This window comes from Pseudonocardia sp. Cha107L01 (assembly GCF_052566575.1).
In genome coordinates, this window is record NZ_CP199579.1 from 1,928,247 (window position 1) to 2,152,354 (window position 224,108).

Annotated in this window: 219 protein-coding genes and 7 pseudogenes (2 of these 226 cut by a window edge); 116 read left to right on the forward strand and 110 right to left on the reverse strand. The window is 70.1% G+C overall.

Annotated features, from left to right (window positions below; genetic code table 11):
* Positions 1-185, forward strand: partial view of a zf-HC2 domain-containing protein gene (locus ACTXG6_RS09200; RefSeq protein WP_445187332.1) — the 3' end only. It extends 520 nt beyond the left edge of the window; only the last 185 of its 705 coding nucleotides appear in the window; its start codon lies off the left edge, out of view; its stop codon occupies positions 183-185.
* A 298-nt stretch (positions 186-483) separates the two neighbouring features.
* Here ACTXG6_RS09200 and ACTXG6_RS09205 read toward each other — a convergent pair whose 3' ends face one another.
* From ACTXG6_RS09205 to ACTXG6_RS09240, 8 genes and pseudogenes are all read right to left on the reverse strand, one after another.
* Complete coding sequence (locus ACTXG6_RS09205; protein WP_445187333.1) at positions 484-2,103, reverse strand: CoA transferase; 1,620 nt, start codon at positions 2,101-2,103, stop codon at positions 484-486.
* Positions 2,063-2,365 (reverse strand): annotated as a pseudogene (locus tag ACTXG6_RS09210) (SDR family NAD(P)-dependent oxidoreductase); the annotation flags it as partial. The pseudogene ACTXG6_RS09210 and the gene ACTXG6_RS09205, both read right to left, overlap by 41 nt.
* Before the next feature lie 117 nt (positions 2,366-2,482).
* A complete protein-coding gene (locus ACTXG6_RS09215) occupies positions 2,483-3,229 on the reverse strand; it encodes an SDR family NAD(P)-dependent oxidoreductase (RefSeq protein WP_445187334.1) in 747 nt (248 codons plus the stop codon).
* Between the two features lie 94 nt (positions 3,230-3,323).
* Complete coding sequence (locus ACTXG6_RS09220) at positions 3,324-4,535, reverse strand: MFS transporter (protein WP_445187335.1); 1,212 nt, start codon at positions 4,533-4,535, stop codon at positions 3,324-3,326.
* Positions 4,532-4,858 carry a nitroreductase/quinone reductase family protein gene (locus tag ACTXG6_RS09225; protein ID WP_445189961.1) on the reverse strand — a complete coding sequence of 109 codons (327 nt, stop codon included), beginning with the start codon at positions 4,856-4,858 and terminating at the stop codon, positions 4,532-4,534. Before ACTXG6_RS09225 ends, ACTXG6_RS09220 begins: the two co-directional genes overlap by 4 nt.
* 174 nt (positions 4,859-5,032) lie before the next feature.
* Entirely contained in the window at positions 5,033-5,386 is a 354-nt protein-coding gene (locus ACTXG6_RS09230; RefSeq protein ID WP_445187336.1) for a VOC family protein, read from the reverse strand.
* A 32-nt stretch (positions 5,387-5,418) separates the two neighbouring features.
* A complete protein-coding gene (locus tag ACTXG6_RS09235; RefSeq protein ID WP_445187337.1) occupies positions 5,419-6,168 on the reverse strand; it encodes an SDR family NAD(P)-dependent oxidoreductase in 750 nt (249 codons plus the stop codon).
* 94 nt (positions 6,169-6,262) lie between these two features.
* Positions 6,263-6,397 (reverse strand): hypothetical protein, encoded by a 135-nt coding sequence (locus tag ACTXG6_RS09240; protein ID WP_445187338.1) that lies wholly within the window; start codon positions 6,395-6,397, stop codon positions 6,263-6,265.
* 132 nt (positions 6,398-6,529) lie between these two features.
* On the opposite strand from ACTXG6_RS09240, the gene ACTXG6_RS09245 reads away from it, so the two are divergent.
* Positions 6,530-7,261, forward strand: a complete 732-nt coding sequence (locus ACTXG6_RS09245; RefSeq protein WP_445187339.1) for an SDR family NAD(P)-dependent oxidoreductase — start codon at positions 6,530-6,532, stop codon at positions 7,259-7,261.
* Positions 7,262-7,397: 136 nt separating this feature from the next.
* Here ACTXG6_RS09245 and ACTXG6_RS09250 read toward each other — a convergent pair whose 3' ends face one another.
* Positions 7,398-7,712 (reverse strand): STAS domain-containing protein, encoded by a 315-nt coding sequence (locus tag ACTXG6_RS09250; protein ID WP_445187340.1) that lies wholly within the window; start codon positions 7,710-7,712, stop codon positions 7,398-7,400.
* A gap of 768 nt (positions 7,713-8,480) precedes the next feature.
* On the opposite strand from ACTXG6_RS09250, the gene ACTXG6_RS09255 reads away from it, so the two are divergent.
* A complete protein-coding gene (locus ACTXG6_RS09255) occupies positions 8,481-9,689 on the forward strand; it encodes a DUF2637 domain-containing protein (RefSeq protein ID WP_445187341.1) in 1,209 nt (402 codons plus the stop codon).
* An 87-nt stretch (positions 9,690-9,776) separates the two neighbouring features.
* Here the strand turns inward: ACTXG6_RS09255 and ACTXG6_RS09260 are convergent, their stop codons facing one another.
* Positions 9,777-11,291 carry an amidase gene (locus tag ACTXG6_RS09260; RefSeq protein ID WP_445187342.1) on the reverse strand — a complete coding sequence of 505 codons (1,515 nt, stop codon included), beginning with the start codon at positions 11,289-11,291 and terminating at the stop codon, positions 9,777-9,779.
* Between the two features lie 75 nt (positions 11,292-11,366).
* Positions 11,367-11,582 carry a hypothetical protein gene (locus ACTXG6_RS09265; protein ID WP_445187343.1) on the reverse strand — a complete coding sequence of 72 codons (216 nt, stop codon included), beginning with the start codon at positions 11,580-11,582 and terminating at the stop codon, positions 11,367-11,369.
* A gap of 544 nt (positions 11,583-12,126) precedes the next feature.
* On the opposite strand from ACTXG6_RS09265, the gene ACTXG6_RS09270 reads away from it, so the two are divergent.
* Positions 12,127-13,665 (forward strand): CYTH and CHAD domain-containing protein, encoded by a 1,539-nt coding sequence (locus ACTXG6_RS09270; protein WP_445187344.1) that lies wholly within the window; start codon positions 12,127-12,129, stop codon positions 13,663-13,665.
* A 124-nt stretch (positions 13,666-13,789) separates the two neighbouring features.
* On the opposite strand, the pseudogene ACTXG6_RS09275 reads toward ACTXG6_RS09270, so the two are convergent.
* The 5 genes and pseudogenes from ACTXG6_RS09275 to ACTXG6_RS09295 all read right to left on the reverse strand — a co-directional run.
* A pseudogene (locus ACTXG6_RS09275) lies at positions 13,790-14,242 on the reverse strand (MFS transporter); the annotation flags it as partial.
* 131 nt (positions 14,243-14,373) lie between these two features.
* Positions 14,374-15,012, reverse strand: coding sequence for an HD domain-containing protein (locus tag ACTXG6_RS09280; RefSeq protein ID WP_445187345.1), 639 nt, complete (start codon positions 15,010-15,012; stop codon positions 14,374-14,376).
* Positions 15,013-15,507: 495 nt separating this feature from the next.
* On the reverse strand, positions 15,508-15,693 hold the full coding sequence (locus ACTXG6_RS09285; RefSeq protein WP_445189962.1) for a helix-turn-helix domain-containing protein: 186 nt from the start codon (positions 15,691-15,693) through the stop codon (positions 15,508-15,510).
* Between the two features lie 193 nt (positions 15,694-15,886).
* Positions 15,887-16,435 carry a carbonic anhydrase gene (locus ACTXG6_RS09290; RefSeq protein ID WP_445187346.1) on the reverse strand — a complete coding sequence of 183 codons (549 nt, stop codon included), beginning with the start codon at positions 16,433-16,435 and terminating at the stop codon, positions 15,887-15,889.
* A gap of 87 nt (positions 16,436-16,522) precedes the next feature.
* A complete protein-coding gene (locus ACTXG6_RS09295) occupies positions 16,523-17,458 on the reverse strand; it encodes a GlxA family transcriptional regulator (RefSeq protein WP_445187347.1) in 936 nt (311 codons plus the stop codon).
* A 166-nt stretch (positions 17,459-17,624) separates the two neighbouring features.
* Here ACTXG6_RS09295 and ACTXG6_RS09300 point away from each other — a divergent pair, with 166 nt between their 5' ends.
* Genes ACTXG6_RS09300 through ACTXG6_RS09315 form a run of 4 tightly spaced genes read left to right on the forward strand, consistent with a single transcriptional unit; the run spans position 17,625 to position 20,484 of the window.
* Positions 17,625-17,999 carry a DUF5313 family protein gene (locus tag ACTXG6_RS09300; protein ID WP_445187348.1) on the forward strand — a complete coding sequence of 125 codons (375 nt, stop codon included), beginning with the start codon at positions 17,625-17,627 and terminating at the stop codon, positions 17,997-17,999.
* A gap of 21 nt (positions 18,000-18,020) precedes the next feature.
* On the forward strand, positions 18,021-18,869 hold the full coding sequence (locus ACTXG6_RS09305; RefSeq protein WP_445187349.1) for a helix-turn-helix domain-containing protein: 849 nt from the start codon (positions 18,021-18,023) through the stop codon (positions 18,867-18,869).
* A gap of 10 nt (positions 18,870-18,879) precedes the next feature.
* Complete coding sequence (locus ACTXG6_RS09310) at positions 18,880-19,830, forward strand: NAD-dependent epimerase/dehydratase family protein (protein WP_445187350.1); 951 nt, start codon at positions 18,880-18,882, stop codon at positions 19,828-19,830.
* A gap of 57 nt (positions 19,831-19,887) precedes the next feature.
* On the forward strand, positions 19,888-20,484 hold the full coding sequence (locus tag ACTXG6_RS09315; protein ID WP_445187351.1) for a dihydrofolate reductase family protein: 597 nt from the start codon (positions 19,888-19,890) through the stop codon (positions 20,482-20,484).
* Between the two features lie 19 nt (positions 20,485-20,503).
* On the opposite strand, the gene ACTXG6_RS09320 is transcribed toward ACTXG6_RS09315, so the two are convergent.
* The 3 genes from ACTXG6_RS09320 to ACTXG6_RS09330 form a co-directional block, all read right to left on the reverse strand.
* Complete coding sequence (locus tag ACTXG6_RS09320) at positions 20,504-21,382, reverse strand: alpha/beta fold hydrolase (RefSeq protein ID WP_445187352.1); 879 nt, start codon at positions 21,380-21,382, stop codon at positions 20,504-20,506.
* Between the two features lie 195 nt (positions 21,383-21,577).
* Positions 21,578-22,006, reverse strand: coding sequence for a hypothetical protein (locus ACTXG6_RS09325; RefSeq protein ID WP_445187353.1), 429 nt, complete (start codon positions 22,004-22,006; stop codon positions 21,578-21,580).
* The gene (locus ACTXG6_RS09330) at positions 21,958-22,080 is read right to left on the reverse strand and encodes a TetR/AcrR family transcriptional regulator (protein ID WP_445187354.1); all 123 of its coding nucleotides are present in this window, start codon (positions 22,078-22,080) and stop codon (positions 21,958-21,960) included. The genes ACTXG6_RS09325 and ACTXG6_RS09330 overlap by 49 nt, the downstream gene beginning before the upstream one ends.
* Before the next feature lie 173 nt (positions 22,081-22,253).
* On the opposite strand from ACTXG6_RS09330, the gene ACTXG6_RS09335 reads away from it, so the two are divergent.
* The 13 genes from ACTXG6_RS09335 (at position 22,254) to ACTXG6_RS09395 (ending at position 36,362) form a co-directional block, all read left to right on the forward strand.
* Entirely contained in the window at positions 22,254-22,979 is a 726-nt protein-coding gene (locus ACTXG6_RS09335; RefSeq protein WP_445187355.1) for a GntR family transcriptional regulator, read from the forward strand.
* Positions 22,980-23,126: 147 nt separating this feature from the next.
* Positions 23,127-23,993 (forward strand): hypothetical protein, encoded by an 867-nt coding sequence (locus tag ACTXG6_RS09340; protein ID WP_445187356.1) that lies wholly within the window; start codon positions 23,127-23,129, stop codon positions 23,991-23,993.
* A 69-nt stretch (positions 23,994-24,062) separates the two neighbouring features.
* Positions 24,063-24,884: a carbon-nitrogen hydrolase family protein gene (locus tag ACTXG6_RS09345; RefSeq protein WP_445187357.1), complete on the forward strand. Its 822-nt coding sequence runs from the start codon at positions 24,063-24,065 to the stop codon at positions 24,882-24,884.
* Positions 24,885-24,994: 110 nt separating this feature from the next.
* Positions 24,995-26,041 carry a substrate-binding domain-containing protein gene (locus tag ACTXG6_RS09350; RefSeq protein WP_445187358.1) on the forward strand — a complete coding sequence of 349 codons (1,047 nt, stop codon included), beginning with the start codon at positions 24,995-24,997 and terminating at the stop codon, positions 26,039-26,041.
* A gap of 74 nt (positions 26,042-26,115) precedes the next feature.
* Positions 26,116-27,672: a sugar ABC transporter ATP-binding protein gene (locus ACTXG6_RS09355; RefSeq protein ID WP_445187359.1), complete on the forward strand. Its 1,557-nt coding sequence runs from the start codon at positions 26,116-26,118 to the stop codon at positions 27,670-27,672.
* On the forward strand, positions 27,669-28,628 hold the full coding sequence (locus ACTXG6_RS09360) for an ABC transporter permease (RefSeq protein ID WP_445187360.1): 960 nt from the start codon (positions 27,669-27,671) through the stop codon (positions 28,626-28,628). Before ACTXG6_RS09355 ends, ACTXG6_RS09360 begins: the two co-directional genes overlap by 4 nt.
* Positions 28,586-29,647: an ABC transporter permease gene (locus ACTXG6_RS09365; protein WP_445187361.1), complete on the forward strand. Its 1,062-nt coding sequence runs from the start codon at positions 28,586-28,588 to the stop codon at positions 29,645-29,647. The genes ACTXG6_RS09360 and ACTXG6_RS09365 overlap by 43 nt, the downstream gene beginning before the upstream one ends.
* A 90-nt stretch (positions 29,648-29,737) precedes the next feature.
* Positions 29,738-30,841 (forward strand): mandelate racemase/muconate lactonizing enzyme family protein, encoded by a 1,104-nt coding sequence (locus tag ACTXG6_RS09370; RefSeq protein WP_445187362.1) that lies wholly within the window; start codon positions 29,738-29,740, stop codon positions 30,839-30,841.
* Between the two features lie 43 nt (positions 30,842-30,884).
* Positions 30,885-31,859 carry a cyclase family protein gene (locus ACTXG6_RS09375; protein ID WP_445187363.1) on the forward strand — a complete coding sequence of 325 codons (975 nt, stop codon included), beginning with the start codon at positions 30,885-30,887 and terminating at the stop codon, positions 31,857-31,859.
* Between the two features lie 71 nt (positions 31,860-31,930).
* The gene (locus ACTXG6_RS09380) at positions 31,931-33,658 is read left to right on the forward strand and encodes a dihydroxy-acid dehydratase (protein ID WP_445187364.1); all 1,728 of its coding nucleotides are present in this window, start codon (positions 31,931-31,933) and stop codon (positions 33,656-33,658) included.
* A 61-nt stretch (positions 33,659-33,719) separates the two neighbouring features.
* The gene (locus ACTXG6_RS09385) at positions 33,720-34,628 is read left to right on the forward strand and encodes a dihydrodipicolinate synthase family protein (protein WP_445187365.1); all 909 of its coding nucleotides are present in this window, start codon (positions 33,720-33,722) and stop codon (positions 34,626-34,628) included.
* Positions 34,625-35,398 (forward strand): SDR family oxidoreductase, encoded by a 774-nt coding sequence (locus tag ACTXG6_RS09390; RefSeq protein WP_445187366.1) that lies wholly within the window; start codon positions 34,625-34,627, stop codon positions 35,396-35,398. The genes ACTXG6_RS09385 and ACTXG6_RS09390 overlap by 4 nt, the downstream gene beginning before the upstream one ends.
* A gap of 106 nt (positions 35,399-35,504) precedes the next feature.
* Entirely contained in the window at positions 35,505-36,362 is an 858-nt protein-coding gene (locus ACTXG6_RS09395) for a fumarylacetoacetate hydrolase family protein (protein WP_445187367.1), read from the forward strand.
* 54 nt (positions 36,363-36,416) lie between these two features.
* On the opposite strand, the gene ACTXG6_RS09400 is transcribed toward ACTXG6_RS09395, so the two are convergent.
* The 4 genes from ACTXG6_RS09400 to ACTXG6_RS09415 all read right to left on the reverse strand — a co-directional run bounded on the left by ACTXG6_RS09400 (position 36,417) and on the right by ACTXG6_RS09415 (position 40,768).
* The gene (locus ACTXG6_RS09400; RefSeq protein WP_445187368.1) at positions 36,417-37,766 is read right to left on the reverse strand and encodes an MFS transporter; all 1,350 of its coding nucleotides are present in this window, start codon (positions 37,764-37,766) and stop codon (positions 36,417-36,419) included.
* Positions 37,767-37,899: 133 nt separating this feature from the next.
* A complete protein-coding gene (locus tag ACTXG6_RS09405; RefSeq protein WP_445187369.1) occupies positions 37,900-39,447 on the reverse strand; it encodes a class I adenylate-forming enzyme family protein in 1,548 nt (515 codons plus the stop codon).
* A 50-nt stretch (positions 39,448-39,497) separates the two neighbouring features.
* Complete coding sequence (locus tag ACTXG6_RS09410; protein WP_445187370.1) at positions 39,498-40,118, reverse strand: TetR/AcrR family transcriptional regulator; 621 nt, start codon at positions 40,116-40,118, stop codon at positions 39,498-39,500.
* Complete coding sequence (locus ACTXG6_RS09415) at positions 40,115-40,768, reverse strand: TetR/AcrR family transcriptional regulator (protein ID WP_445187371.1); 654 nt, start codon at positions 40,766-40,768, stop codon at positions 40,115-40,117. Before ACTXG6_RS09415 ends, ACTXG6_RS09410 begins: the two co-directional genes overlap by 4 nt.
* Positions 40,769-40,892: 124 nt before the next feature.
* On the opposite strand from ACTXG6_RS09415, the gene ACTXG6_RS09420 reads away from it, so the two are divergent.
* Together ACTXG6_RS09420 and ACTXG6_RS09425 are read left to right on the forward strand one after the other, a co-directional pair.
* Positions 40,893-42,071 carry a cytochrome P450 gene (locus ACTXG6_RS09420; protein WP_445187372.1) on the forward strand — a complete coding sequence of 393 codons (1,179 nt, stop codon included), beginning with the start codon at positions 40,893-40,895 and terminating at the stop codon, positions 42,069-42,071.
* Between the two features lie 69 nt (positions 42,072-42,140).
* Positions 42,141-44,066 carry an oxidoreductase gene (locus ACTXG6_RS09425; RefSeq protein ID WP_445187373.1) on the forward strand — a complete coding sequence of 642 codons (1,926 nt, stop codon included), beginning with the start codon at positions 42,141-42,143 and terminating at the stop codon, positions 44,064-44,066.
* A 25-nt stretch (positions 44,067-44,091) separates the two neighbouring features.
* On the opposite strand, the gene ACTXG6_RS09430 is transcribed toward ACTXG6_RS09425, so the two are convergent.
* Positions 44,092-44,985 (reverse strand): acyl-CoA thioesterase, encoded by an 894-nt coding sequence (locus tag ACTXG6_RS09430; RefSeq protein ID WP_445187374.1) that lies wholly within the window; start codon positions 44,983-44,985, stop codon positions 44,092-44,094.
* Between the two features lie 153 nt (positions 44,986-45,138).
* Between ACTXG6_RS09430 and ACTXG6_RS09435 the strand changes: the two genes are divergently transcribed.
* Together ACTXG6_RS09435 and ACTXG6_RS09440 are read left to right on the forward strand one after the other, a co-directional pair.
* Positions 45,139-45,909, forward strand: a complete 771-nt coding sequence (locus ACTXG6_RS09435) for an alpha/beta fold hydrolase (RefSeq protein ID WP_445187375.1) — start codon at positions 45,139-45,141, stop codon at positions 45,907-45,909.
* Positions 45,910-46,079: 170 nt separating this feature from the next.
* Positions 46,080-46,647 (forward strand): annotated as a pseudogene (locus tag ACTXG6_RS09440) (MFS transporter); the annotation flags it as partial.
* Between the two features lie 102 nt (positions 46,648-46,749).
* Here the strand turns inward: ACTXG6_RS09440 and ACTXG6_RS09445 are convergent.
* From ACTXG6_RS09445 to ACTXG6_RS09475, 7 genes are all read right to left on the reverse strand, one after another.
* Positions 46,750-47,184 (reverse strand): cupin domain-containing protein, encoded by a 435-nt coding sequence (locus ACTXG6_RS09445; RefSeq protein WP_445187376.1) that lies wholly within the window; start codon positions 47,182-47,184, stop codon positions 46,750-46,752.
* Positions 47,181-47,453 (reverse strand): hypothetical protein, encoded by a 273-nt coding sequence (locus tag ACTXG6_RS09450; RefSeq protein ID WP_445187377.1) that lies wholly within the window; start codon positions 47,451-47,453, stop codon positions 47,181-47,183. The genes ACTXG6_RS09445 and ACTXG6_RS09450 overlap by 4 nt, the downstream gene beginning before the upstream one ends.
* 117 nt (positions 47,454-47,570) lie before the next feature.
* Positions 47,571-48,278: an alpha/beta fold hydrolase gene (locus ACTXG6_RS09455; RefSeq protein ID WP_445187378.1), complete on the reverse strand. Its 708-nt coding sequence runs from the start codon at positions 48,276-48,278 to the stop codon at positions 47,571-47,573.
* Between the two features lie 68 nt (positions 48,279-48,346).
* Positions 48,347-49,591 carry a cytochrome d ubiquinol oxidase subunit II gene (locus ACTXG6_RS09460; RefSeq protein WP_445187379.1) on the reverse strand — a complete coding sequence of 415 codons (1,245 nt, stop codon included), beginning with the start codon at positions 49,589-49,591 and terminating at the stop codon, positions 48,347-48,349.
* A gap of 4 nt (positions 49,592-49,595) precedes the next feature.
* Entirely contained in the window at positions 49,596-50,981 is a 1,386-nt protein-coding gene (locus tag ACTXG6_RS09465) for a cytochrome ubiquinol oxidase subunit I (RefSeq protein ID WP_445187380.1), read from the reverse strand.
* On the reverse strand, positions 50,978-53,317 hold the full coding sequence (locus ACTXG6_RS09470; RefSeq protein ID WP_445187381.1) for an FdhF/YdeP family oxidoreductase: 2,340 nt from the start codon (positions 53,315-53,317) through the stop codon (positions 50,978-50,980). The genes ACTXG6_RS09465 and ACTXG6_RS09470 overlap by 4 nt, the downstream gene beginning before the upstream one ends.
* Positions 53,318-53,553: 236 nt before the next feature.
* Entirely contained in the window at positions 53,554-56,100 is a 2,547-nt protein-coding gene (locus ACTXG6_RS09475; protein WP_445187382.1) for a sensor histidine kinase, read from the reverse strand.
* 267 nt (positions 56,101-56,367) lie between these two features.
* Between ACTXG6_RS09475 and ACTXG6_RS09480 the strand changes: the two are divergent.
* The 3 genes and pseudogenes from ACTXG6_RS09480 to ACTXG6_RS09490 all read left to right on the forward strand — a co-directional run.
* A pseudogene (locus ACTXG6_RS09480) lies at positions 56,368-56,526 on the forward strand (RNA polymerase subunit sigma); the annotation flags it as partial.
* Positions 56,527-56,798: 272 nt separating this feature from the next.
* Positions 56,799-58,010, forward strand: coding sequence for a formaldehyde dehydrogenase, glutathione-independent (fdhA, locus tag ACTXG6_RS09485; protein WP_445187383.1), 1,212 nt, complete (start codon positions 56,799-56,801; stop codon positions 58,008-58,010).
* Between the two features lie 18 nt (positions 58,011-58,028).
* Positions 58,029-58,421, forward strand: a complete 393-nt coding sequence (locus tag ACTXG6_RS09490) for a tautomerase family protein (RefSeq protein WP_445187384.1) — start codon at positions 58,029-58,031, stop codon at positions 58,419-58,421.
* Positions 58,422-58,611: 190 nt separating this feature from the next.
* Here the strand turns inward: ACTXG6_RS09490 and ACTXG6_RS09495 are convergent, their stop codons facing one another.
* Complete coding sequence (locus tag ACTXG6_RS09495; RefSeq protein ID WP_445187385.1) at positions 58,612-59,568, reverse strand: PrsW family intramembrane metalloprotease; 957 nt, start codon at positions 59,566-59,568, stop codon at positions 58,612-58,614.
* A 423-nt stretch (positions 59,569-59,991) separates the two neighbouring features.
* Between ACTXG6_RS09495 and ACTXG6_RS09500 the strand changes: the two genes are divergently transcribed.
* From ACTXG6_RS09500 to ACTXG6_RS09525, 6 genes and pseudogenes are all read left to right on the forward strand, one after another.
* Entirely contained in the window at positions 59,992-60,597 is a 606-nt protein-coding gene (locus ACTXG6_RS09500) for an MIP/aquaporin family protein (protein ID WP_445187386.1), read from the forward strand.
* Positions 60,598-60,686: 89 nt separating this feature from the next.
* Positions 60,687-62,141, forward strand: a complete 1,455-nt coding sequence (locus ACTXG6_RS09505; protein ID WP_445187387.1) for a catalase — start codon at positions 60,687-60,689, stop codon at positions 62,139-62,141.
* Positions 62,142-62,255: 114 nt separating this feature from the next.
* Positions 62,256-62,501, forward strand: a pseudogene (locus ACTXG6_RS09510) (WhiB family transcriptional regulator); the annotation flags it as partial.
* A gap of 152 nt (positions 62,502-62,653) precedes the next feature.
* Positions 62,654-63,571, forward strand: coding sequence for an NAD(P)-dependent oxidoreductase (locus tag ACTXG6_RS09515; protein ID WP_445187388.1), 918 nt, complete (start codon positions 62,654-62,656; stop codon positions 63,569-63,571).
* Positions 63,572-63,604: 33 nt separating this feature from the next.
* The gene (locus ACTXG6_RS09520) at positions 63,605-63,868 is read left to right on the forward strand and encodes a hypothetical protein (protein WP_445187389.1); all 264 of its coding nucleotides are present in this window, start codon (positions 63,605-63,607) and stop codon (positions 63,866-63,868) included.
* 95 nt (positions 63,869-63,963) lie between these two features.
* Positions 63,964-64,365 carry a response regulator gene (locus tag ACTXG6_RS09525; RefSeq protein ID WP_445187390.1) on the forward strand — a complete coding sequence of 134 codons (402 nt, stop codon included), beginning with the start codon at positions 63,964-63,966 and terminating at the stop codon, positions 64,363-64,365.
* Positions 64,366-64,385: 20 nt separating this feature from the next.
* Here ACTXG6_RS09525 and ACTXG6_RS09530 read toward each other — a convergent pair whose 3' ends face one another.
* On the reverse strand, positions 64,386-65,030 hold the full coding sequence (locus tag ACTXG6_RS09530) for a response regulator (RefSeq protein WP_445187391.1): 645 nt from the start codon (positions 65,028-65,030) through the stop codon (positions 64,386-64,388).
* Between the two features lie 233 nt (positions 65,031-65,263).
* Between ACTXG6_RS09530 and ACTXG6_RS09535 the strand changes: the two genes are divergently transcribed.
* From ACTXG6_RS09535 to ACTXG6_RS09555, 5 genes are all read left to right on the forward strand, one after another.
* Entirely contained in the window at positions 65,264-65,869 is a 606-nt protein-coding gene (locus ACTXG6_RS09535) for a TetR/AcrR family transcriptional regulator (protein WP_445187392.1), read from the forward strand.
* A gap of 98 nt (positions 65,870-65,967) precedes the next feature.
* A complete protein-coding gene (locus ACTXG6_RS09540) occupies positions 65,968-66,942 on the forward strand; it encodes an aldo/keto reductase (protein WP_445187393.1) in 975 nt (324 codons plus the stop codon).
* Entirely contained in the window at positions 66,942-67,847 is a 906-nt protein-coding gene (locus tag ACTXG6_RS09545; RefSeq protein WP_445187394.1) for an NAD(P)-dependent oxidoreductase, read from the forward strand. The genes ACTXG6_RS09540 and ACTXG6_RS09545 overlap by 1 nt, the downstream gene beginning before the upstream one ends.
* Positions 67,844-69,019 carry a VIT1/CCC1 transporter family protein gene (locus ACTXG6_RS09550; RefSeq protein ID WP_445187395.1) on the forward strand — a complete coding sequence of 392 codons (1,176 nt, stop codon included), beginning with the start codon at positions 67,844-67,846 and terminating at the stop codon, positions 69,017-69,019. Before ACTXG6_RS09545 ends, ACTXG6_RS09550 begins: the two co-directional genes overlap by 4 nt.
* A 68-nt stretch (positions 69,020-69,087) precedes the next feature.
* Positions 69,088-69,690, forward strand: a complete 603-nt coding sequence (locus ACTXG6_RS09555; protein WP_445187396.1) for a flavodoxin family protein — start codon at positions 69,088-69,090, stop codon at positions 69,688-69,690.
* Here the strand turns inward: ACTXG6_RS09555 and ACTXG6_RS09560 are convergent.
* Together ACTXG6_RS09560 and ACTXG6_RS09565 are read right to left on the reverse strand one after the other, a co-directional pair.
* Positions 69,680-71,002: a cytochrome P450 gene (locus ACTXG6_RS09560; RefSeq protein ID WP_445187397.1), complete on the reverse strand. Its 1,323-nt coding sequence runs from the start codon at positions 71,000-71,002 to the stop codon at positions 69,680-69,682. The genes ACTXG6_RS09555 and ACTXG6_RS09560 overlap by 11 nt on opposite strands.
* On the reverse strand, positions 70,999-71,892 hold the full coding sequence (locus ACTXG6_RS09565; RefSeq protein WP_445187398.1) for an oxygenase MpaB family protein: 894 nt from the start codon (positions 71,890-71,892) through the stop codon (positions 70,999-71,001). The genes ACTXG6_RS09560 and ACTXG6_RS09565 overlap by 4 nt, the downstream gene beginning before the upstream one ends.
* An 80-nt stretch (positions 71,893-71,972) precedes the next feature.
* On the opposite strand from ACTXG6_RS09565, the gene ACTXG6_RS09570 reads away from it, so the two are divergent.
* Complete coding sequence (locus ACTXG6_RS09570) at positions 71,973-72,611, forward strand: TetR/AcrR family transcriptional regulator (RefSeq protein ID WP_445187399.1); 639 nt, start codon at positions 71,973-71,975, stop codon at positions 72,609-72,611.
* On the opposite strand, the gene ACTXG6_RS09575 is transcribed toward ACTXG6_RS09570, so the two are convergent.
* Entirely contained in the window at positions 72,566-73,117 is a 552-nt protein-coding gene (locus ACTXG6_RS09575; RefSeq protein WP_445187400.1) for a TetR/AcrR family transcriptional regulator, read from the reverse strand. The two genes, ACTXG6_RS09570 and ACTXG6_RS09575, sit on opposite strands and share 46 nt — an antisense overlap.
* Positions 73,118-73,122: 5 nt before the next feature.
* Here ACTXG6_RS09575 and ACTXG6_RS09580 point away from each other — a divergent pair.
* The 6 genes and pseudogenes from ACTXG6_RS09580 to ACTXG6_RS09605 form a co-directional block, all read left to right on the forward strand.
* Positions 73,123-73,338, forward strand: a pseudogene (locus ACTXG6_RS09580) (FAD-dependent oxidoreductase); the annotation flags it as partial.
* A gap of 206 nt (positions 73,339-73,544) precedes the next feature.
* Positions 73,545-74,945, forward strand: coding sequence for a GAF domain-containing sensor histidine kinase (locus tag ACTXG6_RS09585; RefSeq protein WP_445187401.1), 1,401 nt, complete (start codon positions 73,545-73,547; stop codon positions 74,943-74,945).
* Positions 74,946-75,107: 162 nt separating this feature from the next.
* Positions 75,108-75,587 carry a hypothetical protein gene (locus ACTXG6_RS09590; protein ID WP_445187402.1) on the forward strand — a complete coding sequence of 160 codons (480 nt, stop codon included), beginning with the start codon at positions 75,108-75,110 and terminating at the stop codon, positions 75,585-75,587.
* Positions 75,588-75,620: 33 nt separating this feature from the next.
* Positions 75,621-75,974: a hypothetical protein gene (locus ACTXG6_RS09595; protein ID WP_445187403.1), complete on the forward strand. Its 354-nt coding sequence runs from the start codon at positions 75,621-75,623 to the stop codon at positions 75,972-75,974.
* Positions 75,968-76,117 carry a hypothetical protein gene (locus ACTXG6_RS09600; RefSeq protein ID WP_445187404.1) on the forward strand — a complete coding sequence of 50 codons (150 nt, stop codon included), beginning with the start codon at positions 75,968-75,970 and terminating at the stop codon, positions 76,115-76,117. Before ACTXG6_RS09595 ends, ACTXG6_RS09600 begins: the two co-directional genes overlap by 7 nt.
* Entirely contained in the window at positions 76,110-78,470 is a 2,361-nt protein-coding gene (locus ACTXG6_RS09605) for an FUSC family protein (protein WP_445187405.1), read from the forward strand. Before ACTXG6_RS09600 ends, ACTXG6_RS09605 begins: the two co-directional genes overlap by 8 nt.
* Before the next feature lie 35 nt (positions 78,471-78,505).
* Here ACTXG6_RS09605 and ACTXG6_RS09610 read toward each other — a convergent pair whose 3' ends face one another.
* Positions 78,506-78,829: a hypothetical protein gene (locus tag ACTXG6_RS09610; protein ID WP_445187406.1), complete on the reverse strand. Its 324-nt coding sequence runs from the start codon at positions 78,827-78,829 to the stop codon at positions 78,506-78,508.
* A 45-nt stretch (positions 78,830-78,874) separates the two neighbouring features.
* Positions 78,875-79,222 carry a nuclear transport factor 2 family protein gene (locus ACTXG6_RS09615; RefSeq protein WP_445187407.1) on the reverse strand — a complete coding sequence of 116 codons (348 nt, stop codon included), beginning with the start codon at positions 79,220-79,222 and terminating at the stop codon, positions 78,875-78,877.
* A gap of 455 nt (positions 79,223-79,677) precedes the next feature.
* Between ACTXG6_RS09615 and ACTXG6_RS09620 the strand changes: the two genes are divergently transcribed.
* Both ACTXG6_RS09620 and ACTXG6_RS09625 read left to right on the forward strand, forming a co-directional pair.
* Positions 79,678-80,274, forward strand: a complete 597-nt coding sequence (locus ACTXG6_RS09620; RefSeq protein WP_445187408.1) for a hypothetical protein — start codon at positions 79,678-79,680, stop codon at positions 80,272-80,274.
* Positions 80,275-80,582: 308 nt separating this feature from the next.
* Complete coding sequence (locus tag ACTXG6_RS09625) at positions 80,583-81,128, forward strand: mismatch-specific DNA-glycosylase (protein WP_445187409.1); 546 nt, start codon at positions 80,583-80,585, stop codon at positions 81,126-81,128.
* Between the two features lie 114 nt (positions 81,129-81,242).
* Here ACTXG6_RS09625 and ACTXG6_RS09630 read toward each other — a convergent pair whose 3' ends face one another.
* Together ACTXG6_RS09630 and ACTXG6_RS09635 are read right to left on the reverse strand one after the other, a co-directional pair.
* The gene (locus ACTXG6_RS09630) at positions 81,243-81,728 is read right to left on the reverse strand and encodes an SRPBCC family protein (protein WP_445187410.1); all 486 of its coding nucleotides are present in this window, start codon (positions 81,726-81,728) and stop codon (positions 81,243-81,245) included.
* A 3-nt stretch (positions 81,729-81,731) separates the two neighbouring features.
* A complete protein-coding gene (locus ACTXG6_RS09635) occupies positions 81,732-82,085 on the reverse strand; it encodes an ArsR/SmtB family transcription factor (RefSeq protein WP_445187411.1) in 354 nt (117 codons plus the stop codon).
* A 115-nt stretch (positions 82,086-82,200) separates the two neighbouring features.
* Here ACTXG6_RS09635 and ACTXG6_RS09640 point away from each other — a divergent pair, with 115 nt between their 5' ends.
* The 3 genes from ACTXG6_RS09640 to ACTXG6_RS09650 all read left to right on the forward strand — a co-directional run bounded on the left by ACTXG6_RS09640 (position 82,201) and on the right by ACTXG6_RS09650 (position 83,637).
* Positions 82,201-82,356, forward strand: a complete 156-nt coding sequence (locus ACTXG6_RS09640) for a hypothetical protein (RefSeq protein WP_445187412.1) — start codon at positions 82,201-82,203, stop codon at positions 82,354-82,356.
* 257 nt (positions 82,357-82,613) lie between these two features.
* Positions 82,614-83,222 (forward strand): dihydrofolate reductase family protein, encoded by a 609-nt coding sequence (locus ACTXG6_RS09645; protein ID WP_445187413.1) that lies wholly within the window; start codon positions 82,614-82,616, stop codon positions 83,220-83,222.
* A gap of 178 nt (positions 83,223-83,400) precedes the next feature.
* Entirely contained in the window at positions 83,401-83,637 is a 237-nt protein-coding gene (locus ACTXG6_RS09650; RefSeq protein WP_445187414.1) for a YncE family protein, read from the forward strand.
* A 60-nt stretch (positions 83,638-83,697) separates the two neighbouring features.
* Here ACTXG6_RS09650 and ACTXG6_RS09655 read toward each other — a convergent pair whose 3' ends face one another.
* The gene (locus ACTXG6_RS09655) at positions 83,698-84,279 is read right to left on the reverse strand and encodes a TetR/AcrR family transcriptional regulator (protein WP_445187415.1); all 582 of its coding nucleotides are present in this window, start codon (positions 84,277-84,279) and stop codon (positions 83,698-83,700) included.
* A gap of 292 nt (positions 84,280-84,571) precedes the next feature.
* Here ACTXG6_RS09655 and ACTXG6_RS09660 point away from each other — a divergent pair, with 292 nt between their 5' ends.
* Positions 84,572-85,504 carry a quinone oxidoreductase family protein gene (locus ACTXG6_RS09660; protein WP_445187416.1) on the forward strand — a complete coding sequence of 311 codons (933 nt, stop codon included), beginning with the start codon at positions 84,572-84,574 and terminating at the stop codon, positions 85,502-85,504.
* A gap of 85 nt (positions 85,505-85,589) precedes the next feature.
* On the forward strand, positions 85,590-86,402 hold the full coding sequence (locus ACTXG6_RS09665) for an MBL fold metallo-hydrolase (RefSeq protein ID WP_445187417.1): 813 nt from the start codon (positions 85,590-85,592) through the stop codon (positions 86,400-86,402).
* On the opposite strand, the gene ACTXG6_RS09670 is transcribed toward ACTXG6_RS09665, so the two are convergent.
* The 3 genes from ACTXG6_RS09670 to ACTXG6_RS09680 all read right to left on the reverse strand — a co-directional run bounded on the left by ACTXG6_RS09670 (position 86,296) and on the right by ACTXG6_RS09680 (position 87,552).
* Positions 86,296-86,733: a cupin domain-containing protein gene (locus tag ACTXG6_RS09670; RefSeq protein WP_445189963.1), complete on the reverse strand. Its 438-nt coding sequence runs from the start codon at positions 86,731-86,733 to the stop codon at positions 86,296-86,298. The genes ACTXG6_RS09665 and ACTXG6_RS09670 overlap by 107 nt on opposite strands.
* Before the next feature lie 88 nt (positions 86,734-86,821).
* Entirely contained in the window at positions 86,822-87,424 is a 603-nt protein-coding gene (locus ACTXG6_RS09675; RefSeq protein WP_445189964.1) for an SDR family oxidoreductase, read from the reverse strand.
* Complete coding sequence (locus ACTXG6_RS09680; protein ID WP_445190351.1) at positions 87,382-87,552, reverse strand: hypothetical protein; 171 nt, start codon at positions 87,550-87,552, stop codon at positions 87,382-87,384. Before ACTXG6_RS09680 ends, ACTXG6_RS09675 begins: the two co-directional genes overlap by 43 nt.
* 102 nt (positions 87,553-87,654) lie before the next feature.
* Here ACTXG6_RS09680 and ACTXG6_RS09685 point away from each other — a divergent pair, with 102 nt between their 5' ends.
* The 3 genes from ACTXG6_RS09685 (at position 87,655) to proS (ending at position 90,355) form a co-directional block, all read left to right on the forward strand.
* On the forward strand, positions 87,655-88,140 hold the full coding sequence (locus ACTXG6_RS09685) for an RrF2 family transcriptional regulator (RefSeq protein WP_445187418.1): 486 nt from the start codon (positions 87,655-87,657) through the stop codon (positions 88,138-88,140).
* Positions 88,141-88,283: 143 nt separating this feature from the next.
* Positions 88,284-88,718, forward strand: a complete 435-nt coding sequence (locus tag ACTXG6_RS09690; RefSeq protein ID WP_445187419.1) for a nitroreductase family deazaflavin-dependent oxidoreductase — start codon at positions 88,284-88,286, stop codon at positions 88,716-88,718.
* A gap of 215 nt (positions 88,719-88,933) precedes the next feature.
* Positions 88,934-90,355, forward strand: coding sequence for a proline--tRNA ligase (gene proS / locus ACTXG6_RS09695; protein WP_445187420.1), 1,422 nt, complete (start codon positions 88,934-88,936; stop codon positions 90,353-90,355).
* A gap of 74 nt (positions 90,356-90,429) precedes the next feature.
* Here proS and ACTXG6_RS09700 read toward each other — a convergent pair whose 3' ends face one another.
* From ACTXG6_RS09700 to ACTXG6_RS09715, 4 genes are all read right to left on the reverse strand, one after another.
* Positions 90,430-90,738, reverse strand: coding sequence for a hypothetical protein (locus tag ACTXG6_RS09700; RefSeq protein ID WP_445187421.1), 309 nt, complete (start codon positions 90,736-90,738; stop codon positions 90,430-90,432).
* A gap of 47 nt (positions 90,739-90,785) precedes the next feature.
* The gene (locus ACTXG6_RS09705) at positions 90,786-91,262 is read right to left on the reverse strand and encodes a (2Fe-2S)-binding protein (protein WP_445187422.1); all 477 of its coding nucleotides are present in this window, start codon (positions 91,260-91,262) and stop codon (positions 90,786-90,788) included.
* 10 nt (positions 91,263-91,272) lie between these two features.
* Positions 91,273-93,639 (reverse strand): molybdopterin cofactor-binding domain-containing protein, encoded by a 2,367-nt coding sequence (locus ACTXG6_RS09710; protein WP_445187423.1) that lies wholly within the window; start codon positions 93,637-93,639, stop codon positions 91,273-91,275.
* Positions 93,640-93,944: 305 nt separating this feature from the next.
* Positions 93,945-94,664, reverse strand: a complete 720-nt coding sequence (locus tag ACTXG6_RS09715; protein WP_445187424.1) for an alpha/beta fold hydrolase — start codon at positions 94,662-94,664, stop codon at positions 93,945-93,947.
* Between the two features lie 854 nt (positions 94,665-95,518).
* Between ACTXG6_RS09715 and ACTXG6_RS09720 the strand changes: the two genes are divergently transcribed.
* The 3 genes from ACTXG6_RS09720 (at position 95,519) to ACTXG6_RS09730 (ending at position 97,671) form a co-directional block, all read left to right on the forward strand.
* Positions 95,519-96,031 (forward strand): DUF1097 domain-containing protein, encoded by a 513-nt coding sequence (locus ACTXG6_RS09720; RefSeq protein ID WP_445187425.1) that lies wholly within the window; start codon positions 95,519-95,521, stop codon positions 96,029-96,031.
* 130 nt (positions 96,032-96,161) lie between these two features.
* Positions 96,162-96,674, forward strand: a complete 513-nt coding sequence (locus tag ACTXG6_RS09725; protein WP_445187426.1) for an MSMEG_0572/Sll0783 family nitrogen starvation response protein — start codon at positions 96,162-96,164, stop codon at positions 96,672-96,674.
* Between the two features lie 178 nt (positions 96,675-96,852).
* On the forward strand, positions 96,853-97,671 hold the full coding sequence (locus tag ACTXG6_RS09730; RefSeq protein WP_445187427.1) for a class I SAM-dependent methyltransferase: 819 nt from the start codon (positions 96,853-96,855) through the stop codon (positions 97,669-97,671).
* 46 nt (positions 97,672-97,717) lie between these two features.
* On the opposite strand, the gene ACTXG6_RS09735 is transcribed toward ACTXG6_RS09730, so the two are convergent.
* The 6 genes from ACTXG6_RS09735 to ACTXG6_RS09760 all read right to left on the reverse strand — a co-directional run bounded on the left by ACTXG6_RS09735 (position 97,718) and on the right by ACTXG6_RS09760 (position 107,852).
* Positions 97,718-98,194, reverse strand: a complete 477-nt coding sequence (locus ACTXG6_RS09735; protein ID WP_445187428.1) for a L,D-transpeptidase — start codon at positions 98,192-98,194, stop codon at positions 97,718-97,720.
* A 194-nt stretch (positions 98,195-98,388) separates the two neighbouring features.
* The gene (locus ACTXG6_RS09740) at positions 98,389-98,808 is read right to left on the reverse strand and encodes a DUF3616 domain-containing protein (protein WP_445187429.1); all 420 of its coding nucleotides are present in this window, start codon (positions 98,806-98,808) and stop codon (positions 98,389-98,391) included.
* Positions 98,798-100,945: a SpoIIE family protein phosphatase gene (locus tag ACTXG6_RS09745; protein WP_445187430.1), complete on the reverse strand. Its 2,148-nt coding sequence runs from the start codon at positions 100,943-100,945 to the stop codon at positions 98,798-98,800. The genes ACTXG6_RS09740 and ACTXG6_RS09745 overlap by 11 nt, the downstream gene beginning before the upstream one ends.
* A 217-nt stretch (positions 100,946-101,162) precedes the next feature.
* Entirely contained in the window at positions 101,163-102,839 is a 1,677-nt protein-coding gene (locus ACTXG6_RS09750; RefSeq protein WP_445187431.1) for a purine-cytosine permease family protein, read from the reverse strand.
* Positions 102,840-102,978: 139 nt separating this feature from the next.
* Positions 102,979-106,284, reverse strand: a complete 3,306-nt coding sequence (locus ACTXG6_RS09755; RefSeq protein ID WP_445187432.1) for a response regulator — start codon at positions 106,282-106,284, stop codon at positions 102,979-102,981.
* On the reverse strand, positions 106,281-107,852 hold the full coding sequence (locus ACTXG6_RS09760; protein ID WP_445187433.1) for a BTAD domain-containing putative transcriptional regulator: 1,572 nt from the start codon (positions 107,850-107,852) through the stop codon (positions 106,281-106,283). The genes ACTXG6_RS09755 and ACTXG6_RS09760 overlap by 4 nt, the downstream gene beginning before the upstream one ends.
* A 105-nt stretch (positions 107,853-107,957) precedes the next feature.
* Between ACTXG6_RS09760 and ACTXG6_RS09765 the strand changes: the two genes are divergently transcribed.
* A complete protein-coding gene (locus ACTXG6_RS09765) occupies positions 107,958-110,009 on the forward strand; it encodes a prolyl oligopeptidase family serine peptidase (protein ID WP_445189965.1) in 2,052 nt (683 codons plus the stop codon).
* Positions 110,010-110,037: 28 nt separating this feature from the next.
* Here ACTXG6_RS09765 and ACTXG6_RS09770 read toward each other — a convergent pair whose 3' ends face one another.
* Positions 110,038-110,976: an RluA family pseudouridine synthase gene (locus ACTXG6_RS09770; RefSeq protein ID WP_445187434.1), complete on the reverse strand. Its 939-nt coding sequence runs from the start codon at positions 110,974-110,976 to the stop codon at positions 110,038-110,040.
* Positions 110,977-111,398: 422 nt separating this feature from the next.
* Between ACTXG6_RS09770 and ACTXG6_RS09775 the strand changes: the two genes are divergently transcribed.
* Both ACTXG6_RS09775 and ACTXG6_RS09780 read left to right on the forward strand, forming a co-directional pair.
* Positions 111,399-112,373, forward strand: coding sequence for an Lrp/AsnC family transcriptional regulator (locus tag ACTXG6_RS09775; protein WP_445187435.1), 975 nt, complete (start codon positions 111,399-111,401; stop codon positions 112,371-112,373).
* A 176-nt stretch (positions 112,374-112,549) separates the two neighbouring features.
* Complete coding sequence (locus ACTXG6_RS09780) at positions 112,550-114,205, forward strand: MDR family MFS transporter (protein WP_445187436.1); 1,656 nt, start codon at positions 112,550-112,552, stop codon at positions 114,203-114,205.
* A 34-nt stretch (positions 114,206-114,239) separates the two neighbouring features.
* On the opposite strand, the gene ACTXG6_RS09785 is transcribed toward ACTXG6_RS09780, so the two are convergent.
* Positions 114,240-115,388, reverse strand: coding sequence for an aromatic ring-hydroxylating oxygenase subunit alpha (locus ACTXG6_RS09785; protein WP_445187437.1), 1,149 nt, complete (start codon positions 115,386-115,388; stop codon positions 114,240-114,242).
* 127 nt (positions 115,389-115,515) lie between these two features.
* Positions 115,516-116,298: an IclR family transcriptional regulator gene (locus ACTXG6_RS09790; protein ID WP_445187438.1), complete on the reverse strand. Its 783-nt coding sequence runs from the start codon at positions 116,296-116,298 to the stop codon at positions 115,516-115,518.
* Positions 116,299-116,364: 66 nt separating this feature from the next.
* Between ACTXG6_RS09790 and ACTXG6_RS09795 the strand changes: the two genes are divergently transcribed.
* Positions 116,365-116,799 (forward strand): VOC family protein, encoded by a 435-nt coding sequence (locus ACTXG6_RS09795; RefSeq protein ID WP_445187439.1) that lies wholly within the window; start codon positions 116,365-116,367, stop codon positions 116,797-116,799.
* Between the two features lie 40 nt (positions 116,800-116,839).
* Here ACTXG6_RS09795 and ACTXG6_RS09800 read toward each other — a convergent pair whose 3' ends face one another.
* The gene (locus tag ACTXG6_RS09800) at positions 116,840-117,448 is read right to left on the reverse strand and encodes a methyltransferase domain-containing protein (RefSeq protein ID WP_445187440.1); all 609 of its coding nucleotides are present in this window, start codon (positions 117,446-117,448) and stop codon (positions 116,840-116,842) included.
* A 697-nt stretch (positions 117,449-118,145) separates the two neighbouring features.
* Here ACTXG6_RS09800 and ACTXG6_RS09805 point away from each other — a divergent pair.
* The 7 genes and pseudogenes from ACTXG6_RS09805 to ACTXG6_RS09835 all read left to right on the forward strand — a co-directional run bounded on the left by ACTXG6_RS09805 (position 118,146) and on the right by ACTXG6_RS09835 (position 127,029).
* Positions 118,146-119,954, forward strand: a complete 1,809-nt coding sequence (locus tag ACTXG6_RS09805; protein WP_445187441.1) for an ABC transporter ATP-binding protein — start codon at positions 118,146-118,148, stop codon at positions 119,952-119,954.
* A 68-nt stretch (positions 119,955-120,022) separates the two neighbouring features.
* Positions 120,023-121,516 (forward strand): protein adenylyltransferase SelO, encoded by a 1,494-nt coding sequence (locus ACTXG6_RS09810; protein ID WP_445187442.1) that lies wholly within the window; start codon positions 120,023-120,025, stop codon positions 121,514-121,516.
* 61 nt (positions 121,517-121,577) lie between these two features.
* Positions 121,578-121,823, forward strand: a pseudogene (locus ACTXG6_RS09815) (glycogen debranching protein GlgX); the annotation flags it as partial.
* Positions 121,824-122,061: 238 nt separating this feature from the next.
* Entirely contained in the window at positions 122,062-123,690 is a 1,629-nt protein-coding gene (gene glgX, locus ACTXG6_RS09820; protein WP_445187443.1) for a glycogen debranching protein GlgX, read from the forward strand.
* Positions 123,674-123,928 (forward strand): hypothetical protein, encoded by a 255-nt coding sequence (locus ACTXG6_RS09825; RefSeq protein WP_445187444.1) that lies wholly within the window; start codon positions 123,674-123,676, stop codon positions 123,926-123,928. Before glgX ends, ACTXG6_RS09825 begins: the two co-directional genes overlap by 17 nt.
* A 71-nt stretch (positions 123,929-123,999) precedes the next feature.
* Positions 124,000-124,824 carry an SDR family oxidoreductase gene (locus ACTXG6_RS09830; RefSeq protein WP_445187445.1) on the forward strand — a complete coding sequence of 275 codons (825 nt, stop codon included), beginning with the start codon at positions 124,000-124,002 and terminating at the stop codon, positions 124,822-124,824.
* 633 nt (positions 124,825-125,457) lie between these two features.
* A complete protein-coding gene (locus ACTXG6_RS09835) occupies positions 125,458-127,029 on the forward strand; it encodes a lipid II flippase MurJ (protein WP_445187446.1) in 1,572 nt (523 codons plus the stop codon).
* Between the two features lie 101 nt (positions 127,030-127,130).
* On the opposite strand, the gene ACTXG6_RS09840 is transcribed toward ACTXG6_RS09835, so the two are convergent.
* Positions 127,131-128,273 (reverse strand): carboxylate--amine ligase, encoded by a 1,143-nt coding sequence (locus ACTXG6_RS09840; RefSeq protein ID WP_445187447.1) that lies wholly within the window; start codon positions 128,271-128,273, stop codon positions 127,131-127,133.
* Positions 128,274-128,450: 177 nt separating this feature from the next.
* A complete protein-coding gene (locus ACTXG6_RS09845; protein ID WP_445187448.1) occupies positions 128,451-129,452 on the reverse strand; it encodes a putative 2OG-Fe(II) oxygenase in 1,002 nt (333 codons plus the stop codon).
* 445 nt (positions 129,453-129,897) lie between these two features.
* On the opposite strand from ACTXG6_RS09845, the gene ACTXG6_RS09850 reads away from it, so the two are divergent.
* Positions 129,898-130,161 carry a hypothetical protein gene (locus ACTXG6_RS09850; RefSeq protein ID WP_445187449.1) on the forward strand — a complete coding sequence of 88 codons (264 nt, stop codon included), beginning with the start codon at positions 129,898-129,900 and terminating at the stop codon, positions 130,159-130,161.
* 5 nt (positions 130,162-130,166) lie between these two features.
* On the opposite strand, the gene ACTXG6_RS09855 is transcribed toward ACTXG6_RS09850, so the two are convergent.
* Complete coding sequence (locus ACTXG6_RS09855) at positions 130,167-130,565, reverse strand: hypothetical protein (protein ID WP_445187450.1); 399 nt, start codon at positions 130,563-130,565, stop codon at positions 130,167-130,169.
* Between the two features lie 214 nt (positions 130,566-130,779).
* Between ACTXG6_RS09855 and ACTXG6_RS09860 the strand changes: the two genes are divergently transcribed.
* The 3 genes from ACTXG6_RS09860 to ACTXG6_RS09870 all read left to right on the forward strand — a co-directional run bounded on the left by ACTXG6_RS09860 (position 130,780) and on the right by ACTXG6_RS09870 (position 132,821).
* The gene (locus tag ACTXG6_RS09860; RefSeq protein WP_445187451.1) at positions 130,780-131,406 is read left to right on the forward strand and encodes a 2-oxoglutarate and iron-dependent oxygenase domain-containing protein; all 627 of its coding nucleotides are present in this window, start codon (positions 130,780-130,782) and stop codon (positions 131,404-131,406) included.
* A 98-nt stretch (positions 131,407-131,504) separates the two neighbouring features.
* A complete protein-coding gene (locus ACTXG6_RS09865; RefSeq protein ID WP_445187452.1) occupies positions 131,505-132,137 on the forward strand; it encodes a nucleoside deaminase in 633 nt (210 codons plus the stop codon).
* Between the two features lie 399 nt (positions 132,138-132,536).
* Positions 132,537-132,821: a hypothetical protein gene (locus ACTXG6_RS09870; RefSeq protein WP_445187453.1), complete on the forward strand. Its 285-nt coding sequence runs from the start codon at positions 132,537-132,539 to the stop codon at positions 132,819-132,821.
* Positions 132,822-133,439: 618 nt separating this feature from the next.
* Here ACTXG6_RS09870 and ACTXG6_RS09875 read toward each other — a convergent pair.
* The 3 genes from ACTXG6_RS09875 to ACTXG6_RS09885 all read right to left on the reverse strand — a co-directional run bounded on the left by ACTXG6_RS09875 (position 133,440) and on the right by ACTXG6_RS09885 (position 136,278).
* Complete coding sequence (locus tag ACTXG6_RS09875) at positions 133,440-134,195, reverse strand: methyltransferase domain-containing protein (protein ID WP_445187454.1); 756 nt, start codon at positions 134,193-134,195, stop codon at positions 133,440-133,442.
* 215 nt (positions 134,196-134,410) lie between these two features.
* Positions 134,411-135,460, reverse strand: coding sequence for a CapA family protein (locus ACTXG6_RS09880; RefSeq protein ID WP_445187455.1), 1,050 nt, complete (start codon positions 135,458-135,460; stop codon positions 134,411-134,413).
* A gap of 200 nt (positions 135,461-135,660) precedes the next feature.
* Positions 135,661-136,278: a GNAT family N-acetyltransferase gene (locus ACTXG6_RS09885; RefSeq protein ID WP_445187456.1), complete on the reverse strand. Its 618-nt coding sequence runs from the start codon at positions 136,276-136,278 to the stop codon at positions 135,661-135,663.
* Between the two features lie 608 nt (positions 136,279-136,886).
* Between ACTXG6_RS09885 and ACTXG6_RS09890 the strand changes: the two genes are divergently transcribed.
* Positions 136,887-138,020, forward strand: a complete 1,134-nt coding sequence (locus ACTXG6_RS09890) for a hypothetical protein (protein ID WP_445187457.1) — start codon at positions 136,887-136,889, stop codon at positions 138,018-138,020.
* Positions 138,021-138,030: 10 nt separating this feature from the next.
* On the opposite strand, the gene ACTXG6_RS09895 is transcribed toward ACTXG6_RS09890, so the two are convergent.
* Entirely contained in the window at positions 138,031-138,831 is an 801-nt protein-coding gene (locus ACTXG6_RS09895; RefSeq protein ID WP_445187458.1) for a polysaccharide lyase family 7 protein, read from the reverse strand.
* 203 nt (positions 138,832-139,034) lie between these two features.
* Between ACTXG6_RS09895 and ACTXG6_RS09900 the strand changes: the two genes are divergently transcribed.
* Complete coding sequence (locus ACTXG6_RS09900) at positions 139,035-139,361, forward strand: hypothetical protein (protein ID WP_445187459.1); 327 nt, start codon at positions 139,035-139,037, stop codon at positions 139,359-139,361.
* A gap of 65 nt (positions 139,362-139,426) precedes the next feature.
* Here the strand turns inward: ACTXG6_RS09900 and ACTXG6_RS09905 are convergent, their stop codons facing one another.
* Together ACTXG6_RS09905 and ACTXG6_RS09910 are read right to left on the reverse strand one after the other, a co-directional pair.
* On the reverse strand, positions 139,427-139,714 hold the full coding sequence (locus ACTXG6_RS09905; protein ID WP_445189966.1) for a DUF3040 domain-containing protein: 288 nt from the start codon (positions 139,712-139,714) through the stop codon (positions 139,427-139,429).
* A 389-nt stretch (positions 139,715-140,103) separates the two neighbouring features.
* Positions 140,104-140,244: a hypothetical protein gene (locus ACTXG6_RS09910; protein ID WP_445187460.1), complete on the reverse strand. Its 141-nt coding sequence runs from the start codon at positions 140,242-140,244 to the stop codon at positions 140,104-140,106.
* Positions 140,245-140,492: 248 nt separating this feature from the next.
* Here ACTXG6_RS09910 and ACTXG6_RS09915 point away from each other — a divergent pair, with 248 nt between their 5' ends.
* The gene (locus tag ACTXG6_RS09915; RefSeq protein ID WP_445187461.1) at positions 140,493-140,918 is read left to right on the forward strand and encodes a universal stress protein; all 426 of its coding nucleotides are present in this window, start codon (positions 140,493-140,495) and stop codon (positions 140,916-140,918) included.
* Positions 140,919-141,004: 86 nt separating this feature from the next.
* Here ACTXG6_RS09915 and ACTXG6_RS09920 read toward each other — a convergent pair whose 3' ends face one another.
* From ACTXG6_RS09920 to ACTXG6_RS09935, 4 genes are all read right to left on the reverse strand, one after another.
* Positions 141,005-141,454, reverse strand: a complete 450-nt coding sequence (locus ACTXG6_RS09920; RefSeq protein WP_445187462.1) for a universal stress protein — start codon at positions 141,452-141,454, stop codon at positions 141,005-141,007.
* 67 nt (positions 141,455-141,521) lie between these two features.
* Positions 141,522-141,698, reverse strand: a complete 177-nt coding sequence (locus ACTXG6_RS09925; RefSeq protein ID WP_445187463.1) for a hypothetical protein — start codon at positions 141,696-141,698, stop codon at positions 141,522-141,524.
* A 163-nt stretch (positions 141,699-141,861) separates the two neighbouring features.
* The gene (locus ACTXG6_RS09930) at positions 141,862-142,428 is read right to left on the reverse strand and encodes a TetR/AcrR family transcriptional regulator (protein ID WP_445187464.1); all 567 of its coding nucleotides are present in this window, start codon (positions 142,426-142,428) and stop codon (positions 141,862-141,864) included.
* Positions 142,429-142,439: 11 nt separating this feature from the next.
* Positions 142,440-143,324: a DAPG hydrolase family protein gene (locus ACTXG6_RS09935; RefSeq protein ID WP_445187465.1), complete on the reverse strand. Its 885-nt coding sequence runs from the start codon at positions 143,322-143,324 to the stop codon at positions 142,440-142,442.
* Positions 143,325-143,529: 205 nt separating this feature from the next.
* Between ACTXG6_RS09935 and ACTXG6_RS09940 the strand changes: the two genes are divergently transcribed.
* A complete protein-coding gene (locus ACTXG6_RS09940; RefSeq protein ID WP_445187466.1) occupies positions 143,530-144,180 on the forward strand; it encodes a hypothetical protein in 651 nt (216 codons plus the stop codon).
* Positions 144,181-144,831: 651 nt separating this feature from the next.
* On the opposite strand, the gene ACTXG6_RS09945 is transcribed toward ACTXG6_RS09940, so the two are convergent.
* From ACTXG6_RS09945 to ACTXG6_RS09975, 7 genes are all read right to left on the reverse strand, one after another.
* Positions 144,832-145,173 carry a hypothetical protein gene (locus ACTXG6_RS09945; protein ID WP_445187467.1) on the reverse strand — a complete coding sequence of 114 codons (342 nt, stop codon included), beginning with the start codon at positions 145,171-145,173 and terminating at the stop codon, positions 144,832-144,834.
* A gap of 14 nt (positions 145,174-145,187) precedes the next feature.
* Positions 145,188-145,841, reverse strand: a complete 654-nt coding sequence (locus ACTXG6_RS09950; RefSeq protein WP_445187468.1) for an RraA family protein — start codon at positions 145,839-145,841, stop codon at positions 145,188-145,190.
* A gap of 275 nt (positions 145,842-146,116) precedes the next feature.
* On the reverse strand, positions 146,117-147,469 hold the full coding sequence (locus ACTXG6_RS09955) for an MFS transporter (RefSeq protein ID WP_445187469.1): 1,353 nt from the start codon (positions 147,467-147,469) through the stop codon (positions 146,117-146,119).
* Between the two features lie 77 nt (positions 147,470-147,546).
* Entirely contained in the window at positions 147,547-148,566 is a 1,020-nt protein-coding gene (locus ACTXG6_RS09960; protein WP_445187470.1) for a 2Fe-2S iron-sulfur cluster-binding protein, read from the reverse strand.
* Positions 148,563-149,546, reverse strand: a complete 984-nt coding sequence (locus ACTXG6_RS09965; RefSeq protein WP_445187471.1) for a PdxA family dehydrogenase — start codon at positions 149,544-149,546, stop codon at positions 148,563-148,565. Before ACTXG6_RS09965 ends, ACTXG6_RS09960 begins: the two co-directional genes overlap by 4 nt.
* A complete protein-coding gene (locus ACTXG6_RS09970; protein WP_445187472.1) occupies positions 149,543-150,052 on the reverse strand; it encodes an aromatic-ring-hydroxylating dioxygenase subunit beta in 510 nt (169 codons plus the stop codon). Before ACTXG6_RS09970 ends, ACTXG6_RS09965 begins: the two co-directional genes overlap by 4 nt.
* Positions 150,049-151,332 (reverse strand): aromatic ring-hydroxylating dioxygenase subunit alpha, encoded by a 1,284-nt coding sequence (locus ACTXG6_RS09975; protein WP_445187473.1) that lies wholly within the window; start codon positions 151,330-151,332, stop codon positions 150,049-150,051. Before ACTXG6_RS09975 ends, ACTXG6_RS09970 begins: the two co-directional genes overlap by 4 nt.
* A 153-nt stretch (positions 151,333-151,485) precedes the next feature.
* Here ACTXG6_RS09975 and ACTXG6_RS09980 point away from each other — a divergent pair, with 153 nt between their 5' ends.
* The 3 genes from ACTXG6_RS09980 (at position 151,486) to ACTXG6_RS09990 (ending at position 154,713) form a co-directional block, all read left to right on the forward strand.
* Positions 151,486-152,244, forward strand: coding sequence for an IclR family transcriptional regulator domain-containing protein (locus ACTXG6_RS09980; RefSeq protein WP_445187474.1), 759 nt, complete (start codon positions 151,486-151,488; stop codon positions 152,242-152,244).
* 117 nt (positions 152,245-152,361) lie between these two features.
* Positions 152,362-153,822 carry a S1C family serine protease gene (locus ACTXG6_RS09985; protein WP_445187475.1) on the forward strand — a complete coding sequence of 487 codons (1,461 nt, stop codon included), beginning with the start codon at positions 152,362-152,364 and terminating at the stop codon, positions 153,820-153,822.
* A 33-nt stretch (positions 153,823-153,855) separates the two neighbouring features.
* Positions 153,856-154,713, forward strand: coding sequence for a GNAT family N-acetyltransferase (locus ACTXG6_RS09990; RefSeq protein ID WP_445187476.1), 858 nt, complete (start codon positions 153,856-153,858; stop codon positions 154,711-154,713).
* A gap of 126 nt (positions 154,714-154,839) precedes the next feature.
* Here the strand turns inward: ACTXG6_RS09990 and ACTXG6_RS09995 are convergent, their stop codons facing one another.
* Positions 154,840-155,850 carry a zinc-dependent alcohol dehydrogenase family protein gene (locus ACTXG6_RS09995; RefSeq protein ID WP_445187477.1) on the reverse strand — a complete coding sequence of 337 codons (1,011 nt, stop codon included), beginning with the start codon at positions 155,848-155,850 and terminating at the stop codon, positions 154,840-154,842.
* Positions 155,851-155,876: 26 nt separating this feature from the next.
* Positions 155,877-156,923 (reverse strand): NlpC/P60 family protein, encoded by a 1,047-nt coding sequence (locus ACTXG6_RS10000; protein ID WP_445187478.1) that lies wholly within the window; start codon positions 156,921-156,923, stop codon positions 155,877-155,879.
* Positions 156,924-157,561: 638 nt separating this feature from the next.
* Between ACTXG6_RS10000 and ACTXG6_RS10005 the strand changes: the two genes are divergently transcribed.
* Positions 157,562-158,659, forward strand: coding sequence for a hypothetical protein (locus tag ACTXG6_RS10005; RefSeq protein WP_445187479.1), 1,098 nt, complete (start codon positions 157,562-157,564; stop codon positions 158,657-158,659).
* A 30-nt stretch (positions 158,660-158,689) separates the two neighbouring features.
* On the opposite strand, the gene ACTXG6_RS10010 is transcribed toward ACTXG6_RS10005, so the two are convergent.
* A complete protein-coding gene (locus tag ACTXG6_RS10010; RefSeq protein WP_445187480.1) occupies positions 158,690-159,652 on the reverse strand; it encodes a LysR family transcriptional regulator in 963 nt (320 codons plus the stop codon).
* Between the two features lie 137 nt (positions 159,653-159,789).
* On the opposite strand from ACTXG6_RS10010, the gene ACTXG6_RS10015 reads away from it, so the two are divergent.
* Entirely contained in the window at positions 159,790-161,598 is a 1,809-nt protein-coding gene (locus tag ACTXG6_RS10015) for an acyclic terpene utilization AtuA family protein (protein ID WP_445187481.1), read from the forward strand.
* A complete protein-coding gene (locus ACTXG6_RS10020) occupies positions 161,595-163,103 on the forward strand; it encodes a CoA transferase (protein ID WP_445187482.1) in 1,509 nt (502 codons plus the stop codon). The genes ACTXG6_RS10015 and ACTXG6_RS10020 overlap by 4 nt, the downstream gene beginning before the upstream one ends.
* A gap of 51 nt (positions 163,104-163,154) precedes the next feature.
* Here ACTXG6_RS10020 and ACTXG6_RS10025 read toward each other — a convergent pair whose 3' ends face one another.
* The gene (locus ACTXG6_RS10025; protein WP_445187483.1) at positions 163,155-164,051 is read right to left on the reverse strand and encodes a LysR family transcriptional regulator; all 897 of its coding nucleotides are present in this window, start codon (positions 164,049-164,051) and stop codon (positions 163,155-163,157) included.
* A 74-nt stretch (positions 164,052-164,125) separates the two neighbouring features.
* Here ACTXG6_RS10025 and ACTXG6_RS10030 point away from each other — a divergent pair, with 74 nt between their 5' ends.
* Complete coding sequence (locus ACTXG6_RS10030) at positions 164,126-164,962, forward strand: LLM class F420-dependent oxidoreductase (RefSeq protein ID WP_445187484.1); 837 nt, start codon at positions 164,126-164,128, stop codon at positions 164,960-164,962.
* Between the two features lie 41 nt (positions 164,963-165,003).
* Here ACTXG6_RS10030 and ACTXG6_RS10035 read toward each other — a convergent pair whose 3' ends face one another.
* On the reverse strand, positions 165,004-165,777 hold the full coding sequence (locus ACTXG6_RS10035) for a FadR/GntR family transcriptional regulator (protein ID WP_445187485.1): 774 nt from the start codon (positions 165,775-165,777) through the stop codon (positions 165,004-165,006).
* Between the two features lie 241 nt (positions 165,778-166,018).
* On the opposite strand from ACTXG6_RS10035, the gene ACTXG6_RS10040 reads away from it, so the two are divergent.
* From ACTXG6_RS10040 to ACTXG6_RS10095, 12 genes are all read left to right on the forward strand, one after another.
* Positions 166,019-167,677 (forward strand): flavin-containing monooxygenase, encoded by a 1,659-nt coding sequence (locus ACTXG6_RS10040; protein WP_445187486.1) that lies wholly within the window; start codon positions 166,019-166,021, stop codon positions 167,675-167,677.
* A 78-nt stretch (positions 167,678-167,755) separates the two neighbouring features.
* Positions 167,756-168,421: a GntR family transcriptional regulator gene (locus ACTXG6_RS10045; protein ID WP_445187487.1), complete on the forward strand. Its 666-nt coding sequence runs from the start codon at positions 167,756-167,758 to the stop codon at positions 168,419-168,421.
* 75 nt (positions 168,422-168,496) lie between these two features.
* A complete protein-coding gene (locus tag ACTXG6_RS10050) occupies positions 168,497-169,021 on the forward strand; it encodes a MaoC family dehydratase (RefSeq protein ID WP_445187488.1) in 525 nt (174 codons plus the stop codon).
* On the forward strand, positions 169,018-170,226 hold the full coding sequence (locus tag ACTXG6_RS10055) for a CaiB/BaiF CoA transferase family protein (protein ID WP_445187489.1): 1,209 nt from the start codon (positions 169,018-169,020) through the stop codon (positions 170,224-170,226). Before ACTXG6_RS10050 ends, ACTXG6_RS10055 begins: the two co-directional genes overlap by 4 nt.
* Positions 170,227-171,393, forward strand: coding sequence for an acyl-CoA dehydrogenase family protein (locus tag ACTXG6_RS10060; RefSeq protein ID WP_445187490.1), 1,167 nt, complete (start codon positions 170,227-170,229; stop codon positions 171,391-171,393).
* Positions 171,390-173,093 carry an amidase gene (locus ACTXG6_RS10065; protein WP_445187491.1) on the forward strand — a complete coding sequence of 568 codons (1,704 nt, stop codon included), beginning with the start codon at positions 171,390-171,392 and terminating at the stop codon, positions 173,091-173,093. Before ACTXG6_RS10060 ends, ACTXG6_RS10065 begins: the two co-directional genes overlap by 4 nt.
* Before the next feature lie 80 nt (positions 173,094-173,173).
* A complete protein-coding gene (locus ACTXG6_RS10070; protein WP_445187492.1) occupies positions 173,174-174,562 on the forward strand; it encodes an MmgE/PrpD family protein in 1,389 nt (462 codons plus the stop codon).
* Between the two features lie 95 nt (positions 174,563-174,657).
* The gene (rutA, locus tag ACTXG6_RS10075; protein WP_445187493.1) at positions 174,658-175,710 is read left to right on the forward strand and encodes a pyrimidine utilization protein A; all 1,053 of its coding nucleotides are present in this window, start codon (positions 174,658-174,660) and stop codon (positions 175,708-175,710) included.
* A gap of 127 nt (positions 175,711-175,837) precedes the next feature.
* On the forward strand, positions 175,838-176,224 hold the full coding sequence (locus tag ACTXG6_RS10080; protein WP_445187494.1) for an AMP-binding protein: 387 nt from the start codon (positions 175,838-175,840) through the stop codon (positions 176,222-176,224).
* Positions 176,221-176,859, forward strand: a complete 639-nt coding sequence (locus ACTXG6_RS10085) for a TetR/AcrR family transcriptional regulator (protein ID WP_445187495.1) — start codon at positions 176,221-176,223, stop codon at positions 176,857-176,859. The genes ACTXG6_RS10080 and ACTXG6_RS10085 overlap by 4 nt, the downstream gene beginning before the upstream one ends.
* Positions 176,860-176,917: 58 nt before the next feature.
* The gene (locus tag ACTXG6_RS10090; RefSeq protein WP_445187496.1) at positions 176,918-177,658 is read left to right on the forward strand and encodes an SDR family NAD(P)-dependent oxidoreductase; all 741 of its coding nucleotides are present in this window, start codon (positions 176,918-176,920) and stop codon (positions 177,656-177,658) included.
* Complete coding sequence (locus ACTXG6_RS10095; RefSeq protein WP_445187497.1) at positions 177,655-178,707, forward strand: alcohol dehydrogenase catalytic domain-containing protein; 1,053 nt, start codon at positions 177,655-177,657, stop codon at positions 178,705-178,707. The genes ACTXG6_RS10090 and ACTXG6_RS10095 overlap by 4 nt, the downstream gene beginning before the upstream one ends.
* A gap of 139 nt (positions 178,708-178,846) precedes the next feature.
* Here ACTXG6_RS10095 and ACTXG6_RS10100 read toward each other — a convergent pair whose 3' ends face one another.
* The 4 genes from ACTXG6_RS10100 to ACTXG6_RS10115 all read right to left on the reverse strand — a co-directional run bounded on the left by ACTXG6_RS10100 (position 178,847) and on the right by ACTXG6_RS10115 (position 183,821).
* Positions 178,847-179,362 carry a GNAT family N-acetyltransferase gene (locus ACTXG6_RS10100; RefSeq protein ID WP_445187498.1) on the reverse strand — a complete coding sequence of 172 codons (516 nt, stop codon included), beginning with the start codon at positions 179,360-179,362 and terminating at the stop codon, positions 178,847-178,849.
* A 671-nt stretch (positions 179,363-180,033) separates the two neighbouring features.
* Positions 180,034-181,398 (reverse strand): APC family permease, encoded by a 1,365-nt coding sequence (locus ACTXG6_RS10105; RefSeq protein WP_445187499.1) that lies wholly within the window; start codon positions 181,396-181,398, stop codon positions 180,034-180,036.
* Between the two features lie 42 nt (positions 181,399-181,440).
* Positions 181,441-182,319 (reverse strand): carbon-nitrogen hydrolase family protein, encoded by an 879-nt coding sequence (locus ACTXG6_RS10110; protein ID WP_445187500.1) that lies wholly within the window; start codon positions 182,317-182,319, stop codon positions 181,441-181,443.
* 74 nt (positions 182,320-182,393) lie between these two features.
* The gene (locus ACTXG6_RS10115) at positions 182,394-183,821 is read right to left on the reverse strand and encodes an aldehyde dehydrogenase family protein (RefSeq protein WP_445187501.1); all 1,428 of its coding nucleotides are present in this window, start codon (positions 183,819-183,821) and stop codon (positions 182,394-182,396) included.
* Positions 183,822-183,970: 149 nt separating this feature from the next.
* On the opposite strand from ACTXG6_RS10115, the gene ACTXG6_RS10120 reads away from it, so the two are divergent.
* Both ACTXG6_RS10120 and gabT read left to right on the forward strand, forming a co-directional pair.
* Positions 183,971-185,596: a PucR family transcriptional regulator gene (locus tag ACTXG6_RS10120; protein ID WP_445187502.1), complete on the forward strand. Its 1,626-nt coding sequence runs from the start codon at positions 183,971-183,973 to the stop codon at positions 185,594-185,596.
* Positions 185,597-185,626: 30 nt separating this feature from the next.
* Positions 185,627-186,961, forward strand: coding sequence for a 4-aminobutyrate--2-oxoglutarate transaminase (gene gabT / locus ACTXG6_RS10125; protein WP_445187503.1), 1,335 nt, complete (start codon positions 185,627-185,629; stop codon positions 186,959-186,961).
* Positions 186,962-187,039: 78 nt separating this feature from the next.
* On the opposite strand, the gene ACTXG6_RS10130 is transcribed toward gabT, so the two are convergent.
* A complete protein-coding gene (locus ACTXG6_RS10130) occupies positions 187,040-187,825 on the reverse strand; it encodes an SDR family oxidoreductase (RefSeq protein WP_445187504.1) in 786 nt (261 codons plus the stop codon).
* Positions 187,826-187,880: 55 nt separating this feature from the next.
* Complete coding sequence (locus tag ACTXG6_RS10135; RefSeq protein WP_445187505.1) at positions 187,881-188,258, reverse strand: hypothetical protein; 378 nt, start codon at positions 188,256-188,258, stop codon at positions 187,881-187,883.
* Between the two features lie 85 nt (positions 188,259-188,343).
* Between ACTXG6_RS10135 and ACTXG6_RS10140 the strand changes: the two genes are divergently transcribed.
* Positions 188,344-189,195, forward strand: a complete 852-nt coding sequence (locus ACTXG6_RS10140; RefSeq protein WP_445187506.1) for a helix-turn-helix transcriptional regulator — start codon at positions 188,344-188,346, stop codon at positions 189,193-189,195.
* 104 nt (positions 189,196-189,299) lie between these two features.
* On the opposite strand, the gene ACTXG6_RS10145 is transcribed toward ACTXG6_RS10140, so the two are convergent.
* Positions 189,300-190,220, reverse strand: coding sequence for an SDR family NAD(P)-dependent oxidoreductase (locus ACTXG6_RS10145; protein ID WP_445187507.1), 921 nt, complete (start codon positions 190,218-190,220; stop codon positions 189,300-189,302).
* Positions 190,221-190,324: 104 nt separating this feature from the next.
* On the opposite strand from ACTXG6_RS10145, the gene ACTXG6_RS10150 reads away from it, so the two are divergent.
* The 8 genes from ACTXG6_RS10150 to paaE all read left to right on the forward strand — a co-directional run bounded on the left by ACTXG6_RS10150 (position 190,325) and on the right by paaE (position 196,898).
* Entirely contained in the window at positions 190,325-190,903 is a 579-nt protein-coding gene (locus ACTXG6_RS10150) for a TetR/AcrR family transcriptional regulator (protein WP_445187508.1), read from the forward strand.
* A 113-nt stretch (positions 190,904-191,016) separates the two neighbouring features.
* Positions 191,017-191,832, forward strand: coding sequence for an enoyl-CoA hydratase/isomerase family protein (locus tag ACTXG6_RS10155; RefSeq protein ID WP_445187509.1), 816 nt, complete (start codon positions 191,017-191,019; stop codon positions 191,830-191,832).
* Positions 191,829-192,476, forward strand: coding sequence for a TetR/AcrR family transcriptional regulator (locus ACTXG6_RS10160; protein ID WP_445187510.1), 648 nt, complete (start codon positions 191,829-191,831; stop codon positions 192,474-192,476). The genes ACTXG6_RS10155 and ACTXG6_RS10160 overlap by 4 nt, the downstream gene beginning before the upstream one ends.
* Positions 192,477-192,734: 258 nt before the next feature.
* Positions 192,735-193,697, forward strand: coding sequence for a 1,2-phenylacetyl-CoA epoxidase subunit PaaA (gene paaA / locus ACTXG6_RS10165; RefSeq protein WP_445187511.1), 963 nt, complete (start codon positions 192,735-192,737; stop codon positions 193,695-193,697).
* Positions 193,694-194,014 (forward strand): 1,2-phenylacetyl-CoA epoxidase subunit PaaB, encoded by a 321-nt coding sequence (gene paaB / locus ACTXG6_RS10170; protein WP_445187512.1) that lies wholly within the window; start codon positions 193,694-193,696, stop codon positions 194,012-194,014. The genes paaA and paaB overlap by 4 nt, the downstream gene beginning before the upstream one ends.
* Positions 194,011-194,973, forward strand: a complete 963-nt coding sequence (paaC, locus tag ACTXG6_RS10175; protein ID WP_445187513.1) for a 1,2-phenylacetyl-CoA epoxidase subunit PaaC — start codon at positions 194,011-194,013, stop codon at positions 194,971-194,973. Before paaB ends, paaC begins: the two co-directional genes overlap by 4 nt.
* A 98-nt stretch (positions 194,974-195,071) precedes the next feature.
* Positions 195,072-195,551 carry a 1,2-phenylacetyl-CoA epoxidase subunit PaaD gene (gene paaD / locus ACTXG6_RS10180; protein ID WP_445187514.1) on the forward strand — a complete coding sequence of 160 codons (480 nt, stop codon included), beginning with the start codon at positions 195,072-195,074 and terminating at the stop codon, positions 195,549-195,551.
* A 243-nt stretch (positions 195,552-195,794) separates the two neighbouring features.
* Complete coding sequence (gene paaE / locus ACTXG6_RS10185; RefSeq protein WP_445187515.1) at positions 195,795-196,898, forward strand: 1,2-phenylacetyl-CoA epoxidase subunit PaaE; 1,104 nt, start codon at positions 195,795-195,797, stop codon at positions 196,896-196,898.
* 3 nt (positions 196,899-196,901) lie between these two features.
* On the opposite strand, the gene ACTXG6_RS10190 is transcribed toward paaE, so the two are convergent.
* Positions 196,902-197,327 (reverse strand): hypothetical protein, encoded by a 426-nt coding sequence (locus tag ACTXG6_RS10190; RefSeq protein ID WP_445187516.1) that lies wholly within the window; start codon positions 197,325-197,327, stop codon positions 196,902-196,904.
* Positions 197,328-197,639: 312 nt separating this feature from the next.
* Here ACTXG6_RS10190 and ACTXG6_RS10195 point away from each other — a divergent pair, with 312 nt between their 5' ends.
* From ACTXG6_RS10195 to ACTXG6_RS10210, 4 genes are all read left to right on the forward strand, one after another.
* Positions 197,640-198,479, forward strand: a complete 840-nt coding sequence (locus ACTXG6_RS10195; protein WP_445187517.1) for a PaaX family transcriptional regulator — start codon at positions 197,640-197,642, stop codon at positions 198,477-198,479.
* A gap of 90 nt (positions 198,480-198,569) precedes the next feature.
* Positions 198,570-199,304 carry a maleylpyruvate isomerase family mycothiol-dependent enzyme gene (locus tag ACTXG6_RS10200; RefSeq protein ID WP_445187518.1) on the forward strand — a complete coding sequence of 245 codons (735 nt, stop codon included), beginning with the start codon at positions 198,570-198,572 and terminating at the stop codon, positions 199,302-199,304.
* 185 nt (positions 199,305-199,489) lie between these two features.
* On the forward strand, positions 199,490-200,773 hold the full coding sequence (locus ACTXG6_RS10205) for an acyl-CoA dehydrogenase family protein (protein WP_445187519.1): 1,284 nt from the start codon (positions 199,490-199,492) through the stop codon (positions 200,771-200,773).
* Positions 200,770-201,498, forward strand: coding sequence for a TetR/AcrR family transcriptional regulator (locus tag ACTXG6_RS10210; protein ID WP_445187520.1), 729 nt, complete (start codon positions 200,770-200,772; stop codon positions 201,496-201,498). Before ACTXG6_RS10205 ends, ACTXG6_RS10210 begins: the two co-directional genes overlap by 4 nt.
* A 114-nt stretch (positions 201,499-201,612) precedes the next feature.
* Here the strand turns inward: ACTXG6_RS10210 and ACTXG6_RS10215 are convergent, their stop codons facing one another.
* The 3 genes from ACTXG6_RS10215 to ACTXG6_RS10225 all read right to left on the reverse strand — a co-directional run bounded on the left by ACTXG6_RS10215 (position 201,613) and on the right by ACTXG6_RS10225 (position 203,688).
* Complete coding sequence (locus ACTXG6_RS10215) at positions 201,613-201,834, reverse strand: hypothetical protein (protein WP_445187521.1); 222 nt, start codon at positions 201,832-201,834, stop codon at positions 201,613-201,615.
* A 344-nt stretch (positions 201,835-202,178) separates the two neighbouring features.
* A complete protein-coding gene (locus ACTXG6_RS10220; RefSeq protein WP_445187522.1) occupies positions 202,179-202,511 on the reverse strand; it encodes a hypothetical protein in 333 nt (110 codons plus the stop codon).
* Positions 202,512-202,758: 247 nt separating this feature from the next.
* Positions 202,759-203,688 carry a hydroxymethylglutaryl-CoA lyase gene (locus tag ACTXG6_RS10225; protein ID WP_445187523.1) on the reverse strand — a complete coding sequence of 310 codons (930 nt, stop codon included), beginning with the start codon at positions 203,686-203,688 and terminating at the stop codon, positions 202,759-202,761.
* A 137-nt stretch (positions 203,689-203,825) separates the two neighbouring features.
* Between ACTXG6_RS10225 and ACTXG6_RS10230 the strand changes: the two genes are divergently transcribed.
* Positions 203,826-205,322 carry a flavin-containing monooxygenase gene (locus ACTXG6_RS10230; protein ID WP_445187524.1) on the forward strand — a complete coding sequence of 499 codons (1,497 nt, stop codon included), beginning with the start codon at positions 203,826-203,828 and terminating at the stop codon, positions 205,320-205,322.
* Positions 205,323-205,531: 209 nt separating this feature from the next.
* On the opposite strand, the gene ACTXG6_RS10235 is transcribed toward ACTXG6_RS10230, so the two are convergent.
* From ACTXG6_RS10235 to ACTXG6_RS10250, 4 genes are all read right to left on the reverse strand, one after another.
* Positions 205,532-205,792: a hypothetical protein gene (locus tag ACTXG6_RS10235; RefSeq protein WP_445187525.1), complete on the reverse strand. Its 261-nt coding sequence runs from the start codon at positions 205,790-205,792 to the stop codon at positions 205,532-205,534.
* Between the two features lie 138 nt (positions 205,793-205,930).
* A complete protein-coding gene (locus tag ACTXG6_RS10240) occupies positions 205,931-206,707 on the reverse strand; it encodes an SDR family oxidoreductase (RefSeq protein ID WP_445187526.1) in 777 nt (258 codons plus the stop codon).
* A complete protein-coding gene (locus tag ACTXG6_RS10245; RefSeq protein ID WP_445187527.1) occupies positions 206,704-207,900 on the reverse strand; it encodes a Gfo/Idh/MocA family protein in 1,197 nt (398 codons plus the stop codon). Before ACTXG6_RS10245 ends, ACTXG6_RS10240 begins: the two co-directional genes overlap by 4 nt.
* Entirely contained in the window at positions 207,897-209,027 is a 1,131-nt protein-coding gene (locus tag ACTXG6_RS10250) for a phytanoyl-CoA dioxygenase family protein (protein ID WP_445187528.1), read from the reverse strand. The genes ACTXG6_RS10245 and ACTXG6_RS10250 overlap by 4 nt, the downstream gene beginning before the upstream one ends.
* Before the next feature lie 72 nt (positions 209,028-209,099).
* Between ACTXG6_RS10250 and ACTXG6_RS10255 the strand changes: the two genes are divergently transcribed.
* Positions 209,100-210,140 (forward strand): LacI family DNA-binding transcriptional regulator, encoded by a 1,041-nt coding sequence (locus ACTXG6_RS10255; protein ID WP_445187529.1) that lies wholly within the window; start codon positions 209,100-209,102, stop codon positions 210,138-210,140.
* Positions 210,141-210,245: 105 nt separating this feature from the next.
* On the opposite strand, the gene ACTXG6_RS10260 is transcribed toward ACTXG6_RS10255, so the two are convergent.
* The 5 genes from ACTXG6_RS10260 to ACTXG6_RS10280 are packed head-to-tail and all read right to left on the reverse strand — an operon-like array spanning position 210,246 to position 214,708.
* On the reverse strand, positions 210,246-210,551 hold the full coding sequence (locus ACTXG6_RS10260; protein ID WP_445187530.1) for a Rieske 2Fe-2S domain-containing protein: 306 nt from the start codon (positions 210,549-210,551) through the stop codon (positions 210,246-210,248).
* A 29-nt stretch (positions 210,552-210,580) separates the two neighbouring features.
* Entirely contained in the window at positions 210,581-211,624 is a 1,044-nt protein-coding gene (locus tag ACTXG6_RS10265; protein ID WP_445187531.1) for a fatty acid desaturase family protein, read from the reverse strand.
* Entirely contained in the window at positions 211,617-212,600 is a 984-nt protein-coding gene (locus tag ACTXG6_RS10270) for a sugar phosphate isomerase/epimerase family protein (protein WP_445187532.1), read from the reverse strand. Before ACTXG6_RS10270 ends, ACTXG6_RS10265 begins: the two co-directional genes overlap by 8 nt.
* Complete coding sequence (locus ACTXG6_RS10275; protein ID WP_445187533.1) at positions 212,597-213,610, reverse strand: Gfo/Idh/MocA family protein; 1,014 nt, start codon at positions 213,608-213,610, stop codon at positions 212,597-212,599. The genes ACTXG6_RS10270 and ACTXG6_RS10275 overlap by 4 nt, the downstream gene beginning before the upstream one ends.
* 60 nt (positions 213,611-213,670) lie before the next feature.
* Complete coding sequence (locus tag ACTXG6_RS10280) at positions 213,671-214,708, reverse strand: Gfo/Idh/MocA family protein (RefSeq protein WP_445187534.1); 1,038 nt, start codon at positions 214,706-214,708, stop codon at positions 213,671-213,673.
* A 117-nt stretch (positions 214,709-214,825) separates the two neighbouring features.
* On the opposite strand from ACTXG6_RS10280, the gene ACTXG6_RS10285 reads away from it, so the two are divergent.
* Positions 214,826-215,851 carry a LacI family DNA-binding transcriptional regulator gene (locus ACTXG6_RS10285; protein WP_445187535.1) on the forward strand — a complete coding sequence of 342 codons (1,026 nt, stop codon included), beginning with the start codon at positions 214,826-214,828 and terminating at the stop codon, positions 215,849-215,851.
* Between the two features lie 213 nt (positions 215,852-216,064).
* Positions 216,065-216,964 carry an endonuclease domain-containing protein gene (locus ACTXG6_RS10290; RefSeq protein ID WP_445187536.1) on the forward strand — a complete coding sequence of 300 codons (900 nt, stop codon included), beginning with the start codon at positions 216,065-216,067 and terminating at the stop codon, positions 216,962-216,964.
* A gap of 72 nt (positions 216,965-217,036) precedes the next feature.
* Here the strand turns inward: ACTXG6_RS10290 and ACTXG6_RS10295 are convergent, their stop codons facing one another.
* The 7 genes from ACTXG6_RS10295 to ACTXG6_RS10325 all read right to left on the reverse strand — a co-directional run.
* Positions 217,037-217,900, reverse strand: coding sequence for a sugar phosphate isomerase/epimerase family protein (locus ACTXG6_RS10295; RefSeq protein WP_445187537.1), 864 nt, complete (start codon positions 217,898-217,900; stop codon positions 217,037-217,039).
* Positions 217,897-218,949, reverse strand: coding sequence for a Gfo/Idh/MocA family oxidoreductase (locus ACTXG6_RS10300; protein ID WP_445187538.1), 1,053 nt, complete (start codon positions 218,947-218,949; stop codon positions 217,897-217,899). The genes ACTXG6_RS10295 and ACTXG6_RS10300 overlap by 4 nt, the downstream gene beginning before the upstream one ends.
* A gap of 66 nt (positions 218,950-219,015) precedes the next feature.
* Positions 219,016-219,831: an ATP-binding cassette domain-containing protein gene (locus tag ACTXG6_RS10305; protein ID WP_445183232.1), complete on the reverse strand. Its 816-nt coding sequence runs from the start codon at positions 219,829-219,831 to the stop codon at positions 219,016-219,018.
* Between the two features lie 8 nt (positions 219,832-219,839).
* Positions 219,840-220,895, reverse strand: a complete 1,056-nt coding sequence (locus ACTXG6_RS10310) for an ABC transporter permease (protein ID WP_445187539.1) — start codon at positions 220,893-220,895, stop codon at positions 219,840-219,842.
* 61 nt (positions 220,896-220,956) lie between these two features.
* Positions 220,957-221,949, reverse strand: coding sequence for a substrate-binding domain-containing protein (locus ACTXG6_RS10315; RefSeq protein ID WP_445187540.1), 993 nt, complete (start codon positions 221,947-221,949; stop codon positions 220,957-220,959).
* 59 nt (positions 221,950-222,008) lie between these two features.
* The gene (locus ACTXG6_RS10320) at positions 222,009-222,917 is read right to left on the reverse strand and encodes a TIM barrel protein (RefSeq protein WP_445187541.1); all 909 of its coding nucleotides are present in this window, start codon (positions 222,915-222,917) and stop codon (positions 222,009-222,011) included.
* A gap of 11 nt (positions 222,918-222,928) precedes the next feature.
* Positions 222,929-224,108: the 3' portion of a CoA-acylating methylmalonate-semialdehyde dehydrogenase gene (locus ACTXG6_RS10325; RefSeq protein WP_445187542.1), read on the reverse strand. 347 nt of this gene lie beyond the right edge of the window; only the last 1,180 of its 1,527 coding nucleotides appear in the window; the start codon falls outside the window, past its right edge; its stop codon occupies positions 222,929-222,931.

The following is a 224,108-nucleotide window of genomic DNA, read 5'->3' on the forward strand; positions in this document are numbered from 1 at the left end:
CCGCCACCGGGCTGCTGGTGGTACTGGCGATCATCGACAGCGCAATGGGCCAAACCACCCCGCTCGCCGAGACCCCGCACCTGATCGCGGTGGCAGGTTGGGCGCTGCTCGCCGTGCTGGCCAAGGGCACCCCAGCTGAACCGCCCGGCAGGATCAAGCGGCCACGGCGAGCAACCGTGACCTGAGAGGGGACCACCGGGCTGGTTAGGGGCAGGCGAGAACCAGTGGCACCAGGTCTCACGGTGCCTCTTCCCTGCGACTCCAGGTCAGTGGAATGGGCATGCTCCTAAACCTGTATCCCCGTCGGCGCGGTCGCGATGAGCAGCTGCCCACGCCCATCATGGAGATGGTGAGGCTCATCGCGGCGCCCGTGGCAGACGCGGGCGACTACGTGAACGTCGGGTGCTCTCAAGGGTGATCGGGTGATCGGGGCCGGGGATCTTCGGTTCCTGCTTTGACAGACTAGGTAGACCAGTCTGTTCATTAGAATCGGTGGAGCCATTCCGCTCGGCTCGAGCCCTGGGGGACCAGGACGTCCCGGTAGCAGCCCGGGGTTTGCGACATGCTGACCTGATCGGTCACCCCCTGGTAGCGGCCCATCGGGGTGTCCGCGGTGAACGTTTCAGGGTCGAGATATGCGTGCGCGCCGCCAGTGCCCGCGACGGCCGTGGCGTAGGACTTCTCGAAGAGTCCTAGGCTGATGAGCCACAGTGCGGCTCGGGTCAGCGATACATGGACGCGGTAGCTGCCGCCGTCGCCGGCGCGGCGGGCGAGCGCCTCGACTATGCCGGTGCTGAGTAGCCACGCCGTGATGTAGTCATTGACGACTTTGATGGTTGGCAACGCGGGGCTGTTCGCATCGCCTTCCAGATTCATGATCCCGGCCAGGCAGCCCGCGCTCTGGTCGAACCCGATCCGGTGCGCCCAAGGGCCGGACAGTCCGTTCAGCGACACCGTCGCATAGATGATGCCCGGGCGGATGGCGCTCGCCTCATCGGCCGAGAGCCCGATGTCTTCGAGGTAGCCGGGCCGGCGGTTGGCGTAGAACACGTCGGCTTCGCCGAGCAACGCTCGGATTCGTTCCGCGCCGTCAGAAGTGCGTGGGTCGACGAGCGTGGAGCGGACCCCGACGTTCGCCGTCGCGTAGGTCGTCGGGTTCTCTTCTTCGCCGGGGCGCCAGATGTTGAGTACATCGGCACCGTGCAGGGCCAGCGCGCGCCCCGCCCCGGCGCCGGCGATGACGTGCCCCATGCCGAGAGCTCGGATGCCCGCGAGGGGCTGGGTGACCTGGGCCGCCAGTGGTTCGGGCGCGGAGTCGCCGATCTTGGTGACCTCGATGAGCGGCATCGTGGCGAGGTGGTCCCGGTAGTGCGGCTCGGCCAGCAGCTCCTCGATGCTGCGCAGCATCGGCATCACGCAGCCCGCGGCCACACCGGCCTGCTCGAGCTCCAGGCCGCGCCAGCCGGAGATGGCGGCCCGTACGGCTTCGGCATCGTCGGGCACGCCGAGCAGGCGTTGCGCGGTGCGGCGCAGGTTGCGGTACGGGTTCAGCGGCATCATCCAGCGGCCGTCCGCCGTGCGGTAGAAGCGGAAACCGAATCCTTCGTCCTCGGTCGCGGGCATTCCGGTCGAGTACCCGCCCAGCTGTTCCCAGCGCTGGTCGTAGAAGGGACACAGTCGATGCGGGGCCGGCCGCAGGTCGACCGAGATGTCCTGTCCGCCCCGCCCGCGCAGTCGCCAGAGCTTGGCCACGGCGGCCGACTTCGCGGCGAGGGTAATGGCCGCGCCGGCGCCGAGCCGCAACGGGCTGGGCACCACGGGGTCGGCGCCGAGGAACTCGACGGAGCCGCCTGTCTCGGAGATGTCCATGCCGATATCGGCGAGAAGGCTGGCTAATGCGGTCTTGGGATCAAAGTCGTCGTGGCTGACAGGGTTGCGCACCGCCGCGGTCAGGGCAGTGGTCAGCGACGGTTCCGAGTGGGCCTGTCGCAACCCCTCTTCGGCGTGTGCCTGCGCTGTTTCGTTCATCGTTTCGGTTCTCCTGTGGCTGGGCGCGGCATTTTCAGACGGCCCACCCACCCGTGAAGGGAATGACCTGGCCATAAAAGAAGTCACTCTCCGGACCGGCGAGGAAGAGCGCCGTCCTGGCGAATTCCTCCATCGAGGCCAAGCGCCCGGCGGGGACGGCGGCCGCGCTGTAGAGGGTGGCCCCGCCCGCACGCCCCTTGATTGCATTCACACTGCTCGTCACCACGATCTTGCCGTTCTTTCGCGCGAGCATCTGGGGGAGTACAGTCTTGATCATGCGATGCATGGGGTAGAAGATCGAGCTCATCAGTCGCTCCATCTCCTCGTCCGTGCCCTCCTGCGCTGGTGTGAAGGCGAACGGGCCGCTGTACTAGCCCGGGTCGGTGAGGATGACGCGCTTGCCCTCGAGGCGTCCCGCCATGCGATGCTCCCTTTGTGGCCCAGGCCGGCGTGGTCAGGCAGCCGTCTTGCCGCCGTTGACGGCGACGATCTGGCCGGTGATGAATCTGGCCTCGGGTGAGGCGAGGAACTTGATGACGTCGGCGATTTCGTCGACGTGGCCGAGGCGACCCATGGGCACGCCGGCGGCCATCGCGGCGCTGGCGTCGCCGCCCCCGGTGAAGTTGTCCAGGCCGGCGGTGGCCACGGGACCGGGGGCGACCGCGTTGACCCGGATACCTTCGGCTGCGACCTCGAGGGCGGCGGAGCGGGTGAACCCGTTCACCGCGTGCTTGCTGGCCACGTACAGGCCAGCGCCTCGGCCGCCGCGCTCGCCGAAGGTCGAGGACAGGTTGACGATGCTGCCGTGGCCCTGCTCGACCATGACCCGCAGCTCATGCTTCAGCGAGAACAGCAGGCCGCGGACGTTGGTGTTGAACACGGTGTCGTACGCCTCGGCGGTCTGAGCCGACAGAGGGCCGACGCTGCCGGTGTAGCCGGCATTGTTGACGGCCGCGTCGAGCCTGCCGAAGATCTGGACGGTCCCCTCGATCAGCGCGCGGACGTCGTCCTCGATCGTGACGTCGGCGCGGATGTACTCGGCCTTGCCACCCAGCTCTCGGAGCTCGGCGGCCAGCGCCTTGCCTTCCTCGTCGCGCCGCCCGGAGACAACGACGGATGCGCCGTCGCGGGCGAAAGCGGTCGCCGTGGCCCGTCCGATTCCGGCTAGAGCTCCGGTGACCAACACAACCTGCTCGCTCATCATTGCCTTCCTAAGCTGACGAATTCCTAGCGGTTATGTGCGCTGTGCTGGATGTAGTCCGGCGGCCAATAAGCTTCCACGATCGGCCCCCGATTCAGATCTTGTCGACAGGGACAGGCTTGCTGAGTGCCGCGAATGTGATGAGTGCGAGAGCGGCGAGCGCGGCGCCGGTGAACATGGTGGTGGAGACAGTGGCAGCATCGACAATGCGGCCGCCGACTAATGCTCCCAATGCAAGGGAGATCTGGAACGTGGAGATGTAGAGCGCCGAGCCACCTTCGGACTTGATCCGGTCGGCGGTGAACACCCACGTCTGCATCGCTACGGGCAGGGCGCCGTAGCTGAGGCCCCAGAAGGCCAGTACCAAGAATGCTCCGGGTGTGGACAGGCCCAGCAGGGGCATGGCGAGGATCGAGAGACCGAGGACGGTGATGACCGCGAGGATGGTGGGGCGCATTCGGGTGGCCAGCGGCCGCCCGACGGCGAAGTTGCCCACGATTCCCGCGACGCCGTACAGCAGCAGGAACAGGCTGACCAGCCCGGCGCTGACCCCGGTCCGCTGCAGCAGGAACGGCTCGATGAAGGTATAGGCCGCGAAGTTGCCGACCACCAGCAGCAGCGTCGCGATCAGCCCGGCCCGGCCGTTCGGGCCGCGCAGCACCGAGGCCAGCTGGCGGAAGGTCACCGGCTGGTCCACCCGCAACGGTGGCAGGAACGTCACCTGCAGGGCGAGTGCCGCGAGCCCGAGCACCGCCGTGGCCAGGAACGCGGTCCGCCAGCCGAACAGGCCACCGAGGTAGGTGCCGAGCGGAACCCCGAGCACGGTGGCGATGGACACCCCGGAGAAGATCAGCGCGGTAGCGCGCCCCGCCGAGGCCGGCCCCACCAGACGCCCGCCGATGCTCGCGCCGATCGCCCAGAACCCGCCGATACCCAGGCCCAGGGCGAACCGGGCGAGCAGCAGGACCCCGATGTTCGGGGCGAACGCGGCGACCACGTCGGCCACGATGAAGGCGATGCTCATCAGCGCGAGCACGATCCGACGGTCCAGGTTGCCGACCGCGACGGTGACGAGCGGTGCCGCCGCGGCCGCGACGAGCCCGGGAACGGTGACGGTGGTGCCCGCCGCCCCGATCGAGACCTGCATGTCGTCGGCGATGTTCGTCAGCAGCCCGACCGGAATGAACTCGTTCGTGACCAGGGTGAAGGTGCCGAGCGTGACCGCACCGACCCCAATCCAGCCGGTGACGCCCGCCCTGTGCCCGTGCTCGGTCGAGCTGGGTTTTTCCGTATCGCGGGTGGTCATCGTTCCGGGTCCGGTTCGAGGAGCAGGATCGGGATTTCGCGTCCGGCTCTGGCTCGGTACTCCGGGAAGTGCGGCCATCGTGATTCGGCCAGTTCCCAGGCTTCCGCTTTCTCCGCGCCGAACACTTCGCGGGCGCGCAGGGAGTGCACCGTGGTTCCGTCCTGCAGGCGCAGCCGAGGGTGGGTGATCAGGTTGCGGTACCAGGCGGGGTGGTTCGGTGCGCCACCGGCGGAGGCGACGGCGAGGTAGGTGCCGTCGCGCTCGATCCGCATGATCGGTGTTTTGCGGATGTTGCCGCTGGTGGCGCCGGTCATGGTGAGGATGACGACGGGGCGCCCTTCGAGAGTGCCGTCCGCCGGTGGCTTCGTAGAGCGCCACCTGGTCTCGGACGCGCTCGCTGGGGCTGGGCACGTACTGCTGCGCGGCCTGGTCCTGGTGTGGGTGGTTCATCGTTCTCCCGTGCTGGTGGGTGTTGTGCGGCGGGCCGCCGGGCTCAGTCAGTCGGCAACCAGGTCGAACTCGTTGCCCTCGGGGTCGCGGAAGGTGGTCCACCGCGCGGCGCCCTTGGCGGCGTCGTTGACGCGGGTGGCGCCCAGGGACAGCAGTCGCTCGGTTTCGGCGGCGAACTGGCCGCTGATCAGGTCCAGGTGCAGCCGATTTTTGATCGTCTTGGCCTCGGGGACCTGGTGGAACGCCAGCCGGGGGCCGTGGGCGGAATCGGTTGAGTCGATGGCGGCGAACTCAGCGGTTGGCGCTGCGTTCACCGTTCGACCGAGGACGTCGGCCCAGAACTGGGCGAGCTTGGCGGCGTCGGAGCAGTCGATGCTCAGGCCGATCACGGAGTTGGTCATGGTGGAGTCCTTTCAGCGGTCGGGAGGTGGATTCAGACCTGGGCCATGCCGCCGTCGACGGCGAGGTCGGTGCCGGTGACGAAGCTGCTCTCGTCGGAGGCCAGGAAGTAGGCGGCGGCGGCCACTTCTTCGGGCTGTCCCATGCGGCCGAGCGGGATGACCGAGGCGAAGGCGGCGCGGATGGCGTCGGCGCCTTCCTTGGTGTCGGCCTGGCCGTCCATGATCGGGGTGTCGATCGGCCCGGGGCTCAGGGTGTTGATCCGGATGCCCCGGTCCTTGAACTCCTGGGTCCAGGTGCGGGCGTAGGAGCGCACCGCCGCCTTGGTCGCGCTGTAGGTGCTGTAGCCGTTGATGCCCTTGTAACCGGCGATGGAGCCGACCAGGACGATCGAGCCGCCGTCGCGCATGAGTGGCAGCGCCTTCTGCGCGGTGAACAGGGCCGCCCGGGCGTTCAGGTCGAAGGTCTTGTCGAAGTTTTCCTCGGTGACGTTCCCGAACTCCTCCGGCTCGACGCGACCGGAGTTGGCGACCAGGATGTCGAGCTTGCCCTTCTCCTCCAGGACCGTCTGGAACAGGCGGTCGAGGTCGGCGGTGCTGGTGGCATCGGCCCGCACGGTCGTCGCGTTCTCACCGAGCAGGGCCTTCGCCTTGTCCAGTTCGGACTGCCGTCGGCCGGTGATGAAGACGTAGGCGCCTTCCTTGACGAACCGCTGCGCGGTGGCCAGGCCGATGCCGCTGCTCCCGCCGGTGACGACGGCGATCTTTCCGTTCAGTCCAGACATGGTGAGACCTTCGCTGTCGCTGTTTTCGGTCGGATGACCTGACAGCGACACTGCGCCCGCGACGGCCGTGCGACATCGCACGGCCGTGCGATACCTAGTTCTGCGCGGCCGGTTCCGCGGCGTGCGCGGCGAGCACGTGGGCGCCGCGTCGCAGGCGGCGCAGCACCGCATGCAGCACGGCGAACTCCCAGTCGCGCCCGTGCGGTGCGGTGGTCGTGGATCTCGCCACGCCCGAGAGTCCGGCACGTCGGCCCGACACTCCCGGCTGAGGGATCACATGTTCGTGCGGTGCTCCAGACCCGGTCCGGAGGAAGGCTGCAATTCGCTGGCCACCGCCATTGAATAGCGAAGGAGCACCACCATGACCACCAGTCAGAGCTTGAGCGGCCGGATCGCCCTCGTCACCGGCGCCACGTCCGGCATCGGGCGCGCCACCGCCATCCAGCTGGCCCGCGAAGGCGCCGAGGTCATCGTGCACGGCCGCGATCCGGAGCGGGGTGAGCAGGTCGTCGCCGAGATCGCGGGGGCGCTCGGAAAGGCGCGCTTCGTCGCGGCCGACCTGTCCGACCCGACCGAGATCCGCCGGCTCGCCGACGAGGCCGGCGAGGTCGACGTGCTGGTCAACAACGCCGGCATCTCCTGGTTCGGCCCCACCGCGGACCTCGACGTCGCCACCTACGACGCGCTGTTCGACAGCAACGTGCGGGCCGCGTACTTCCTGGTCGCGGCGCTGGCACCCCGGATGGCGGCCAACGGCGGCGGGAGCATCGTCAACGTGGCCAGCATGGTGGCCGCCATCGGCATTTCCGGCGCCGCCGCCTACGGCGGCACGAAGGCGACGCTCGCGGCCATGACCCGCTCCTGGGCGGCCGAGTTCAGCCCCCGGGGCGTGCGGGTCAACGCGGTCGCCCCGGGCCCGGTGCACACCGCCGCCGATCCGGCACGCATCGAGGCCCTCGGGGCCACCACGCTGCTCGGTCGCGCGGCCAAGGCGGAAGAGATCGCCCAGGTGATCACGTTCCTGGCGTCGCCGGCCTCGGCCTACGTCACCGGCGCCACCGTCGCCGCCGACGGTGGCCGGACCGCCGTCTGACCGGCGATTGCCTCATCCGCCTGGGCCGCCCAGACACTGATGATCGAGCGCGTCGATGCGGTGCTGATCATCGGCCTGAACCGTCCGGCCAAGCACAACGCCTTCGACCTGACCATGCTCGGCGAGCTGGCCAGGTCTACGGCGTATCGGGGCGTTCACCGAGCGTCAGGTGATCGTTGAGCCCAGTCAGGTCCAGGATGCGCCGGACCGTTCGCGTTGGTCGAGTCAGCGTGATTTGGCCTCCCGCTTCGGCGTACTCACCTGCGATGCGGACAATGGCCTCCAGACCGGTGACCCCGAGAAACTTCAGGTGCGACAGGTCGAGCACCAGGAATCGGCAACCGTCCTGGCGGAACTGGTCGAGGACGGTCTTCAGCCAGTCGGTGGAGGCCATGTCTAGCTCGCCATACAGGAGCGCCCGCCCGTGCTCAGCGTCGAGGGACAGTTCCACGCCGAGTACCGCGTGACGATGTATCGGCTCAACCGATGACGCCAAGGCTGAGAACCTCATGCACAACCGAAGGTCACCGTCGCGATCATCAGCGTCTGGTGGTATTGGCGTCGGCAGGTTCGGGGACTCGCCATAGGTCACCTCCAAGATCGGTACGGTGCCGGACCGGGTGAGTCCGCGGAGCGGACAAGGGGGGAGCGTGCCGGTCCGAATGTGATCACCGGTTGAGCGCGGTGACTGTGAAGCATCCTAGGAAGGGCCTGTCGGGCATGGTTGCGTTCCTGAAAATCACTACCGTCGAATGCACATCCCGGTGGGCTCAACGGTGGCAGAGACTGCGAACGCCATGCATCAGCCGTCCAACTGCACCACCGGGCTCTCAGCAGATCAAAGTCGAACATCATCCGACGTACCTCGAGTCGCCAAGGACGAGGTTCTTCGATGGTGGACAGCCGCCGAACAACCCAGCTGTGCCGCTGGGCGCGGCCTGGCGCCACGAAATATCAGTGCGCTGGGTGGGTGCGTCAGAATTTCATTTCCGCTCGGACAGGGTCGTCTGATGGATCGGCTCCGCGAAGTGCTCGTCCAGCGGGCGTCGCTGCCCGCGCGTGCGGGAACCCGACCTACCTAGGGTGAACCGCGACCGATCCCCGGCGTTGCTATACGAACGAGGGGGCCTTGTGTATGTCAGATACTGACACTGCGGCGAACCCAGCAACCTGCTCTCAGCGAGGCAATCGATGGCGCCGGTTCACCGCGGCATTGCCGATGCGTACCTCGCTACTGGCTGTGGGTCTGGTTTGGCTGCTGGGCTGCGCCTGGTCATTCCAGGAACAGAGCGCGTTCGCCGCCGCCAAGGGCTTCACGTTCCCGCACTTGTTGCCACTGGTCATCGACGGGTTCGCGGTATCCATGGCCGGGGTGTCCTGGGCCGCGTCCCTAGATGCCCGCCCCGCGATCGCAGCCCGATTGGCCACCGTCGTCGCGGTCAGCACCTCCTCCGCCAGCAACGGCGTCTGGGCCTACCTGCGCGCCCACCACGACCCGGCGACGGTGGCCCTAGGGGTAGCGGTGCCGATCGCGGCGAACATGGCCTTTGAGGTACTCCTGGCCGAGCTTCGCCGACAGGTGCAACGCCGCCGCGGTCTGCCACCCCCAGTCGCGGTGCCCTTCCCCCGGGTGATCCGGTTGGTCCTCGCACCATGGCAGACGTTCCGGGCGTGGCGCACGATGGTGCTGGCGATCACCGCCACCGAACACACCCCCGCCCAACAGGACTCCGCCCAGCCCGGAGACCTCGGTGCAGCCCCTAGCCAGGCCGACGAGTCAGCGCCCCCGATCACCAACGGGCCGAGGCCACAGGTCACCAGCACGCCGCCGCCCGCCCCAGCACCGCTCACCGCTACGACCAGGGTGGCGGCGCCGGAACCCACACCACATCCACCAGCGACACCGCTCCCAGCCGGGCCAAATCACCCGCCGCGCCACGCCGCTAAACCCGCCCCGCGCCGCTCCCCCGTGAAAGCGACCGCCGTGAAAGCGGCCGAGGAAACCCTCACCGCCGCCGGCGACACGTCCCCTATGACACCGGGATCCAACGGGCACCGCCGACCGCCCGACCTACGCATCGCCGCACTCGCCCAACACCTCGCCAACACACAGGACGCCGACGAGGTCACCGGCGAGCAGGTCGGACAACTCCTGAGCATGGACATCTCACCCCGCACCGGACGGCGACTACTCGGCGCAGCCCGCGAACTACTCGACCAACACCCCCCAGCCCGCCCCGCCCGGACCCCTGCGCAGGGGCAACGCCGGACGCCCAACAGAGACGACAAGAAATACGACAAGAACCGTCCCGAGCTGGGCTGGGCCGGACTGGGTCTCGCACACACCAGACGCCCGGGCCCCCCGGACATCGACAACGACATCGCCCCCGCGACAATCTCGGCCGGCCAACCAAGCGGGACATTCTGAGCAACCAAGCTGGGGCACCCGTCGATGAGGTGGGCGGCCCACCGGTACGTCCCCTCGGCCGGTGAGCCGCCTGCCGCAGTCTTGCGGTCACGCAGACACCGGCGTGGACTCCGGGATGTGCCGGTGCGCGCCGATCTCCTCGAAGCCGTGGGCGACCGCGAACATGGTCGGCTCGTCGTAGGGCCGGGCCAGGATTTCCATGCCCACGGGTAGTCCCGCGGTGCTCAGTCCAGCGGGCACGGTGACAGCGGGCATCCAGCTCTGCGACCCGATGACGGTGTTGGTCGGGAAGTTGAGGGTGTTCCACAGACCTGAGTCTGTGTCCTCCCGGGTCGGTGGTTCCACCTGACAGGTGGGGTACACCAGCGCGCTGAGCCGGTGGGACTCCATCAGGTTGACCAGCAACTTCATGAATGCTTCACGGGCGTAGTACGCCCGGTGGTAGGCCGGGTCGGTGAACGGGTCGTCGGGGCCGGCGGCAAGGGCCTCGAGCAGGTCGAGCTTCGGGTGGTACCGCTTCGAGGAGACGATGTCCTCGACGGAGCTGGCTGGTGCACCGGTCAGACCCGCGAGCCACGCGTCGATGTCGTATTTGGACTTGATCGTGTACATCGACGTGCGCCCGATCCAGCCCGCGAGGTCATCGACAGTGACATTGATCAGCTCTGCGCCCGCCGCGGTCAACTGCGTCAGCGCTGCGCCCATCACCTCGTTGACTGGCCGGGCATTGGGATCGTTCTCGGCGCCGAATGCGCTGCGCAGCACGCCGATGCGCCGGTCCACAAGGGCGTCTGGTCGCAAGCAGTTGAGGTAGGACGCCGGTGCGCGGGCGACAGAGTAGGCGTAGGTGAGCTCGTCCACAGGGTCGAAGCCGGCCATGACGGTGAACAGCCGTGCGGCGTCCTCGACGGAGCGGGTCATCGGCCCAATCGTGTCCTGGACGCTCACGAGGGGATTGCAGCCGGCGCGGCTGATGACGCCCGGCGTCGAGCGGACGCCGACCAGGTTGCAGAACGACGCCGGGAGGCGCACCGAGCCACCGCAGTCTGTTCCAAGGCCGGCCGTGGCGAAGCCCGAGGCGACGGCCGCGCCGGTACCGCTGCTCGAGCCACCGGGGTCTCGCAGGAGGTCGAAAGGGTTCTTCGTCGTACCGCTGCGCGAGGAGTAGCTGAACCACGACGTCGCCCAGTCCGGCAACGTGGTTTTGCCGAGAAGGATCGCTCCTGCGGTGCGTAGTCGGGCCACGACCGTGGCGTCGGTGGCTGGCCGGTAGTCGGTGAAGATCTCCGATCCGAAGGAGGTGGGCATGTCGGCCGTGTCCAGACAGTCCTTCACCACGATTGGGATGCCGTGCAGCGGACCAGTAGCACGACCGTCCGCCAGCGCTCGGTCAGCTGCCTCCGCCTCCCGCAGAGCCGCCGGGTTTATCGTGACCATCGCGTTGAGAGCCGGTCCCGCGGCGTCGAACGCGGAGATCCGGTCCAGGTAGGCCGCGACCACCTTGCGGGTTGTGATCGCACCCGAGAGCAGCGCCGACCGGATCGTCTTGATGTCGGCCAGCTCCAACGGAGTGCCGTTGATCAACATAGTGTCCTCCAGCATGGGCATGGGCACCGTGTGTCGAGATGATGTCACCCGGCCGGCGCCGGCCGAGTTCAGCCGCGCGGACCGCTCCGGTCAGCCTCGGACCCGTCGCCGCAGCAGCAGCCCGGACTGCACCAGCAGCGTGATGCCCGCGATGACCAGGACCACCCCGATCACCAGCCACCGTGGCGAACCACTCATGAAGCTGCCACCCCACAGGTTCAGGCCTTGCAGCGTCCACACCACGCCGAAGCGCAGCAGCGCAAGACCCAGCACCACATACAGCACAATCTGAACCCATCGCGTCATGGATGAATAATGCGCCAGAGATGGAAAGCGTGCCCGACGGATTCTGAGAAATTTCGGACAGTACGCCGTTATTGATCTGAGGAAATGTTCCTAGGATCGTAATCTCTTTTTGCGCCCATTTGTGGGCGCGTGATGACCACAGTGGAGCTGACATCGGGTTCGCGACTATCCCGGCTGCACCAACATCACCCGCCGCAGCAGCGGCCGCTGTCACGTTCATCGCTACGCCGATCGAGGCTCTCGCCCACCATTGCCGAGACCTGAGTCTGTACCGCCTCCGGCGGCGGCAGAAAGCGAAGCCTCCGAGTCGGGGGACAAATGCACAAGGTTCACGGCCGGTAAGGCAGCGGCCGTAGATCCGCGCCACCGTGGGCGAGGAGGCGCAGTTTCTTGCCGGCCTCGCGGGTCTTGTGCAGCGCGAGGTCGCGCTCCGCACCGGCGTCGAGTGCCTCGGCGGCTCGCGTCCGCTCGGCGAACGACCGGCAGGCCGGTCGATTTCGCGCGGCAGCGTTGAAGGTGAGGTCAGGGCGGGTACGCCTGTGTCATGGGCGAGTCAGTGAACGTGGTGCGTGAAACGGAACGTAAGTACGAGGCGGGTGAGGCGTTTCAACTGCCGGACCCGCCGGTGCTGCTCGGCCTGGATGGGGGTGCCGGCGCTGAGCGGCAGCAGCTCGAGGCGGTCTACTTCGACACCTCGGACCTGCGGTTGCTCCGCGCCGGTGTGACGCTGCGGCGCCGCGTCGGCGGACCGGACCAGGGCTGGCACCTGAAGCTACCCGCGGGCGCGGACAGCCGCGACGAGCACCGGCTGCCGCTGGCCGGCAACGACCGAGTGGACCCGCCGGCGGAGTTGGCCACGTTGGTCCGGGTGCACTCCCGAGGCGCGGCACTGGCGCCGGTGGCACAGCTACACACCACCCGGCGGCGTTGGTTGATGTCCGACTCGGCGGGTCGCGAGCTAGTCGAGCTGGTTGAGGACCAGGTCAATGCGCACACCATGGGAGCAGAGACCACCGCGGTGTCCTGGCGCGAGGTCGAGGTAGAGCTGGCTGAACACGGCCAGGCGAAGCTGCTCGACCGAATCGAGAAACAACTGCTCACGGTCGGGGTGCGCCGCTCGAGGTCCACGTCCAAGTTGGGCCGGCTGCTCGCCGACCGGCTGGCCACCGAACCGGGGAAGAAGCCGAAGCTCAAGCCCGGCTCCGCCGGTGTCGTGGTGCTGGACTACCTGCGTGAGCAAGCCGAGCGGTTGCGTGCCCAGGATCCGCTGGTCCGCCGCGACGCCCCGGACGCGGTGCACCAGACACGAGTCGCCGCGCGCCGTATGCGCAGCGCGCTGCAGGCCTATGGCAAGATTATCGACCGGGAAGCGACCCGAGGCCTGACCGACGAACTCAAGTGGGTCGGCGGCGAGCTCAGCACGGCCCGCGACAGCGAGGTCATCGAGGAACGGCTCACCGAGGTACTCACCGAGCTGCCCGAGGAGCTGGTGATGGGCCCGGTGTCCGCCCAGGTCACCCGCACAATGCAGCGGAGCCGGTCACAGGGCCAGGCCGCGGCCCTCGCTGCGCTCAACAGCGACCGGTACCTGGCCCTGCATGATGCGATCGACGCACTGCTGAGCGACCCGCCGCTGACCCGGCGGGCCAAACGCCCCGCGCGGCGCGAGCTGCCCAGGCAGATGGGCCGCGCCTGGCGCCGCCTCGCCAAGCGGATGCGAGCCGCCGAATCACTCGACGCCGGCCACGAGCGCAACACCGCGCTGCACGAGACCCGCAAGGCCGGCAAGAGGTTGCGCTATGCCGCCGAGATCGCGGGCCCCGCCGTTGGTAAACCGGCGAAACGGCTCAAGCGCCGAGCCAAGACCGTCCACAAACTGCTCGGTGACCACCAGGACGCCGTCGTGGCCCGGCCGGTAATCCGGGAACTCGCCGCCCAGGCACACCTCGACGGCGGCAACGGGTTCACCTTCGGCATCCTGCACAGGCTCGAAACCAACCGGGCAGACCAAGCCGAACAGGACTTGTCCCACGCCTGGAAGAAGCTACGCAAACCCAAGAACACCAAGTGGCTCAAGAGGTGAAGAAGTTCGGCTCAGGTCGGACAGTGGTCGCCTCGCGGCCGTTGACCACCGATACCGAGGGTGAGTCCGAGCGCCTGTGCACGCAGCCAAGGTGGGTACGAGCGGTCGACCACCGAGTTGAGCACTACCAACCCGCCCTGAGCGCCGTGAGCGCGGGAAAGACGTACCCGTCGGGACGCGGAGTCAGCTGAACGAGCACCCCCGCTACACCGCCGCCGATGGCCAGGCCGAGGCTCGTGCCCACCGCGGTCATCGTCGGCCCCAGGTGCGGGCGGTCCGCGGGTGAGAACTCCACCAGTCCGGCGGCGAGGGCGCCCGTCGCCGCTCCGGTGGCGATGTCTTGCACGGTCCGCGCTATGACGAGCGGGATCACCCCGTCGGCCGCCCAGAAGATCGCCGTGGAGGCCGCCGCCACCAGAAGGGAGGCGACCAACACCGGACGGCGACCGAGGTGGTCGCTCAACGAGCCGACCGTCAGCAGGGCAGCGAGCAGTCCGGCGACGTACACGGCGAAGACCACCGTCAGTGTCGTCACCGAGAAGCCCCAACGCTGCAGGTACAGCGGGTAGATCGGCGAGGGGGCCTCGCGGCCGCCATCATCAGCACGTTGGCGAGGACGAGCAGGGTGAAGGACGCGCCTCGTCCGGGACGACGGCCGTCCTTGCGGCGACTCACACCATCATCGCGGTGTCTTCCGTGGTGTTCCGGTCAGCTCGGCCAGGCCGAGCCGACGATGCGCTCGACGGTGGTCGTGCGCTGGAAACCGGGGATGAAGTGCTCGAGAACGTCGGAGTTCACGGTTCCGTTGGTGGTTTCCGGGCGGTTTTTCTGCCCGTCGAAGTAGGTCCGCAGGAACTCGTTCTTGAAGTCGCCTCGCGGATGGACGGCGAGAATTTCCCCCACCTGATCGGTGTCGAGCCCGTCCAGGCCGAAACCGAGCACCTCGGTCAGCACACCGAGATACATGGAGGCGATCTCGGGGCCCATCCGTTCGGGAATTCCCGGCGTTGTGTGCAGGGCGATCGTCGTCCACACGGTGTCGGCGGCGGCCGTGGAGAAACCGCGCTCGAGCAGGAACTTCCGCGCGTGGTCGGCCCCGTCGACCTCGAAACGCTGCTGCACATCGGAGAAGGGCGTCAGAAGACCGGTGTCGTGGAACATGGCAGCGAGGTAGAGCAGCTCGGGATCCGGTTTCACCCCGAGCTTGTGGGCGTGGATCTCGCTGAAAAGGAAAATACGGCGGGAATGGTGGTAGATGAGGGGGCTGGTCGTTTCCTGGATGAGTCGCGTCGCATCGGCGACCGCCGCCGTCTCAGGAACCTGCAGCCCCGCGATGACCTCGGACATGGCCTCGTCGCCTTCCGGGAACGGTTACTGGAATGTGTGCGTCCATGCTGCCGACCATTCCGCGTTTGACGCCGCATCTATCCGGCCAGGAATCCCTCAGATCCGGACGGGCGGGAACCGCGGCGATCGTGCTGCTGTCTCCGACCGGTGACGACGTCACGTCGAACCTCGGCGTCGGGCTCGCGGTCGAGGGCGCCCTCTCGCCCGAGCCGGCGCCGCACACGTTCCTGGTGCCAGGCTCGTCCCTTACCCGCGCACGGTCGTACCTCAGGACCTGGCCGAAGCCGTGCGGGTGCCGGCACGAGCCGGCCGGGTCGCGTCGATCTGCACAGGCGCCTTCAATCCTCGCCGCCGCCGGTCTGCTCGACGGCAAGCGCGCGACCACGCACTGGAAGGTCACGCACGAGCTCGCCGCCCGGTACCCGACGTGCCGCGCGCCAACGCGGAACAGCGCTGAGCTGACGCGCATCCCGCCGCCCGGCGTGACGGACCGGCCTAGCCGACGAACGCGTCCACCGAGCCTCGGGGTAGTCGCAGAGATTGACCTACGCGGATCGCCGCTAGCCGACCCGCGTGGATCAGCCGGTACACCGTCATCTTCGAGACTCGTAACGTCACGGCGACCTCGTTCACGGTCAGCAACTCGACAATCTCGCCCCGCTCGTGGTGGGCCCGGTCGATCGCCGCCCGAACCTTCTCGTCCGTCGCGTTCGGGATCTCCTCGATCAGTTCACCCGTCGACGGGTTGATGACTGCATACATGAGGGTGCAAGCCTTCGCTCTCTGCAGCGCCCACCGCGCACTACTGCGCGGACGTACATGCCATACTGTATACACCTACACCCACGTTGGGGTCTGGTCAAGACCCGGTGCCTCAGCCATCCTTGCGGGACTTTGGGCCGACCACCTCGGTGACCAGCCCGGTCGCCAGGTCGTAGACGTGGCCAGAGACTCTGATGTTCGGGTCGACCATCGGCGACGCCAGCAGACTGGTTACGTCGGCCGCCACGGTGGTCGCCGGGTCGAGGACGGCCAGCGCCGCCAGCGCGGCATCGTCGTAGCCACCTTGATCAGCGAACGCATGGCGCAACGCGTCGTCGGCCAGCAGCCCGGAGCCGCAGTCGGTGTGGTGGATGACGGCCAGCTCGAACCACTCGGCGTCCGGGGTCTTGGCCCGATGCAGATGGCTGATCCAGCCCACGTCCTGCAGCACCGCTGGGGTGACTCGGCCGCCGACATTGCGGTCGACGATGGCATCACCGAGCTGCAGGCCGAGAACGGCGGCCGGGTCCACCCGAGGATCAATGCAGGTAATCACGAAGGTCTGCCGATTGGGGATGAACGGGATGGTCGGCACGCGGTCCCGGGCATTGGTGCGGGCGAAGGCTCGGTTGCGCTCCAGGAGCATGTCGATGTTCGTCATGACCACCACCCTGCGCCGCGCCGGCCGAGCTGACGAGAGGCCCGACAGCCAACGACGGCAAGATTGCTGCCAGGCCGGCGACGCAGGTCAGCCGGACGAGCGGAACGCCGCACGATAAGCGCTCGGTGTGGTGCCGGCGTGGCGGGCCAGCTGCGCGCGCAGGCTCACCGCCGTGCCCAGCCCGCAGCGGCGGGCGATCTCGTCGACGGCCAGGTCTGTGGCCTCGAGCAACCGCTGCGCCTCCAGCACCCGCTGCAGGTTGAGCCAGCGCATCGGGGTCATGTTCGTCTCTGCCCGAAACAGCCGGGCGAAGGTGCGCGGGGCCATGGCTGCGTGCCGGGCCAGGTGGTGCACGCTCAGCGGGCGGTGCAGCTCGGCCACCGCCCAGTCGCACGTGCGGACCAGCCCGGCGCCCGGCTCGGGCAGTGGCCGATGGGAGAACTGGGCTTGCCCGCCGGGCCGGTGGAAGGCCACCACCATGCGTCGGGCGACCTCGGCGGCGGCTGCCGCGCCCCGGTCGAGCCGGTACAGGTGCAGGCACAAGTCGATGCCGGCGGTGATTCCGGCGCTGGTCAGCACCTGTCCTTCGTCGACGTAGAGTACGTCGGGATTGAGCCGCACCGCAGGGAACCGGGTGCGGAACTCCTCGGCGTGCTCCCAGTGCGTGGTGGCGCCCCGGCCGTCCAGCAAACCCGCCGCGGCCAGCGCGAACGCCCCCACGCACACCGAGGCGATACGAGTGCCCCGGGCCGCGGCCGCCCGCAGCGCATCGAGCACGGCGTCCGATGGGTCATCCAGCGGGCCGAAGCCGGGCACCACGAGCGTGTCCGCCTGGGCGAGCGCGTCCAACCCGGCCGGCGCCTCGATCCCAAATCCGGTGGTTGAACACACTGGACCGGCCCGCTCGGCGCAGACCACGAAGCTGTAGTGCTCCCGCTCGTCCACATGCCCGAAAATCTGCGCCACGACCGAGAGGTCGAACGCGACAACCGAAGGCAACGCCAAGGCCACCACCCGATGCACCGGCCGGATCCTAGTGTCCTGAGTCGGAAGTTCCGACTCAGGACACTAGTAGCGCAGGTCAAACGCCTGACTCAGGAGAACATGCCAACCCGTTCGGCGCGGCGCGGTCGGGTAGTCAGCTAGGTTGCGCTCACAGTTGGAGCGTCGGCAGCGGAGGTTGACGGCCGTGAGGAATCGTGCGGAGCTTCCCCGGCATCCTGGTGTGCTGCGCTGGTTGTGGTACGCCCTGAGCGGGCGCCTGCCGGCGGAGTACCGCGACTGGGTGCTCTACGACCTGACCACCCCGACCTGGCCGCTGCGGCACCTCGCCCGGTTGTTGACGCTCGTGGTCCCCCTCGACGTGATCTTGATCGCGCTGCTGCCCTGGCCGCTCACCATCCGGGCGATGGGTGTCGTCTTCGGCTCGATCGTGGGCCTGCTCTTCACCTTCGTCTTCCTCGAAGACTCGACGGATCGACGTGCGACGAAGTTCGGATACCCGACCGGTACGGCACAGGCGGTCCGAGAACGGCGAGCCCGGGAACGTCGTGCCAAGGGATGAGACCCGGCAAGGATGGTTGGGGTGGCTGAGAAATCGTCCTATGTGGATTGCGCGCCGACGCCTGCGCTCGCCGCATTCGCATCGACCGTCTGGATCCAGCAGGTCGGCGATCGGCCCGTGGCGCAGCGGCACGTGCCACATGGCGGCGCCGAGGTGCGGTGTGTGCTCGGCGAGGCGCCCCGGCTGCTCGGGCCGCGGACCGCGGCGACGTATCAGGAGATTCCGGCGGGTGGCACGGTCGTCGGGGTGCGGCTGCGTCCGGGCGTGCTCGGCGGTCTCGTCGGGATGCCGGCCGACGAGCTGGTCGATCAGGACATCGCGGGCACCGACATCTGGCGCGACCTGGCCCGACTGACAGATCGTCTCGGGGAAGCCGCCACACCGCGGGCCGCGCTCGACCGGCTCCAGTCGTTCGTCGCGCGATCCGCCGGCGAACCGGACCCGTTGGTGAACGAGGCCGTCCGGAACCTCATGCCGTGGCACGACAGCGGAACGGCCGCTCTGCCCGCCTTGCTGTCGATCTCCGAACGCCAGTTGCGGCGCCGATGCCGGGCAGCGGTCGGCGTCGGCCCCAAGGAGTTGCACCGCATTCTTCGTTTCCAGGGCTTCCACGCCCGCGTCCTGGCGTCGGTCGCCCAGCAGGGCGCCGCAGACGTCGATCTCGCGCGGTGGGCCGTCGAGACCGGATACCACGACCAGGCGCACCTCAGCCGCGAGTGTCGCCGGATCTCGGGTGTGACGCCCGGCGAGTTCCTCGCGCAGTCACGCGCCGCGTGCACCTGCGGGCACGACCACGCTGCATCCATCGGCCCGATGCTGCGCCCCGGGGATGGCCGTTTTGTACAAGCGGGCCGACTGACTCCGTCCTAGCGTCGCGATCATGATTCTCGTGACCGGCGGCCTGGGTTCCATCGGGTCGCACACCGCACGGGCTCTGCTGGACCTGGGCGAACCCGTCGTCCTCACCGCGCACCGGTCCACCGAACTGCCCGAGTACCTCGCCAACGAGCCTGGCGGCCGGGTCGTCGTCGAGCCGCTGGACACCACGGATGAGGCGGGCTTCCTCGACATCGGCAAGAGACACGAGATCACCGGCATCGTTCACCTGGCGGCGGCCCGCTACGACCTGCGCGATCCGGTCGAGTACCTGCGCGCCGACACCCTCGGCCTGCTCAACGCACTCAAGGCGGCGACCGTGTGGGGCGTGCGGCGGTTCTCCGTCGCAAGCTCTATCGCCGCGTACCTGGGGGTGGACGAGGTCCCGTTACGCGAGGACGCCCCGCTGCCGGTGGTGGCAGCGCACCAGATCCCGGTGTTCAAGAAGACCGCCGAGCTGTTTGCCGCGCTGGTCGGCGAGAGCTCCGGGTTCGACGCGGTGAGCCTGCGGATCGGCACCATCTGGGGGCCCCTCGGCCCGCCCGACAACCCGTTCACCCCGCTTCCCCGCCTGCTCAGCGCCGCGGTCTGGGGCCAGGACCCCGATCTCACTCCACCTCGCCCGTCCGCGTGCGCCGAGGACGGCACCGACCTCTGCTACGTGAAGGACTGCGGCAGGGCCATTGCGCTGCTCATGCTCGCGGAGCGGCTCAACCACCGCATCTACAACGTCTCGAGTGGACGCCTGGTGCGCTACCGCGAGGTCGTCGCGTCCATCAATGCCGCGGTTCCGGGCGCGAACCTCTCCCTTCCAGAAGGGCGCAATCCCGGGCGGCCGCCGGACAACTACCTCGACACCACCCGGCTGCGGGCGGACACCGGCTTCCGGCCGGAGTACGACGTCGAGCGCGCCGCGGCGGACTACGTCGACTGGCTGAGGGCACACGACCACTAGCCCACCGCGCCGGAACCGGCGCACGTGATCGTCCCGACGTTCGGCTGAGGAGCGGAGATGGCCAGAGTTGTCATACAGGCGGTCGTGTCGGTGGATGGCTTCATCGCCTATCCCGACGACACGGTCGGGCCGCTGTTCGACTGGTACTTCAACGGCGACACCGAGTTGTCCGCCAGAGCGAGCGGCTGGACGTTCCGTGTCTCGCGGACGTCGGCCGACTACGTCCAGCCCTTCTGGGACGCCGTCAAGGTCACGGTGATCGGCCGTCACCTGTTCGACACCACGAACGGCTGGGACGGCAAACCGGCCGCCGGCGACGAACTGGTCGTCGTCACCCACCGGCCGTTGCCCGACGAGTGGCTCGCCCACCACCCGGACGCACCGTTCCACACCGCCGACTCGGTCGAGGCGGGTATTGCGCTCGCCAAGAAGCTCGCGGGCGACGGTCTCGTCTGCGTGACCGCCGGTGACCTCGGCGGGCAGGCGTTCTCGGCCGGGCTGGTCGACGAGGTCGCGATGGATGTCGTCCCGGTGGTTCTCGGCGCAGGGGTGCGCTTCTTCGGCAGCCATGCCGGCACCGTCCTCCTCCAGGATCCCGACCAGGTGGTCCAGGGCGACCGCGTGCTGCATCTGCACTACGAGGTCAAGCGCTGACCGGCTGACGGCGGCTTACTCACCCGGCCGCCGCCCGGAGGACGACATCAACGACGGCCCGCGGGTTCGCCGCGGGCACGGCGTGCGGTGAGTGCACCTCGGTGATGACCGCGCCGGCGCGTTGCGCCTCGAAGCGTTCGGCGGGCGGCGGGATGGCCTTGTCCTCGGTGGCCACGATGGCGTATTTACGAATCTGGGCAGGCGCGGTCGTGGCGACCTTCTCGTCGAATGCGGCGGCCAGGCTCGGTCGCTGGCCAGCGGCTTCCACGGCCGCGTCGGCGGCGTCGGCGGAGGAACCGCTGGCCGCGAAGAGCGCCGGGAAGCTCGCCGTGTTCACGTAGAGCTCCGCGCCGTCGGGGCTGTTGACCTGGTGCGTTGTCGCGGGCCCGATCAGTGACCCAGGGAACTGTGCATTCAACATTCCGGCGGACTCACCTGCCCGCGGAATGAACGCCGCCACGTACACGAGCGCCGTCACGTCGGGCGTTTTGCTCGCCAACTCGCTGACCAGCAGCCCGCCGTAGGAGTGTCCCACCAATACCTTCGGGCCATGGACCGAGTCGAGCAGCCCCTCGACCGCCGCGGTATCCGAGGCCACCCCGCGCAGTTGTACCGCCGGCGCAATTACCGGAAACCCCTCGGACTGCAGCTGCTGGGTGACCTTGCTCCATGAGGAGGCGTCCTCGAAGGCCCCGTGCAACAAGACGATGGTGGGCTTCGGCGACGCGGGTGAGGAGATCGCCTGCGGACCCGGTGGAGTGCTCGGTGGTGCGGGGCTCGGCTCGGGCAGGGTTGCGCAGCCGGCGGCGAGCGCCGCTAGACCGCATGCGACGGCCAACGCGAGTGAGACGCTCTTGATCCTCGAAGGGCCGACACCGAGGCAACTGATCCATGGCACGGATGCGACCGTAAGAACTCCCGCCCGGTCCCGGCGACCGTCAGGTGACGCCGAGGGTGTACGTCAGCGCGGCCGTTGCGGCTGTGGAACGTCGCGCACCTGGTGAGGCACGCGCGCCGCCTCGAAAGAGTGGGCCGCCGGCCTCGAGAATGCGTGTCCGGCTGTCGGGGCCGGCCCGGTCGAGCGCCGGGCAGGTCAGCGGGCGGCCGCGAGGCGGCGTGCGGCCTTGACCACGAATGCCCGCCGGCGGTCGTGCTCACCGGGGTCGTCCCCGCTGGCGCCTGTGATCATCTCCGCGAGCTGCGGGACGGTCTGCCACCACGCGGCGAGCGCGATGAGAGCGAACACCAGGTGGGCCGCGTCGAGGCCGGCGTCGAGGACGCCGTCGCGCTGAGCTTGCGCGAACCGGTTGACCTTCTCCCGGTAGTGCGTCGAGCGGCGGGCAACGTCCGCGGCGGGACCCCGGGCCAGGCCCTCCCACTGCAGCAGACGTCCCAGCTCCGGGTTCGCGGCATGGTAGTCGTAGGTCGCACCCGCGAAGTCGCCGATGTCGTCCAATCCCGCCCCGGTGAGCGCTACCGCGGAGGCGAGCCGGTCGAGTTCGTCGTGAGCACGACCTCCCACAGTGCGTTCTTGTCGCCGTAGTAGCTGTACAGCCTCTCTTTGTTGATGCCGGCACGGGCCGCGATACGGGTCATCGTCGTCCCGTCGAGACCACGCTCAGCGAACTCCGCGGTCCGGCCTCCTTGAGTCGTCGCGGGCCAGCTGGGCCAGGATCTCGTGCCAGCATGGATGCTGACAGCTGCGATGTAGCATCCAAGAAGGCGCGCTTGGCGAGCGCCACTGGGGCGGAGGCAACGGGGTGGCCAGCGTGGAGATCGAGCCGCTACCAGCACCTGCTCTAAGCCTGGAAGAAGAGATCTATCGCAGGCTCCGCGACCTGATTGTGTCCGGTGACCTGGTACCCGGGGCGTTGTACTCAATGAATGAGCTCGCCACGCAGCTGCGTGTGTCACGGACCCCGGTGGCCCAGGCGGTGACGCGGTTGGTGGATCACGGCATGGTGCGTGTCGAGCACCGTCGCGGTATGCGGATCCTCGAAACCTCTACCCACGACCTGGCCGAGATCTATGAGATGCGGCTGCTGCTGGAGCCACGCGCTGCCTATCGGGCGGCGACCCTGATGAGGAAGGTGGAACACCGGCGGTTGGGCGAGGCGTTGACCGCGTTGCGGCGGGTCACCGATGTCCTGAACAACCCCCGCGAGCACCTGCGATGCGACGCCGCCTTCCACCGCGTCATCCTGCAAGCCTCGGGAAACCGGCGATTGGCAAACTACGTCGATTCGCTGCGTGACCTGCAGATGATTCGAGGCGCCTCCACCGCGGACAAGACCCGGTCATTGTCTGACGTCGTCGCGGATCACGAGGCGATCTACCGGCACATCGTCGCCGGCGACGCGCCGGGCGCCGCCCACGAGATGCACCAGCACATCCTGCTGACCTGCAATCTGCTGATCGAGCAGGAAACCGGCGCCGCCACGGTGCTGCTCGGTCCGCCCTGGCCGTCGCCCGCAGATACCGAGCCCCTCACCTAAGGCCTTCGCGCGCCTTTGGCGGCGCATCGCTGGCGAAGCTGTGATGTGCGCTCAGGTAGCGCAGGGGCGGCGACTACCTGATCCACATCGACGAGACGGTCTTTAGCGACTCTTGACCGCCTTGCATCTTACATGCAAGGCTCTGTCTTGTTCGGCCTCCTCGTTGGCTCGGGGGCATACCAGGGAGGAAGGACGGATGTGGGTACGTTCCAAGGCACGCCGTGTCCCGCGCAGGCCTTCACCGATGAACGGTCACGACTGTGGACCGAGAAGGGTTGCCGCCGGGCGTCGGAGCTGTTGCCTCTGGCCGGTGACGTCGCGCGCCCCGCGGCCGTCGACCACGAGACCGTCACTGATCCCGGCCAGTGGCCGTACGGGCGTTTCATGGGTGCCTGGCTGGATGCCTCCGGTGAGCCTCGCGTGCTCAAGCACCTTCCGGAGGTCGGGTTCTTCATGGAGCTGCTCGGGCTCGCGTACGCACCTGTCCTGGAGGGACGCGCGGACCGTCGCGCAGTGCTGGCCGGCTCGTCGCGGCTGGAGTTGAGCCTCACCAACGATGCTCTGCAGATTCAGCTGGTGACTCTCGATCACGGCTACAGCATGATTCGGCATCACGCCCTGATGCTCTTCGAAGCGACGCTGTGGCTCGACGAGCCGGACCGGTCGGTGTGGCTGGAGCTTTACGACGACCTGGTCACCTTCGTCGACAGCTCACCGGGGGGCAGGCCCGACCTCGCCGAGCTCGCCGAGATCGAGGCGGGCGCCTTCGCCGACTTCAGGGAGCTCGCACCGCTGAGCACCGCGGCGCGGGACGCGGCAGCCCTGCTGGCGGACGCCGCCTGCCTTCGGCGTGTCCTGGAGTACCAGCGCTACGCCGCCGTCGCGATCGGTCTGCTCTGGCGCGGTTACCGCGCGGTGCCCGCCGGACAGCGGCGCCGGTGGCACCAGGAGCAGCTGTCCGTCGGCTACGTGCAACCGGACTATCTGGAAAGGGAATGGATGTCAACGCGATGAACGTCAGTACTGGTCTCGTCCCGACCCGGAGCCCTTCTAGATCTTCATGCCATGTCTAAGGAGCCATCAATGCCGGACCAACTGACCGTGGCGGTCGCTCAGGTGAACGCGATCTTCGGTGACGCGAAGGCCAATTCGCAGCGCGCCGTCGAGGTGGTCGCTCGAGCTGCCGACGCCGGTGCGCGGCTGGTGGTCCTGCCGGAGTGTTTCCTGACCGGCTATGTGACGAGCTGCCGCGAGCAGGCGTTCGCGATTGCGATCAACACCGACGGCCCCGAGATGGGCGACCTCGCGCGGGCCTGTCGGGAGCGGGAGATGCACGCGCTCGTCGGCTATCTCGAGCGCGACGGAGATCAGCTGTTCAACACCGTTGCGGTCCTCGGTCCCGGCGGGCTGATCGGTAGGTACCGCAAGCGCCACCTACCGTTCATGGGCGCGGACCGCTTCGCGACGGTCTCCGAGGAAACCGCCCCGGCCGTCTTCGACACCGCACTGGGCCGGATCGGGATTGCGATCTGCTACGAGATCCGGTTCCCCGAAGTCATGCGCACGCTGGCTCTCGAGGGCGCCGAGTTGATCGCGCTGCCGACCAATTGGCCGGTTCAGGCCAGCATTCTGGCCGATCATTTCACCCGGGTGAGGGCCGCGGAGAACTTCGTCTATCTGCTGGTGTCCAACCGAGGCGACGCCGAGCACGGCATCGACTTCCTCGGCGACAGCCAGGTCGTCGACCCGATGGGCGAGGTGCTCGCCAAGGCGGAGAACGAGCAGGATCTGCTCGTTGTCGACGTGGACCTTGCGCGATCCAGGGACAAATCGATCACTTTTACGGCGGGCGAGTTTGAGTTAAGCCCGTGGAAAGACCGGCGGCCCGCTGCTTATCGGATATAGCCGAATCCGGTTTTTTATCTCAGCATTGGCCGCCCGTGCGGCTAACTCCATTGCAAGCACGTAGCCAGCACGTCCGCACAGAAGCGACACGATCACACTGAGGTGAGTACATGATGCGTGCATTCCGACGACTTTGCGTCATTCCCGCGATCTGTCTAGCGGTCGCTGCTGGACTGGCAGGATGCGGCAGCGGAGGTAGCTCCACAAGCGGCGACAAGGGCAGCATCGTCCTCGGGTTGAGCAACTCGAGCGTCACCTCGTCGTTCCGCGGAATCATGATCAATTCTTTCAAGGCCGAAGCCGACAAGCTTCAGAGCAGCGGCCAGATCAAGAAGTACGTCATCCAGAACGCGGGAGACAGCGTCTCCACCCAGATCCAGCAGATGCACGACATGGTGCAGTCGGGCGTCAACGTCCTCGTCGTGGACGCCCAGTCAGCGACCGGGCTCAACGCTGAGATCGCCCGCGACGTGGCCCAAGGGGTCACCGTGGTGACGACTGACAATCTGGCGAGCAGCGACAAGTCGATCAACGTCGAGATCGACCCAAAGATCATCGCTGCCGACACTGCGCAGGGGCTTGCCGACACCATCGGTCACAAAGGCCACGTGGTCATGCTCGAGGGCATCGCTGGCACGCCGGTGAACGAGGATCGGAACAATCTCGCTAAGCAGGTGTTCGCCAAATACCCGGACATCACGGTCAGCGAAGTCAACGTCGACTGGAACCCGGCGACGGCCAAGCAGAAGATGGCCCAGGTATTGGCCCAGAATTCCGACATTGCCGGAGTGTGGGACCAGGGGGACTCGGCCGGCGGTGCGGCGAATGCCTTCATCAGCGCCGGCAAGCCGCTGCCACCGATCGTCTTCGACGGCACGACCGACTTCCTCAATGTTTGGCACGACCGGGTCGCGCAGGGCTACAAGACCGTCGGCGCGCCGCAGCCGCCGGCCGTGGTCGTCGACGCGCTCTGGCTGGGCATCAAGGTGCACCAGGGCGCAAAGGTGAGCTCTAACCCGGTGCTGCTGAAAACCCCCGTGATCACCAACGACAACCTCGACACCATCTGGACCAAGGGGCTCACCAACGAGCCCGGCCAGTTCGTCAACCCGGTGCCGGTCCCGCAGGCCGAGCTCTTTCAGAGCTACCTCTCGTAGCGGCAAGGCCCGGTCACGGGCACGCCTGGGACCGGCCTTTCGCCACCCGAACCCTGCCTTCCGAGGAGTGCCCCATGCTGTCGCAGGCACGGCCCGACCCTTTCGTAGGCCTCACGCTCACAGGAATCGTGAAGTCGTACGGCAATACTCGCGCTCTGCGGGGCGTTTCCCTCGAATTCCGGCCGGGTGAGGTGCACACCATTCTCGGTGAGAACGGGTCGGGCAAAAGCACGCTCGTGAAGATCCTCTCGGGGACGGTCGTGAACGACTCCGGCGCGATCACCCGCGGCGAGCAGCCGGTCGACTGCTCCTCCCCGGCCAGCAGCCTGCGGAGTGGGATCGCGACAGCCTTCCAGGAGCTGACGGTGCTGCCGTCTCTCACGGTCGCCGAGAACATCTTTCTCGACCGCTACCCGCACAACCGGATCGGCACGATCAACAGGCGTGCGCTGGAATCTCGCACGGCGCAGTTCCTGGAAGCGCACGGCTTCGAGCTTTCCCCGAAAGCTTCTTGTCGCGACCTGACCCTGGCCCAGCTGCAGCTCGTCGAGGTGGCGCGGGCCATCGCTCGGCAGCCCTCGACACTGATCTTGGACGAGGCGACGTCGGCGCTCGACTCGCCCGAGGCGCGCCAGGTGATGAAGGTCTGCCGTGGGCTGGCGGCCGCGGGCACCGCGGTGCTGTTCGTCTCCCACCGGCTCGACGAGGTGCTCGAGATATCCGACCGTGTGTCGACACTGATCGACGGCCGGATCGGTTCGACGCGCGATGCCAAGGGCATCACCCATGACATCCTGCTCGACGAGCTGTTGGGCAAGCGAAAGATCATCGACCTGGTGCCCGACACCGGCGACGCGGTATCGGCGCGGCCGCGGCGAACGGTGTCCTCGACCGTGAGCGCGCGCTTCTCGATTCCCGCGTCGGCAGGGTTCCGCGAGGACATCGCGTTCGACTTGCACGAAGGGGAGATCCTCGGCCTGGCCGGCCTGCAGGGCCACGGCCAGAAGCAGGTCCTGCGCATCATTGGCGGCGACCTTCCCGCCCGAGGAGCCTCCCGTGAGATCGACGGCGAGGCCGTCCACGCACGCTCCCCACGGGACACGATCTCCAACGGCATCTACTACATCCCCGAAGAGCGCAAGGTCGAGGGAATCGTGTCCGGGCACGCGATCGCCGCCAACATGGTGTTGAGCTGCCTGCCTCGGCTGAGCCGCTACGGATGGTTGATGCGCTCGGTCGAGCGCAGGTTCAGCAATGACATGGCGATCCGGCTGGGCGTGCGGCTGCACTCGTTGCGCGACAGCATCGACTCGCTCAGTGGTGGCAACCAGCAGAAGGTGATTCTCGGCCGCGGCCTGCTCAGCCGACCGAAAGTGCTGCTGCTGGACGACTCGATGCGCGGCATCGACGTGCGGTCGAAGGACGAGATCTACCGGCTGCTCGAGGAGCTGACCGACAGCGGACTGTCGGTGATCGTCAACTCGACGGAGATTCCAGAACTGATCGCGCTGTGCCCGCGTGTGCTTGTCTTTCACGACCACGCGGTGTCGGCCGAGCTCATCGGCTCGGACGTAAGCGAGGCGAACATCTTGCGGGGCATTTTCGGTCGATCAGCAGAGAAGGCCGCATGACTGCTCCGACCAAGAACGGGTTGTCGATCAACCTGGGCGACGCGACGATCTACCTTACGGTCGTCGTCCTGCTCGTCCTCAACACGATCCTGCAGCCGAGCTTTATCCAGGCCTCGAACCTGCTGTACCTGCTCGGCACGAGCCTGCCATTGGTCTTTGCGGCGGCGGCGCAGGGCATTGTCATGTTGACGAGTTCGATCGACCTCGCCTCGGGCAGCGTCATCAGCCTCACCAACGTGATCATCGTTGTGCTGATCGGGCACGGTTCGGCCGCATCGGTTCTGCTCGCAACCCTCGCCGGCATCGCGCTCGGCGTCGTGGCCGGCCTGTTTACGGCGCTCGTCCGGCTGCCGTCGATCATCGTCACGCTCGCGCTGTCGGCGGTCTGGGCAGGCGTGGCGCTCTACGTGTTGCCGACTCCGAAGGGCGGCATCCCCGACTCGTTCGGCAACCTCACGTCCGGTTACGCGCCGCTGTGGTGGAGCCTGGCGCTGATCGCAGTGTGGCTGTGGCTGGCGCGCACTCGGTTTGGCAAACGGATCTACGCGGTGGGGTCCAGCGAGAACGCCGCGTACACGGCGGGCATCCCCGTGGTCGGCACGAAGATCGCCGTGTTCGCCATCGCGGGGTTGCTGCTGGCGCTGGGCGGCCTGATGCTGTCGGCGACCACCAGCGGTGGCGACCCTCTCAGCGGGGCGTCGATCACATTGGAGGCCATCGCGGCGGCGGTGCTGGGCGGAGTCAGCTTTCAGGGCGGGAAGGGGTCGCTCATCGGAGCGGTCTTCGGCGCCCTGGCGCTGACACTGATCAACAGCCTGGTGTTCTACACGGGCGCGTCGGCCTTCTACCAGCGCGTGGTGTACGGCATCTTGCTCGTGGTGGCGTTGGCGCTGTCGCGCTTCACCGCGCGCCGATGGATCCGGATCCCGCTTCCGTCGGTCGGGAGCGGCGCGTGATGACGAGCACGGCAAACAGCAAGAGCGTAAGCACGCAGGACGAGTCCGACGGCTCGCGGGGCGAATCGGGCAGTTCCGCCAGGACACCCCTGCACCGACGCGTGACGCCGGTCGCCGCCGCGTACATCGCGGTGGTGTTGGTGGGCGTGGTCGGCCAGATCCTGCACCCCGGCTTTCTCGGCTCGGCGCACCTAAGCACGATGATCGCGCTCGCGTCGGTGCTCGGCATTGTGGCGGCGGGTCAGACCGTGGTCATCATCACCGGCGGCATCGACCTATCGGTCGCCTCGATCCTCGCCTTCGCCGAGGTGATGACTCCGTACTGGGTCCAGGGCGACTCCTCCCGGTGGCCGGTTCTGATCTTGATCATCATCGTGGCGGCCGTGCTTGGCATGATCAACACGATCGGCATCACGGTGTTCGGCATCCAGCCGATGATCATGACACTCGGCGTGGGTGCAGCGGTCGACGGCGCGGTGCTAGTGCTCACCACAGGGAGCTCCACCGGCCTGCCGCCGGAGCTGCTGACACGGACCATGGGGCATAACGGCTGGTTCTCCGGCCTGCTCGTTGCGTGGATTGTCGTCAGCATCGTCACGTACCTGGTCCTGCACCGCTCGACGTTCGGCCGTCGCGTCTTTGCGATCGGTACCAGCGCCCGCGCGGCTCGGCTGGCCGGCATCCGAGCCTGGTCCACGTTGCTGGGCGTGTACGTCTTCGCGGCGGTGATGGCCGCCGTCGCGGGCATCGCCCTCGCCGGGTACACCGGCAGCGGTGACTTCGGCATCGGCTCGACCTACCTGTTCCCGTCCATCGGCGCGGTGGTGATCGGCGGCACCTCTATCCTCGGCGGCCGCGGCGGCTACGTGGGAACGATCGCCGGCGTGCTGATCCTCAGCACCATCGACTCGATCCTGACGCTCTCGGACATCGCCGCTGCCGGCCGGCAGATCGCCCAAGGCCTCGCCATCCTCGTGATCCTCGTGCTCTACGCCCGCGAGCGCCGGCTGCGGCAATGAGCCGCGCGCCCGACATGCCCTCAGTCCGTCCATCACCACGACCGAAAGAGCGCAATGACGATCACGCGTATCGAAACGCGAGCAGTACGCATGCCGTTGAGCCGCAACACGAGCATGTCCACCCGCCGCCTCGACAAGCGAGACTTCGTTCTCGTCACCATCGAGGCTGACGACACCGACCATGTCGGCCTCGGGTACGCCTACGCGGGGACGACGGGCGGACGGTTGCTGGCCCAGGCTGTGCACGAACTGCTCGAACCGGTAGCCATGGGCGCCGATGCACGCGACATCACCGGCCTCTGGGAGCGGATGTACCAAGAGACGCTGCTGGCCGGCCGGCGCGGCGTGGTGCTGCGCGCCATGTCGGCGGTCGACATCGCGCTGTGGGATCTGTCCGCCAAGCGCCACGGCATCGCACTGTCGACCCTGCTCGGCGGCTCCGTCAGCCCGATTCCGGCCTACGCATCGGGTGGCTACTACCAGCCGGACGAAGGCAAGTGGACAGACGCGGTTGCCCGGGAGATCAACTTCAACCAGGGCCTCGGGTTCCGCGACCATAAGATCAAGGTCGGTGGCCTGAGCCCTGAGGAGGACGCGGATCGGGTGCGTGCCGCGATCGATGTGATCGACGGCCGAGGCCGGCTTGCCCTTGACGCCAACAACGCCTACCGCAGCCTCGCCGAGGCGACCCGGGCCATCCGGGTCCTCGAGCGTGCTGCCGGGGACGCTGGGCTGTGGTGGGTGGAGGAGCCGCTGTCCCCCGACGACATCCGCGGCCATGCCACGCTGGCGGGCCGGGTGGAGACCGCGATCGCCACCGGCGAGATAGCCCAGACGCGGTGGGAGTTCCGCGAACTGCTGGAGCGATGCGCGGCCGCGATCCTGCAGCCGGACGCCGGCGTCATCGGCGGCATCACCGAGTGGATGCGCGTGGCGCACGCCGCCGAGACCGCGGGCGTGCAGGTCGCGCCGCACTGGCACGCCAACCTGCACGTGCACCTCGCGGCGTCGGTTACCAACTGCGTCGCCGTCGAGCACTTCGCGCTCGACAAGGACATCTACAACTTCGAGGCGCTCCTGACGCCCGAGACGCGGCTGAGGTTCGCCGACGGGGCCGTCCTCGTGCCCGACCGGCCGGGCCTGGGCATCGTGCTCGACCCCGACGCCGTCAGCCGCTACGAGCTGCCGGACTGATCTCACAGACCCTTCCGCCGACAACGTTGCACAGGGAGATCACATGTGTGGACCGACGCTCATCAGTGCCGCGGAGAAAGCGCGCATCGCGGCATACGACGGCAAGTTCCGGGAGGTGACGGCGTCGCCGTTCGGGACCGACGACGAGATCGGAATGCTGAACCTGATCGACGCCGAGTCCCGGCGGACGATCATGAGCCGCACCGATGCCGGAACGGTGTTCGACCTGTCGGTCGACAATTTCGTCGGCATGCCGACCTTCTCCGCGGCCGGGGATCAGGGCTACCAGATGTGGATGACCCACACTCCCCGCGGGACCGTCCTGGACGATCAGCCAGGTGCCGGTCACGCCGGCAATGAACTGGTGGCCTACTCCGGCGACGCCTTCTCGATGTACACCCACACCGGAACCCACATCGACGCGCTGAACCACTTCGGTTACCGCGACCGGATCTTCAACAACTTCACCGCGCATGAACACCTCGGCAGCCGCCACTGGGACGTCGCCGGTGCCGACAAGCACCCGCCGATCCTGGCCCGGGGCATCCTGCTCGACATCGCCGGGCTGCTCGGCGTCGACATGCTCGAACCGAGTTACGGGATCGGGGAGCAGGACCTCGCCGACGCGCTCAAGCACCAGGGGACCGAGCTGCGCCCCGGCGACGTCGTCCTGATCCGGACCGGACGCATGCAGGCATGGCCCGACCCGCAGGCATACCTGCCGAACGGACCGGGCATCAACCGCGAGGGCGCCGAGTACCTGGCTCGCGCCGGCGCGATCATGATCGGTGCCGACACGGTCGGACTCGAGCAGATGCCGTCATCCGACCCCGAGAACTGGCAGGTGGTGCACACGTACCTGCTGGCCGAGGCGGGGGTGCCGATCCTGGAGGTCGCCGACCTGGAGCGCATTGCGGCCGAGAAGCTCTACGAGTTCGCCTTCTTCGGCGCCTGCATCCGCCTACGTGGCGCGACAGGATCGCCCATCCGCCCGGTAGCGATGCCACTGGCCGGCTGAGCCCCGCGACGGATGGGCGGCCTCGACTGGGTCGACACAGTGAACGTGGAACTGTTAGGAGGACTCGCACGATGAGCACTGGCGACGTCGGCCGCGGCGCAAGCCGGAACATCACGTCCTACGGTGACGCCGGGTTCAGCCGGTACCTGCGCGGCGCTTTCCTCGGCGCAGCCGGATTCGACCAGCAGGACCTGAGCCGGCCCATCGTCGGTATCACCGATCTGACGTCGGACTTCAATCCGTGTCACCGCGCGTTGCCGAGCATCATCGAGAACGTCAAACGCGGAGTACTGCAGGCGGGCGGGCTGCCGTTCGTCTTCCCGACCGCGAGCCTCGGCGAGTCGTTCATGTCGCCGACGACCATGCTCTACCGCAACATGCTCGCGCTGGAGACCGAGGAGCTCGTGCGGGCCCAGCCGATGGACGCGGTGGTGATGCTCGGCGGCTGCGACAAGACGGTGCCCGCCCAACTGATGGCGGCCGCCGTCAGCGACGTTCCCGTCGTGCTCGACGTCGTCGGTGCCATGACGACCGGTTCGTGGCGCGGAGAGCGGCTGGGCGCCTGCACCGACTGCCGGCGCTACTGGGCGCGCTACCGCTCCGGCGAGCTTGACCAGACCGAGATCGGCGAGGTGGAGGGCTCGCTCGCCACCACTGCCGGCACCTGCATGGTGATGGGGACAGCCTCCACGATGGCCTCCCTCACCGAGGCGCTTGGCATGATGCTCCCCGGCGGCGCGACCCCGACCTCGCCGTCCGGCGCCCGGCTGCGGCATGCGACGCAGACCGGGAGGCGGGCCGTCGAACTGGCCCGCGACCCCGTCCTGCCCCGCGAGATCTTGACGCCCGCGGCGTTCGAGAACGCGCTGCACGTGTTGGCGGCCCTGGGTGGCTCGACGAACGCCATCGTGCACCTGCTCGCGGTGGCCCGCCGGGTCGGCGTCGCATTCAGCCTCGACGACGTCGACCGGGTGGCGCGCCAGACGCCCCTACTGGTCGACCTGAAACCGTCCGGCACGCGCTACATGGAGGACTTCCATAACGCTGGGGGAGTCCCGGTGTTGCTTCGTGCCTTGCAGGACCGCCTGGACCTCACCCACGTCGGGGTGAGCGGGCGGCCGTTGCGGGACCTGGTGGGCAGCACTGACCCGCCCGCGGCGTGGCAGGACGTGATCGGCACGCTCGACAGTCCGGTGGGCGCCGCTGGTGCGCTAGCGGTGCTGCGCGGGTCACTGGCCCCCGACGGAGCGGTACTCAAGGTGGCCGCGGCCTCGCCGCAGCTGTTGCAGCACACCGGGCCGGCGGTCGTCTTTGACTCGCCCGAGGACGCAGCGGCCCGGCTCGACGATCCGGCGCTCGACATCACCGCCGGCCACGTGCTGGTGCTTCGCAACGCCGGCCCGGTTGCGTGCGGCATGCCCGAGGCGGGCTCGCTGCCGATCCCGCGGCGGCTGGCGGCAGCCGGCGTCAAGGACATGGTGCGGGTTTCGGACGCACGGATGAGCGGCACGTCCTACGGCACCGTGGTATTGCACTGCGCCCCCGAGGCCGCCGTTGGAGGTCCGCTGGCGCTGGTCCGCGACGGCGACCTTGTCTGCCTGGATGTCGCGGGCCGGCGCATCGACCTGCTGGTCGACGAGGACGAGTTGGCCCGCCGCCGCGGGTCTGTCGGCAGGGCGAGCCTGCCGGCGCGCGGCTGGGCCCGGCTCTACGCCGAGACAGTGCTGCAGGCGAACCTGGGCGCGGACCTGGCCTTCCTGACCGCCGCCGGCCCCGACGACCCGGGGGCGGCCGGATGACCGGTTCGTTCGGACTGGACGGAATGGCGCCCTCGCACCGACTCGACGGAGGAGACCCCCAATGATGGTTCTGCGCCCGGGCGTGTGGGGCGTCCTGCCCACGCCGTTCCACAGCGAGTCGCTCGCGGTCGACACCCGCTCTCTCGAGACTCTGGTGGCTGGCTACCGCCGGTTGGCTGTCAACGGAGACGTCGCCGGGCTGGTGGCGCTCGGCGTGTTTGGCGAGGCCGCCCGGCTCAGCGCCGACGAACGCGTGCACGTGCTGCGCACCGTGGCCGCCGCCGCGGATGGTCTGGAGGTCGTCGCCGGCATCGCTTTCGCGGACCCGGCGGCTGCCCGCGACGAGGCCGCGCGCCTCGCCGCGGCGGTGCCTGGCCTTCGCGCGGTGATGGTGCAGGTCAGCTCGGCCGACCCGGAGGCACTCGTCACCGATCTCACCGCCGTGCACCAGGCGTCCGGCCTGCCGATCGTGGTGCAGGACTACCCGCTCAGTAGCGGCGTCCGGATAGACGTTGACGCGCTGGCCAGTGCGGTCAACGCACTGCCCTGCGTCACGGCCGTCAAGTGCGAGAGCCCGCCGACGTCGGTGGCGATCGCCAGGCTCGCGCCGCTGGTACGCGGTGTGCCGCTGTTCGGCGGTCTCGGGGGCGTCGGGCTGCTGGACGAGCTCTGCGCCGGCGCTTCGGGTGCCATGACCGGCTTCTCCTACCCGGAGGCCCTGGTCGCGGTCGTCGCCGCCTGGCGTGCCAACGGGTTCGCCGGTGCGCGCGATGCGATCGCCCCGTGGCTGCCGCTGATGAACTTCGAAGGCCAGCTCGAGGTGGGACTCGGACTGCGCAAGGAGCACCTGCGCAGGCGGGGCCTGATTGCTTCAGCCTCGGTCCGGGCCCCGGGTGTCGCCGCGCCGGAAGAGCTGCGTGAGTGCATTGCCAGGCAGCTGGCCACTGTGCCGGTCGAGGTGCGCTCGTGACCGCGGGATCGGGGCGCCGCGTCGCGCTGGTGGCCGGGGGGACGAGCGGCTTGGGCTTGGCCATCGGGCGGGGACTGGCCGAGGCCGGGTTCGCGGTGGCACTCGGCGGTCGCCGCGTCGAGCTGGCTCGGCGGGAGGCCGAGGCGTTGCCCGAGGCCCTCGGAGTGGAGCTCAACATCGTCGATTCCGGCAGTGTCGCCGCGGCCGTCGCCGCGGCACGCGAGAGTCTCGGCCCGATCGATGTCGTGGTGCTCAACGGCGGTGGCCCGCCCCCGAGCGCCGCGACCGATCTAGACCTCGACGCCGCGCGCGCGGCGGCCGAACTACTCCTGCACGGCCCGATCGGGGTGCTGAACCACTGCCTGCCTTCGATGCGCGAGCGGAGCTGGGGACGGGTGGTCGCCGTCGGGTCGAGCGCAGTCCAGCAGCCGATCCCGGGACTTGCGACGTCGAGCATGTATCGGACCGCTCTGGCCAGCTACCTCAAGCTGCTGGCCGAGGAGTGCGCACCTCACGGCGTCACCGTCAACATGGTGCTCCCCGGACGCATCTCCACCGACCGCACCGCGCAGCTCGACGCTGGGGCGGCCCAGAGGACCGGTCGCAGCGTCATGGAGGTTCGCGCCGCGTCACAGGCGACCATCCCGATGAGGCGTTACGGAACGGCCGCGGAGTTCGCCGCGATGGGGGTGTTCCTCTGTTCGGACCAGGCTCGGTACGTGACTGGCGAGCAGATCCGAGTGGACGGCGGCCTGGTGCGGGCCCTGTGAGCCGCGGGCAAGGGTCAGCGGTCGGCCGGTGTAGACAGCGGCGGCTGGCCGGCGAGTGGTTTGAACACGTTGTCGTGCTGGCCTGGCAGAACACGAGGAGAACATCATGCAACTGGGTAGCGTACGGAGCGCCGACGGTCGCGTCCGCGCCGTCGCCAATGTCGACGGTCTCGGCTTCGTCCCGACCAGCGACCTCGGCGCGGGCTGCGCCGACGACTTGTTTGGCCACCTGCTACGCGACGATCTCCACCAGCTGCGGGCCGCGGTAGCCCGCCCCACAGCGGCCCAACCGGTCACCGAGCCGTTCGACGCCCCCTACCGCCGTCCCCGCAAGATCTTGGGCATCGGCCTCAACTATCGCGCGCACGCCGCCGACCTCGGTGCGCAGGCGCCCCGTAGCAGCCCGGCATCGTTCCTCAAGGGCGACCACACGATCATTGGGCCGGAGGAGGGAATTTGCGTCCCCCCGGGCATCGGCCGGGTCACCGCCGAGGCCGAGCTCGCCCTTGTCATCGGCAAGACCTGCTACCAGGTCGGCGTTGAGGAGGCCTGGGACTATGTCGCAGCGGTCACAGCGGTGCTGGACCAGACCGCGGAGGAGGTCCTGCTGGAGAACCCGCGGTACCTCACCAGGGCCAAGAACTATCCGACGTTCTTCTCGTTCGGTCCCTACCTGATGACGCTCGACGAGGCGCGCGATCGCATTGGTGACCTCGACGGACTCGTTGTCAAGACCGTGCACAATGGGGTCGTCCACCGAGAGGCGCCGGTACGGGACATGATCTTCTCGCCGGCCGAGCTGCTGAGCTTCCACAGCCACGTGATGCCGCTCTATCCCGGCGACATACTTTCGACCGGGACACCGGGCGCGATCGCCATCGCGCCTGGCGACGAGGTGAGCTGCGAACTCGTCGGTCTCATGAAGCTCACCAATCCGGTGGTCGGAGTGGACACAGGAAAGTGACCATCGGTGCCATCACGGCGCCGACCTTAGGATCGGGTGTGCGCGGCGAGGCGATCAACGCCGTGCGAGTGGGGGCAGCGGTTCCGCCTTGCCGACGATGAACGCGTAGGTGAGCGCACCGACCACGGCCACGATCGCGGCCAGCAGAAAGGCCGGCAGGTACGAGCCGTGGTAAATGTCGAGCAGCAGACCGAACACGAACGGGCTGATGATCCCGGCGATGTTCGACGCGAAGTTTTGGATACCGCCGATCGAGGCGACGTGCCGCGAGCTCGGCGCGATGTCGCCAGGCAGCGACCAGATTCCGGTCGCGGCGATTGCCAGACTGGCGTACGACACCGCGAGGAACAGCAGCGCCACGTACACCGACGGAGCCGGCGCGGCGAACACGATCGCGGCTCCGCCGAGTAGGCCGCCGACCATCACGGTCTTGCGGACCTTCGTGACGTTCGCGCCCCGCTTGATCAATCGGTCGGCGACGAGTCCCGCGACCCAGCCCCCCACGATCGCGGTGATGCCAGGCAGCGTCCCGAGCGTGCCCAGTTGCAGGAGATCGAGTCCGCGCGCTTCCTTCAGGTACGTCGGGAACCACGTCAGGAAGAAGTAGATGACGAAGTTCAGGCAGAAGAAGCCGAGCATCATCCCTTGCACCGTGCGGTAGCGGAACAGGTCGATCCAGCGGACCTTCGCCGCGTTCTCGTCGTCGTTCTCGTCGAGCCTGCCGCCGCCCGCGACGATGTACTCGCGCTCGGCCTCGTTGGCGTGCTTGTGCTGCATCGGGTCGCGGTAATACCAGTACCAGACGGCGGCCAGGCCGAGCCCGGCGACGCCGAGCACGATGAACGAGAAGTGCCAGCTGACCAGCGCGATCAGCGACGTGACGACCGGTAGGGCGAGCACGGTGCCCACCCGTGAGCCGGAGTCGATCACAGCCGTCGAGAACGCCCGCTCGTGCTGGGGGAACCACCGTGACGACGCCTTGGTCGCGGCGGGGTAGGCCGGCGCCTCTCCAAGACCGAGTGCGAAACGCATTGCGAACAGTGACCCGAACCCGCGCACGAGTGGAGTCAGGGCGGTGACGATCGACCACCACAGGGCGGCGAACGTGAAGGCCCGCCGCGCTCCGACCTTGTCGGTGAACCAACCCGCGGCGAGCATCGCGCCGTCGTACGCCCAGAAGAAGGCGCCGAGGATGAGCCCCTTCTCGGCATTGCTGAGCTGCAGGTGGAGATCTTCGGTGATGAAGGGAAGCGCGACGCTCAGGTTGGCCCTGTCGAGGTAGTTGAGCGACAGGCCGATGAACGCGAGCGTGAGGATGCGGTAGCGGATACGGCTCGCCCCGGCGGGCGCCCTCGCGATGACGGTGCGTTCGAGGGGGCGCGAGGCTCCGGTCGACGACGGCACCCTGGCACCGTATCTGGGATGTAGCCGAACCTCTAGCCAGAAATCCGACCTCTGCTACCCCGGTGTTGTCGTGCCTGCGACGCGGCACCGTACGGATCATGCCGTCGGTCGTCACGCCGACGCCGCCCGACCGTCAGTGTGCGACGAGGCTGGCGTAGGTCTCGCGGAGTTGGCCGCGGGCAATCTTGCCGGTGACGTTGCGCGGGAGCGACTCGACCAGGCGCAGTGCGCGCGGATGTTTGAACCGGGCCAGGCGGCCGTCGAGGTATTCGGTGATCGTGTCCAGGGTGAGGGTTGTGCCTGGCCGGACGGCGACCACCGCCAGGCCGACCTCGCCGAACATCTTGTCCGGGATCGCGATGATGGCGACTTCGGCCACCGCGTCGAGCTCGGCAATGGTCGCCTCCACCTCGAGCGGGTACACGTTCTCCCCGCCGGAGCGGTACACCTCGTGCAGTCGTCCGACGACGAAGTGATGTCCCCGAGCGTCCCGCCGCATCACGTCGCCGGTGCGGAGCCAGCCGTCGGTGAAGGTCTGCTCGGGCGGCACACCGAAGTAGCCGCGGGTGACCACGGGGCCGCGCGCCCAGACCTCGCCGGGTTCGCCGACGCCCGCATCCGTGCCGTCGTCGCGGACCAGACGCAGCTGAACGTGTGGCACTGCGTGCCCCGAGGATCCGGCCTCGACGGCCTCCGGATCTGTGCCGTCGAGGGTGCAGACGATCGGCCCGAGCTCCGTCGAGCCGTAGGCCATGGTCAACGCGAACCGCCGTTCACGCCAGGCGGAGTGGATGTTGCGGAAGGTCGGGCCCCAACCGCCGAACAACGCGCACCGCAGCGTGTTGAACTCCGCGGCGGCGAACTCGGGCAGTGCGGTGATGTACTCGTAGATCTGCAGCACGCCGCAGAAGTGCGTGATCGCACGAGCCGGGTCGGTGAGCAGCGACAACGTCACCGCCGGGTCGAAGCGGCGCGTCGTGGTGACGTGACCGCCCCAGAACAGGGCGGGATTGGTGAACACGTTGAGGCCACCGGCGTGGAACCACGGTACGACGTTGAGGTGGTGCACGTTCCGTTCGGCCAGCCGGCAGGCGTGGGCGAGGTTGATCGCGTGCCAGGTGAGCTGGTCGCGGTCGACCATGACGCCCTTGGGGCGGCCGGTGGTGCCGGAGGTGTACATGATCTGGACGAGGTCGGCGGGGTCGCCGGGTCGACCGGGCACGCCGTCGGAGCCGGAGACCGCTGCCTCGTAGTCGTCGCACGAGCAGGCCGCGCCCCATGCCATCCGGTGTCGGACGGCTGCCGTGTCGGCGAGCCGCTGCCCGAGCTCCGTCCATGTCGAGTCGTGCACCAACAGTCGGGGCGACGCGTCGGCGACGATCGCATCGAGCTCGGCGCGGGCCGCCCGCCAGTTCAGCGGCACCATCGCCAGTCCGGCACGCATGCACGCGAACTGGATCTCGACCAGCCGCGGGTCGTTCTCCGCGATCAGTACGACGCGATCGCCAGGGCGTAGCCGGTAGTGCTCGGTGAGCCGATGGGTGAGCGAGGCCACCCGGCGCTCCAGCTCGCCCCAGGTGAAGACTTCGCCGCTCTCGTGTCCGGTCAGTGCGGGTGCGTCGGGTGTGCGGAGCGCGTTGGACGCGACCCAGTCCCGTGCTCGAGCATCAATCCGTGCCACCGGCCGAGCATGGCAGCAACGTGGTTAAGAAGCAACGTATCCTTGAGGGGTTACGTGGTGAAGCCGCGGGCCACCAGCGTCGCCATGACATCCACGATGCGCGCGTCATCGGGTACCCCGGTCTCGGCGGGCAGGAACCAGGAGTCGAGCGCGCCGACCAGTAGCACCGTGCCGAAGGTCGCCCGGAGCGCGATGGATGACTCGGACGGTGGGAACGGCCCTCGCCGTGCGTACCCCTCGGCCACCGAGGACAGCTGATCGAGCGCTGGGGCGAGCCGCTCGCCCATCTGGCGCATCAGGTCGTCGCCTTCGCTGGACCGCATGGCGGAGAGCATCGCCCGCACCACGGTGCGACGTTCCCGGATCACCCGGTAGAGCTCGGCGACGAACTCCCGGATCACCGCCTCCCGGCTGTGGCCCGGCAACTCCGGCTCGGCCCAGGTTGCGCTGAACTCGGTGAGGAACGCGGCGAATGGCTCGATCACCGCTTCCACCAGCAGGTTTCCCTTGCTTCCGAAATGGCGGAACAGCACTGAGGGGGACGCGTCGGCGCGACGCGCTATCTGGCGGTAGGTGGTGGCGTCGTAACCCTGCTCGGCGAACAACTCGGCACCGGCGGTGAGCAACGCCCGGCGCAGTTCGGCGGGCCGGCGTCGGGTGCCGGCCGTCATCGCGGGCCACCGTCGGGCCGGCCAGCCCGGCCGTGAGCGGTGAGACCGGTCAATGCGCTGATCAGGTCCTCCCGCGCGGGCGGGCCGACCGGGCCGGGGAAGAGCACATCGTCCAGGGCGGTCACCGCGACCATCATCGCGATCACTGTCCTGGCGGTCAGCTCCGGTTCGAACGGCGCGGCTCCCCGCTCCGCCTCGACGCCGGGGGTGACGTCGGCCAACCCGGCGAACACCTCGCGCAGTCGGGACCTGGCCCCCACGAGGATCGGGTCCTCGTCGCCGGCGGCCTCCGCCGCGAGCACCGTGCGCATGATGCTCCGGTTCCGGGACAGGCCGTCGTGCAGTTCGGTGAGGAAGGCGCGGTTCGACTCGGTCGAGTCCGCCGGCCCACCGCGCCAGATCCGCGCCATCTCGGCGAGCGACGCGGCGAACGGCCCGACCACCGCGTCGACGAGAAGGTCGTTCTTGGTGCCGAAGTGCCGCAGCAGCACCGAGTCCGACACGCGGGCCTCGGCCGCGATCTCGCGGTAGGTGACACCCGCTACGCCACGCTCACGAGCCAACCGTGCCGCCGCTTCGAGCAGATCCTGCCTGACCCGCGCGCTGGAGCGGTTCGTGCGTCGCGCGCCGTCACCGTCCCGGGAAGTCACCGCGCAATGCTAACGTTCATCCAACGGGAAGAAGCATCGGTTCCTTGACAGTCCGGGTTTCGTCGGTCATCGTCGTCGGAGGCCGACGTGGAGGTCGGCGAAGCATTCCGGGAGCGAGCACCTGATGGCCGAAAGACCCCGTACCGCGTTCGACCCGCACGACCCGGCTCTGGCGCCCGTGCAGCACGAGGTGCTCACCGGGCTGCTCGAACACTGCCCGGTGTCGTGGAGCGAACGGCACGGCGGATTCTGGTCGCTGACCAAGTTCGACGACGTGGTCGCGGCGGCCCGCCAACACGAGACGTTCACCGTCGAGCAGGGGGTGATCGTGCCGGCCCTGGGCGCGACCACGCCGATTCCACCCGCCCAGGTGGATCCACCCGAGCACGGCAAGTACCGCAAGATCCTGCTGCCGTTCTTCAACGCGAAGGCCGTACTGGAGTACGAGGGCCTGATCCGGGGAATCGTGCGCGAGGCCATTGCGGAGTTCGCCTCGCGCGGAACGGCCGAGTTGGCCCAGGAGTTGGCGCACCCCGTCCCGACGGTGGCGATCGCGGCCATCCTGGGACTCGACCGCGGTCAGTGGCGAGAGATTCGGGACCTCGTCGACGACTACCTGCTCGCCGCGACCAAGGGCAGCGAGGACCGGCGGAAGGCGGCCGGGGCGTTCGAGCGGTTCGTGCGGTCCGCCGTCGAGGCTCGCCGCGGCAGGCCCGCCACCGACCGGCTCGGCGTCATTGTCAACAGCGAGATCGACGGTGCGCCCATTCCGGACCACATGGTGGTCGGCATGGTGCACGTGCTGGTCACCGCGGGGCACGAGACCACGATCAACGGCATCGCCAACGTGCTCTGCCATCTCCTGACCGTCCCGGGACTGAAGGACCGAGTGCTCGCGGACTCGTCGCTGCTGCCGGCGGTGATCGGCGAGTCGCTGCGCCTCGAGTCGCCGGTGATGTGCATGGCTCGGACCGTCGTCTCGGACGTCCAGGTCCGCGGCGTCGAGTTGAGCGCCGACGACAAGGTGCTCCTGCTCTACGGTGCGGCGAACCTCGACCCGGAGCGGTTCGAGGCGCCCACACGGTTTCGACTGGGGCGCGAGCGTTCGCATATCGCGTTCGGTTCCGGCCCGCACCGCTGTGTCGGCGAGCACCTGGCCATGGTCGAGATGCGGGTGACGGTGCAGGAGGTCCTGGACACGATCCCCGACGTCAGGATCCCGGACGGCGAGGTTCCGGTCTGGGGCTCCGGCGCCGTGCGCCGCGGCGTGCGCGTACTGCCCGTCGAGTTCACGCCGGTTTAGCCGCGCCCCACTCAACCACTGCCGATCCGACGCCACACCACCACGCGAGCAGGTCGAGGTGATCACCCGGTGTTTCCCACATTGATGTCGCCGTTGCGGATCCGGAGCTTCGAGGTGCGCAACCGCGTAGTGATCACCTCGCATGGCACCAGCGAGGCGTTCCGGAACCCGAGCGTGCCGGCGGACGGCTACATCGAGTACCTGCGGCGGCGCGCGGCCGGCGGGGCCGGTCTGATCATCGCGCAGCCGCAGTACCCGAACCCGTTCGGGCCGGTCGCGCCGAGCACCGTAGACCGGCACCGAAAACTGGCGGAGGCGGTCAAGGCCGAGGGAGCCGTGCTGCTGATCCAGCTGGCGCACCTCGGCGCGACGTTCCGATCGGACTCCGACGTGCGGAGGCCCCCGCTCTGGGGCTTCGACAGTGTGCAGACGGCGGACGGTGAGACAGCGCACCGGATGACCGACGCCGAGATCGAGCGCATGATCGAGGGCTACCGGGACATCACCCGGATGGCCGTCGACGCGGGGTTCGACGGTGTCGAGTTGCACGGGGCGCACGGCTACCTGGTGCAGCAGTCCCTGTCACCCTGGGGCAACCAGCGCGGCGACCGGTGGGGGCAGGATCGGACGTTGTTCGCCCGCCGGGTGATCGAGGCGGTGCGCCCGCTGCTCGGGACCGAGCGGATCCTCGCCTACCGCACCGCGACCGACGACCTGAAGTCGCCTGAGGACGGTGGTCTCGGTCCGGCGGGGTTGGTCGAGACCCTGCGGGCGGTGCTGGGTACCGGCGAGGTGGATCTGCTCAACACGACCGTCGGGTTCGGCGGTCCGAGCTACAACGTCGCGATTCCGTCGTACCGGCACGGGGAAGCACCGAATATTCCGAGACTGCGCGGTATGCGCGCTGCCTTGGGGGAGGCGCTGACCGTTCCGGTGATCGGCACCGGGCGGATCGCCTCCCTGGGAGTCGCCGAGCGGGTGCTGGCCGACGGGGACTGTGAACTGGTCGGGATGACCCGGGCACACATCGCGGACCCGGACATCATCGCCAAGTCCGTTCGCCGCGAAGCGCATCGGGTGCGGCCGTGCACCGGCGCGAACGTCTGCGTCAACAGGAAGCTGGCCGGGTTTCCGGAGATCTCCTGCTTCCATAACCCGGAGGTGCTCCGGGAGCTCGAGCTGGCACCTGGGCTCGCCGCTACGCCGAAGCGGGTGGTGGTCGTGGGTGCCGGTCCGGCCGGGTTGAAGGCGGCCGAGGTCGCCGCCCGGTGCGGGCACGAGGTTCGGCTGTTCGACGCCCGCAGCAGGGCGGGGGGCCGGCTGCGTTTCGTCGAGCACACGGCCGCCTCGACGCTCGCCGCCTCGTTGGACCACCTCGTGTCCGAGCTGGCCGAGTACGGCGTGAAGCCCGAGCTCGGTGTGCGGGTGGACGCGAGGTTGCTCGGCGAGCTGGCGCCCGACCACGTCATCCTCGCGACCGGCTCGCTGCCGCCGGGCCCGGAGGCCGTGCCAGGTGGGGCGACCGGTCATGTCGTGTCGAGCAGCGAGGCCCTCGTCGGCGAGATCGACCACGACGTGCTCGTGTACGACACGGTGGGGGCGAACGAGGCCGCGCTGGTGGCGGAGGCTCTGGGCGCGCGGGGCAGCCGGGTCACCTTCGTGACCCGGTTCGAGACCGTCATGCCGTACGGCGGATCGCTGCACCGGTTCGAGACGCCCGCCGTCCTGCGCCGCCGCGCCGCGCGGATCATCACCGAGGGCCTGCTCGGTGATCTCGACGGCCGGACCGCGACGATCGTCCGTTCTGACGGCGAGACGATCGCCGAGGTCGAGGCCGGCACCGTGGTGGCCGTGACCAGCCTCGAACCGGACAACGAGCTGGTCGCCGAACTCGAGCGTCTCGGCGTCCCTCATCGTCTGGTGGGCGACGCACTGGCGCACCGCACCGCTGTGCAGGCCTTCAAGGAGGGACAGGAGGCGGCGCTGGCGATCTGACCGGCCCGGCACCCAGCAGGCTGTGTCAGCCGCGACGTGCGTCGGCGACCGTCAGACCGATCTCCTGAGCGACGCTGGCCACCAGCAGGCCGTCCCGGTTGTAGAACCGTCCGGTGCTCACGCCACGCGAACCGGCCGCCGCCACCGACTCCTGGGTCATCAACAGCCAGTCGTCGGCACGAAACGGACGGTGGAACCAGATCGTGTGGTCGAGGCTCGATCCGAAGACCCCGCGACCCTGGACCAGGTCGACCCAGGAGATCTCGCTAGGTGAGATCACCACCTCGAACATGACCAGGTCACTGCTGTAGGCCAGCGCGGCGGCCTGAACCAGCGGCTGATCGGGCAGCGTGCCCGGGATCCGCATCCACAGGATGTTGCGCGGCTCCCCGGGGTTCTGGTTCCACGGTTCGCGGCCGCCGTAGCGGACCTCGACCGGCCAGCCCTTCCCGGCATTCGCGGGGGCGGCGTCGCCCAGGTCGCGGAGGATGGCCTCGGCGCGCGGCAGGAAGTCCTCAGGTCCCGCGACCGAGGGCATCGGCTGCTGGTGGTCCATCAGGACGCCGCCCCGGTGGAAGGAAATCATGACCTCCGCCAGTGCGCGCTCGCCCTGGGTGACGGTTACCCGGCGGGTGCTGTAGCTGCTGGAGTCCCGCAGGTTGGTCACGGCGTAGCCGACGGGACTGGACGGGTCGCCGAGCCGCAGGTAGTAGGCGTGCATGGAGTTGACGAGTCGCTCGGCGGGCACGGTCTGCGCCGCCGCGAGCAACGCCTGGGCCAGCAGTTGGCCCCCGTACAGCCGGTCGAAGGCGCCCGGGCTGGGCTGGCTGACGAAACGCCCGTCGCCCCGCGGCTGGACGGCGAGCACCTCGTCGAGAAGGGAGGTCACCGCCGCGGTCATGGCATCGTCTTCCACCACCAGGTGTCCTCCCGCCGATTGCTGCGCACAGGGCTGTCGCGGATTCGCTGGCAACCATAGGAGAAGCTGTGCATCCTTGCAAAAGAAGCATCGGTTCCTTGACTGGCGGCCCGAGTTGCGGGACCGTCTGGGGACGCCGAGAGGGGTCCGAGGATGGTGCACAGGCCAGCGCCGCGGCCGGCCCGCGGATTCGTGCTCGTGCACGGCGGGGCACATGGTCCGTGGTGCTGGGACAAGCTTGTGCCGTTGCTGAACCACCCGGCCGCCGCGATCGAGCTGCCGGGCCGGACCGCCGCCTCCGACCTGCCGCCTCGACCACTCCGCCTGGCGGACTATTCGACCGCGGTGGTCGATGGAGTGGACGCGGCCGGATTCGACGAGGTCGTGCTTGTCGGTCATTCGCTCGGCGGGCTGACACTGACGGCGGCGGCCGGTCTACTCGGCGAGCGTGTGAAGCACGTCGTCTATGTCGCGGCGATGGTGGCGGGACGGCCCGGTGCCCCGATCGACCTGCTGCCGCAACCGTTGCGCGCTGTTGTGCGCCGACGGCTGGCCCGGCCCGGTGGCGGGTCCGGCGGCCGCCTGGAGCTGCCGGCCTGGGTGGTACGCCGGTACTTCTGCAATGGTCTGGACGACGCCGACGCCCGTACTGTCCGGGAACTGGTGTGCCCCGAGCCCACAGCGCCGCTGCTGGAGCGGGGCCGGGGACCCACGCTGCCGGCACATCTGCCGAGGACCTACATCGGTTTCCGGAGCGACCGGGCCATCCCGTACTTCATGCAACGCCGGTTCGCCTCACGGATCGGGACGAGCCCGGTCAGGCTGGACGGCGGGCACGACGGGATGATCGGTAATGCCGCCGGGCTGGCCGCGCTGCTCAACGGGATCGCCGCGATGGCGCAGGTACGAGTCGACGGGCGCTGAGTAGGCGTACCGCGGCGGGCCGAGCCGGATGAACAGCGGAACTGGCCGGTGTCCGCGATGGCGACGACGGTGCGCACGGCGTCGGGATCCACGCCGAACGCCTCCAGTTGCACAACGCCTGGTTGGATCTCACTGGTCAACGCGAGGTTGGTCGGGAGGGCGTGCTGGAAATAGTGGCTGGCCGGTCGCTGGGGCGGCAGTTCAGGTGGCTCTGGGCGGCGTACGCGGTCAGCGCATACGGCTCGGGTATCGGGTTCGGCGCGTAGCTGCTGATCGTGTCCGTGATCGTCGCCGCGGCCAAGATCGCCTTCAACGCGGCCAGCGGCGCATACCTGAAGGCGCTTGTGCGGCCGGGCGACCTGCTCGTGGGCGAACGGCCGGTTCGAGTCCACGACCTGGTCCGCCACCGCGATCGGCCCGCCGCTCGGTGGGGCCGCCATCGGACTGCTCGGTCCAGTGACGACCGTGGTGGGCGATGCGGTCAGCTACCTGCTCTCGGCACTGGGGATCCGCGCGATCGGCGGCAGTGAGCCGCACCCGGCGCGAACCGATGCACCACGGCTACGCGTCGGCGACATGCTCGACGGATGGCGCTACATCCTGACGCACCCCGTGCTGCGCCCGTTGTTCGTCAACGCCGCGCCCTGCGTCGGTGGCCTGATCGGCTCGCGGCTGGCCCGTCGGATCGTCGCGCGGTTCGGCCAGCACACGGTGCTGCTCACCGCCGGGGCGCTGCGCCGCGATCGCATTGGCCGGCCTGCTGATCCTGACCACCCCGCTCCTGCTACCCCGACACGACCCACACGCCACAGCGCGAGCCGGTGCGCGGCTACCCGGTCCTTAGTCGTTGTTGCGGGCCATGAAGGAGCTCGCGTCGCCGTCCTCCGGATTCACGAACACGATGTCGTCCGGCCTGCGCCGGGGCACGTCGATCGACAGCACCACGAACGGGTGCTCGTCGATGCGTGGGAATCCGTGCACCTGGCGGCGGGCGAACCGCAAGAAAGTGCCTGGACCAGCCTTGGCTTCCTGACCGTCCAGGTGGAACAGCCCCCGGCCGGACACCACGTACAGGTGTTCGTCGCACTCCTCGTGGTAGTGCAGCGGCAGCTCGCGGTAGATCCGAAAGATCCGGCTGCTCGCGTCCGGAAAGTCGCTGAAGTAGACGTCGGTGAGCATCGACTCCGACTGGTCCGGCATCTTCTGCAGCTCCTCGAACACGTCGAAGATTTGCTGCTTGTTGTCGGTCTCCGCCTGGTATTCCTGGTTGGTCATGGAATGTTCCTCCTCCAGTTGCGGGCGTGTTCTCGCCTGCGCCAACGTGAAAACGCTCTCGCGCTGTTCGCTACCGGCGCGGAACCGCTCAGGTTCCGCACGGTTACGGCCACCAGGGAAGCCAGCACGTAGGTGACCATGGCGGCGATCAGGCCGAGCTTGGCGACCTGCCAGTCACCTAGCAATACGGCACCGGCCGCGCCCGCGGCGAAAACCAGCACGGCGGCGGCGCCGGCGAGCTTGCCGGCGCGGGCGATCGGTTCAGTCACGGCGGTACCGGGTTGGGCGCGCTGTCGTGAACCATGGCGTCGGTGGCCTTCTCGTGAGGTGTTACGCATCGGCGACGGGTCGACTCGGGGTCGAGTAGCACCTGAGGTGGCCGCCGCTCAGGATGCGGAGCGGACCGCCTCGATGATCGTCTCCGCCACCTCGATCGGCCTGGAGACAGGGATTGAGTGGGATCCGCCCTCGAGCTCGATGACCTTTGCGCCGATCTTGTCGGCCGTCGCGCGCTGGTACTCCGGGTTGATTGCGTTGTCCCGGCTCGGGATAACCCACCAGGTCGGCACACGCCGCCAGGCCGGCTCGACCGCGAGTGGCTCGCCGAAACCGAGCGCCGCGGCGGGGCGCTGGTTGGCCGCGCCGGCCGCCGCTTCTTCCTCGGTGACGTCAGCGGCGAACACCGCGCGGTACTTCCCCGGTTGCAGGGTCAACTCCGGGAGGTCGCTGCCGGGGTACGTCCACGCCTGCAACGCGCCGGACAGCTGAGTCTCCGGGAAGTCGGCAGGGGCGTCCTGTGCGTTCTCTCCCTTGTCCAGACCGAATGCGGCGACGAGAACGAGGGCTTTGACGTTCGGGGCCGAACTGCCGGCGTAGGTGACAACGGGGCCGCCGTAGCTGTGGCCGACAAGGACCACGTCGCCTTCGGTCTGGCTGACAACGCTGGCGACGTACTCACCGTCAGACGTGAGTCCGCGCAGCGGGTTGGCGACCGCGCGGGCCACCAGGCCTGCCGCCCGCAGGCGTGCGATGACCTTGTTCCAGGAGGATCCATCGGCGAAGGCGCCGTGTACCAGCAGGACCGTGGGTGTCATGATCTTTGCCTCTCAGGTTGGCTAGGGACGGACTCGGGTGTGGCTGGTGTCGTCGATCGGAGCGCCGATCAGCGCCGCCCGCGGACGAACACTGTCGGCTCCTCGGCGGCCACCTCGTCGGGGCCGACCGCGGTGAAGATCGCCAGTCCGGCTCCGGCAAGTGCGAGCACACCGAAGACATGGGCCACCCCGGCGTCGGCCAGCGTCAGCAGCACCAGACCGACGAGGAAGCAGGCCACGCCGACCCGGCCCGCCCATCGCGGACGGACCGCATCCGGGCCGAGGGTGGCGTGCCGAACCGGGGCACCGGGGTCCGGGTCCAGGTGGCCGGCGAGGCTGAGCCGGAACAGCAGCGCGAGGCTGGGCGCCAGGACAACCAAGCCGAGCAGCACCGAGATCACCACCGCCCACAGGGTGGCGCTGTCCGCGGCCGCGTCGCCGAGGGTGAGGCCGGGTAGCAGGTAGGGCCGCTGCGCCGCGGCCCAGCCGCCCAGCAGCGCGGCCACCGCCACCCCCGCGGCCACCCTGGCGACATCGAAGTGGCGCCGCCACACCAGCGCCAGGGAGCCGAAACCGCCGACCGCGGAGACCACGGCGGCGGCCAACCCCCACCCGGAGGACAGCCCGGCGAGAATCCTGGGGGCGTCGCCGGCGAGGACCGGCAAAGCCACCAGGGCCAGGACGCCGGCCGCCACACCGGCGAGCAGCGCACGGCTCCGGAAGGCGCGCTCCAGCCCGGAGACCGGGTGCCGCCGGGCGTCCGCGGCCAGGAAGACCGCCGCGAGGTACGCCCCGACCGCCACCGCGAGGCAGCCGCTGACCAGCGAGGTCGGGTTGACCCAGCTGGTCACCATGTCGCCCTTGGCGTTGCCGACCGGGACCCGTCCGGTGGCGATGCCGCCGATCACCGTGCCCAACATGAACGGCGTGAGGATCGACGACAGCGCGAACGCCGTGTCGATGAACCGCCGCTCGGCGGGTTCGTCGGTGGCACTCTGCACCGCGTAGCACAGCCCGCGAAGCACGATGCCGATCGCGGCGAGGAAGATCGGGATCGCCAACGTCGAGCAGACCGAGCCGAACACCGTCGGATACGCGGTCCACATGACCGTCAGCACCAACACCAGCCAGACGTGGTTGGCCTCCCAGACCGGCGCCATGGCGTGGTGGGCGTGGTCGCGGAGCCGGCGGCCGTGCTCGCCCCCGCCGGCGGTGAGCTGCCAGAATCCGGCACCGAAGTCGGCCCCGGCCAGCATCGTGTAGAGGACCAGGCCGACCCATGAGATCAGCAGTGGAAGCGTCTGGAGCAGCACAGCGTCACCTGCTTCCGACGGCCGTCGGCGAGCCCGTCAGCGGGTTGCCCGCACCGGTCGGCATGGGCACCTTGGCCAGCCGCCGCAGCGTCCAGAACACCGCCACGGCCAGCAGGGCGTACGTCCCGGCCAATACCCCGTAGCCCACCGGGATGCCGGTCGCCCCGGTCACCGCGTTCTCGGTCCGCATCACGCCGTACACCACCCATGGCTGGCGCCCGACCTCCGTGGTCACCCAGCCGGCGATCAGCGCGACGTAGGCGAGCGGGCCGGCCACCACGACCGCCTGGTAGAACCGGCGGCTGTTCGGCAACCGGCCCCGCCGCCAGCGCACCACCAGGAACACCGCGGCGAGCAGCACGAGCAGGGTGCCGATACCGGCCATGGTCTGGAACGCGAAGCGGACCACGTTGACCGGTGGCTGGTCGGTCACCGGGACCGAGTCCAGGCCCCGCACCACGGCGTTCGGGTTGTGGAAGGCCAGCAGCGACAGCAGCCGGGGGATCTCGATGCCGTAGCGGACCTGTCCGTCGATGTAGAAGCCGAGCAGGTGTTCCGGGGCGCCCGCGGTGGTCTGCGCCAGACCCTCCATGGCGGCGAGCTTGATCGGCTCCTCGGTGGCCACGTCCCTGGCCGCCCAGTCGCCCACCAGTACCTGCAGCGGCGCGGCGACCGAGGCGGCGGTCAGCGGCACGGCCAGCGCGGTGCGCTCGTAGCGGCCCCACCGCCCGCGCAGTCGGCCGACGGCGTACACCCCGGCCACCAGGAATCCGGTCACCATGAACGCGGCGAGGTACATGTGCACCAGCTCGTGCCAGAAGTAGGTGTTGGCGAACAGCGCCCGCACCGGGTCGATGTCCACCACCTGCCCATCGGCGCCCAGCTGGAACCCCTGGGGGTGGTTCATCCACCCGTTGACCGCGATGACCATCAGTGCGCCGACCACTCCGGCCACCGCGATCGGAACCCCGCTCAGGAAGTGCACCCGCGCCGGCAGCCGGTCCCAGCCGTACACGTAGATCCCGATGAAGATCGCTTCGAGGAAGAACGAGAAACCCTCGATGGCAAATCCCAGGCCGAACACGGGGCCGAACGTCGCCGTGAAGTTCGGCCACAGCAGGCCCATCTCAAAACTCAGAATGGTCCCGGTCACCACACCGGCGGCGAACAGCGTGACCATCACCTTCGTCCACCGCCGGGCCAACACCCGGAACAGCTGGTCACCGGTGCGCAGGTAGCGCCACTCGAGGAACAGCACCATCACCGGGAACGCGATCCCGAAGCACACCAGCGGAATGTGCACCATGAACGACAGCGCCTGCATCTGCCGTGCAGCCAGCAGGTACGGCTGCTCGGGCGGTGCGAACGCCGAGCACAGGGCCGGCCTCATTGCTTCACGACCTCGACGATCTGGTGCTTCATCAGCGGTTGGTCGCTCTGGCCGCTGTAGTCGCCGAGCGCGCACAGCACGTTGAGCTCCGGCATGTACCCGCTGACGCAGCCCGGGGGGATGTTGTAGGCCACGGCGCGGTAGCCGTAGACCGAGCGGGTGCTGCCGTCGCGGGCGAAGCTGGTGATATCGATCAGGTCGAACTCGCCGATGCCGCGCTCGGCCATGTCGGCGCGGTTCATGAACAGCAGGGTGCGGAGGTTCTTCACCCCTCGGTAGCGGTCGTCGTCGGAGTAGATCGTGGTGTTCCACTGGTCGTGCGAGCGCATGGTGGACAACATGAGCTTCCCCGCCCGGGGCAGGACGTCGGGCAGCGGCGCGGCATGGAACTCGGCGCGCCCGCTCGGGGTGAGGAACACCCGTTCCCGGGCGGGCTGGCGGATCCGGAACCCGAGCGGCAGCCGGACCCGGCGGTTGAAGTCCTCGAACCCGACCAGCGCCTTGGCCATGGTGTCCCGGATGCGGTCGTAGTCCGCGACGTAGTACTCCCACGGCGTCGCCGAGTCGGGCAGCGTGGCACGCGCCATCCCGGTCAGGATCGCGCACTCGGACATCAGCGCGGGCGAGGGCGGTTTCCGCATGCCGTAGGAGATGTGCACCATGCTCATCGAGTCCTCCACCGTGACGCCCTGCTCGCCGGACGCCTGCACGTCGCGCTCGGTGCGTCCGAGGCAGGGCAGGATGAGCGCGGCCCGGCCGTGGACCAGGTGGCTGCGGTTGAGCTTGGTGCTGACCTGCACGGTGAGGTCGGTGTTGCGCAGCGCGGCGAACGTCGCCTCGGTGTCCGGGGCGGCGAGCGCGAAGTTGCCGCCCATGCTGACGAAGACGCGCACGCTGCCCTCGAGCATGCCCCGGATGGTCGTCACGGTGTCCAGGCCGTGCTCGCGCGGCGCCCGGATGTCGCACGCCGCGTCCAACCGGGCCAGCCACTCCTCGGTGGGGCGGTGGTCGATCCCGCAGGTGCGGTTTCCCTGCACGTTGCTGTGGCCTCGGATCGGCGTCGGGCCGGCGCCCTCCCGGCCGAGGTTGCCCCGCATCATGAGCAGGTTCATGATCTCGCGGACGGTGTCGCAGCCGTGCTCCTGCTGGGTCACCCCAAGGCACCACGCGATGATCGTCCGGTCGGCGGCCAGGTAGCGGTCGGCCAGGTCGCGGATGGTCTTCTCCGGCACCCCGGACTGGAGGGTGAGCTCCTCCCAGGAGGCCTCCTCCACGGCCTTCCGGTACGTCTCGAAGTTCGCGGTGTAGCGCTCGATGAACAACGCGTCGACGGCTGAGGGGTCGGTCTCTGCCCGTTCCAGCACCGCTTTGGCGACGCCCCGCAGCAGCGCCAGGTCCCCGCCGATGCGTGGCTGGACGTCCATCGTGCCGGTCCCGGTGGCGTGGAAGGCGGCCATCGCGAGGAACTCGTGCGGCACGATGGTGCGCCGGGATGCCGCCTCCACCAGGGGGTTGACGTGCACGATCTGCGCACCGCGCCGGTGGGCGTCGGCCAGTGCGGTGAGCATCCGGGGGGCGTTGGACGCGGCGTTCACCGCCATCACGATCAGCAGGTCCGCCTTCTCCCAGTCGTCGATGTCGCAGGTGCCCTTCCCGGTGCCCAGCGCGTCGGTCATCGCCCGCCCGGACGCTTCGTGGCACATGTTCGAGCAGTCCGGCAGGTTGTTCGTGCCGAACTCCCGCGCCCACAGCTGGTACAGGAACGTGGCCTCGTTGCTGAGCCGGCCCGAGGTGTAGAACGCCGCCTGGTGCGGGCCGTCCAACCCGCGCAGCGTGGCGCCGACCAGCTCGAACGCGCTGTCCCAGGAGATCGGCAGGTACTTGTCGTTCGCCGGGTCGTAGACCATCGGCTCCATGAGCCGGCCCTGGTCCTCCAGCGCGAAGTCGGTCCAGCCGGACAGCTCGGTGACCGTGTGGGCGGCGAAGAACTCCCTGCCCACCTTCTTGCGGGTCATCTCCCAGGTGACGTGCTTGATGCCGTTCTCGCAGACATCCAGGTGCAGGTTGTTCCGGTCGTCCGGCCAGGCGCAGCCGGGGCAGTCGAACCCGCCGTTCTCGTGGTTCATCTTCAGGATCGCGTGCGGCCCGCGCACCAGTTCCCGCGTCCGGCCCAGCACCTTCGTGACACTGATGGCGGCACCCCAACCGGCCGCCGGCGCCTCGTCGTCCTCCTGGGAGAACTCGCCGCCCCGGTTCGGCCCACGCCCCTGGGCCTCTCGCCCCGGCGCGCCCCGGCCTAGATCATCCCCAGGGATCAAACCGGATGTGCTGGTCATTGCCCTACCTCCATGCCGCGGCGTCCAGATCCACAGCTGCTGCGCATGCCGGAGCCACGTGGCCTGCTGGCCACCCCGGCAGCCTCCGTGGATTCCCTGAGCTACTCCCACAAGCGTCGTGTACTGCCTGCGCAGGGGCATCGCGGCCAGCGACCATCGACCTCTGGTGCTGCCGGTAATCCGTTCATTCCGGCTGGCTGGTAGTCGATCAGGAGACTCGCCGCGAGCGCCGTGGGCTACCGGTCAGGGTCCACATCAGGCTGCCCATCGCCGGCCGACACCGGGAGGTCGCAGCACACCGTCGTGCCGCCGCCCGGTGGGCTGTGCAGAGAGAAGCTGCCGCCCAGCGCCTCGATACGGTCCTTCAGGCCCACCAGTCCTGAGCCCCGTTTCGGGTCGGCGCCGCCGATACCGTCGTCACGCACGCACACCCGGAGCGTGCCCTCGGACGCGTCCGCATTCACCTCGATGACCGAGGCGGACGCGTGCTTGGCCGCGTTGGTGAGCATCTCCGAGACCACGTAGTAGGCGCCCACCTCGACTGCCTCGGGAAGCCGGCCATCGATCCGCACGTCCAGGTCCACCGGGATGGTTGAGCGCCGCCCCAGCGCGCGCAGCGCCGGCCGCAGCCCCGCGGTGGACAGGACCGCCGGATGTATACCGCGGGAGATCTCCTGCAGCTCATCGATCACGCTCGTGAGCGCCCCGGCGACATGCGTGATCTCGGTACGGATGTCGCCGATCTCGTGGGGTACGGCCGTCGCGGAATGCAACCTGAGTGCCAGCGCGAGGAGATGTTGCTGTGCTCCGTCGTGCAGGTCCCGCTCGATCCGTCGGCGGGCCTCGTCCGCGGCAGCGACGATCCGCGTCCGCGAGGCGGCAAGCTCGGCCCGGCTCTCGGCGTTCCCGACGGCCGTTGCGACGAGCTCAGTGAAGTCCGCCATGCGGTCGGCCGCGTCGGACGGAAACGGCCCCCGCTTCGAGAGCGCATTCACCACGCCCCACAGACGGCCTTCGACGATGATCGGGCTCGCCACCATCGACCGGAAGCCCAATTCGCGCAGGCCCTCGGCGATCCGGCCCGGCGCGCTTTTCCACAACTCCTCGTTGACCAGGGCCGCCCGGCCTGTCCGCCACACGAGCGCCGGGGCCATGTAGTCGCGGAGCTTCACGCGCGACCCGGCCGGCAAGTTGTCCGAGACCTGCCCCCCGACACCGCCGACGACCACGACCGAGGCCCCGTCCGGCTCGAAGCGGGCTATTGCTGCACTGTCCGCGCCAATCAGACAACGCACTTCCTCGCTGACCGCCCAGAAGATCTCGACCGGACGGATGCCGCGGGCGACGAGGGTGGCAACTCGGCGCAGTGCGGCCTGCTCCCGCAGGAGGCGAGCGAGCTCGTCGTGGCTCGCCTGCAGCGAGCCCCGGTTCTGTGCATTCGCGACCGAGGTGGCGACCAGGTCGGTGAACTCCGTCATCCGCTGCTCGGCATCGCGCGGCAGTGGCCCCTGCCCGGGCCCGACCGCGATCATTCCCCACAGTCGGCCGTTGACGTGTATCGGCATAGCGACCGCGGACCCTAGTCCCTCGCTCAGATAGGGCTCCCCGCCCGGAATGTCGCGGTAGTCATCGATACGGGCGGCCTGGCCGGTACGCAGGACGGTCGCGGTCAGCCCGGTCGTCGGATAGCGTTCCCAGCGCTCCCCGACCCGCACGTGGGGGCCAGTTGTGCCTTCGTTGGCCAGCAGCGTCGCCGTCCCGTCGAGCTCGTACCGGATCATCCTGGCCGTGCCACTACCGAAATGCCGGAGAACCTCCTTGGTCGCGGCCGCGAACACCGCCTCGGGGGGCTCGCCCTGCGCGACCAGCGTGGCCAGGCGCCGCAGTGCCGCCTGGGTGTCCGCGAGCTCGCGCAGTTCCCGCTCGGTGTCGGCGTTGGCGATCGCCGTCGCGGCGAGTTCCATGAAGGCCACCATGCGCGACTCGCTGCCGGCCGGGAAGCCCCTCCGCGAGGTCACGACCACCGTCGCGCCCCAGTGCTGCCCGCCGACCACGATGGGCGTGGCGACCGCGGCCCGCATGCCCAGGGTGGCGACCCAGGCGTCGCGCGGGCCTTTCGCCGGCCGTTCGCGGTCGAGCCGGGCGGGGCGCCCGGTATGCGGCGCGGCAGTCTGAATCATCCCGGGTAGCAGGTCCAGCCGGGAGCCGACCGGTACCTGATCACTTCCCGGACCGTAGGACCCGACGACGGTGCTGAACTCCGCGCGCTCCCCGGACGGATGATCAATGCGGGAGACGAACGTCGCCTCGGCACCGATCAGGCGGCCGAGCTCATCCGCGATCGCCGTGAACACCTCCGCCGGCCGCACGCCGCCGGCGACCAGCGTCGCCACCCGCCGCAGCGCGGCCTGCTCATCGGCAAGCTGCGCGAACTCACCGATCAGGATCGCGACCGCGGTCCCGGCAACGGCGAACCCGACCAGCGAGGCCAGGTTCGGCCGCAGGTCGACGCCCAGGTCCTCAAAGGGGGGCGCGAAGAAGAACCTGCGCGCCAGTGCGCCGAGCACTATTCCGGCGAGCGCTGGCCGTGTCCCACCGATCACAGCGACGGCGATGACCACCAACAGCATGCAGAACAGGAATCCACCCCGTATCAGCGGCGAACGCAACAGCAGCGCAGCGAGCGTGAGCAGCGTCGGGCCGGCCACGGCGAGCACCCACGCGGCCACCCGGCGGGTGGGTGACAGCTGTCTTGACCACGTGCGGCGCAGGCCGCCCAGCACGCTCACATCCTTGAGTTAACCGGTTCGACCTGCCAACAGTCGAACCGTTCTCCACGGGGGTGACAGGCACCTCACCGGTCCGCTGCCCGCCGCCCGAGTCCACCGCCGGGCGCATCCAGGTATTCCGGCCAGCTGGTAGAGGCATTGGGTGGTGACGGCGACGACGAGGCCTCGGCGGATCGCCACTCTTAGCCGTGACAGTGGCGGCATTGCGAGAGACCACCCGCATCTCGCGCGTCGCCCGCGCGAGGAGTGAACGTGCGAGCGATGGTGCTGGTTGACGGAACGACCGGGCGACCGGGGGAGTGGTGGGACGACGTCAGCGATCGGCGAGCCTGCTTCGAGCGGGACGCGTTGCCGGTGCTTGGCGAGCTCTACGGCGCGGCGCTGCGGTTGACCCGCAACTCGGCGGACGCCGAGGACGTAGCGCCGGCTCGGGCCTCGTCGGCCACCGGATGTCGACAGTCATCGCGTTGACCAGGCAGGCGATACCGGTGCCTGCCCGCGTGCCGTCGCCAGTTGCAGCTGGCAGGTACCGGACATGCCGGTCAGCCGCGGCTCAGGAGGGGTGCTGCCCGCGGCGACGACGGATGCCGTCAGCGCGACGCTGGTGGGACGGGAACGTCGGGTGGTATCGGCGAACCCGGCCAAGAGATCCGTACGCGTCGTCGGATCAGGTAGTACAGGAGGGCAGGATCGTGTCAGACAACCGAGCAGTGGTGTATCGGGGAGCGGGCAAGGTTTCGGTGGAGTCGGTCGACTACCCCGAGTTGGTGCTGCGGCCCGGTCCCGGGGTGCCGCGGCGCAACGAGAACCGCGAGTGTCCGCACGGGGTGATCCTCAAGGTGGTCGCGACGAACATCTGCGGCAGTGACCAGCACATGGTCCGGGGCCGCACGACCGCGCCAGAGGGCCTGGTGCTCGGGCACGAGATCACCGGCGAGATCGTGGAGGTGGGCCGCGACGTCGAGTACCGCAAGGTCGGCGACCTGGTCTCGGTACCGTTCAACGTCTCGTGCGGGCGGTGCCGCAACTGCACGGAGCGGCGCACCGACGTGTGCCTCAACGTCAACGACCACCCCGGCGGTGCCTACGGCTACGTCGACATGGGCGGCTGGCGGGGCGGTCAGGCCGAGTACGTGATGGTGCCGTACGCGGACTGGAACACGCTGCGCTACGAGGACAAGGCCCAGGCGATGGAGAAGATCCTGGACCTGACCATGCTCACCGACATCTTCCCGACCGGCTACCACGGCTGCATCACCGCGCGGGTCGGCTCCGGCTCGACGGTCTACATCGCCGGTGGCGGACCCGTCGGGCTGGCCGCCGCGACCTCGGCGTTCTTCCTCGGCGCCGCGGTCGTGATCGTCGGTGACCCGAACAAGGCCCGCCGCGAGCACGCCCGCGGCTTCGGCTGCGAGACCGTCGACCCGCTCGCCGGATCGCTGCCCGAACAGCTCGAGCAACTCCTCGGGGTGCCCGAGGTCGACGCGGCCGTGGACTGCGTCGGCTTCGAGGCCAAGGGCCACAAGGACGGCACCGAGGAGAACGCGGCCGTGCTCAACCAGGCCATGCAGATCACCCGGGCCGCCGGCGGGATCGGCATCCCCGGCCTCTACGTGACCGAGGACCCCGGCGCGCGTGACGAGTCGGCCCGCCACGGCTCGGTATCGATGGGGTTCGGGACCGGCTGGGCCAAGTCACTGACCTTCGCCACCGGCCAGACCCCGACGATGCAGTACAACCGCCAGCTGCGCGAGGCGATCCTCAACGATCGGGTGCACATCGCCCGCAACGTCAACGCGACAGTGCTCCCGCTCGAGGAAGCCGCGAGGGGCTACGAGGAGTTCGATGCCGGCGTGCCGAAGAAGTTCGTACTCGACCCGCACGGCCTGCTCCGCGCCGCGTAGGACCCGGAAGGAGAAGTCATGCCGCTGCTGTACTTCGACATCGTCGAGGGTCGAAACCAGGATGAGATCAAAGCTCTGCTGGACACAGCCCACGCCGCCACGGTGGAGGCGTTCGGCGTGCCCGAACGGGACCGGTACCAGGTCGTGACGAGCCACCCCAGTAGCGAGATCGTCGCACTCGACACCGGCCTGGGCATTGATCGGTCCGAACAGCTGGTCATCATCCACGTGGTCAGCCGCGCGCGTACCCGGGGGCAGAAGGAGAAGTTCTTCGGGCTGTTGGCCGAGCGCCTGCGACGCGACTGCGGTCTCGACCCGGGTGATCTCATCGTCTCGATGACCGAGAATGCGGACGAGGACTGGTCGTTCGGCTTCGGCCGAGCTCAGTTCGTGACTGGCGAGTTGCACTGAGAGCTCGCGGTTCTCGCGGGACCGCGATTTGCACCGTCGCACCCTTCGTCTGATCACTCTTCGCGGGGAGCAACCGGCTCCCGGACCCGTCGGGGAAAGCTGCCCGACGGGTCCGGGAGCCGTCACGCGCGTGATGGCGGCCGCACCGAACACGGCGGCCGCCATCACGCTGACTAGCGATACCCGGCCGTCACGGCGCGAGGCCCTCCAGGCCCGCCGCCTGGACGGCCTTCGCCCGGCGCCAACGCCCGCGCAGCACCAGGACGCCGATCAGTGCGTCCAGTACCAGCAGCGTCCAGTTGAGCGTGGTGAACAGATGGATCTGGCTCTCGGTCGCGATCGGCAGGAGACCGAGCTCGTTGAACACCCGCTCCTGCCGGGGCGTGCCGGCCAGCGCCACCGTCCACCACGCCGCGATCCCCTGCGAGGCGTCCCAGAGCGCGTGTAGCCCCGCCGCCAGCGCGTACCAGCCCAGGACCGGGCCGCTCAGCCGTGGCCGCCCTCTGCGCGCGGCTGCCGCGAAGAGGGCACCGCCCACCATCGCTGTCCATAGTCCGTGCCCCACCGGGGAGAGGACGCCGCGCAGCGCCTCGGTTTCGACCAGGTTCAGCAGTGACACCCCCCGTGAGGTGAACAACGCGTTGAAGGCATAACCGGCGCTCTCGAACGCCGCGAACCCGAAGCCGACCGCCGCGCCCAACACGATTCCGTCGCGCATCGTGTACTCGGGCAGGCGTCGAGCGAGCAACCACAGCGCTGCCAGCTTGACGGCCTCCTCGACCAGACCGACGCCGAGATAGCCCAGCCCCGACGGTTGTTGCAGCAGCGTGGCCTCCAGGACGGAGGCGCCCAGCACGCCGAGTAGGCCGCCGATGATGAACGCAGTGAAGATGCGCTGGGGCGTGACCACCGCGTCGGCGTGCGAAAGGGCGTAGACCACGAAGGTGACCGGGACCAGGAAGCTGCCGAGCAAGATGATCGTGGGAATCAGGTTGGAATTGCTGGTGGCGAAGGTGACCAGCACCGAGGCCACCCACAACAGGAGGCCGACGCCGAAGACCCGCAACCACGGCCGGCGCGCTCGTCGGCTCTGGTCCGCGCTGGTAGCGGTGTTGATCGCCTTGCCTTGGCCTGCTGACACTGTCATATCACCCTCCTGAGCAACCGCGATCAACCGCGTGGGGCACGCGACGATCCGATACCCAGGCTTTCGCAGGCGCCGCGCCAAGTCGTCACGGCCACCGAGAATTTCCGCTACCGGCTGGCCGGTATCGGAGGTCTCGTAGAAAGTCACGGAAGAATTGCCGAGGACGGTTGTGGCACTGTTGAATTCTCAGCGCCGCCGCCGCTCCGAGGGGCTCGCACGAGCGGTCCCGGCCGTCTGACCAAGGGTTTTACAGCTGGTAGGTATGGCAAGGGCCCGGCTGGCCGCCAGCCGAGATGGGCGCTGTCATTAGCGACATGAGCGCGCGGCACGGCAAGTCTGATGGTCATGGATGTCCTCACCCCTCCGGTATCCGCAGTGACGCACGGCGGTATTACCCGGACAAGTCGGAAACTCTTCGTCGAATTGATCGGCACCTTCTTCCTCGTTCTCACAGTCGGCGCCAGTGTGCGCGGCGGCAGCACGCTTGCCCCGTTGGCCATCGGCTCCGCTCTGATGGTGATGATCTACGCCGGAGGGCACATCTCCGGTGGGCACTACAACCCCGCGGTGACGATGGCGGCGCTGGTGCGGGGCCGGATCGGCGGCGGTGAGGCCGTCGGGTACTGGGTCTCGCAGTTCGTTGCCGGTGTGCTGGCGGCGCTGGTTGTGCGCGCGGTCGTCGCTCCGGGTTCGGCGACGACCCTGGCGTTGTCCGGTCACGCACTGGTGGCCGCGTTCGTGGTGGAGCTGCTGTTCACCTTCGCCCTGGCCTATGTGGTGCTGAACGTCGCCACCAGCAAGGACCACCCGGACAACTCCTTCTACGGGTTGGCGATCGGTTTCACCGTGATGGTCGGTGCGGTGGCCGTCGGTGGGATCTCCGGTGGTGCGTTCAACCCGGCTGTGGTGCTCGGTGGCGCGGTCATGGGCCTGTTCCCGTGGACGGCGCTGATCTACCTGGTTGCCGAGCTGCTCGCCGGTGTCGCCGCCGGGCTCGCGTTCCGGGCGCTCAACCCCGACGACAAGTAATCCGGCCAGCGGCGTCAGGTCCAGTCCGGCGCCACGACGGCCCAGCCAACGGACGGGCCCTGGGGCCCATCCACCGAGGAGACACGAGCATGACCAGTACGCAACCCAAGCCGACGACGACGGACGCCGGTATCCCGGTGGCGAGTGATGAGCTCTCGCTGACTGTGGGCCCTGATGGCCCGATCTTGCTGCAGGACCATTACCTGATCGAGCAGATGGCGAACTTCAACCGGGAGCGGATCCCGGAGCGTCAGCCGCACGCCAAGGGGGGCGGTGCGTTCGGCCATTTTGAGGTGACGGGCGATGTGAGCGCCTACACCAACGCGGCAGTGTTCCAGCCCGGGGCCAAGACCGAGACACTGTCCCGCTTCTCGACAGTGGCGGGAGAGCGGGGCAGCCCTGACACGTGGCGGGATCCGCGTGGTTTCGCGCTGCGGTTCTACACCTCTGAGGGCAACCTGGACATCGTCGGGAACAACTGCCCGATGTTCTTCATCCGGGACGGCATCAAGTTCCAGCACTTCATCCGCTCCCAGAAGCGCCGGTTGGCCACCAACCTGCGCGACAACGACATGCAGTGGGACTTCTGGACCCTGGTGCCGGAGTCGGCGCACATGCTGTCCTGGTTGATGGGGGACCGGGGCATCCCGAAGTCCTGGCGGCACATGAACGGCTACTCCAGCCACACCTACAGCTGGATTAACGCGGACCGCGAGATCTTCTGGGTGAAGTACCACTTCATCACCGATCAGGGCATCGAGTTCCTGCCCCAGGCCGAGGCCGATCGGCTGGCGGGCGTGGATGGTGACTACCACCAGCGTGATCTGTACAGCTCGATCGAAGCCGGGAACTTCCCCAGCTGGACGTTGAAGATGCAGATCATGCCGTTCGAGGACGCCAAGACTTACCACATCAACCCGTTCGACCTGACCAAGACCTGGCCGCACGGCGACTACCCGCTGATCGACGTCGGCCGGCTCACGCTCGACCGCAACGCCACCGACTACCACACCGAGATCGAGCAGGCCGCGTTCGAGCCGAACAACCAGGTCCCCGGTACGGGCCTGAGCCCGGACAAGATGCTGCTGGCCCGTGGGTTCTCCTACGCCGATGCGCACCGCGCGAGGCTTGGGGTCAACTACAAGCAGATCCCGGTGAACCGGCCCAAGGTTGAGGTGCACAGCTACTCCAAGGACGGTGTCGGGCGCACTGTCAATGCCTCCGATCCGGTGTACGCGCCGAACTCCTACGGTGGCCCGAAGGCTGACCCGTCGCGCACCAACGAGGTGCTCTGGCACTCCGACGGCGACATGGTCCGCTCCGCGTACACCCTGCGCAAGGACGACGACGACTACAGCCAGGCCGGTGTGATGGTCCGTGAGGTGTTGGACGACGCCGCCCGGGCACGGCTGGTCAGCAACGTCGCCGGGCATCTGCTCGGCGGGGTGTCCGAGCCCGTCCTGCTCCGCGCCTTCGAGTACTGGAAGAACATCGACAAGGCGCTCGGTGACCGCATCGAGGACGCCGTCCGCAACGGCGGCTGAGTTCCCACGGCCGGTGCCCGCTCCTGGGGGAGCGGGCACCGGCCCCCACAGACCGGGACCGCGGCCGTACGACGTCCGCCCCCGGCCAGGACCACCTGAACGGAAGTGATCGACATGGACTGGCGAGATCGCGCGGCCTGTCGCGCCGAAGACCCCGAGCTGTTCTTTCCCGTCGGCAGTACCGGGCCAGCTCTCGACCAGCTGGCCGACGCCAAAACCGTCTGCCACCGCTGCCCGGTCATCGGCGAATGCCTGGCCTGGGCACTGGACACCGGCCAACGTGCCGGGGTGTGGGGCGGGCTCAGCGAGGCCGAGCGATACCAGCTCCATCAGCTGTACCGGACGGTCCGCACCCGCACCTGCCTGATTTCGGTCCGCACCGGTGCCGGCGTCCCCGCTGGGGTACAGCCGCACGGGACGAGGGACGAATCCAGGGAATCTCCAGTGCGGAACACAGGATCATGAAGTCCACTGCTGTGGGTCGTTCCCGGCCCCTCCCCGGAGAGTGTGCAATGACCGCCCAATCAGACATCGTCGCCGTCCGCACTGTCGCTGTCCTCGGCACGGGGACGATGGGGGGCCCGATCGCCCGGAACCTGCTCCGCGCCGGGTACCAGGTACGGGTCTGGAACCGCACCCCCGCCAAAGCCGAGGGGTTGACCGGCGACGGGGCGCTCCTGGCGCCGTCGCCGGCGGCCGCCGTGGCCGGTGTCGACGTGGTGATCACCATGCTCGCCGACGGCGCCGCCGTGCGGGAGGTGATGGCCGGGGCCGGTGGTGCGCTCGCGGCGCTCGGCCCGGACGCGGTCTGGATCCAGATGAGCACGGTCGGGGTTGAGTGGTCCGACCACCTGGTCGATCTGGCGGCCGGTCGCGGCGTCACGTTCGTCGACGCCCCGGTATCGGGCAGCTCCCAGCCGGCTGAGGACGGCCAGCTACTCATCCTCGCCTCCGGCGCCGACCATGAGCGGCCACGGCTGGATCCGCTCTTCGACGTCCTCGGGCGCCAGACCCTCTGGTTGCCGCGCGTCGGTGACGGCAGCCGGCTCAAGCTCGCGCTCAACAACTGGCTCGCGGTGCTGGTCGAAGGAATGGCGGAGACCCTCACCCTGAGCAGCGCGCTGGGCCTGGATCCGCACCTGTTCGTGGAGACCATGGCCGGTCTTCCCCTCGCCTCGGTGTACGCGACCAACAAGGGCAACGCCATGCTCGAGACCGACTTCGCGCCCGGCTTCCCACTGCGGCACGCGGCGAAGGATGCCGCGCTCGCCGCCGACGCCGCCTACAACCACGGACTGGAGCTCCCGCTCACAGCCGCGCTGCTGGGTCGGTGGCAGCAGGCCATCGCGCTGGGCCACGGCGAGGACGACGTCGCCTCGGCTATCACCGCCTCAGCTGTCACCGCCTCAGCTACCACCAGCGGTCAGTAGGCATACACACACATGGTCTTGGAAGCGGTGGACATGGCCAACTACAACGGGCCAGCAACGATCGTCACCGTCCGTGGTGAGATCGAGGTGATCGTGGACTTGCGATCAGGAGCGGACCCTGACGACGGCCTGATCTGGGCTGGACAAGTCGATCGCGATGGCCGGGGCGAGCTGGACCGGGCCATGTACGAGATGAGCCCGTATGGGCTGGTCATCCGACTTCCGGACGGCCGGGAGGGTAACTTCATGCCCAGCGCGGACACGAGCGTAAGCGTCCGTGGATTCATGCGCGGGTGAAGGAGTCTCCGGTGGCGTGGTCGAGACGGCCCGAGTCAAGCGCCAACTCCAGGCGGCCAGTGGCGACGGGCGAGGCAAGGGTTGCGCTAGCTGGAATGCGGCCCCGCGGAGCGGCATGTGATGCTGGAGTAGTGCTTCGCTGTCTTATCGTCGACGACAACCCTCGCTTCCTGGACGCTGCCCGTGTCTTGCTCGAGCGTGAAGGGATCACGGTTGTAGGTGTGGCGTCGAACGCCGCGGAGGCGCTTCAGCGCGCCGCGCAGCTCCGGCCGGACGTCACGCTGGTGGACATCCATCTCGGCGACCAAAGTGGTTTCGACCTGGTGCGGCGACTTCATGGCGAGGTCAGCCTGGCTGACTCGCGGCTGGTCATCATCTCGACCCACGCCGAGGAGGACTACGCCGACCTCATCTCGGCGAGCCCCGCGATCGGCTTCTTGCCCAAGACCACGCTGTCCGCGCGCGCCATCCGGGACCTGCTCGGCCTACCGGGATGACGGCGACGGGCAAGGCCCGGTCATCGAGTCTCGAGGAAAGTGAGCACCGCGAGGATCCGGCGATGATCGTCTTCGGTCTCCGGCAAGTCCAGCTTGGCCAGGACGCTACGGACGTGCTTCTCGACGGTTCCCTCAGTAATCCATAGCCTGTGGGCGATACCGGCGTTAGAGCGCCCCTCCGCCATCAGCGCCAGCACCTCCTGCTCCCGCGTGCTGAGCACGGCAAGCGGGTCACTGCGCCGGTTCGCGGTCACCAACTCCCGCACCAGCGCGGGGTCCAACACCGAACCGCCCTGCGCGACGCGGTGGAGGGTATCGACGAACTCGTTCACATCGGTGACTCGGCTTTTGAGCTGGTAGCCGATGCCCTTGCCGCTCGCCAGCAGTTCCATCGCGTGCTCGACCTCGATGTGCGCCGATAGGACCAGGATCGCAGTCTCGGGAAACTCTTCCCGAATCTCCCGAGCCGCCTGCAGGCCCTCCGTCGTGTGAGTCGGCGGCATTCGGACATCGACCACCACAACATCGGGTGCTGTGTCCCGGACCAGTTGCGGCAGCATTGAGGCATCGCCGGTCGAACCGACAACCTCGCAACCTGAGCGCTCGAGCAGGCTGCCCAAACCCTCCCGGAGCAAGACGTCGTCTTCGGCGAGGATCACGCGCATTGTGGCTCCATCGTCATGACAGTATTATCAGTTACCGTCGTGCGGTCGAGCGCGCCGCCTATGGTCTCTCCTCGGTAGTTGACCGGAGAACCTCTCTGATCGCCCGGATAGTCGGTGCGAGCGGCATTCCTGCGCCGGTGTCGGCGCGGCTTTTCCGATTCTACTGATCCGCTTCCTTGATCCGTCACTTAGTTATAAACTGAACGTTCAGTATTTATGACTGGGAGTGACGGATGACCGTTCGTGAGAGCAAGGCCGACCAACCTCGGGCGCGTCCGGGTCGCCCGCGTAGTGAGGAGTCCCGGGTTGCGGTGCTGCGGGCGACCTCCGAGTTGATGCTCGAGGTCGGTGTGCGGGCGATGACGACCGAGGGGATCGCCAAGCGCAGTGGGGCGAGCAAGGCGACGATCTACAAGTGGTGGCCGAACAAGTACGCGGTGGCCATCGAGGCCTTCCTGTCGGCGATGTCGGCCGAGTCGGCCGACCCCGATACCGGTTCGGCGCCCGAGGACTTCCGCCGCGCCCTGCGGGGCATGATGCGGTTCTACGCCAGCCCGAGTGGTCGGGTGTTCGCCCAGCTGGTCGGCGAGGCTCAGTTCGACTCGCAGGTCGCGGCCGAGCTGCGTGATCGGCTGGTGGGCTCTCGGCGGCGGTTGGTGCGGACGATCTGGGACCGCGGTGTGGCACGTGGTGAGCTGCGGTCCGATGTGGACCCCGAAGTCGCGATCGACCTGGTCTTCGGGCCGGCTATGTACCGATTGGTCGCGGGTCACGCACCGCTGGACGACACGGCCGCGGACGCCATCGTGGCCGTAGCTATGGGTGGGCTTGCCTGCTGAGAGCGACGTCACCGGTCGGCCCAGGACTGTGGGACTGGCCCGGCGCTACCCTGAATAGAAACTAGACGTTCAGTTTCTAATCAGGGAAAACCGAGGACATGGACACCACAATTTTGGGCCGCACCGGATTGCGGGTCTCCCGCATCGCGTTCGGCACCTGGCAGCTGGGCGGCGATTGGGGCCGCTTCGACGAGGCCGTGGCCATCACGGCGATCCGGCGCGCCTTCGATCTGGGTGTCAACTTCTTCGACACCGCGCAGGCCTACGGCTTCGGTGCCTCCGAGCGGTTGCTCGGCGGGGCGCTGCGAGGCGAGCTCAACCGCAACCGGGACGAGCTGGTGATCGCCACCAAGGGTGGGTTGCGGATGACCGACGGTGGGCTGGTGCGGGACGCGAGCCCCCGGTGGCTGCGCGAGGGCGTGGACGCCAGCCTGCGGGCGTTGGACGTCGATTACATCGACCTCTACCAGGTGCACTGGCCAGACCCGAGGGTTCCGGCGGCCGAGACGGCGGGCGCGCTGGCCGAGCTGGTCGCGGCGGGCAAGATCCGACACGTCGGAGTGTCCAACTTCGACGCCGCGCAGCTGGCCGAGTTCGCCGCGACCCTGCCGGTGGAGGCCCTGCAGCCGCCGTACCACCTGTTCCGTCGTGACATCGAGGACGAGGTGCTGCCCTACACCCGGGAGCACAACATCGGCGTACTGGTCTACGGCCCGCTGGCACACGGACTGCTCACCGGGACGATGAGCGAGAACACCAGATTCGCCGGCGATGACTGGCGGGCCACCAGCCCGGTGTTCACCGGCGAGGGCTACCGGGACAACCTGGCCGTGGTGGCCGCGCTGGAGAAGTTCGCCGCCGACCGTGGTCTGACGGTCAGCCAGCTGGCCATCGCCTGGACCCTGGCGCACCCCGCCGTGCACGTGGCCATCGTCGGTGCCCGGCGAGCCGACCACATCCAGGACAGCCTGGCCGCCGCGGACGTCTCCCTCAGCACCGGCGACCTGGCCGAGATCGACGCCATCATGGCCGCCGCCACGCCGGCCGCCGGCCCGTCCCCGGAGAGCGTGTGATGGCCACCGCGAAGACGACCTCCCAACGCGTCGCCGTGTTGGGCACCGGGACCATGGGTACCCCGATAGCCCGCAACCTCTGCCGCGCGGGGCTGGCGGTACGGGTCTGGAACCGCGACCCGGCCAAGGCCGAGGCGTTGGCCGCCGACGGAGCACTTCGCGTGCCCTCCCCGGCGGCCGCCGCGGCCGGGATCGACGTGCTGATCACCATGCTCACCGACGGCGCGGCGGTGGAACAGGTGATGACCGGGCCGGACGGCGCGCTGGCCGCGCTCGGGCCGGATGCGGTGTGGGTGCAGATGAGCACCGTCGGGGTGGACTGGTCGGACCGGCTCGCCAGTCTGGCGGCCAGCCACGGCGTGGCGTTCGTCGACGCACCGGTGTCGGGCAGCTCGCGACCGGCCGAGGAGGGGCAGCTGCTCATTCTGGCCTCCGGGGCCGGGTCGTCCCGCGCCCGCCTGGAGCACATGTTTGACGTTCTCGGGCGCAAGACCCTGTGGCTGGAGCGTGCCGGGGACGGCACCCGGCTCAAGCTCGCACTCAACAACTGGCTGGCGGTACTCGTCGAGGGCATGGCCGAAACCATCACCCTCAGCGGCGTGCTCGGGTTGGACCCGCACCTGTTCGTCACGACTGTCGCTGGCCTACCGCTGGCCTCGCCGTATGCCACGGACAAGGCGAACGCCATGCTGGATGCCCAGTTCGCCCCGGGCTTTCCGCTCGAACACGCCGCGAAGGACGCCGCGCTCGCCGCGACCGCCGCGCACGACCACGGGCTGGAACTGCCTCTCACCGAGGCGCTGCTGGCCCGCTGGAAGCAAGCCGTGGCATCCGGCCACGGTCACGACGACGTCGCCTCAGCCATCACCGCGGTGGCCGTGCGGAACGAGGGGGTGTCGAGGTGAGCAGCGGCAGTCCACCCAGGGCTACCCGACCGAGTCGGCCCGACCCGTCAGCGGCCCGCCGGTTCCGTGACCTGTTGGCCGGCGAACGGCGCAGCGCCGCGCTCTACACCGGGCTGGCCGAGGGCGCCACCGGCCAGCGGCGGGAGATCTTCACCGAACTTGCCGCGGTGGAGCACAAGCACGCCGCGCACTGGGCGGGCAAGCTCACCGAGCTGGGCGAACCCGTACCGGGTGCGGGCCGGCCCGACCCGCGCACCCGGATGCTGTCCTGGCTGGCCCGCCGGTTCTCCGCCGATGCCGTACTGCCCTACGTGGAGCGCGTGGAGCGCGCCGACGCAGGTCTCTACCAGGACGACCCGGATGCTACGGCCGCGATGGCCGTGGACGAGCGGTCCCACGCCAGGGTCCTCACCCGGCTGCGTCACCGAGGCGCCGACCACGGCAGCCACGGGGGCGGCTACGACGGTGATCCCAAAGGGATCATCCGGCGGGAGCGCTGGCACCGCGGAGACCGTTCCGGTGCGTTGCGGGCCGCGGTGTTCGGCGTCAACGACGGCCTGGTGTCCAACACCTCGCTGGTGATGGGCTTCGCCGGCTCCGGGGCGGCGCACACGGTCATCCTGTTCGCCGGACTGGCCGGGCTGCTCGCCGGGGCGTTCTCCATGGCAGCCGGCGAATACATCTCGATGCGCAGCCAGCGGGAGGCGTACCAGCGCGAGATCAGCCTGGAAGCCGAGGAACTGCGCGAGGACCCAGCCGCCGAGGCCGAGGAACTCGCGCTGATCTACCGGGCCAAGGGCCTGGACGCCGAAGAGGCCGAACGGATCGCCGGGACCATCATGAAAGACCAGGATGCGGCGCTGGACACCATGGCCCGCGAGGAACTCGGGCTCGACCCGGACGAGCTCGGCTCGCCCTGGTCGGCCGCGTTCTCCAGCCTGCTGGCCTTCACCCTCGGCGCGGTCGTGGTGGTGATTCCCTACCTGTTCGGCTCCGGTCTTGCCGCGCTGGTGGCCGCGATCGCGCTGGCCTGCCTGGCGCTGTTCGCGGTGGGCGCGACGATCGGCCTGCTCAATGGCCGAAACCCCATGCGGGCCGGCATCCGACAACTGCTCATCGGCGCGGCGGCCGCCTTGTTGGTGTTCGGGATCGGCCACCTGATCGGCGCCTAGCCGGCCGGTGCGGTCGCCAACCCGGCGACCGCACCCCACCCCGACCCACCGGTGAAAGGACTCCTGAAATGCAAGCAACCGTCGGCAGCCCCGTTGTCTCCATCGCATATCACTCCGGCTTCGGCCACACCGCGGTGCTCGCGGAAGCGGTCGGTGCGGGCGCCGCCGAGGCCGGTGCGGTCGTGCACCTGATCAAGGTGAACGAGATCACCGACACGCAATGGTCCATATTGGATGCCTCGGACGCGATCATCTTCGGCTCACCCACGTATATGGGAACGGCCTCCGGAGCTTTCCACGTCTTCGCCGAGGCCACCTCGGCGCGCTTCCTGCCCGGTACCTGGCGAGACAAGATCGCTGCCGGGTTCACCAACTCCGCTGCCAAGAGCGGCGACAAGTCGCACACCCTGCAGTTCTTCACCGTGCTCGCGGCTCAACACGGCATGCACTGGGTCAACCTCGGCCTGTTGCCGGGTTGGAACAGCTCGCAGGGCTCCGAGAACGACCTGAACCGGCTCGGCTTCAACCTGGGCGCCGCCGCTCAGACCAATGCCGACGAAGGCCATGAAGCGGTCCACAAGGCCGACATCGCTACCGCCGAACACCTCGGACGCCGAGTGGCCGAGACCGCCGCCGTCTTCGTCGCGGGGTGTCTGACCGCTAGGCGCTGATGGTGAACGGCATGCGTTTGATGCCGTTGAGGAAGAAGGAGAGCAGGGGTTCGGGTTCACCCGCGGTGCGGATGTCCGGCACCCGGGTGAACAGTTCGCGCAGCATGACGGTGATCTCCCGGCGGGCCAGGTTGGCGCCAAGGCAGTAGTGCGGGCCGGGGCCGCCGAACCCGACATGCGGGTTGGGTGAGCGGGTGATGTCGAACCGGTCCGGGTCGGCGAACACCTTTTCGTCCCGGTTGGCCGAGTTGTAGAACAGCAGCAGCTTGTCCCCGGTGTGCAGCGGCTGCCCACCCAGCTCGCAGTCCTGGGTCACTGTCCGGCGGAACTGCACGACCGGGCTGACATGGCGGACGATCTCCTCGATGGCACCGGCGATGCGCCCGTCGAAGTCGGTCAGCAGCAGCTCCCGCTGGTCGGGGTGTTCGGTGAACAGCCGCAACGCGTGGGCGAGCACGGTGCGGGTGGTCTCGTTGCCGGCCACCACGAGCAGGATGAAGAAGGTGCCGACCTCGCGCGGGCTGAGCCGTTCGCCGTCCGGGTTGGCGTTGACCAGCGCGGAGATCAGGTCCGACCCGGGGTGTTGGATGCGTTCCTGGCCCAGCTTGCGGACGAGTCCGGTCAGCTCGCGGCCGGCGGCCAGCAGCCGCAGGGTGATCCGCGCGATGTGCCAGGGAGCGGGCGCGCCGTGGCGGAGCAGGTAGTCGCGGCTGATCCCGGTGAATTCCGGGTCGTTGAAGCCGAGGATGGTGTTGGTGTGGCGCTGCACCATGTCGTGGTGCCGGGCCGGGATGCCCATCATGTCGCAGATGACCTCGATGGGCAGCCGGGCCGCGACCTGCGCGACGAAGTCGCCGCCGCCACTGGAGACCACGTCGTCCACGATGCGCCGCGCGCTCGCCCGCAGATCGTCCTCCAGCTTGGCCAGCAGCTTGGGCGAGAACGCGCGGGCCACCACCTTGCGGATGGTGCTGTGCCGGGGGTCGTCCATATTGATCATGGAGTCGAAGTAGACCGCCAGCCAGGGCGGCATGTCGATCACCATGTTGGCCGCCGGCTCGCTGCTGAACAGCTTCGGCTTGCGGCTGGCCTCGACCACGTCGGCATGCCGGACCACGGCGTGGATGCCGGCCTGGCCGCGCTGGAACGGCACCGGCCGCCCGAACGGGACGAACTGGAGCCCGGGTAGCGCACGCAGCCGGGCGAACTCGTCGGCCCGCTGCTCCTCGGGTTGCGCCCAGAACGCGAGGTGTCCGATACCAGGTCCGTTCGGATCGGCGCGCGCCATCCGGTCGATCTCCGAGCCTGTCACGAGGTCGGCCATCCCTCACGCTCGAACGCGGCGAACGCCACCGGGTTGTACCGGAGCCGGGCGGGCAGCCGGGGCAGCACGGTCCGGATCACCCGCGCCACCACGCGGAACCGGCGTTCGTCGGTGGCCGTCCAGGAGTAGTTCATCTTCTCCCGGATGAGCGGCGGCATCAGGCCACGGGACAGGAAGGTGTGGAACCGGATCGGCAGCGGGGTGAGCAGCCGCCACAGCCAGCCCGGTATCTCGTCCTGCGGGATGGTCTTCGGGTCGCCGAACATGGCCTTGCCGCGCAGGGCGGTCTCGGTGGGCTCCAGCTCGGTGGCGCACATCCGGTCCACGTAGGCGACGAAGCTCGGGTAGTCCGGCGGCATCGGCCGTTCGCTGAGTCCGTAGAGCCGGTACCAGTGCCGGCACTCGGCGTAGAGCTGGTCGCGCTGCGCGGTGGTCAGCGGGTCGTGGAAGGCGTCGATGGTGGCGAACAGCGCGTAGACGAACGTGGCGTGTGCCCAGTAGAAGATCTCCGGGTCCAGCGCGTGGAAGTGCTTCCCGTCCTTGGTGCCGCCGGTGATCGTGCCCTTGATCTGCAGGTGCATGTCGCGCAGTGTGTCGGCGCTGTGGTGCGCACCTGGTCCGTTGTAGACCACGCCCATGATCAGGGGGCCGGACCTGCGGAGCCGGGCGATCGGCTCGGTGAAGAACACCGACAGCTCCGGGTCGGACACGGCGGCGCCGATGGCCGGGTGCATCACCTGAAGGGTGGTCGCCGCGCGGCCACCCAAGGCGTTGCGCAGGTCGCCGAGGTAACGCCAGATCAACGAGTCCGGGCCGAAGGGCTGGACGGCGTGGGTGCGTGCGCTGGCCGAGCCGGCACTGGGCAACGGTGAGGACATAGAGACATAATCTTCTATTTGTGTCTCAAGCGCAAGGCTCAACTGGGGTGCCGACCAAGCCGCCTAAGCTGACCGCCACCATGTCGCCACCGGCCGATCCCGTACCCCTGCCCGACGGAGCGGGCTCCGCCGACGAGGAGGAGCGGATCACCGCGCGGCTGCTGGACGCGGCATTGGCGGAGTTCAGCGCGTACGGACTGCGCCGAACCAGCATGGAGAACGTGGCCGAGCGCGCCAGGCTGGCCCGCTCAACGCTGTACCGCCGGTTCGGCAACAAGCGCGAGCTGGCCCGCGCGGTCGCGCTACGCCAGTCCCGCGCGCACCTGACCGAGCTGGTCCGGGCGGTCGAGAAGTTGCCCACGGTGGAGGACCGACTGGTCGAGGCGTTCGTCCTGGGCATCACCAGGGCACGCACCGACGGGCTCCTGCTCCGGTTGCTGGAGGCCGAGCCGGAGACGGTGCTGCCGTACTTCACCACGCACTCGGACATCGCGCTCGGCGTCGGCCGGGGCTTCCTCGCCGAGCAGCTGCGCCGCTCCCCGGGCCCGCCGATCAAGGGCGACCCGGACGCCGCCGCCGAGCTGATCTTCCGGCTGGCCACGTCGATCATGCTTGCGCCGCGCGGCCACATCCCACTGGACAGCGAGGACGACCTGCGCACGTTCGCCCGCGCCTATCTGGTCCCGCTGCTGCACGTACCGGCCCCGAACGGACAGTGAGCTGCCAGTTCACCTCGTCGCCCTACGCTTCGCCCTGAATCTGTCGGACTCCGCGCAGGATCAGGTTGAGCCCGAAATGCAACTCGTCCGCCAGCGGGCGGGGCAACGAATCGGCGGCGGATACGGTGGCCGGGAAGTGTTGCGGATCCAGGGACCGGTACAGCGCACTGAGGTCGTCGTCGCTCGAGGAGCGCGTTCGGTCCAGCGGGGACGTGTCCCAGGAACAGCACGACCGCCTTCGGGTGGGCCCGCAGCACCTCGAACAGTGACTCGGCTCCGGCGATGATCACGGCATCCCAGGACGGCGCTGCTCCCCGTGTCCTGGCAATGGTGGCCACCTCGCCGAGTACCCGATCGGCGACGTAGGTGAGAATTTCGTCCTTGCCGCTGACGCGGCGGTACAGGGTCGCGGTACTGGAACCCAGCCGGTCCGCGAGCGCGCGCATGCTGAACTCCCGCGCCCCGACCTCGTCGACCAGAGCGAGGGCGGCGTCGACCAAAGGCATCGCCCATGATCAACCGCCCGTACGACACCGACGTTCTCGTCGTCGGCGCCGGGCCCGTCGGTCTCACCCTCGCTCTCGACCTAACCCGCCGCGGCGTGCGGGTCCGGCTGGTGGACCGAGCGCCGGGCACCTTCCCCGGCTCCCGCGCGAAGGGCATACAACCGCGCACGCTGGAGGTGTTCGACGATCTCGGCGTCGCCGACGAGGCATTCGCCGCCGGTGGTGACTACCCCCACTGGGCGCGCACCTCGGCCGCCAAGGCCAAGGCGGAGGGTGAAGTGGTCGCCGCACAGTCCACGGACTGACCGCTCAGCTCTGCGTAGGTATACGCAACAGGGGGCGGCGCCGGGCCGCGAACTTCGCCGAGTTCAACCACAGCCGGCCGCGCACCATGATCGAGAGCCGCTGGGGTTGAACTCGACGAACGATGGCCGCATCACTGACAGTGCCAAGGACGCCGACGCGGCACTCGCGCAGACCTACGGCATCGCCGAGGACACGCAGATACTGGTCAGACCCGACGGCTACATCGCCCACATCGCCACCCGCGACTGGGACCACAGCCTTGCCGACATCGCACGCTGGGCAGCACCAACCATCCAGGATCCCGCTGGGCGGGGGCATTCATACCCTCATGTTCGAGTCGGGCGGGCCGGCGCGGGTCGACGACTACGCCGCCGCCTCCGGCCCCTGTGCCGCCGTCGACGACCGGTTCGGCATCCGCTGCATGGTCGGGGTGCCGATCCGTGTCGAAGGCCGGATGTGGGGAGCCTTGGTGGCGGCGTCCGCGCACCAGCGGCCGCCGGCGGGGGACACCGAGGCCCGGTTGGCCGCGTTCGCCGAGCTGGTTGCAACCGCGATCGCCAACGCGCAGGCGCGGGTGGAGTTGCGTGGGTTTGCTGAGGAACAGGCGGCATTGCGTCGGGTAGCGACGCTGGTAGCCCAGGGAGCCGCGGGCCAGCTGTGGGGTGTGATGACCGTGGCGTCCACGGGTGGGCGGCCGCCGCCGGAGGGCACCGAGGATCGGTTGCCGGCGGACACCGAGGAGCGGCTGGCCGGGTTCACCGAGCTGGTCGCCACCGCCGTGGCCAACACCGAGGCCCAGGCCGCGGTCGCCGCGTCCCGCGCGCGCATCGTGGCCGCCGGGGACAGCGCCCGGCGGCGCATCGAGCGGGATCTGCACGACGGCGCCCAACAACGGCTTGTCCTGCTGGCGCGGCAGCTGCGCGGCCCCGTGCTGGCGGCGCTGCCGCCCGGGGCTGACGAGCTCGAGGCCCAGCTGGACGAGGTGGCCACCGAGGTGATCAGCGCGCTCGACGACCTGCGTGAACTCGCTCGGGGCATCCACCCCTCCGGTCTCGCCACCGGCGGGCTGCGTCCCGCGCTGCGCACACGTGCCCGCCGCTCGGCCGTCCACGTCGACTTGGATCTCGGCGTCGAACGCCGGCTGCCCGAGCAGGTCGAGATTGCCGCCTACTACGTGGTTTCCGAGGCACTGACCAACGCGGCCAAGCATGCCCGTGCCTCGACGATGCACGTCACGGTCCACGCCGACGAGGCCGACGGCGGGACCGTTCTGTGCGTGGAGGTCCGCGACGACGGCTGCGGCGGTGCGGACCTGAGCGGCGGGAGCGGTCTGGTCGGCCTCAGAGACCGGGTCGAGGCCCTCGGCGGAAGAATCAAATCGAAAGCCCGGCAGGGCACGGCACAGCGGTCCGCGCCGCACTTCCCATCCCCGGGGATAGCTGGGGCAATGGGACCTCGAGCTCCAGGCCATCTGGATGGCCGAAGGACGAGCTGTAGGCGGAGCACCCCGCGCCCTCACTGACGCCGCCGGCGTCCATCCGCTTCCGGTTCACCTTCCAGCTAGCCGGAACTGGGATTGGCGGCCTGCCGGGCAGACCTGGCCGTGGCTAGACGCGATCGTGGGGTGTAGGCGACGGGGCGCGCTGCGCCGGGCTTTCACGCAAGATCGAGTTTGGAGCACAAGATGGCATTTCGGCTCAAGATCCACCACTGGCCGAGTCGCCTCGCGGTGGGCGCGATCGTCCTCGACGCCGGATTGGGCAAGCGAGCCGCCGACGAGCAAGCCGCTGCGCGGCTGCACAGCTTCGCCAGCAGCGCCTACCCGTTGATGAAACGCCTGGACGCTCGAACGTTCACGAAACTGGTCGCCTACGGGGAGGTCACGCTCGGTGCGGCGTTGCTGTTGCCGTTCGTGCCCGCCGGCGTTGCCGGAGTGGGTCTGACCGCTTTCTCGGCCGGCCTGCTCGGGATGTACCTCCGCACGCCGGGGATGCGGCAAAAGGGCAGCCTGCGCCCGACCGAGCAGGGGCTGGCGTTGGCGCAGGACGCGTGGATGCTGGGCATCGGCCTGGGGTTCATCGTCGAAGAGTTGAGCCGAACGGACAGGCTTGTGGGGAAGTCGAAGCCGGCGGCGGGGACCGGCGTCGCCCGCTCGCCGCGCTGATGGTGCGGACGATCGTCAATGGTGGTGCCTAGCATGGCCACGCGTAAGCGTCATCCGAACAACTCCTTTCCTCGGCTGGTGGTCGGATTTACCGTCCTGACCGCCGCGGTGGCGGTGGGCGGGATCGCCGGTGGCGTGTTCAATCCGGCTGTCGGCGTCGATGGCGGGTTCATCGCCCTGGTCGGCTGGCCGGCGGTGTTTGTTTTCTCCGTGGCCGAATTCCTCGCCGCCGTGGTCGCCGGATTCGCCTTCCGGGCGCTCAACGCGGGCGATGGTTCGAAATCCCGCGAGTTGCCGGTGCCGGCACCGGCACCTCCGGCCCGCCGGAGCGATCCTCACCCGGTCGGATGGGACCCTCGGGAGAACGGAAGCACCCGGGCATGGTGACGGTCGCACGGCCGAGGACGGCGCGCCGGCGCTGCGCCGGTGCGTTGCCGGCCTCACCCATCACCACCGGGTTCCTGCCCGGTGGGTCAGGTTTCCTGGATCGGACACCGGCGTACGCGGCGAAGGGCGTCGGCGGTGCGTGACGGCCGAGCGGAGCCGGCCGGGCTGGCGAGGACGGCCGATGACGAGCTCACCCAGCCTCCCCGGGCGCCCACCCCGAGGGCCTCGTTCAGGGACGCCGCCGACCGGCTTGTCGGCGCTGACCCCGGGCTCACCCAGCTGCGGACGGCGCTGCAGGTGGTGCTCGGCATCGGCGTCGCCCTGGTGCTGGTCTATCTGTTCGTCCGACTGACCGGCGCGCTGCAGCTGCCCGCCGGCAGCTCGGCCGAACCGGTCCTGTCGGCGACCAACCATGAGCTGCTCGTCGTCTCGCTGCTGTGCGGGGGCTTGGCCGCGATGATGGCTGGCTTGTCGGTCTACGACCGCACCCTGCGCTGCCAGGTGCGCTCGATGCTGCTCGTGGCGCTGCCGATGGTGGCCGCCATGGCTCTCGGGTTGCTGGTCGGGCCCTACCGGGTGCCGTCGTTGGCCTTCCTCGTTGGGGTGATGGCCCTTGCGGTGTATGTCCGCCGCTTCGGTCCCGGTGGGTTCGGCGCCGGCATGGGCGCGTTCATCGGCGCCTTCCTCGGGTTCCTCCTGCACACCGATCTCGGCCTGGGCGACACCGGCTGGATCGCCGCCGAACTCGGGCTCGGGGTGCTCGCGGCGCAGGTGATGCGGTTCGCCTTCTCCCGCCCCCCGGAGCGGACCCTGGCGCGGATGCGCCGGTCGCAGGTGGCGCGGGCCCGCCGGCTGCTCGCGTTGAGCGTGGGTGTGCTCGGCGAGGAGGACGAGCGCGGTATCCGGAGGCTGGAGGAACGGATGCGCCGCCAGCTGGTTCGGCTCAACGAGACCACGCTCATGATTGACGCGGAGTTGGCCGAGGTCCGGCCGCGCACGGCGGTGGTCGAGGCGCAGCGGCTGTTCGACGCCGAGCTGGCGGTGTCGAATTCCGCGCGCTTCGCCTCGGCGCTGGCCACGAGCGGCGCGCCGCCCGCCGTGCGCCGCGCCGCGGCCGCCGCGTTGTCCGCCCTGCTCGACGGTGACCCGCCCTCGGTGTCCCGCGCGGTCGCCGCGCTGCGGACCGCGATGCCGGCCCGGTGCCGCGCGAGCGTGCTGGTCTCCCGGCTGGCCGCCTCGGTGGAGCTCTGTGCGCAGGCCCGCGACCAGGTCACCCGCCCGGTTCGCGACGACGAGGTCGCGGCGGCCGCGGGCGGTGACTTCACCCCGGCGGTCAAGCTGGTCAACGGCTGGTTGCCCGGCTCAACGCCGGTCAGCGCCGAGGCCTCGACCTCGCGGGGGCGCGGCCTGCTCGACCGCGCGACGATGCCGCCCTACGTGCGTGCCACCATCCAGGTCGCCGTCGCCGGCACGCTCGCCGTCGTCGCGGGGGATGCCCTGTCCGGTCCGCGGCTGTACTGGGCGGTGCTGGCAACCTTCCTCGCCTTCGTCGCGGCCACCAACTCCGCCGAGCAGGTGCGGCGCGCCTTGTTCCGGGTCGGCGGCACCGCTATCGGCATCGTGGTGGGCGCTCTGCTCGTCCACCTCACCGGCGGCAGCTACTTGCCCTCGGTGGCAACCGTCGTGGTGGCGATGTTCTTCGGGATCTACCTGATTCGGATCAACTACACGTTCATGGCAATCGCGATCACCGTGACGGTGGCGCAGCTGTACGTCCAGCTGGAGGAGTTCAGCTGGCAGCTGCTCCTGCTGCGGCTCGCCGAGACGGCCATCGGCGTCGCGGCCGTCGTGGTCACCGTGCTGCTCATCGTGCCGCTGCGCCCGCAGCGGGTGCTCACCACCGGGATGCTGCTCTGGATCTGTGCCCTGCGCCGGCTGCTCGAGGCCGTCTTCGTCCGGCTCGACGGGCGGCGCGAACCGCTGCGGCCGCTGGTCCGCGACGTCGACGCCGCCTACGCCGCGCTGGTCGCCACCGCCACGCCGTTGCGAGGCGCCACTTTCGGCCGCAACCACAGCCAGCTCACCGAGGTGCTGTGCGTGAGCTCGGCGGTCCGGCAGTACGCGCGATCGCTCGCCGCGCAGGCCGAGGAGGCCGAGGCCGACGGGGAGATCCTGCCGCGGGCGGACATCGGGCCGTTGTGGGCGGCGAGCGAACAGCTACGGAGATCGGTCGACGAGATCGGGCACCACCTGGCGACCGGCGAGCGGGGCCGCTACGTACGGTCCTCGGCCCTCGTCGCATTCGTGCTCGACGACCTGCGCCTTCGGTCGTCCCCCCTGTCGAACGTGGTGTCCGACCTGACGATGCTCGACGGCGCCCTGGCCCGGCTGGCCGCCGCGCTGCGTATGGAGCTCGCCGACTACGACACCGACCGGCGCGGGGACGACGCCGTCGGTCTTCGGGACGAGCCGTCGGTGAAGGCCTCGCCGCCGTAGCCGCGGCGCCGCGGGCGAGGGCTACAGGCGGGCACCTATTCTTCCTCGTCGGCGCTCGTCAATATGTCCTCGGCCAGTCGGGTGATCAAGTTGGTTTGGGCGAACCGGTGGCCGAAGTCGAGGAACGCGTGAATCTCGCGGTGAACCAGTTGGCCGACCGGCCCGGGGTACACACTCAGCGCGCGTTGGGCAGCCTCGTGTAGACGGGCGCGCTCGCTTCCGGATGGCGGCGTCAGGCTGGTCTGGGGCCAGCAGCGTGCCCCCAGTGTTTGCCGGAGGCTCGCCCAGCGCTCGGCGGCTTGTATGTCGTCGATCGACCCAGCCGACTGTTGGGTCGATCGGATCTGCGGCGAGAACATGGTGGTGCTTCCTTGCGCTGTGGGATCGCGCCTGGCCGCGGGAATCTAGCCGGTTGTATCTAAGGTGTAGCGCACTGTCTGCACACGGATGCCGTCGCCGTCGAAGACGAACGTGTCGACCCCGTCCGAGACCTGGGTGGAGGCGGACACCGCGCTCCACTCGATGAACAAGACGTCGCCGGCGAAGATCTGAGTCGGCACGTCCCACTTTGCGTTGGGCACGTCGGCCAGCAGCGCGGTGAAGCCCTCACGCACGCCGTCCCGGCCGTGCCGCACTCCTGTGGGGGTGATGAACAGCGCGTCGTCGGTGTAATCGGCGACGATCTCGTCGATGTCACCGCTGATCAGCGCGCCCGCGTGGTGCTCAAAAATCTCTTGCGGGGTCCGTGTCATCGCCGTCTCCGATCGGTTTCCGGGCACAGGATGGCCAGCGTGGCCCGCTCTTCGGGTCCTTGTCGAGACTCCACCCGGTGCAACCCACGCCGGATCCGACCTCGGCCAGGACGGGGTGTCGGCGCGGGCGCTGGATAGCACCCCGCCGAGTTAGGGGCGGCCGTGGTGAGTCCGATACGAACGTGATCGAGCACCCGGAGCCCGGCGGCGTGAACTGGACGATACGGAGCCCGTCCAACGAGCTGCTGTCCTACTGGGGATTTCTGGCACGGCACCGGGGGGCCGGCCAGACCGACAGTCCACCGGCGGCCGTCGGGCGGGACGCATGATCAGGCCGGTCAGCTGATCACCGTGTGGCATTACTCTGGGCATGTCGGGCTTACCTCTGCGCCGCGGCGAGGGGTTCGATCACCAGTGCCGGAGCGCCCGCGGGGCGGGGCTGAGAGGGGTCGTCGGTGTTGCAGGCGTTCGTGTTCGACGAGGTCGCGGTCCTGGTCCGGCACTGGTTCGAGATCGACCTGGCGGACAGCCACCTGGAACACGGAGCGCGGGTGGAGCTGCGGCTGTTGGCCGGGCAGCCGCACCGGGGAACCGAGTCGGCCTCGCAGCAGTACGTGATCGACCAACCCGCGTGGCGTGCCGACCTGTTCGACCGGCTGGACGCCACCGCGGGCGGGTTCGACGCCGCGCACTTCCATCCGCGCTTCGCCGGCGTGGAGCCGAGCGAGCGGCACTGGGCGAACCCGGTGCGCGAGTCGCCGTGGGACTGGCTCGGCGAGCAGTTGTCGAACGTGGGGCGGCTCGTCGAGGCCGCCGGGCTGGCGCTGCGTCGCCCCGGGATGGACAACGTGCAGGTGCGCGTGGCCGCCCCGCAGATCGTCGCGGCGGCGCAGCGGCTGGCGCCGGCCGAGTGCCGCTCGGCCCAGCAGTGTTATGCCCTGACCCGGGATGCCGCGACCTCGGTGGACCTGATGCTCGGCTCGTTGGCCCGCCCCGACCTGCTCGATCGGGACCGGGTAGCGCCCTGGGCGCGATCGCGTTCCGCGCGCTGATCCGGCCGGGCGCGCTTGGCGGCGCACCAGTGGTGCCGGCCGCGGGTGCCTCAGCTGTGCTGAGGCCACCGTCGACCATCCGGACCAGCTCGATCGCCCTGCCTGGGGGCAAACCTCGCGCGGCTGGAAGCGCGATCGTCGTCGAACGCCTAGCGTCCCGCTACCCGCGGTTGTCGATTCCCGACCAGCGCATCCCGTTTCAACCCAACATCAGCAACCGAGGGCCAGGCCGATTGCTGGTATCCCTCGGATGAGCCGCGGCTGCTTCCGGTTGGTCCGGCAATACGCTGGCACCGATGCTCGGGGGTGTGGCTATCAACGCGGGACCTGACGGCGGCGCGGACATCCCGGACCTGCTTCCCGGGCCCGCCGACCTACCGCTGTCGGTGCTGTTCTGCGGTGTGAACGCACCCATGCTGACGGTCTCCACCGGGCAACACTTCGCTCGGGCGGGCAACCGCTTCTGGCCGACCCTGCACGGCGCAGGTTTCACTCCGCGCCTGCTGGCTCCGACCGAGCACCGCGAATTCGCGGCGCTCGGATACGGAATCACCAAGCTCGTCACCCGGTCAACCGCGCGAGCCGACGAACTGGGTGCCGCCGAACTGAGCGGCGGGGTGCCTCGACTGATCGACCTCGCGACCCGTACCCACCCCGGGTGGATCGCCTTCCTCGGCGTCACCGCGTTCCGCATCGCTTTCGCGCTGCCCAAGGCGACCTTCGGCCCCCAGGACCTGCGCATCGCCGAGGCACGCGTGTGGGTTCTGCCCAATCCCAGCGGACTCAACCGCCGCTGGTCCCTCCCCGCACTGGTCGCGGAGTACAGCCGTCTGCGAGAGGTGGCCAGGTCTTGATTACGATGGAAAGGACGGGCCGCCTGGGCATCCCGACCTGAAGGGTTTCGGGGGAGACGGCCGTATCCTGACCGGCTGTGCCCCGGTGAGTCCGGCCGCCGCGGTCTCGTCACCTCAGGAGGCGACGAGCTCGTCGATCTGGTTGATCGCGGTACTTGCGCCCTCGACGACACCCATCTCCAGCACCTTCTGCAGCCCTTCCGCGGTGTCGTACGTGGCCACGTAGGTCGCGTGCGTGCGGCCGTCGTGCTCGGTGAAGGTGAAGACGTTCGTCGAGACCGGCATCTCCGGGTTCGGGTTGAAATCCAGGTCGGCGAACCCGTCCTCGAACGAGAAGCTCCTCGGTTCGTCGACGGCCGTGATCTTCCAATATCCGGCGAACTTCTCACCCTCCGGACCGGTCATGAAGTAGTTCATCCGACCGCCGGGGGTGAGGTCGTGCTCGACGAACGTCGCTGGGTAGCTCGGCGGACCCCAGACCTTCTCCAGCTGGCGCGGGTCTGCGTAGACCTGCCAGATGCGTTCCGCTGGCGCGGCGAACTCGGCGGTGATGGTCAGGGTCCGGGTGTCCAGGTCGTGCTTGACGTCGGTGACAGGCATTGTTCAGTCCTCCTGGTCGGGGTGGGTAACGATGTCGAATGCGATCAGCTCGTCGATGCGCGCGATGCGGCCACGCCAGACCTGTTCCAGCTCGGTGAGCATCGACGCCACCGACCGCACCGCCGTGACGTCGCCGCTGGCCAATTGCTCGCGACCGTTACGCCGCTTGGTGAGCAGGCCGGCCTTCTCCAGGACGGCGACGTGCTTCTGCACTGCCGCGAAGCTCATGTCGTACTTCGCCGCGAGAGCGGAGACCGAATGCTCCCCGGCCAGCACCCTGCGCAGGATGTCGCGCCGGGTCCGGTCGGCGAGCGCGTGGAACAGGGCGTCGGCCCGGTCCTCGTCGCTCGCGCTCACAGGACAAATATACAACCAATCGGTTGTACGTTGTCAAGAGGTCGGTTCCGGAATCTCGGGAAATCGGTTACGCGGCGCTCAGGGGGTCGTCGAACACGATCCCCAGCGCCTGCACGTGTCGGCCTACACCGTGCAGGACCACCTGAAGTCGAGCTTCGAGAAGTCCGGGACCGGCTCTCGCGGCGAGCTCGTCGCCCAGCTGTTCTTCGGCCACTACGCGTCGACGCCGAGCCGGTCCGGGGCGTGGCTGGTCCGCACCGGGTGGCGGTGACGACCACGAACGCCGGCGGGGCGAACCGTGTCCGTGGATTGGACCTCGGCGCCGCTGCGCTGCCAGCGTCCGCAACGCGCTGGTGCTGTAGGCCTTACGCAGGCTGAACCTGCGGCGACTGGTCTCGATCACAGAGTTCTGAGGCCAGGTCCTAGCTCGCCTCCGGACCAGCACCGACCGCTGACGCCCGTCGGCGATGAGTTTCGAGCCTCGTCGGAGTCTGAACTGACCGACAGCCGCACCGAGGAGGAACCACGGTGGGCAAGTTGATCGTTGCCGAGTTCATGACCCTGGACGGGGTGGCGCAGTCGGGGGGACAGCCTGACGAGGATCGCGACGGTGGCTTCAGCTATGGCGGATGGCACGCGCCGTTCCGGGACCCCGAGGCGGGCAAAGTCATGTTCGAGGGAGCCCAGTCGATGGACGCCCTGCTGCTCGGTCGCCGGACCTACGACGTGTTCGCCGGCTACTGGCCGACCGCTCCCGAGGAGATGCCGTTCACCGGACTGCTGAACGGTGTTCCCAAGTACGTGGCGAGCCGAACGCTCACCGAGCCGCTGACCTGGCAGGGCTCGACGCTCCTCGCTCAGCCCGTCGACGTGAGTGTCGCCGCTCTGAAGGACCGCCACGAGGAGGTGCACGTCATCGGCAGCCTCAACCTGGTGCAGTCGCTGCTGCGCTCCGGACTCGTCGACCGGCTGGATCTGTGGGTCGACCCACTCGTGCTCGGCACCGGCAAGAAGGTGTTCGAGGACGGGGTCCCTCCCACCGCGCTGCGACTGATCGAATCGGTCAGCTATTCCAACGGCATGCTCCACCTGGCCTACGAGACCGCCGGCGAACCGACCTACGGCGCCATTGGCTAGGGCCGAAGTTCTGATCTCTTACTCGGCGGGTTTGCTCGTCACCCTCACCACGGCGTCGGTGAGGAGGTCCACCATGGCCGTCCAACTCATCGAGCGGACAGAGTGTCCCGCGGTGGCGAGTGTGGGGCCCGTAGGGAGGTCGCTCCGCCCAGCGGTGATCGCCCCCGGGTGCAACATATTGACCAAAACCATTTCGGCCGGCGGGCGTCCCTCCGCGATAGCGGCGTACAACCGCCGTATCTATGTCACCAACGCCGACGCCGGCACGGTCACCGTGATCGACCCGACGATCAGCGCGGTGATCGCGACCATTCCGGTCGGGCCAAAACCGTTCGGGGTGGCGGTGGGTTCGGGGAGCCAGATCTACGTAGCCAATCAGGGCAATAACACCGTGAGCGTTGTCCAGGGGCCATGAGTACCGCGATGCCGTCCGATGACCGACAGGCCGCGCTAGAACCCGTTCTGCTCGCCACGCTCAGCGACGCAGGTGCTCGATGAGGAGATCGATGACCGCCTCGAGGTGCGCGGTGCTCCCGGTCGAGCGGAGCATCTGCACACCTCCCTGGATGCCGGCTATGAACGCCGCCGCGGCGCGGTCGGGGTCGAGCGCGGGATCGACGGCACCCTGTGCCTGCATCGTGGTGATACCGCGGCGAATGTGTCCCTGCCACTGGCCCAGTAGCGACGTCACCACCTCGGCTGCGCCGGGGGTAGCGCCGACCTGGTTCATCAGGCTACCGAGCGGGCAACTCGCCCCCTCCGCGCGGTAGCGCGCCACCACCGCGTCCCGCCAGCGCTCCCAGGCGGCCCACGAGGTGAGCGCGCCAAGATGCGGTTGCTGGTCGGTGATGACCTTGTCTGCCTCGAACCGCGCGACGGCGAGCAGGAGTTCCTCCTTGCCGCCCGGGAAGTAGTGAAACAGCTGTCCCTTGCTGGTGCCGGTGATCGCCCGGATGTCGTCCAACGTCATGTCCCCGGGGGCGTCGCTACGCAGGTGGATGGACGCCCCGTCGATGATGCGTTGTCGAGTAGCCCGGCCCTTCGTCGTCAACGCCACGTCCTCGAGCTTACCAAGATTTTGGTACACGAGGTCCAGAAAGCTCGACGATCGGTTATCCCGGTCCTCCCGAACAGCAGGCGTTTCGAGCGCACTTGCGTTCTACGCTCTCCCATCGGGTGTGCCACAGAAGGTGTTTTCCAGACTTGCCAGTCCAAAAATAGCTGTCTACCTTCGCGCCCATGGCCAACGACTTGAGGGCGAACTTTCACCCGTGCGTTCCCCAGAAGTCCGATGATCGGAGGACCAACACATGCGTGCTGTGGTGATCGAACAGCTAGGCGGATCGGAAGTGCTCCAGCTGAGGGAGTGGCCCGACCCGGTGCCGGGCCCCAGTGAGCTGCTCGTCGACGTCGAGTACGCGGGCGTCAACTTCATGGACACCGCCACCCGCACCGGCGGCGCCGTCCATGGCCGCATCCCCTTCATCCCAGGGGTAGAGGCGGCCGGCCGGGTCGCCGCCGTCGGCACGGGTGTCACCGAGTTCGAGGTTGGCGACCGGGTGGCCTGGGTCTTTGTTTACGGGAGCTACGCCGAACGCGCGGTTGTCCCGGCCGCGGCCGCGGTCCCGGTGCCCGACGACATCCCCAGTGACGTCGCCGCCGCGACGATGATGCAGGGCCTCACAGCTCACCATTTCGTCACCGAGGTCGCCCCGCTGGCCGAGGGCGAGACCGCGCTCGTGCACGCCGCCGCCGGTGGCGTCGGGCGGATGCTCACCCAGCTGCTCAAGCTCCGCGGCGCCCGGGTGCTCGGCCTGGTCTCCCGAGAGGAGAAGGTCTCGGTTGCGAAGGCCGCGGGTGCCGACGAGGTGCTGATCTCCTCCGCCGGTGACTTCATCGGCCGGGTCAAGGACCTGACCGGCGGCGAGGGTGTCCACGCCGTCTTCGACGGCGGCGGGGCCAGTACCTTCTGGCCGTCGATCGAGGTGCTCCGCCGGGTCGGCACGCATGTCTGGTACGGACCGCTGATCGGCGACATCCCCACAGTGAGGATGTTCGACCTGCCGAGGAGCATCCGGATCTCCTACGCCGTGTTCTCGGACCACATCCCCACCCGGGAGCTGTTGCTCGAGCACTCCAAGGACCTGTTCGACAAGGTCCGGGCCAGGAAGCTGCGGATCGATATCAGCCGGCGCTACCCGCTCGGCGAGGCGAAGCAGGCCCACATCGACATCGAGTCGCGGGGCACTACCGGCAAACTACTGCTCGACACCCGGCTCTGACGCCGGAGCGATTCCACTCCGCTCCGGTGACGGTCGGAGTGTCGGTGCTGAGCGTCAGCACGGGATCGGTAGGAGGAGTGCGGGTATGGCAGGTCGGGTCAGCGGGGATCGGCTCGAGTTCGGGATCGGCGTTCTCGGCGGGCCGACGACAGTCCTCGACATCGCGGGCACGCGACTGGTGATGGACCCGACCTTCGATCCGCCGGGGGACAAGGGCTACCTGACGAAGACGCGTGGTCCGGCGGTGTCGCAGGACGAGCTCGGTCCGGTGGATGTCGTCCTGGTGAGCCATGACCTGCACCCGGACAATCTGGACGAGTCGGGTCGGCGATTCGCTCTTGCGGCGCCGTGCCTGCTGTCCGGGCCGCGCGCAGCGGCACGTCTGGGCTCGCCCGCGGTCGGTCTGGCGACCTGGGAGACGCTCGATGTGCCGCGCGGCGACGGTATCGGGCAGCTGACAGTGCGGGCTGTGCCAGCTGTGCACGGTCCGGACGACGGGCAGCGTGACGAGGACGGCAACGTCAACTGCGAGGTCACCGGGTTCGTGGTCTCCGGAGCTGGCATCCCGACGGTGTACCTCAGCGGCGACAACGCCTCGATCGCCGCCGTAGCCGACGTGGCACGACGGATCGGGCCCATCGACGTGGCTGTGCTCTTCGTCGGTGCCGCCCGGGTGCCCGCCAAGGAGCGGGGCCGGCCGCTGACGTTGACCAGCCAGCGCGCCGCGGCCGCCGCGGCGGTGCTCGGCGTCGCGGCAGTCATCCCGGCCCACTACGACAGCTGGGCGCACTTCAGCGAGGGGGCTGACGAGATCGTCGCGGCGTTCGACGACGCCGGCCTGGCACACCTGCTGCAGCTGGCGGAGCCCGGGGACTGGACCATCCCGGCGGTGGGCTGAGCCGCGTGCCGGTGTTCAGCCGTGGTGCCCGGCGGTTCTTGCGTTGGGCAAGTTCCTCCGCGCTCACCGGAATGAGCATCGGTTGTCCGGCCACACCGAAAATGGTGACGACGAACGCGGACTCGGCGTCCGGGAGGTTGTTGCCGTCCTGGTAGTGGATGACGTCGCCGCCCGGTTCCCAGAATGTCTCTCCGGTCTTGACGACCCGCTGTGGTTCGCCCTCCAGCTCGAAGATCATCTCGCCTTTGATCACGTAGCCGAACGCGGGACCGGTGTGGCGGTGCGGCGGAGAGCCCTCGCTGCCCGGCGGCAGAGTGACCTGGACCACCATCGCTTCGGCGTTGTCGGGCACCGGCGGCGCCGGCACCGACGTCGATCGTCCGTTGTCGACGGAAGTTGTCGCGCCCGGGGCGTGCGGTCTACTTCAGCCAGTCGGTGTAGTGGGTGTGGGCGATGCGGGCGCTGTCCTTGGCGAGGAGGACATCGCCGTGGACGACGGCGAACATGCCGGCGGTGTCGTCGGTGGTCACCGAGCGCTTGTCACCCTTGGCGGTGAGGGTGATCCGGCCCAGTTCGTCCAGCGGGTACACGTCGGGCCCGGCCACGTCGAGGGTGCCGCCCAGGGGTGATCCGGCGGCGACGTTGGCGACGGTGGCGGCGACGTCCGCCGCGGCGATCGGCTGGATCGGGGTGTTGGGCAGGCGGACGGTGTCGTTGTCGGCGGTCCAGGACAGGACGGCGTCCATGAACTCCATGAACTGGGTGGCGCGGACGATGGAGTAGGGGACGGGGCCGGCCTTGAGGATGTCCTCCTGGAGAGCCTTGGCGCGGTAGTAGTCGAGCTCGGGCACCTGGTCGACGCCGACGATGGACAGGATGACGAAGTGCCCGGTGCCCGCCCGCTGAGCCGCGGCCAGAAGGTTGTCCATCGAGGTCTGGAAGAACGCCGGGGAGGCGTCGTCGAAGGTCGGGGAGTTGGTCAGGTTGACGACCACGTCCGCGCCGGCCAGCGCCGCATCCAGGCCTTGACCAGTGAGAACGTCGACCCCGGTGACAGCCCATGCGGCACCGCCTCGTGCCCGGCCGCGTTCAGATCCTGCACGACCTGTGATCCGATCAGCCCGGTTCCGCCGATGACCGCGAACTTCATGACATGTCCTGCCTTCCCCATGACCCATGTTTGCTAACTCGGACACTTGATGTCCGATACACTACACGGACACTTCATGTCCGAGTCAAGTAGACTGGTGTCATGAAGCTGTCCGGCGGCGTGGAATGGGCACTGCACTGCTGTGTCGTGCTCTCGGCCGCCAAGAACGATGCGGTTGCCGTGGCGCGGCTGGCGGAGCTGCATGACGTCTCGACGACCTACCTGGCCAAGCAGATGCAGGCGCTGTCCCGCGCCGGCATCGTGCGATCGACGCAGGGCCACTCCGGCGGCTACACCCTCACCCGCGAGCCGAGCGAGATCACAGTCCTCGACATCGTCGAGGCAATCGACGGCACGCGCTCGACGTTCGCCTGCACGGAGATCCGCCAGCGCGGACCGATGGCCACGCCCGCCGAGGCCTGCCTCACGCCCTGCGCCATCAACCGCGCCATGATCGCGGCCGATGGGGCATGGCGTGCCGCGCTGCGCGAGGTGACCGTCGCCGACCTGGCGCGCGACGTCGACAAGGACTACGACGCCGACGTGATGGCCGCCATCAGCGGCTGGCTCGCCGGGGAGGCGGTCTGACCGTCGCCCGGCTGGTTGGTTTTGCGATGATCCAGCGGTGGCCAGGGCGGTTACGGTGCCGCCCCCCGCGCCGCGCAGCCCTCCTGTCGAGTTCACTCCACTCGGCTGGAATGTCGGGCTCGCCTATCGGGTTCAATGGGGATATGGCCAACGAAACCGCGGAGTTCAGCCCCACGACCTGGGTCCAGGACCAGACGAAGACGATCCTCGAGACCGGTACGACAGCGGGCATTGCCGTCCTCGGGTCGCCGATCGTGCTGCTCACCCTGCGAGGCGCGAAATCCGGCAAGCTGCGCTACACGCCGGTGATGCGCGTGGAGCATGACGGCAGCTACGCCGTGGTCGCCTCGAAGGGTGGCGCCCCCGAGCATCCCGTCTGGTACTACAACATCAAGGCGTACCCGGAGTTCAGGTTGCAGGACGGGACCGTGACCAAGGACTACGTCGCCCGCGAGGTCGAGGGTGACGAGCGCGCTGAGTGGTGGGAGCGCGCGGTCGAGGCGTTCCCGTCCTACGCCGAGTACCAGACGAAGACGGACCGGCAGATCCCCGTCTTTGTGCTCGACCCGAAGTCCTGACCACCACCAGCGGCATCACGCGCAGGTCGAAGGCTCTCAGCTGACGGCTGCGCGGCGGTACGGGCGCGCGCGTCCGGCGGGGAATGACGGTCCCGCGACCGTCCCGCCGGCCGCAGTGTCGCAGCGGGTCCTCGAACCCGGCCGCTCACCGGTGGAACTCTGCCGGCACTGAAACCGGAGGCGGTTCGAAGTACCGCGAACTACGATCGCGCGCCATGGCTACCTCACGCCGAAGATCGGTTCTCACGTCGAGGGCGGACGACTTCCCTCGCTGGTACCAGGAAGTCCTGGAGAAGGCGCAGCTCGCTGACAACGGCCCGGTGCGGGGCACCATGGTGATCCGGCCCTACGGCTACTCGCTGTGGGAGCGCATCCAGTCGGAGATCGACGCACGGATCAAGCGAGCCGGTGCCGAGAACGTCTACCTGCCGCTGTTCATCCCGGAGAGCTACCTCAAGCGCGAGGCCGAGCACGTCGAGGGGTTCAGCCCGGAACTGGCTGTCGTCACGCACGCGGGTGGCAAGGAGCTCGCCGAACCACTCGTCGTACGCCCCACCAGTGAGACCCTGTTCGGTGAGCTGATGGCCAAGTGGATCCAGAGCCATCGTGATCTTCCCCTGCTGCTCAACCAGTGGGCCAACGTCGTGCGCTGGGAGATGCGGCCCCGGCTGTTCCTGCGTACCAGCGAGTTCCTCTGGCAGGAGGGGCACACCGCACACACCACCTACGAGGACGCGGCTGCCTACACGCGCCAGATCCACCTGGACGTCTACCGGGACTTCCTGCGATCGGTGCTCGCGCTGCCGGTCCTGGTGGGCGTCAAGACGGCTCGCGAACGCTTCGCCGGGGCCATCAGCACGATGACCTGTGAAGCCATGATGGGAGACGGGAAGTCGCTGCAGGTCGCGACCAGTCACGAGCTGGGGCAGAACTTCGCGAAGGCGTTCGACATGACATTCAGTGATGCCGACGGTCGGCGCCAGCTCTGCTGGACCACGTCCTGGGGGAGCAGTACCCGGCTGGTCGGCGGTCTCATCATGGGCCACGGGGACGACAGCGGTCTGGTGGTTCCACCTCGGCTGGCGCCGACACAGGTCGTCGTACTCGCCGTGAAGGACGACGCGGGAGTGCTCGCCGCCGCCCGTGAGCAGTGTGCTCAGCTCGACCGCGCCGGCGTGCGGGTACGCGTCGACGACGCCGTGGACAGGGGCTTCGGTCGCCGAGTGACGGACTGGGAGCTCAAGGGCGTACCGCTGCGGATCGAGATCGGCCCTCGGGACGTCGAGGCCGGCCACCTCAACCTCGTGCGGCGCGACACCGGAGAGCGGGTCCCCACCGAGGCCGCCGCGACGGCCCAGGCCGTGCCGAAGCTGCTCGAGACGATCCAGAACGATCTGCTGACCACCGCGGCAGATCAGCTGGCCAGCAGGACGGTCCAGACCGAGTCCGTCGAGGAGGCACGCGAGGCCGCCCAGACCGGTTTCGCCCGGATCCCGTGGCGGATCCTCGGGGTCGAGGGGGAGAAGTCCCTCGCGACCGATGCGATCACGGTGCGATGCCTGCAGACCGCTGACGGCCAGATCCCACCGGACACATCGGCCGACGACGTCATGGCGGTGGTCGGGCGTAGCTACTGACGCCTCGGCCCGGTCAGGTCAGTCGGCGACGAGGGCTATCCACCGCGCGAGTGACTCGCCCACCCGTGACACGCTCAGCCGAGCGGGCCGTTCTTCACGAGGCCGCCGGCCGGTCCCTCGACGAAGCGGGGGTCCGGCCCCGGGAACTGCGTGTCGGTGCCGTCCGCGTCGTCCGGACGGTTGGCGCCGTTGGCCGCGTCGTCGAAGGAGTCGCGGCTGTTGCCGGCCGTGGCTGCCCCGGCGTCCGCGCCCTGGGTGTCGCTCTGCGTACTGGGGTAGCCGGTGTCGTCGGTGTCGTTGCTGTCGGCATGGGCGACACCGGCTCCGATCAGCAGCAGGGCCCCGCCGGCCAGAGCGGTGGTGAGGGTCCGTCGTGCCTTCATGGACTGTCCTTCCGTGCGTGTATGGGGGAGCGGGATGACCGTGCCCGTCACATGTTCTCGGCGCCGGCCTTGATCGCCTCGCGGATCCGGTTGTAGGTGCCGCAGCGGCAGATGTTGCGGAGCTCCTCGATCGCCGAGTCGTCGACCTCGCGGCCCTCCCGCTGGCACTGGCGCACCTTGGCCACCGCGGCCATGATCTGACCCGGCTGGCAGTAGCCGCACTGCGCGACGTCGTGGTCGATCCAGGCCTGTTGCATCGGGTGCAGGTCGCCGTCGCTGGTGTCGGCGAGCCCCTCGATCGTGGTGATCTCGTCGCTGTCCTTGATGTCGCCCACCCGTACCGAGCACGGGTTGAACGCCTTGCCGTTGATGTGGCTGGTGCATGCCTTGCACACGTTGATCCCGCAGCCGTACTTCGGCCCCGTCACGCCGAGCAGGTCCCGGATCACCCAGAGCAGGTGCACGTCGTCGTCGGCGTCGACCGAGACAGAGTCGCCGTTGAGCTTGAATTTCTGGGTCGGCATGGCTGACTCCTCAGAACGTCTTGTCGAGGCCGTTGGTGGGGGACGGCGGGATCGGCGGCACGGTCGGGTAGGGCTCGAACGGCAGCGGTTCCTTGTGATCGAGCGGGAAGTACTCCGGCACCCGGCCGGTGGCCCGGGCGTAGGCGCAGGCGATCGCGCCGCAGGTGGCCGCGACGCCGAACTCGCCGACCCCGCCCGGCTCCGGGGCCTCCGAGTCCTCGATGACGATGATGTTCATCTCGGGCGGGGTGTTCCACTGCCGGGTGTAGAAGTAGTTGTCCCAGCTCGCCTCGACGAAGTGGCCGTCGTCCAGGTGCATGCTGGCGGTCAGGGTCATCGCCAGTGCGTCGTTGATCCCGCCCATCATCTGCGCCTCGACGCCGCGTGGGTTGATCACGAGCCCGATGTCGACGACGTAGGTCACCTTGGTGACGCGGGGGCCGGTGCGGGCCTGCCGGATCTTCCGGTTCACCGTGTCCGACCGGCAGTCGATCTCGACCACACACGCCGCCGCGCCCTTGTACTCCACGTGCATGCCGATGCCCTGCGCGGTGCCGGACCTCATCGACTTGCCCCAGTCGGCTTCCTTCGCCACCCGCTCGAGCACCCGGCGCCAGCGCTGCTGCTTGGTGAACGCGGCCCGGAACTCGTAGGGGTCCTTGCCCATGGAGGCCGCAATCCGGTCGACCATCAGCTCCCGCGCGGTGGCCATGTCCGGGGAGTAGATGTTGCGCGTGCTGCCCGTGTTGAACCGCATGTCGACCTCGTTGAGGAACCGGGTCGAGACGCCGAAGTCGTAGGGGTTGAGCTGCGTGGTCTCGAAGATGAACTCCGAGACCGTGAGGTTGCCCAGCGGGGCCTTGGTCGCGGCGGCCGTGATGGCCTCGGACAGACCGGGGTTGATCTCGGTGGCCACGCTGGTGTGCCGCTGCTCGAAGCTGAGCACGGTGTCCCCGGCGACCTGCGCCCGGACCCGGGAGGTGGCCATGGGGTGCACCCGGCCCTGCCGGGAGTCGTCCGCGCGGGTCCACATCAGCTTGACCGGCTTGCCGAACTTCTTCGAGACCTCGGCGGCCTCCAGCGCGGCGTCGTAGAACAGCTTGCGGCCGAACGACCCGCCGCCCTCGGTCACGTGGAAGGTCACCGAGTTCTGCGGCAGCCCGAGCTTCTTGGCGATGTCCGCCTGGGCGGCGATCGGGCTCTTGGCGGGCCCCCAGATCTCGGCCCGGTCCTTGCGCACGTCGGCGATCGCGCAGTTGGTCTCCAGGGCGCTGCCGCCGCGGAAGTAGAAGGTGAACTGGCCCTCGATGGTCTTCCCGGCGCCCTTCGGCACGGCCAGCGGCAGCTCGGCCCGCCGGAGCTTCTTCAGCACCGACTCGTCGTCCTCGCCGTGCACCGTGCCGGCGTTCCAGCGCACCTTCAGCTCATTCACCGCGTCGATGCACTGACCGAACGTCGCCGCGCGCACCGCCACCCCGGCGCCGACCACCGCCACGTCGGTGACCCCGGGCATGCTGCGGACGTCGTCGAGGTTGTCGACGCCCTTCGGGTACCCGTTGAGGTCCGGCGCCCGGCAGATGACCGTGGGCAGCGCGTCGGGGATCCGCAGGTCGGTGGCGAACTTCTTGCGGCCGGTGACGATGGCGTGCGCGTCGGTCTTGGTGTGCGGCTTGCCGATGACGGTGAACTTCTCGCGGTCCTTGAGCACCACCTCGACGGCCCTGTCCACCGGGCTGGCGGCCGACTCGGTCAGCTTCCCGAACGGCAGCGAGTGCCCGTTCGCGCCGGTGATCAGGCCCGCCCGGCTGCTGAGTACCGCCTTCTCCTGGGACAGCTGCGCGGCCGCCGCATCCAGCAGGGCGCCGTGGGCCAGCGCGGCGGCCACCCGGATCGGCGTGAAGGTGGTGAACGTCGTGCTCGACCCGCCGGTCAGCTGGTTGAACACCAGTTCCGGCCGGGCGTCGGCCAGCGTCACCTGCACCTGGTCGACGTCGAGGTTCATCTCCTCCGCGATGATCATCTGCGTGGAGGTGATGATGCCCTGGCCGTTGTCCGAGCGAGGTAGCGCGAAGGAGACCGTGCCGTCCCGGTGCACCGTGATCTTGATCAGGTTCGCGGTCGGCCGGGCCGCGTCCCGGAGGGCGTCCAGCAGGTCGTAGACCTCGGGGGTCTGCGGTGTGCCGGGCAGCTTGGGCAGCTCCGGGATGGCCGCGGCCCAGGCCGGGGTCGTGCCGAAGAGGCTGCTCCCGCCGAGTTCGGCGGCGACCACCAGGGTGGGCGCGGCCAGGAGGTAGCCGAGAAATCGTCGACGGCTGGCGGTGCGGGGGGCGGCACAGGCGTCGGGGCGCGGCCGGGTTGTCGCGCGGTGAGTGGGCATCGATGTCCTCCACCTACGAGGGGGCGGGGACGGACAGGCAACCAGGCTCGGCGAGCTCGCACAGGGAGCTCGTCGTACGGCGGACACCCTTGTCCCCATCCATCGGCCGCGGCAACTGGGGAGCGTCCGCGGTCGATGGTGAATGTCTTCAGAAACGAGCCCGAAGCGCAGAAGGTGTGTGGAACAAGGCGCCCGGACGGGTGATGGCGACGGCACGTCCGGGTGGTTGTCGGCACATTGTGTAGTCGATTCCGTGTCTGCGGTACCGATTGGTCTATGGCACCGACAATGCGGAGTTCACCGGGTTAGGCCACAGCCTGCTCAGGTGCCGGCAGTGCGGCAACGATGCGATCGACGACGAGCGGATTCAGCAGCATTCCGATGTGTCCAACATCGGCGACCGTGACGTTCTGAACTTCGGCGTGGCCGGGCACCGACCGGCGGCCCGGCACGATCAGGTCGAGGGTGCCCGTGAAGGCCAGCCATCGCACACCGTCCGGGTGTGGAGCCGCTGCCAGGCGACGCAACAGCGGCGAGCCCGCCCGCAGCGCCCGGACGGTCGCCCCGAACGGACAGAGGTTCGCCCACGGCGAGCCACCAAAGGGCGTCGCGATGGTCACGACTGTATCCACCTGTCCGTCGAGGCGACCGTCGGCGAAAGCCTGGGCGATGACGATCCCGCCCAGGCTGTGTCCAATCAGATGGACCTTGTCCGCGCCGGTCTCCGCCAGCAGCCGCTCAACCCTGGCCGTGAGCTGGTCGGCGACCTGTTCCACGGAGGTTCCGAACGGCGGGTAGTTGATCGCGTCGACGATCATGCTCCGGTCACGGAGCGCTCGCGCGAGGGCGAACCAGCATGACTTAGTGCCCCCGAGGCCGTGCACGAGCAGTACCGGGAACGCGGCCGGCGCAATGCTTCTTCTCGCGATCGGCGCCAGCGCATCGACTGCCCGCTCGACACTGGCGCCGGCCCGGCCCAACGGTGCCATCGCCGCGAGGGCCGCTATCACCGCCACCTCGCTCACCTGCGCCACAGCCGCGCGCCCGATCGTCCGGGTGAGCGGCCGCGTGGCCGCACCGAGTAGGGACATCATGTTCGTCCTCCCGTGGAGCGCCCGAGGGTCGGGGCCGCGCGCCGATGCCCTATGAGCCTCGCGGTCGCCGGGGCGGGTGTCATCGACGCCAGCAGTCATCGATGTTTCGGGCTGCCTGGCGTCGCCCACTACCTGCTAGCTGGAATCGCGAGCGCTCCCCTGGGTGACTCCCGTCAGGGTGAGTGGCCCGAGCGCGGGCCCGCCCGGCTCAACTCGCCTACACGACCACGTGCTCAGTCATTGATTGGCGTTGTGGCCAAACTTGGGCCGCGGACCGCGTTGCAAAACGAACCGCCTGCCCGCATTCACGAGCGTCGGTTCACAACACAGATAGGGCGCGCTCGCGAAGAAACCTTTAGTGGGCGCACTCATTTTCGAACGCGCACTCACTAAAGCAGGGACAGGTCGCCCTGTGTCAGATCTCGCCCATGGGAGAAACGACACCCAGCCCGCTACTCCTATCAGTCGACGGACGAGCTAGTCGGACCAGTAGACCCAGGTGATGTGTCCGAATGGTTTCGTTCGGAACGCCGAATTGTAAACTAGCCCGGCGATCGGGGACCGACGATCCCGCCTGCGCTGGCAGTGCAACACGGTGCGATCGAGGACGCGCGTTCGGCGGGTCCAAATATGTCGTAATGGTTACATCCGGAAAACCTTCGGTCACATGACGGCTTTATGGGCCTCAACCCGTTGCCAACACTCGTTCCGCCGTGGAAGTTAAATACGGCAATTTCGGAGGCTCACCGACCGCGCCATCCATCCAACTCACCGGAGGTATTCTCATGAAGCTCCCACTTGCCCTCGCACTCGTCATTGGGCTCATCGGTGCCGTTCTCACGTGGTTGTATGTCGGGCCCCTATCGGGTCTGGGTCTGTTCATCCCCGCCACGTTCCTGGGCGCCGCCACCTACTTCGCCGCCGGGGGCGATATGGCAGCACTCAAGAAGACCACGCCGGCCATTCTCTGGGGCGTGGTGTGGGGGACCGTGATGCTGGTCGTGCTGACGAAGGCGGGCAACCCCGCCCTGGTGGGCATCGTCGTCGGGGCCTTCACCGCCATCACCATCCTCGGTGCGCTCATCCCGATCTTCGGGTTTGTGCCGGGTTCTGTCGTCGGCTTCGCCACCACCGCTGCCTTCGGGCTCTTGACCAAGGCCTCCGGCACCGACTTCTCCCTGCCCAGCGGCCCCTTCACGGTCATGTTGCTGTCGTTCGTGATCGGCGGCCTGTTCGGCTACGTCGCCAGCCTGCTCGTTGGCAAGCTCGTCTCGGCTCGTACGCCAGCGTCCGCGTGACCGACCGATGACCCACTCGCAGACCTCACGGGCCCGGCAGCTGTGGCGTGCTCTCGTCGCCGGTAAGCAGCCGGACCCGGATCCGGACAGCCAGGACACAACCCAATCCTCGAACGGGGAGCGGATTTCCGTGCCCACACTGACCGACGTCGAGCAGAAGAGCCTCGCCGAGATCCTGCATCCCTCGTTGCCCGAGGGGTCCTCGATCTACGGTGCCACGAAGGTCTTCCCGGACTACCAGGCTGAGCCCGGCGAGGTGTACTTCACCCTGGTGCACGGCATCGCGCACGAGTCCAGCGTCAGCTTCGTGGCCATCCTGCAGGCCACCCGCGCGTTGCGGAAGGGCTTCGAGTCAGCCCTCTACTTCTACGGGCCAGGTTCACTGAACTGTCTCGCCACCCGGGGCTTCCCGACCACCGGCACGTCCGCGTTCCCCGGTGAGCACAACATCAACAACCAGCTCGCCACGTTCATCGCCGAGGGCGGCAAGGCGTTCTGTTGCCGCTTCGGGCTGTCGCTGCACGGCGTCCGTGAGGAGGACCTGATCGACGGCGTCATCCCGACGCACCCGCTGGACGTGCAGGACGCGCTGATCCACTACGCGCGCAAGGGGGCCATCATCAACTCGACCTACATGTTCTGATGGCTCACACCTCGGCCCAGCGCCGCGCCGAGGCCGGGTCCACCGATGACGACGCCGTCATCGGTGGGCGTAGTTCGGCGCCCCATGCCGGTCGTACCTGGTTTCGGTGCTGCAAGCCTCTCGCAAGCCGCATCCCGCAGTGTGTGCGGAGCAGCGCCGACGAAGGAGAGCAGCAGGATTGGACGACACCGGCCCCGCCAGGACCACCCGCGCCGGCCCGGCGCCCCTCGATTGGGGCATCGGGCATTACGAGCACACCGCCGCCGACCTACTTCCCGCGGCCCGTCGGCTTGTCGAGGTCGCCGGGGTCGAGGCCGGTGAGACGGTCGTGGACGTCGGCTGCGGCACCGGCAGTGCCGCGTTGGTCGCCGCGGCGCGAGGTGCGGCGGTACTGGGGGTCGACCCGGCGGCCCGGCTGTTGGCACTGGCTCGTGAACAGGCCGCCGCCGCCCACCTCGACGTCGAGTTCGTGGCCGGAGCCGCGGCCGCGCTACCCGTCGAGGACGCTGGGGCGGACGTTGTGCTGTCCTCATTCGGTGTGATCTTCGCGCCGGATCACCGTGCGGCCGCGGCCGAGTTCGCCCGTGTCCGCGCCCCGCGTGGCCGGATCGTGTTCAGCGCCTGGCTGCCTGGTAGCCCGGTCATCGAGATGAACCGACTCGCCGCCACCGCGGTCCGCGAAGCTCTGGGCATCGGACCCGGACCCGCACCGTTTCCCTGGCACGACGAGGCGGCGATCGCGGAACTGTTCGTGCCCTACGGGCTGCGCGTCACCGCTCAGCGTGAGGAGCTGATCATTACCGCCGCGTCCGCGGCGGCTTACCTCGAGCTGCAGTCACGCTCCCACCCACTCGCGATCAGCGGTCTCGCGGTGGTCGACCGGCATGGGGACGGGACTGCGCTGCGCGCCCACCTGCTCGATGTGCTCGAGAACGGGAACGAGTCCGACACCCACTTCCACACCACCAGTCACTACCTGATCACTACGGTCCGATAGTTGGACCGTAGTGATCAGGCTCCGCGGACTGCGCCTCGCGTCGGGGTCACTTGATCTGGACCTTGTCACCGGGTTTGAGGGTGGCGTAGAAGCGCTGCGCGGCGGCCATGCTCAGGTGCACGCAGCCGTTGGAGGCGGTGGCCGGGTTGTCGGCGTGGAAGGCGTCGCCGGGGTAGAAGAACACCGAGTAGGGCATGGGGGCGTGGAACTCGGTGCTGTAGTAGTGCGCGTCCTTGGACAGCACCGAGAATGTGCCCTTCGGTGTCTTGGCCTTCTTCGATCCGCCGTGCGCGGGCACCGGCCCGTAGGTGATGTGCCCGGCCCCGTCGGTCAGCCACGCCTGCTGCTTGGACAGGTCCATGCACGCCTTCGCGCTCGCCGAGCAGGGGGTGCTCGAGTGCGAGGTCGGCGCGGTGGCCGCCAGGTCGGTCACCGCCGGGGTGGGCGTCAGGCCGCCCGCACCGGCGGTGACCAGCACGGCCGCGACCGCCAGCGCGACCGGCCCCGGCGTCCTCCTACGCACCGACCGGAACCATGTCCTGGTGACCATCGGCTGCCCCTCACGCTGCTGTGACCGCGGGTCCCCGGACGGTGGACCTGCTCCAACGGAGTGTGACACGGGAGATCGCCGCGGCGGTGCTCCCGACGACCCCGCTCATTCACAGAGTTCTCAGCAGACGGCCAGCCGGTGCGGGCCGGCGGGAGCACCAGAGTGTCCTACAGGTCTGGCCCGTGCGGGCACAGGTCCCGCACACCGAGCCCGCCCAGGTCAAGGAAGTGCTTCCGATAGCACCGCTCGCCCTCGATCGGCACCAGCCGCAGCCGCCCGGGCGCGGCCTCCTCCGGCAACAACTCGAGGACGACCGCGAAGCCGCGCAGCACCGGCCCGCGAAGGCCGACGTACAGGGTCTCGCCGTGCACCGCCAGCCCCTCCACGTCGAAGCCGTTGTCCTTGGCCGGAATGGCCAGGAACGGCGCCAGGTGCTCGTCCTCGGCGAGCAGATTGGCCAGGTTCGGCTCGCCGCGGCGCCGAACAACGCGCTGGTGCGGCCGTCGTCGGTGCTCTTGACCAGCTCCGGGAGCCCGTCGGGACCGTCCTGCACGGCAAGCCGGGCGATCACGTAGCTCAATCTCCATACGCCCGTTGTACCCGCCCGTCGACCTCGGGTGTGCCTTCGTCGAGGAGCGTGGCGATGCTGTCCAGGCCGCTGAGCCGGACAGCGGCCGACCCGGGCGACCCGTCGGGGGCGAGCAGCCGGAGGGTGTGTCCGCTGTGCAGGACCTCTTCGGCGGTCTCGTACAGCAGCTCGATCCCGACACTGCCCAGGTGGGTGACCGCTGTCAGGTCGACCGACAGCGGGAGCAGCCCGCCTCTGCTGAGGTCGCGGAGACGACTCCGCAGCGGGCCGGCGGTGGTCATGTCGACCGGGCCACTGACCACCGCGCAAGGTCGCCCATCCGTCCGGGTCAACGTGATGCGCAGGTCCGCCGGGGTGTCGTCGGCGTCGGCGGGGTCGGAGCCGCGGGTCGAGGTGGAGCCGAACACGGGCGCCCGGCGCAGTTCGCGGTCGAAGGCAACCAGGGTGCCCGGGGCGAGGTCCTCGAGCTCGACGGTGTCCACGCACTGCCGGATCATGATCATCCCGCGTCCCCGGTGGCTCGGGTCGACCGGAGGCGTACGCCAGCGGCCGCGGTCGGTGATCGTGAAGGATGCCCGCCCGTCGCCGGTGAGCGAGCCTTCGACCCCGACGGTGCCGCTCGAGTCGCGGTAGCCGTGCTCGATCGAGTTCTCGACGGCTTCGCCGACAGCCAGGTTGACGGCCAGCACGTCCTCCTCGCTGGCCCCGGCCGAGACCAACCAGGCCGCCAGCTCACGCCGGAGCCGGGACAGCTCGGGCCGGTCGCTGGTTACCTCGACGCAGACCGGCGAGGGCGTGGAGCCGAGCACCTCGACCGCGAGAAGGGTCGCGTCGTCACGCTGACCCGCACGGGTCACGGTGTCCACGGTCAGCTCGCACACCAGGTCGAGCGCCCGTGACGTGGGCCGCACCTCGCGGTACCGGAGCCGGGCGGTCGCGGCGGCCGTGCCGAGCGCCGCGAATCCGTCCTCGAGGGTGCGACCGCTGCGCTCGACGAGCCCGTCGGAGTAGCACAGCAGTACCTCACCCGACTCGAGTGAGGTTTCCGCGATCTGGTGCGCCGGGCCGGGTAACCCCAGCGGTCCGCCGACGGTCAGCGGGAGGTTCCGGTGCCGGCCCCCCGCAGTGATCACCATCGGTGGGGGATGACCGCAGCTGGCGGAGTACAGCTGCCGCCGCCGCGAGTCGAGCACCCCGACCCACGCGGTGGTGCCCCGGGCCCCGGGCACCCTGGCGACGAACCGGTCCAGCCTGGCCAGCGCCTCGCCGGGGTCCGCGCCCTCGACCAGGAACCCGGTCAGTACCGCACGCAGCTGACCCATGACCGCCGCCGCCGCTGCCCCGTGCCCGACCACATCACCGACGGTCAGCGCGACCTGGTCCTGCCCGAGCGGGATGGCGTCGAACCAGTCGCCGCCCGCGGTGTGGTCGGTGGCGGCCGCCCGGTAGTGGGCGGCGAGGTTCAGGCCCGGCAGCACCGGCAGCGCCCTCGGGAGCAGGTTGCGCTGCATGAGCAACATCGCCGCCCGGGTGTCCTCGTACCGGGTGCGCACCTCGGCCACTCGTTGCTCCATCGCGCGCAACCGTGATATGGCGTGGCCGGCGTAACCGGCGATGGCGGTGATGACGGCCTGCTCGGTGACGTCGATGGACTGCGGGGTCGCCCACACGAACACCAATGCGCCCAGCGGGCCGTCCGGGCCCGGCACGGGTGCACAGGCGGTGGCCTGGCGATTCGGGGCCGCCCAGTCGGCGTGCAGCGGCGGATAACGCTCGGTCAGCTGTTCGAGGTTCTCGACGAACACCGGCCGCCCGGTGCGGACGCACTCCGCCGCGGGCTGGTCGGCCGTGAGGGGAATCCGCTGGTACCGCTGCCGGATCTCGACAGGCAGAACATCGTTGCGCAGCCGGACGAGGTGTTGGCCGTCCGGTTCGAGCAGCGCGATGTCCACGTACGCGGGGGACTGCGGCTGGTTGCTGACCAGGTTCGCGACGGCGACCGAGATCTCGGTCAGCGTGGTGGCGGCCGTGAATGCCTCACTCGCGGCCAGCAGCACCTGGCTGCGGGCCAACGCGTCGGCTACCCGGGCGGCCAGCCGCTGCCGCTCGGCCTCGGCCTCGGCTGGTTCGGTCATCGCGCCACCCCGTCCCACCGCCGACCCGGGCTCCGATCCAACAAGTCGATCGGAACCCGGTCGATACGCACTTCGCGCACGCCGTCTGTCGGCGTACGGGGACAGCCACCCGTGAAGACAGAGAGAGTGGCCCGACCACCCTGGTCGGGCCACTCTCCCCACGGTCTGACCGGGACCGGCGCGGTCTTTCGGTCGTGCCGCCGACCCTTGTCCTGGCTCAGGCCGTGGCGGGCAGCACGTGGTCGCCGACCTTGTCCTGGCTCAGGCACAGCGAGCAGACCACCGCGTCGTGCGTCTCGCACTTGGCCATGTCCGGGCGCTCGATGTCCTGGCGGCACACGTGGCAGTGCAGGACCTCGCCGGACGGGTTGCCGAACTCGTCGTACATGGGCAGGTCGATGCCGTCGCCGGTGCGGCGCAGGTAGTACCTGCCCCGGGTGGCGACCGCCAGGATCGGCGGCAGGACCAGTGCCAGCACGATGGCCACCAGCGGCGAGAACGGCTGCAGGCCGGCGCCCAGCCCGCCGAAGAAGACCACGATGGACACCCCGGCCGAGATGAGCATCGAGCCGAAGCCGACCGGGTTGACCGGGTAGAGCATGCCCCGGCGGAACTCGGGCTGCAGCGGTGAGATCTTGAGCAGGTACTTGTTGATGACGATGTCCGAGGCCACCACGACCACCCAGGACATCCCGCAGTTGGCGTAGAAGCCCAGGATCGTGTTCAGGAAGTCGAACATGTTCGCTTCCATCAGCACCAGTGCGACCAGCAGGTTGAAGCCGAGGAACACCAGGCGGCCCGGGTAGTGCTTGGTGACCCGGGTGAACGAGTTCGTCCAGGCCAGCGAGCCGGAGTACGCGTTCGTCACGTTGATCTTGATCTGGCTGATCACGACCAGCACGACGGCCAGTGCCATCGCGGCCCACGGCGGCATGATGTCGCGGTAGATCTCCAGGAACTGGTGCACCGGCTGGTTGGCCACGGCTGAGACGTTCTGGCCGCCGGCCACGTTGGCGATGATGTAGACGGCCAGGAACAGGCCCACGATCTGCTTGATGGCGCCGAAGATCACCCAGCCCGGTCCGGCCAGTACCACGGCGGTCCACCAGCGGCGGGAGTTCTCCGGGGTGCGGGGCGGCATGAAGCGCAGGTAGTCGATCTGCTCGGCGATCTGGGCGATCAGCGACAGGCACACGCCGGCGGCCAGGAAGATGGAGCCGAGGCTGGTCGCGCCCTTGCCGCTCTCACCCTGGTAGGCGAAGAAGGTGGCCACCGACTCCGGGTGGCTGATCAGCAGGTAGGCGAACGGCGCCACCATCAGGATCAGCCACAGCGGGGTGGTCCACAGCTGCAGCTTGGACAGCAGCGACATCCCGTACATGACCAGCGGGAAGATGATCAGTGTGGACGCGGCGTAGCCGGCCCAGAGTGGCACGTGCAGCCCGAGGTTCAGGCCCTGCGCCATGATCGAGCCCTCGAGGGCGAAGAAGATGAACGTGAACGTCGCGAAGATGACGTTGGTGACCACCGAGCCGTAGTAGCCGAAGCCGCTGCCCCGGGTGATCAGGTCGAGGTCCAGGTTGTACCGGGCGGCGTAGTAGGCCAGCGGGAACCCGGTGGCGAAGATGACCACCGCGAACACCAGGATTCCCCACAGCGCGTTGACCGTGCCGTAGGAGATGCCGATGTTCGCCCCGATGGCGAAGTCGGCCAGGTACGCGATGCCGCCCAGCGCGGAGATCGCCACCACGCCGGTACCCCACCGGCGGTAGGAGCGTGGGGCGAACCTGAGCGTGTAGTCCTCCAGGGTCTCCTTCGCCGCGGTACCTGTGGCCGTCGGCGCGGCCCTGCTCACTGGCGTTGTCTCGTGCGACACGACTTTCTCGTTGCTCATCGCTGGCACCCTTCGAGGCGCGGTGGCCGGATCGTGCGTTGCTGTGCGGGGGGACGGCGGCGGCCCCATGAGCTACAGAGCAAACACCGGTGCGCTAAACGGCCGCCAAGTGTTCGCTAAGCGCGGCGTCGGGCCGGGCTCAGAGCAGCTTCTCCAGCGCGGGAGCGACGCGGTCGTGCTCGGCCGCGATGGCGGCCACCAGCGGCGCCAGCTCCGCCGGCGCCCCGCTGTGCGACTCCGCTCGCTGACACAACTCGGCCAGCGCCGTCGCGCCGAAGGTGGCGCCGAGGCTCTTCAGGGTGTGCGTGGCCCGGTGCACCGCCCCCGCGTCACCGGCCGCGACCGCGGCGCGCAGGGCGTCGAGCAGTGGCGGGGTCTCGGCCAGGAAGTCCTCGACGAGCCCGGCCAGCGCCTTCGGATCGTCGCCGATGAGCTCGCGCAGGTTCGCGAGCGCGGTCGGATCCAGGACGGCTGGACCGGGGTCGGGAGCCCGAGGGGTGCAGTCGCCCAACGCCCGCGCCAGCTCCGTCCTGGTCAGCGGTTTGGCGAGGTAGTCGTCCATTCCGGCGGCGAGGCAGGCCTCCCGGTCGCCGCGCAGCGCGTTGGCGGTGACGGCGATGATCCGGGGCCGGCGGTTGTCGAGGCGCGCCCGGATCTCGCGCGCCGCCGCGAGCCCGTCCAGCTCGGGCATCTGGACGTCCATGAGCACCACGTCGTAGTCCCGGCGCCGTACCGCAGCCACCGCCTCCACCCCGTCGCTCACCAGATCGGCGGTGTGCCCCAGCTTCGCCAGCAGCAGCTGCACCAGGCGTTGGTTCACCGGGTGATCCTCGGCGACGAGGATCCGCAGCGGGGGTACGGCCACCTCGGCGGCGGATGCGGTGACGGGGGCGGCGGGGGCGGCGAAGATGCCGATCAGGGTTCGGTACACCTGCGACCGGTTGAGCGGCTTGGTCAGCACGGCCGCCAGGTCCGCGCTGCCGAGATGACGCGGGCGGCCGAGCGAGGTCAGCAGGACGAGCGGCAGTTCGGCGCCGTGCGGGGTCGCTCGGATCGCCTCGGCCAGCGCCAACCCGTCCATCCCGGCCATCTGCAGGTCGAGGATCGCGAGGTCGAAGCGCGCGCCTTCGGTGATCCAGCGCAGCGCGGTCGCCGGCGAGGCGGTGTCGGTGCCGTGCATGCCCCACGACCCGGTGTGGCGCAGCAGGATCTGCCGGTTCACCGCGTTGTCGTCGACGACGAGCACCCGCTTGCCGGCCAGTTGGGGGGCCGTGTCCGGTACCGGGTCGCGGCGGGCCAGCTCAGCGGCAGCGGCCCGGACGGTGAACGTGACGGTCGAGCCCACCCCCACGATGCTGATCGCGGCGATCGTCCCGCCCATGAGGTCGCACAGTCGCCGGCAGATGGCCAGGCCCAGGCCGGTGCCGCCGTAGCGGCGGGCCGTCGACGCGTCGACCTGGGTGAACGAGTCGAAGATCGACCCGATGCGGTCGGGCGGGATGCCGATCCCGGTGTCGCGGACGGCGAAGCTCCACTCGTGGGTGCCGTCGGGCCGCGCCGGATCGGACAGGGCCCGCGCGCCCACCGTGACCAGCACCTCGCCGCCGCGCTCGGTGAACTTCACCGCGTTGGAGAGCAGGTTGAGCAGTACCTGCCGCACCCTGGTCACGTCGCCGACGAGGGCCTCGGGCACTCCGGGGTCGATCACGTAGAGCAGCTCGAGGTCCTTGCGGGCGGCGTCGGCGGCGACCAGTTCGAGCGCGCCCTCCACGCACTCGGCGACGTGGAAGGGCGTCCGCTCCAGCTCGAAGCGACCGGCCTCGATCTTGGAGAAGTCGAGGATGTCGTTGATGAGCAGCAACAGGGAGTTCGCGCTGTCGCGCACGATCCCGGCGAACTGGCGCTGCTCGGTGTCCAGCTCGGTCTCCAGGAGCAGGCCCGACATGCCGATGACTGCGTTCATCGGGGTACGGATCTCGTGGCTCATCGTCGCGAGGAAGGCGCTCTTGGCGGTGTTGGCGCTCTCGGCGGCCACCGCGGCCTGGCGCAGCGCGTCCTCGGCCCGGACCCGGTCGACGACCCGCCCGAGCTGGGTGCCGACGTCGGACAGCAGGGCGAGCAGCCGCTCGTCGGGCGCGGTGGGGCGCGACGAGAAGAACTCCAGCACCGCGACGACGTCGTCGCCCGCGAGCACCGGGAAGCCCATGCCGGCGCCCAGATCCGGTGCGGCCGATGCGCGGGGGAAGTTCGGGTCGCGCAGCACGTCGGTGATCCAGACCGGCTCACCGGTGGCCAGCACCCGTCCCGGCAGGCCGACTCCGCTGGTCATCGGCGTGCGCTCGGTCGCATCCCGGAACTCCGGGGAACCGCCGTGCCAGATCGACGACGAGACGAGCTCGCCGCCCTCGCGCCAGTAGGCGTGGCCGACCTTCCAGCCCGTGTGTGCGCAGACCAGGTCGAGCACCTCCCCAGTGGCCGCCGGCAGATCAGTGGCCTGGTGGGCCGTGGCGGCCACGCGGTGCAGCAGCTCCAGCTCGCCTGTCCGGGCCCGTACCCGCTCCGCCATCCTGTTGAAGCGTCGGGCCAGGGCGCTGATCTCGCTCACCCCGCCCACCGGCGCCCGCACGTCGTGATCACCCTCCGCGATCCGCGCGGTGGCGTCGTCCAGGTCCAGTACCGGCCCGATGACCGCACGCCGTGTCACGGCGGCGAACACCGCCATCCCGGCGAGCAGCAGCAGGGCGACCGCGATCGCGCCGACGGACCAGTCGCGGGCCCGGCCGGCGGCCAGCGCGGTCTCCCGGCTCGTCCGCTCGTCGACGAGGGTGAACACCTGCCCGATGGGCTCCATGATCTGGGCCTTGGCATGCAGGTAGTCCGCTCCGTAGAGGAGTGCGGTGGCCCGGTCATGGGCCGGGCCGGGGGCCGAGCCGCCCGCCTGGACCATGGCGAAGGCCTGCTCCTCGATCCGGGCCAGCGCATCCGACCGCGACTTGGCGGACGCGAGCAGCCGTAGCTCTTCGGCGCTGAAGCCGGCCTGCGCCGCCAACGTCGCGAAGCTGACCGGGGGGCCGAACGGCGTCGGCCGCACCCCGGTGTCGGTGACGAAGTCCCAGTAGATCTGGTCGTAGCCCTCGGGACGCGGCGCGGTGCCGTCCCGGATGGCCAGGATCTCCTGGAACCAGGTCAGGTACCGGGGTTGTCCGGTCGCCACGTAGCTGCGGGCCATCCGGGTGAGGTCGTCGGAGGTCTGGCGCAGCTCGTAGGCCAGCCGCAGCGACTCGGAACGCCGGGCCTCCGCCGTGGTGGCGTCACTCATGCTCCGTTCCGCCAGCAGGCTCAGCAGCAGCAGGACACCGAGCAGCACGACCCCGATGCCGACCCCGCACTGGACGAGCCGACGCAGCGAGGCCCGACCCCCCGTGCCGGTGCGCCAACCGTTCACGAGTCCGCCCCGGGGACACCCGCGGGTCGGGAAGCCTCGGGTCCACTCGGGGCGGGCGTCCCCGCGCGGGCCCGGTCGACCTCTGCGCGCAGCGTGGCGATCTCGTCGCGCAGGGCGGACTCGCGGGCCGTCACGTCCCGGGTCATCTGCTGCAACCGGCGTGCGAGCCTGCCCACGACGTCGTCCCTCGCCGTCTCGTCGTCGAGCCCGGCCGGCCCGCCCGCGACGACCTCGTCGACCCGGCGCAGGTAGTCGCGCTCGACGTCACGCAGCCGTTTCGCGGTGAGGGAGGAGCGCAGCCGGGCGCGCAGCACTGCCGCGCTGAACGGCTTCGGGAGGTAGTCCGTCGCGCCGAGGTCGATGCAGCGCACCATGCTCTCCAGCTCGTGCACCGCCGAGACCATGATCACCGGCAGGTGGTTCAGCCGGGGGTCCGACTTGATCGCGGCCAGGGTGGAGTAGCCGTCCAGCACCGGCATCAGCAGGTCGAGCAGCACGACGTCGTAGTCGTCCTCGCGCAGCATCTGGAGGGCGCGCCTGCCGTGCTCGGCCGCGCGCACCTCGTGGCCCAGCTCGGTCAGGGCGGTGACGAGCAGGCGGCGGTTGATCCCGCTGTCGTCGACGACGAGCACCCGTCCCGGCTCCTCGCCCGGCTCCTCGCCCGGCTCCTCGGACAGCGGCGCGGACGTCGGCCCGGACGTCTGCCCGGACGTCAGAGCTGCCTCGGAGGTCGCCGTTTCCCGGATCGCCGGCTCCGGCGGCTCCCAGGCCAGATCCGCGTCGTGGCACAACACGGCGTGCTGCAGTGCCTTGAGCGGCGCGCCCGGCTCCAGCCCGAGCTCGTCGCGCAGTACCCGCCGCCCCGCCTGGTATGTGGCCAGCGCATCGGCCTGGCGACCGGAGCGGTAGAGCGCGAGCATCAGCTGAGCTCGCGGCCGTTCCCGCAGCGGATACTCGCTCACCCGCTGCTCCAGCTCCGCCACCACCGCCGTGTGCCGACGGAGCGACAGCTCGGCGTCGACCCGGTCCTCGGCGCAACACAGCCGCAGCTCCTCCAGCCGGGCGGCCTCGGCCTGCGCGAACGGCGCGTCCACGACGTCAGCCAACGCCGCGCCCCGCCACAGTGCGCCGGCCCGCGCCAGGAGCTCGGCCGCCAGCTCGGGGTCGTCGTCGTCGAGGGCGAGGCGCCCTTCCTCGGCGAGCCGGACGAACTCGTGCGCGTCGATCGCACCGGGCTCGGCGCGCAGCACGTACCCGGGCGTCGAGGTCACCAGCAGGCTCGCCGGCGTGCCGCGCGGTCGGTCCGGCTCGAGCGCGCGACGCAGGTTGGACACGAAGACCTGCACGGTGGCCGCGGCCCGCGCCGGGGGGTCCACCGGCCACAGGTCGTCGATCAGCTGGTCCAGTGAGACCACCCGGCCGGCCCTGACCAGCAGCGCGGTGAGCACGGCTCGCTGCTTGGGCCCACCCATCTCCACGCGGTTACCGTCGCGCCACACCTCGACCTGGCCGAGAAGCCGGAACTCGATCAGGGCTCGGCCCTCCTCCGGTTCGGCGACGTTGACCACTCCCTCCCCCGATGGTTACCGGCGTGTGTGCAGGAGAAGTAAGCAACATGTCACGTTCTCGTCAGTGCGCGCCTCACTTGCCCCTACCTCCAGAATGGAACGGTGATCGAACCGGACCCGCTCGCCGACCCGTACCTGTGGCTCGAGGAGGTGACCGGTGACCGGCCGCTGGAGTGGGTGCGGGCCCGCAACGCCGAGTCCCTCGCCGAGCTGACCACCGGCGAGCGCTTTGCCGAGCTCCGCGACGGGATCCGGGAGGTGCTCGACTCGGACGAGCGCATCCCCTACGTCCGCCGCCGGGGCGAGCTGCTCTACAACTTCTGGCAGGACGCCGAGCACCCGCGCGGCCTGTGGCGCCGCACCACGCTGGAGAGCTACCGCACCGGTGAGCCGGACTGGGAGCTGCTGCTGGACATAGATGCACTCGCCGCGCTGGAAGGCGAGAACTGGGTGTGGCAGGGCGCCGCGGTCCGCAAGCCGGAGTACGTCCGAGCGCTGGTCCAGCTCTCCCGGGGCGGTGCGGACGCCACCGTGGTCCGCGAGTTCGACCTGCCGACCCGGTCATTCCTGCCCGGTGCGGACTCTGCTGACCCCGGTTTCGAGCTGCCGGAGGCCAAGAGCCGGGTGGGCTGGGTGGACGCGGACACGGTGTTCGTGGGCACCGACACCGGGCCGGGTTCGATGACCACCTCCGGGTACCCGAGGGTGATGCGCCAGTGGCGCCGGGGCACCCCGGTCGCCGAAGCGCCGGTGGTGTTCGAGGCGTCCGAGACCGACGTCTCCGCGTTCGCGGTCCACGACGACACCGAGGGCTTCGAGCGGGACCTGGTCGGCCGCGCCCCCGACTTCCACACCAGCCTGGACTACCTGCGCCGGCCCGACGGATCGCTCGAGCTCATCGACGTCCCGCCGGACGCGGAAACCGATGCGCACCGCGAGTGGCTGTTGGTGCGCCCGCGCTCGCCGTGGACCCTGGGCGAGACCACCTACCCGGAGGGGTCGCTGCTGGCCTTCGGGTTCGACGACTACCTGGCCGGGGGGCGGGAGGCCGCCGTCCTGTTCACCCCGACGCCCCGTCGGTCGCTGAGCTACCACGCCTGGACGCGGCACCACCTGATCCTGCTGGTGCTCGAAGACGTGACCACCCGCACCGAGGTGCTCACCCCGGAGCGTGGGTGGGCCAGCTCGCCGCTGCCCGGCGGTTCGGAGCTCGGGTCCACCGACATCGTCGGAGTCGACCCGGACGCAAGCGACGAGTACCTGCTCGACGTCAGCGGGTACACCCAGGCCTCGACCCTGCTGCGCGGCGACCTGGCCACCGGCGAGCTGGAGACCCTGCGCCGGGCCCCGGAGTTCTTCGACGCCACCGGGATGACCGTCCAGCAGTACTTCGCCGTCTCCGACGACGGCACCCGGATCCCCTACTTCGTGGTCGGCGGGCAGGCGGACGGCGAGACCGACGAGGCCGGCCCGGTGCTGATGACCGGCTACGGCGGTTTCGAGGTCTCGTTGACGCCGCACTACAGCGGGATCCTCGGGCGGGGCTGGCTGGCCCGGGGCGGCCGCTACGTGGTGGCCAACATCCGCGGCGGCGGCGAGTACGGGCCGGCCTGGCACACCGGCGTGCTGGGTGAGCACCGGTATCTGGCCTACCAGGACTTCGCCGCCGTGGCCCGCGACCTGGTCGACCGCAAGATCACCACCGCGGACCGGCTGGCCATTCACGGCGGCAGCAACGGCGGACTGCTGATGGGCGTCATGCTGACCCGCTACCCGTCGCTGTTCGGGGCGATCGTCATCCAGGTACCGCTGCTGGACATGCGCCGCTACCACCTGCTGCTGGCCGGCGCGTCCTGGATGGCCGAGTACGGCGACCCGGACAACCCGACCGACTGGGAGTGGATCTCGAAGTACTCCCCCTACCAGAACCTGCCCCGCGACGCGTCACTGCCGCCGGTGCTGGTCACCACCTCGACCCGGGACGACCGGGTGCACCCCGGGCACGCCCGCAAGATGGTCGCCCGGATGCGGGAGTACGGGTACCCGGTGGACTACTACGAGAACATCGAGGGCGGACACGGCGGGGCGGCCGACAACGCCCAGCGGGCCTTCCAGTGGGGGCTGGTGCTGGAGTTCTGCTGGCGGCACGTGGGATGAGGCGGTGGGCCGCTCAGGGCATGCGGCGTCACCGGCCGGTCCGCGCCCAGTCGTCGTAGGCGGTCCAGGCCCGCAGCGTCAACCTGCTCCGGAAGCGGCGCTGCTCGCCGGTGATCGGGTCGGTGAACTCGAGCGTCTTGGCCAGCAGCTGCAGGGGGCGGGTGAAGTCGTCGAGTGGGGTCTCGGTGAGCACCGGGTAGAAGTCGTCGCCCAGGATCGGCACGCCCAGCCCGCTCATGTGCAGCCGGAGCTGGTGGGTGCGGCCGGTCGTCGGGGTCAGCCGGTACCGGCCGAGGCCGTCGCGGTGCTCCATGAGCTCGACGAGGGTCTCGGCGTTCGGTGGGCCGGGTACCTCCTGGGCCGTGATGACGCCCCGCTCCTTGATGATCCGGCTGCGCAGCGTGCACGGCAGGTCGAGCGTGGGGTCGTACCGGGCGATCGCCTCGTAGGTCTTGTGCACCAACCGGTCCCGGAACAGCGTCTGGTACGCCCCCCGGCGTTCCGGCCGGATCACGAACATGATCAGCCCGGCGGTGACCCGGTCCAACCGGTGCGCCGGGCTGAGCGCGGGAAGCTCCAGCTCGCGGCGCAGTCGGACCAGTGCGGTCTGCACGATGTGCTTGCCGCGCGGGATCGTCGCCAGGAAGTGCGGTTTGTCCACCACGAGCAGGTCGTCGTCGCGGTGCACGAGGTGGATCTCGAACGGGACCGCGACCTCGTCGGGCAGGTCCCGGTGGAACCAGAGGAAGTGCTCGGGCACGAACGGGGCGTCCAGGGCGACCGGGCCGCTCAGGTCCACGATCCGCTGCTCCCGCAGCATCGTGTCGATGCGCCCGGGTGCCACCCGGGGTAGCCGGTCGACCAGATGGTCCCGGATGGTCGCCCACGGCCCCTCCGCCGGCGTGCGCAGCCGGACCGCGTCGAGGCCGTGTCGTTGGGGGAGTGGCGACCTGAGCTTGCGCCTCATCGCGGTTGAGTTTAGAGCGTGTCTACCGGCCCCATGCCGAGCGAGCGATGATCCGGGTGCTGAGTCACCGAGGGACACCCACGCCCGAGCAATCGCGAGGCTCTGTTTTCCTCGGGCGTCCAGGCCATGCGAAGAGGAGACCGATGCCGTCGTCACGCTCTGCCGTGACGCCGCGTCACCGACAGAACGCCCTGATGTTGATCCGAGCACGTCCGTCGCCACCGAGACCAACGCGTAGCCGTGGGTCGGGACCACAACCCAGCGCCGCGCCGCCGGCTGGATGATCTGGGAGCCACGCGCCGGCGAGCGTGTCCGACGGTCCGTGATCCGCGGCGTCACGCAGCTGGGTGTCCCGTCGTGCGTGCGACCGGACGCCCCGGTGGGACAGGATTGCGGCAGGTCGGCACCGGGGGTGGGAGGGAATGGGCGCACACACGCTCGACGAGATCGAGCGCGGGCTGCTGCAGGCGTTGCAGATCGACGGGCGGGTCCCGTTCCTCGCCGTCGGTGAGGTGCTCGGGGTGTCCGACCAGACCGTGGCGCGGCGCTACGCCCGCTTGCGCTCGGTCGAAGGCGTCCGGGTCACCGGGGCGATCTGGCCGGAGGCGCTCGGTGATCAGCTGTGGCTGGTGCGGGTGCAGTGCGCCCCGGAGGCCGCCGCCGGGTTGGCCAGGGCGCTGGCCCGCCACGATGAGACCTCCTGGGTGCGGGTGGCGTCCGGGGGCGCGGAGATCGTGTGCATGGCGCGCATGTCGGCCGACGCTTCGCCGGACGAGCACACGGTGCTCAGCCGGCTGCCCCGCACGCCGAGGGTGACCGGAGTAAGCGCGCACTGCGTCCTGAAGGTGTTCTTCGGGGGTCGGGAGAGTCTGCTGGACAAGGACCACCGGTTCACCGCCGAGCGGTTCGACCGGCTGCGCCCGCCGCCGCCGCGGCCGACCGGGGACCCGGTGGAGCTCACGGCCGGCGACCACCAGCTGATCAAGGCACTGGGGCAGGACGGGCGGGCCGGCTACCGCCACCTGGCGTCGGTGACCGGGTGGTCCCAGACCACGGTCCGGCGGCGGCTGGCCGAGCTGCGCCACAGTGGCGTCCTGTACTTCGACGTCGACGTCGAGCACGCGCTACTGGGGCTGCACTCGGCCGCGGCACTGTGGCTGTCGGTGGAGCCCGGCCAGCTGGCCGCCGCCGGTGAGGCGCTCGCCCGGCATCCGCAGGTCGGTTTCGCGGCGGCGACCACCGGGGCGTACAACCTCTACGCCGGGGTGGTGTGCGCCAGCAGCCGGGCGCTCTACGAGTACCTGACCGGCCCGATCGCCGCCCTGCCGGGCCTGCGCTCGGTCGAGACCGCGCCCATCATGCGGTTCTTCAAGAAGGTCTCCCCCGCCGTCGAGTGACGAACAGGGTGACGTTTCCCCCCGGGTAATTGCGCCGCTTCAGGACCCGTGATGTCGAATAGCGCCGGTATCACCGCCACTCCTGGATGGGGGAGTTCTCTCGGAGGCATGCTCGTCGGGTCCGGGCGCGGTGCCGGACGGCCTCGATACGGGGGACGAGCGCGAAGGAACGACCGATGACCAGCGAGACCACGATCGGGCCCCGGGCGGGCGACCGGACGGCGCCGGACGCAGCGACCGCGGTGGCGCGGCGCCCCCGAGCGGGCACCACCGAACCGGTCGTACCGCCGCCCTCGCCGGCGCCAAGGCCGACACCGCCCGCACCGCGGAGCCGAGGCGGTGGCGGCTGGTTGTTGCCGGTGCTGGTGCTGGTCGTGGGTAACTTCATGGCGGTTCTGGACGTGACGATCGTGAATGTGGCGGTGCCGGCGATCCAGAAGGATTTCGGTGGCTCGCTGGATGACGTGTTGTGGATCGCCACCGCGTACACGTTGATGCTCGGTGTGGTCGTGCCGGTGAGCAGTTGGTTGGGTGAGCGGTTCGGGCTGGCCCGGGTGTACGTGTGGTCGTTGGCCGGGTTCGCGGTGGGTTCGGCGCTGTGCGGGCTCGCCGGCAACCTCGGGACGTTGATCGTGTTCCGGGTGCTGCAGGCGATCCCCGGCGGGATCATGCCGGTGGTGGCGATGACCCTGCTGTACCGGATCGTGCCCCGCCAGAAGCTCGGCACCGCGATGGGGATCTTCGGCCTCGGCATCATCTTTGCGCCCGCGGCCGGCCCGGTGCTGGGCGGCTACTTCGTGCAGTACCTGGACTGGCGGCTGGTGTTCTACGTCAACGTGCCGGTCGGGCTGCTGGGCGCGGTGGCCGCGGTGCTGATCCTGCCGAAGCTGTCCGGGCGGCGCGGGCGCAGCTTCGACGTGCCCGGCTTCCTGTGCATCGCCGGCGGCCTGTTCGCGGTACTGCTCGCCGCCTCGGAAGGCTCGGACTGGGGTTGGGACGGCTACCGGATCCGGATGCTGCTGGTCGGCGGGGTACTGGGCCTGGCCCTGTTCGTGGTTGTCGAGCTGCACGTCGCGCAACCGCTGCTCGACATCCGGGTGTTCAAGGTCTGGCCGTTCACCTCCTCGCTGCTGATGCTCTCCGCGCTGCAGATGAACCTGCTCGGCATCTCCTTCTTCGTCCCGGTGTTCCTGCAACAGGGACAACAGAAACAGGCCTTCGACGCCGGGATCCTGATGCTGCCCTCGGCGGTCCTGACCGGGCTGCTGATGCCCATGGTCGGCAAGCTCTACGACAAGATCGGCCCCCGCTGGCTCGGCGTGTTCGGGCTCACCATCTGCGCCTACGGCACCTACCTGATGTCCGCGATCACCCCCGAGATGACCCGCACGGACATCATCTTCTGGACCAGCGTGCGCGGCATCGGCCTCGGCCTGTCCATCATGCCGATCATGACCGCCGGACTCGCCGCCCTACCCGCCGCACAGACCAACGAGGGCAGCGCCCTGAACAACGTGGCCCGCCAGACCGCCGGCGCACTCGGCCTCGCCGTCCTCAGCGCCATCTCCACCAGCCAACAGGCCCAACTCCTCGCCGACCGGGGCACGCTGATGCCGGCGGGCACCCTGGCCGGGGACCTCTCCACGCCGGGCGTGTTCGCGCAGCTGTACGGGCGCTACGAGTACCTGTCGAGCCAGGTCCTGGCCACCTCCTACGCCAACCTGTTCCTGGTCATCGCCGCCGTGACCGGCGCCGGGGTACTGCTGGCGATCTTCATGCGCAAGCCGGACCGGACCTCGGGGCCCGCCGCGGCGGCGTCGGCGGGTCACTGATCACCCTGGAGCAGCTGCCGGGGCGCGCGCCCTGCTACCCGCGCTCGCGGGGTGAGCCGGCCGGGTGCTCGCCGATGGCGGCCAGGTACTGGGCGTAGAAGTCGGTGATGACGTGTTCGGCCGGCACCAGGACCCCGGAGTAGGCGGCGGAGCGCATGCCGCGCTGGCAGCGTTCGCAGGCGTCGAAGTCCTGTCGGTTGGTGATGTCGAGCAGGGCTATCGCGTCGGTGGCATCGAAACCGTCGCCGGCCATCGTGTCGCGGTCGAACAGCCAGTCGACGGTGACCCGGGTGTGCCCGGGCCCCAGTGGTTCGAGCCGGTACAGCGCGACGTGGTCGGGCACCAGGATGAGCAGTACGTTGGGGCGCAGCACGAGGCCGTAGAACAGCCGGTCGTCCGACGGGCCCAGTCCGGGCAGCCTGGGGTGGGTGGCGCGCCCCGACAGCGAGAACCCGTCGACGTGCTCGGCGAAGGACGCGCCGGCGGCCATTCCGTCGCTGATGGTGCCGTACCCGGAGCGGAACTGGGGCAGTGCGGCGGTGAGCTCGGGATGGATCGATGCGCAGTGGTAGCACTCCATGAAGTTCTCGATGATCGACTTCCAGTTCGCGGCGACCGAGTAGTCGATCGTGGCCGCGACGCCGAGCCGCTCGATCCCGTAGCGTTCGAGCACCCCGTCGCCGAGCCGCTCGGCGAGCTGCGGCTCCACCTGCGCGGCCAACTGTTGCGCCTCGGGGTCGAGGTTGAGCCACAGGTAGCCCAGCCACTGCTCGGCGCGTACCGGGTGCAGCCCGTAGTCCGCTCGGACCAGGTCGGGCATGTCGCGCATGTTCGGCGCCGCGAGCAACCGGCCGTCCAGCCCGTAGCTCCAGGAGTGGTAGGCGCACCGGATCGTTCTGGAGAACGAGCCTGACTCCTCGCTGCACAGCTGTGCGCCCCGGTGACGGCACAGGTTCAGGAACGCACTCAGCTCGCCGTCGCGGCCCCGGACGACCAGCACGCTCTCCTCGCCAAGCTCGATGCGTCGGTACCGGCCGGGCTCGCTGAGCGCGTCGGCGCGACCGACGCACAGCCAGGAACGCCGGAAGATCTGGCGCTCGTCCAGCTCGAAGATCGCCGGGTCGGTGTAGTACCGCCCGGGCAGGGCCGCGAGGAGGTTGGCGGCTCCGGTCATGGAGGTCATGCTGGGCACCTTCCCGCACTACATGTCCCGCATAGCGCAACTAAGGCCATATGCGAGACAAGAGTGAGCGCGGGCCGGTCGCGTGTCAAGAGTGCGCAACGCCCGCGGCTCCGACGGGCTCGACCGGTCAACCGAGCTTCGGGTATCCGTTCCGCTGGGAGATCTCCGCGGCGGCGGCCGATACCTGTTCCGCGACCCGGGGCAGGGTCTCGGCGGTGAGCCGGAACGTGGGCCCGGATGCGGTCACCGCCGCGACCACGTCACCGTCGATTCCGCGCAACGGGGCGGCGACCGCGGCCAGGCCGATCTCGTGTTCCTCGACGGTGATCGCGTACCCGCGCCGCCGGACCAAGGCCAGTTCTGTCGAGAGCTTCGCGGGATCGACCAGGGTGCGCGGGGTGAACGCCGCCAGGTCGCCGGCGAGGATCGCGTCCCGCTGGGCGGACGGCATGAACGCCAGGAAGATCTGGCCGGCCGACGTGGCGTGGAACGGGGTGCGCTGCCCGACCCAGTTCACGCTGGTGACCGTGGAGCTCCCGATCACCTGGTCGATGCTGATCACCGCGTGCCCGTCGTGGATCGCGACGTTCACCGTCTCGGCCACCTCCTCGGCCAGCCGCTGGCAGATCGGCCGGCTCGACACGGTCAGGTCCAGCTTCCTGGCCGCCCCGGCCGCGAGCTGCACGACGCCGAATCCGAGCTGGTACCGACCTCGGTCGACCTGTTGCTCCACGAGGCCACGCGACTCCAGGGTGTCGAGCAACCGGAACGCCGTCGACTTGTGCACCGCAAGCTCGGTGGCGATCTCCGTGACGCCCGCCGGCCCGCGCCGCGCCAGCACCTGCAGGATCGAGATCGCACGGTCCACCGACTGCACGCCATTGTCCCGCATCGGAATTCTGTTGGGCATGGCGGAACAGTAGTGCCGATCTCGAGCGGCGAAAGCGCTACCGCCCCGCTCAGGCGGGGTGCCATCATGCGGCCCATGGCTGTCACGCTCGGCTTCAACCATGTCGCGACGATTACCGCCGATCTTGACCGGCTGACCCGGTTCTATGTCGAGGCGTTCGGCGGCACGGTGACCTTCGAGATGGCCGCGACCGAGGACCACCCCCGGATGGCCATCATCGACCTCGGCGGGGGCGCGGCCCTGAACGTCTTCGAGGTGGCCGAGGAGTCGATCCTGGGGCAGCGCCGGACCATGGGCGGTCGAGGTCCGATCGATCACTTCGGGCTCGCCGTCGACTCGCGCGCCACGCTCGACGGGTTGCGCGAGCGGATGGTGGCCGCCGGCGCGGAGATCGGCGAGATCCAGCGCCTCGGCGGCGAGTGGTCGCTGTTCTTCCGCGATCCGGACGGCATGGAGCTGGAGGTCTGTGCGCACGCTGCCCCGACCGACGCCGACAGCTGATCGACGCGCCGGTCCCGGTGAGCCGGGCTCGCGGCCGCCCTCACCGCGGGATCGGCGGCCTGTCACCGGTGCCGTTGCAACCGTGGGCGAAGTAGCCGATGCCGAACCAGGACTGCTCGAGATGCCAGTTCGCGACGTACTCGCGCAGCAGCCGCCATGGTCGGTCCAGTCCGGCGGGTTCGGCGACGAAGGGGCCAGCTAGCGCGGTGACGGCGGCACGCAGCGGCCAGAGCCAGGGATCGGGCCATCTCCAGCCTCCGGCGGCGACCGGTGCGCCGGACCGCAGTTGACCGAAGAGGTTGTGCAACGCGGTCGAGGAGGCCAGCACGTCAGGCGTGGCGGCGAACAGCGCGGCGTCGGCGCGCAGGCTCAGCTGCGCCGTGCCGGGCGAGGCGTTGACCAGCTCGACGTTGTCCCAACCCCGGCGGGCGACCCGGCGGGCGGCGACAACCAGCAGCCGGGGGGATTCCTCGATCGCGACGATCGTCCCCTCCGGCCCCACCGCGGCACGCAGGGCGGCGAAGTTCAGGCCGGTGCCGCAGCCGACGTCCAACACCGTGTCGCCGCGGCGGGGGGACAGCTGCCGCACGAGTAGTTCGCGCCAGCCGGCGAACAGTTCGGTGCGCCGCTGGTACTCCCGCGCCAGCACCAGGTCCGCCTCCGTCAGCGGCTCCGGCCGGGGTTCCCATCTCGGTTCCCACCGTGGCTCTCCCGGTGGCTGCTCCGGTGACGGTCGCGGCCGTGGGATACCAGGTGAGGGGGTGCCTGGCGCGGCGGGCGTGGACACATCAGGTGTGTCGCGGCGCCTCCACGTGAGGTTCACTGGCGAGTCCTCCGGACGGCCGATCACCGGACCAGCGCCGGTGCGGGAGAATCGACGGTCGCCGGGGTCTAGGGCGAGACAGCCTGCCCAAGCTACTGTGCGGAGTTTCGCCCTACCACAAGCCGTTACGTGTCTTCACGCGAATGAAGCACCCGCGTCATTTCAGAGGTACCGGCCGAAGGCTGACTCAGACGAGCCGGCATTCGTGCGGAGAGGTCCGATCGAGCAGGTCACAAGGGTGGCGGCCATAGACAGGAGGACCCGGATCGAGTGAAGATCGGTACCGGGTCCGGTCCGATCTTGACACACTCACGCAACACCTTCGACGCGGTCGACGACGAGGATCCCACCACTACCGACCTTCTCCACATCATCATCGACAACCTCGAAAGGTACGCCCGGATGGTCAGCGCAGGCCGTGAATCGTCGGAAGCGACGACGGATGCGCTCCGGTCCCAACTACCGGCCCCGATGCCGGTGTCCGGGCCGGCCGGGCCAGCCGCCTGAAATCCAGGAGAACAAGATGCATATCCACTGGCCCGGCGGGCGTCGCGCCGCCGCTTCGAAGAGCACAACTTCGGAGGTCGCAGACGGTCTGCCGCGCCGGGATATCGGGACGCTGCGCGAGCTGTGGCGGTTCAAGGACTACGCCCGGCCGGAGCGAGCCCCGCTGCTGGGCGGTGTGGCGATGCGCGGCTTGCAGTTGGCCGCCGACCTGGCCGCGCCGTGGCCGTTGGCCCTGGTGATCGACGACCTGCTCAAGGGTGACAAGAAGCGCGGTGTGCTGCACGACGTGGCCGACTGGTTCGGTGGTTCGGCGGTGGCCATGCTCATCGTCGCCGCGGTCTCGGTACTGCTGATCACCGCCGCGTCCGGACTGTTCGACTACCTCGGCGACAAGTTGATGAACGGTGCGGGGGAGCGGATCACCGCCAAGATCCGGTCCGACGTGTTCGGCTATGTCGAGCGGTTGCCGATGGCGTATCACGACAAGCAGACCATCGGGGAGCTGACCAGCCGGGTCGTGTCCGACACCTCGCGGATCGAGAGCAGCCTGCTGGACCTGTTCACCGACCTGATCCCGGCCGTGCTCACTCTCGTCGGCACCGCCGCCGTGCTGCTCTCGGTCAGCTGGCAGCTCGGGCTGATCGGGCTGTGCGTGGCACCGCTGGTCTATATCACCGCGCTGCACTTCGCCCGGCTGACCCGGCGCAACGCCCGCCGCAAACGGGCCGCCTCGGGCGACCTGACCGGGTTCGTCACCGAGTCGCTGCAGGGCATCCGCACCACCCACGCGTTCGGTAACCAGGCGCGGCAGGACGAGCTGTTCGGCACGAGCAACGAAAAGTTGCTGCGGCTGGGCCTGATCTCGGTGGACCTGTCCGCCCGCTTCAGCCCGGCACTGCAGACGGTCAGTGCGCTCGGCACCGCCGGGGTGCTGTACGTCGGCGGCTACGGGGCACTGCACGGCTGGTGGCAGGTCGGCATCCTGGTCGTGGTCACCACGTACCTGAAGAACATGCTCAGCCCGATGAAGACGCTGGCCAAGCTGGCCCCCAGCTTCACCCAGGGCGCCGCCTCCGCCGAGCGGATCGCCGCGATCCTCGATCAGCCCGCCGAGCACCTGGGCATCGGCGAGGCGCTACCCGCTCGGGTCAGCGGCCGGCTCGAGCTGTGCAACGTCGGCCTCGACTACGGCCGCGGACCGGTGCTGGACGGGCTGAACCTGGTCATCGACGCCGGCGAGCGGATCGCGCTGCTCGGCGACAACGGTGCGGGCAAATCCACCACCATGTCGCTGATCGGCGGCCTCTACCGGCCCACCAGCGGCCAGGTACTGCTCGACGGGTTCTCCGTCCCCGACCTACCCGAGCACTGGCTGCACCAACAGATCGCGATGGTCCTGCAGGACACCTTCCTGTTCGCCGGCACCCTGGCCGACAACCTGCGCTACGGCCGCCCCGACGCCACCGACGAGGAAGTCGCGCGAGTGGCCGAAGCCGCACTGGTCAGCGAGTTCGCCGACCGACTGCCCAACGGCCTGGACACCACCGTCGCCACCGGTGGCGTCGGGCTGTCCGGTGGCCAGCGCCAACGCGTCGGCATCGCCAGGGCCCTGCTCGTCGACGCGCCCGTCGTACTGCTCGACGAACCCACCGCCGGGCTCGACGTCACCGCCGAAGAACTCGTCGTCCAAGCACTGACCTACCTCGTCAAAGGCCGCACCGTGATCATGACCACCCACCAACCGGCCCTGACCCGACTGGCCACCCGCACCGTGCACCTCCGCCGCGGCGGCCGGATCGAGGAGGAACTGCCGGTCCCGACGTAGGTCGCCGGGGCATGACCAGCGTCGGTCGCACCCGGGCGTAGCTGCCCAGCTCCGTTTAACCTCGCGGTATGGGCGTCGCTGTTCGACCGTTGTTCGCGTTCGAGAACTCCTACGTCGACGGGCTGCCGGAGCTGTCCGTGGCCTGGCGGGCGGCGCGGTCGCCGGCGCCCCGGTTGCTGGTGCTCAACGAGGAGCTGGCCGGGGAGCTGGGTGCCGATGCCGAGGCACTGAGCGCGGCCGACGGTGTCGAGGTCCTCGTCGGCAACGTTGTCCCCGACGGGGCCTCACCGGTGGCGCAGGCCTACGCCGGGCATCAGTTCGGCGGGTTCGTGCCGCGCCTCGGTGACGGGCGCGCGCTGCTGCTCGGTGAGGTTCTCGACGTCCACGGCCGCCGTCGCGACCTGCACCTGAAGGGCTCCGGCCGTACCCCGTTCGCTCGCGGCGGCGACGGGTTGGCGCCGCTCGGCCCGATGCTGCGCGAGTACGTGATGGGGGAGGCGATGCATGCGCTGGGCATCCCCACCACCCGGGCCCTCGCCGTGGTGGCGACCGGCGCCGACGTCGCGCGGGAGACGATGCTGCCTGGGGCGGTGCTCGTCCGGGTCGCGGCGAGCCATGTCCGTGTCGGCACGTTCCAGTACGCGGCGGTGCACGGTGGGCCGGAGCTCGTGCGGCGCCTCGCCGACTACGCGATCGCCCGGCACCACCCCCGGGCGGCCGAGGCGGCGAACCCCTACCTCGCGTTCTTCGAGCGCGTCCTCGACACCCAGGCGTCGTTGATCGCTCGCTGGATGCTCGTCGGGTTCATCCACGGCGTCATGAACACCGACAACATGACGATCTCCGGCGAGACCATCGACTACGGCCCGTGCGCCTTCCTGGATTCCTACGATCCGGCCACCGTGTTCAGCTCGATCGACGAAGGCGCCCGCTACGCGTACGGCAACCAGCCGCGCATCGCGCAGTGGAACCTGGCGCGGCTGGGCGAGACCCTGCTGCCCCTGATCGACGACGACACCGACACGGCGATCTCGGCGGCCACCGAGGTGCTGCACTCGTTCGCCGATCGGTACCGCCGCTACTGGACCGACGGGATGCACGCCAAGCTGGGCCTCAAAAACGACCGGCCGGAGGACGGCGCGCTGATCGACGACCTGCTCGCGCTGCTGCACGCTCAGGGCGTCGACTTCACCTCGTTCTTCCGGGCACTGTCCCCGGCGGTGCTCGGCAGTCCCGCACCGGCGCGGTCGCTGTTCGCCGAACCCGACGCCTTCGAGGCGTGGTCCGGCCGTTGGCGTGCGCGGCTGGCCTCCCCCGGGGCCGACCTCCCCGCCGACCTCCCTGCCACCGCGAAGGCGATGGACCGGGTCAATCCCGTCTACATCCCACGGAACCACCAGATGGAGTCAGCGTTGGGCGCGGCCACCGCCGGCGACCTGGCACCGCTGCGCCGACTCCTGGACGTGCTCGCGAGGCCGTTCGACGAACGACCCGGTCTGGAGTCGTACGCGGCCCCGGCGCCGGCGAGCTTCGGCGCCTACCGCACGTTCTGCGGTACCTGACCCGGTTGTTTCGGATCTACCGCCCTCGCCGGGGCGGGTGCGGTCCGGTTGGATGAGTCGCATGTCGTCAGAGGTGTGGCCGGGCCGTCCGTTCCCGCTCGGCGCCACCCCGGGCGAGGGGGGCACCAACTTCGCGGTGGCCTCGGAGGTCGCCGAGGCCGTCGACCTGTGCGTCATCACCGAGGCCGGGGACGGCGGCAGGTCCGAGGAGCGCGTTCCGCTGCGGGAGTACGACGCCGGGGTGTGGCACGGGTTCGTGCCGGGGCTGGGCGTGGGCACCCGGTACGGGTTCCGTGTCCACGGCCCGTGGGATCCCGGCCGGGGGTTGCGGTGCAACCCGGCCAAGCTGCTGTTGGACCCGTACGCCAAGACCGTGCACGGCGACCTCGAGTGGGACGAACGCATTTTCGGTTACCCGTGGGCGGACGGGCCGGACTCGCTGAACACGCTCGACTCCCTCGACGCGATGCCGCTGTCCGTCGTCGTCGATCCCGCGTTCGACTGGGGCGCTGACTCACCGCCGGGCACCCTCCTACGCCGACACCGTGCTCTACGAGACCCACGTCAAGGGCTTCACGGCCCGCCACCCCGACGTCCCGGACGAGCTGCGGGGTACCTACGCCGGCCTCGCGCATCCGGCGGCGGTCGAGCACCTCGTGCGCCTGGGCGTGACGGCCGTGGAGCTGCTGCCGGTGCATCAGTCGGTGACCAGCGGAACGCTGCGGCAGAAAGGGCTCACCAACTACTGGGGCTACGACACCATCAGTTTCCTCGCGCCGCACGCGGCCTACTCGGCCTCGGTCCGCGCCGGAGCCGTGGGTGGGCAGGTCGCGGAGTTCCAGACCATGGTGGCGACGTTGCACCAGGCCGGGGTGGAGGTCGTGCTCGACGTGGTGTTCAACCACACCGCGGAAGGCAATGAGTACGGCCCGACGCTGTGCCATCGCGGTGTCGACAACGCCGCCTACTACCGCCTGGTCGAGAGCGACCGCCGCCACTACTTCGACACCACCGGCACCGGCAACTCGCTCAACGTCGCGAACCGGACGTGCCTGCGGCTGATCCTGGACAGTCTGCGCTACTGGGTGACGCTGATGCACGTAGACGGGTTCCGGTTCGACCTGGCCGCCACACTCGGGCGCGAGTCGGGCGGGTTCGCCTCGACCTCGGCGTTCTTCGACCTCGTCGACCAGGACCCGGTGCTCTCGCAGGTCAAGCTGATCGCCGAACCGTGGGATGTCGGGCAGGCCGACAGCTACGACCTGGGGCGGTTCCCCGCTCAGTGGTCGGAGTGGAACGGCCGCTACCGCGACACGGTCCGCGACTTCTGGCGCAGCGCCGACGGCACCCTCCCGGACCTCGCCCGCCGGACCTCCGGCTCGGCCGACCTGTTCGGCGGGTCCCGCCGCCGGCCCTCGGCGTCGGTCAACATTCTCACCACCCACGACGGGTTCACGCTGCGCGACCTGGTCAGCTACGACGTCAAACACAACGACGCCAACGGTGAGCAGGGCCGCGACGGAACCGACGACAACCGGTCGTGGAACTGCGGAGCGGAGGGTCCCACCGACGACGCGGGGGTGCTGGCGCTGCGCCGTCGCCAGCAGCGCGCGCAGCTGGCGACGCTCCTGCTCTCCCTCGGGGTCCCCATGATCCTCGGCGGCGACGAGATGGGCCGAACCCAGGAGGGCAACAACAACGCCTACTGCCAGGACAACGAGATCTCCTGGTTCGACTGGTCGGGGGCCGACAACGAGCTGCTGGTGTGGACCCGCGAGCTGGTCGCGCTGCGTGGGGCGCACCCGGCGCTGCGACGGCGCCGCTACGTCACCGGGGCGCGCGCCGGTGAGGTCGACTGGTTCACTCCCGGCGGAACGCCGATGACCGATGCCGGATGGAACGACCCGCTCAGTCGTTCGGTTGCCGTCCTGATCGACGGGTCCGCCGAACCCGACCGCGACGACCGAGGCGTGCCGATGCTCGACGACGACCTACTGATACTGCTCAACGGCTGGTGGGAGGAGCTGGAGTTCACCCTCCCCGCCGCCGGTCCGTGGCGTCTCGCCCTCGACACCTTCGACGGCACGATCCCGACAGCGGGTTCGCCAACAGGGACGACCGTGCGCGTGGGCGCACGGTCGTTGGCGCTGCTGGTGCGTGAGCGGGCCCGCTGAACGCCGACCGGGCGCGGCCGGTCATGCTCGCACAGACGCTGTCAACGCTGTGGTGTTCAGCACGACCGACAACACCCTTGCCAGCGCCGGTACCGACCTGACGGTGCGACTCTGGAACATCGACCCCGGCACGGCCGTCCAGCGGATCTGCGCCACCACGCAGGGAACACTCACTCCCCAGACGTGGAATCAGTACTTCCCCGACGTTCCGTACAAACCTCCGTGCCAGGCGGTCTAGCCGTTCACAAGTGAGGGCCTACTCAGTCGGGATCCGGGCGTGCGGCCGGCCGCGGTCGTAACGTCGATTGCATGACACAGAAGATCTGGTTCATCACGGGTGCCTCCCGCGGCTTCGGCCGGGAGTGGGCGATCGCGGCGCTGGAACGCGGCGACTCGGTGGCCGCGACGGCACGTGACCTGTCCACGTTGGACGAACTTGTCGCGAAGTACGGAGAGCGGTTCCTGCCGCTGCGACTCGACGTCACGGACCGCGACGCCGACTTCGCCGCCGTGCGGCAGGCACACGAGCGGTTCGGGCGCCTCGACGTGGTGGTCAACAACGCCGGCTACGGCCACTTCGGGATGGTCGAGGAGATCACCGAGGCGGAGGCCCGCGCGCAGCTGGAGACCAACCTGTTCGGCGCGCTGTGGGTCACCCAGGCGGCACTGCCGTTCCTGCGGGAGCAGGGCAGCGGCCACATCCTGCAGGTCTCCTCGATCGGTGGGATCAGCGCGTTCCCGCTGGTCGGCATCTACCACGCCTCGAAGTGGGCGCTGGAAGGGATCAGCCAGGCGCTGGCCCAGGAGGTGGCGTCGTTCGGTATCAAGGTCACGCTGATCGAACCGGGCGGGTTCGCCACCGACTGGGCGGGCTCCTCGTCGAGCACGTCCGAGCAGCTGCCGGCCTACGCCGAGTACCACGAGCAGGTCCAGGCGCAGCGTCGCAAGCGCATCGGCACCCCGGGTGACCCGCAAGCGTCCGCCGCCGCCGTGCTGCAGCTCGTGGATGCCGAAGAGCCGCCGCTGCGCTGCTTCCTCGGTACGGCCCCGCTGAGTATTGCCAAGGCCGACTACGAGGGGCGGCTGGCGACGTGGGAGAAGTGGCAGCCGGTGGCGGAGCTGGCGCAAGGCTGAGTCCGGCTTCATGGTCAACTGAACACCACACTGGTTTGATCTTGAGCTGGCCAGTGTGGTGTTCGACTCGGCGGGCCGATCCGCCGCGGCGGATCTAGAAAGCGCCGTGGGCCGAGGCAACCGCGTAGTCGACGAGGTCGCGGGCCAGGATGTAACCGCCGGTCGCGAGCAGCGCCGCCGCGGATCGTGGAGCAGTGAACCGCACGTCAGGGCCAATAACAGGTATTCCAGAGTTGGAACGAGAACGGAGCCGTCCAGGGTCCGGGGGAGCCGCGAGGTCAGCCGCGGCGCACCCGGGCCCCGATCCGTCTGTTGCCGCCCGAGTGGCGCGCTGATGACGAGTGCTGGCCGCCGCCGTGGAAGACTGCCGGTAGCAGTCGGTCGTTGGAGATGGATGGTGACCACAAGCAGTGCTGGGCAACCAGAGCGCCGGTGTGGCAAAGGCCGCGCGGGCCTCAACTGATCAATGCGCCGCACCACCACTCATCGGCACCGATGACAGATGATCAAGAGCACCGCGGCGACGTCCAGGGCTCGCCGCGATCGCGACCGCGCACGTTGACGCACGCCACAACCGTGCCCGACGGGGCATCAGACGAATCCTCGGGCGGCCCGGCGGATGGCGGTGGCCCGATGCGTCGCTCGGCCATGGGTGTCGCGATCTGGACCCTGCTGAGCCGGGCCAGCGGGATGGCGCGGGTGCTGGTGGTCGGCGGGGTCCTCGGTCCGACCTACGTGGCAAATGTGTTCCAGGCCGGCAACACACTGCCGAACAATGTGTTCACGATCTTCGCCGGGCCGATGGTGGCCATGGTTGTCGTGCCCACCGTGGTACGCGCGAGTACCGGTACCGCGGCCGGGTTGGGGCGGGCGCGGGAGGTCCTGGGTCGGGTGGCGGGGCGCCTGCTGGCCGTCGCTGGAGTGTGTGCGGGCGGCCTGGTGCTGTTGTCCCCGGCGCTGGGGTGGTCGTTGGTGCTGGGGGTGCCCGGCCCGGACCGGTCGCGGGCTTGGCTGCTGGCCGTGGTGTTGATCCTCTTCGTGGCGCCCCAGGTCGTGTTGTACACCGCGATTTCCCTGGCAGTGGCCGCGCAGCAGAGCCGGGGTCGCTTCGCCCTCGCCGCCGGGGCGCCCACCGTCGAGAACCTCGCCACGATCGCTGTCGTGCTGGTTGCCGGGAAGATGTTCGGGTCCGGGCTCGACGTCGCCCACACGCCGCTGGCGATGATCATTTGGATGGGTGCTGGGAGCACCGCCGCCGTGGTGGTCCACGCCGGGTTGCAGTTCTACGGCACCGCCCGGGTCGGTTTGCTCACCGCGCCCCGGTGGGGGCTGGCGCAGTCTCCGGCCGCGCGGGACTGTGTGCGCCGGATCGTGGTGTCCATGCCGGTGCCCGCCACATCGGCGGCCACCACCTATGTGGTCGCCGTCATCGCCGCGACCGTGCCGGGTGGTGTGCTGGTCATCCAGTTCGCCTCCCAGGTGTTCTTCGGCCTGTCCTTCATCGCGGGGCGGGCCGTATCGATGGCCGCGTTGCCACGGCTGGCCGCGGCCGCCGCCGTCCGGGACTGGCCCGGGTTCGCCGTGGCCTGGAGGAAGTGTCTGCACTATGCGACGCTGGCCGCGCTACCACCGCTGTGTTTGCTGATGCTGTTCGCCGCCCCCATTGCGAACCTGGTCAGCCAGGGCGAGCTCCGGGAGCCGGTGCTCCTCGACGAGCTCGGCGCCTGCCTGGCAATAGCCGCGGTCGGTCAGCTCGTCTCGGGGATCCACGACCTCGGTCGTCGAGCACTGTTCGCCCGCCTCGACGATCGCGGCCCCCGCCGGGCCAGCATCGTGGGATTCGTCGCCAGCATCGTGGTAGCGCTCGGCGCGGCGCTCCTGCACCCGGACCCGACGACCACCTTGGTGACATTGATGATGGCGGTGCTCGTCGGCGAGGTCGCCGGCGCCGTGACTGTGCTGGCCGCGGTGCGCCGTCACATCCGGCCTGAGCGGCTCACCGGGGCGGGCAACGCGGTACGTGCTCTGCTGGCAACGCTCGCGATGCTGCCCGCGCTCGCCGGCGGCTCCTGGCTGCTGCACCATCTCGCCTCCGGCCGCCTGGTCGACCTCGGCGTGCTGGCCGCCACCACCCTGCTGGCGCTCGTGCTGTTCGGCTCGTGCACCGCCTCACTCAACCGCCGTCGCATGGGTGCCGAATATTGACCGGGACGGACCGACCGGACCCGGACGGACTGGAGCCGGCCGGGACTAAGGGAGCCCACGCCTGACGCGCGGTGTCACGTTCGTAAGGAGCGGGCTCTGTGTCACGGGGTCGTACCACCCCGGAGCGCACGCCTGACCGCGGCTGGGCGGCCCCGGACGGTCAGCCTGGTCAGCGACTTCGCGGTGTCCCCAGCTCGCACCGCGGCGGGACCCGGGTCACGGACATCCCACACCGCTGTCACGTGCGGAGCCAGGTAAGGCCGTAGGAACCGGCCCACCGAGTAGCCCGCCCGGCGCAGGTAGGACATTGCGTCCTTGGCATCGCGGGTGACGTCGATCCAATAGACACCCTGGCGGCATTGCGGCTGGTCCGGGGGCTCGCCGTGGACCAGATGGCGATACTGCAGCAGCGGGAAGTTCACCCCGCAGCTCACCGCGAGCAGCGCGGACAGGTTGTGCCGGGCGTTCACCTCGATGATCTTGTACTGGCCGTCCCGGGGATCGCGTTTGAACTCGATGTTGGCGAAGCCATGGAAGTCCAGCGCACGCAGCATCCGCCGTCCCGGGGCCAGCAGCTCCGGCAGTTCGCGACTGACCACCACCGACGGTGACCCGGTACTGACCGGTGAGTTCCGGATCTTCACCGCGGTCATCTCCACCAACGGCTGCCCGCCCCAGAAATAGGCGTTGTAGTTGGCGCCGCAGAGCTCGTCACCCGGGATCAGCTCCTGCAGGACCACCTCCAGACCCGCCTCGTCGGCGCGCAGGTATTCCTTGATCGCGTGCTCCGGGCTGTCCACCCGAGTCCATTTGCGGCCGAACACGGCGCAGTAGAGGTGGCTCACCGTGGGCTTGAGCACCGCCGGAAAACCGGCGTTCGGGCCCGCTGTGGCGGCGTAGCCCTCGATGTCGGAGATCCCGCTGACGGCGACGGTCTTGGGCGAGGGCACCCCGCTCCGCTCGGCCAAGGCGTAGGTGGCGGATTTGTCCAGGCAGGTTCGGGCGGTCCACTCGCTCGGCGCCGCGACCAGGTACCCGGCTCCGGCCAGCCGGTCGTCGTGGCCAGCCACCGCGACCAGCGCCCGATCTGAGGCCGGCACCAGCATCGCGCCCGGGTAGCGGTCGGCGAGCCCGACCAGGAACTCGACGAAAGCCGACTCGTCGTGCTGCGGGTGTGGACATCTGACGACCTCGTGCACCCATTTCGAGGCCTGAGCCATGTCGCGTTTGTCGTAACGCGCCACCACCAATGGGACACCGTGCGGTCCCAACGCGCGTACGACCGCCAGACCAGGCGTGTACCCCCCGACCACCACCACTGGCCTCACCGGGCGCCCCCCTTCCTCCCGCGACAGCCCGACGCGCAGTCCCCGACGAATCCGCGTCCCCGGTGCAGGCTCCGCCTCTCCATCGAGGAACATTCAGCCGAGAAGCTTGCGGCGGAGCCCGGCGGGCCACTTCTCCACCGGCACCACGGCGGCCAACGCCGAGCGGAACTTGCGCTTCCCCTCGAACATGATCAGCATGGGGCCCCGGTAGTTCCGCCACAACGCCCGGCGGCGCGAATAACGATTCTCGAAGTCCGAGACGACGAACTTGGTGTGACGCAGGTTGAATGCGATCGTAATTCGCTTGTCGGTGCCGTTATAAGTCGTGACGTAGTGCGGCAGAGTCGCCGGGAACACCACCATCTTGCCGGGCGTCGGCACGAGCTCCACCTCATCGTTGCCGATGACGTCGCGATCGGCACAGCCCTCCACCGAGACGCTGCTGCCGCGGGACAGGTCCGGGGTGCTCGCCACCACCCGCCGGCGTGCGGAGATCGGTCGCGGTATGCCGCTCATGTCCATGAACCTGGTGAAGCCGCTGGTCACGGACTCGGGCTGCTGCCCGCAGTCGACGTAGTAGACAGCCGCCCACATGTTGACCCCACCCGAGTGGACATGTGCCGCGGCCGAGTCGCCGAGCTGGTTGACGTTTGCCCACGCCTCGACGTCCCAGCCCTCGAGGAGCTCGTCGTCCGGGTCGTCCACGGTGCGCCGCACAACGGACCGCAGCATGGTGTGCATGCGCTCCAGCAGGGTCGCGATCGCCGGGTCTTCCCACAGCTGCAGATTTGTCTCCGAGTGCCATCCGCCGCAGTTCGACTTGTTCAGCCCCGGTGAGGTCGCCATGCGTTCCAGCACCACGCGCCGGAGCTCCGCGTTGAGGTCAGCGCAGTCCGGCCAGACATGAGTAAAGATGGGGCTGGCGCCGATCTCGGTCCGACTCAGGCCCAGATTCGGCGCGGACGCAGAGTGGTCCGTCTCCGCCGTCACCGTTTCTGAGCGGTCAAGGTCATCGATGCTCACCGCACGCGTCTCTCTCTCGAGGGGCTGGTCCAGCTCCGGCGCAGCCAGTATGTCGGGGCCCCGGAAGGCCACTAACGTTAGGGGGAGGCAAAGTGGGAGCAAGCGGAGGGCAAAACGGAGGCGAGTTCGCGCTGCGCCGCCGCGGGGAGTGGAAACAGCGGACGGAACGCTGGGGAGCGCGAGAAGTCAGGGAATGCGGCCGCCGTCAAAACCGCTGGGGAGCTCCACGGATCTCATCGCGGTATCCAAAAGTAATTGGCCAATTACTCTCTGTGTGGATCTGGGTTCATCGAGTCGGTGATCGAAAGCGGCGTCCCGCGTCGAGCACGCTGCATGATCACCCTCTGTGCGGCCGGTCGGAGCGCGCCTAGCCCGGTAGTCGCTGATCGCCGTCCGATTGAGTGCTCATCTTTCCCATGCGTCACTTATGCACCAGCGGACACGTTGATCACCGTGTAACTGCTCCTCTGCGGCCGGCATTGGTTGACGGAGCGTAGTCACCCACAAGGAGAAGCGCGTGCTGAAGAAAATGATCATTGTGTCCACGGCGGCCTCTGTTGCCATGCTCTGCGGTGTGGGCATCGCGAGTGCCCACGAGGAGGGCGACGGCGACGGCAGCACCAACTGCACGGCCAACGACACCATCCACCAGAGCAACAAGGGCCACCAGCTGGTCGGCGGCAACCTGGGTGCGCAGGACGCCACGACCAACGTCTGGGGCGCGCAGCTCACCCGTCCGTCGGGCATCTGCCCGACCGTGGGGAACAACAACCACCTCTGATCTAGTCAGAGCTTGCTCGTCCCGGCGGCCGGGATTGGGGTGGCCGTCGGGGCATTGCTCCCCGGTGTGGCGAGCGCAAGCTGGGGATTCCGTGTCCGGTCCAGCGGCCGGCGGACTGTGGCGGCGTCGCTAGATGATGATGCCCTGGTGAACCGACGCGAGTTGGTCACCAGGGCATTGTCATGTCCGGACAGCCGCGGCGTCATCAGCGGCATGCGGCCGCCCTCCAGCACGGCGAGTGCGGAAGCGGTACCGGAGTGCGCGATGACGATGTCGGCCTCGCTCAGGGCGGCGTCCAGCTCACCCGCCGGCAGGAACGGGCGCGGTGTGATGTCCAGGCCGTCCACCGGTGTGCATCCCGACTCGCTGTTCGCCGAACTCAACGTAATTCTGGTCGAACTCATGGTCAAACCAGAATTACGTAGTGTTGACCATGAACTCCGTTGCAGCGGACCGGCAGAAGCTGGTCGAACCCGCCGGGCTCGACCTCCCCAGCCTGCCGTCCGTCCCCGCCCGACCGAGGGGCCCTGTCCGAGGGTTACCGCCGCGATCCGCGGCGGAAATCACCGGGCAACCTGTCATTCCTACATTCCGCGCATGGACGGTGTGCCTGGTCGTGTGTTGCCCGGCCGCCGCACTGGACCGGTAGGTGCCCAGACCGCCCTGGCGCGCGGCGAGTTGTCCTGTTTCGACCTCAGCTGCTTCGCCACCGGGGCCGAGGGCTCCCCAGTGCGGGAGAGCCTGGCCGGTGCCCTGGATGAGGGGCTGAGCCGCACCGGGTTCTTCCTGGTGACGGGACACGGGATCGAGCCCGGGGTCCGCCGCGCGATGTCCGAGGCCGCCGCGGCTTTCTTCTCCGAGCCTCTCGAGGTCAAGCGCCGGCTCGCGATCGGGAACTCCCCGGCCCACCGGGGCTACGTCGGCATCGGTGCCGAATCCCTCGACGACACCGGGCGCGGCGACGCCAAGGAGTCTCTGGACACCGGGGGTGAGCAGGGCCCCGACCATCCGGAGGTGGTGGCGGGTACGTCGCTGTTCGGCCTGAACCAGTGGCCGAGGACCCCGGGTTTCCGGGAAGCGTGGGAGCGGTATTTCGCGCGGGCCGTCGAGGCCGCGGCCCGGGTCCAGCGCGCGCTGGCACACGCCCTCGGGTTAACCGACGACGACATCTTGGCACCTGCTCGCCGACGGCGTCGGCGGCCTCCAGGTGATGACGCGGGAGGGAACGTGGCTCGGCCCGGGTGAGGGCCCCAGGTACCGGCCGCAGAAGGCCGGCGATTACCTGCTCTCGCGCCTGGACTCCACGCACACCTACCGCAACCCCCTGCTGAGAGGGAACTGACGTGGACGTCACGAGCATGCCGAGGGGGTACGGGGCAACCCTGCCCGACTGGGTCTTCGACGAACTGACCGCCGTGCCGGGCCCGCTGACCAGCGCAGAGGAGCGAATGGCCCTGGTCAACCGGCTGGCCGCCCGCAACCCGGTGGAAGGTTCCGGCGGCCCGTTCGCCGCGCTGGTCGTGAACACCGCCGACGGGGAGGTGGTCTCGGCCGGCGTCAACCTCGTGCTCTCCTCGGGCCTGTCGGCCGCGCACGCCGAAGTCGTCGCTCTGTCCCTCGCTCAGTTGCGGGTGGGCACCTGGGACCTCGGCGCCGAGGCCGCCGTGGAGCGCGAGCTCGTCGTCAACTGGCGACCCTGCGCGCAGTGCTACGGCGCCACGATGTGGTCGGGTGTGCGGAGACTGGTCGTCGCGGGCGAGGGTCCGGAGCTGGAGGAGCTGACCGGGTTCGACGAGGGGCCGATGCGGGAGGACTGGGCCGAGCAGCTACGCCGGCGCGGCATCGAGGTGGTGTCGGGCGTACTGCGCGAGCAGGCCCTCGAGGTCTTCGCCGACTATCGCCGGTTGGTCGCCGAACGGGGTCTGACCGTCTACAACGCGCGCAACTCCGGCGACTCCTCGAGGGGCCTCGCATGACCGAGAGCCAGGCCCCTCGGCAACCGAGGACTGGGCGCGATCAGTGCCAACGCCATCGGGTCGGTCGGTGACATCACCTTCGCTGCGGGCTTCGCGATCGCCTCGGTAACGCACGGTCCGCGACGTTATCACTCTCTGTAACTGATTGTCGCGAGCATCCGCCATTTTCCCCCACAATTTCAAGTCGGCGGCAGCAAAAAGCACAATGAGTAGTCAGTATTCACCGATAAGAGACCGCAACCTTTTCGTCGACCCGGATAAGACACGATCAGGTCACGCACTGGCGCGAGGCGGCGTTTATTCCCTATCTTTAACGCAGCCATCCCGCGCTCCCCAACCCGGAGTTGGCGCCAGTGACTTATTGACAAGGCAGATACCGATCTTGACAGGAGAACTACTGTGCTGAAGAAGGCTGGAGTCGCGGTGGGCATCGCCGCCGCCGCCCTGGTGGCGCTGAGCCCCCTCGCGTTCGCTGACGATGAAGGCAGCAGTGGGTACGGCGGAAGCGGTGAGCACTTCCAATTCTTCCCCGGTGTGCAGGACCACGTCTTCCAGCACCCCGTGAAGGAGTGCAACCACCACTACGCCGAGGGCAAGGCTGGCTTCTTCAACAAGGACCAGAGCAACACCGACAGCCACGACGGTGACTGCGACCAGGACATCAGCCCCTCCCCGGAGGACTAGGGACGGGCAACTGGGGGACCTGACGAGAGTCCCTTTTTGTCGGAGGGCGCCGGATGTTATCCGGCGCCCTTTCCGTCTGTCCGGACCCAGCAGCTCGTTCCGCCGCCTGCGCCGCCGTCCTCGGTCTGGAGGCTGGCCCGCCGCCCGTAGGCCTGCCCGTCGCCCCGCTCACCGCACGGTCGCATCTGTGCGGAACGGATCGCGCCGCCAGTTCGGCGATCACAAGTTGATCACTCATCGTGACCGATGCCGCGTCGATCATCCGTCTTCGCACTACTACGGCCACCGGCGCGGGCAATAGAAAGCAGAGAGTGTCCCGAGATTAGCGTCGAATTCATCAAGAAGAGTTCGCATCTGCCGGACTACTGGTGCGGCGCCTTTCCCATGTCCTGATCCGAATTTGGCCGACGGACCGGAACAGCTCAGTGCGGCTGCGCTAAGTGGCCGGGGTTGGCAATGGCCAGACCAGTTCGCAGTGAAAGCCCGGGATTACATCCGTCCGTGCTGACGCTCTCGACGACCCGACGCTGCGAGACCTCCCAGCAGGGGCCTCCGACCAAGTAACAGCTCGGGCCGGCCAGGGGAGGAGGGGGTGGGGCCGGGCAGCGCTGATGCTTGTCAGCCCGCGTTACGCAGCACGGCGACGTAGACGGTGCAGGTCGCCACGAACGGACCGGCCTTGAGCTCGGCGACCCAGCGCTCGGCGGCCGCGGGGTCGATGTAGCCGGCCTCGACTGCCCGCGCCGTGTTCCGGTTCAGACCGTAGATCTTGCTGGCGAGCCGGAAGTCGCGTAGCAGCGGCGTCGAGGCGAACACGTCGAGCACCTCGAGCCCGGCGCCCTCGGCCAGGCCCGGCAGCTGGCGCCCCACTATCGCGTTGCGCACCCGGACCGCGCAGACAAAGCGATTGAAGGCCCGATTTACTTCGAGGTCACCCGGGCCGGTCGCCAGGGTGTCCCAGTCTGGCTCCGCGATGACCGCGATGCCGCCCGGGCGCAGCACGCGGCGGAACTCGGCCATCGCAGCCGCGGGATCCTCCACATGCTGGATGACCCGGTCAGCGCGAGCCCGGTCCACACTGTCGTCCTCGAGTGGGAGCTGGTGGGCATCACCCACACGCACCTGAACCCACGGCATGGCAGCGACGCGCTCCCGCGCTTCCTCGACGAATATCGCCGCGTGGTCGATCCCGATGACCGATCCCGTCGAGGTCACCGCTTCGGCCAGGACAGGCAGGTCCGTGCCCGGACCGCAGCCCATGTCCAGCACAACCTGCCCAGGCTGAAGGTCGAGGGCGACGAACGCCTGCTGCTTGTACTCCTGGCCACCGCTCGATCCCGCGATGCGATCGAGGTACTTACTGGAGTGCGGCACTCGCCCCTCAGTGGTCAGCATGGCGAAAAGTGAACCACTCGGCCGTAGCTGGCTGTCCTGGACCCCGCCCCGGGCCCGATCCAGCAGGTAGTCCTTCTACCGGCGATGCTCGACTTAGCGCTCTGCCGAAGTCGGTCACCGATGTGGACCTGATCGCGGACTCCGTTCTGGTGGCGGAGTCTCCCAGCGCCGCGCGCAAACCCGGCTAGAGCAGATCAAACGGTCGGCGAGGGGACCGGCGCGCTGCGGCCGAGGGGGATGTGGCCGACGATGGGGCGGCGGCGCAACATCCTCGCCGACCACGACGTCAGGGGACCCGATCGTCGGGTGAGAACGTCCGGGCCGAGGCGGCCCAGCACGTCTTGGGCCTGCTCATCCGAGCAGAGCCGTGGTTGGAAATGAATCAGCCGGTTGTCCGTGGCGATGCAGGTCAGCTCGACCTCGAGGGCCCCGTTCGCGGTGAATGTAGTTCGTGCAATGAGGCCGTAGCCCGGCTCCTGCTCGCTGAATCGACCCTTGGTCCCGAAGGTGAAGTTGCCCAGCGAATACAGGATGGGCGTGCCGTCGATGATCTCTACGGGTTGAACGGTGTGAGATCCGGCCCCGATGACCAGGTCGTACCCGGCGCGCGCGAGCAACGCGGCATCGTGACGCTGCTGCTCAGTCACCGGCTCGTAGTTCAGCCCCCAATGCACGTAGGCAATGACCCACCGGGCGCCAGCGTCGACGGCCAGCGCCTTGCCATGAGCGACCGAGTCCCCGTTCATCACGATGGTGCCCGGCGCGGTGGCGCTAGCGGTCGTGTTGAAGTACCACTGCTCCCCGAGGCCCACCACCCCCACCAGCCCATGCGGAGTGTCGATCAGCAGCGGCCGGGCGGCATCAGCCTCCGAACCAGCACCAAACGGCGTCACCCCAGCCGTTGTTAGACGGTCGATGCAGTCCAGGAGGCCCTCCGGACCGCGGTCGTAGCAATGGTTGTTCGACAGACTCATGGCATCGAAACCGGCATCGCCCAGGGCGCCCGCTGTCGCAATGCGTGCGCGATAGCTCCACCGTTGCTCAGGAAAGAACTTCTCCCGGTGCCGCGTGATCGGGCCCTCCGCGTTGCCGATGACATAGTCACCACGCAATAGCGGACGCAAGTAGCGGAACGCCCACTGATAGCCACGGGCCTTGAGGTGTGGCCAGGCCGAACTGCCGAGCAGCACGTCACCGACCCAAACGACGTCAAAGCCGTCTTGAGGCGACCGGCGGCGGATCATAAGTCTCCAGGGCTGCCCTCGGTCAGCAAACCGAGTCGTCGGCGAGGGTGCGACGAACGGCTGATCCTGCGGCCTGCCCAGTCCGGTGTCGAGCGTTGCTTCCGCGGCGGGCGCCGAAGCCGTGTTCACCCGTGCCCGTGTACGCCATGTGGGGCCTGAGCAACGGTCCGGACCGCTTCCCCCACTGACTGCCGCCACGGTCAGGCCGGTTCCATTACCTCGGGCGTCGGGTCAGCTGCTTCGGCCGCCAACGCGGCCGCCGCCCGCTCGGCGAGCATCTTGCGCCGCTCCTCGTCAAACACGGTGACCCATTCCGAGGACAGGTCATGCAAGTGCGGCGTCACTTGGAACAGCGCCCCGGACGGTTTCCCCTCTGCCTCCACAGTTCGCACCAGTGTCGCGCCGAGGCTCTGGTAGTAGGCCTGCAGCTGGAGGTTGGTCCGCCACACGTCCCACCGCATGTACGTCATCTCGCGCTCAGCGGCCCGGGTCTGCACCCATCGCATGAGCATCGCGGCCAACCCGGCGCCACTGCGGGCGAGCGTGGTCGCGGTCTTCGACGCATAGAGGGCCCGGTCCTGCAGCTCCTCAGGTGTCCAGAAGGCGGGATTGGCGTAGCGGCGGATGGTGACGGTGGCGATGGGCTCTCCGTCGTCCTCAGCCAGCCAAGTCTGACCGCGAGCGATCCTGCCCGCTAGGCCGTCACGGAAGTCCTTGCCCTGGTTCCACTGGTCATTGCCGCGCTCGTGCAGCCACTCGATGCGCTCCTGCAGAATTCCGAGCACGGTGTCGAGGTCGGCCGAGGTCGCCTGCCGCATCACGTATGGTTTCGCCACGTTGATCCCAGGTGAATGAGGTGCGCCTGAACCGGGTGTCACTGCACTGCGCTGGGGAACGGTCCCGCCGCGTGGCGCACGTTTTCGAGGCGAGTAACGGGATAGTAACGGAGGGTTGCGGAGGTCCGTGTCTTGGCTCTAGGGGTGCCGCCGCCGGTCAAGCAGTTCAACGATGACGGCGTCAGCTCGCTCCGGAATCAGGAAGGACTAGTCGGCCAGGTAGCGCTGCCGCAGGAATCTCGTGAAGGCGGCCATCTCCCGCTGGTATGCGGCCATGTGCGCCAATGCTGACCCACGGTGCGCCGACACCCCAGCTGTCGTGGCCTTCGCACGAGGCCTCGGTGCGCAGACCGAGGAGCCGAAGAGCGGTGACCGCGTCGCGAATGCCGTCGATGTGCATGCCGAGTCCGTCGGTCAGCTCAGCGACCTCCTGGCCCGTGCGCTCCCATGTCGCGCGGCGGTCCGTGTCGGCAGGTGACAAGAAGCGCTTCCCTCGGTTCGATGTGCCGGCAGCGGCGACTCAGGTGGCAGACCCGGTGAACGTGGCTGGTCTCACGCACCGTGAGTGATGCTCACTCGTTATAACCGGCATGACACTCTGCTCGGCCTACCTGCCGGACCGCCGGACGGGTCCGGGGCGGCTGTCCGAGGTTCCGCTCGAGGTGCTCGCGGTGGGCCCGGCGGAGCTGGTGCTGCCCGAGGCGACCATCCGCGACGAGCGGGGCGGTGTGCTGTTGGACCGGGGTCTCGTGGTCGACCCGTCCAACGGTGGCGGGCCGCTCGGTGACCGGGACCGGGATCGCGCCGCCCGGGCGTTCGGGCTGGTCAACGTGGCCTTCCACACCCAGCGCGCGCTCCGTGCGGTGACCGAGCTGCTCGGGCGCCCGATGCCGCACCTGGTGGTCCGGATCGGTATGCACGACGGCGTACGGCGATGGGGCGGCGGCCACTACCGGGTTCCGGCCCGCTCTTCCGACCCGGTGGAGACGGTCGCGGTGCGCCCGACGGGTGAGGTGCACCTCGGCGGTGGGAGCGGGTTCGCGGCGGCGGACGGGGGCGGGACCTACTTCGCCGCGCCGTCGCACAACCTGGCGATCATCTACCACGAGATCGGCCACCACATCTGCCGGCACACCGCGGACTTCCGGCTCAACCGGCTGCGCCCGGCGCACGCGCAGACCAACAAGAAGGTCGCCATCGACGAGGGTACCTCCGACCTGCTGACCGCCATCTTGCTCAACACCGCCGACATCTACGGCTGGCACCGCGGCTCCGTGCCCGCCTGGGACCTGCGCCGTCGCCAGCTCGACCCGCGCTGGACGATGGCGCATTTCCGAGGTGGTCGCAGCGACCCGCACGCCGGCGGCACCATCTGGGCCTCCGCCGGCTGGACCGCCCGGGAACGGGTGGCCGAGGCCGGCTACGACCCGGCCAGGTTCGACCGGATGCTGCTGCGCGGCCTGTCACTCTCCGCTGCCGAGGCGGGCGTGGGTCTCGGGGTCAGCGCGAGGATCGGTGTCCAACCGGATGCCGAGGTCACCGAGCAGACCCTGCGCCGCCGCCGGCACTTCGGCGTACTGCTGGAGGCCATGCTGCGCGCGGACCCCGGCCTGGCCGGCCCGGTGCTCGCCGGGATGGCCGAGCACGGCATTGCACCCGGCTCGACGAACGCCGAGCTGCGAGAGGTAGCCCGCGGGCGCCAGCTGGTCGCGGTAGGCGGCTGACGGACTCGGGTCAGGAGCCGGCGGACTGTTCGTCGAGCTTGTGGAAGATGACCCGGCCGCCGTCCTGGGCTCCGGCAGGGTCGTCGGCCTGCTGGTATGCCCCGGCCTGGAAGCGCACCGTCTGGCCGTTGAACTCGGCGGGGATCGGTGCCGTCACCTGGTGGACGGCGCCGTTGAGGGTCGCGGAGAAGGCCATGCTGCCGTTGCCGAGGTCGGTGATGGTGAAGTCGAACGGGCTGTTCAGCGGCACGTTGGGCAGCAGCGCGTAGTTGATGTGGTCGTTGCCGTCCTGGACCTGTTTCACGACGACCTTGAGCTGCCCCTCCTGGTAGCGCAGCATCACGTAGGGCACCGAGCTGATGTCGTCGGCGCCGTGAATCTGGCCCAGGATGACTCCCTGGCCGTCCTTGGGTACCTGCAGCAGCGTCACCGAGGCGTTCAGGGTGTGCCTGCCCTTGCCGGCGGCGAAGTTGGTGAGGCTGTTCAGCTCGGTGCGGGGATGGTCTGAGTTCTTGGTCGTCGCGCCCTGCGAGGGCGCCCAGAACATCAACCCGCCATCGGGGGTCGCGGTCAGCCACGGCGCCTTGAGGGCGGCCGGTTGGATGGTCGCCGCGTTACCGTTGTCGTTCTTCTCCGGAATGCTCAGCTTCCAACCGGAGAGGTTGATGCCGGCGGGGGCCGGTGGCGGTGGGGGTGGGGCGGCCACGGGGGGCGGCCCCGGTTGCGGGCTGGCCTGCTGGCCGCCGCCGGACGAGAGGCCGATCCACAGGCCACCGCCCAACAGCACAACCAGGACCACGGCGATGGCCAACCACCGTCGTTCGTGTAGTACCGCAGAGAGCTTGTCGGGGAGTCCACGCCGCATCACTCGACCCAAGGTAGCGCGGCGGCGAGATGTGGGTCGGCGATGCCGGCAAATGCCAGAGACCGCCGTAACACGACCGTCACCAACGATGTCCACTGATGTGAAACCCAGTTTCATCGTTAGAGACCTCGACGGTCGGGGACGGCGCGGTGCCGGTGGAGGCGGCCGGGGTCATCGCCATCCCGGACCTGACCAGCTACACGCCGCTGCCCTGGGTGCGCGACGGACTCGCCCTGGTGCACTGGCCGCCCGGCTCGACCCCGTCGAGGGCGGCCGGCGGATCGCCAACTACCTGCGGGACTATCTCGGCCGATGGGGTGGTGGAGAGTGACGTGGCGGTGCGGGTGAACCTGGTCACCGGTGGTGCGAGCGCCAACCCGCACGTGTCCGAGGCGGACTTCCGGCTGTCCCGGTTCGCCGAGGGAGCGCCGCTGCGTAGCCCGCACCCCTACGTCGGCGCGGGCGAAATGCGCTGAACAGCGACGGGCCGGCGCGCGCCCGACCGGGTTGCCCGATCGCGGCTAACGGCGAGGTGGACCGGTCAGCCCGGTTCGGTCCGGTTGACCAGGACCACGAGGGCGACGACGACCGGCAACGTCCCGAGGACCGTCAGGCCGCCGAGCACCATCTGCGGCTGGCCGAAGGCGTACCCACTCAGGAGCAGCAGGCTCGTCACGGTCAGGAACACCAGGGCGACCCAGTGCGCCGATGCCTGGGGCTGGCCCGTGCCGGGGTCGCTCAGCAGGGCGGCGAGCGTCGGGTCGTCGTAGAGCAGCCCCCGTTCGATGTGGCGGAGGAGCCGCCGTTCCCTGCTCGACAACGTAACCATGCTCACCGCCCGTCCGCGCCTACGCGGCCGGCCCGCGACGCTTGTGACATCAGGTCACAGCGCCACCGGAGCACCTGGCCGTAGGAGCTAATCAGCCAATAAAGGGCGCTCGACGGTGAGCTCATTGCGCCGCCGACCCACCGGCTGGGGGGATGACCTGCTCAGCCTGGGGGGCGGTGAGCCGGCCCGGAGGATCGGCGGCCGGCATAACATATTTCAGCGTGCAGCACAGTCCGTCCCCCCGCGGGAGGATATTCGTGCCTCAAGTGGCTAACGCACGCTGTCGGGCGGGTCTCTGCAGTCGCCCGATCAGCGATTCCGTATCCAGCATAAGCCAATCTCCGGCTGAACTAGCTCTCCGCCGAGGGCTAGCACACAGGTGCTGAATGTCACACCGACCGGCTGACGGGTGCAGCGGGTCCGGTCCGGTACAGGATGCCGTCCAGCTCAACGCCGGCGCCGCCGCGATCGCCGCCCATGACGGCTTCGCCGAGCCTCCCCCGGCCGGCGCGATGCGCGACGCGGTCCACGACGCACTGGTCGCCGCGGCTCGCTCGATCGACTCGGGCGCGGCGGCGGACACGCCGCGCCAATGGGTTCAGCACTGGACTCAGAATCGATCGAACCATTCCGATATTCCGATCCGACCCTTCGGAGTGGGAGACCAACGCCACCCGACAGGGCTGATCCGTGCGGCGGATAATTGGTGTCGGGACCGGCGGTCCGAGTTGTCGCCCGCGTTCGCCGGCTCGGTATGGCGAGCACATGGAGGTGCGAGATGAGTGGCAGCCGGATTGTGGTTGGCGTCGACGGTTCGAGTTCGGCGACGCGGGCACTGCAATGGGCAGCGCGCCAGGCCGAAGTGACCGGTGCCGAGCTCCATGTGGTGGGTGCGTGGAATTGGGCGGCGACCTACGGGTATGTGCCGACCGGCGAGTTCGACTGGGAGCAGGAAACAAGTTCCATGCTCGACGAAGCTATCGCGAAGGCCGTCAGTGCGGGGCACGGCGTTCACCTCCGCAAGCACGTTACGCAGGGACATCCGGCCCAGGTGCTGCTCGACGCCTCCGAGGGTGCCGACCTGCTGGTGGTGGGCAGTCGCGGCCACGGCGGGTTCACCGGAATGCTGCTCGGATCGGTCAGCCAGTACCTGGTCACGCATGCGCGGTGCCCGGTGGTCGTCGTGCGCGACGCCGAGAGCTGACCCGCGACTGGCGGCACCCGGCCAGGGGCACGGCCGACCCGCCGCGTGAAGCGCGCGGCGGGCCGCCGGCAGAGGAGAACCGCTGACTACGAGGTGTGCACGATCAGCACGTCCACACCCGACCGGCGGGCCACGCTCTGCGGAACCGAACCGAGGATTCGGCCGCTGAGGCTGGTCAGACCGACGTTGCCGATCACCAGCAGGTCCGCTCCCGAGTCCGCCACGGCCTGGTCGAGCACGTCGACGGGCGGCCCCTTCAGCGCGCGGGTCTCGACCTTGTCGGCGCCGGCGGCGCGGGCCCGGTCCGCGGCGTCACGGAGCACGCTCTCCGCCGGCGCCGAGCCGAAGACCTGGTAGGCCTCCTCCTTCAGTGCCGTCGCGGCGGCATTGGTCTCGCTCCCGTGTGCTGGTTCATAGGCCGTCACGATGAGCAGTTCGGCCCCGTTGTCGCTGGCGAGCGCGCTGGCCCGGTCCACCGCGATCAATGAGGTGTCGGAGCCGTCGGTGCCGACGAGGATCTTCTTGTAGGAGCCCATCTCGAGCCGCCTTCCTGTTCAGACTCACGTAAGTGGTGCCGCGTGCGCCCGGGCCACATTTCCCGAGTTACACGCCGAGATTGATATGCAGGTCCACGCCCAGTAGAACGAGCGGCCAGAGGAACATCGCCAGGACGAAGGACACGAGAGACGACACATTATTGATGGCGTAGCCGTGCGAGAGCGCGATGACTACGCCGAGGACCACCCAGACGAGAGTCCCCAATGAGACGCCACTTCTCATGATCACTCCTCAGTGAGCTGGCGCGCGTGACTCCGACAATCCGGTCGGCCTGGTGCGCGTGGCCGATCGGGACGGGCGTCCTGTCTTGGTGAGAAGTGGAGAGCGTGCCAGTGCGGCATCCGATCCGCTACCCCGGGTCGGGGGCAGTTCAGCAGAGTCGCGGTCAGGTGAGCTGGGCGATGGCGCCGTTGAGGGCTCGGGTCAGCGGCTCCCCGTCGCCGTGCAGATGCGACAGCATCGTGCCGCCCTGCAGCGCGGAGAGCAGCACGAGTCCGGCGCCGGCCGGGTCCACGTCGGCGCGGACGCGACCGTGCCGTAGTGCCCGCCCCGCCAGCTCGCCGATCGCCTGGCGCCACTGGTCGAACAGGGCACGGAGCTCACCGCGCAGCACCGGGCTGTCGTCGACCTGGCCGGCGAAGACGCCGAGTGGGCAGTTGCCGAACTGGTGCACCCGGTGGGCCAGCAGCACCTCGTCGCGCCACCGGCCGAGGTCGTGGCAGGCCGGGTCGCGCAGGCAGGGCTGGGCGGCGAGCACCCGCTCGAACTGCAGGTGCAGGACCGCGACCGTGAGGTCCTGCTTGTCGTCGAAGTAGTGGTAGAGCTGCGACTTGCCGGTGTCGCTGGCGGCCAGCACGTCGTCGAGCGAGGTGGCGGCGATGCCCCGGTCGTGCATGAGCCGCGCGGCCGCCTCGACGATGGCGTCACGCGACCGCCGCCCCTTCGCCGTCACGGGCGCCGGCTTCACCGCCGCGCCGTGGCCGGCTCGGCGAACTCCTCGTACAGGGCGGGCAGGAACGACGCCAGGTGGTTCATCTCGACGGCGCAGTGGGAGAGCAACCCCAGTCCGAGGCTCTTCGGGTCTCCCTCGGCGATCGGTGCCCGACCGGCCGGCGGGGTGGCGACCGCCGCCGCCGGCAGGTCGAGGTGCTCGACGTGGTTCAGGAAGAAGCGGCTGCGCATCTCCGCGCCGCTGTCGGTGCCTCGGACCTGGTGCACCAGCCACCCGAACGCGATCGGCGCGACACTCAGGCCGACCCGCCCGGCAATCACCGTGCTACCCGGGCGGCTGTCCTCGAACCCGAGCTCGGCCGGCTCGACGAACCGGATGGCCAGCGGCGTCAGCACCCCGCCGACGTACTCGTCCACGTAGGACACGTTGCCGACGTAGCGCTGGCGGTCGGTCAACGTGCGGTCGCTCAGCCTGTTCTCACCGACGGCCGTGAACTGGTGCGCGTCGGGGTGCCACAGCTTGTACCGGGCCGACTCGCAGCTGTGCCAGCCCATCCACCAGTCCCACATCTCCCCGGTGACGCCGGGCATCTCGGTGCGGCAGGCCACCACGACCACGCCGCTGTCCAGCACGGTGCAGCCGGTCTCCATCTTGTGGTAGCCGGGCCTGGACAGCTTCCGCGCCGCGTCGTCGATGTCGTAGCCGTACTCGCTCGGGGCCATCCCGGTCAGCAGCACCTCCGGTACGTGCGGCTGCATCGGGAGCGCGTCGGCGCGGAAGTACTTCGCGTACGGCTTCGCCTCGTCCGCGTCGCGGTAACCGAGGTAGCGCTCCTCGCTGGGGTAGGAGGTCGGCACGCTCGCCCGGTCCGCCGCGGTGAGCTGGTAGGTGGCCATGGCCCCAGTCTGACAGTCTGTACTAAATAGTACAAATCGCCTGACAGCGGCCACAGCCCACGGCGGCGATATCACTCTCCGGTGCAGCCGGTGACCTAGACACAAATTCGAATCCTGGATAAATTTTTGCGGCATGAACAAGCAGGTCCAGTTGGTGTGCGCCTGGTGTGGCCCAGCGATGGTGGTTGTCACCATGGTGGGCTGGTTGCTCGCCGGAATCCTTCCCGTCCCGCCCGCGGCCGACAGCACCGCGGCCGAGGTTGTCGCGTTCTACACCGGCAATGTGAATCTTGTGCGGCTGGGGCTCGCGCTCGCCGCCATCGGGGTCTGCCTCGTCGGCCCGCTGGTGGCCGTCATTGCGATCCAGATGCTCCGGATGGAGGGCCGCGCGCCGATTCTGACGGTGCTGCAGGTGTTGTCCGGTGCGGTGACCTGGGTGATGCTGATGGTCCCCATGATCATGCTGAACGTGGCCGCGTTCCGTCCCGAGCGCTCGCCCGAGGTAACGCAGGCGATCAACGACCTGGCCTGGATCCTGTTCTTCACGCCGATCGGGCCGTTCGTCATCCAGAACCTGTCGATCGGCGGGGCGATCCTGGGCGACCGCGCGGTGCATCCGGTGCTGCCGCGATGGATCGGCTACGCGAACATCTGGATCGCCTTCCTGTTCTGCCCCGCCGTGCTGGCCTACTTCTTCAAGTCGGGACCGTTCGCCTGGCACGGCATCTTCGTGTTCTGGCTCGGGCTCCTCGCCTACTCGGTCTGGGCCGTACTGATGGGGCTCTCGCTCCGGCGGGCGATCCTCGACGAACCTGACCACGAGCAGGTGCCGGGCGCCGTCGCCGCGGCTCGCTGAGCCGAGCCCCCGCTCCGCGCGTCGCCGAGCGTGGGGCGTCCGGCCGAAAGAGTTAGTGATAATTGGGCCGAAAGGGCGTTGCGCGATTCCCGCATGGCTTGCGTACTCCGTTTGCCAATAAAAACTACTCCTACGCTGATCGAGTGACGTATTCGGAACTGAGAAACAAAATCGGGCCGCCCTCTGATGTCTATCGCAGCGGCCCACCCCAGGGGTCGTGAACATCTGAGTGAAAGGCTTCATAAATGGGCGACTACATCGGCAGTTCCTGCGGCGGCGGCCACAAGAAGAAGCATCACCACAGCTGTGACTGTCACAAGCACCACCATCACCACCACTGCCGGTCACTGAAGCGAGACCACTGTGGCGATGACGGCGGCCGGAAGCGCAAGCACCACTGCGGCTGAGGTTATCGCTGGTCGGCGCCCCTTCCCCGGCGGGGACCGGGGAAGGGGCGCCGCGCCGACGATGGTCGGACCGGGTGCCGCACACCTGATTTCGCCGGGCACCCCAGCTCTTCTGTTGAAATCACAGGAATGGCCCTCGACGTACGCAATCACATTGGTCGCGATATCTCAGGTGAACCGCCGGATGTCGGTGACACGCCGGTCCTCGACCGTGATCCGAACGATTCCCATACCTGAGGAGTTATCAGCTAGACCGACCCGCCAGGTGGCTGCTCAGGAATGCCACAGCGCGGTCCAGGACCTCCCGGGTGGTCCACGGCAGGCCGGCGGTTACGTCCCCGAGGAATACCAGGTCGCCGTGGTTGGCGCCGGCCAACAGGTAGCGGGTGCTGTCCACGCCGGCGGCCCGAAGTGCGGTGTGCAGCAGGAGTGTCTGGCTGGGCGAGATGATCGTGTCGGCGGTGCCGTGCCAGGGCGACCGCGTCGGGGTCGGCCGGCGCCCACCCCGGCGTACAGCGTGAGCGGGTTGTCCGGCTGCGTCCAGTACTCCCGGGTGGCCGGGTCGAAGTCGGCGGCGATGCGGCAAGGCCGGCTGGCTGCTCAGACGGTGAACCGCAGCGCGGTCTCCCGGTGCTCGGCCAGCGCGGCCAGGTGCTCGTCCAGGTTGGTCATCTCGGGCAGGCTCCGCCCGGCGGCCATGCCGCGCAGCAGGGCTTGCTCGGCGCGCTCGATCTCCTCGGCTGTGGGCAGCGCGGCGGCCAGCCGCTCGGGTGGTGAGATGACCAGGCCGTCGTCATCGCCGACCACCAGGTCGCCGGCGGTGACCTCGACGCCGCCGATCAGAATCGGCCCGCCGAACGTGCCGGCGTCCCGGGTGCTGCCGGCCATCGGCGTGCTGCCCCGGGCGTACACCGGCAGCCCGAGGGCGCGCAGTCCGGCCACGTCGCGGCAGTAGCCGTCGATCACGATGCCGGCCAGGCCGCGACGGAGCGCCTCGGTCGCGAACAGTTCGCCGCTGACCGCTCGCCGGTGCCCGTCGGTGGCCACCACCAGCACCGATCCGGGCTCGGCGAGGCGCAGCGCGACCAGCAGCGGCAGGTGGTCGTCGTGTGCGACCACAGGGAACGCGGGCCCGGCCAACCGGCTGCCGGGCACCATCGCGTGGATCTGCGGGTCGATCACCGCCAGGCCCTTGTCCGCGTCGCACAGCGAGGAGACCTGTAGCGCGGCGAGGCGCTCGATGAGCGGGTCCACCTGATCACCAGCCTTCGTCCCGGCCGGGGTGCCCGGTCGTCTGTGCTGACGGTGCCATAAAGCGGGTGGATCGGCGCGGCTTGCCCCCGCTCGGGGTCAGCGGGTCCCGTGGGCCCTTTGCTCTGCGTAGGAATACGCACAGCCCTGGTCACAACCGGTGCCGCGGGCTCCGGGACGGCCTGGTGTCGCGTATATATGCGCAGAGCAAAGCTTCGGCACAGGCACTCTCGGCGCGAGCGGAATTTCCCCCAGCAGGGGCACCCGGCGGCGTGCCGCTAGGCATCCCGCGCGGCGCCGCCGTAGCGCCGACCGAGCACCAACACCGCCAGCCCGGCGGCGAGCATCGGCACCGACATGGCGTAGAACAGCGCGTTCGGACTCCAGCCGGCACCGAGCGCCGCACCAGCGAGCAGCGGGCCGGCAATGCCGCCGAGGCGGCCGATGCCCAGCGCCCAGCCGACCCCCGAGGAGCGGATCGCCGCCGGGTAGAACACCGCGGCCAGCGCGATCACGCTCTTCTGGCCGCCGCTGACGCAGCAGCCGGAGAGGAAGGTCGCGGCCAGCAGCACCCAGATCGGGCTGCCCAGCGCGAGGCCGGTCAGCGCGACGAAGGCGAACCCGACCAGGTAGACGGCGGCCACCGTGCCGTAGGCGCCGAGCCGGTCCATCGCCGGCCCGGTGACGAACGCGGCCGCGATGCCCCCGACGGTGGTCAACGTGGTCGCGGTGACCACGGTGCTCATCGGGTAGTGCAGCCCCGTCATGATCGTCGGCAGCCAGCTCTGCAGCGCGTAGAACTCGGCCAGGTTGATCGCGAAGACCACCCAGAGCAGCACCGTGCCGAGTACCCACTCACGGGTGAACAGCGTGCGCAGCGCGGCCCTGGTCGCGGGTCCGTCCGGGACCGCGTCGGACAGCTCGAAGCGCGGCGAGCCGGTGGCCGGCAGGTTCCGGTCGATCCGCCGGAACACCCGGTAGATCTGCTCCGGGTCGCGGCCGCGCCGGATCAGGAACAGTGGTGACTCGGGCAGCAGCCGGACCAGTGCCGGCACCAGCAGCAGCGGCACGATCGCGCCGACCCAGAACAGCGAGCGCCAGCCGTGCGCCGGCAGCAGCGCGCCGACCGCCAGCCCGGCGGCCACGAAGCCGAGGGAGAACCCGCAGTAGATGGCAAGCACAAACGTCGCACGCAACCGCTTCGGGCTGAACTCGCCGGTCAGCGCGATGGCACTGGGAGCGGCGGCACCCAGCCCGAGACCGGTGAGGAAGCGCAGCACCACCAGCTCGGTGACGTTGCCGGACCAGACGGCGGCCAGTGTGCACACCGCGAACGACACGGTAGCCACCACCAGCACCCGCTTGTGCCCGAACCGGTCGGACAGCGGCGCGAGCGCCAGGTAACCGACCATCAGACCGGCCAGCGCCGAGGAGAAGATCGGCCCGAGTAGCTGTTGGGACAGGCCCCACTCACGGGCGATGTGCGGGGCCAGGTAGCTGATCGCCTGGGTGTCGAACCCGTCGATGAACATGATCAGGCCGCAGAGCGTGACCACCCCGTACTGGAAGCGGCCGACCGGGCGGTCGTCGACGAAGTCGGGCAGTCGGAGCGGGTGCGTCGCGAGGGACATCGGCTACCTCGTTCCGGAGTCCTCGGTGACTCCTGGTGGTGGTCCTCGGTGTGTCAGGTGGCGGTCGGGCGTTCCGGTCAGTGGGTCGGGGCCGGCCCGGTCGGCAGGAACGCGTCGGCGCGGAACTGCTCGGGCGGCAGTCCGGCAAGCGCGTGGAACTCGTCGCGCGCCGCCGCGGTCATCGCCGGGTTGCCGCAGGCGTAGACGTCGTGCCCGCGCAGCTCGGGGTGATCGGCGAGGACCGCCCGGTGCACGGGCCCGGTGCGCCCCGTCCAGTCGGCGTCCGGGTCGGAGAGCACCGGGGTGAACCCGAACCAACGGTGTTTGGCGGCCCACCGCTCCGCGAGCTCACCGAGGTAGAGGTCGCCGGCGCGGCGCGCCCCCCAGTACAGCCGCACCGGCCGCGCCGCGCGCCGGGCGATGAGGTCCTCGATGATCGACTTGGCCGGGGCGAACCCGGTGCCGGTGACCACCAGCAGGATCGGCCGCGTCGAGTCGTGGTCGACGGTGAACTCGCCGAACGGCAGCTCCACGGTGAGCTGGTCGCCCCGGCGCAGCCCCGCCAGCGCGCCCTCGGAGAAGCGGCCGCCCGGCACCCGCCGGATGTGCAGTGAGACGGCGTCGTTGCGCCGCGGCGGGTTGGCCATCGAGTAGTTGCGGGTGTCGCCGTCGGGCAGCCGCACCGTCAGGTACTGCCCGGCCCGGAACCTGACCCGCTTGCCGATCGGGTACCGCAGCGCGAGCACCGCGACGTCCGGGGCCGGATAGCTGATCTTGTGCACGGTCGCGGCCATGGTCCGCCGGGTCGGTGGTTCGCTGCGCTCGATGCGGGTCGGCGCGATCTCGACGGCCGAGCGGGGCACCGCGCGGCACAGCAGTACGCCGTCGGCCGGAGCCTTGGTCGGCGGGTTCCCGGGCACCTGGGCGCTGCCTTCGGTCAGGGTGGCCGCGCAGCTCGTACAGACCCCTTTGCGGCAGGAGTAGGGCAGTGCGTAGCCGGCCCGCTCGGCGGCGTCCAGCACGGTCTCGCCGGGCCGGCAGCTGAAGACGATCTGCGTGCCGGCCACCCGCACGTCGAGCGCCGTGCCGGCGGTCATAACGCCACCCGGGCTGGCGCACCCACCAGCCGGATCGCGCCGAGCAGCGCGCCCGGGTCGGCCCGGCCCTGGCCGGCGATGTCGAACGCGGCTCCGTGGCCGACGCTCGAGAACGCCAGGCCGGCGCCCACCGACACCGCCGACGCGCTCCGCCCGGCGAGCAGCTTGACCGGGATGTGGCCCTGGTCGTGGTACATCGCCAGGTGCGCGTGGTAGCTGTCGCGGTTCTCCGGAGCGAACAGCAGGTCGGCGCCCAGCGGTCCGTGCGCGTCGACCCCGGCGGTCCGCAGCGCCGTCACGGCCGGCCGGGTGATCCGCTCGTCCTCGTCCCCGAACAGCCCCTGCTCGCCGGCGTGCGGGTTGATGCCGCAGACCCCCAACCGCGGCTCCCCGAGCCCGCGCGAGCGCAGGAACTCGGCGGTGGCCTGCCCGGCGGCGGTGATCAGCTCCGGGGTGAGCCGGCGTAGCGCGGCCGGCAGGCTCTCGTGCAGCGTGGCGTGCACGACGCGCAGCCCGCCGCCGACGAGCAGCAGGAACACCCGATCGCGGGGTACGCCGGCCAGTTCCGCGAGCAACCCCGGGTAGCCGTCGAACCGAATGCCGGCGCTGTTGACCGCCGTCTCGGAGTGCGGGCAGCCGACGATCGCGCTCCCGAGCCCCGCGCCGACCGCCGCCACCGCCGCCCGCAGGTAGGCCACGGTGGCCGCGCCCGCCGCCGCGCTGACCTGCCCGGGGCGCCACTCGGCCGGCGCCAGCGCGGCGACCGCCAGTACGTCCAGCACGCCTGGCGTCGGCTCGACCGGCCCGTCCACCTCGCGCACCCGCAGACCCCGCTCGCCCGCCCAACCGTGAACCAGGTACGGGTCCGCCACCAGTACCGGCGCGAGCCCGGGATCTCCGTCCAACGCGGCCGCCGCCTTCACCGCGAGCTCCGGGCCGATGCCGTTCGGGTCGCCGACCGTGACCAGCACCCGGTTCACAGCGGCAGCGCCAGCAGCGTGTCGATCCGCTTGCTGTCGCAGACCACGACCCGCTCGACGAGCTTCGGTTCGTCGCCGGCCAGCGTCCAGCGGTCCAGGTAGCGCCCGGAGGCGAAGACGTCGGTGCTGCCGTCCCGCATGATCCGCAGTACCAGGAACGGGGTATTGGTACGCGGGTCACCGGGCGGGTCACCTGGCTCGCCCGGGCAGCCCAGCGGCTGGCCGAGCAGGTGCCGGTAGCTCTGCCGTTCGTAGATGTTGGCCTCGCGCAGCGCGGACACCCGGTCGGTGAGCATCCCCCTGGTGTCCGCCCAGATCAGTCCGGCGGCGAGCCCGTCGCGGTGGTTGTCGGCGGTGGTCACCGTGTAGAAGCACTGCTCGGTGAAGAAGTCCGGCCAGCGCTCCAGGTCGTCGGAGTCGATGCACCGGGCGTACTCGGCCTGCGCCTGGCCGATCGCCCACGCGGTGTCCCGGTCGAGTCGGCCCCCGGTCGCGGCGCCGATCACGCGGACACCTCCGAACGGATGCCCATGGCCGCCAGGTAGGCCTTCCAGAACCCGCGCACCGACGCCTCGGTCACCCGGCTCTCGCTGGACTCCGCCGTCTCGCCGCCCATCCGCAGCACCGCCGCCTGGTCGGCCGCACCGGCCACGCCGCGCTGCACGAACCCGCCGACGCAGCCGTCCTCCATCGAGATGTAGCCGGCGGAGCCCACCAGGTTGGCCTGCTTGAGCCGCACCCGGCGCTGCGCGGGGGTGTCCTCCTCGAACCCGAGCAGGGTCCAGTTCAGCTCGGTGCGGCCCGCGCCCCTGGGCAGGATCTGGCGGACCGCGACCGAGTTCTGGATCTGCTGCAGCACGAACCCCGGGAAGGTGGACAGGATCTGCAGCGTGGTGTCGTCGCCGACTTCGCTGAAGCCCGCGAGCAGTGACGGGTCGGCGAGGCGGTACCCGCTGTCGGAGCGGATCTTCTGGTCCGCGTAGCTGCTGTCCTTGGCCTCGCTGGACCGGTCGATCGCCGAGTAGCTGACGTGGTGCCCGCCGCCGGGGCTGACGATGATCCCGCCGCGCATCGACAGCTTGTTCAGCTCGAACGTGGTGAAGAACAGATGCAGGATGCTCGCGTGGTAGGAGTCCTTGACGTTCTCCACGTAGAGCTTCCAGTTGTTCGGCAGCATCTGGGTGAACCGGCCGATCACCACCGGCGTCCGCCCGCCCAGCACCCGCTCGATGCGGTCCAGGATCTCCTCGCCGAAGTAGTCCTCGACGTCCGGCACATCGTTGTCGAAGCTGCCGAACACCAGCCCGTGCACCACCGCCAGGCGCAGCTTGCGCGGCCAGTGCCGGTCCATGCAGAACGACTCCGGCATGCCGCCCTTGCCGTTGATGCCGTCCTTGAACGCCACCCCGGTCAGCTCGCCCTCCACCGAGTACGTCCACGCGTGGTAGACGCAGGTGAACTCCTTCGCGGTGCCCCGGTCGTCCAGCGCGATCAGGGCACCCCGGTGCGCGCAGCGGTTCTCGAACGCGTAGAGCTCGCCGTCCCGGCCGCGGCTGACGATCACCGGCGTGTCGCCAAGGAAGGTCGTCCGGTACTGGCCGGGTGACGCGACCTCGGCCTCCAGGCACAGGTAGTTCCAGTGCGGGCCGCGGAACAGCCGGTCCTGCTCAGCGGCGTAGACGTCGTCGCGCTGGAAAACCCAGTACGGCACCCGGGTGAGCCCGTCGGGCCAGGCCGGGAGTTCCGGGGCCGTGCCGGCGTTCGTGCCGGCGTTCGTGGTGGTCACGCCCTCACCTCAGCTTGCGTCAGCGGCCTTGACGGTCGCACCATTTGTTCGTATAACGAACACGTGTCCGAATCTCGAACAATGGAAACCAGTGGCGCGGACCCTGTCAAGGGGAGCGGCGCCTCCGAGCTGCCCGCGCGAGTGTCGGCGCGAGTGTCCGAGCGAGCGCCGGAGGGCATGGCCGGACTGGCCAAGGGGCTGGCGGTGATCGAGGCATTCGGCGGGGCGTCCTCGCAGCTCACGGTGTCCGAAGCCGCCGAGCTCACGAACGTCACCAGGGCCGCCGCGCGCCGCTGCCTGCTCACCCTGGCCGAGCTGGGCTACCTGTCCCATGACGGGAAGCACTTCCGCCCGACGCCCCGGATGCTGCGGCTCGGCGGCGCCTACCTGGACACCGCGCCGCTGCCGGCGCTGGCCCAGCCGCACCTGATCGCGGCGCGGGACCAGCTCGGTGAGTCGGTGTCGCTCGCGGTGTGGCAGGACGGCTGGTCGCTGTTCGTCGCGCGGGCCGAGGCGCAGCGCCTGGTCGCGACCGGGGTCCGGATCGGGGCTCGGCTGCCGGCGCACTGCTCGGCCACCGGGAAGGTACTGCTCGCCGGGTTGCCCGAGGCGGAGCTCGCCGCGTTCCTGGCCGCCGGCGGTTGGCCGAGGCGCACCGCGCACACCCTGGTCACCACCGGCGCGGTCGCCGACGCGGTCCGGGAGGCCGCCGAGTCGGGCTTCGCCACCAGCGACGAAGAGCTCGAACTGGGCATGCGGGCGCTGGCCGTCCCGGTGTGGGACGCCCGAGGTCGTACGGTGGCCGCAATGAGCGTCAGTACGTCAACCGCTCGGGTGACAGCGGGTGAGTTGCGTGACCATTTCCGACCAATCCTCGCCGAACGGGCCACTCTGCTGGGTAAGAACTTGTAAGTCGTGGCGGCCGGCCAGCAATCCACAGTAACTTCGGTGCCAGCTATCAGGTCACTCTCAGGCGCTGGACGGCTAACTGAATGGGTACATACCGGATGGCCCTGAGAGGAGGGACCGGTGAGCGGTGACATCGGTCAGTCGGGTAGTCCGGACGCAACCGATCAGTACTGGCGCCCGCCCGTCCCGCACCCTCGGTCGGACGGCGGGCCCGGCCAGGCGGGCCCCTACGGTTACGGCGGGCCGCCGGCACAGCGTTCCGCCAGCCCCGCCATGCAGCCGACCGTGCCGTTGGCACCGCCGCTGACTCCGCCACCCGGCGCGCCGCCGCCACCGCCCGCTTCCGGGCCCGCGTCGGAGCCGCCCCGGCTACGCCACCCGTTCCGGGTGTTCGCCACCGTCGTCCTTGTCGCGCTCGTGGTGTTGGCGACGGCCGCGTTCGGCCGGGACCTGCTGGGCCGCGGCGGCGTGCTCTCCGCGTTCGCCCCGGCGGACAGCGCGACCTCCTCGGACACCTACGGTGCCGCGTCGGGTGCCCCGGACGCCTCGGCCGCTGAGCCGTCTGCCCCGACCAGGACGGCGCTCGACGAGCCGAGCCTCTCGGCGCTGAGTGCCAAGGTGGCGCCCGGGCTGGTCAACATCAACTCCGAGCTCGGCTACCAGAGCGCGGCGAGCGCGGGCACCGGCATCGTGCTCACCCCGAACGGCGAGATCCTCACCAACAACCACGTGATCAACGGCGCGACCAGTATCCGGGTCACCGACATCGGCAACGGCCGCACCTACCGGGCCACCGTGGTGGGCTACGACCGCGGCCACGACATCGCGGTACTGCAGCTGCGCGGCGCGTCCGGACTGCGCACCGTCACCATCGGCGACTCCGGCACGGTCAAGGTCGGCGACCCGATCGCCGCGCTGGGCAATGCGGGCGGGGTCGGCGGCACACCGTCCACCTCCGGCGGCACCGTGACCTCGCTGAACCGGTCGATCAACCCGAGCGACGAGCTGACCGGCAGCACCGAGCACCTCACCGGCCTGATCGAGGTGGCCGCGAACGTGCAGCCCGGCGACTCCGGCGGCCCGCTGGTGAACGCCGACGGGCGGGTGATCGGCGTGGACACCGCCGCCTCCGCTAACTACCGCTACCAGAGCAGCGGCGGCACCGGATACGCCATCCCGATCAACGACGCGATGAACCTGGTCCGCCAGATCCGGGCCGGCCAGGCCTCCGAGTCGATACACATCGGACCGACCGGGATGCTCGGCGTCTCGGTGGTCAGCTCGCCGGCCGGCCGGTACACCGGCGGTGGCCAGTCCGGCGACGAGAGCAGCCGCTACCAGCCCATCTCCGGGGTACTGGTGGCCGGCGTGCAGGACGGTTCACCGGCCCAGCAGGCGGGCCTCGGCCGCGGCGACGTCATCACCGGGCTCGACGGCAGGAGGGTCGACACGCCCACCACGCTGACCAACCTGGTCGGCCTGCACCACCCGGGCGACCGGGTGCTGCTGCAGTGGACCGACTCCGCCACCGGCCAGCAGCAGAGTGCGCCGGTCGGTCTGGTCACCGGTCCACCCAGCTAACGCCCCGACCGCCCGGTACGCCAGGGTGTGCGGGTGCCCTGGCGGTTCAGCGCGGACGTGCGGCCCTACGCCGAGCGGGTCTGGGATCTGCTCGCGGCCGACCCCGCCGCGAACAGCGTCGCCCTGACCTCGATCGACCACGTCCGGACCGGCCGGCGTTGGTCGGCGGAGGACCGGCTGTTCGGCTGGTACGCCGATGGCCGGGGTGTATGTGGCGCGGTGAGCATGACCCCGCCGTACGACCTGCTGCTGGCCGCCGTGCCGCCACCGGCCATGCCCGAACTGGTCGACGCGCTGCGCGCCCACGCGATGCCGGTGCCGGGTGTGGTGGGGGCGGTGCCGACGGTCGAGGAGTTCGCCGCGCTGTGGGTCGCCGCGGCCCGGGCGGCGGGCGGCACCCTGCGCGGCGAGCGGGGCATGCGCCAGCGGCTGTACCGCCTGGACACCCTGTGCCCGCCCGCCGCGCCGCCCGGTCGGGCCCAGCTCGCCTCGGCCGGGGACACCGTACTGGTGGCGAACTGGTACGCGGCGTTCCAGCGGGAGGTCGGCACCGTGCCGGTGGACGTCGAGCCGATCGCCAGGGATGCCATTGAGCAGGGACTGATCTGGCTCTGGCGCGACCCGGTCGGCACGCCGGTCGCGTTGGCCGCGCACACCCGGATCGTGGCCTCGGTGGCGCGGGTGGGCCCGGTGTACTCGCCGCCGGCCGGGCGGCGCCGCGGCTACGGCGCCGCGGTGACCACCGCCTGCACCGAGGCCGCGCTGCGGGCCGGCGCCGCGAGCGTGGTGCTGTTCACCGACCTGGCGAACCCCACGTCCAACGCGATCTACCAGCGCCTCGGCTACCTCCCCGTGCACGACTACCTGCAGATCCGGTTCACCGGCCGCTGACCGGGAGCCGCCGCTGAGCGCTCGTCACCGACCGCTGCTTGTTGTTACCGAGCTGCACAGGAGGCAGGTTTTCGCGGCCGCGAAAACCTGCCCCGTGTGCAGCTCGGTAACAGCGGTGCCGCGCGGTTAGGGGGTTGGGTGGACCCGCAGGACGGGTTTGCCGGGTGCGCGCTCGTCGGAGTCGATGTAGCGGTGCGCGGCGGCCACGTCGTCGAAGTCGAAGACCCGGTCGATGATCGGGGCGAATGCGCCGGTGGCCAGCCCGGCGCGGACGAAGTGCTCGGCGCGGCGCAGTGCGGCCGGATCGCCGGTGACCTCGAAGACGGTGTAGCGGCGCAGCCAGACCGGCGCGTACCGCCCGGCGGGCAGCGGTGTCGGCTCACCGGACAGCCCGCCGTGCACGATCACCGTGGCACCCGGCGCACAGGCCCGCACCAGCTGCTCGACCAGCGGACCGCCGACAGCGTCCAGCACCAGGTCGGCGCCGTGCCCGCCGGTGGCCGCGCGGATCGCGGTGGCCACTGCGCCGGGCTCGGTGAGCTCGGCGTGAACCAGTACCTCGGCGGCGCCGGCGGCCAGCAGTGCGTCCCGCTGCCCGGCGGCCGGTGTGGTGGCGATCGGGACGGCGCCCAGCTGGCGCACCACCTGCAGCGCCGCCATCCCGATGCTGTTGCTGGCGGCGGTGATCACCACGTGGTCGCCGGGGCGCACCCGGACGACCTCGGCGACCATGCCGTACACGGTCACGTAGGGCATCCAGATCGCGGCGCCGGCCACCGCGTCCATCCCGGGCGGCCGGGCGAGGAGCGCGGCGACCGGCACCACGGCCTGCTCGGCGTAGACCGGGTAGTCGTTCTGGGAGAACGCCGGCACCACGCTCACCGCGTCACCGGGCTGCCAGCGGTCCACCCCGGGACCGACCTCGAGCACCTCGCCGGCCGCCTCGGTGCCCAGCCCGGCCGGCAGCGCGGGTTGGTCGAAGTAGCTGCCGCGCCGGAAGTTCACCTCGGCGCGGTTGAGCCCGATCGCGTCGACCCGGATGCGCACCTCGCCAGGCCCCGGCGACCGGACCGGTACGTCCTCGATGCGCAGCACTTCCGGGCCGCCGAGCTCATGGAACCTGATCGTCCGCACCATGGCCCGAATCTACGGGCCGGGTCCGCTCAGGTGATCCGGCGGGCGTTGTGGAACGGCATGTGGGCCATGCTGGACACCTTCACCGGCTGGCCGGACTCCGAGGCGTTCAGGATCTTGTTGTTGCCCAGGTAGATGCCGACGTGGCTGACCGGGCTGTAGAAGAAGACCAGGTCACCGGCCCGCAGCTGACTGCGCGACACCGGGGTGCCCACCCTCGACTGGGCGGCCGCGGTGCGCGGCAGGTTGATGCCCTGCCTCTTGTAGGACCACATCACCAGGCCGGAGCAGTCGAACGCGTTGGGGCCGACGGCGCCCCATACGTAGGGCACCCCCATCTTGGTGATCGCGGTGGTCAGCGCCTTCGCCGCGATGGGGCTGCTCGCGTCGAACAGCGGGGTGACGCCGGTGAGCGAGGAGACCTTGTTGACCAGCGCGGACTGGACGGCCTGAGCGGTCCGGGCGGCGGCCTGCTGGACGGACTGGGCGCGGTCCAGGTCGACCGCGCGGGAGAGGTCGGCGATCTGGCGGGCGTCGGTCTGGTGCAGGTCGGCGGCCATCACGGTGGCGTTCGTCGGCGCGGCCGCCGGTACCGAGGAGACGAGCGAGGCGGGAGCCGCGCGGAACGCACCACCGCCGGTGACCGGGCCGTCCGTCGTGGCCAGGTCGACCGGCGCGAAGGCCGGGCGGCTGAACGACTGGGTGTCACTCAGGTCGCGGGCCGGCGCGCCCGGGATCGCCGCGAACGCTCCGGACATGCTGGCGGCGGCGGTACCGGCGCCCACCGCGGAGGCCGCGACCACGGCAAACGCCGAGCGCGGGGATCGCGGCGCCGGCACCCCGTGCCTCCGGGGTGCCGGCATCGCGCGTGGGGAGCGGATTGGTCTGTCGGCCCCGGGGGCCGGCGGCAGCGGCGGGTAGCTCGGCCGGGCCGGCGTCGACGGCAGCACCCGGGCGGGCGGGGGAACCGCCCGGGTGGCCGTCTGGCCGGCGGCGAACGCCGGGGTCGGGAGCGCGGCCTGGGGAAGCCGGAGTGGTGACTGGTTCTCAGCGGCCTGCGCGAGCAGCTCACTCACCGTTCGACGTTGATCGGTCCCGGGGGTTCCCGGGGCACCACGGTGCCGCGCGTGATGTGCGCCCATCGGCCGTTCCTCCGCGTCAGCGCAGCGGCCATCGCCAGAGCGGCACGCCGTGCACCCCACCCCAAACTGCTGCCGGAGCGCCAGGGGGAGAGCCGGTGGGCGGGGGATGACGAACCGGCCAGGCGCACCAGTCGGCGGGGTGCCGACCAGCTGACGATGACCGTAACCAATCCGTGACAGCTCTGTGCACACCCTTGCGGTGGCCGGTCGTTAGACAACGGCGGCCGACAGGTTCGGTTCGAGCGGGTTGCGGTAAACACCGGATGAACTGTCGAACGACCGGTGACAGTCGGTGAGTGGCAGGTTTGACCATCCCTCGACCGGGTCATAGTGATAACAAATTCCCCACGAGTCCCCGTAGCCCCTGTCATCACAGCGGTTCGGCTGGTGATACTGCTTTTGTGCAGGACGGATCGGGAGGCTCCGGCCGGTACGGCACCGCTGGCGGCGAGAGCTACAGCCCAGCGGCACCGCGCCGGCTCCGCCGTGTGGGAGCGCACCGGGCGGTCGAAGAGCCCGACGAGGGCGCCGACAACCGCTTCGGTCAGCGGGGATTGATCACCGAGAGTCGCGTGACCCCGATTCGGGGACACGACATCCCCGAGCCGAGGGATGCCGGCGAGGATGCCGATCCCGATCGGGAGCCACCGCTCGCCGATGGCCAGACGCTGCGGGAGCTGCTCAACGAGCGCAACCTGACGCCGGCCGAGACCACTCGCCTCGGCGCCCAGCTCGCGGACGCGCTCGCCAGGCGGCACAGCCAGGGGCACGCGCACGGGCAGCTGACCCCGATCACCGTGCGGGTCACGCCGGACGGCAGGGCCCGGCTGCTGGACCCGCCCGAGCTCGCGGCCGACGCGCTCGACCCGGCCGCCGTTCCGTACCTGTCGCCCGAGCAGGTCACCGGCGAACCGGGCGGGCCGCCGGCCGACGTGTACGCGCTCGGCCTGGTGCTGCTCGAGGCCGCCACCGGCTACCCCGCGTACCCCGGCTCCAGCTGGGAGGCCGCCGCGAGCCGGCTGACCGCGCCGCCGGTGGTGCCGAACGAGGTGCCGGGGGCGCTGGCCGGCACGCTGCTCGCGATGACCCAGACCGCTCCCGGCGACCGACCGACCGCCGAACGGGCCGCCGCCCGGCTCGGCGGCGGATGGTCGGCCACCCCGGCCACCCCGGCCACCCCGGCCACCCCGGTCGCGCCGGTGGCCCCGGTCCGGGTGGAGCACGCCGGCATGTCCCAGCTGATCGCGCTCGGGCTGCCGGTACTCGTGCTGCTGGCGTTGCTCGGGGTGGCGCTGCTCAGCCACCACGGCACCCTCTCCGACTCGGCGACGGGCACCTCGGCCAGTGCGGCTCCGGAGCCCACGGCGGCTCCGGCGGCCGCCGCGCCGGCCGCTACGACCCCGGCCACTGCTCCGGCGGCCACCAACGCTCCGGCCCAGACCACCGCACCGACCGCGGCTCAGCCGAACACCGCTCAGCCGAACACCGCTCAGCCCACCGCCGCTCAGGCCACCGCCGGGCCGGCGAGCGGGCTCGCGCTGCCCGACCTGCCGGATATCGCGCCGGATATCAAGGCACCCGACCTGCCGTCCTCGATCACCGACACGATCACCGCCAAGGTGAAGAGCACCTGGCACCAGTTCACCGGCTGGCTGGCCACGCTGTTCTGACCGGTTGCGCCGGGCGCGGCGCGGCCGCCGCTAAGGCCCGGGCAGCGTGCCGGTCACGGTGGCGACCAGGTCGGCCACCACTCCGCCGGCGGCGGCCCGGGCCGCGAGCCAGACCGCCTCGGTCGTCATCTTGAGCCGGGCGTCCTCGACCGCCAGCCGCACGACCGGCTCGCCGGCGAACGTCCTGGCGGTCATCCCGCCGCCCATCCCGATCAGCGTGAACGCCTGCCCGGTGGTCACCACGTGCGCCAGCCCGCCCAGGTTGTGGCCCTCCACGACGAGCCGCTTGCGCACCCCGAAGCTGTTCAGCAGCTCGTCGGTGCGCCGGTACAGCTCCGGGGCGGCGTCGTAGCCGATCGAGGCGTACGGCAGCGTGGCCAACTCGTCCAGCCGTACCGAGGTCCGCCCGTCGAACCCGGCGCCCCTGCCGACCACGACCGCCACCTGCTGGCTCTCCAGCCAGTGGCTGCGCAGCCCCCGCCCGCCGACCGGGCCGTGCGCGAGCGCGAGGTCGATCTCGCCGGCCCGCAGCGCGCGCAGCAACGGCTCGCTGCTCGCCGGGTGCAGCAGCACGTCCAGATCCGGGTGCTGGGTGCCCAGCGCGGCGAGGAACCGGGTGCGCAGCTCCCCGGACACGTCCGGCGCGATGCCGACCAGCGCCGCCCGCCGGCCGCCACCGGGCTCGTCGCGGACCAGCAGCGGCAGCGCGTCGAACCGCTCGATGATGTCCCGGGCCGCCGGCAGGAAGCGCTCACCGGCGGCGGTCAGCTCCACCTTGCGGCTGCTGCGCCGGAACAGCGGGGCGCCGAGCTCGCGCTCCAGGTCGCGGATCCGCTGGCTCAGCGGCGACGTCGCCATGTGCAGCCGCTCGGCCGCCCTGGTGAAGTTGAGCTCCTCGGCGACCGCGGCGAAGTACCGCAGGTGCAGCATCTCCACCCGCTCACCGTAGGCCGGCTCGGCGTGACCACACCGGTCAGGCTGACGTTCGGACATCGGTCGTGGTTCTCGGCGTGATCGCGCCGTAGGTTCGGATCCCGGGGAGGGGACCACAGTCCGGAGACCACAGTCCGGAAATCACGGAAACCACAGCTTCGGAAACCACTTATGAGGACCACAGTGAGGTGTCCACGATGAGCCAGCCGGAACAGCGTCGACCGATCCGCATCGCCAACTTCTCCGGTTACCTCGGCGATCGGTTCACCGCCGTCGACGAGGTGATGGCCGGCGACCCGGTGGACGTGCTGATGGGCGACTACCTGGCCGAGATCACCCTGGCCGCGCTCTCCTCGCGGCACCGCCAGGACCCGGCCAAGGGCTACGTGGACTACTTCCTCGACCAGCTGCGCCCGCACCTGCCCGCGCTGGTCGAACGGGGCATGAAGGTGGTGGCCAACGCGGGCGGGTTCAACCCCGCCGGGCTCGCGGCGGCGCTGCGGGCGATCGCCGCCGAGGACGGCGTCACGCTGCGGGTGGCGCACATCGAGGGCGACAACGTGCTGGCCAGGCTGCCCGAGTTCGCCGACGCCGGGTACCAGCTCGAGCACCTGGACACCGGCGCGCCACTGTCGTCCTGGGGCAGCGAGCCGATCGCCGCGAACGCCTACCTCGGCGGCTGGGGCATCGCCGCCGCGCTGGCCGAGGGCGCCGACATCGTGGTCTGCGGCCGGGTCACCGACGCCTCGCTGACCCTCGGACCGGCCGCCTGGTGGCACGGCTGGCGCCGCGACGACTGGGACGCGCTGGCCGGCGGGTTGCTGGCCGGCCATCTGATCGAGTGCGGGCCGCATTCGGTGGGCGGCAACTTCGCCGGCTTCACCCGGATCCCGAACATGCTGGTGCCCGGGTTCCCGATCGCCGAGGTCGCCGCCGACGGCAGCACCGTGATCACCAAGCACGGCCGCGACGGCGGAGCGGTCACCGTCGACACGGTCACCGCGCAGCTGCTCTACGAGATCCAGGGCCCGGCGTACCTCAACTCCGACGTGACGCTGCACCTCGACTCCGTCGATGTCACCGAGCAGGGGCCGGACCGGGTGCTGGTCAGCGGGGCGACCGGCTCGCCGCCGCCGCCCACCACCAAGGTCGCGGTGTTCGGCCAGGTCGGCTACCAGACGGTGAACACCTGCTACGTGACCGCGCCGGACGTGGCGGCCAAGGTGGAGCTGCTGCGCGCCCAGTTCAGCCGGGACACCCCGGACGGCGTCGAGCTGGACATCACCCGGATCGGCACCGCCGCCGAGGACCCGGAGACGCAGTGGGACGCCACCGTCGGGCTGCGGGTGATGGCCACCGCCCGCACCCGGGAGCCGCTGGACCGCTACAACCTGGCCGGCCGCCTCGGCAGCCTGTACCTGCAGACCATCCCGGGCTACTTCCACGACGGCGCCACCACGCTGCGGGCCACCGCCCGGCCCCGGATCGACTACTGGGCTGCGCTGCTGCCGCAGTCGGCGTTGGCGCACCGGGCGGTCATCGAGGATCGGGTGATCGACGTCCCGGCGCCGGAGCAGACCGCGTCGACCAGCCAGCCGGTGCATCCGGAGCCGTCGGCGGCCGCCGCGTCCGGCGTTGTGCGCAGCGCCGCGCTGGGTACCGTTGCCCATGCCCGCAGCGGGGACAAGGGCGGCAACTGCAACGTGGGTATCTGGGCGCCGGACGAGCGCGCCTGGCCGTGGTTGCGCGACGCACTGTCCACCGCTGAACTTCGCCGGCTGATGCCGGAGATCAAGGAGCTGGACGTGGTGCGGCACGAGTTCCCCCGGCTGCGCGCGGTGCACTTCGTGCTGCGTGGGTTGCTGGGTACCGGCGGATCCTCCAACCTGCGCATCGACCAGGTCGGCAAGGCGGTCGGCGAGTACCTGCGGGCCAAGCACCTGCCGGTGCCGGTGGAGCTGCTCGGCGCGACCGGATCGCCCGGCGCGGGCGGGGCCGGCGCGTGACCGGGTTGGCGGTCGGGCTCACCGAGCGGGTGGCGGCCGCCGTGGCGCAGCCGGCCACCGGCGACGAGTTCGACGTGCCGGCCGCGCTGGCCGAGGTGCTGGACGGTGTCGGGATGAGCCCCGGTGACTCCGGCGGCCGGATCGACTTCCTCGGCGCCGACCCGGTGGTGCCCAGCACGCTGCGCCTGGGTGCCGCGTCGGCGGTCGCGCTGGCCGCAAAGGCGACGGCGGTGGCGAAGCTGTGGCAGCTGCGCGGCGGGGGTGGGCAGGACATCTCGGTCGACCTGCGGGCCACCCCGCACCGGCTCTGCCCGTTCTACGACCGCCGCTGGGAGCTGCTCAACGGCTACCCGCTGGGCTCCGGGAACGTCACCCAGGCACTGGGCTTCAACTTCTACCGGACCGCCGACGACCGCTGGATGATGCCGCTCAACCCGTACCCGAAGATCAAGGTGGCCGCCCAGAAGCTGCTCGGGGTTCCCGAGGACACCGAGGAGGTGGCCGCCGCGATCGGCCGCTGGCAGGGCCGTGAGCTGGAGCGGGCCGGCGTGGAGGCGGGCTGCGTGATGCCGATGCTGCGGTCCGCCCCGGAGCTGCTGGCCGAGCCGCACTACCGGGAGGTGCTGTCCGGGCTGCCGCTGATCGAGGTCACCAGGATCGGCGACAGCGAGCCGGAGCCGTTGGCCGCCGGCGCCCCGGCACCGCTGTCCGGGGTGCGCGCGCTCGGCATGGGTCACGTGATCGCCGGCGCCGGCCTGGGGCGGGCGCTCGCCCTGCACGGCGCCGACGTGCTGAACCTGTGGCGGCCGCTGGAGCTGGAGCACGACGTCACCTACGCCACCGCGAACGTCGGCGTGCGCTCCGCCCGGCTGGACCCGACCGCAGCGGAGGGCACCGAGCGGCTGCGCGGGCTGCTGGCCGGCGCCGACGTGTTCTACGCCAACCGCCGGCCCGGTTTCCTGGACCGCATCGGGCTGTCCGCGGCGGAGGCGGCCGCGGTCCGCCCCGGCATCATCCACGCCACCGCGTCGCTCAACGGCCCGCACGGCCCGTGGGCGGATCACCTCGGCTTCGACCAGACGGCCGGCAGCCTGGCCGGCATGATGAACCTCGAGGGCCGCCTGGGTACCGGTGGTGACCGTCCCGCGCTGCCGCCGATCCTGGTGGTCAACGACTACATCGTGTCCTGGCTGCTGGCCGTCGGGGTGCTCGAGGCACTGATGCGGCGGGCCGAGCACGGCGGCAGCTACCGGGTGCACGTGTCGCTGACCAGGGCCGCGCTGTGGATCCTCAGCCTCGGCGTGTTCGACCGGGAGTACGCGGCGGCCACCGCCGGGCGCGGCGAGCTGCACGCCTACCACGACCCCGAGGTGTTCACCGCCGATACGCCGCTGGGCCGCTACCAGGGCGTCACCGAGCAGATCCGGATGTCGGCGACCCCCGGCGGATACGACCCGGTACTGGTGGCCCGGGGCTCCTCACCCACCGAGTGGCTGCCCCGCTAGGTAGCCCGTGAGTGGCGAGTGGTCCCCCGGGACCACTCGCCACTCACGGGGTCAGCTGGCCGGCGCGTCGCACAGGCAGCGGACGCAGGCCTCGGCGAACACGCGAACCGCGTCCCGGTCGTCGCGGGTGCGCCAGGCGACCGCGAGCTCGCTGGGCGGCAGCCCGCTGACCGGCCGGCACACCACGTCGGGGCGCTGGTAGATGGCGACGTTGCCCTCGGACAGCAGCACCACGCCGAGCCCGGAGGCGACGGCCTCGAAGGTCTCGTCGGCGGTGGCCGCCTCGGCCGCGACCCGGGCCGGCGTGCTCCGCTGGTCGGTGGCCAGCCAGAACTCGCGCAGTGGCCCGGCCGAGGCGGGCAGTGCGATGAACGGCTCGTCGGTGAGCTCGTCGAACGGGATCACCGTGCGGTCCGCGAGCCGGTGCCTGGCGGGCAGCGCCACCCAGCGCTGCTCCGAGGCCACCGTCTTCCAGCTGAACTCCGCGCCGGCCGGGAACGGCAGCCAGGCGACCGCCACGTCCACATCGCCGCTGGCCAGCCCGGCCGTCGGGTCCGCCCAGGACACCTGGCGGAACAGCAGCTTCCACTCCGGGTGCAGGCGCTCCAGCCGCGCGGTGACCATCGGGATCAGCCCCCGCCCGATGCGGGTCTGGAAGCCGACCGTGAGCGTGCTCCGCCCGGCGGTACCGACCAGCTCCCGCTCCGTGGTGCCCCACTGCTCCAGCAGCGCCCTGGCGCGGGGCAGCAGCGCGCTGCCGGCCGGGGTCAGGGTGACCGTGCGGCGGTCCCGCTCGAACAGCGCGACCCGCAGGGTCAGCTCCAGCTGGCGGATCTGCTTGCTCAGCGTCGGCTGTGCGATGAACAGCCGGTTGCTGGCCGCCCTGGTGAAGCTCAGCTCCTCGGCGACGGCCACGAAGTAGCGCAGGTCCCGCAGGTGGACGTCCATAGCTAAAGGCTATTACAGCCGGTCTTGGACGGGCACCTGGTTCCGGCCCGACCATGGCTGGTGTGGAACTGGGTGTGAGTGGACTGAACGCGAAGGCGACGCTGGGCCCGGCCGAGACCGCGCGGCTGGCCAGTCTCGCGGAGGAGCTGGGCTACCGCTCGTGGTGGGCTGGTGACCACGTGGTGCTGCCCAGCCCGAGGGTGGCCGACTCGCCGATGGAGCCGACCGACCCGATCCTGGACCCCCTGGTGCACCTGAGCTATGTCGCCGCGGTGACCGAGCGGATCGAGCTGGCCACCGGGATCGTCATCCTGCCGCAGCGCAATCCGCTGGTGCTGGCCAAACAGGTGGCCAGCCTGGACGTACTCAGTGGCGGGCGGGTTCTGCTCGGGGTCGGCGCCGGTTACCTGGAGCCGGAGATGACCGCCGTCGGGGTGCCGATGGCCGGGCGCGGTGCCCGTAGCGATGAGTATTTGGACGCCATGACCGCGCTGTGGACCCAGCCGGCGCCGGAGTTCCATGGCCGCTACGTGTCGTTCGACCACGTTGACGCGCACCCCCGGCCGGCCCGCGCGGGCGGGGTGAAGATCGTGGTCGGCGGGCACAGCCCGGGTGCGTTCCGCCGCGCGGTGAGCCGGGGGCACGGCTGGTTCGGCAACGGCGCCGGGGTCACCGACCTGCTGCGGCACCTGGCCGGCCTGCACCGGGCGGCCGCCGAGGTGGACCGGCCGGCCAGGCTGGGCAGGCTGGAGATCAACTGGATGCAGCTGGACCCGGTCGCGGTGACCGCCGACGACGCCGGCCGCTACGCCGCGCTCGGTGTCGACCGGCTGGTGGTCTACCCGCTGCCGCTCACCGACCCCGCCGAGGTCGCCACCTTCCTGGAGCGGCACGCCGACCTGCCGCACTGAGCGCAGGCCCGGCCGCCGACCCGTGGCCGGGGCGCGCCGCGCTAGTCCGCCCCGGGGTCGGTGTTCCACCGGCCGGCGCGCTCGTACAGCGGGCGGAGCGCGGTCAGGTGCTCGCGCATGCTCTGCTCGGCGGCGTCCGCCTCGCCGCGCGCGATGTGCTCGGCGATCTCCAGGTGGTGCTCGTCCACCCGGTCCCACTCGGCGCGGTCCACCCCCCCGCGCTCTAGCTTGGTGCGCAGAACGTCGCTCACCGGCTGGCCCATCATGGTGAACATCAGGTTCCCGGTGGCCATCAGGATCGTGGTGTGGAAGTCCAGGTGCGGCACGAACCCACTGGGGTCCCTCGGGTCCCGGGGTGCCGCGGCCGCCGCGCGCACGGCACCGACCGTCTCGGCGTCGGCCCGCTCGGCGGCCAGCCGGGCGGCGGCCGGCTCGAGCAGTAACCGGGCCTCCAGCAGGTCGTCGAGCCCGAGTCTGGGCGTCATCACCAGCACGCCGAGCGCGCCGCCGATGTCCTCGACCATGCGGGCCGGGTCGGGTGCCGCCACGAACGACCCGCCGCGCACCCCGCGTAGCGTCTCGATCAGGTGTTGGCTGGTCAGGACGCGCAGTGCCTCGCGCACCGTGCTGCGGCTGACCCCGAACACCCGGCTCAGCTCGGCCTCGTTGGGCAGCCGGTGGCCGGCCGGGAGCAGGCCGGCGACGATCTGGTTGCGCAGCTCGTCGGCCACCTGCCGGTAGGCGGGGCGGACCCGCTGCACCTGCAGTCGGGCCTGGGGGGCGGCGGCCCGTTCGGGTGCTGGTGGCGAGGGCACCGGGGCAGCCTAGCGAGCGCCGCCCGCCCGGGCCGCTGAATTGTCTGATGTCTCCGATTTCGCCGTCCGCACGGGCAAGTGGCGGATTGCTCCGACTCGAGGATTGTTCGGCAATCCATTGACTCGCTGCAGGATGCATTTTACGTTCGACGTGCTGCAGCTCACACCCAGAGGTGCGCTGCACGCGGGCCCCGCAACGGTGCGGAAGCGGCCACACCCCCGGCCGCGGTCAGGAGGAAGCATGTCCGAGTCCAGCAACGGCCACCCCGCTCCCGTCGAGGCCACCGATGTGGCGGACGCCGTCGTGGTCGGCGCGGGCGTGGCCGGGCTGTACCAGCTCTACCGGCTGCGGGCGCTCGGCCTGCGCACCCGGGTGATCGAAGCCGGCGCGGGCGTCGGCGGCACCTGGTACTGGAACCGCTACCCGGGCGCGCGCTGCGACGTGGAGAGCCTGTCCTACTCGTACTCCTTCTCCCCGGAGCTCGAGCAGGAGTGGACCTGGAGCGAGAAGTACGCCACCCAGCCCGAGATCCTGCGCTACCTCGAGCACGTGGCGGACCGGTTCGACCTGCGCGGCGGCATCACCTTCGACACCCGGGTGGACAGCGCCGCCTACGACGAGCGGCGCCGCCGCTGGCTGGTGGCGACCGACACCGGGGAGCGCATCGACGCCCAGTTCGTGATCATGGCCACCGGCTGCCTGAGCGTGTCCAAGGCGCCGGAGATCCCGGGCGCGGAGAGCTTCCGAGGGCCGATCCACCACACCGGGCACTGGCCGCACGAGGGCGTCGACTTCACCGGTCAGCGGCTCGGCGTCATCGGCACCGGGTCGTCCGGCATCCAGTCCATCCCGATCATGGCCAGGCAGGCCGTCGACACGACCGTCTTCCAGCGCACACCGAACTTCTCCATGCCGGCCGGCAACCGCCCGCTGCCGGCCGAGGAGGTCGACGCGATGAAGGCGAACTACCTCGCGTGGCGGGAGGGCCAGCGGCACTCCGGCTTCGGCGTGCCCATCCCGGAGCCCACCCTGGCCGCGTTCGAGGTGTCCGAGGCGGAGCGCAACGCGAAGTACCAGGACGGCTGGGACCGGGGCAACCTGGTGTCGATCCTGGCGGCCTACACCGACACGCTGACCGACGCCGAGGCCAACGACACCGCCGCCGAGTTCATCCGGTCCAAGATCCGTTCGATCGTGCACGACCCCGAGTTGGCCGAGACGCTCTCGCCGCGCAGCTTCCCGGTCGGCACCAAGCGGCCCTGCCTGGACAGCGGCTACTACGAGACGTTCAACAAGCCGAACGTGCACCTGGTCGACCTGCGCGCGACACCGCTGGTGGAGATCACCGAGCGCGGCGTGCGGACCTCGGAGCGGGAGTACGAGTTCGACGCGATCGTCTTCGCCACCGGGTTCGACGCGATGACCGGCGCGCTGACCAGCGTCGACATCCGCGGCGTCGGCGGGGTGTCGCTGAAGGACAGGTGGGCCGACGGGCCGCGCACCTACCTTGGCATCGCGGTCGCCGGCTTCCCGAACCTGTTCACCATCACCGGGCCGACCAGCCCGTCGGTGTTCAGCAACATGATGGTGTCCATCGAGCAGCACGTGGACTGGGTCACCGACCTCATCGCCCACCTGCGGGACCGGGGCATCCCGGCGGTCGACGCGACGGAGCGGGCCGAGCAGGAGTGGGTCGCGCACAACATCGAGGTCGGCGACGGCACGCTCTACCCGACCGCCGAGTCCTGGTACATGGGCTCCAACGTGCCCGGCAAACCCCGCGTGCTGATGGCCTACATCGGCGGCGTCGGGGTGTACCGGGACAAGTGCGACGAGGTCGCCGCGAACGGCTACGAGGGTTTCGCGTTCGTCCCGGAGCCGAATCTGACCCGCGCCTGACCACTGGTTTTCCGTCCGCCCGGCACAGCGTGGTGCCGGGCGGGCGGATCTCGACCCGCGCCGCACCGGAGGTGTGCAATGCCCTTCGTCGTCCCGTTGACCCGGCGCGAGGCCGTGGAACGGCAGCTGCGCGAGGAGATCGTCAGCGGCACGCTGCCGGCCGGCACGGTGATCAAGGACGCCGAGGTCGCCGCCCGCCTCGGTGTGAGCATCACCCCGGTGCGGGAGGCGATCGCCCAGCTGGCCGCCGAGGGTCTGATCGACATCGCGCCGAACCGCACCCGGCACGTGACCCGGGTGACCCAGAAGAACGCGCTCGAGCTGATCGACGTGATGGGCGTGCTGGCCTGCGCGGGGTTCGAGTGGGGCGTGCACAACCTGACCGGGTCGCACCTGGCGCGGCTGCGGGAGCGGCTCGCGGAGTTCGAGGCGAACCTGCGGGCGGGCAACGTGACCGCGGCCGGTGGGGCGGGCGCCGACTTCAGCACCATCGTCATCCTGGCCAGCGGCAACCGGGAGCTGCAGACGCACGTCGACCTCGTGGTGGCGCGCACCCTGCGGCTGCTCGCGCTGACCGCGGACAGCGCAGCCTGGCAGGTCTGGACCCAGGGCTACCGGGAGACCCTCGCCTGCCTGGAGGCGGACGACCGCCCCGGCGCGGTGGCCCGGTACCGGCAGATCTTCGTCGAGTACCGCGCGGTCGTGGAGACGATGCTCTTCGAGCAGGACGGTGCCCAGGGCTGACCGCGTGACCCCGCGCTTGACGTCGGCGATAAAACGTCAGACATTTACCTGAGTCGAACGACGAGGGAGTGGCTGATGGCGGTGCGGCCGGGCTGGCAGGGCAGGTTCTACGAGGACTTCGAGGTCGGTGACGTGTACCAGCACCCGCTGGGCCGCACCATCACCGAGACGGACAACACCTGGTTCACCCTGCTGACCATGAACACCAACCAGGCGCACTTCAACGCGCAGGTCGGTGCCTCCTCGGAGTTCGGCCGGATGCTCGTCGCCTCGCCGCTGACCATCTCCATCGCGATGGGCCAGTCGGTCACCGACACCACCCAGAACGCGTTCGCCAACCTCGGCGTCGACGAGCTGAAGCTGACCGCGCCGGTGTACGCGGGTGACACGATCTGGTCGGAGTCGATCGTGCTGGCCACGCGGGAGTCGGGCAGCCGCCCGGCCGCCGGGATCGTCACCATCCGCACCCGCACGCTCAACCAGGACGCCGTCGAGGTGCTCACCTTCAAGCGCACCTTCTACGTGCACCGCCGCGGCGCCGAGCGGGCGGCGTCGCTGTTCCCGGTCGCCGCGGCGCCGCTGTCGCTGGACAACGGGTGAGGCCGCTGGCGGACGTCCGCATCGTCTCGCTGGAGCAGTACGGCGCCGGGCCGTTCGGCTCCATGCACCTGGCCGAGCTGGGCGCCGAGGTCATCAAGATCGAGGACCCGTCCACCGGCGGTGACGTCGGGCGCTACGTGCCGCCGTACGCCGAGGGCCGGGACTCGCTGTTCTTCGAGTCGTTCAACAAGAACAAGTCCTCGGTCACCCTGGACATCCGCACCCCGGCCGGCCGCGAGGTGTTCCACGACCTGGTGCGCACCGCCGACGCGGTCTACTCCAACCTGCGCGGCGACGTACCGGCCAAGCTCGGCATCCGCTACGCCGACCTCGCGCAGGTCAACCCGAAGATCGTCTGCTGCTCGCTGACCGGCTTCGGCATGACCGGGCCGCGCTCGGCCGAACCCGGCTACGACTACGTGCTGCAAGGGCTGGCCGGCTGGATGTCGCTCACCGGCGAGCCCGGCGGCGCGCCGCAGAAGACCGGGCTGTCGCTGGTGGACTACAGCGGCGGCTTCGTCGCGGCCATCGCGTTGCTCGCCGGCATCCACGCGGCGCGCCGCGACGGCGTCGGCACCGACTGCGACCTCAGCCTCTACGACACCGCCGTCAGCCTGCTCACCTACCCGGGCACCTGGCACCTCACCGAGGGCTTCCAGCCGGTCCGCACGCAGCACTCCGCGCACCCGTCGTTGGTGCCGTTCCAGGTGTTCGAGGCCGCCGACGGCTGGCTCGTGGTCGCCGCGGCGAAGGAGAAGTTCTGGCGGCGCCTCACCGTGGTGCTCGGCCGCCCCGAGCTGGCCGACGACCCCCGGTTCGCCACGTTCGCCGAGCGGGACCGCAACCGGGACGTGCTGGTGCCGCTGCTGGCGGACATCCTCCGGGGGCGCACCGTGGCCGAGTGGCTCGCGCCGATGTACGCCGCGGCCATCCCGTGCGCGCCGATCAACGACGTGGCCGCCGCGCTGTCCGACCCGCACGCGGTGGAACGCGAGCTGGTCGCGCACACCGCACACCGCCGGTTCGGCACGGTCAGCTCGCTGCGCTCGCCGGTGCGGGTGGGACCGCCGGGCGCAGACACCGCCCCGCTGCGCGCCGCGCCGGAGATGGGCGAGCACACCGGGTCCGTACTGCGCGGGCTCGGCTACGACGATGACCGGATCGCCGGGCTGCGGGCGGCCGGGGCGTTCGGGGAGGGGGAGTAGATGGACTTCCAGCTGAACGACGAGCAGCGGCTGTTCCGGCAGACCCTGCGCGACTTCGTGGACCGGGAGATCGTGCCGGTGGCCCGGGACTGGGAGCGCTCCGGCCGCTACCCGACGGAGATCGTCGAGGGGATGCGCAAGCTCGGGCTGTTCGGGCTGCTGGTGCCGGAGGAGTACGGCGGGCTGGCGGCCGACACGGTGTCCTTCGCGCTGACCTTCGAGGAGATCTCCCGGGGTTGGATGGGCATCGCGGGCATCCTGGGCAGCCACTCGGTGTCCTGCTGGCTGCTCGCGCACCACGGCACGCCCGAGCAGCGCGCCCGCTACCTACCGGAGCTGGCGACCGGGGCACGGCGTACCGGCATCGCGCTCACCGAGCCCGGCGCCGGCACCGACCTGCAGGGCATCAGCACCACGGCCCGCCTCGACGCCTCGGGCGACTACATCGTCAACGGCACCAAGATGTGGATCACCAACGCGCGCTACGCCGACCCGCTGCCGGTGCTGGTGAAGACCGACCCGTCGGCGTCGCCCGCGCACCGGGGCATGAGCGTGCTGCTGATCCACGCGGACAGTCCGGGCTTCGAGGTGACCGCCGACATCGGCAAGCTCGGTTACAAGGGCACCGAGTCGTGCGAGGTGGTGCTGCGCGACGTGCGGGTGCCGACGTCGCAGCTGCTCGGCGGGCTGGAGGGGCGTGGGCTGCAGCAGGTGCTGTCCGCGCTGGAGACCGGTCGGATCAACGTCGCCGCGCGCAGTGTCGGCCTGGCCCAGCGTGCGTACGACGAGGCGCTGTCCTACGCCCGCGAGCGCACCGCGTTCGGTCGGCCGATCGGCGAGTTCCAGGCCGTGCAGCTGCGGCTGGCCGAGATCGCGGTGCGGCTGCAGGCGGCCCGGCTGATGACCTACTGGGCGGCGTCGCGGATGGACGACGGGGTGCGGATGGACACCGAGTCCGGCATGGCGAAAATCTTCGCGTCGGAGGCGGCGCTGGAGTGCGCGACGGACGCGATGCGGATCCACGGCGGTTACGGCTACTCCACCGAGTTCGAGGTGGAGCGGCTGTACCGGGACGCCCCGCTGATGTCCATCGGCGAGGGCACCAACGACGTGCTGCGCGGGGTCGTCGCCAAGGCCCTGCTGGCCGGCAAGTCGGTCATCCGATGACCGGCCCGACACCGCGCCCCGCCGCGGCCGAGCTGACAGCGCGGCCCGCCGCGGCCGGCCCGACACCGGAGGAGCTCGGGGTGCTGGCCGCGCGCCTGGGCTACCCACTCGACGCCGACCAGGTCACCGCGATGCACGCCGCCGTACTCGCCACCGCCCCCGCCGTGACCCGACTGCGCGACCGCCCCTTACCCGGCAACGACGCCACCGCACTGGCCGCCAGCGACCCCGCCCACGGAAACCGCTGGTCAGACCCCGTGAGTGGCGAGTGGTCCGTGGGGACCACTCGCCACTCACGACCGCTGACCAGCGGAATTGGGGAGGTGCTCGCGGGGTACCGGGACGGCGGTAGGGAGCCGGTGGACGTGGTGACCGAGGCGCTGGCGAGGTGCAAGCGGGTGCACGAGCGGCTGAACTGCACGATCGCCACCCTGGACGAACGCGCGCTGGCCGCCGCCGAGGACTCGGCCCGGCGCTGGGCGGACGGCCGCCCCAGGGCGCTGGAGGGTGTCCCGTTCGCGGTGAAGGACGTGATCGACGTGGCCGGGGTGCCGACCACGAACGGCTCGTGGGTGTACGGCGACCGGCCGGCGGCGCAGTCGGCGACCGTGGTGCGCCGGCTGGAGGAGGCCGGGGCGATCCCGATCAGCAAGGACGCCACCACCGAGTTCGCCGTGGGCGGCCCGCACCCGCCGCGCTTCGGTGCCTGCCGCAACCCGTGGGACCCGGAGCGCTGGGCGGGCGGCTCGTCGACCGGGACGGCGGCCGTCGTGGCGTCGCGGGTGGTGCCGTTCGGGCTGGGCACCGACGTGGGTGGCTCGGTGCGGCTGCCGTCGGCGTGGTGCGGGCTGACCGGGCTCAAGCCGACCGCCGGGGTAGTGCCGCGCACCGGGGTGTTCCCGCTGTCGCCGACCACCGAGACGGTCGGCCCGCTGGCGGTGTCGGCGGTGGACGCCGCACTGGTGTTCGCGGTGATCCGGGGCCCGGACGGCCACGACCCCAGGATCGGCGACCCTGCGACGTTCCCGCCCTTCGAGCCGCCCGAGGAGCCGGCCGACCTGGCCGGACTGCGGATCGCGCTACCGGGTGGCTACCTCACCGAGCTGTGCGACGGCGCCGTGCGGGACGGGGTGGCCGCCCTGGTCGAGGTGCTCACCGACGCCGGCGCGTCCGTGGTGGCGGGGGAGCTGCCGTCGGCCGCCGAGGCGTTGCCCATCGGCTACCAGATCGTGTTCACCGAGGCGGCCGCGCTGCACCGGGTGAACGCCGCGCGGTGGTCGGAGTACGACCCGGTGCTGGTGCGCCGGATCAGCCAGGGCATCACTACGCCGGCGGTCGACTACCTGCGCGCGCTGGCGTTCCGCGCCGAGCTGCAGCGCGAGCTGGACGCGGTGTTCGCCGCCGCCGACCTCATCGTGGTGCCGACCTGCCCGTCCACCGCGCCCCGGCTGCCGGAGTGCGCCGTCGTGGTGGACGGCGTCGAGTACCCGCTGTACGCCGCGCAGTCCCGGTCGACGATGTTGGGCAACCTCACCGGAGCACCCGGGCTGGCCCTGCCCACCGGGTTCGCCCCGGACGGCTGCCCGGTGTCCGCGCAGCTGATCGTGGCGCCGCACCGGGAGGAGCTGGCACTGCGGGTGGCCCGGCTGTTCCAGGCGCGGACCGACCACCACCGCCGAGTCCCCCCTGTTCCCGCCTAAATGTCTGACGTATTGTCTGTGGGGGCCGTCACAGCGTCGTGGCGGCCTCTCGATCCACAACTGGCCATGAGGAGTCCACCGTGACCCGGACCGCCCAGCTGTCCCTGTCCGCCACGGTGGCCGAGTTCGTCGCGGCGGCGCGCCCCGAGGACGTGCCGGACGAGGTGTACACCCGGGCCAGGCACCTGGTGCTGGACGCGGTCGGGCTGGCGTTCGCGTCCACCGCCTACGACTTCCCGTCGGTGGCCCGGGACGCGCTGCTGCGGCTCGGCGGGGCCGGTGCGCACCCGGTGCTCGGCCTGCCCGACCGGCTCTCGCCCCGGGATGCCGCCGTGCTCAACGGCGTGCTGATCCACGGTCTGGACTTCGACGACACGCACATCCCGGCGGTCACCCACGTCACCGCCGGCGTGCTGCCCGCCGTGCTGTCGGCGGCCACCTCGGCCGGCGCCAGCACCCGGGACCTGCTGCTCGCGTACGTGCTCGGCGTGGAGGTGTCGGCCCGGGTGGGCATCGGCGGGGCCGGCGGGTTCCACGACGTCGGCTGGCACCCGACCGCGGTGGCCGGTGCGTTCGGCGCGGCGGTGGCGGCCGGCAAACTGGCCGGGCTGGACGCCGCCGCGCTGGTCTCGGCGCAGGGCGTGGTCGGCTCGATGTCCGGCGGGCTGCTGGAGTTCCTGGCGGACGGCTCCTGGACCAAGCGGCTGCACCCGGGCTGGGCGGCGATGTGCGGGCTGACCGCGGCGAGCTTCGCGGGCGTCGGCTGGTCCGGGCCGCCGGCGGTGTACGAGGGCCGGTTCGGGCTGTACAACACGCACCTGGCCGGCAGGGAGGCCAACCCGGCGGCCGTCGGCGCCGGCCTCGGGCAGACCTGGGAGCTGATGCGCACCGCGGTCAAGCCGTACCCGATCTGTCACTTCATCCACGCCTTCGCCGACGCGGTGCTGGACCTGCGCGCCGAGCACGGGCTGCACCCTGAGGACATCGCGGCGATCCGCTGCGCGATCCACCCGGTGCCCGGCAAGGTCGTCTGCCAGCCCGCCGAGGCGAAGTGGGCGCCGCGCGACGAGTACGACGCCAAGTTCAGCCTGCCGTTCGTGGTGTCGGCCGCGCTGAGCCGGGGCCGGTTCACCCTCGCCGAGCTGGCCGACGAGGCGCTCGTCGACCCGGCGATCCTGGCGCTGGCCCGCAAGGTCGAGGTGCGCGACGACCCGGCCAGCGCCTTCCCCCGTGCCTACTCCGGCGCGGTCGAGATCGAGCTGCGCGACGGGCGGGTGCTGGCGCGGCGCGAGCAGGTCAACCGGGGGCACGAGGAGCGGCCGCTGAGCAATGCCGACATCGTGGCCAAGTTCGAGCAGAGCATGGCTCCGGTGGCCGGCGGACCGACCGCCCGGCGGGTCCTCGAGTCGGTGCTCTCGCTGGGCGACGACCGGCCGGCCGCCGAGTTCGCCGAGTCGTGTCGAGCCTGAAAAAGCGGTGTTCCGAACGTGTTACGCGGTCGGCGGGCGCTGTCCACGCGTGCTGAACTGCTAAATGTCTGAGTATTAGCGGAAGGAATGTCCCGATGGACTTCGGTGTGTTCATCCCGATCGGCAACAACGGCTGGCTGATCTCCGAGAACTCCCCCCAGTACCTGCCGAGCTTCGAGCTGAACAAGCAGGTCGTGCAGGAGGCCGAGGCGCAGGGGTTCGCGTTCGCGCTGTCGATGATCAAGCTGCGCGGCTTCGGCGGCAAGACCGAGTTCTGGGACCACAACCTGGAGTCGTTCACGCTGATGGCCGGGCTGGCCGCCGTCACCGAGCGGATCAAGCTCTATGCGTCGACAGCGGTGCTCACGTTGCCGCCGGCGCTGGTGGCCCGCATGGCGTCCACCATCGACTCGATCGCCCCCGGCCGGTTCGGGGTGAACATCGTGTCCGGCTGGGCCAAGGGCGAGTACGAGCAGATGGGTCTGTGGCCGGGCGACGAGTACTTCGGCTACCGCTACGACTACGCCACCGAGTACGTCACGGTGCTGCGCGACCTGTGGGAGAAGGGCCGCTGCGACCTGGCCGGCCAGTACTTCACGATGGACGACTGCGTGCTCTCGCCTCGGCCGGCCGGCAAGGTCGACATCGTGTGCGCCGGCCAGTCCGAGCGGGGCATGCGGTTCTGCGCCGAGTACGGCGACTACAACTTCATCCTCAACCCCGGGGTGAACAACCCGGAGACCTACCGGGAGCCCACCCAGCGCCTTGCCGAGGCCGCGAAGGTCACCGGCCGGGACGTCGGCTCGCTGCCGCTGTTCATGGCGATCATGGCGGAGACCGACGAAGAAGCGCAGGCCAAGTGGCAGTCCTACAACGACGGCGCGGACGCCGGGGCGCTCGGCTACATGTCCGAGGAGGGCTCGAAGGACGTCGCCGCCGACGGGTCCGGCACCGCGCGGACGATCAACCTCCCGGAGGGCGCGGTCAACTTCAACATGGCCACCCTGGTCGGCTCCTACGAGACGGTAGCCCGCCAGATCGATCAGGTCGCCGCCATGCCCGGGGTCAAGGGAATGATGTTCACCTTCGACGACTTCGTACAGGGCGTGCACAACTTCGGCACCAGGGTGATGCCGCTGCTCGGCTGATCGGCGGGGTGCGCGCGCGGCGTCCCGACCAGGGGCACCGCGCGGTCGGCCCTTGACATGCCACCCCCGCCGCGCCGTACTGTAGTGATCGCTCAATACAGCGGAGTGCGAGCGGCGGGAGTGCGGGATGGCCGGCACGGCGTTCGTCGAACAGCTGCGCGCCGAGCGGGCGATGTCCGTCGACGAGGTCTGGGCCGGCGTCGAGGCGCGGCTGGACCGCCCGGTGGCCGAGGGGCTGAACACCGCGCACGAGGCGTGCGACCGCTGGGCCCGCGACCGGGGCCGGCTCGCGCTGGTCGTGCGGCACAGCGGCGGCGGCAGCGAGCGGTGGACGTTCGCCGACCTGGCCGACGCGTCCAGCCGGCTGGCCAGCGCGCTGCGGGCGGCCGGGCTGCGCCGGGGCGACCGGTTCGCCGCGCTGCTCGGCCAGGGCGTCGAGGCGCACATCTGCGCGCTGGCGGCGTGGCGCACCGGCAAGGTCCGGCGCAACCTGCTGCGGGCCGGTGCCGGATGACCGCCGCCCCCGAGCCGACCGTCCCCGCCCCCGAGCCGACCGGTCCCGGTCCCGGGCTGGCCGCCGTCCGCGCGGCCCGCACCGAGACCCAGGCGAAGATCATCGCGGTGGCCACCGAGCTGTTCGCCGAGCAGGGCTACCACGCGACCGGGGTGGCCGAGCTGGGCCGTGCGGTCGGCCTCGGCGCCGGCGCGCTCTACCACCACATCGGCTCCAAGGAGGAGCTGCTGCTGACCATCGTGCGGGCGCACCTGGAAGACGTACTCGCGTTCGGCACCCTGCTGCTCGCGGCCGAGGGCACCGCGGTGGCGAAGCTGCACGAGCTGGCCCGCGAGCACATGCGGCTGGTCGCCCACCGGCGCACCGAGCTGCTCGTCATGCTGCGCGAGCTGGACTCGCTGACCGGGCAGCGCCGGGCCGACATGCTGGCGCTGCGCGACGCCGTGGAGGACGTCTGGAACCAGGTGGTCCGCCGCGGCGTCGAGGCCGGCGAGTTGACCGACCTGGACCCGATGTTCGTCAAGGTCGTTCTCGGCGCGATGAACTACTCGCTGTTCTGGTTCCAGCCGGATGGCTCGGAGACCCCGGAACAGATGGCCGACCGAATTCTCAACATGCTGCTGAAGACGCCGTGAGTGGCGAGTGGTCCGCTGGGACCACTCGCCACTCACGAGCTGACGGAAAGGTGTGCGGGTGGAGTTCCAGGACAAGGTTGTGCTGGTCACCGGGGGCAGCCGGGGGATGGGCAAGGCGATGGTCGAGGCGTTCGCGGCGCGCGGCGCCTCGGTGGTGATCGCCAGCCGGAAGATCGACGCCTGCGAGACACTGGCGGCGGCGGTACGGGAGAAACACGGCGGCACGGCGCTGCCGGTGGCCTGCAACGTATCCAGCTGGTCGGACTGCGACGCGCTGGTGGAGACGGTGTACGGCGAGTTCGGCCGGGTCGACGTGCTGGTCAACAACGCCGGGCTCTCGCCGCTGTACCCCAGCCTTGACGAGGTGTCCGAGGCGCTGTTCGACAAGGTCATCGGGGTGAACCTGCGCGGCCCGTTCCGGCTGGGCTCGGCGATCGGCACCCGGATGGCGGCGGGTGACGGCGGCGCGATCATCAACGTCAGCTCGATCGCGGCGATCCGCCCCGGCGCGCACGAGCTGCCCTACGCGGCGGCCAAGGCCGGCTTGAACGCGCTCACCGAGGGGATGGCGAAGGCGTTCGGGCCGACGGTCCGGGTGAACTGCATCCAGGCCGGCCCGTTCCGCACCGACATCTCGCTGGCCTGGTCGGAGGAGACGAAGGCGCGCTTCGAGCAGTCGCTCGCGCTGCGCCGCTGCGGCGAACCCGAGGAGATCGTGGGCGCCGCGCTGTACTTCGCCTCGGACGCCGCGTCGTTCTGTACCGGCGCGGTGCTGCGGCTGGACGGGGGCACGCCGTGAGGGGGCTGACCTATCGGGCTCCGGACGAGGTCGCGGTCGTCGAGGTCAAGGACCCGGAGCTCCCGGACGAGTTCGGCGCCGTCGTCCGGGTCAGCACGGCCGGCATCTGCGGCAGTGACCTGCACATCTACCACGGGCACGGCTTCAGCCCGGACATCGGCTACTGCCTGGGACACGAGGCGGTCGGCAGGGTCGAGGCGGTCGGTTCGCGGGTGGACGGGCTCGCCGTCGGCGACCGGGTGCTGGTGCCGGCCTCGGTGGGCTGCTCGACCTGCCGGCAGTGCCGGACCGGCCTGATCGCCCGCTGCGAGAACGCGGTGCGCGGCGCCACGGTCCCCTGTTACGGGCTCAGCCACGCGTTGCCCGGCAGCCAGGCCGAGCTGGTCGCGGTGCCGCACGCCGTCACCAACCTGGTCCCGATCCCGCCGGAGCTGTCCGACGACGACGCCGTGGTGCTCACCGACAACGCGCCGACCGGCTGGTACGGGGCGCGGCGCGGCCGGATCACCCCCGGCGATACCGTCGCGGTGGTCGGGCTCGGACCGGTCGGGCTGATGGCCGTGCAGGCGGCGTTCGTGCTGGGTGCCTCGGCCGTGTTCGGGGTGGACCCGGTGGCGTCGCGGCGGGCGACGGCCGCGTCGCTCGGTGCGGTGCCGGTCGAGTCGGCGGATCCGAAGGGCGCGATCCGGGCGGCCACCGGGGGCGGCGTGGACGTGGCGGTCGAGGCGGTCGGCGCGGACGCCAGCATCGCGCTGGCGATCAGCGCGGTGCGCACCGGCGGGCGGGTCAGCGTGATCGGGGTCAGCCAGAACAAGGCGTACCCGATGCACCTGATGGCCGCGCAGGTGAAGGAGCTGGAGTTCGCCATCGGGCTGTGCTCCGTCCAGTACGAGCTGCCCGCGCTGCTGGCGCTCACCGCGGGCGGGCGGCTGCGTCCCTCGGCGGTGGTGTCGCACCGGATGCCGCTGTCCGAGGCCGCTGAGGCGTACCGCCTGGTGGCCAGCCGCAACGACGGCGTCAGCAAGATCGTTCTGGACCCGTCGGGCTGACGGAGCCCCCGACTCGGGCTGCCGGAATCCCCGACTCGCGGGGGCGGATCCCCCGACTCGCGCTGACGGCATCCCCGACTCGCGGGCGCGGATCCCCCGACTCGCGCTGACGGAATCCCCGACGCGCGGAGAGCTGAGGTCAGCTGGCGCCGGGTCCGCGGGAACCGGCGCGGGTGCTGGCGGCGAGGGCGCGCAGGGACTCGGCCTCCCAGCGCAGCACCCGCCAGTCGTCCCTCGGCTCGGCGCCCAGCGCCAGGTGCACGTCCATGCCGAGCGTGTTGGAGCGCAGCGTCACGCACTCCACCCTGGTGTAACCGTTGTCCAGCGCGAGCTGGGCGAGGTGACCCCAGATCTGCCGGGCGACGCCGCGGCCGCGCAGCGCCGGCCGGATGTAGACGTCCTCGGCGTAGATGCCGTGCACACCGTGCCAGGTGGAGAAGTTCAGGAAGTACAGGGCGAAGCCCCCCACCTCGCCGTCCAGCTCGGCGACGATGCCGAACAGCGCCGGCCGCTCGCCGAACAACACGCCGAGCAGCTGCTCGGGCTTGAGGTGGCAGTGCTCGGGCATCTCCTCGTGCGCCGCGAGCTCGTGCACCATGGCCGCGACCTGTACGACGTCCCGCGCCTCGATCGCGCGGATGATCACCTCAGACACCGCTCGATCCTAAGCGGCGCCGAGCGCCGCGCACCGCGCGCCGCGCACCGCGCACCGCGCAGCGGGCGCCGCGCAGCGGGCGCCGCGCACCGCGCACCGCGCGCCGGGCAGCGGGCGCCGCCAGCAGGCGGCACGTACGTGGCGCCGCGCAGCCAGCGCGCGCCGAAACCTGCCTGGTGTGCAGCTCGGTAACAATAGGCAGGCGTAGCGCGCGGAAGACCTGCCTGGTGTGCAGCTCGGTAACAACAGGCAGGCGCAGCGCGCGGAAGACCTGCCTGGTGTGCAGCTCGGTAACAACAGGCAGGCGCAGCGCGCGGAAGACCTGCCTGGTGTGCAGCTCGGTAACAACAGGCAGGCGCAGCGCGCGGAAAACCTGCCTGGTGTGCAGCTCGGTAACAACAGGCAGGCGCAGCGCGCGGAAGACCTGCCTGGTGTGCAGCTCGGTAACAACAGGCAGGCGCAGCGCGCGGAAAACCTGTCTGGTGTGCAGCTCGGTAACAACAGGCAGGCGCAGCGCCGAAACCTGCCTGGTGTGCAGCTCGGTAACAACAGGCAGGCGCAGCGCGCGGAAGACCTGCCTGGTGTGCAGCTCGGTAACAACAGGCAGGCCCGGCCGGCGGCCCCGGCGGGCGGTGCCCCCGGCCGCCGGCCGGCGGCACCCGGCGGGCGGGTCAGGCCGAGGCGGGCTCCACGTCGGTCTCGGCGGCCAGGGTGTCGATCTCCGGCGGTGGGCGGCGGAAGCCCCGGGTGAGGTAGGCCAGGTAGAGGATCCCGATCACCAGCCAGGCCAGGCCCAGCAGCTTCGCGGTCGAGTCCAGGTTGAGCAGCAGCCACAGGTCGACGACCGCGCCGATCGCCGGCGCCACCAGGAACCCGACCGGGTTCGGCGCCTTGCCCTGCTTGCGCAGCTGGAAGTACAGCACGATCACGCAGATGTTGACCGAGGTGAAGGCCAGGAACGCGCCGAAGTTGATGAACGAGGTGGACGTGGTCACGCTCAGGAACAGCGCGATCAGCCCGGCCACGCCGCAGATCACGATGTTGATGATCGGCGTGCGGAACTTCGGGTGCAGGTAGCCGAACACCTTGCGCGGCAGCACCTGGTCGCGCCCCATCGCGTAGAGCAGCCGGGACACGCTGGCCTGCGCGGCGATACCGGAGGCGAACTGGGTGACCACCATGCCGGCCAGGAAGATCGCGGCGAACAGGTCGGCGCCGATCGTCTTAGCGATCTCGAAGGCGGCGGAGCTGGGATCGTCGAACGTGCCGCCGGGGTGCACCAGCTGGGTGGCGTAGGTGACGATCGCGAAGATCACGCCGCCGATCAGTGCGATCAGCATGATCGCCTTCGGCATGGTCTTGCGTGGGTTGATCGTCTCCTCGGTCAGCGTGGTGACCGCGTCGAAGCCGAGGAACGAGTAGGCGGCGATGCCCGCCCCGGCCGAGACGGTGGCGAACGTGGTCCCCGTGTTGACGAACGGCGCGGTGCTGAACAGCGAGCCGCTGCCGCCGGCGCCGATCACGTGCCGCAGCGACAGCACCACGAACGCCGCCACCACCAGCAGCTGGAAGGCCATCAGGATGAAGTTCGCCTTGTCCGCCACCTTGATGCCGAGGATGTTGAGCACCGTGGTCAGCAGGATGAAGCCGACGATCCACGCCCAGAACGGCACGCTCGGGAACCCCTGCTGCAGGAACGTGGCGCCGATCAGCCAGATCACCATCGGCAGGAAGAAGTAGTCCAGCAGCGTCGCCCACCCGACGAGGAAGCCGACCCGGGAGTCGATGGTGCGCCGCACGTAGGTGTACGCCGAGCCGGCCACCGGGTGCGCGGCCGCCATCTTGCCGTAGCTGAACGCGGTGAACAGCATGGCGATCAGCGCCAGCAGGTACGCGCTGGGCACCGTGCCGCCGGTCTCCTCGGCGATCACGCCGAAGGTGCCGAGGACGATCATGGGGGCCATGTAGGCCAGGCCGAACAGGACGACGGACTTCAGCCGGAGTGTGCGGTCGAGGGTAGGGGCGGGCTGGGACATGGCGGGTGCTCCAGGTGGTGTCGGCACTGCGTCGGGCCTAGCTCAGTCCTGCGGCTTCTCCTGTTCCCTAGGGTTCCAGCGGGCAGGGTCGATTCGGCCCTGGTAGAGCGGTAGCTCCAGTGGTGCGTCGGCATCGGTGAACTGGTCCCACATCCGGTTCAGCCCGGCGGTGCCGAACTGGCGGACCCGGGTGACCTCGTCCAGGTCGAGTACATCGGTGAGCACCGTTGCGGTCGGGTCGTCCGCCTCCACCCGGACCCGCCCCTCCGGGTCCACCACCAGGCTGCGCCCCACCCCGACCGGCGCCGCCGCGTTCACGCTGACCACGAACACCTGGTTGACGATCGCGTTGGCCCGCGCCAGCACCAGCTCCTGCGCCCGGTCGCTGGTGGTGGTCTGCACCGGGTTGATGATCACCTCGGCGCCCATCCAGGCCAGCTGGCGCGACACCTCGGGGAACCACGCGTCGTAGCAGATGGAGAAGCCGAGCCGGCCGACGTCCGGCACGTCGAACACCACGAACTGCCCACCCGGCTGGAAGATCTCGTACGGCCGCCAGGGGAAGATCTTGCGGTAGGAGGCGGCCAGCTGCCCCTCCGGTGAGAACGCCACCGCGGTGTTGAACACCGCGCCCGGCGCACTGTCGTCGACCTCGCACAGGCTGCCGGGCAGCAGCCAGATGCCCAGGTCGCCGGCCAGCTCGGCGAGCGCCTTGACCCTCGGCCCGCTCAGCGGCTCCCCGGCCGCCCGCAGCTCCGCCTCGGAGCCCACCCCGAACAGGTGCAGCTCGGGGTAGGCCACCAGCCGGGTCTGCGGGAACCTCGCCAGCAGCGCCTGCACCTCGCCGGCGAATCGGCTCACGGAATCGGTGACCGGGATCGGCGACTCCTGGACGATCGCCACCGGCAAGGTTCGCGCCATTTCGGGACCCTAATCCGCTCGAGCCTCCGAGGGGAGGCTGGTCGAGGTCGACTCGGACCGCCTGAGAACCACTCTCAGATTGGCAGGCCGGTGAACACGGTGACGCGCTCCTCGGTGAAGTCGTCCATGGCCGACGCCGGGCCCTCGCGGCCGATGCCGGAGTCCTTGACACCGCCGTAGGGCATCTGGTCGGCCCGGAAGCTCGGTACGTCGCCGATCAGCAACCCACCGACCGCGAGCTTGCTGGACGCCTCGAACGCGGTGTGCAGGTTGGTGGTGAACACCCCGGCCTGCAGCCCGAACTTGGAGCTGTTCATCCGGTCGAAGCCCTCCTGGACCGAATCCACCCGGTTCAGCGAGAGCACCGGGCCGAAGACCTCCTCGGCCATGACCGCGGCGTCCTCCGGCACGTCGGTGAGCACGGTCGGCTCCACCGTCGCCTCGGACCGCCCGCCCCCGGTGGCCAGCGTCGCGCCGGCCGACACGGCCGAGGTCACCCAGGCCTCGACCCGCTCGGCGGCAGCCAGGTTGATCATCGGGCCGACGTCGGTACGCGGGTCCCTCGGATCACCCGTGACCAGCTTGCGCACCTCGGCGACGATCTTCGACCGCAGCTCGTCCCAGTGCGTGGTGTGGATGTACACCCGCTGCACCGAGATGCAGGACTGGCCGGCCTGGTACATCGCGAAGGTGGCGATGCGCTGCGCGGCGTAGTCGAGGTCGGTCCAGTCCGGGGTGACCAGAACCGCCGCGTTGCCGCCCAGCTCCAGCGCGACGTGCTTGCGCGGCACGCTGTCCTTGATGCTCCAGCCCACCGGCACGCTGCCGGTGAACGAGACGATCGGCAGCCTGGGGTCGGCGACCAGCCCGGGCGCGGCGCTGTTCGGCACCGGCAGCACCGACCAGGCACCGGCCGGCAGGTCGGTACCGGACAGGATCTCGCCGAGGGCCAGCGCGGTCAGCGGGGTGCCGGGCGCGGGCTTGAGCACGATCGGCGCGCCCACCGCGATGGCCGGCGCGACCTTGTGCGCGACCAGGTTGAGCGGGAAGTTGAACGGCGTGATGCCCAGTACCGGGCCTCGGGGCACCCGGCGGATCATCGCGGTCCGCCCGACGCCGCCGGGGTCGGTGTCCAGGCGCTGCATCTTCGGTGAGAAGCGGCGCGCCTCCTCGGCGGCCCACCGGAAGGTGGACACCGCGCGGTTGACCTCGACCCGGGACCACTTCAGCGGCTTGCCGGACTCGGCGGTGATCAGCCCGGCGATCTCGTCGGACCGGTCGGCCAGTGAGCGGGACACGTGGTCCAGCGCGTCGGCCCGCACGTGGGCGGGCAGGGCGGCGGTCTCGGCGCTCACGTCGGCGGCGGCCTGCACCGCGCGCTCGACGTCGTCGGAGCCGGGCAGGTCGTGCTCACCGGCGACCGAGTTGTCGTACGGGCTGCGGATCACCGCGGTGTCCGGGCCACTCGCGGGCTTGCCGGCCACCCAGAAAGGCGTACTCATCGCACCATCTCCTACGAGGTTCTTGCTGATGGAAGTGTGCGTCGTGAAGCGGAGGTATCAGGATGGCCATTATGTGGCGCTATAACGCCTAGACTGCGCCATTCTGGACAGTGTTATCCGGTCGAGGGACGAGCGGCGGGGTGAGCGACATGTCGGACAGTTCGCCGGCACCCGGCAACGGCTGGACCATCCCGGTCCGGGACCTGCTCACGCTGCCCGAGCTGCGGCTGCGGGTGGTCGCCGGCGCCGTCGGGTTGGACCGTGAGGTGTCCTGGGCGCACGTCAGCGAGATGGTCGACCCGACCGAGTTCCTGCGCGGCGGCGAGCTGCTGCTGCTCATCGGCGTCAGCCTGCCGGCCGGTGAACAGGCCCAGCACACCTACGTGGACCGGCTGGCCGACGCCGGCGTCGCGGCCATCGGCTTCGGCGTCGGGGTGCACTGGGACGAGGTCCCGCCGGCGCTCATCGCCGCCGCCGACCGGGTCGGGCTGCCGCTGCTCGTCGTACCCAGGGCCGTCCCGTTCCTCGCCATCACCCGCGCGGTCGCCCAGGCGATCAACCGGCGTGAGCTGGCCGCCAACGAGTACCTGATGCACGCCCAGCGGGGGCTCACCGCCGCCGCGGTCGGCCGGGGTGGGCTGGCCGCGGTGCTGGACGAGGTGCGGCGGCTGATCGGCGGCTGGGGGCTGCTGCTGAACCGGGGCGGCGCCGTGCTGGCCAGCTCACCGGCGGAGGCGGCCGGGAACCGGGCCACCCTGCGCGCCGACCTGGCCAGGCTGCGCGACGCCCCCGGTGCGGCCAGTCTGGTGGCCCGCGACGGCGACACCGAGATCTGGGTGCAGTCGCTGACCGCCGGTACCGAGGTGCTCGGCTACCTGGCCATCGGCCGGCCCGCCCGGCTCACCGCCACCGAGCGGCAGGTGGTGAACGCGGCGGTGCCGCTGTGCACGCTGTCGCTGGACCGGTCCCGGGTGGTCGGGCAGGGCAGCAGGCGACTGCAGGCGAGTGTGCTGCGGTTGCTGCTGGCCGGGCAGAGCAACCTGGTCGACTCGGTGGCCGACGAGCTGTGGAACGGGCTGCCGGCTGAGCCGGTGCTCGCGCTGGAGTGCCGGGCCGGCCGGTTCGTGCTGGTCGCGGCGCGGGAGCGGCTGGTCGCGGACCGGCAGCTCGCGGCCGCCCGGGTGCTGTACGGCGAACTGGACGACGCGCTGGTCTGCCTGGTCTCGCGGGGCGACGCGGAGCGGCTGCTGCGGGTGCTGCGCGGTATCGACGGGCTGCGGATCGGGGTGTCCGAGCCGTCCGGTTACGCCGAGCTGGCCCGCGCGCGTGGGCAGGCGCAGCGGGCCGCCTCCTACGGCACCGGCTCGGACACCCGGGTCACCTGGTTCCGGGACGTGCCCCAGTTGGGCCTGCTCGAGCTGCTGCCGGCGGATACCGCCGCCGAGTTCGCCACTGCGTTGCTGCGGCCGTTGCGCGCGGACGCCGAGGCCGCATCCGCCGCCACGGCCGCCCGCCGGGGTGACCTGCTGCGCTCGCTGCGGGTGTGGCTGGCGCACCACGGGCAGTGGGACCCGGCCGCCTCCGAGCTGGGCGTGCACCGGCACACCCTGCGCAACCGGATGCACAAGGTGGAACGGCTGCTCGGGCGGGAGCTGGATTCCCCGGACCTGCGCGCCGAACTCTGGCTCGCGTTGCGGCTGGAGGAACGGGAGCGCCGGTCAACTGGACGAACTGGCGACCCGTCCGGTGGAATCGGCCAGTCTGCACAGGCCTAGGGGGCTTGCCTGGCCACTAGCGTGCCGCACATGGTTGCTCAGCGCCGCGAGCTCGTCACTGCCGTTCCCGGCCCCAGGTCGGCCGCCCTCCAAGAGCGCCGGGTGCGCTCGGTCAGCGCCGGTATCGGCGCGGTACTGCCCATCTACATCGACGAAGCGTCAGGCGCGATCCTGCGCGATGTCGACGGCAATCAGCTGATCGACTTCGCCAGCGGGATCGCGGTGACCAGCGTCGGCAACAGCGACCCCCGGGTGGTGGCCCGGGTGCGCGAGCAGGTCGAGAAGTTCACCCACACCTGCTTCATGGTCACCTCCTACGAGCCGTACGTGGAGGTCTGCGAGCAGCTCAACGAGCTGACCCCCGGCGACCACGAGAAGCGCTCCGCGCTGTTCAACTCCGGCGCCGAGGCGGTGGAGAACGCGGTGAAGATCGCCCGCTACGCCACCGGCCGGGACGCCGTCGTGGCCTTCGACCACGGCTACCACGGGCGGACCAACCTGACCATGGCGCTGACCGCCAAGGCGATGCCGTACAAGTCCGGCTTCGGCCCGTTCGCCGGTGAGATCTACCGGGTGCCGATGGCCTACCCGTACCGCTGGCCGACCGGCCCGGAGCGCTGCTCCGCTGAAGCATTTGCGGCTTTCGTCGAAATGGTGCACGCGCAGGTCGGCGAGCTGAACACCGCCGCCGTGCTGCTCGAGCCGATCCAGGGTGAGGGCGGCTTCATCGTGCCCGCGCCCGGTTTCGTCGCGCGCGTCGCCGAGTGGTGCCACCAGAACGGCATCGTGTTCATCGCGGACGAGGTGCAGACCGGTTTCTGCCGCACCGGCGACTGGTTCGCCAGCACCCACGAGAACGTCGTACCGGACCTGATCACCACCGGCAAGGCGATCGGCGGCGGGCTGCCGCTGGCCGCCGTGACCGGTCGCGCCGAGCTGATGAACGCGGTGCACACCGGTGGCCTCGGCGGCACCTACGGCGGCAACCCGATCGCCTGCGCGGCGGCCCTCGGCGCCATCGAGACCATGCGCGAGGACAACCTGGTCGAGCGGGCCCGTCAGCTGGGCGGCGTGCTGCGGTCCCGGCTGGACACGCTGGCCTCGAAGTACCCGGTCATCGGTGAGGTGCGTGGGCGTGGGCTGATGCAGGCTGTGGAGCTGGTCAGTGACTCCGGCGCCAAGACGCCAGACCCGGCGGTCACGGCGGCGCTGACGGCGGCCTGCCACCGCAACGGCCTGCTCACCCTGACCTGCGGCACCTTCGGCAACGTCCTGCGGTTCCTGCCGCCGCTGGTGATCAGCGAGGAGCTGCTCGACGAGGGGTTGTCGGTCTTCGAGTCGGCGCTGGCCGAGGTCGCCGGCTGAGTCCCCGCGGCTGCCTGTGAGTGGAGTCGGTCGCCCTGGCGACCAACACCACTCACAGGCAGTACCACTCACAGGTCCTCAGACGGTGCGGGTGCTGCCGCCGTCGATCCGGTACTCGGCCCCGACGATGCTGGGTGCGCGGTCCGAGACCAGGAAACCGACCAGCTCGGCGACCTCGTCCGGGTGGGCCGGGCGCCCCAGCGGGATGCCGCCGATCGAGTCCATGATCCGCCGGCGGGAGGTGGCCTCGTCGATCCCGTCCGCCTCAGCGAGCGCGCGCACCATGCCGGCGGCCGCCTCGGTCTCCACGAATCCGGGCGACACACTGTTCACCCGTACCCCGGCCGGGGCGACCTGGTTGGCGAGGTTCTTGCTGTAGTTGGCCAGTGCCGCCTTGGCCGCCGCGTACGGCACGGTGGTGGGCAGCGGGGTGGTGCGCTGCACCGAGGTGACGTGCACGATCGCGCCCCGGCCGCGCGCCAGCATGGCCGGCAGCAGCGCCCGGTCCAGCCGGACGGCGGACATCAGGTTCATGTCCAGGCTGTGTTGCCAGACCTTGTCGGCGGTGGCGACGGCGCCGCCCGGTTCCTGGTCGGAGCCGCCGACCACGTGCACGATGATGTCCACGTCGCCGAGCTGTTCGCCGGCCGCGGCGGCCACCGCGTCGACTCCCTCCGGGGTACTCACGTCGGCCCGCACGAACCGCACCCCGGTCGGCAGCGTGGCCGGTGCGGAGCGGGCGGTGGTGAGGACGGTCGCGCCGGCGCCGGCCAGCCGCGCGGTGATCGCGGCGCCGATGCCCTTGCTGCCGCCGGTGACCACCGCGGTGCGGCCGGCCAGTTCCCCGTTCGTCGCTGTGGTCATTTGTGGCTTCCCTGTTCGTTGCGGGTGGGGTGCGGGCTGTGCCCCGGGCGCGGTGTCACGGGCAGATGGTGAGTGCGGCGATCCGGTCGCCGGCGAGGCTGAAGTGCTGGTGCAGCACGACCGGGCTGCCCGGGAAGTTGCCGGCGACCTCGACCCGCAGCGCCGCCGCCGTGGTCGGCGCGGTGGTGGGCGGCGCGGTGGCGGACCAGCGGTGTGCGCCGAGCACGCGGTACGTGAGGGTGTACTTGCTGGCCAGCTCACCGAGCCAGGCGCGGATGGCGACCCTGCCGAGGTGGTCCTTGCCCTCGTCGTGCACCAGGGCGTCGTCGGTGAAGCAGTCCAGAATGGTGTCGACCTCGCTGCCCAGCTTGGCCGCGAGGTAGGTGCTGATCACGGTCGGTACGTCGAGGTCCTCGCTCAGCTTCAGGCTCATGACCCCAGGCTGGCCGCCCGTGGTGAACGTTGACAGGGACTGTCGGTCTGTGGCTACGCCGGCCGAAACGGGCGATGATCGTGGCATGGACCGCAGCGAGCTGGCCGACTTTCTCCGCCGGCGCCGGGAACGGCTGCGCCCGAGGGACGTCGGGCTGCCCGTCTCGGGGCGCCGGCGCACCCCCGGCCTGCGCCGCGAGGAAGTTGCCCAGCTGGTCGGGATGTCCACCGACTACTACGTGCGGCTCGAGCAGCAGCGCGGCCCTCGGCCGTCCTCCCAGGTGCTCGCCGCCTTGGCCCGCGCGCTGCGGTTGACCGACGACGAGCGGGACCACCTGTTCGTGCTCGCCGGGCACCACGCTCCGGCCGGGGCCAGGGCCGGCGACCACGTCCGGCCCGGGCTGCTCGCGCTGCTGGACCAGCTCGAGCACGCGCCGGCGCAGATCCTCACCGACCTCGGTGACCTGCTCGCGCAGAACAGCCTGGCCCGGCTGTTGTTCGGCGGTATGTGCTCGGTGGAGGAGTCCGACCGCAACGTGGTGTGGCGCTGGTTCACCGACCCCGGCGTGCGCGAGCTGTACCCGGTCGGCGAGCACGAGTACTACAGCCGGGTGCACGTGGCGGACCTGCGCGGAGCGGTCGCCCGCCGGGGCAACGACCCGACGGCGGCCGCCCTGCTGCGCCGGTTGCGCAGGGACAGCGCCGAGTTCGCCGCGCTCTGGGACGAGCACGACGTGGCGGTGCGCCGGGCGAGCCGGATGCGAATCCAGCACCCGGTACTGGGTCCGCTCGAGCTGGACAGCGAGCTGCTGCTGACCCCCGCCGAGGACCAGCGGTTCGTCGTCTTCACCGCGCCGCCGGGCAGTGACACCGCGGCGCAGCTGGACCTGCTGCGGGTGGTCGGCCACGAGCGGTTCGAGTCCAGCGAGCAGGACTAGGCGTCCAGTTTCATGATCAACAGTACCTGAGGGCTGTTTCCGAGCTCCCAAACAGCCCTCAGGTCCTGGTGGTCATGGCCACACGCCTGGCTGTTGCGTATACGTCAGCCGACGAGCTGCTCGGAGACCTCCCAGAGGCGGTCGGCGCTGACCGGGTCGAGTGCGTAGGCCGGCACCCCGGTCAGGTCGGCGGGCGCCTCGTCCACCACGACCGCCTCCTCGTTGTTCACGAAGTAGCGCCCGCCGATGCCCTTGAGCAGCGGTGAGGTGGCCAGCAGCACCGACGTCGAAGCGCCCTGCTCCGGGGTCTTCCACAGGTAGCGCTGCGCCCGGAGCCCGCCGACGTGGCGCTGCAGGTTGGTCCTGATCGCGCCGGGCATCAGGGCGTTCGCGGTGATGCCCTCGCCCGCCCAGCGTGCGGTGGCGCCCACCGCGAACAACACGTTCGCCGTCTTGGACTGGCCGTAGGCATCCCACGGGTCGTACGGCCGGTGCTTGAAGTGCAGGTCGTCGAAGATCACCGGCGACCGGAACGTCGCGCTCGAGCTGACCACCACGATGCGGGCCTCCCCGGCGGACGCACCGGCGACGAGCGCGCTGTGCAGCCCGGTGGCCAGGGCGAAGTGCCCCAGGTGGTTGGTCGCGAACTGCAGCTCCCAGCCTTCCGCGGTGTGGGTCTCCGGGGTGGCCATCACACCGGCGTTGTTGACCAGCAGGTGCAGCGGACCGTGCCAGCCGGCGATGAAGGCCGCGATGGACGCCCGGTCGGTCAGGTCCAGCGGGGCGACCTGCACGGAGGCGTTGCCGGTGCTCGCGGTGATGTCGGCGGCGACCAGGGCGCCTGTGTCGGTGTTGCGCACCGCGAGGGTGACGTCGGCGCCGATGCCGGCCAGTGCACGGGCGGTCTCGATGCCGATGCCGGACGCGCCGCCGGTGACGATCGCGCGCTTGCCCGACAGGTCGGTGCCGGCGGCCACCTCGGCGGCGGTGGACTCGAAGTTGAAGGGGGTGGTGATGCGGGTCATCAGTGTGCTCCCACAGCTATCATGGACTCAACCGGAGGAACCTCCGGTACGTTCGAGACTAACCGGAGGGACCTCCGATTAGCAACCCTGAGGTGGTGCGCGTTGTGACCGATGCCCGGCCGATGCGCGCGGACGCCCGGCGCAATCGGGAGAAGCTGCTGGTAGTGGCGGTCGAGATGCTGTCGGGTACCGATTCCGAGGTGCCCCTGGAGTCGATCGCCAAGCGCGCCGGTGTCGGCATCGGCACGTTGTACCGGCACTTCCCGACCCGGGGTGATCTTGTCGAGGCGGTCTACCGGCAGGAGGTCGACCGGGTCTGCCACGCGGTCGACGAGCTGCTCGCCGAGCTGCCGCCGGATGAGGCGCTGCGCGCCTGGATGGACCGGTTCGTCACCTATTTCGCCACCAAGCACGGCATGGCGGCGGCGCTGCGCGCGGCGGTCTCGCCGGACTCCAACCTGTTCGGGCACACCTACCGGCAGCTCGTGACCGCGCTGGATGCATTGCTGGGGGCCGGGGCCGCCGCCGGCACCATCCGCGCCGACGTGCCGCCGGACGATGTGGTGCTCGCGCTGCGTGGGGCCTGGGCGGCCGCCGAGGCGCCGGACGGGTCGGCCCGGGCCGGACGGCTGCTCGACCTGCTGATGGACGGGCTGCGCTACGGTGCGCCGGGCGCCAGCTGACGGACGGGCTCCGGTAGAAGCGCCGGGCGCCGGCTGACGGTCCCCGGGTGTCGGCGCAACAATCGCCCTGTGGGGAACGATCGTTCGGTCGATTCGACCGTTAGCATGGTGCCGTGAGCACCCCGGAAACCCAGGAACCGGCGGTCCGCGTCGACCGCGACGAGAAGGACCCCGCCGTCGCCGTCGTCACGCTGAACCGGCCGCAGCGGCGCAACGCCCTCACCGTCGAGCTGAAAGAAGCGCTGGTCGAGGCGCTGAACCTGGTGGCGGGCGACGCCGAGGTTCGCGCCGTGGTGTTGACCGGCAGCGGCAAGTCGTTCTGCGTCGGGCAGGATCTCGGCGAGCATGCCGAGACACTGCGCGCCGACCCGGCTACCAGCTTCAATACCGTGGAGCGGCACTACAACCCGATCGTCCGTGCGCTCGCCGAGATGCCCAAGCCGGTGGTCGCGGCGATCAACGGCGGCGCGGTCGGTGCCGGACTGGGCTTCGCGCTGGCCTGCGACCTGCGCGTCGCCGCCGAGGGCGCCCCGTTCGCCACCGCGTTCGCGGCCATCGGGCTGACCGCCGACTCCGGGCTGTCCGCCAGCCTGGTGCACTCGCTCGGCGCGGCCAGGGCCACCGAGTTGATGCTGCTCGGCGAGTCGTTCAGCGCCGAGCAGGCCAAGGAGTGGGGGCTGGTGCGCGCGGTCGTCCCGGCCGGCGAGGTGCTCGGTGCCGCGCTCGAGTTGGCACGCCGCCTGGCCGCCGGCCCGACGGCCGCGTACGCCGAGATCAAGAAGGCGCTCGCGCTCGGGGCGGTCTCGCCGCTGGAGACGGTGCTGGCCGGCGAAGGGGCCGGACAGGCCAGGCTCGGGGTGACCAGGGACCACCAGGGCGCGGTGGATGCCTTCCTGGCCAAGCAGCGCCCGACTTTCGAGGGCGCGTGACGGCCGCCGCCCCGTCCGATCCGGCCGGCCCGCCACCGCGCACCCGGCGCACCCGGGCCGGCGACGGGACCCGCCGCCAGGTGTACGACGCGACCTCGCTGCTGGCCGTGGCGGTGACCGAGTTCAACACGCGGGGCTACGACGCGACCAGCATGGAAGATCTGTCCCGCGCCGCCGGGATCACCAAGTCGTCGTTCTACCACCACGTCAGCGGCAAGGAGGAGTTGCTGCGCGCCGCACTCAGCCGCGCGCTGGACGGCCTGTTCGGCATCCTCGACGAGCCGGCCGCGCGCGAGGGCACCCCGCTGGAGCGACTGCGGCACATCGTCTACCGGCAGGTCGAGGTGCTGACCAGTGAGCTGCCCTACGTCACGCTGCTGCTGCGGGTCCGGGGCAACACTGAGACCGAGCGGTGGGCGCTGGCGCGGCGCCGCGAGTTCGACGCGAGCATCGCCACGCTGGTGGCCGACGCCGGCGCGGCCGGCCAGATCCGCTCCGACGTCGAGCCGGCGCTGGCCGCCCGGCTGCTGTCCGGCACGGTCAACTCGTTGATCGAGTGGTACCGGCCAGGGCGCAGCGGCTCAAAGACGTTGCCGGCCGACGTGGTGCGGGTCGTCTCCGACGGCATCCTCCCGCCGGCCTGAGTCACCCCCGAGCCCCCCGAGCCCCCGAGCGGTCGTGACGTGGGCGCTCGGTGGCCGGGTCGGACCTCGGCTCGCACAGACCGCGTCTACGTGGCACAGGGGTTACAGGGTGTGTGCGGTCTGCACGCGGTCTGTGCGGCCTCCAGCCCGGGGTGCGGACGGCGGCAAAAGTGCGACAGGTGGCCGCTCCGCCTTGCGCCGCCCGGTCCGCTGCGTCATGATGAAACGAACGAACATTCGGTTCATAGGAGACGCGCCGTGACCACCACCGAGCATCACGCCGAGCCCTCCGTCGAAGCGCTGTTCGACGGAACGATCGCGGCCGACCAGCGCATCGAACCCCGGGACTGGATGCCGGACGCCTACCGGGCCACGTTGATCCGGCAGATCGCTCAGCACGCGCACTCGGAGATCATCGGCATGCAGCCGGAGGGGAACTGGATCCTGCGGGCGCCGAGCCTGCGCCGCAAGGCGATCCTGCTGGCCAAGGTCCAGGACGAGGCCGGGCACGGGCTGTACCTCTACGCGGCGGCCGAGACCCTCGGGGTTGACCGCGCCGAGCTCACCGAGAAGCTGATCACGAACCGGCAGAAGTACTCGTCGATCTTCAACTATCCGACGCTGTCGTATGCCGACATCGGGGTGATCGGCTGGCTGGTGGACGGTGCGGCGATCTGTAACCAGGTGCCGCTGTGCCGCTGCTCGTACGGCCCGTACGCCCGGGCGATGATCCGGGTCTGCAAGGAGGAGTCGTTCCACCAGCGCCAGGGTTACGAGCTGCTGATGACCATGATGCGGGGCACGGACGCTCAGCGGGAGATGGTCCAGGAGTCGACGAACCGCTGGTGGTGGCCGTCGTTGATGATGTTCGGCCCGCCGGACGGGGACTCGCCGAACACCCAGCAGTCGATGACCTGGGGCATCAAGCGGCACACCAACGACGAGCTGCGCCAGCGCTTCGTGGACATGTCGGTGCCGCAGGCCGAGGCCCTGGGCGTGACGCTGCCCGATCCGGACCTGCGCTGGAACGACGAGCGCAAGGCGCACGACTACGGCGAACCGGACTGGTCCGAGTTCAAGGCTGTGGTCAGCGGCGGCGGGCCGTGCAACGCGCAGCGGATCGCGCACCGGCGCCGGGCGCACGACAACGGTGCGTGGGTACGGGATGCGGCGGACGCCTACGCGGCCAAGCAGGCAACGAAGCGGGAGGCGCGGGCATGAGCGAGCGGGCGAGCGAGCCGTCGAGGCAGCGCGGGCGCGGCGGCTGGCCGCTGTACGAGGTGTTCGTCCGGGGCAAGCGCGGCCTGAACCACGTGCACGTGGGTTCGCTGCACGCGGCCGACGCCGAGATGGCGCTGCACAACGCGCGCGACGTCTACACCCGGCGCAACGAGGGCGTGAGCATCTGGGTGGTCCGCGCCGACGACATCACCGCGTCCAGCCCGGCGGAGAAGGACCCGTTCTTCGCCCCGGCCGGCGACAAGGTCTACCGGCACCCGACGTTCTACGACATCCCCGAGGAGGTGCCGCACCTGTGAACGCAGCGAACGAGGTCGTACACGGCGGGCACGACGGGCACGGGACCAATGTCTACGAAGGGCTGACCGAGGATCACGGTGACACCCACTGGGCGTTCGGCACCGGGTTCGACACCGAGGCCACCGAGCTGACCGCGCCGGTCCCGGCCGGGGTGGACGCCGCTGACCTGGCCGAGTACTGCCTGATGCTCGGCGACGACGCGCTGATCTACAGCCAGCGCCTCGCCGAGTGGGTCAGCAACGCGCCCGAGCTGGAGGAGGAGGTGGCGCTGGCCAACACCGCGCTCGACCTGCTCGGCCAGGCCCGGGTGCTGCTGGCCCGCGCGGCGCACGTCGAAGGCACGGCGCGCGAAGGCACGGCCGGCACGGCTAGCGGTCCGGCCCGGGACGAGGACCAGCTCGCCTACTGGCGCGGCGACGCCGAGTTCCGCAACGTGGCACTCGCCGAGCTGGGCAACGACGGCGACTTCGGGAAGGCGATCGCGCAGCTGCTGATCTTCTCGTCCTGGCGGCTGGCGCTGCTCGACCGGCTGCGTGACTCCGCGGACCCGGTGCTCGCCGCGGTGGCCGGCAAGGGCGTCAAGGAGCTGACCTACCACCGGGACTACGCGGCGCGCTGGACACTGCGCCTCGGCGACGGCACCGACGAGTCGCGCCGGCGGATGCAGGCGGCGCTGGAGTGGGCGTGGCCGAGGGTCGACGAGCTGTTCCGCGCCTCCGACGTGGAGCGTCGACTGGTGGCCGCCGGTGTCGCGGTGGATCCCGCCGGGGTGCGCGACGAGGTCGACGCGGTGCTCGACGAGGTGCTCGGCCGCGCCACGCTGACCCGGCCGCGGCTGCCCGGCGCCGGCACGATCGGCGGCCGGGGTGGTCGCCAGGGCGTGCACACCGAGGCGCTCGGGCACGTGCTCGCCGAGATGCAGAGCCTGGCCCGGCAACACCCGGAGGCGACGTGGTGACCCCCGTGAGTGCGGAGTGGTCCCCTGAGACCACTCGCCACTCACGAGCCCAGAACTCACGAGCACAGAACTCACGAGCACAGAACGCGGCCGACGTCGTGGGCACCGTCGTCGACCCCGAGATGCCGATGCTGACCCTTGCCGACCTGGGCGTGGTCCGTTCGGTCGAGGTGCGCGACGGCGACAGGGCGGTCACGGTGACCATCACGCCGACCTACTCCGGCTGCCCGGCGCTGGAGGAGATGCGCGCCGACCTGCGGACCGCGCTGGCCGACGCCGGATACCGCCAGGTCGAGGTGCGCACTGTGTTCTCGCCGCCGTGGAGCACCGACTGGATCACCGAGGACGGCCGCCGCAAGCTGGCCGAGGCCGGTGTCGCGCCGCCAGGGCGCGTGTCGGCCGCGGCCGCCGGTCCGATCCCGCTGACCCTGGACCCGCCGTCGTCGTCGGCGGTGCGCTGCCCGCGCTGCGGCGCGCCGGCCACCGAGGAGCTGTCCCGGTTCGGCCCGACCGCGTGCACCGAGCTGCGGCGTTGTCCCGCCTGCCGTGAACCCTTCGAACATATGAAGGAGATCTGAGGGTGAGTGAGCATCGCAGCGAGCGCCAGCGAGCGAGGAGCGGAGCGATCCCGAGGACGACCAGAGGGCAGCGTGATCTGAGGGTGAGTGAGCATCGCAGCGAGCGCCAGCGAGCGAGGAGCGGAGCGATCCCGAGGACGACCAGAGGGCAGCGTGATCTGAGGGTGAGTGAGCATCGCAGCGAGCGCCAGCGAGCGAGGAGCGGAGCGATCCCGAAGACGACCACACGCAAGGAGATCTGAGGTGAGTGCGCCAGCCGGCACCGACGAGGTGGTCGCGCCAGCACGCAGCGGGTTCCACACCCTGCGGGTGGCCGGCGTGGAGCGGCTATGCGAGGACGCCGTCGCGGTCAGCTTCGAGGTACCGGAGGCGCTGCGCGAGCAGTACGCGTTCCGCCCCGGGCAGTACCTGACGCTGCGCCAGCTCACCGCCGACGGCGAGGAGCGCCGGTCGTACTCGATCTGCGCACCGGTCGGCGCCGCGCCGAGGGTCGGCGTGCGGCGGGTGGACTCCGGGCTGTTCTCCGAGTGGCTGGTGGACCGGGTCAGAGCGGGCGACGAGATCGAGGTCGGTCCGCCGTCCGGTTCGTTCACCCCCGAGCTGCGGGCGGGCACCCATCACGGCCTGATCGCGGCCGGCTCGGGTATCACCCCGGTGCTGTCCATCGCATCGAGCCTGCTCGCTGCGCATCCCGACGTCCGGGTCACCCTGCTCTACGGCAACCGGCGCACCGACACGGTGATGTTCACCGAGGAGCTCGCCGACCTGAAGAACGCCTACGGACCCCGGCTTCACCTGCTGCACGTGCTGTCCCGCGAGCCGATGGAGGCGGAGATCTTCTCCGGCCGCCTCGACGCGGACAAGCTGCGCGAGCTGCTCACCCTGCTGGTCGACACCGAGGACGTGGACGACTGGTGGCTGTGCGGCCCGCTGGGTATGACGGAGGCCGCCGTGACGGTCCTCGGTGAGCTCGGCGTCGAGCGCAAGCGGGTGCACCGTGAGCTGTTCTACGTCGGTGAGCCGCCGCCGGAGCTGCGCCACGTCGATGTGGACACCTCCGTCGACGGTGAGACCAGCGAGGTCACCGTGGTGCTCAACGGCCGGTCCACCACGCTGACGCTGCCCCGCGCCGTCTCGGTGCTGGACGCGGCCCAGCGGGTGCGGGGTGACCTGCCGTTCGCCTGCAAGGGCGGCGTGTGCGGCACCTGTCGGGCGATGGTCACCGACGGCGAGGTGACCATGCGGCGCAACTTCGCGCTGGAGGACGACGAGCTGGCCGCCGGCTACGTGCTGACCTGCCAGTCGCTGCCCACCACCGACACGGTGACCGTCGACTACGACTGCTGAGGCTCAGGACCTCCGGTCGGTCAGCGAGTCCACGACCAAACTGAGCCCGGAGCCGAGCATCCAGACGTCCTTGGCGATCGGCAGGCCCTGCTGGGTGGGGCGCAGGCTGCCTTCCTCGCGCATGCCGGGGGTGCGCAGGTAGAGCCCGAGCAGGCCCGCCGAGAACGCGGTCAGGCCTGCACCGGCCAGCAGCCCGGGCACGACCGGGAGCAGCAGCGCCGCACCGAGCGCGATCTCGCCTGCCGAGAGCAGCTTGAGGAAGTTGGCCGGTTCCAGGCTCTTGACCACCGGATAGGTGCCGGCGGTGAAACCGTGCAGCTGGGCGGCGGTCTGCTCGTCGGCGGTCCGCTTCTGCAGACCGGAGTTGAGGATGAACGCGCCGGTCGCCAGCCGGAGCGGGATCTGCCGTGCCTTGACGCGGAACTTCATGCGGCGCTCCTTGTTGTGGTTGGGCGTTCAACCATATGCCCAGCGCCGAACCGGATCGCCGCTGACTGAGTCGAGCCTCATCAGTCACACCCCGGGGTTACGTCCGGCGGACCAAACGAACCCGAAGGTGCGGAGAGTGCCGTGTCGCCGGCCGTGACGCTCCGTAAGCGGTCTCACTCTGTGCAACTATGCGGCCGTCCAAGACGGGTCCGGCGCAGGGGTGGTCGCCGGGTCCCTGGCCGCAACACGACCAGTGCTGACCGGAACAGACGACCGCGGATGGGGGGCGATCGGCCGTGGCCAGGAGGAAACATGAAGGCTCGCGGGTTGGTCTTTGACCTGTTCGGCGACTACCTGGGGGATCGGGGCGGCGAGGTCCGGTTACGGAGCTTGATCGCGCTGATGGACTGCTTCGGGGTGCCCGAGCCAACCGTCCGGGTAGTGGTCGCCCGATTACGCAAGGAAGGTTGGCTGGGCAGCCGGCGGGACGGCCGGGAGACCACCTACCTGCTGACCGACTCCGCCGCGCGGCAGCTCGAGGTGGGCCGCTCCCGGATCTTCCACCGCGGTAACGATCCGTGGGACGGCCAGTGGCACATGGTCATCTACTCGGTGCCCGAGACCGAGCGCGCGCTGCGTGAGCAGCTCCGCAGGAAGCTGTGTTGGCTGGGGTTCGGGCCGTTGTCCTCGTCGGTCTGGCTCAGCCCGCACGACCGGATCAGTGACGTCAAGGCGAGCTTCGCGGACCGGCCGGTGATCCGGATGGACACCTTCAAGGCGCGGTCCGGGAGCGCCGACGTGGACCGGGAGATGGCCGCGCGCTCGTGGTGCCTGGGATCGCTGAACCGGGACTACGCCGAGATGCTGGCGAGGTACCGGCCCCGGCTGTCCAGGTACCGCGCCGGCGAGCTGCACGGCAAGGCCGCCCTGGTCGAGCGGGTACAGCTGGTCCACGACTACCGCGCGTTCCCGCACCGCGACCCCGACCTGCCCGCACAGCTGCTCCCCGACGGTTGGGCCGGCCGGGCCGCGCACGAGGTGTTCCTCGAGGCCCACGAACTGCTCAGGGAACCCGCCGAGGCCTACGTGGACACCCTGCTTCTGGGGCGCCGCGCCAGTGAACCTCGGGTGGCCGAACTGGACGCCTCCTAGTTTTCGACCCGGGTGTCCTGAGTCCGTCGGTGAGCGGGCCTCGTCCGGAGTTGGCAGGATCTCCGTGGCGAGCACTGATCGGAGAACCTGATGAGCGGGCACGACCTGGCCGGCACACTGTCCTGGATGTACACCGGCACCAGCTTCCTGCTCGACGCCGTCGATCGGCTCACCGACGACGAGCTGCGCCAGCCCAGCGGACTGCCCGGCTGGAGTCGGGCACACCTGGTCGGGCACCTCGCCCGCAACGCTGAGGCACTGAGCCGGCTGGCGGCCTGGGCCCGCACGGGCGTGGAGACACCGATGTACGCCAGCCCGACTCAGCGCGACGCCGACATCGAGGAGTCCGCCACCCTCTCGGCGGGCCGGCTGCGCGAGGACCTGGCGGGTACCGCCGCCGCGCTGACCGAGGCGCTCGGCGCACTCGACGACACGACCTGGCAGGCCCCGCTGCGCAGCGCACAGGGTCGGACGATCCCGGCCACCGAGGTGCCGTGGATGCGGGTGCGCGAGGTGTGGCTGCACACGGTGGACCTGGCCGCCGGCGCGCGGATGGACGATCTGCCGGCCGGCGTGCTGGACGCGCTGCTCACCGACGTCTGCGGGACGCTCTCCGGTCGCGAGGACTGCCCGGCCGTACTGCTGCGCCCCACCGACCGGGAGCGCACTCTGCGCCTCGGCCCGGCGGTCGGCGCGCCGATCACGCTGACCGGCAGCGTCGCGGACCTGGCCGGCTGGCTGGTCGGCCGAGGCGTCCCCGGTGGCCTCGCGGCACGGGGTGAGACCGGCGAGATCGCGGTCCCGAAACCGCCTCGCTGGCTTTAGCATTTCTTGATCATCAGTACCTGAGGGCTGTTTCGCGCGCTCGGATTCGCCCTCAGGTACTGATGATCACCGGAGCGCTCCGGGTACGCTACTTCCGCAATTAATGCACTTGCTCTACATTCTAGTGCAGTCGACGTAAGAGTCAGAGTTTGCGACGCACACTACGGAGAGGCCGGTAACCGGAGATGGCGTGGGATTTCTCGACCGAACCCGAGTTCGAGGAGAAGTTGGCGTGGATGCGCGACTTCGTCCGAGAAGAGATCATCCCGTTGGAGACCCTGGACCTGGACTGGGCGACGTTCGGCCGGATCACCGCGCCGCTCAAGGAGCAGGTCAAGGAGCGTGGGCTGTGGGCCTCGCACCTGCCGCCCGAGCTCGGTGGCGGCGGGTTCGGTCAGGTCAAGCTCGGATTGATGCACGAGATCCTGGGCCAGTGCCGCTACGCGCCCGGTGTGTTCGGCAACCAGGCGCCGGACTCCGGCAACGCCGAGCTGCTGGCCATCGGCGGTTCCCCGGAGCAGCAGGAGCGCTGGATGCACCCGCTGCTGCGCGGCGAGCTGCGCAGCGCCTTCTCCATGACCGAGCCGGGCGCCGGGGCCGACCCGACCATGCTGTCCACCCAGGGGGTGCTCGACGGTGACGAGTACGTGATCAACGGTCACAAGTGGTTCTCGTCCAACGCCTCGATCGCCGACTTCCTGATCGTGATGGCGGTGACCGACCCGGACGTCTCGCCGTACCAGGGTTCTTCGATGATCGTCGTGCCGGTGGACACCCCGGGAGTGAACATCCTGCGCGACATCCCGGTGATGGACCACCCGTGGACCGGCGGCCTCGACGGCGGCCACGCGGAGATCATCTACACCGATGTGCGGGTGCCGAAGGAGAACCTGATCGGCAACCCGGGCGACGGCTTCCGGCTGGCCCAGCAGCGACTCGGTCCCGGTCGGATCCACCACGCGATGCGCTGGCTGGGCCAGTCCAAGCGCGCGTTCGACATGCTCTGCGAGCGTGCGGTGAGCCGGCACGCGCACGGTTCGGCCCTGGCGGACAAGCAGATGGTGCAGGACTTCGTCGCCACCTCGGCCGCCGAGATGCGCGCCGCCCGGCTGCTCACCCTGCATGCGGCCTGGACGATGGACCAGGTGGGCGCGTCGAACGCCCGGGTGGAGATCGGGATGATCAAGTACTGGGGCGCCAAGGTGCTCCACGACGTGATCGACCGGGCCATCCAGGTGCACGGCTCGCTCGGCTTCTCCGGCGACCTGCCGCTGGAGCAGATGTACCGCTCGGCGCGCGCGGCACGGATCTACGACGGGCCCGACGAGGTGCACAAGGAGACCGTGGCGCGCCGGCTCCTGCGCGGCTACACCCCCACCGAGGTGCCCACCGAGCACGTGCCGACCCGGCGCGAGGCGGCCGAGCGGAAGTTCGCCGACTACCTCACGGCGGCGACCGCGAACTTGTGACCGGCGCGAACGTCGCCGGCACTGAGCTGTCCGGTACTGAGCTGTCCGGCACTGACGTCGCCGGTCCTGAGGCGGCCGGCGACACGGTGACCCGGCTGCGGCGGACCGCGGAGCGGCTGTTCGCGGCGCACGGGGTGGACGGGGTGTCGCTGCGCCAGATCACCAGGGAAGCGGGGCAGCGCAACAGCACCGCCGTGGGATACCACTTCGGTTCCCGCGACGGGCTGCTGCGCGCCGTACTCGAGCACCATCTCGAGCAGGTGGCGCCACGGCACGAGATCCTGCTCGAGCGGTATCAGACGAGTTCACCGCCGGACAGCCCCGCCGGACTGCGGGACCTGGCCGACGTGCTGGTGATGCCGCTGTGCGCGGAGCTGGACTGCCTCGACGGCGGGCCGGAGTTCCTGCAGGTGGCCGCCGAGGTGGTCAACCGCAGCGACTGGATCTTCGCACCGGGCACTCCGATCGCCCTGCTGATCGGGCGCCACCGGCGCTGGAGCGAGTTGGTGGAGCCGTACCTGCCGGCGGACGCGGCCGGCCGGCTGCACCGGCGGTTCGCCGTGACCCGGTTCGTGTACGTGGAGCTGGGGCGGCGTGCCCGGCAGCCGTTGCCGAGGCGGGACGACCGGCTGTTCGCCAGCCAGCTCACCGACCTGGTCGCCGCCTTGCTGACCGCACCGCTCAGCCCCCGCACGTCGGACCTGCTGAGCGAGCGCACCGACTGAGCGAACGCACCGACCGACCGAGCGAGCGGGACCGGCCGGCCGAGCCAACCGGTCCCGCTCGCGCTACCCGCTCGATGCCCCGAGGACGCCCCACGACGACTCGGAAACCGGGTCTTACAGGCCCAGGGACTGCAGCAGGTTGGTCACGGTGTCGAACACGCCGCCGAGCACACCGCTGACGGTGCCGGACGATGAGGTCGACGTGGAGTCGGCCGCGAGAACCGAGGTGGTTGCCTGGCTGGCGACGACCGCGGCGGGAGCGGCAGCCGGGGTGGCGGCGCTGGCGGTGCCGGCGCTGATCAGCAGAGCAGCCGAAGCCGCGGCGACAGAGGCCACGGTGGCTCGTACGAGACGCTGCATTCTGGTCTCTCCTCAGGGTTGGGCAACGCGTGGCTGACTCCACGCATGCCCGACGCTAGGAAGAGATCATCAAGACGGCGAGTATTCGTTGGGCCGTTTGGATCGGCTCATTAGGCTGAAGGGCCCACTCACCTGGGTGTTCCTATATGTGAATCTCATACTTGTGCCGGGGATCACGACGGGCGTCGGCCAGTTGAATCATGCCGCTCGGCAGCCATCCGAACCCGTCACCCGCGGCTGCCGGAAGCGCCGAAACCGGCCGATCGACATTGATCAGCCGGTTCCGGGGGGAGCGCCGGTCTAGGGGACCGGGCGACGAACTACTTCGAGACGCTGGTCAGCGAGGGGGTGTTCATCGAGCCGTTGCTCAGCATGCCGCCGGGGGCAGCGGCACCACTGGTGGCGTCGCTGCTGCCGGCGTCGCTGCTGTCGGCCTCAGCATCGCTGCTGCCCGCGTCGCTGGTCTGGGTCGGCGAGCCGAGGCTGCTGCCGAGTCCGCTGATGCCGTCGGCGGACGAACTGCTCGGCAGGCTCGGGGTGTTCGCGCCGTTGATGCCTTCGCTGGGGGCGTCGGCAAAGGCGGTGCCGGCGCCCAGGGCGAGCGCTCCGGCGGCGGCCGTGACGGCCAGGGCAATACGCAGACGTCGCTGCATGCTTGTCTCCTCTTCGGGGGATTTCGTCACACTGGGTAGGTGCAACGCGGATCATGCTAGGGCAGTCCGTATGGGTGATTGCAAGTGGTACCACTAACCCACTCGGATCAGTGTACTCAATCACCGCTGCGCCGACCAGGCGACGTACCGTGAGCAGACGGAGGAACTCACCTGGCCCAGACTGTGACGACACCGATGCGGGAAGAGGAAGTTCCGCGGGCCGGATGTTACAGAGTGTTAATTGGGCTCAGCCGCCGGTCAGTGCACGCACCACCCGGGACGGACTCGGCCGGCCCAGCTGCTCGGCCATCCAGGCACTGGTCTCCACCAGCCGGCCCAGGTCCACCCCGGTCTCGATGCCGAGGCCGTCCAGCTGCCAGATCAGGTCCTCGGTGGCCAGGTTTCCGGTCGCGCTCTTCGCGTACGGGCAGCCGCCGAGACCGCCCGCCGCGGCGTCCACAATGGTGACTCCCCGGTTCAGCGCGGCCAGCGTGTTCGCCAGCGCCTGACCGTAGGTGTCGTGGAAGTGCACCGCGATCTGTTCGACCGGCACGCCGGCGGCCCGCAGCGCGTCCAGCAGCGCCACCACCCGGCCCGGGGTGGCCACCCCGATGGTGTCGCCGAGGCTCAGCTCGGTGCAGCCCAGCGCCATCATGCGGGTGGCCACCGAGACGACCTGCTCGATCGGCACCTCGCCCTCCCACGGGTCGCCGAAGCACATGGACAGGTAGGCGCGCACGGCCAGCCCGCCCTCCCTGGCCCTGGCGACGACCGGGGCGAACATCTCCAGCGACTCGGCCACGGTGCGGTTCAGGTTGCGCTGGGCGAACGTCTCGGTGGCGCTGCCGAACACCGCGATATCGGTGACACCCCGCTCCAGCGCACGGTTCAGACCCCGCTCATTGGGCACCAGGACCGGGTAGCGCACCCCGGCCACCCGCCGCACCCGGTCCAGCACGTCCTCGGCGTCGGCGAGCTGGGGCACCCATTTCGGGTGGACGAAGCTGGTCGACTCGACCACCCGGTGCCCGGCGGCGACCAGCCGCTCGATGAACTCCACCTTGACCTCGGCGGGCAGGACCGTGGACTCGTTCTGCAACCCGTCGCGGGGGCCGACCTCGCAGATCGTCACCCGCGTGGGCAACCCGGCCAACCCGATCGTCCCGTACTCCGCCATGCTCGCAGCTTAGGAGGGTGCCGTGGGTCGCGCCCTACAGCGGAGGGACGGAACGTTGTGCGCCCGGTACAGGCGCAACGGGTCGTTGTGTCCCTAGCATCCGCTGGTCAGGGAATCGACACGAGGAAGGTCGACGAATGCGAGTGGTCATTGTCGGAGCTGGCTTCGGCGGCATCGCGGCCGCGATCGAGCTGCGGCGGCACGGATTCGACGACGTCACGCTGCTCGAGGCGGCCCCCGAGCTCGGCGGGACCTGGCACTACAACGACTACCCGGGTGCGGCCTGCGATGTACCGAGTCACTTCTACTCGTACTCCTATGCGCAGCGGCGGGACTGGTCACGGCTCTGCTCGCCCCAGTCGGAGATCCTGGGCTACCTGCGTGGCGTCGCCGCCGAGTACGGCATCGAGGAGCGGATCGTCACCGGCGCCACGGTGACCGCCTGCCGCTGGGACGACGCCACCGCCCGATGGGCCGTGCGCACCGAGGACGGCACCGAGCGCCACGCCGAGGCACTGGTACTGGCCACCGGGCAGCTGAACCAGCCGGCCATGCCAGGCATCGAGGGCCTGGCCGACTTCGCCGGGCACAGCTTCCACTCGGCGCGCTGGGACCACGACTACGACCTGCGCGGAAAACGGGTCGCGGTGATCGGCACCGGGGCCAGCGCCGTGCAGTTCGTGCCGGAGATCGCCGAGCAGGCCGGCCAGCTGGCCGTGTTCCAGCGGTCCGGCAACTGGTTCCTGCCCCGCCGCAACCGGGCTTACCCGGCACTGCTCAAGGTGCTGTTCGCGCGGGTACCCAGCGTGCAGCGGGTCCGCAGGGCGTTCCTGTTCCGCTACATGGAGGCGATCACCGCGGCGATCCGAAACCCGGCCACGGTCGGGCGCGTCGGCCGGCTGCGCGCGGCGCTGTTCATGCGCTGGCAGCTGCGTGACCCCGAGGTGCGGCGCAAGGCCTGGCCGGACTACATGTTCGGCTGCAAGCGGGTGCTGTTCAGCTCGGCGTACCTGCCGGCGTTGCAGCGGGACAACGTGGAGCTGGTCACCGAGGCGATCGAGCGGATGGCGCCGGAGGGCCCGGTCACCGCCGACGGCCGGCGGCACGACGTCGACTGTGTCATCTACGGCACCGGGTTCAGGACCAACGACTTCATGTTCCCGATGGAGGTGACCGGCACCGGCGGGGGATCCCTGCGGGATGCCTGGGCCGGCGGGGCACATGCGCACCTGGGTATCACGGTGCCCGGGTTCCCGTCGATGTTCATCCTGTACGGGCCGAACACCAACACCTCGGGCGGTTCGATCATCTACTACCTCGAGGCGCAGGCCGGTTACCTGCGACAGGCGCTGGACCGGGTCCGGGCCGACGGCGCCGCGGCCATCGACGTGCGGCCCGAGGTGGAAGAAACCAGCGACCGCGCGGTGCAGGCCCACTTCGCCGGGACGGCGTGGACCCAGTGCGACTCGTGGTACCGCAACGGCGAGGGGCGGATCATCGCGAACTGGCCCGGCTACATGGCGGAGTACGGCGAGCGGACCCGCACGCTCGACCCCGCGGAGTACCGGTTGATCCCGCGACCCGCCCGGCGCGGCGAGGCGGCCCGCCCGGCGCCCGCCGAACACACCGCCTGACCGGGCCCGGAAACAGCTCAGGTGGCCGCCTGGGGAGCTGGCGGCCACCTGGTCATCGGAGCTGAGGAGGGACACCGGCGGATCAGCGATGACCCCACCGGCGTCCCCTCGCTCGCCCGGGGCGAGCCACATAAGTCCTCGGGGATTTCGTGCGCCTTGCCTGTCGTGCGGCTGAGGAGACTTCCCTCAGGTACTACCGGGTGACGACCTCAGTCGTCGCTCGAGTCGTCGCTGGAGTCGGAGTCGCTCGAGTCCGAGCCGCTGTCGCTCGAGTCGGCGTCACTCGAGTCCGAGCCGCTGTCGCTGGAGTCGGCGTCGGTCGAGCCCGAGTCGGTCGCGGTGCTGGCCTGGCTGGTGTCGGCACCACCGAGAATGTCGGTGAAGCCGTCAGCGAAAGCGGTACCGGTGCCGAGCAGTGCGGCTCCGGCGGCGGCCGTGATGGCCAGGGCGATGCGCGTACGACGCTGCATAAAGCATTCCTCCTCTGGATTAGCCGCGCGAGGTTCGTGCGGCTGGATGAGGATGCTAGGGGACGCCGAATGGCTGAGGAAACTGAGGCAGCCTCACCCACTCGGACCAGGCACTTCTCAGAGATGCGTCCGTTCGGGTCAGTCAAGGCCCCCGAAGACGTTCTGGTCCCAGTCCAGGATCGATCCGGTTACGACCCCGCTACGGTCGGACAGCAGGAACACCACGAAGTCGGCGACCTCGTCGGCCTGCCCGAGCTTGCCCATCGGCAACGACTTGCCGGCGCGCTCGCGCCAGCCGTCGTCCGCGTCGTGGAACTCGCGCTGGGTGGCGTCCTCGCCTTCGGTGTCGGTCCAGCCGATGTCCAGCCCGTTGATCCGGATCCGGTCCCAGCGGTGCGCGTGCGCGGCGTTGCGGGTCAACCCGGCCAGCCCGGCCTTGGCCGCCACATAGGGCGCCAGGTATGGCTGCCCGCCCAGCTCCGAGGTCGAGATGATGTTGACGATCGTGCCCGGCGCCTTGCGCGCCACCAGGTCGGCGACCACGGACTGCATGAGGAAGAACGGCCCGCGCAGGTTGATCGCGATGTGCTGGTCGAACAGCTCCGGCGTGGTGTCCAGCAGGGTGCCGCGCGAGGTGAGCCCGGCGGCGTTGACCAGGCAGTCGATCCGGCCGAACTCGGCCAGCACGGCGCGCACCGCGGCCTGCGCGGCCGGTACGTCGGCCACGTCGCAGGGCACGAAACTGGCCCGCGTGCCGCCCGCCCGCAGCTGTTCGACCAGCGCGTTGCCCGGCTCCGCCCGCCGCCCGGTGACCGCCACCGCCGCGCCCTCCCGGGCCGCCGCCCTGGCCACCGCCGCGCCGACCCCCTGGGTACCGCCACTGACCAGTACCACCCGCTCGTCGAGCAGTGTCATGACCGAACCTCCTTCACCCGTACCCAGGAACCTGACGCGGCCGAGTCGACCGCCGCCTGCACCACCTCGGCCGCCGCGTGCGCATCCGCCACCGTGCAGTGCGCCGAGCCGGTCGTGTCCCGATCGAGCACCGCACCCAGGAACCGGGCCGCCTCGATCACCTTCAGGTCGTCGTAGCCCATCGCGATGCCCGGTCCCGGCTGGAACCGGGCGTACTCGCCGAGCCCGCCATGCGCGAGCACCGTCGTGTAGCCGGCATCGCCGAGCCGGGCCACCCGCAGCTCGTTCATCCGCTCGAAGTCCCAGGTGGCCGATCCCCCGGTGCCGGAGACCTCGAGCAACAGCTGGGTCTGCGGCCCGACGGCGACCCTGGACACCTCGAGCGTGCCGAGCGCGCCGCCGGCGAACCGGACCAGCGCCGCCGCGTGGTCCTCGTTGTCCACCTCGCCCAGCTCGACGTCGTCGCCCTCGGCCATGGAGAACACCGTGCCGGTGCCCATCGCGGCGATCGGCCGGCGCGCGTGCACGATGGCGGAGGCGGCGCTCACCTCTGCGATCGGCCCGGTGGACGGGCCGGCCGCGTAGGCGACCAGGTCGGCGACGTGGCAGAGCAGGTCGGCGAGCACCCCGCTGCCGGCGTGCTCCCGCTGGAACCGCCAGGACAGCGCGACGCGCGGGTCGGCCGCCTGGCCGTTGAGGAACAGGCAGCGCACCCCAGTGACCCGGCCGAGCTCGCCGGCGGCCACCAGCTCCCGGATGTAGGCCACCGCCGGGGCGTTGCGGTAGTTGTAGCCGACCGAGGTGACCAGCTCCGCCTTCGCGGCGGCGGCGGCGATCTCGGCCGTCTGGGCGGCGTCCCGGCCGACCGGCTTCTCGATCCAGAACGGCTTGCCGGCGTCGACGGCGGCAAGCGCGATCTCCCGGTGCAGGGCGTTCGGCGCGCAGATGGACACCACGTCGACGCCGTCGTCGGCGAGCACCGCGCGGTAGTCGGCACTGGCGTTGCGGTAGCCCAGCACGTCGCGGGCGTAGTCGGCGCGGTCCGGCGCCGTGTCGGCGGCGTGCACCAGTACCGGGCGGACCCCGAGGTCCGGGTAGGTCACCGGGACCGCCCGGTAGGCCTTGGTGTGCAGCCGGCCCATCCAGCCCAGGCTGATCAGCCCGACGCCGATCTCTCTCGTACCCGGGCTCACCGGGTGCTCCGGCGGGCGCTCTGCCGCGCCAACTCGTCGCGCAGCTGTCCCGGTGGCCAGTGCCCGGCGATGCCGCGGTGCACCAGGTCGGCCTGGCTCGGCGGCGCGAGGCCGTCCAGCGGTGGGTCGAGGTCGAGGTTGGTGGGGAACGGGTAGCCCTCGGCGGCGGCGGCCACCGCGTTCGCGGCCCCGTCCGGGTCGTGCGCGGCGCGGGCCAGCAGCGCCGGGTAGACCGCGTTGCACAGCCGCTCGCGGTCCACGCTCTCCATCGCCCGGCCGAACGCCGAGGACACCTGCAGCAGGTTGGCCATCCGTTTGACCTCGCTCGTCCGGTTGGTGCCGGCGCCGTGGATGACGGCCGGGTTGAAGAACACCGCGTCGCCGAGGCACAGCGGCAGCTGGATGTGGTGGGCGTCGAAGTACTCGCGGAACTCCGGCCGGCTGGTCGCCAGGTAACCGGCCGGGTACTTCTGCGAGTGCGGCAGGTAGCAGGTCGGCCCGGTCTCCACCGGCATGTCCGAGTGCGCCACCGCGCCCTGCAGGGTGAGCACCGGGGACAGCCGGTGCACGTGCTCCGGGTACTGCTCGATCCGCGCGGGCGGCAGGAAACCGAGGTGGTAGTCGCGGTGTCCGACCTGCCCGGCGCCGCCCGGGTTGACCACGTTCACCTGTGAGGTGACCTGGTACGCGGGGCCCAGCCAGGCGCTGCTGACGAGGGCGAGCACGTCGTTGGCGTAGTACTCGACGAACGTGTCCGGAGCGCGCACCGCGAGCTTCTCCAGCGCGTTCCAGATCCGGTCGTTGGCGCCGGGGCGAGCGAAGTGATCACCCCGGCCGGTGCCGGTCTCGTGCTGCTCGGCGATCAGCGCCTGGAACGCCACCGAGGCGCGGTACACGACCGCCGGCTCGAAGGCACCCCGGACGACCACGATGCCCGGCCCGTCGGCGAGCGCGCCGGCCAGCTCGGTGGGTGGGGTATCGCGGACAGCGGCGGCGGAGTAGATCACCACGCCGTCGGTGACCTCGGTGGCGTGCGGGTAGTCGGCGAGGTTGGTCGGTTCGTCGAGCACCGCCAGCAGGTCGTCCAGCCGGCAGTCTTTGGCGGTCGGAGTCAGGGTGTGAGCCATGGACTGAGCGTACGAACTAGGGTGGAGCACGGAACCGCAAGAACCCATCAAAAACCCCTCAAGTTGGTGGCCGTGCCGCACCCGTACCCGCTCCACGAGATCGCCGTGCAGGCCGGGGTCAGCGAGGCCACCGTCGACCGGGTACTGAACGCCAGGGGCGGCGTCCGGGCCAGCACCCAACGGCAGGTCAAGCAGGCCATCGCCGACCTGGACCGGCAGCGCGACCAGGTCCGCCTCGGTGGCCGCAGGTTCCTGGTGGACGTGGTGATGCAGACGCCGGCGCGGTTCTCCTCGGCGGTCCGCGCCGCACTCGAGTCGGAGCTGCCCTGGCTGCGGCCGGCCGTCATCCGGGCCCGGTTCCACTTCCGGGAGACCGGGTCGGCCGCCGGCCTGGTGGCCGTGCTGGACGACATCCGCCGCCGGGGCTCGCAGGGCGTCCTGCTCAAGGCCCCCGACGTGCCGGAGGTGGCCGCCGCCGCGCAGGCGCTGGTGCGCGCGGGCATCCCGGTGGTCACGCTGGTCACCGACGTGGCCGCCAGCGGGCGAGTGGCCTACGTGGGCATCGACAACCGCGCCGCCGGCGCGACGGCGGCGTACCTGATCGGGCAGTGGCTCGGCACTGAGCAGGGGGACGTGCTGGTGACGCTGAGCAGCGGCTCCTTCCGGGGCGAGGAGGAACGCGAGATGGGCTTCCGCGCCGCGCTGCGTGCCGCCCGACCGTTGCGGGGGCTGGTGGAGATCACCGAGAGCTCCGGGCTGGACGAGCCGGTCGGCGCGCTGGTCCGGGCCGCGCTGGCCGAGCACCCCGGGGTGCGGGCGGTGTACTCCATCGGCGGCGGCAACGTGGCCACCCTGGAGGCGTTCGCCGCGCTCGGGCGGGAGTGCGCCGCGTACGTCGCGCACGACCTGGACGGCGACAACGCCAGGCTGCTGCGAGCCGGCCGGCTGTCCGCGGTACTGCACCACGACCTCGGCGCCGACATGCGCCGCGCCTGCCAGGTGATCCTGCAGGCGCACCGCGCCCTGCCCGGCGCCATCCACACCTGGCCGGCCAGCATTCAGGTGATCACGCCGCACAACATCCCCTCCACCCTGCCCCCGGCGCTGCGCTAGCGCCCTGCTTGCGGTTACCGAGCTCCACACCAGGCAGGTTTTTCGGCGTCCGAACCTGCCTCCTGTGCAGTTCGGTAACAACAGGCCGCCGGCCGCGCGAGCAACTCAGATCTCCAGGTAGACGGTGTCGTCCTCGAGCTTCACCGGGTAGGTGCGCAGGTCGACGAGCACCGGCGCGCCCTGCGCGGCACCGGTGGCGTAGCTGAACCGGCCGAGGTGCTTCGGGCACTCGATCTCGCCGTCCATCACCAACCCGTCGCAGAGCAGCTCGCGCTCGTGCGTGCAGTGCCCGGCGGTGGCGAAGTACTCGTCGTCCGGCGAGCGGAACACGGCGTAGTCCACCCCGTCGTGCCGGACGCCGATCACGTCGTCGGCGTCCACATCGTCGAGCTTGCAGGCGGGAATCCACATGGTCGTGCTCCTCTCGGGTGTCCTGGAACTCAGGCGTCCTGGAACGGGGTCGCGCCGGCCGGCAGCTCGCGGCGCACGTAGTGGGTCGGGTCCTTCAGCTGGTGCAGGACGGCCGGCACCAGCTCCCGGTACGCCGCCCAGATCGACGGGTACGCCGGCGCGAGGTCGTGCTTGAGCTCCTCGTGCAGCTCGGGCAGCCGGTGGTACGGGATCATCGGGAACATGTGGTGTTCCACGTGGTAGTTCATGTTCCAGTACAGGAACCGGTTGATCCGGCACATGTGCACGGTGCGGGTGTTCAGCCGGTGGTCCAGCACGTTCTCGCCCATGCCGGCGTGCTGGGTCAGCCCGTAGACGATGTGCATGAACGTGCCGTAGATCCGGGGGCCGCCGATGTACATCAGCGGCAGGATCGAGCCGGTCGCCACGCTCAGACCGATGGCGACCAGGTAGATCACCAGCCAGATCCGTGCGGTCCGGTACACCCGGAACCGCTCGGTCTCCGGCACGAAGGTGGCCTCCTCCGCGCTGAGCCGCCCGGCCCCGTGGCGCACCATGGTGACCAGCGCGACCGGCACGTCGTAGAGCCCGAACAGGTTGGCCAGCAGCTTGGCCAGTCGGGCCGGGCGCATCACCTGGATCTCCGGGTCGCGGCCGACGATCAGGGTGTCGGTGTGGTGGCGGGTGTGGCCCCAGCGGAACACCGTCGGGTCGCGCATCATCATGAACGAGCCGAGCTGGTAGACCACGGTCGACATCCACCGGGTGCGGAACGGCGTGCCGTGCCCGGCCTCGTGCCAGCGGGAGTCGCCGGAGGAGCCGTAGAGCACCCCGTAGACCAGGAAGCACGGCACCGCCAGCCAGCTGCCCCACCAGACGAAGCCGAGCGCACCGGACAGCGCCAGCAGGCCGAGCCAGATCGCGGTGTCCCGCAGCGCCGGCTGGTCCGAGCGGCGCATCAGCTCCTTCATCCGCTTGCGCGGTATCTCCGAGCGGAACCACTGCCCGGTGGTCAGCCCCGCCTCGACGGCGCGCGAGCCCTCCGGTCCGACGAGGCTGTAGCGGCTAGCCATCGCCTCTCACCCCCGAGTTCGCGGAGCTCCGGGTGAGCACCGAACGCAGGTGCTCGACGCTGGTGTGTACGTCCGCGACGGGGCCGACGCCGGTGGGTGCCTCGGTCAGGATGGTGTCCTGCTCGAGCACGTACCAGCCGTCGTAGTCCCGCGCCCGCAGGTAACCGATGATGGCCGCGATGTCCACGTCGCCGAGGCCCAGCGGCCGGTACATACCCAGCCGTACCGCCTCGGTGTACGAGCGGCGGCCGTCCTGGACCTGGCTGGCCAGCCCGGCGTCGACGTCCTTGAGGTGGGTGTGCGCGATCCGCTCCGGGGCCTGGCGGGTCAGCTCGGCCGGGTCGGTACCGCCGATCAGCAGGTGCCCGGTGTCCAGGCACAGCGCGATCTCCGAGCCGGCCAGCACCCGCTGCACGTCGTCGCCGGTCTCGACCATGGTGCCCACGTGCGGGTGCAGCACCGCGTGCACGCCGACCTCGGCGGCCACCGCGCCGATCCGGTCCAGGTTGGTCAACAGCGTCCGCCAGCCCAACTCGTCCAGCTGGGGGCGCGAGTCGTAGCCGTCCTGCCCGGTGATCGAGGACAGCACCAGCGTGCCGGCGCGCGCCGCGGCATAGCCGGCCAGCAGCTCGCGCACCTCCGGCACCGGGTCGTGGTCGGGCACGTGCAGCAGCAGCGGGGTGAAGCCGCCGACCGCCTCCAGGCGGTGCGTGTCCAGCGTCGCGGCCATCTCGTCCGGCGCGGCGGGCAGGAAGCCGGCCGGGCCGAACTCGGTGGCGGTCAGCCCGACCTCGCCCATCTCGGCGAGCACCCGCGCGGGGTCCAGCTGGAAGCCCCACCCGGGCACCTCGCAGACGCCCCAGGAGATCGGCGCGCCGGCAATCTTGGCTGCTTCACGGCTCGACTCCGCGCTCGTTCCGTTCCTCGCTCGCTGGCGCTCGCTGCGATGCTCGCTCGCTGTCGCCTTCGTAGTCATGAACGAACCTCCTCCAGACGCACCGGGCGGTGCTCGAGTCGGGACAGGGTGGCGGCCTCGGCGATCCAGCCGGCCTCCATCGCGTCGGTGACGGTGCACGGCGACGGCCGCTCGCCGGCCACCAGTGCCGTGAACGCGGCCAGCTCGGCGCGGAACGCCGGCGCCAACCGGTCCATGAAGAAGCTGTGCGGCGGGCCGGCCGGGAACGCCACACCGGGTTCGACGGAGCGCAGCGGCAGGCCGTCGTCCAGCCCGACCGCGATGCTGTCCCGCGACCCGTGCAGCTCCAGCCGCACGTCGTAGCCGCGCGGGTTGTACCTGGTGTTGGAGACCAGCGCCAGCGTGCCGTCGTCCAGGGTCAGCGTGGTCGCCGCGGTGTCCACGTCGCCGACCTCGGCGAATGACTTGTCTCCCCGGTTGCCGCCGACCGCGTACACCTCGACGACCTCCCGTCCGGTGACCCAGCGGACCGCGTCGAAGTCGTGGACCGAGCAGTCCCGGAAGATCCCGCCGGACACCGCGACGTACGCCGGCGGCGGCGGTGCCGGGTCCAGCGTGGTGGCCCGCACGGTGTGCAGCCAGCCCAGCTCGCCGCTGGCGACGGCGGCCCTGGCGGCGGCGTAACCGGCGTCGAAGCGGCGCGGGTAGCCGATCTGCACCCGCTCGTCGCGGCCGGCGATGCGCCGCGTCAGCTCGACGGCGTCGTTGATGTCACCGGCGATCGGCTTCTCGCAGAACACCGGCAGCCCGGCGTCGACGGCGGCCAGCAGCAGCTCCGGGTGGGCGTTGGTGGCGGCCGCGATGAGCACGCCGTCCACCCCGGCGGCGAGCAGCTTCGCCGGCGAGTCGGCGACCTCTGTGCTGACTCGCGACCCGATCTCAGCAGCCACCCGCGCGGTCGTCTCCGGCACGGCGTCGGTCACCACCAGCGAGTCGACCACGGCCAGCTCGGACAACGTGCGCGCGTGGAATGCGCCGATCCGGCCGAGCCCGATCAGTCCCAGACGCATGGAAGGTCCTCCTTCGTCGGACCCGTGAGTGGCGAGTGGTCCTCCCGGACCACTCGCCACTCACGAGTCGTGGTGTGTCGCGAGGGCGTGGGCGGGCCGCACCGGCAGGCCGGCCGCGGTGTAGACGGAGTCGATCAGCTCGGCGGTGGCTACCGCGTCGTGCACGTCCAGGGCCAGCGGGGCGCCCTCGCGCAGGTGCGCCCGGACGGCTTCGAGCTGGTACGTGTACGACGAGCGGGTGCCCAGCCGTTCGGTGCGCTCGGTGTGCCCGGTCGACGCCGGTCCCGAGCCGGTGCGGACCACCAACCGGTCGTCCTTGTGCGGCAGTACGAAGTTGGCGACGGTGACCTCGCCCAGCGAGCCGACCACCCGCAGGGTGAGCCGCCACTGCGCGTTCATCGAGCACCGGACGAACCCGCTCGCCCCGCCGGGGAACTCCAGGTCGGCCTCGACCCACTCGTCCACCCCGCTGTAGCGCTCCGCACCGCGCGCGCCGACGACCCGGGGCTCGCCGCCGCCCCACGGCGCGAGCGAGCGGTGCGCGTGCAGCCCGTAGCAACCCAGGTCCATCACCGCGCCGCCGGCCAGCTCGAACGACCAGCGCGGGTCGTCCGCCGGCGGGGCCGGCATGGTGATGTGCGCCTCGACCTCACGCAGGTCACCCAGCTCGCCGTCGTCCAGCAGCTCGTGCACCCGTTGCATCAGGGGGTGGTGCAGGTAGTGGAAGCCCTCGATCACGGTGACCCCGGCGGCCAGCGCGGTGGCGGCGGTCGACCGGGCCTCCTCGGCGTTGGCGGCGAACGGCTTCTCGCTCAGCACGTGCTTGCCGGCCAGTGCGGCGGCGGTGTTCCACGGCCCGTGCAGCGAGTTCGCCAGCGGGTTGTAGACCAGCTCGACCTCGTCGTCGGCGAGCAGGGCGGCGTAGTCCTCCAGCACTCGCTCCACCCCGTGCTCGGCCGCGAACGCCTCGGCCCGGGAGCGGGATCGGGCGGCCACCGCGACCAGCCGGTCACCGGTGGTGTGCGCCGGACCGACCAGCGCGAGGTCGGTGATCCGGGCGGCTCCCAGGATCCCGATCCGCAGCGGCTCGCTGTTCATGCCGGGGCTCCTTCGAGTGCGCGGGTTTCGGGCGAGGTTTTAAAGCGCTTTAATACCGAGTACTATCCGAGCTGGCACGTCCGGTGTCAATGGGCTGAAGGAAGGCGAGCGCTGAGCGTGCTGAACCCCGAGCGGCGGGTGCGGCTGGACGACGTGGCGGCCGAGGTAGGGCTGTCCACCGCGTCGGTCTCGCTGGTGCTGCGCGGTGCGCCCGGCCCGAGCGCGGCCACCCGGGAACGGGTGCTGGCGGCCGCCGAGCGACTCGGTTACCGCCCCGACCGGGCCGCCAGCCTGCTCGCCGCGCACCGCAGCCGGCTGATCGGCGTGCTGCTGGACGTACGCAGCACCTTCCACGCCGAGCTCGTCGAGGACCTGCACGAGACGGTCGAGCAGCACGGCTACGACCTGGTGCTGAGCACGATCACCCGCAGCCGGGGCGAGCAGCGCGCGATCGAGACGCTGCTGGACTCCCGCTGCGAGGCGCTGGTGCTGCTCGGCCCGGAAGCGCCGGCGAAGCGGCTGGTGGCGCTGGACCGCCAGGTGCCGGTGGTGACGGTCAGCCGGCGGGTCGGCGCGGCGGAGGTGGACGTGGTCCGGGTGGCCGATGACGTCGGGGTCGGCCAGGCGGTCGAGCACCTCACCGGGCTCGGCCACCGGGACATCGCGTACCTGGATGGTGGGCCGGGCCTGATCGCCGCCGAGCGCCGCCGCGGCTATCAGGGCGCGATGCGCGGCGCCGGGCTGGCCGAGCGCTCCAGGGTGCTGCCCGGCGGCCCCGACGAGGAGGCCGGCATGCAGGTGGCGCGCGCGCTGCTGGATACCGGCGAACCGCTGCCGACCGCGGTGGTGGCGTTCAACGACAGGACCGCGGTCGGGCTGCTGGACGTGTTCGTGCGCAGCGGGGTGGACGTGCCGGGCCAGGTGTCCGTGGTCGGCTACGACGACGACCTCGTCGCCCGGCTCGCGCACGTCGCGCTGACCACCGTCGGGCAGGACACCCGCAAGCTCACCGAGCACGCCATCGCGTTGCTCGTGGAACGCCTGGACGGCACCCGCACCGAGCACCGCGAAGTAGTGCTGCCCCCGTACCTGGTCATCAGGGGCACCACCGGCCCACCCCGCGAGCCGGCCGCCGCCCGGTGAGCTGACCGCCGCTCGGTGGCTGACCGCCGCCCCGCGAGCCAGCCGCCGCCCCGCGAGCCAGCCGCCGCCCGGTGGCTGACCGCCGCCCAGATGGCCCTGCAAAATCCCACCGAGTTCAACCACAGCGGCCACCGCGGCGTGATCAACAGCCGGTGGGGTTGAACTCGGCGAAACGGCCCCGGAGCGGTGGGCTCGCGACGCATGCTGTGCGGCGTGATCGACGGGCCGTTCCGGGGTACCGAGGCGATCGCGCGCGGCCTGGTCACCCCGGACCGCCTCTACGGGCCGAGGTTCCGGCGGGTGTTCCCCGACGTCTACCTGCCCGCCGATCACGAGCTCGACCACGCGACCCGCTCCCGGGCGGCGTACCTGCTCGTCGCCGGCCAGGGTGGGGTGCTCGCCGGCTACTCCGCGGCGCTGCTGCTCGGCGCGGACTGCGTCCCGCCCGCCGCCCCCGTCGAGGTGCTCGTGCCACGCTTCCAGAAACGGTGCGCGGGGCTGCGGATCCGGTACGCCACCCTGGCCGCCGAGGACATCGAGGAGCGCGACGGCTGCCGGCTCACCACCGCCGAACGCACGGCGTGGGACCTGGCCCGGCGGCTGCCGACGATCGAGGCCGTCGTCGTGCTGGACGCACTCGCACGGATCACACCGTTCCGACCCGCCGCACTACTCGACCGCCGCGCACGGCAACCGGGCGCGCGCGGCTGCCGACGACTGGACGAGCTCGTCGCACTGGCCGACCCGAGGGCGGAGTCACCGGGGGAGACCCGGCTGCGGGTCACGCTGGTCCGCGCCGGCCTGCCGCCGCCCGAGGTGCAGTACCGGATCTCAGACGAGTACGGCTTCGTGCTGGCCAGGGCCGACCTGGCGTACCCGGGCGCGAAGTTGGCGCTGGAGTACGACGGTGCGGTGCATTTCGACCGGAACGCCGCGCACCACGACCGACAGCGCGACGCGATCCTGGCCGGCCACGGTTGGCTTACCATCCGACTGTGCGCCGACGACCTGTACGCCGCACAGACCGTCCAGCGGATCGACTCGCTGCTCGCCCAGCGCACCGAGCTCAACCGTGGCGGCCTCGACGCGCGTCGAGGACGCCGCTGTGGTTGAACTCGGCGGACCACACTGGCCAGCCCGGCCAGCCCGGCCAGCCCGGCCAGCCCGGCCAGCCCGGCGCACGGGTCAGCGCACCAGCTCCGAGGTGACCCGCTCGAGCATGCGGCGGTGGATGTCGTCGGCGGTCTCCTCCCAGCCGAACACGCACACCGTGGCGATGCCGTCGAACCGCATGGCGCGCAGGGTGGAGAAGAACTCGTCCCACGGCACCTCGCCGTGGCCGATCTCGCTGTGCTGGTGGATGCGGGCGTCCACGCCGGGCGGGTTGACGATGTACCGGTTGCCCGCGTTGGCGCGGTGGTTGTAGCAGTCGGCGATGTGCACGTGCGCGAGCTTCGAACCGGCGTAGCGCATCATCCGGCCCACGTCGCCCGCCCCGTCGGAGAGGTGGAACGCGTGCGGGGCGCAGAACACGTAGTTGACCCATGGCCTGTCGAGGCCGCGGATGATCTGCACCGCGTCGTCGTTGGTCTCGGCGAAGTCGTACGGGTGGGCCTCGATGTTCAGCCCGATCCCGTAGCGCTCGAAGACCGGGATGAGCTCCTCCATCGACCGGTAGAACGCGTGCTCGGAACGCCGCGCGTCGTTCGGGTCGCCGGAGAGCTCGGTGTTCACCACCTGGCACTCCAGCTCGGCGGCGATCTCCAGCAGACGTCGCCAGTTGCGCACCTGGGCCTGTCGCTCCTGCTCGTCGGGCGAGGACCAGTCGAACACCGGCACCAGGGTCAGGATGTCGACGCCGGTCTCCGCGCAGACCTTGCGGACCTCGGCGATCGCCTCGCGGTCCGCCTTCGGGTAGCGGTGCCAGAAGAACCAGTCCGCCCGGGGCGAGAGCTCGAGGTGCCGGTAGCCCAGCGCGGCGGCCTTGCGCACCTCGTCGGCCACGGACATATCGGCGTGGTACATCGCCGGGTCGAGCGCGATCTTCATGAGGTGGCGGCCGTCTTGTACAGGTCCGGTCGATCCCGCAGCACGACCGGCTCGCTCGCCCCGGACCGCAGCGCGGCCAGCCCGGTATCGCAGGTCACGGTCGCCGCGTAGCCGTCCCAGCAGCTGGGCCCGGTCGGCTCGAGGCCGGCGGTGATGGTGTCGAGCCACTCCTGGAACTCGGTGTCGAACGCCCGGGCGAACCGTTCCCGCCAGTCCGCCGGCACCCGCGCGCCGTAGCCGCCGGTCCGCTTGACCACCGCGCCGGCGCTCTCCGACAGCTCGACGGTGCCGTCCTCACAGACCACCTCGCCGCGGATGTCGTAGCCGAACGAGGCATTCAGCGACGCCTCGACGTCCACCAACACACCACTGGTCATCCGCAGCAGGAGCAGCAGCGGGTCGTTCAGTCCCGGCGCGGCCTTGCGGTTCTGGCGGGGCTTGAACACGGTGACCGAGGCGATCTCCTCGTCGAACATCCAGCGTGCCACGTCGATGTCGTGCACCGCGCTGTCATTGATGATCATGTCGCTGGTGAAGTGCGGCGGCACCGACGGGTTGCGGTGCGCGGCGTGCATCAGCAGCGGTGCGCCGATCGAGCCGCCGGCCACGACCTCCTTCATCGCCCGGTACTGGGCGTCGTAGCGGCGCATGAAGCCGACCTGCACCAGCCGCCGCCCGGTCGCCACCTCGGCGTCCACGATCCGGGAGCAGGCCTCCTGCGTACTGGCCAGCGGCTTCTCGCAGAACACCGGCTTGCCGGCGTCGATGGCGGCGAGCACGTACGCCTCGTGCGTAGGACCCCAGGAGGTCACCAACACCGCGTCCACCGCCGGGTCGGCAATCAGCGCCTCACCGGTGTCGTGCACCGCCACACCGGCTCCGGCACCAGCACCGGCACCACCGCCGGGCAGCCCGGCGGCCACCGAGCGGGCCCGGTCGGAGTCCACGTCGGAGACCGCCGCGACCCGGGCCCCGGACAGCACCTGGCTGAGCCGCCGGATGTGGTCCTGGCCGATCATGCCCACACCAATGACACCAACGTTGATCATTCGGAAAGTCCTCCCAGAGGTCGTGAGTGGCGAGTGGCCCCCCACGGCCACTCGCCACTCACGGTGTCAGCGCTTGAGTTCGTGGGTCAGCTCGGCGAGCTCCTGGCCCCCGGCCATCTCGGTGGTCAGTTCCTCGAGGGTGACCTCGGAGCGCTTCTTGTCCAGTACCCGGCGGCCCAGCTTCAGGATGATGAAGTGGTCGCCGACCATGAACGCGTGGTGCGGGTTGTGGGTGATGAACACGACGCCCAGCCCGGCGTCGCGCGCGGCGGCGGTGTACTTGAGCACTACGCCGGACTGCTTGACCCCGAGCGCGGCGGTCGGCTCGTCCAGGATCAGTACCCGCGCGCCGAAGTAGACCGCCCGGGCGATGGCCACGCACTGGCGCTGCCCGCCGGACAGGGTGCCGATCGGCTGGTTGATGTCCTTGACGGTGATGCCCATCTTCTTCAGCTCGGCGTCGGCGACCTCCCTCATTGCCTTGATGTCCAGCGGGGCAAGGGGGTATTTGCCCTTGCGGATCTCCGAGCCGAGGAAGAAGTTGCGCCACACCTCCATCAGCGCGACCACGGCGAGGTCCTGGTAGACGGTGGCGATGCCGTGGTCGAGTGACGCGCGGGGCGAGCCGAAGTGCGCTTCCTGGCCGTCCACCTTGAGCATGCCTTCGGTGTGCGGGTGCAGCCCCGAGATGATCTTGATCAGGGTGGACTTCCCGGCCCCGTTGTCGCCCAGCACGCAGGCCACCTCGCCGGCGTTGACGGTGAGGTTGATGCCCTCCAGGGCGCGGATGGCGCCGTAGGCCTTGCCCACGTTCTCCATCTCGACCAGTGGCGTGCCAGCTTTCAGATCCCGTGCCGCGTGATCGGCGATCGTGTCGGTCATGGCGTGGCCTACTTCCGGGTGAGGGCGTAGTTCTTGACGTAGAGGTTGACGAGTACGGCCAGCAGCAGCATTGCGCCGAGGAAGGTGTAGAACCAGTTCGGGTCGAAGCCGGCGAAGACGATGCCCTGGGTGGTCATGCCGAAGATGAAGGCGCCCACCGCCGCGCCGATGGCCGATCCGTAGCCGCCGGTGAGCAGCGCGCCACCCACCACCACGGCGATGATGTAGATGAACTCGTTGCCGATGCCCAGGCCGGACTGCACCGAGCTGAAGTTGAACATCAGGTGCATGCCGTAGAACCAGCACACGAACGCGACGCCCATGAACAACCCGATCTTGACCTTGTTCACCGGGACGCCGACCGCGCGGGCGCTGGCCGGGTTGCCGCCGGAGGCGAAGATCCAGTTGCCCACCCGGGTGCGCAGCAGGATCCAGGTGGCGATGGCGGTGAACAGGATCCACCACAGCACAGTGACCTTCACGGTGATGAAACCGAGCGGGATGTCCCCGGCGAAGATGACCTTGCCCAGGGCGAAGCCGTCGAGCTGGGAGACGTTCGGGGTGGCCACCGTGCCGGTGATCGCCTTGGTGACGCCCAGGTTGATGCCGCGCAGCATGAAGAACGTGGACAGAGTGATCAGGAAGCTCGGGATCCCGGTCCGGACGACCATGTAGCCGTTGAAGAACCCGATGCCCAGCGCGATGAGCAGGCTGACCACCACGCCCACCCAGATGTTCAGGCTGAGCTGGAAGGAGACCATCGCGGCGGCCAATGCCGAGGTGACCACCGAGACGCCGGAGGAGAGGTCGAACTCCCCGCCGATCATCAGCAGGCACACGCCGACCGCGACGATGCCGATGGTCGAGCTGGCGTAGAGGACCGTGGAGAACGCCGGCAGCGTGCGGAACGGCGCCGCGACGGCGAAGAAGAAGATGAAGATCGCGATCGCGGCGGCGACGGCGCCGATCTCCGGGCGGGTGAGCACGCGCGCGGTGAGCGACCGCGTTGCGCGCGGCGGCTCCTGCGGAGCTCGGGGTGGCTGGGTGGCGACGGGTGCGCTCATGGAGTGCTCCAGGGTTGGGCGGGTGGGGGGAGCCGGCATACCGGCTCCCCCCGGGTGCGCGTCAGCGCTTGTTGCTCGCGGTGTACGGGAGGATCTGGTCGATGTTGGTCGAGTCGACGAAGGATGGACCGGTCAGCACCGGCTTGCCGCCGCCCAGGTCGTTGCCGTTGGTCAGGTTCAGCCACAGCGCCGTGACGGCCATGTAGCCCTGCACGTACGGCTGCTGGTCGACCGAGAACCCGATCTTGCCGTCCTTGATCGCTTTGGCGGCGTCCGGGTTCAGGTCGAATGTGACGATCTTGGCGGTGCTGCCCGCGTCGTTCTTTGCGTTCAGCGCGGCGAGCGCGTCACCGGCGCCGAGCGTGACGACGTGGGTGATCGACTTGTCCTCTTGCAGCTTCGCGCCGATGGAGGCCTGTTCGGCCGGCTTGTCGGCGCCGTTGACATACAGGTTCTCGGTGTTCGGGAAGGTCTTCTTCACGCCGGCGCAGCGCGTCTCCAGTGCCACCGAGCCCTGCGCCTGGATGACGCAGAGCGCTTTGCCGCCGTTGTCGGTCTTGATGCGCTGGCCGATGCTCTGCCCGGCGAGGTCCTCGTCCGACCCGAAGTACATCTTCGCGCCGGCCTGCTTGTACTGGTCGAATCCCTGGTTGAACACCACGACCGGGATACCTGCATCGGCGGCCTTCTTGGCGACCGGGATGACGGCGTCGGCGTTCGACAGGGTGACCGCGAGACCGTCCACCTTGCTGTCGATGGCGTTCTGCACGAGCGTCGCCTGCTCAGGGCCGTTCTCGTTGTTCGAGTACTTCAGATCAACGTTCAGGCTCTTGGCCGCGTCCTGCGCACCGGCCCGGATCTTGTCCCAGAACGTGTCACCGGCCTGCTCGTGGGTGACCATCGCAATCGTGTAGCGCTTGCCCTGAGCGGCACCGCCACCACCGCCCTGGCTGGGTTGGCTCTGCGCGCCGCCCTGGCTGCTGCACGCCGCCAGTGCCACCGCGAGCGAGGCCGCTGTGGCCAGCACGCGCACCAACTTGCGGGTACTCCTCATTGAGTGTTCCTCTCATCTGGCAGCCGGCCAGGAGGCGGACTGCAAGCCGGGGGTGACTGCTAGGGCGTGCGCACCGGGCCGATGCCGCAGCCGCCCAGGTACTGCGCGGTGCGGGCGGCGATCGGCAGTGGGGTGTCCGGTTCGCAGGGGTAGAGGTCCTGCTCGACGATGGCGAACAGGTCCACGTCGAGGCGGCCCAGCTCGTCCAGCAGCGACGGCATGTCCGGCACCCCGAGCGGCGGCTCGACCATCGCGCCGAGCGCCACGGCGGGCGCGAACGCCAGCCCCTCGGCGGTGACCCGCGCCAGCACCGCCGGGTCGACCTGCTTGAGGTGCACGTAGCCGATCCGCTCCGGGAACCTCCGGATGATCTCCAGGTTGTCCCCGCCGCAGTAGGCGATGTGCCCGGTGTCGAGGCAGAGCTGGACGTGCGCGGGGTCGGTGTCGGTGAGGAAGCGCTCCACCCTGGGCTGGGTGTCCACGTGGCTGTCCGCGTGCGGGTGGAAGACGAGCTCCACGTCGAACTCGTCGTGCAGCGTGGCGGCCAGTGTGTCCATCCCGGCGGTGAGGTTGCGCCACTGCTCCGGGGTGAGGTCAGCGGGCTGGTTGAGCGACCCGTCGAGCTCGGTGTAGCCCTCCGGCAGCAGCACCAGGTGCCGGGCGCCGAGGGCGGTGAGCAGCTGGGCTTCGGCGCGGCAGTCCTCGACGGCCTGCTTCAGTGCGTCCGCGCCGCGGTGCAGTCCGGCCGCCACCGCACCACCCGAGAGCCGCAGTCCGCGCCGGTCCAGCTCGTCGCGCAGCTGGGCCGGGTCGGTGGGCAGGTAGCCGTACGGGCCGAGCTCGATCCACTCGTAGCCGGCCCGCTCGGCCTCGTCGAGGAAGCGCTGCCACGGGACCTGGCTCGGGTTGTCCGGGAACCACACGCCCCAGGAGTCGGGGGCGGTGCCCAGGCGAAGTTTCTCGGTCACGAGGTGCCCCTCTAGTTCGAGGTCGGGAAGTGGAAGCTGGAACCACTCGCTTCGGCGCCGATGCTCGTTCCGCTGGCGCTTCTCTCGACGGTCTGGGGCCACCGGGACGTCACGACCTTGGCGCGGGTGTAGAAGGACACGCCCTCCGGACCGTGCACGTGCTTGTCGCCGAACAGCGAGTCCTTCCACCCGCCGAAGGAGTAGTAGGCCATCGGTACCGGGATCGGCACGTTGATCCCGATCATCCCGACGTGCACACCACGCTGGAACCGCCGTGCGGCTTCACCCGAGGAGGTGAAGATTGCGGTTCCATTTCCATACGGATTCGCATTGATCAAGGCGATCGCCTCGTCCACCGAGTCGGCGCGCACCACCGCGAGCACCGGTCCGAAGATCTCCTCGCGGTACACGTCCATCTCCGGGCGGACCCGGTCGATGACCGTCGGGCCGACGAAGAAGCCGCCGTCGTGGCCGGGCACGGTCAGCCCGCGCCCGTCCACCGCCAGGTCGGCGCCCTGCTCGGCGCCGGTGCCGATCAGCCCGACGATCCGGTCCCGCGCGGCGGCGGTGATCACCGGGCCCATCTCGCTGGCCGGGTCGCGGCCGGGCCCGACCTTCACCGCGCGGGCCTTCTCGCTGACCCGGGCGAGCAGCTCGTCGCCGGCACTGCCTACCGCGACGGCGGCCGAGATCGCCATGCACCGCTCGCCGGCGGAGCCGAAGGCGGCCGAGACCAGGTGGTCGGCGGCGAAGTCGAGCGACGCGTCGGGTAGCACCACGGCGTGGTTCTTCGCGCCGCCGAGGGCCTGCACCCGCTTGCCGGTGGCACTGGCCCGCTGGTGGATGTAGCGCGCGATCGGGGTGGACCCGACGAACGACACGGCTGCCACGGCTTCGTGGTCGAGCAGCGCGTCGACCGCGATCTTGTCCCCGTGCACCACGTTGAACACGCCGTCCGGCAGGCCCGCCTCGGCCCACAGCTCGGCGATCAGCATGGACGCGCTGGGGTCGCGCTCACTGGGCTTGAGCACGAAGGTGTTGCCGCAGGCGATGGCCACCGGGTGCATCCACATCGGCACCATCACCGGGAAGTTGAACGGCGTGATCCCGACGCAGACCCCGAGCGGCTCGCGGAAGGAGAACACGTCGACGCCGGAGGAGACCTGGTCGGAGTAGTCACCCTTGAGCAGG

What these genes read in the sequence shown, in the direction of transcription:
- ACTXG6_RS09205 (WP_445187333.1), bottom strand. Translation starts at nt 2,103, where the DNA reads ATGGCCAGGTCATTCCCTTCACGGGTGGGTGGGCCGTCTGAAAATGCC.
- ACTXG6_RS09215 (WP_445187334.1), bottom strand. Translation starts at nt 3,229, where the DNA reads ATGAGCGAGCAGGTTGTGTTGGTCACCGGAGCTCTAGCCGGAATCGGA.
- ACTXG6_RS09220 (WP_445187335.1), bottom strand. Translation starts at nt 4,535, where the DNA reads ATGACCACCCGCGATACGGAAAAACCCAGCTCGACCGAGCACGGGCAC.
- ACTXG6_RS09230 (WP_445187336.1), bottom strand. Translation starts at nt 5,386, where the DNA reads ATGACCAACTCCGTGATCGGCCTGAGCATCGACTGCTCCGACGCCGCC.
- ACTXG6_RS09235 (WP_445187337.1), bottom strand. Translation starts at nt 6,168, where the DNA reads ATGTCTGGACTGAACGGAAAGATCGCCGTCGTCACCGGCGGGAGCAGC.
- ACTXG6_RS09245 (WP_445187339.1), top strand. Translation starts at nt 6,530, where the DNA reads ATGACCACCAGTCAGAGCTTGAGCGGCCGGATCGCCCTCGTCACCGGC.
- ACTXG6_RS09255 (WP_445187341.1), top strand. Translation starts at nt 8,481, where the DNA reads ATGCGTACCTCGCTACTGGCTGTGGGTCTGGTTTGGCTGCTGGGCTGC.
- ACTXG6_RS09260 (WP_445187342.1), bottom strand. Translation starts at nt 11,291, where the DNA reads ATGCTGGAGGACACTATGTTGATCAACGGCACTCCGTTGGAGCTGGCC.
- ACTXG6_RS09265 (WP_445187343.1), bottom strand. Translation starts at nt 11,582, where the DNA reads ATGACGCGATGGGTTCAGATTGTGCTGTATGTGGTGCTGGGTCTTGCG.
- ACTXG6_RS09270 (WP_445187344.1), top strand. Translation starts at nt 12,127, where the DNA reads ATGGGCGAGTCAGTGAACGTGGTGCGTGAAACGGAACGTAAGTACGAG.
- ACTXG6_RS09280 (WP_445187345.1), bottom strand. Translation starts at nt 15,012, where the DNA reads ATGTCCGAGGTCATCGCGGGGCTGCAGGTTCCTGAGACGGCGGCGGTC.
- ACTXG6_RS09290 (WP_445187346.1), bottom strand. Translation starts at nt 16,435, where the DNA reads ATGACGAACATCGACATGCTCCTGGAGCGCAACCGAGCCTTCGCCCGC.
- ACTXG6_RS09310 (WP_445187350.1), top strand. Translation starts at nt 18,880, where the DNA reads ATGATTCTCGTGACCGGCGGCCTGGGTTCCATCGGGTCGCACACCGCA.
- ACTXG6_RS09315 (WP_445187351.1), top strand. Translation starts at nt 19,888, where the DNA reads ATGGCCAGAGTTGTCATACAGGCGGTCGTGTCGGTGGATGGCTTCATC.
- ACTXG6_RS09330 (WP_445187354.1), bottom strand. Translation starts at nt 22,080, where the DNA reads ATGACCCGTATCGCGGCCCGTGCCGGCATCAACAAAGAGAGGCTGTAC.
- ACTXG6_RS09345 (WP_445187357.1), top strand. Translation starts at nt 24,063, where the DNA reads ATGCCGGACCAACTGACCGTGGCGGTCGCTCAGGTGAACGCGATCTTC.
- ACTXG6_RS09350 (WP_445187358.1), top strand. Translation starts at nt 24,995, where the DNA reads ATGATGCGTGCATTCCGACGACTTTGCGTCATTCCCGCGATCTGTCTA.
- ACTXG6_RS09355 (WP_445187359.1), top strand. Translation starts at nt 26,116, where the DNA reads ATGCTGTCGCAGGCACGGCCCGACCCTTTCGTAGGCCTCACGCTCACA.
- ACTXG6_RS09360 (WP_445187360.1), top strand. Translation starts at nt 27,669, where the DNA reads ATGACTGCTCCGACCAAGAACGGGTTGTCGATCAACCTGGGCGACGCG.
- ACTXG6_RS09365 (WP_445187361.1), top strand. Translation starts at nt 28,586, where the DNA reads ATGGATCCGGATCCCGCTTCCGTCGGTCGGGAGCGGCGCGTGATGACG.
- ACTXG6_RS09370 (WP_445187362.1), top strand. Translation starts at nt 29,738, where the DNA reads ATGCCGTTGAGCCGCAACACGAGCATGTCCACCCGCCGCCTCGACAAG.
- ACTXG6_RS09375 (WP_445187363.1), top strand. Translation starts at nt 30,885, where the DNA reads ATGTGTGGACCGACGCTCATCAGTGCCGCGGAGAAAGCGCGCATCGCG.
- ACTXG6_RS09380 (WP_445187364.1), top strand. Translation starts at nt 31,931, where the DNA reads ATGAGCACTGGCGACGTCGGCCGCGGCGCAAGCCGGAACATCACGTCC.
- ACTXG6_RS09385 (WP_445187365.1), top strand. Translation starts at nt 33,720, where the DNA reads ATGATGGTTCTGCGCCCGGGCGTGTGGGGCGTCCTGCCCACGCCGTTC.
- ACTXG6_RS09395 (WP_445187367.1), top strand. Translation starts at nt 35,505, where the DNA reads ATGCAACTGGGTAGCGTACGGAGCGCCGACGGTCGCGTCCGCGCCGTC.
- ACTXG6_RS09410 (WP_445187370.1), bottom strand. Translation starts at nt 40,118, where the DNA reads ATGACGGCCGGCACCCGACGCCGGCCCGCCGAACTGCGCCGGGCGTTG.
- ACTXG6_RS09420 (WP_445187372.1), top strand. Translation starts at nt 40,893, where the DNA reads ATGGCCGAAAGACCCCGTACCGCGTTCGACCCGCACGACCCGGCTCTG.
- ACTXG6_RS09435 (WP_445187375.1), top strand. Translation starts at nt 45,139, where the DNA reads ATGGTGCACAGGCCAGCGCCGCGGCCGGCCCGCGGATTCGTGCTCGTG.
- ACTXG6_RS09445 (WP_445187376.1), bottom strand. Translation starts at nt 47,184, where the DNA reads ATGACCAACCAGGAATACCAGGCGGAGACCGACAACAAGCAGCAAATC.
- ACTXG6_RS09455 (WP_445187378.1), bottom strand. Translation starts at nt 48,278, where the DNA reads ATGACACCCACGGTCCTGCTGGTACACGGCGCCTTCGCCGATGGATCC.
- ACTXG6_RS09465 (WP_445187380.1), bottom strand. Translation starts at nt 50,981, where the DNA reads ATGAGGCCGGCCCTGTGCTCGGCGTTCGCACCGCCCGAGCAGCCGTAC.
- ACTXG6_RS09470 (WP_445187381.1), bottom strand. Translation starts at nt 53,317, where the DNA reads ATGACCAGCACATCCGGTTTGATCCCTGGGGATGATCTAGGCCGGGGC.
- ACTXG6_RS09490 (WP_445187384.1), top strand. Translation starts at nt 58,029, where the DNA reads ATGCCGCTGCTGTACTTCGACATCGTCGAGGGTCGAAACCAGGATGAG.
- ACTXG6_RS09495 (WP_445187385.1), bottom strand. Translation starts at nt 59,568, where the DNA reads ATGACAGTGTCAGCAGGCCAAGGCAAGGCGATCAACACCGCTACCAGC.
- ACTXG6_RS09505 (WP_445187387.1), top strand. Translation starts at nt 60,687, where the DNA reads ATGACCAGTACGCAACCCAAGCCGACGACGACGGACGCCGGTATCCCG.
- ACTXG6_RS09515 (WP_445187388.1), top strand. Translation starts at nt 62,654, where the DNA reads ATGACCGCCCAATCAGACATCGTCGCCGTCCGCACTGTCGCTGTCCTC.
- ACTXG6_RS09520 (WP_445187389.1), top strand. Translation starts at nt 63,605, where the DNA reads ATGGCCAACTACAACGGGCCAGCAACGATCGTCACCGTCCGTGGTGAG.
- ACTXG6_RS09525 (WP_445187390.1), top strand. Translation starts at nt 63,964, where the DNA reads ATGCGGCCCCGCGGAGCGGCATGTGATGCTGGAGTAGTGCTTCGCTGT.
- ACTXG6_RS09530 (WP_445187391.1), bottom strand. Translation starts at nt 65,030, where the DNA reads ATGCGCGTGATCCTCGCCGAAGACGACGTCTTGCTCCGGGAGGGTTTG.
- ACTXG6_RS09535 (WP_445187392.1), top strand. Translation starts at nt 65,264, where the DNA reads ATGACCGTTCGTGAGAGCAAGGCCGACCAACCTCGGGCGCGTCCGGGT.
- ACTXG6_RS09540 (WP_445187393.1), top strand. Translation starts at nt 65,968, where the DNA reads ATGGACACCACAATTTTGGGCCGCACCGGATTGCGGGTCTCCCGCATC.
- ACTXG6_RS09545 (WP_445187394.1), top strand. Translation starts at nt 66,942, where the DNA reads ATGGCCACCGCGAAGACGACCTCCCAACGCGTCGCCGTGTTGGGCACC.
- ACTXG6_RS09555 (WP_445187396.1), top strand. Translation starts at nt 69,088, where the DNA reads ATGCAAGCAACCGTCGGCAGCCCCGTTGTCTCCATCGCATATCACTCC.
- ACTXG6_RS09565 (WP_445187398.1), bottom strand. Translation starts at nt 71,892, where the DNA reads ATGTCCTCACCGTTGCCCAGTGCCGGCTCGGCCAGCGCACGCACCCAC.
- ACTXG6_RS09570 (WP_445187399.1), top strand. Translation starts at nt 71,973, where the DNA reads ATGTCGCCACCGGCCGATCCCGTACCCCTGCCCGACGGAGCGGGCTCC.
- ACTXG6_RS09575 (WP_445187400.1), bottom strand. Translation starts at nt 73,117, where the DNA reads ATGCCTTTGGTCGACGCCGCCCTCGCTCTGGTCGACGAGGTCGGGGCG.
- ACTXG6_RS09585 (WP_445187401.1), top strand. Translation starts at nt 73,545, where the DNA reads ATGGCCGCATCACTGACAGTGCCAAGGACGCCGACGCGGCACTCGCGC.
- ACTXG6_RS09590 (WP_445187402.1), top strand. Translation starts at nt 75,108, where the DNA reads ATGGCATTTCGGCTCAAGATCCACCACTGGCCGAGTCGCCTCGCGGTG.
- ACTXG6_RS09595 (WP_445187403.1), top strand. Translation starts at nt 75,621, where the DNA reads ATGGCCACGCGTAAGCGTCATCCGAACAACTCCTTTCCTCGGCTGGTG.
- ACTXG6_RS09600 (WP_445187404.1), top strand. Translation starts at nt 75,968, where the DNA reads ATGGTGACGGTCGCACGGCCGAGGACGGCGCGCCGGCGCTGCGCCGGT.
- ACTXG6_RS09610 (WP_445187406.1), bottom strand. Translation starts at nt 78,829, where the DNA reads ATGTTCTCGCCGCAGATCCGATCGACCCAACAGTCGGCTGGGTCGATC.
- ACTXG6_RS09615 (WP_445187407.1), bottom strand. Translation starts at nt 79,222, where the DNA reads ATGACACGGACCCCGCAAGAGATTTTTGAGCACCACGCGGGCGCGCTG.
- ACTXG6_RS09630 (WP_445187410.1), bottom strand. Translation starts at nt 81,728, where the DNA reads ATGCCTGTCACCGACGTCAAGCACGACCTGGACACCCGGACCCTGACC.
- ACTXG6_RS09665 (WP_445187417.1), top strand. Translation starts at nt 85,590, where the DNA reads ATGGCAGGTCGGGTCAGCGGGGATCGGCTCGAGTTCGGGATCGGCGTT.
- ACTXG6_RS09670 (WP_445189963.1), bottom strand. Translation starts at nt 86,733, where the DNA reads ATGGTGGTCCAGGTCACTCTGCCGCCGGGCAGCGAGGGCTCTCCGCCG.
- ACTXG6_RS09680 (WP_445190351.1), bottom strand. Translation starts at nt 87,552, where the DNA reads ATGAAGTTCGCGGTCATCGGCGGAACCGGGCTGATCGGATCACAGGTC.
- ACTXG6_RS09685 (WP_445187418.1), top strand. Translation starts at nt 87,655, where the DNA reads ATGAAGCTGTCCGGCGGCGTGGAATGGGCACTGCACTGCTGTGTCGTG.
- ACTXG6_RS09690 (WP_445187419.1), top strand. Translation starts at nt 88,284, where the DNA reads ATGGCCAACGAAACCGCGGAGTTCAGCCCCACGACCTGGGTCCAGGAC.
- proS (WP_445187420.1), top strand. Translation starts at nt 88,934, where the DNA reads ATGGCTACCTCACGCCGAAGATCGGTTCTCACGTCGAGGGCGGACGAC.
- ACTXG6_RS09700 (WP_445187421.1), bottom strand. Translation starts at nt 90,738, where the DNA reads ATGAAGGCACGACGGACCCTCACCACCGCTCTGGCCGGCGGGGCCCTG.
- ACTXG6_RS09705 (WP_445187422.1), bottom strand. Translation starts at nt 91,262, where the DNA reads ATGCCGACCCAGAAATTCAAGCTCAACGGCGACTCTGTCTCGGTCGAC.
- ACTXG6_RS09710 (WP_445187423.1), bottom strand. Translation starts at nt 93,639, where the DNA reads ATGCCCACTCACCGCGCGACAACCCGGCCGCGCCCCGACGCCTGTGCC.
- ACTXG6_RS09720 (WP_445187425.1), top strand. Translation starts at nt 95,519, where the DNA reads ATGAAGCTCCCACTTGCCCTCGCACTCGTCATTGGGCTCATCGGTGCC.
- ACTXG6_RS09740 (WP_445187429.1), bottom strand. Translation starts at nt 98,808, where the DNA reads ATGGAGATTGAGCTACGTGATCGCCCGGCTTGCCGTGCAGGACGGTCC.
- ACTXG6_RS09745 (WP_445187430.1), bottom strand. Translation starts at nt 100,945, where the DNA reads ATGACCGAACCAGCCGAGGCCGAGGCCGAGCGGCAGCGGCTGGCCGCC.
- ACTXG6_RS09750 (WP_445187431.1), bottom strand. Translation starts at nt 102,839, where the DNA reads ATGAGCAACGAGAAAGTCGTGTCGCACGAGACAACGCCAGTGAGCAGG.
- ACTXG6_RS09770 (WP_445187434.1), bottom strand. Translation starts at nt 110,976, where the DNA reads ATGAGGCGCAAGCTCAGGTCGCCACTCCCCCAACGACACGGCCTCGAC.
- ACTXG6_RS09775 (WP_445187435.1), top strand. Translation starts at nt 111,399, where the DNA reads ATGGGCGCACACACGCTCGACGAGATCGAGCGCGGGCTGCTGCAGGCG.
- ACTXG6_RS09780 (WP_445187436.1), top strand. Translation starts at nt 112,550, where the DNA reads ATGACCAGCGAGACCACGATCGGGCCCCGGGCGGGCGACCGGACGGCG.
- ACTXG6_RS09785 (WP_445187437.1), bottom strand. Translation starts at nt 115,388, where the DNA reads ATGACCTCCATGACCGGAGCCGCCAACCTCCTCGCGGCCCTGCCCGGG.
- ACTXG6_RS09790 (WP_445187438.1), bottom strand. Translation starts at nt 116,298, where the DNA reads ATGCCCAACAGAATTCCGATGCGGGACAATGGCGTGCAGTCGGTGGAC.
- ACTXG6_RS09795 (WP_445187439.1), top strand. Translation starts at nt 116,365, where the DNA reads ATGCGGCCCATGGCTGTCACGCTCGGCTTCAACCATGTCGCGACGATT.
- ACTXG6_RS09805 (WP_445187441.1), top strand. Translation starts at nt 118,146, where the DNA reads ATGCATATCCACTGGCCCGGCGGGCGTCGCGCCGCCGCTTCGAAGAGC.
- ACTXG6_RS09810 (WP_445187442.1), top strand. Translation starts at nt 120,023, where the DNA reads ATGGGCGTCGCTGTTCGACCGTTGTTCGCGTTCGAGAACTCCTACGTC.
- ACTXG6_RS09830 (WP_445187445.1), top strand. Translation starts at nt 124,000, where the DNA reads ATGACACAGAAGATCTGGTTCATCACGGGTGCCTCCCGCGGCTTCGGC.
- ACTXG6_RS09835 (WP_445187446.1), top strand. Translation starts at nt 125,458, where the DNA reads ATGCGTCGCTCGGCCATGGGTGTCGCGATCTGGACCCTGCTGAGCCGG.
- ACTXG6_RS09855 (WP_445187450.1), bottom strand. Translation starts at nt 130,565, where the DNA reads ATGAGTTCGACCAGAATTACGTTGAGTTCGGCGAACAGCGAGTCGGGA.
- ACTXG6_RS09880 (WP_445187455.1), bottom strand. Translation starts at nt 135,460, where the DNA reads ATGATCCGCCGCCGGTCGCCTCAAGACGGCTTTGACGTCGTTTGGGTC.
- ACTXG6_RS09885 (WP_445187456.1), bottom strand. Translation starts at nt 136,278, where the DNA reads ATGCGGCAGGCGACCTCGGCCGACCTCGACACCGTGCTCGGAATTCTG.
- ACTXG6_RS09890 (WP_445187457.1), top strand. Translation starts at nt 136,887, where the DNA reads ATGACACTCTGCTCGGCCTACCTGCCGGACCGCCGGACGGGTCCGGGG.
- ACTXG6_RS09905 (WP_445189966.1), bottom strand. Translation starts at nt 139,714, where the DNA reads ATGGTTACGTTGTCGAGCAGGGAACGGCGGCTCCTCCGCCACATCGAA.
- ACTXG6_RS09915 (WP_445187461.1), top strand. Translation starts at nt 140,493, where the DNA reads ATGAGTGGCAGCCGGATTGTGGTTGGCGTCGACGGTTCGAGTTCGGCG.
- ACTXG6_RS09920 (WP_445187462.1), bottom strand. Translation starts at nt 141,454, where the DNA reads ATGGGCTCCTACAAGAAGATCCTCGTCGGCACCGACGGCTCCGACACC.
- ACTXG6_RS09925 (WP_445187463.1), bottom strand. Translation starts at nt 141,698, where the DNA reads ATGAGAAGTGGCGTCTCATTGGGGACTCTCGTCTGGGTGGTCCTCGGC.
- ACTXG6_RS09935 (WP_445187465.1), bottom strand. Translation starts at nt 143,324, where the DNA reads ATGGCCACCTACCAGCTCACCGCGGCGGACCGGGCGAGCGTGCCGACC.
- ACTXG6_RS09955 (WP_445187469.1), bottom strand. Translation starts at nt 147,469, where the DNA reads ATGTCCCTCGCGACGCACCCGCTCCGACTGCCCGACTTCGTCGACGAC.
- ACTXG6_RS09960 (WP_445187470.1), bottom strand. Translation starts at nt 148,566, where the DNA reads ATGACCGCCGGCACGGCGCTCGACGTGCGGGTGGCCGGCACGCAGATC.
- ACTXG6_RS09995 (WP_445187477.1), bottom strand. Translation starts at nt 155,850, where the DNA reads ATGGTGCGGACGATCAGGTTCCATGAGCTCGGCGGCCCGGAAGTGCTG.
- ACTXG6_RS10010 (WP_445187480.1), bottom strand. Translation starts at nt 159,652, where the DNA reads ATGTCCGAACGTCAGCCTGACCGGTGTGGTCACGCCGAGCCGGCCTAC.
- ACTXG6_RS10015 (WP_445187481.1), top strand. Translation starts at nt 159,790, where the DNA reads ATGAGCCAGCCGGAACAGCGTCGACCGATCCGCATCGCCAACTTCTCC.
- ACTXG6_RS10025 (WP_445187483.1), bottom strand. Translation starts at nt 164,051, where the DNA reads ATGGACGTCCACCTGCGGGACCTGCGCTACTTCGTGGCCGTCGCCGAG.
- ACTXG6_RS10040 (WP_445187486.1), top strand. Translation starts at nt 166,019, where the DNA reads ATGTCCGAGTCCAGCAACGGCCACCCCGCTCCCGTCGAGGCCACCGAT.
- ACTXG6_RS10045 (WP_445187487.1), top strand. Translation starts at nt 167,756, where the DNA reads ATGCCCTTCGTCGTCCCGTTGACCCGGCGCGAGGCCGTGGAACGGCAG.
- ACTXG6_RS10050 (WP_445187488.1), top strand. Translation starts at nt 168,497, where the DNA reads ATGGCGGTGCGGCCGGGCTGGCAGGGCAGGTTCTACGAGGACTTCGAG.
- ACTXG6_RS10060 (WP_445187490.1), top strand. Translation starts at nt 170,227, where the DNA reads ATGGACTTCCAGCTGAACGACGAGCAGCGGCTGTTCCGGCAGACCCTG.
- ACTXG6_RS10065 (WP_445187491.1), top strand. Translation starts at nt 171,390, where the DNA reads ATGACCGGCCCGACACCGCGCCCCGCCGCGGCCGAGCTGACAGCGCGG.
- rutA (WP_445187493.1), top strand. Translation starts at nt 174,658, where the DNA reads ATGGACTTCGGTGTGTTCATCCCGATCGGCAACAACGGCTGGCTGATC.
- ACTXG6_RS10080 (WP_445187494.1), top strand. Translation starts at nt 175,838, where the DNA reads ATGGCCGGCACGGCGTTCGTCGAACAGCTGCGCGCCGAGCGGGCGATG.
- ACTXG6_RS10085 (WP_445187495.1), top strand. Translation starts at nt 176,221, where the DNA reads ATGACCGCCGCCCCCGAGCCGACCGTCCCCGCCCCCGAGCCGACCGGT.
- ACTXG6_RS10105 (WP_445187499.1), bottom strand. Translation starts at nt 181,398, where the DNA reads ATGTCCCAGCCCGCCCCTACCCTCGACCGCACACTCCGGCTGAAGTCC.
- ACTXG6_RS10110 (WP_445187500.1), bottom strand. Translation starts at nt 182,319, where the DNA reads ATGGCGCGAACCTTGCCGGTGGCGATCGTCCAGGAGTCGCCGATCCCG.
- ACTXG6_RS10115 (WP_445187501.1), bottom strand. Translation starts at nt 183,821, where the DNA reads ATGAGTACGCCTTTCTGGGTGGCCGGCAAGCCCGCGAGTGGCCCGGAC.
- ACTXG6_RS10120 (WP_445187502.1), top strand. Translation starts at nt 183,971, where the DNA reads ATGTCGGACAGTTCGCCGGCACCCGGCAACGGCTGGACCATCCCGGTC.
- gabT (WP_445187503.1), top strand. Translation starts at nt 185,627, where the DNA reads ATGGTTGCTCAGCGCCGCGAGCTCGTCACTGCCGTTCCCGGCCCCAGG.
- ACTXG6_RS10130 (WP_445187504.1), bottom strand. Translation starts at nt 187,825, where the DNA reads ATGACCACAGCGACGAACGGGGAACTGGCCGGCCGCACCGCGGTGGTC.
- ACTXG6_RS10135 (WP_445187505.1), bottom strand. Translation starts at nt 188,258, where the DNA reads ATGAGCCTGAAGCTGAGCGAGGACCTCGACGTACCGACCGTGATCAGC.
- ACTXG6_RS10140 (WP_445187506.1), top strand. Translation starts at nt 188,344, where the DNA reads ATGGACCGCAGCGAGCTGGCCGACTTTCTCCGCCGGCGCCGGGAACGG.
- ACTXG6_RS10145 (WP_445187507.1), bottom strand. Translation starts at nt 190,220, where the DNA reads ATGACCCGCATCACCACCCCCTTCAACTTCGAGTCCACCGCCGCCGAG.
- paaB (WP_445187512.1), top strand. Translation starts at nt 193,694, where the DNA reads ATGAGCGAGCGGGCGAGCGAGCCGTCGAGGCAGCGCGGGCGCGGCGGC.
- ACTXG6_RS10190 (WP_445187516.1), bottom strand. Translation starts at nt 197,327, where the DNA reads ATGAAGTTCCGCGTCAAGGCACGGCAGATCCCGCTCCGGCTGGCGACC.
- ACTXG6_RS10195 (WP_445187517.1), top strand. Translation starts at nt 197,640, where the DNA reads ATGAAGGCTCGCGGGTTGGTCTTTGACCTGTTCGGCGACTACCTGGGG.
- ACTXG6_RS10200 (WP_445187518.1), top strand. Translation starts at nt 198,570, where the DNA reads ATGAGCGGGCACGACCTGGCCGGCACACTGTCCTGGATGTACACCGGC.
- ACTXG6_RS10205 (WP_445187519.1), top strand. Translation starts at nt 199,490, where the DNA reads ATGGCGTGGGATTTCTCGACCGAACCCGAGTTCGAGGAGAAGTTGGCG.
- ACTXG6_RS10220 (WP_445187522.1), bottom strand. Translation starts at nt 202,511, where the DNA reads ATGCAGCGACGTCTGCGTATTGCCCTGGCCGTCACGGCCGCCGCCGGA.
- ACTXG6_RS10225 (WP_445187523.1), bottom strand. Translation starts at nt 203,688, where the DNA reads ATGGCGGAGTACGGGACGATCGGGTTGGCCGGGTTGCCCACGCGGGTG.
- ACTXG6_RS10230 (WP_445187524.1), top strand. Translation starts at nt 203,826, where the DNA reads ATGCGAGTGGTCATTGTCGGAGCTGGCTTCGGCGGCATCGCGGCCGCG.
- ACTXG6_RS10235 (WP_445187525.1), bottom strand. Translation starts at nt 205,792, where the DNA reads ATGCAGCGTCGTACGCGCATCGCCCTGGCCATCACGGCCGCCGCCGGA.
- ACTXG6_RS10240 (WP_445187526.1), bottom strand. Translation starts at nt 206,707, where the DNA reads ATGACACTGCTCGACGAGCGGGTGGTACTGGTCAGTGGCGGTACCCAG.
- ACTXG6_RS10250 (WP_445187528.1), bottom strand. Translation starts at nt 209,027, where the DNA reads ATGGCTCACACCCTGACTCCGACCGCCAAAGACTGCCGGCTGGACGAC.
- ACTXG6_RS10260 (WP_445187530.1), bottom strand. Translation starts at nt 210,551, where the DNA reads ATGTGGATTCCCGCCTGCAAGCTCGACGATGTGGACGCCGACGACGTG.
- ACTXG6_RS10265 (WP_445187531.1), bottom strand. Translation starts at nt 211,624, where the DNA reads ATGGCTAGCCGCTACAGCCTCGTCGGACCGGAGGGCTCGCGCGCCGTC.
- ACTXG6_RS10270 (WP_445187532.1), bottom strand. Translation starts at nt 212,600, where the DNA reads ATGACTACGAAGGCGACAGCGAGCGAGCATCGCAGCGAGCGCCAGCGA.
- ACTXG6_RS10275 (WP_445187533.1), bottom strand. Translation starts at nt 213,610, where the DNA reads ATGCGTCTGGGACTGATCGGGCTCGGCCGGATCGGCGCATTCCACGCG.
- ACTXG6_RS10280 (WP_445187534.1), bottom strand. Translation starts at nt 214,708, where the DNA reads ATGAACAGCGAGCCGCTGCGGATCGGGATCCTGGGAGCCGCCCGGATC.
- ACTXG6_RS10295 (WP_445187537.1), bottom strand. Translation starts at nt 217,900, where the DNA reads ATGAAGATCGCGCTCGACCCGGCGATGTACCACGCCGATATGTCCGTG.
- ACTXG6_RS10300 (WP_445187538.1), bottom strand. Translation starts at nt 218,949, where the DNA reads ATGATCAACGTTGGTGTCATTGGTGTGGGCATGATCGGCCAGGACCAC.
- ACTXG6_RS10305 (WP_445183232.1), bottom strand. Translation starts at nt 219,831, where the DNA reads ATGACCGACACGATCGCCGATCACGCGGCACGGGATCTGAAAGCTGGC.
- ACTXG6_RS10310 (WP_445187539.1), bottom strand. Translation starts at nt 220,895, where the DNA reads ATGAGCGCACCCGTCGCCACCCAGCCACCCCGAGCTCCGCAGGAGCCG.
- ACTXG6_RS10315 (WP_445187540.1), bottom strand. Translation starts at nt 221,949, where the DNA reads ATGAGGAGTACCCGCAAGTTGGTGCGCGTGCTGGCCACAGCGGCCTCG.